This window comes from Nocardiopsis sp. iso_186 (genome assembly GCF_056173365.1).
Window position 1 is genome coordinate 2,581,678 of the sequence record NZ_CM149670.1, and the last position, 230,686, is coordinate 2,812,363.

Below are 230,686 nucleotides of genomic sequence, written 5' to 3' on the forward strand. Positions count from 1 at the left end.
ATAGGGGGGTCCGTTCCCGGTTCTTTCGTGAGACTGCAAACGGCATGCGGCCCGCTCGGACGCGGCTCGGTCCGCACGGACGAGGGGACGCGTGCAGCCGGAGCGGCGGGGCGCCAGGGCGCAACGAAGCGCCGTGGACGGCTCCCGCTCCGGTCCCCGGTTCGACCGAAAGGTGCAGGCACCATGCTCCGTAGCGAGCTGATCAGGCCGTTGCCCGAACTCCTGCGGGCCAACGCCGAGCGCTTCGGCGACAAACCCGCCTATCGCGACGAACGGCGCAGCGTCACCTACGCGGAGTTGGAGCGCACGACCCGGTGGTTGGCCGGGCACCTCGCGCGGTTGCGGCTGCGTTCCGGCGACCGCGCCGCGATATGCCTGGGGAACCGGGTCGAGACGGTGGAGAGCTACTTCGCGATCCTGCGCGCCGGAGCCATCGGCGTCCCCATCGACCCGCGCGGCACCGACACCGAACTGTGCCATGTCCTCGACGACAGCGGCGCACGCCTGGTCATCACCGACCCCGTACACGCCGACCGTGTCCGCAGCCTGCGCCCGGAACTGGTCGTGGTGGTGGCCGCTTCGGGACCCGACCGGGAAAACGCGCCCGCCGGTCTTGCGCGTTACGAGGACCTCATCGGTACCGATCCCGGTATCCCCGCTGCCGACGACCTCGAACTCGACGCCCCCGCCTGGATGCTCTACACATCGGGTACCACCGGCACGCCCAAAGGGGTGCTCTCCACCCAGCGCAACTGCCTCTGGTCGGTGGCCGCCTGCTACGTTCCGGTCACCGGACTCTCGGAACACGACCGCGTCCTGTGGCCGCTGCCGCTCTTCCACAGCCTCGCGCACATCGTCTGCGTCCTGGCCGTCGCCTCGGTCGGTGCCACGGCACGCATCGTCAACGGCCAGTCGGCCGACGACGTCCTGGACGCCCTCCGCGAGGAGGACACCACCTTCCTGGCCGGCGTCCCCACGCTGTACCACCGCCTGGTGCGTGCGGTGCGCGAACAGGGTTTTCACACCCCCGGTCTGCGCGTGTGCCTCGTCGGCGGCGCGGTCACCACCGCGTCACTGCGCACGGCGTTCGAGGAGGCGTTCGGTGTCGCCCTGATCGACGCCTACGGCAGCACCGAGACCTGCGGTTCGATCGCGGTCAACTGGCCGAGCGGGGCCAGGGTCGCCGGTTCCTGCGGTCTCCCCGTCCCGGGACTGGGCGTGCGCCTGGTCAACCCCGAGACCGGGGCCGATGTCGCGGTCGGCCGCGAGGGAGAGGTGTGGGTGAGCGGGCCCAACGTCATGCTCGGCTACCACGGCCAACCCGAAGCCACGGCCCAGGTCCTACGGGACGGCTGGTACCGCACCGGCGACCTGGCACGCCGCGACGACGACGGCTACCTCTTCGTGACCGGCCGGATCAAAGAGCTGATCATCCGGGCCGGGGAGAACATCCATCCGGTGGAGGTGGAGGACGTCCTGCGCGCGGTCCCCGGAGTTGCCGACGCAGCGGTGGTCGCCCGCCCGCACGACGTCCTCGGCGAAGTCCCCGTGGCGTTCGTGGTCCCCGACGGCGACGGGCCGGACCCACAGTCGTTGTTCGCGGCCTGCCGGAAGCGCCTGTCCGCCCACAAGGTCCCCGAGGAGCTCTACGAGATCGCGCGTATTCCGCGCACCGCCTCGGGAAAGGTCAAGCGGCACCTGCTGCGCGGCCTCCCCGCGCGACTGCGCGCCTCCAGCAGCGGCCAGCACGACTGCCTGTTCACCCTCGACTGGATCCCCGTCCCACCCGCTGAGCCGGTGCACACCGACGCCCAGGACTGGGCGGTGACCGGGGCCGACGCCGCCCAGGCCGTGACCGAGTGCACGCGGGCCACCGTTTTCCCCGACCTGTCCGCGATCACCCGAGCAGCCGCCGTCCCCGACGTCGTCCTACTGGCCCCGGCCCAGGTACAGGCGGACGCGGACGCGGTGGCCGCCATCGTGCACGGGACCGTCTCCCAGCTGCGGGACTGGACGAGCCACACGCGCACCACCGGGTCGCGGCTGATCGTGCTCACCCGACGGGCGGTGGCCACCGCGGCAGGCGAAGCCGCCCCCGATCCCGCCCATGCCGCCCTGTGGGGCGCCCTGCGCTGCCTCCAGACGGCCGACCCCGGTCGGTTCACCCTCCTCGACCTCGATGACGATCCCGACAACCGGCTCACCGAGGCCGCCCTGACCGCGGCAGCGGCGTCGGGCGAACCCCAGCTCGCCCTGCGCTGCGGCGTCGTCGTCGCCCCGAGGTTGACCCGTCTCCCCGTCGCAGCGGACACGCGGCCCCGACGGCTCCTGGCCGGTCGGCACACCGTGCTCGTCACCGGCGCGCACAGCGAACGCGGCGCCGCAGCCGCACGGTATGCGGCCATCGTGCACGGGGCCCGCCGTCTCCTGCTCGTCAGCCCGCACGGTGTCCGCGACAAGGCTGCGGCCCGTCTCCGGGCGGACCTGGCCGCCAAAGGTGCCGACGCCGACCTCGTCGCCTGCGATCTGGCCGACCGCGAACAATTGGCTGCGCTCCTCGCTCGTGCAGGACGCCACCTCAGCGCCGTCGTGCACGTCTCGGGAACCGCCAAGCCCGGCGATCCGCTGCGCTCCACGCTCGCCGCCGCCCTCAACCTTCACGAACTGGTCCGCACCGAACAACTGTGCTCCTTCACGATCCTCACCGGCAGCGCAGGGTTGCTCGGCGCCTCAGGAGCGGAGGAAGAGGGCGCCGCCCAGACGTTCCTCGAAGCGCTTGCCGGCCGACGCCGTGCCCAGGGCGCCTCCGCACTGGTCCTGGCCTGGGAACAAAGCGGTGCCACGCGTCCGGACCGCCCCTGGACCGGCGCACTCTCCGCCAACGAGGGGGTCACGATGCTCGACGCCGCGCACGGCGCCGAGCGAGTCGCGATCCTGGCCATGCGCCTGGACGCCGAGACACTGCCCGAATCGGCCCACAGCAGCGCCATACCGCCACTGTTCGCGCACCTGATCGACGCGCCCCGCCCGACCGGCCCGGACACTGCGGTGACGGCGCAGCTGCGTACGCGGCTCGCCCGGCTACCGGAGCGCGACCGGGCCCGTGTGCTGCTCGACCTGGTCGTGACCGAGGCCGTCGGGTTGCGGCGTGTGTCCGGACCACTTTCCGCCGATCTGCCCTTCGCCGACCTCGGATTCACCTCGATCACAGCGGTGGAACTGCGCAACCGGCTGGCCGCAGTCACCGGACTGCGGCTGCCGGCGACGCTCGCCTTCGACCATCCCACTCCCCGCGCCCTGGCCCGCGTGCTCGGGTCCCGTCTCCTGGGAACTCCGGACACCGTTGCTCCCTCGCGTCCGGACCGCGGTGCGGTCGATGAGCCGATCGCGATTGTGGGGATGGGGTGTCGGTTCCCGGGGGGTGTGGCGTCTCCGGAGGACCTGTGGCGACTGGTGGCGGGAGGTGTTGACGCGGTCGCGGAGTTCCCCACTGACCGGGGGTGGGATCTTGCGGGTCTTTACGACCCTGATCCTGATCGTGCGGGGACCTCGTATGTGCGTGTGGGTGGGTTCTTGGAGGATGTGGCGGGGTTTGATGCGGGGTTCTTCGGGATTTCGCCGCGTGAGGCGGTGGCGATGGACCCCCAGCAGCGGTTGCTCCTCGAAGTGTCGTGGGAGGCGGTGGAGCACGCCGGGATCGACCCGTCGTCGTTGAAGGGCAGCGACGTCGGCGTCTACACCGGGCTGATGTCCCACGACTACGCGGTCGGCCCTGAGCAGGGTCCGCCGGGCAGTGAGGGCTACCTCGGAATCGGCAGCGCCGGGAGTGTGGCGTCGGGTCGGGTGGCCTACACGCTGGGCCTGGAGGGGCCGGCGATCACGGTTGACACGGCGTGTTCGTCGTCGTTGGTGGCGATTCATCTGGCGGCGCAGGCGTTGCGTCGGGGTGAGTGCTCCATGGCCCTGGCCGGCGGCGCCACGGTGATGGCTACTCCTGACACGTTCATCGAGTTCTCCCGGCAGCGTGCGCTGTCTGCCGATGGCCGGTGCAAGGCGTTCGCGGCCGCGGCCGACGGCACCGGCTGGGCCGAGGGCACCGGGGTGCTGGTGTTGGAGCGGTTGTCGCAGGCCAGGCACAACGGGCATCGGGTGTTGGGTGTGGTGCGTGGGAGTGCGGTGAATCAGGATGGTGCGTCCAATGGGTTGACGGCGCCTAATGGTCCGTCGCAGGAGCGGGTGATCCGTGCGGCGTTGGCGGATGCGGGTTTGTCTGCTGCTGAGGTGGATGTGGTGGAGGCGCATGGGACGGGGACGCGTCTTGGGGATCCGATCGAGGCGCAGGCGTTGTTGGCGACCTATGGCCAGGACCGTGATCCGTCCTTGCCGTTGTTGTTGGGGTCGTTGAAGTCCAACATCGGTCATGCCCAGGGGGCTGCCGGGGTGGGCGGGGTGATCAAGGCCGTCATGGCCATGCGGGAGGGGGTCCTGCCCCGCACTCTGCACGTCAACGAACCCTCACCGCACGTGGATTGGTCGGCGGGGGCGGTGGAGCTTCTGGTCGAGCAGCGCGACTGGCCGGACACGGGGCGTCCTCGGCGGGCGGGGGTGTCGTCGTTCGGGGTGAGTGGGACCAACGCCCACCTCGTCCTCGAACAGGGCGACCCGGTACCCACCGCCGTTGCGGCGGGTCCCCAGGGCGCCCCGACCACCACCGTGCTCCCGCTCGTGCTCTCCGGACACGGAACCGACGGACTCCGTGCGCAGGCCGACCGCCTCGCCTCCCACCTGGAGCAGCAGCCGACTCCGGCTCTTGCGGACGTTGGCCACGCACTGGTCACGTCGCGTGCGTCTTTGGTGGATCGGGCGGTGGTGGTGGCTGCTGGTGGGGGGGAGGCGGTTGCGGGGTTGGGTGTGGTTGCTGGGTCTGGGTCTGGGTCTGGGTCTGGGTCTGGGTTGGGGTTGGGGTCGGTGGTGGTGGGGCGTGCTGATGTGTGTGGGGGGGTGGTGTTTGTTTTTCCTGGTCAGGGTGCGCAGTGGGTGGGGATGGGGGCGGAGTTGTATGAGTCTGTTCCGGTGTTTGCGGAGGCGTTGCGTGCGTGTGCTGGGGTGATTGATCCGTTGGTGGGGTGGGATTTGTTGGGGGTGGTTCGGGGGGATGTGGGGGCGCCTTCGTTGGATCGTGTTGATGTGGTGCAGCCGGTGTCGTTTGCGGTGATGGTGGCGTTGGCGCGGTTGTGGGAGTCGGTGGGTGTGGTGCCTGGGGCGGTGGTGGGGCATTCGCAGGGGGAGGTGGCGGCGGCGTGTGTGGCGGGGGTGTTGTCGTTGGAGGATGCGGCGCGGGTGGTGGTGGTGCGTAGTGGGTTGATTGCGCGGGGTCTTGCTGGTGGTGGGGCGATGGTGGTGGTTGCTGCTTCGGTGGAGTGGGTGGAGTCGTGGGTGGGGTCGTGGGGGGAGGGGGTGGGGGTTGCTGCGGTGAATGGTCCGGGGTCGGTGGTGGTGTCGGGTGAGGTTGTGGCGGTGGATGCGTTGGTGGGGTGGTGTGAGGGGGTGGGGGTGCGGGTGCGGCGTGTTGCTGTGGATTATGCGTCGCATGGGCCGCAGGTGGAGGGGATCCGGGCGCAGTTGGTGGAGGGGTTGGAGGGTATTGCGCCGCGGGTGGGGTCGGTGGGGATGTGGTCAACGGTGGAGGGGGGGTGGGTTGATGGGTCGGGTTTGGATGGTGGGTATTGGTTTCGGAATTTGCGTGAGCCGGTGGGGTTTGCTGATGCGGTTCGTGGGTTGGTTGGGGAGGGGTTTGGTGCGTTTGTTGAGGTGAGTTCGCATCCGGTGTTGACCACCAGCATCCACGACTTGGTCCAGGGGGACGAAGACACCTCCCGGGCCTTGGTCACGGGGACGCTGCGGCGTGATGACGGTGGTTTGCGTCGGTTGTTGTGTTCGTTGGCTGAGGTCCATGTGCGCGGTGTGGACGTCAACTGGACGGTACTGCTTCCTGAAGCGCGGCGGGTGGACCTGCCCACCTACGCTTTCAACCGCCAGCGCTACTGGCTCGACCGTTCCGTCCGTAACGCTGCCGGGGCCGCATCGGGGATCGGACTCGCTCCCGCCGACCACCCGCTCTTGGGCGCGGTCGTCGGGTTGGCCGCCGACGGTGGATCGCTGTTCACCGGTCGGATCTCCCGCACGACGCATCCCTGGCTGGCCGACCACACGGTCGGCACGGCAGTACTGCTGCCCGGAACCGCCCTGGTGGAGATCGTGCTGCGCGCCGGAGACGAGGTCGGCTGCGATGTCCTGGAGGAACTGGTCACCGAGGCTCCACTGGTCCTGCCCGACCACGGAGCCGTCCAGCTCCAGGTGACTGTCGCCGCCCCCGACCCCGAGGGGCGCCGCTCGGTCGAGGTCCACTCCCGACCGGAGTCCGCGGGCGCCACCTCGTGGACCCGGCACGCCTCGGGCCAGCTGGGCGGCGTCCACCCCGTTCCCCCCCAGACCACGGGACCGTGGCCGCCCCACGGTGCCGAACCGGTTGACCTGACCGGTTTCTACCAGCGCCAGGCCGAGGCGGGCTACGTGTACGGTCCCGCGTTCCAGGGCCTGCGCGCGCTTTGGCGCCTCGGCGACGAGGTTCTCGCAGAAGTCGCGCTTCCCGAGGACCGGCATACCGATGCCACCGCGTTCGGCCTGCACCCGGCGCTGCTGGACGCCGCCCTGCACGCCAGCACGTTCTGCGCGTCCTCGCCACAATCCCCCGAAGACGGTATTTTGCTGCCCTTCGCCTGGCAGGACGTCACCCTGTACGCGTCCGGCGCCACCGAACTGCGCGTCCGCTGCACGCCGACCGCCCCCAATACCGTCGAACTGCTCCTCACCGACCACGCGGACACCCCCGTCGCCTCGATCGGTTCTCTGCTCACCCGCCCCATCGAGCGCTCCCGCCTGGACCCCGGTCGCACCGCGCCCGACGACGCACTGTTCACGGTGCAATGGAGTCGGCACGCGCTTGCCCAGGCACCCGACTTCTCCGACTGGGCGGTCGTGGGTGCCGCCACGCTGCCGGACGCCCCCGCCACGTACCCGGATGTACCGGCCCTGACCACCGCACTGGACAGCGGGCGGCCGGTGCCCGGTACCGCCCTGATCGAGATCGGTGCACGGCCCGGGGCGACCACCGGTCCCGCGGCCGCTGCGTTGGAGGCGCTTCGCGCCTGGCTGGCCGAGCCGCGCCTGGACGCGGTACGCCTGGTGGTACTGACCCACGGCGCGATGGCCGTGCACCCCATCGAGAAAGTCGATCCGGCCGTCGCCGCCGTATGGGGACTGGTCCGCTCGGCCCAGTCCGAACACCCCGATCGGTTCACGCTCCTCGACCGCGACAGCCGCGACGTCTCTTTTGCCGCCCTGGCCGCCGCCGTCGCCACCGGTGAGCCGCAGCTCGCGCTCAGGGCAGGGGAGGCGTGGACACCGCGACTCGTGCGGGCCGAACCGGCCCCCGAACTGTGTGTTCCGGCCGGAGCTCCGGCCTGGTGCCTGGCCCCCACCGGTACCGCGACCGTCAACGGCCTGACCCTGATCCCCGCTCCCGACGCGCTCGCCCCACTGGACCGAGGGCAGGTCCGGGTGGGCGTACGCGCCGCAGGGGTGAATTTCCGCGATGTCCTGGTGGCCTTGGACATGGTCCCCGGCCAGAGCGGGCTGGGCGGTGAGGCATCCGGTGTGGTCCTGGAAGTCGGGCCGGACGTTTCCGGCCTCGCCCCCGGCGACCGCGTGATGGGAACCTTCGACCAGACGTTCGGCGCGTTCGGCCCCGTCGCGGTGACCGACCACCGGCTGCTGGCCGCCATCCCCGCCGACTGGTCGTTCGCACAGGCGGCATCGGTCCCGATCGCCTACCTCACCGCCTATTACGCCCTCCGCGATCTGGCGGGAGTCGGACCGGGCGACCGCGTGCTCATCCACTCCGCGACCGGCGGAGTCGGAACGGCCGCCGTTCGGTTGGCGCGCCACCTCGGTGCGGAGGTGTTCGGGACCGCAGGCCCGGGAAAACGAGCCGCCCTGCACGAGCTCGGCCTGGACGACGCACACATCGCCTCGTCACGCTCGGTGCGGTTCGGCTCGGACTTCCTCGCGGCAACCGGCGGTCTCGGGATGGACGTGGTACTCAACTCGTTGGCCGGCGAGTTCACCGACGCCTCGTTGCGGCTGCTCGCCAGGGGCGGCCGGTTCCTGGAGATGGGCAAGACCGATGTGCGCGACGGGGCCGAGGTCGCGGACGCGCATCCGGGGGCCGACTACCGCGCCTTCGACCTGCGTCAGGCCGGTCCCGACCGGATCGCGCAGATGCTGTCGGAACTGCTCGCTTTGTTCGAGCGGGGGGCGCTCCAGCTCCCGCCGTTGACCACATGGGATGTACGCCGCGCCCCCGAGGCATTCGGTCACATCAGCAGGGCCGACCACATCGGCAAGGTGGTGCTGACCGTTCCCCATTCCCTCGATCCGGTGGGGACGGTGTTGGTGACGGGTGGGACGGGTGTGTTGGGGCGGTTGGTGGTGCGGCATTTGGTGGTGGTGCATGGGGTGCGGCGGTTGGTGGTGGTGAGTCGTTCGGGGTTGGGTGCGCAGGGTGTTGGGGAGTGGGTGGCTGAGCTTTCGGGGTTGGGGGCTGTGGTGGATGTGGTGGTGGGTGATGTTTCTGATCGTGGGGTGGTTGAGGGGGTGGTGGCGGGGGTTGGGGTTGAGCATCCGTTGGTGGGGGTGGTGCATTTGGCGGGTGTGTTGGATGACGGGGTGTTTTCTTCGCTTGGTCCGGAGCGGTTGGGTGGGGTGTTTGGTCCCAAGGCTGACGCTGCGGTGCATTTGGATGAGTTGACTCGTGGTTGTGATCTTTCGATGTTTGTGGTGTTTTCTTCTGCTTCGGGGGTGTTTGGTAATCCGGGGCAGGCTAATTATGCGGCGGCTAATGCGTTTGTGGATGGTTTGGTGCAGCGTCGTCGGGCTGAGGGGTTGCCGGGTGTGTCGATGGCGTGGGGGTTGTGGGAGGAGACCAGCGGACTCACCGCCCACCTGGGACAGACCGACCATCGGCGCACCCGACGCGGCGGGATGGTGGGGCTCACCTCTGCCGAGGGGATGGCGCTGTTCGATGCGGCCCTGCGCAGCGACGTCTCGGTACTCGTCCCCACCCGACTCGACCTCGGCGTCCTGCGCAGTGCCGACCGCACGGAACCCGTCCCCGTACTACTGAGCGGTCTTGCCCGACGCCCCCGGCCCGTTGCCGCGGCCCAGCGCGCTACCGGTACCGGATTGGCGGCGCGCCTCGCCGTGCTTTCCGACGCCGACGCCGACCAGTTGCTGGTGGACCTCGTATGCAGCCAGGCAGCCACCGTCCTCGGCCACTCCGGCGGTGATGCGATTCCCGCCGACCGCGCGTTCAAGGAGAGCGGGTTCGATTCGCTCACCTCGGTGGAACTGCGCAACCGGCTCAACACGGCCACCGGACTGCGCCTGCCCACAACCATCGTGTTCGACCACCCCACGCCCACCGCCCTGGCCCGGTTCGTGCGAACGGGACTCACCGGTGCGGCCCCCGCTCCTGCCGCTGCACCGCGTCAGAGCAGGCCAACCGACGAGCCGATCGCGATTGTGGGGATGGGGTGTCGGTTCCCGGGGGGTGTGGCGTCTCCGGAGGACCTGTGGCGACTGGTGGCGGGAGGCGGTGAGGTCCTCTCCGCGTTCCCCACTGATCGTGGGTGGGATCTGGAGGCGTTGTTCGACGCTGATCCTGATCATGCGGGGACCTCGTATGTGCGTGTGGGTGGGTTCTTGGAGGATGTGGCGGGGTTTGATGCGGGGTTCTTCGGGATTTCGCCGCGTGAGGCGGTGGCGATGGACCCCCAGCAGCGGTTGCTCCTCGAAGTGGCCTGGGAGGCGGTGGAGCGTGCGGGGATCGACCCGTCGTCGTTGAAGGGCAGCGACGTCGGCGTCTACACCGGGGTGATCAACCACGACTACGCCCTGCGCGCACATCAAGCACCGGCCGACCTCGAAGGGTTTCGGCTGACGGGGCTGTCGGGGAGTGTGGCGTCGGGTCGGGTGGCCTACACGCTGGGCCTGGAGGGGCCGGCGATCACGGTTGATACGGCGTGTTCGTCGTCGTTGGTGGCGATTCATCTGGCGGCGCAGGCGTTGCGTCGGGGTGAGTGCTCCATGGCCCTGGCCGGCGGCGTCACGGTGATGGCTACTCCTGACACGTTCATCGAGTTCTCCCGGCAGCGGGGGTTGGCTCCTGATGGCCGGTGCAAGGCGTTCGCGGCCGCGGCCGACGGCACCGGCTGGGGAGAGGGAGTGGGGGTGCTGCTCCTCGAGCCGTTGTCGCGGGCGTTGGAGAGCGGGCATCGGGTGTTGGGTGTGGTGCGTGGGAGTGCGGTGAATCAGGATGGTGCGTCCAATGGGTTGACGGCGCCTAATGGTCCGTCGCAGGAGCGGGTGATTCGTGCGGCGTTGGCGGATGCGGGTCTGTCTGCTGCCGATGTGGATGTGGTGGAGGCGCATGGGACGGGGACGCGTCTTGGGGATCCGATCGAGGCGCAGGCGTTGTTGGCGACTTATGGTCAGGGTCGTTCGGGTGAGCCGTTGTTGTTGGGGTCGTTGAAGTCCAACATCGGTCATACCCAGGGGGCGGCGGGGGTCGCGGGGGTGATCAAGGCGGTTATGGCGATGCGGGCCGGGGTGGTGCCGGCGTCGTTGCATGTGGATGCGCCTTCGCCGCACGTGGATTGGTCGGCGGGGGCGGTGGAGCTTCTGGTCGAGCAGCGCGACTGGCCACAGACGGGGCGTCCCAGGCGGGCGGGGGTGTCGTCGTTCGGGGTGAGTGGGACCAACGCCCACCTCGTCCTCGAACAGGCATCGACCGTTGACGAACCGGCGGCGCAGCGTTCGTCCGAGTCGGACCCCGCCGTTCTACTGCCCTACCCGGTATCCGCGGCCTCTCCGGTCGCGCTGCGGTCACAGGCCGACCGGCTCGCCGCGCACCTTGACGCACATCCCGATCTCGAACCCGCAGAAGTCGCTCACGCCCTCGCGACCACACGCACCGCATTGACCAACCGTGCGCTGATTCTGGCTGCTGGAACCGAGGAACTGACTACGGGACTGCGTGCTCTTGGTCGGGGTGAGCCGGGTTCGGGGGTTGTTGTGGGGGAGCCTGTCGGGGGTTCTGTTGGTGTGGTGTTTTCGGGTCAGGGGTCGCAGCGGTTGGGGATGGGGCGGGGGTTGTATGAGCGTTTTCCGGTGTTTGCGGGGGTTTTTGATGAGGTGTGTGGGGAGTTTGGGGGGGTGTTGGGTGTTCCGTTGAGGGATGTGGTTTTTGGTGGGGATGGGGGGTTGTTGGATCGGACGGTGTTTGCGCAGGCGGGGTTGTTTGCGGTTGAGGTGGCGTTGTTTCGGCTTCTTGAGTCGTTTGGGGTGCGGGCGGGGTTTGTTGGTGGGCATTCGGTGGGGGAGTTGGCGGCTGCTCATGTGGCGGGTGTGTGGTCGTTGGGTGATGCGGTGCGGGTGGTGTCTGCGCGGGGTCGGTTGATGGAGGGGTTGCCTTCGGGTGGGGTGATGGTGGCGTTGGGGGTGTCGGAGGCTGAGGTGGAGGAGGTGGTTGCGGGGGTTTCGGGGGTGTGGGTGGCGGCGGTTAATGGTGATTCGTCGGTGGTGGTGTCGGGGGAGGAGGGTGCGGTTTTTGGGGTGGTGGAGGTGTTTGCGGGGCGTGGGGTGCGGTGGCGGCGGTTGCGGGTGAGTCATGGGTTTCATTCGGGGTTGATGGAGCCGGTGTTGGGTGAGTTTCGGGAGGTGTTGGAGGGGGTTTCGTATGGGGTGCCGCGGGTTGGTGTGGTGGGGAATGTGTCGGGTGGGTTGGTGGGTGAGGGGTGGTGTGGTGCGGGTTATTGGGTGGAGCAGGTGGTTGCTCGGGTGCGGTTTGGGGATTGTGTGAGGTCGTTGTTTGGGGCGGGGGTTCGGTCGTTTGTTGAGGTGGGTCCGGGTGGGGTGTTGTCGGGGTTGGTGGGGGAGGTGTTGGGGGGTGTGGGTGGTGTGGGTGTGGTGTCGTTGTTGGGCGGTGGTGGTGGTGGTGGTGAGGGTGGGGGTGAGGTTGGGTCGTTGGTGAGGGGGTTGGGTGGGTTGTTTGTGGGTGGGGTGGATGTGGATTGGGGTCCGTTGGTGGGTGGGGGTGGGGGTGTGGTTCTGCCTACGTACGCCTTCCAACACAACCGCTACTGGCCCACCACCCCACCACCCGCGGCCGATGCCGCCGGCCTCGGCATGGAGTCGGCATCCCATCCCCTGCTGGGCACCGCGGTCCATCTGCCCGGGTCTGGTGGTTTGTTGCTCACGGGCAGGCTCTCCACCGCGACCCACCCCTGGCTGGCCGACCACCGGCTCACGGGCACCACCGTCGTCCCCGGGACCGCGCTCCTGGAACTGCTGGTCCGTGCCGCCGACGAGCTGGACTGCCCACTACTGGAAGAACTGGTCAACGAGGTCCCCCTGCTCCTGCCCGACCAGGGCGGCGTGCGGGTGCGGGTCATGGTCGAGGGCCCCGACGACTCCGGCCGTCGTACCGCGGGCGTCTACTCCCGCGCCGAAGACGCCCCTCCGGAAACGGAGTGGGTGCGCCACGCCACGGCGACCCTGGCCCCGGACACCGACGTCAACCCCTTCGACCACGCCCAATGGCCCCCGTCCGGCGCACAGGAGCTGGACGTCCACGACTTCTACCCCGACCTGTCCGGGGCCGGCTACCACTACGGGCCCGCCTTCCGCGGACTGCGGGCAGCCTGGCGGCGCGGGGACGAACTGTTCGCCGAGGTCGCCCTCGACGACGACACCGCGTCGTCCGCGGCGGGATTCGGCGTCCACCCGGCGCTGCTGGACGCCGCCTTGCAGGCCATCACGCTGAGCGGACTCGAAGAGCAGGTCGAAGGGCACATCCGGGTGCCGTTCTCCTGGCGGGGAGTGCGGGTGCACGCCACGGGTGCCCCGATGCTGAGGGTGCGCCTCGCCTCGGACGGCGCCGACGGGATCACCGTGCAGGCAGCGGATGCGACCGGTTCCCCGGTGGTCTCGATTGCGTCGCTCACGTCGCGCCCCATCCCGACCGACCGGCTCACGCCGGGGCGCGAAACCGTCCCCGACACGCTGCTGCGTGTGCGCTGGGACGCTCCACCGGCACGTACCCCGCTACCGCCCGGGGCCACGCCGATCCTCATCGAGGCCCTGGGCGACGGAGATTCTCCCGAGGCCGCGCACGCGACCGTCGCCGATGTCCTGGCCCGGCTGCACCGCACGCTGGCCGAACCCGGACCACAGCCCCTGGTGGTGGTGACCCGCCGTGCGGTGGCCGTGGGAGCGGAACCGGTCAACCCGGCCGCCGCGGCGGTATGGGGCCTGGTGCGCTCGGCCCAGACCGAACACCCCGACCGCATCACCCTGGTCGACAGCGACGGCGACAATGCGGACCACGACGCCATTCTCGCGCTGGCCGCCGGGGAGCCGCAGGTGGCAGTACGAGAAGGCGCTGTCCTGGTGCCGCGTCTTGCCCGGATCACCGAACCCCCCACTGACGACCGGCCGTCGGTGGATCCTGCGGGGACCGTGTTGCTCACCGGAGGCACCGGGGCACTGGGGCGGACGGTGGCCCGCCATCTCGTGACGACGCACGGGGTACGGCGACTGCTGCTGGCGAGCCGCCGCGGTCCCCGGGCCGACGGGGCCGCCGAGCTGGTCGCTGAACTGGCAGAGGCCGGCTGCACGGCACACGTGGTGGCCTGCGATGTCTCCGACCGCGAGGCGGTCGTCGAGCTGCTGGCCGCGGTGCCGAAGACCCACCCGTTGACGGGTGTAGTGCACCTCGCCGGAGTGGTGGACGACGCAATGCTCGCCTCCCTGACCGCTGAGCGTCTCGCGACCGTCTTCGCGCCCAAAGCCGATGCGGCGCTGCACCTGGACGAACTGACCCGCGGCTGTGACCTGCGCATGTTCGTACTGTTCTCCTCGCTGGCCGCAACATTGGGAGGTGCGGGTCAGGGCAACTACGCTGCGGCCAACGCCTTCCTGGACGGTTTGGCGCAACGCCGCCGGTTCGAGGGGCTCCCCGCGCTCTCGCTGGCCTGGGGCCGTTGGCAGCACGACGACGGGATGGCGGCGCGCGTCCACCGGGCAGCGGATCACGGTTCCCCGCCCAACGGCGGTCTGCCGGGGATGACCGCAGAGGAGGGGCTCGCCCTGTTCGACACCGCACTGCGGCTGCACGAGCCGGTGCTGGTTCCCGTCGAGGCCGACCCCGCAACCCTCGCTGCCCTCACCGGCAACGGACAGGTACCGCCCTTGTTGCGCGCGCTGGTGCGCCCCGTGCGCCGCGCGGCAGGCACCGTGTCCATCGTGCCGCAGTCGTGGGCCGAGCGCATCGCCGGACTGAGCGAAGCCGAGCGTACCCGCACTCTGCTCGACCTGGTGCGGACCCAGGCCGCCACGGTGCTGGGCTCCGGTTCCGACCCGATCGGTGCGGACCGCGCCTTCACCGACATGGGATTCGACTCGCTCACCTCGGTGCAACTGCGCAACCGGTTGGTGGAGGCCACCGGGGTACGCCTGCCGGCCGCCGTCGTGTTCAACTGCCCGACCCCGACAGCACTGGCGGCCAGGATCCGCGACGAACTCCTTCCCGCCACCGTTCCCGACGAGTCGGCCGCACCCGATGAGGAGCGCCTGCGCCGGGTACTGGCGACCGTACCCCTGGACCGCCTCAGGGAAGCCGGCGTGCTCGACGCGCTCGTGCGGTTGACCGAGACCGCCACCGACTCCCCGGCACCGGACAGCACCGGCGGCGGGGGTATCGAGGCGATGGACGCGGACGACCTGGTGCGCCACGCCCTGCGCGGCATCGGCAACTGATCAGACCCCATGGCGGCCCCACGGTCGTGACGATCTTCCCCCGTAACGGCACCGAACCGATCGGAGCATACCCATGGCGACCTCTCACGAGCAGCTGGTCGAGGCCCTGCGCGCTTCGCTTATGGAGAACGAGCGGCTGCGCGGCGAACACGAGCGTTTCGCCGCAGTCAACGAACCGGTGGCGGTAGTCGCCATGGGGTGCCGTTTCCCGGGGGGTGTGGCGTCCCCGGAGGACCTGTGGCGGCTTGTGGTCGATGGGGTGGACGCCGCCTCGGGGTTTCCCACCGACCGCGGGTGGGATCTCGACACCCTGTTCGACCCCGACCCCGACCACGCGGGGACCTCCTACGTGCGTGAAGCCGGGTTCCTGCACGACATGGCTTTCTTCGACCCTGCGTTCTTCGGGATCTCGCCGCGTGAGGCGGTGGCGATGGACCCCCAGCAGCGGTTGCTGTTGGAGGTGGCCTGGGAGGTGTTCGAACGTGCCGGGATCGACCCGTCCTCGGTGCGCGGGAGCGACGTCGGAGTCTTCGGCGGAGTGATCAGCAACGACTACGGGACCCGCCTGCACCCCGTCCCCGCCGACTTCGAGGGTTACGTGGGAACCGGCAGTTCCGGCAGCGCCGCCATCGGCCGGGTGGCCTACACGCTGGGCCTGGAGGGGCCGGCGATCACGGTTGACACGGCGTGTTCGTCGTCGTTGGTGGCGATTCATCTGGCGGCGCAGGCGTTGCGTCGGGGTGAGTGCTCCATGGCCCTGGCCGGCGGCGTCACCGTCATGGCCACCCCCGCGACCTTCCTGGAGTTCTCCCGGCAGCGTGCGCTGTCCCCGGACGGGCGGTCGAAGGCGTTCGCGGCCGCGGCCGACGGCACCGGCTGGGGAGAGGGCATCGGCCTGGTGCTCCTGGAGCGGTTGTCGCAGGCCAGGCGGAACGGTCACGCTGTGTTGGCGGTGCTGCGCGGCAGCGCGGTGAACCAGGACGGTGCGTCCAACGGGTTGACGGCGCCCAACGCTCCGTCGCAGGAACGGGTGATCCGTGCGGCGCTGGCCAGCGGCGGTCTGTCCGCCGCCGATGTGGACGCGGTGGAGGCACACGGCACCGGGACCCGGTTGGGGGATCCGATCGAGGCCGAGGCGTTGTTGGCGACCTATGGCCAGGGTCGTTCGGGTGAGCCGTTGTGGTTGGGGTCGTTGAAGTCCAACATCGGTCATACCCAGGGGGCGGCGGGGGTCGCGGGGGTGATCAAGACCGTCATGGCCATGCGGGAGGGGGTCCTGCCCCGCACTCTGCACGTCAACGAACCCTCACCGCACGTGGATTGGTCGGCGGGCGCGGTGGAGCTTCTGGTCGAGCAGCGCGACTGGCCGGACACGGGGCGTCCTCGCCGGGCCGCGGTATCGGCCTTCGGTGCCAGTGGGACCAACGCCCACCTCGTCCTCGAACAGGCACCGCCGGTGGCACCGCAACCCCCCACCCCTGTCGTTCTGCCGGCCTGTTTGCCGTTGGTGGTGTCGGGGCGGGGGGGTGCGGGGTTGCGTGCTCAGGCGGTTCGGCTTGCTGCTCATTTGGAGGAGCGGTTGGTTGCGGAGGGGGAGGTGGCTCCGGTTTTGGTGGATACCGCGTATTCCCTGGCCACGTCGCGTGCGTCTTTGGTGGATCGGGCGGTGGTGGTGGCTGCTGGTGGGGGGGAGGCGGTTGCGGGGTTGGGTGTGGTTGCTGGGTCTGGGTCTGGGTCTGGGTCTGGGTCTGGGTCTGGGTCTGGGTTGGGGTTGGGGTCGGTGGTGGTGGGGCGTGCTGATGTGTGTGGGGGGGTGGTGTTTGTTTTTCCTGGTCAGGGTGCGCAGTGGGTGGGGATGGGGGCGGAGTTGTATGAGTCTGTTCCGGTGTTTGCGGAGGCGTTGCGTGCGTGTGCTGGGGTGATTGATCCGTTGGTGGGGTGGGATTTGTTGGGGGTGGTTCGGGGGGATGTGGGGGCGCCTTCGTTGGATCGTGTTGATGTGGTGCAGCCGGTGTCGTTTGCGGTGATGGTGGCGTTGGCGCGGTTGTGGGAGTCGGTGGGTGTGGTGCCTGGGGCGGTGGTGGGGCATTCGCAGGGGGAGGTGGCGGCGGCGTGTGTGGCGGGGGTGTTGTCGTTGGAGGATGCGGCGCGGGTGGTGGTGGTGCGTAGTGGGTTGATCGCGCGGCATCTGGTCGGTCGGGGGTCCATGGTCACTGTTATGGCGCCGGTGGAGCGGGTCGAGGGTTTGTTGTCGGCTTATGCCGGGCGTTTGTGGCTGGCTGCGGTGAATGGTCCCGAATCGGTCACCGTGGCGGGGGACGCCGATGCGTTGACCGATTTCGAGCGACAGTTGTCCCGGGAGGGCATCCTCCGTTGGCGGTTGCCCGGAGTGGAGTTCGCCGGTCATTCCGGGCATGTGGAGGAGATCCGGGCGCAGCTGGTGGAGGGGTTGGCGGACGTCGCACCGCGGGCGGGGGCGGTGGGGATGTGGTCCACGGTGCAGGGGCAGCGGGTCAACGGCTCCGTTCTGGACGGTGGGTATTGGTTCCGGAACCTGCGTGAGCCGGTGCGCTTCGCCGATGCGATTCGTGGGTTGGCCGAAGAGGGGTTCGGGGCGTTCATCGAGGTCAGCCCGCATCCGGTGTTGACCACCAGCATCCACGACTTGGTCCAGGGGGACGAAGACACCTCCCGGGCCTTGGTCACGGGGACGCTGCGGCGTGATGACGGTGGTTTGCGTCGGTTGTTGTGTTCGTTGGCTGAGGTCCATGTGCGCGGTGTGGACGTCAACTGGACGGTACTGCTTCCCGAAGCGCAGCGGGTGGACCTGCCCACCTACGCTTTCAACCGCCAGCGCTACTGGCTGGAGGCACCTCCCGGCACGGGCGACGCCGGCGGCCTCGGCCTGGACGCGGCCGACCACCCCCTCGCCGGCGCCGTCGTGCGCCTCCCCGACACCGGCGGAGTGCTGTTCACCGGTCGTCTGTCGTTGCGCACCCACCCCTGGCTGGCCGACCACGCCATCTTCGACACTGTTGTGGTCCCCGGCGTCGCGCTGGTGGAGATGGCCGTACGCGCCGGAGACGAGGTCGGCTGCGATGTCCTGGAGGAACTGGTCACCGAGGCCCCACTGGTCCTGCCTGCCCACGGAGCGGTGCGCGTCCAGGTGCGGGTCGAGGGCGTGGATGCCTCCGGGCGGTACCCGGTCAGCGTGCACGGCCGGCCGGAGGACGCACCTCCCGAAGCTCCTTGGACCCGCCACGCAGCCGGATTCCTGGCCACCGCCCCCACCACTCCCGTCCCGGACACCGAACTTGCCGAATGGCCTCCCCCCGGTGCGGCCCCCGTTGACATCGGCCCCCTCTACGCTTCGTTCGCCGACGCCGGACTCGACTACGGGCCGGTCTTCCAGGGAGTGCGGGCGGTCTGGCGCCGCGGTGACGAGGTCTTCGCCGAGATCGGTCTGACCGACGCCGGGCAACAGAACGCAGCCGACTTCGGCCTCCACCCGGCGCTGCTGGAATGTGCCCTGCACGCCAGCACCTTCTGCACAGACCAGGACGTCGCCCCCCAGGAGGGCAGCGTGCTGCTGCCGTTCGCCTGGAACGGCTTTTCCCTGCACGCGACGGGTGCCGTCGAACTTCGGGTCCGCGCGGTCGCCGTAGGCCCTGGGGAGGTATCGCTCACCCTGGCGGACGGGACCGGCGCCCCGGTCGCCTCGCTCGCCTCCCTCGTGTTCCGGCCGATCTCCGCAGAGCGGTTGGCGCGTTCCCGCGACACCGTTGCCGACTCGCTGTTCCGCGTGGAATGGGGCGACCCGACGGAGCCCGACGCGAACGAGCAGACGCGGACGTGGGCCGTGCTGGGAACGGGACGCCGATTCACCGGCCCGACACCGGAGGTGTTCACCGACGTCGAAACAGTGGTGCGCACGGCGAGTGCGGACGGGGCCGTGCCGGCAGTGGTCTTCGTCGAGGCAGCCGGCACGGCCCACACCCACGACCCGAACTCCGGCCCTGCCGCGGGGGTGCTGCGGACGGTCGGTGCCTGGCTGGCCGAACCGCTACTGGAGGGCACGCGCCTGGTGGTGGTGACCCGAGGCGCGGTGGCCGTGGGGTCCGAGCCGGTGGATCCGGCCGCTGCGGCGGTGTGGGGGTTGGTGCGTTCGGCTCAGGCCGAGCACCCCGATCGGATCGTGCTCGTTGACGCCGACGACGACACCGCCTCGTGGCGTGCGCTGCCGGCACTGCCCCTGGTCAACGAACCGCAGATGGCGGTGCGCGGTGGCCTGGTGCACGTGCCCCGGTTGGCGCGGGTCGCGGTGGAGGAGACCGCACCGACCGTTTTGCCGGGGACGGTGTTGGTGACGGGTGGGACGGGTGTGTTGGGGCGGTTGGTGGTGCGGCATTTGGTGGTGGTGCATGGGGTGCGGCGGTTGGTGGTGGTGAGTCGTTCGGGGTTGGGTGCGCAGGGTGTTGGGGAGTGGGTGGCTGAGCTTTCGGGGTTGGGGGCTGTGGTGGATGTGGTGGTGGGTGATGTTTCTGATCGTGGGGTGGTTGAGGGGGTGGTGGCGGGGGTTGGGGTTGAGCATCCGTTGGTGGGGGTGGTGCATTTGGCGGGTGTGTTGGATGACGGGGTGTTTTCTTCGCTTGGTCCGGAGCGGTTGGGTGGGGTGTTTGGTCCCAAGGCTGACGCTGCGGTGCATTTGGATGAGTTGACTCGTGGTTGTGACCTTTCGATGTTCGTGATGTTCTCCTCGATCGCGGCGACACTGGGCAGTGCGGGGCAGGCCAACTACGCGGCGGCCAACGCGTTCCTGGATGGTCTGGCTCAGCGTCGTCGGGCTGAGGGGTTGCCGGGTGTGTCGATGGCGTGGGGGTTGTGGGAAGAGGCCAGCGGACTCACCGGTGGACTTTCCTCGGCCGACCGATCGCGCATGGCCCGACAGGGACTGCGCCCCCTGCCCTCCGCCGACGGCCTGGCGCTGTTCGACGCGGCACTGCACGCCGACTCCGCCGCCTTGGTGGCCATGCGCCTGGACCCGGCCGCTGCACGCGCGGCCGGGGGGACCACGGTCCCGCCACTGTTGCGCGGCCTGATCCGTCCCCGCCGCAGGACGGCCGGACCCAGCGACACCGTTCCCACCCTCGTCGGTCTGCCCCCGGAACAGCGGGCGGAGGCACTCCTGGACCTCGTGCGGGGCGCCACCGCCGCGGTCCTGGGCCATGCCGACCACCAGGGCATCGACGCCGACCAGGCGTTCAAGGAACTCGGACTCGACTCCCTGACCGGGGTCGAGCTGCGCAACCGCTTGGTGGACGCCATGGGGTTGCGGCTGCCGGCGACGCTGGTGTTCGACCATCCCACGCCCACCGCGCTGGTCCGCCACCTCCTCGGGGTGCTGCCCGGACACCGTAGTGCTCCGGCCGTACCGGTGCGTCCGGTGCGGGTGGGCGGTGCGGTCGATGAGCCGATCGCGATTGTGGGGATGGGGTGTCGGTTCCCGGGGGGTGTGGCGTCTCCGGAGGACTTGTGGCGGTTGGTGGCGGGAGGTGTCGATGCGGTCGCGGAGTTCCCCACTGACCGGGGTTGGGATCTGGAGGCGTTGTTCGACGCTGATCCTGATCGTGCGGGGACCTCGTATGTGCGTGTGGGTGGGTTCTTGGAGGATGTGGCGGGGTTTGATGCGGGGTTCTTCGGGATTTCGCCGCGTGAGGCGGTGGCGATGGACCCCCAGCAGCGGTTGTTGTTGGAGGTGTCGTGGGAGGCGGTGGAGCACGCCGGGATCGACCCGTCGTCGTTGAAGGGCAGCGACGTCGGCGTGTTCGCCGGGGTGACCAACCATGACTACGGTGACCGCCTCAGCCGCCCCACCGCCGAAATGGAGGGCTACCGGCTGACGGGGCTGTCGGGGAGTGTGGCGTCGGGTCGGGTGGCCTACACGCTGGGTCTGGAGGGGCCGGCGATCACGGTTGACACGGCGTGTTCGTCGTCGTTGGTGGCGATTCATCTGGCGGCGCAGGCGTTGCGTCGGGGTGAGTGCTCCATGGCCCTGGCCGGTGGTGTCACGGTGATGGCTTCACCGGGTGGCTTCGTGGAGTTCTCCCGGCAGCGGGGGTTGGCTCCTGATGGCCGGTGCAAGGCGTTCGCGGCCGCGGCCGACGGCACCGGCTGGGCCGAGGGGGTCGGTCTGGTGGTGTTGGAGCCGTTGTCGTTGGCCAGGCGGAATGGTCACGCTGTTTTGGGTGTGGTGCGTGGGAGTGCGGTGAATCAGGATGGTGCGTCCAATGGGTTGACGGCGCCTAATGGTCCGTCGCAGGAGCGGGTGATTCGTGCGGCGTTGGCGGATGCGGGTCTGTCCGCCGCCGATGTGGATGTGGTGGAGGCGCATGGGACGGGGACTCGGTTGGGGGATCCGATCGAGGCGCAGGCGTTGTTGGCGACCTATGGCAAGGACCGTGATCCGTCCTTGCCGTTGTTGTTGGGGTCGTTGAAGTCCAACATCGGTCATGCCCAGGGGGCTGCCGGGGTGGGCGGGGTGATCAAGGCCGTCATGGCCATGCGCGAGGGGGTCCTGCCCCGCACTCTGCACGTCAACGAACCCTCACCGCACGTGGATTGGTCGGCGGGGGCGGTGGAGCTTCTGGTCGAGCAGCGCGACTGGCCACAGACGGGGCGTCCTCGGCGGGCGGGGGTGTCGTCGTTCGGGGTGAGTGGGACCAACGCCCACCTCGTCCTCGAACAGGGTGACGAGGCACCGGTGAGCACGGGAGCCGCGACAGCCCCGGATCAGGAATCGCCGGGACTGCCGTTGCCGTTCCCGGTATCGGCCCGAGGAACCGACGGACTTCGTGCGCAGGCCGGCCGGCTTGTCTCTCACTTGGAGCAGCAGCCGACGGTGGGGATTCTGGATACCGCGTATTCCCTGGCCACGTCGCGTGCGTCTTTGCGGGATCGGGCGGTGGTGGTGGCTGCTGATCGGGGGGAGGCGGTTGCGGGGTTGGCGGCGTGTGCGCGTGGGGAGTCGGCGCCAAATCTGGTGACGGGGTCTTTTGTCGGGGGTTCTGTTGGTGTGGTGTTTTCGGGTCAGGGGTCGCAGCGGTTGGGGATGGGGCGGGGGTTGTATGAGCGTTTTCCGGTGTTTGCGGGGGTTTTTGATGAGGTGTGTGGGGAGTTTGGGGGGGTGTTGGGTGTTCCGTTGAGGGATGTGGTTTTTGGTGGGGATGGGGGGTTGTTGGATCGGACGGTGTTTGCGCAGGCGGGGTTGTTTGCGGTTGAGGTGGCGTTGTTTCGGCTTCTTGAGTCGTTTGGGGTGCGGGCGGGGTTTGTTGGTGGGCATTCGGTGGGGGAGTTGGCGGCTGCTCATGTGGCGGGTGTGTGGTCGTTGGGTGATGCGGTGCGGGTGGTGTCTGCGCGGGGTCGGTTGATGGAGGGGTTGCCTTCGGGTGGGGTGATGGTGGCGTTGGGGGTGTCGGAGGCTGAGGTGGAGGAGGTGGTTGCGGGGGTTTCGGGGGTGTGGGTGGCGGCGGTTAATGGTGATTCGTCGGTGGTGGTGTCGGGGGAGGAGGGTGCGGTTTTTGGGGTGGTGGAGGTGTTTGCGGGGCGTGGGGTGCGGTGGCGGCGGTTGCGGGTGAGTCATGGGTTTCATTCGGGGTTGATGGAGCCGGTGTTGGGTGAGTTTCGGGAGGTGTTGGAGGGGGTTTCGTATGGGGTGCCGCGGGTTGGTGTGGTGGGGAATGTGTCGGGTGGGTTGGTGGGTGAGGGGTGGTGTGGTGCGGGTTATTGGGTGGAGCAGGTGGTTGCTCGGGTGCGGTTTGGGGATTGTGTGAGGTCGTTGTTTGGGGCGGGGGTTCGGTCGTTTGTTGAGGTGGGTCCGGGTGGGGTGTTGTCGGGGTTGGTGGGGGAGGTGTTGGGGGGTGTGGGTGGTGTGGGTGTGGTGTCGTTGTTGGGCGGTGGTGGTGGTGGTGAGGGTGGGGGTGAGGTTGGGTCGTTGGTGAGGGGGTTGGGTGGGTTGTTTGTGGGTGGGGTGGATGTGGATTGGGGTCCGTTGGTGGGTGGGGGTGGGGGTGTGGTTCTGCCTACGTACGCCTTCCAACACAACCGCTACTGGTTGGACCTGCCCACCGGCGCCACCGGCGACGCAGCGGTCGCCCTCGGTCTGACCAGTGCCGGTCATCCCCTGCTCGGTGCGGTCGTCCACCTGCCCGAGACCGACGGTTTCCGCTGCACCGGACGCCTCCCCGCGGTGGCCGCACCCGCACCGGGAGCGCAGGAGGCACCGCCCGTATTCGCGGAGGCCGCCCTCGTCGAGGCGCTCATCCGAGTCGGGGAGCGTACCGGCTACGGAACCCTGGACGATCTGGTCATCGAGGAACCCCTGGTACTGCCGACCAGGGGAGCGCTCGTGCTGCACGTCTCCGTGAGCGGCCCCGACGACTCCGGCCGCCGCACGGTCGAGGTGCACACCCGCGCCGAGGGGGCCGACGACCTCCCATGGACCTTCCACGCCACCGGATTCCTCACCGCCACGGCCGCCGACCCCGGGTTCGATTTCGCACAGTGGCCGCCCCCAGCGGCGGAGCCGGTCGCCCGACCCGAGGTGCGGTGGGCACCGGGGCAGGCCCCCGAAGGGCTGCGCACGCTGTGGCGGCGCGGGGACGAACTGTTCGCCGAGGTGGAGCTGGAGCCGAGCCCCCAAGCGCCCGCAGCCGCGCACTCCGCACTGCTGACCGATGCAGTGCGAGTCGCCGGTCTTCTCGCCGAACAGGGTTCGCAGCCGCTCCCCGATCGGATCCTGGTGCCCTTCGCGTGGAGTGGTGTCGCCGCGTACGCCGGTGGCGCGGCCCGGTTGCGGGTACGGGTGGCGCCCGGCCCCGACGGCGGCGTCGCCCTCCAGGCCGCCGACACCGCGGGGGCCCCGGTCCTCGCGGTGCGGTCCCTGGCGTTCAGGGAACTCGCCCCCGACCGGTTGCGAGCGGCACGTACCCCACTGCACGACACTCTGTTCCGCCTGGACTGGACACCGGTCGTCCTGCCGCTCGGAAACGGTGCGCCGACAACGGCCCCCGCACCCGGCGCCGACGATGCCCGCACCGCCCTGCGGTCCGGGACGGCGCCGGTCGTCCTCCTCGCCGAAGGAGCCATCACGGTCCCGGGAGAGGCCACCGGACAGCGTTTCGGGGAGCCCGAGGAGCTTGCCCGGGACCTGATCGCCCGTCTCGACGTGCCGCCGAGCGTCGATGGACCCGCGACGCCGCAGGCGTCCCCTCCGATGCTGGTGCTGACCCGGGGGGCCGCGGTCACCCGCGGTGGCAGCGAGCCCGTGGACCCGGTTGCCGCCGCTGTGGGCGAACTCGTCCGCGCGCATTCGGCAAACGGCCCGGGACGGGTTCTCCTGGTGGACATCGACGACGAGGACGCCTCGTGGTCGCTACTCCCCACCCTGCCGGAACTGGCCGAGCCCCGGGTCGCCGTGCGCGCGGGGCAGGTGCTCGCGCCCCGGCTGGCCCGCCTGGCCGAACCCCCGGTTGCCGATGCGTTGACCGGGACCGCCCTCACCGGGACGGTGCTCGTCGCCGGCGATCCAGCGGGACTGGGCGGTACCGTCGCCCGCCATCTCGCGGCTGCCCACGGTGTGGCCACCCTGCTCCTGGTGACGGGTCCCGGTACCGACCCGGGCCAGGTCCGGGAACTCGCCGCCGATCTCGCCGCGTCCGGAACCACTCTCGAACTCGCCGCGTGCGATCCTGCCGACCGAACCGCGCTGGCGGCTCTGCTCGCGCAGGTCCCTTCCGACCGTCCGCTGACCGCCGTACTGCACGCGATGGAACCGGTCACCGCAGACGAGGGGAAGGAGAAGGAAACGATACGTCCCGCGCGAGTGCGCGCGGCGCTTCACCTGGACGAACTGACCCGTGAGGCAGGTCTCGGGGCATTCGTGCTCTGCGTCCCGGCGGAGCGGCTCCTCACGGAGCCGGACGGTGGGTGGGCGCCCGCCGACGCCTTCCTGACCGCAGTGGTCCAGCGGCGACGGGCCGTCGGACTGCCGGCGGTCGCTGTCGGGCTCGGTCCGTGGAAGGGCGTACGGGGCGGCGACGCGGTCCCGGCCCCGGGGGCGCCGCGCGCTTTGTCGGACCAGGAGGGTACCGGGGTACTGGACGCCGCTCTGCGCACCGACGAGACGCTGTTGGTGGCGCTTCGCCCCGACCTGACCGGCCGTCGCGCCGGAGCCGTCGAGGACGTCGTGCACCCGCTGCTGCGGGGGCTCGTCCGGCCGAGGCAGCGCGACGCGGAGAACGCCGCTGTCCGGGACGACTCGCTCGCCGTGCGCCTGGCCGGGATGGCCGAGGCCGACCAGCATCGTGTCCTGCTCGACCTGGTGCGCGACCAGGCAGCCGCGGTCCTCGGGTACGCCGGGGGCGCGGCCGTGGGCGCGGACCTCGCGTTCAAGGAGGTGGGGTTCGACTCGCTGACGGCGATCGAGCTGCGCAACCGCCTCGGCGCGGCCACCGGGCTGCGACTCCCCGCGACGCTGCTCTTCGACCATCCCACCCCCGCCCACCTCGCCGGGACGTTGCGGGAACGGTTCGGAGCGGGAAACCCGCAGGCCGACACCTCGGCCCTGGCCGAACTGGACCGGTTGGAGACGACCCTCCGCGGACTCGGCCCCGACCGCCGGACCCGTGACGCGGTCGCCGGACGTTTGCGCGCCCTGCTCGCCGACTGGGGGCAGGAGGAGAACGTGCGGACCGATGCGGACACCGTCAACGTCGCGGAGAAGATCCGGGAGGCCAGCGCTTCGGAGGTTCTGGCATTCATCGACGACCAGCTCGGCCGCTCCTCGCGCTGAGCGTACTGCTCCCACCGCTTCGCCTGTTGTGCAGCGCGGTGGGGGCTTTCCGTGTCCCGGCCACGGGCCGGCTCAGCCGTCGGCGGGGATCCGTGCGCGCCACGCGCCCCTCAGCAGGCGGAGCCCACCGGTCGCCGGCACGATGACCCGCGCGCCGCGCAGCGGGAGTTCGCCGTGCTCCACCCAGTAGTCACGCACCCCGTCGAGGAGGTCCCACAACCGCCGCGGTCCGCCCTGATGGACTTCGGCCGTTTCGGAGCCGGGTGCGCGGGCGCGGGCCCACGACCCGTCCGCGTGCACCATGAGCGCGGTCCGCACACCGTCGTCCTCTCGGTACCGGTGGACGATCCCCGGGCATTCCACCTCCAGCATCGAGTACACGTCCCACGCCTCCTTGACGTTGAGGACCGGGTAGCGGCCCGCGCCGATGTCCTCGCCCGGACGGGAGAGCGCGGCCTCGAACGCCGCTGCCACGGGCGGGTAGTCCGGTCCGGACCGCGCCGCCATGAACCCGGCCCGCTCCCATTCCACCCGGCCGTACAACCGCCCGTCGTCGTGCTTGGTGGCGGTGATGAGCATCGTCGTTCCCGCGAGAGTGGTGACCAGTCGCCCGCCGGTCCGCAGCGCGCTCACCCACGACTCCGGGATGGTGGGCATCCCCACCATCGACACGATCCGGTCGTAGCGGCCGGGGAGGCGTCGGGTCGCGTCGCACACGACCGCCTCCGGGTGCAGCCCCGCGTCGGCCAGGCGCCGAGCCGCGGCCTCGACCAGGTAGGGGTCCACGTCGATCGTGGTCACCTGCCTGCTGCCGAACCGTGTGGCCAGCAGCGCCGCACCGTATCCGGAACCGGTGGCCACGTCCAGGACGTCCATGCCCGACCCGATAAGGGCGAGGTCGTACATCCGCACGACCAGGCTGGGCAGCGTCGCCGACGACGTGGCCGCACCGTCGGGGCGCTCCGCGGCGTCGGCGTGGTCGGCGTGCACCGACCCGACCCGGGTGACGACGCTGCGGTCGGCGTAGGCGTGTTCCAGCCACGATTTTGGCGCCCCGGCCCCGGCGTGCAGCTCCCACCCTTCGGCGGTGGGGCCCCACCAGTTCGGGACGAACCTGTGCCGCGGCGTGGCCAGGACGGCCTGTCGCCACGGAGAGCCGGGCGGGGCGATCCGGTCGGCGAGCAGGGATGCCCGTTGCTGCCAATCCATGCTGTCCTTTTCTTCTACGGGAGGTCGGGGTCGCAGTAATCGGCCGGCTGATTCTGCGGATCGCAGTCGTTGGAGTCCTGCGGGGGACAGCTGTCGTCAGGGGCGCACCATCCGGTGCGCGGCGCGTTCCGTCCCGCGATCGCAGCACGGTGCCCGGCCATCCGCGGCCCGGCCAGGATGTCGTGGAGCCCCCGTTCGCGGACGTTGCCCGCGGTCATCCACGCCGCCATCACGCACGGGACGACGTCCCCGGACGGCAGGACCGCGGCTGCGGAGTCCCCGCACCTGCCGCACAGTTCGCCGAGGGCGGGTCCGTCCGCGGGCGGCTGCGCGGCCCGCCCGAAGGCGCGGACCCGATCGGTGCGGATCTTCTTCTCGGGTACACCGAGGGAGACCAGTTCGGCACGCGCCTGCTCCGTTTTCTGGCCGGGGAGCACGTTCACCAGGCCCACCCGGATCGGGATGTCCCGGCGCACCGCCTCGGCGATGTTCGCGCGGGTCCGGGAGTGCACCGCGGGGCGACCGGTGATCGCGGCGTGCTCCCTGGGGTCGGGGGAGTAGTAGGAGGTCGCCAGGGACACGCGGCCGCACCCGTAGAGGGGCCACAGCTCGGAGGCGACGTGCACGAGGTTGGAGTACACCTCGACGTGCAGTCCCTGGTCAACCGCGTACCGGACGAGCGACCGGAAGCCGGGATGGCTCGTGGGTTCCCCTCCGATGAACTGGACGGTGTGCACCCCCAGGTCCGCAGCCTGGTCGAGCACAACCATCCAGTCCACGGTCAGCATTTCGCCGTGCCCCAGTCCGGGGCCCGAGCGGTTGTAGCAGTGCCCGCAGCTCAGCTGGCACTTGCGGGTGATGTCGAGGGCCAGGAAACGAGGGGGTCGAGCCGTCACAGAACTTCTCCGAGCAGTGCGTAACGAATGCCCACCCGACAAGGACGACCGGGACGGCCTCGGGACAGATCTTCCCCGCCGACACCGAGCAGGCTCCCGCATCCCCGCGTGCGCGGGGAACACCTCAACAGGCACTCTGCCGGTCGGCCGTCCTTGCTTCCGTCGCCCGGGCACGGTAGTCGCGCAGTCGTGCCGGACGGCCGTCCGCCGTTGTTCGCCAAGGTCTGCCCGAGTCTTGTGTGCGGATGGTTCGACCGTAACCCGGAGAGCGTGCACTGTCAGGGGAAATGGCTGATTGCGGCCACGGGTTCCCGTTGCGCGGCCCACACGGTGCGAGAGCCGGTCAACCCGGTCGATCGTCCGGGCAGCGCCGTTGGGCACCGCCGCCTCCTGCGACTTTCCCCGGGCATCTCCCAGTGGGGTCCCCATCAGGGCCGCTGCCCCGGACCCGGCCGAAGGAATGGGCGCCCGGTGGTCGTTTGGTGGATGGCGGATGGGAATTGCACTCTTTTCAGTGGTGGGCCGATCCGTATGCTGGTGGGCGACCGACGATTTGGTATTTCAGTGCGGTTTTTCGGCGGGAGATTAAGGTGCTTCTCGAAAGAGATGGGCACGTAGCTTTCCTGGACCGGTCGCTTGCTGATTGCGAGGCCGGAAAAGGGCGGGGTGTCCTTATCGGCGCCCCGGTCGGCTGCGGGCGCACGGAACTGGCCCGGGTGTTCGCCGAGCACGCGCGCTACCGCGGTGCGCGCGTTCTGACCACGGACTGCTCTCCCATGGAACGAGCGCTCCCCTTGAGTGCACTCAGTCAGTTGCTGCACGACAAGGCGCTTTCCGGTCCGCTGAGAAGTCGTGTGGCCCGGCTCCTGGACGACGGTGCCTCCCTGGCCGGTGCAGACCCCGATTCGGTCGGACCGGAAATGGCGCGAATTTTCCATGGAATATTTCTTGTCCTCCTCGGGATTTCCGACGACAATCCTCTTGTCCTAATTGTTGACGACGCACATCATTCCGACGAGGCATCAATGCGCTGCCTCCTCTATTGTGTTCGTCAACTTCGGTCAACGCGCGCCATGGTGGTCATTACCGAAGTCGCGCGGACAATGCCCGGCCTCTCCCCGGTGTACTCCGAATTTCGTCAACAGCCCCATTGCGGCAGCATTCTGTTGCCGCTGTTGTCCTCCCAGGCGGTCGGGGAGCTGGCGGCTGCACGACTCGGTGCCACCACCGCTTCCGCTCTCGTCACCGCCAGCGGCGGCAACCCCCGGCTCCTGCACGCCCTCATCGACGACCAGGCAAGCAACACCGGCGAGCACTACCGCCATGCCGTGCTGCGCTGCCTACACCGCGGTGGTCCCCGAATGCTCGACATCGGCCGAGCACTGGCCGTGCTCGATACCGGAGCCGAGGTCGTGGACCCGGGCGAACTCGCCGGTCCCGGTCCCGGCGCACCCATCGTCGAGGCCATGACCGCTGCGGGACTCCTCGCCGGCCGACGGTTCCGCCATGACGAGGCCCGTGCCGCCGTTCTCGCCGACCTTCCGCAGAGAGCCCGGGCCGAGCTGCACACCAGGGCCGCACGCCTGCTGCACGCCCGGGGCGCCCCCGCCGAGGAGACCGCCCGACATCTGGTTCAGGCCGACACCCCACCACCCCCGTGGGGCGCTGCGGTGCTGGCGGAGGCGGCCGACCAGGCTGCGGCCGACGGCGACGCCGTCCGAGCCCTCGCCTGCCTGGAGGCCGCCGACCGCTCGCGTGCCGATTCCGACGCCTCCGTCGCCTCCGTCGCTGCCGCCACAGCCGGGCTCGCCCGGGCCGGATGGCAGGTCGATCCAGCAGCCACGGTCCGGTACCTCGCCCCGTTGGGCATTGAACTACGGGCCGGTCAACTCCAGCCCTATGACAGTGTCGAACTGGTCCGCCAATTCCTCTGGCACGGCCGCACGGCAGAGGCCGCTGCGGCGCTCGCCCATCTGCGCGGCCAGGCGTCAACGTACGACGAACGCGATGCCGCCAAGCTCCGTGACCTCGAAGGATGGCTGACGTTCGCTCATCCTCCCCTCGGCAACGGTCCGCACACCCCCGCCCCCTCGACGGAGCGCGCCACCCCGACCCCGCCCGAGGCCGACCCCTGGCTGCCAATGGCGGCCGCGATCGCCGAACCATTGCGCCGTGGTCGCCCCCGTACCACCGTCAACCGGGCAGAGGCGGTCCTGCGCGAGGCCGAGGACGCTCGCGCCAACACCTGGTCCGTCGAGTCCGTGTTGTTGGCCCTCCCGGTCCTGCTGTGCGCGGATACCGTCCAGGTCGCCACCGCCGGCCTCGACCGGCTGCTGGCCGCGGACGAAGGCCGCGCTCCGACCCGCCGGGCCGTCCTGCACGCAGCCCGTGCGCAGGCCGCCCTGCATGAGGGCGACCTGCGCACCGCCGCCGACCACGCACGCACAGCACTGACGCGGTTGCCTCCGCACGGGTGGGGAACGACCGTCGGGCTCCCACTGGGGGCGCTCATCCTTGCCCTGAGCCGGATGGGCGACCACACCGCCGCCGCGGCGCTGGTGGCCCGGCCGGTGCCCGAGGCGCTCTTTTGCAACCGTTACGGCCTGCACTACCTCTACGCTCGCGGGCAGCACCACCTGGCGGCGGACCGCGGCCATGCCGGTCTCGCCGACTTCCTGGCCTGCGGCGACCTGATGCGCGGCTGGGGAATCGACCTGCCCGGCCTCGTGCCCTGGCGGATCGGGGCGGCCGAGGCGTGGCTGTGCCTGGGCAACCCGCACCAGGCCCGACGGCTCGTCCACGAGCAGCTCACCCGTCTGGACGCCGCCGACTGCCACGCCCGCGGCCTGTCGCTACGGCTCCTGGCGGCGGTCAGCGCGCCCGAACGCCGGCCGCAACTGCTCACCGAGGCCGTGGACATCTTCGAGGACCAAGGGGATCGCTTCGAGCTCGCCCGATCGGTCGCAGACCTGGGTTGCGCCCACCACGCACTGGGACAGCGCAAACACGCGCGAATGATGGCACGCAGGGCCTGGCACCTGGCAAAGGTGTGCGGCGCCTCGCCGCACTGTTTGGGAGCGTTCCCCGACTCCGATTCCCTCAGCCGCACGGTGCCGACCGCCAAGAGCTCGGCAGGGATCGACTCCCTCACCGGATCGGAACGCCGTGTCGCCGCTCTCGCCGTCGTGGGTTACACCAACCGGGAGATCGCCGGGAAGCTCTTCGTCACCCCCAGCACGGTGGAGCAGCACCTCACCCGGGTCTACCGCAAGCTCGACGTCCAGGACCGCAGGGACCTCCCAACCGAACTCCACGCCGATCTGGCGCGCACGGCATGAGCCCATTGGGCTGTGCGGGCGCCACCCCAACGAGAAGAGGCCGGTCGGCATGACCGACAAAGACACCCTTGTCAACTACCTGAAGTGGGTCACCGCCGATCTCCACCAGACACGGCAGCGGGTGACCGAACTAGAGTCCCTGGCCACGGAGCCGATCGCGATCGTGGGGATGGGGTGTCGGTTCCCGGGGGGTGTGGCGTCCCCGGAGGACCTGTGGCGACTGGTGTCACAGAACACGGACGCCATCTCGGGGTTTCCCACCAACCGGGGATGGGACCTGGACGGCCTTTACGATCCCGATCCCGATCGCCTGGGCACTTCGTACACGCGGGAAGGAGGCTTCCTGCACGACGCCGATCTCTTCGACGCGGGGTTCTTCGGGATCTCGCCGCGCGAGGCGGTGACGATGGACCCCCAGCAGCGGTTGCTGTTGGAGACCTCGTGGGAGGCGGTGGAGCACGCCGGGATCGACCCGTCGTCGTTGAAGGGCAGCGACGTCGGCGTCTACACCGGGGTGGTCTACCAGACCTACGCGTTTCGCCAGCGCGTCGCCGAAGAGTTCGAAGGATTCCTCTCGGTCGGCAGCGCCGGGAGTGTGGCGTCGGGTCGGGTGGCCTACACGCTGGGCCTGGAGGGCCCGGCCGTCAGCGTGGACACCGCCTGCTCTTCCTCGTCGGTGGCGATTCATCTGGCGGCGCAGGCGTTGCGTCGGGGTGAGTGCTCCATGGCCCTGGCCGGCGGCGCCACCATCATGCCGCTGCCAGGGGTCTTCGTGGAGTTCTCCCGGCAGCGTGCGCTGTCCCCGGACGGGCGGTCGAAGGCGTTCGCGGCCGCGGCCGACGGCACCGGCTGGGGAGAGGGAGTGGGGGTGCTGCTCCTCGAGCCGTTGTCGCGGGCGTTGGAGAGCGGGCATCGGGTGTTGGGTGTGGTGCGTGGGAGTGCGGTGAATCAGGATGGTGCGTCCAATGGGTTGACGGCGCCTAATGGTCCGTCGCAGGAGCGGGTGATTCGTGCGGCGTTGGCGGATGCGGGTCTTGAGGCGTCCGATGTGGATGTGGTGGAGGCGCATGGGACGGGGACGCGTCTTGGGGATCCGATCGAGGCGCAGGCGTTGTTGGCGACCTATGGCCAGGACCGTGATCCGTCCTTGCCGTTGTTGTTGGGGTCGTTGAAGTCCAACATCGGTCATGCCCAGGGGGCTGCGGGGGTCGCGGGGGTGATCAAGGCGGTTATGGCGATGCGGGCCGGGGTGGTGCCGGCGTCGTTGCATGTGGATGCGCCTTCGGATCAGGTGGATTGGTCGGCGGGCGCGGTGGAGGTGCTGACCCGGGCACGGGAGTGGCCGGAGACGGGGCGTCCTCGCCGGGCCGCGGTATCGGCCTTCGGGATGAGCGGGACCAACGCCCATCTCATCCTCGAACAGGCACCTCCGACGCAGGACGTCAACACGACGCGGGACACCGCCGGAGTCCCGGCCTGTTTGCCGTTGGTGGTGTCGGGGCGGGGGGGTGCGGGGTTGCGTGCTCAGGCGGTTCGGCTTGCTGCTCATTTGGAGGAGCGGTTGGTTGCGGAGGGGGAGGTGGCTCCGGTTTTGGTGGATACCGCGTATTCCCTGGCCACGTCGCGTGCGTCTTTGGTGGATCGGGCGGTGGTGGTGGCTGCTGGTGGGGGGGAGGCGGTTGCGGGGTTGGGTGTGGTTGCTGGGTCTGGGTCTGGGTCTGGGTCTGGGTCTGGGTTGGGGTTGGGGTCGGTGGTGGTGGGGCGTGCTGATGTGTGTGGGGGGGTGGTGTTTGTTTTTCCTGGTCAGGGTGCGCAGTGGGTGGGGATGGGGGCGGAGTTGTATGAGTCTGTTCCGGTGTTTGCGGAGGCGTTGCGTGCGTGTGCTGGGGTGATTGATCCGTTGGTGGGGTGGGATTTGTTGGGGGTGGTTCGGGGGGATGTGGGGGCGCCTTCGTTGGATCGTGTTGATGTGGTGCAGCCGGTGTCGTTTGCGGTGATGGTGGCGTTGGCGCGGTTGTGGGAGTCGGTGGGTGTGGTGCCTGGGGCGGTGGTGGGGCATTCGCAGGGGGAGGTGGCGGCGGCGTGTGTGGCGGGGGTGTTGTCGTTGGAGGATGCGGCGCGGGTGGTGGTGGTGCGTAGTGGGTTGATTGCGCGGGGTCTTGCTGGTGGTGGGGCGATGGTGGTGGTTGCTGCTTCGGTGGAGTGGGTGGAGTCGTGGGTGGGGTCGTGGGGGGAGGGGGTGGGGGTTGCTGCGGTGAATGGTCCGGGGTCGGTGGTGGTGTCGGGTGAGGTTGTGGCGGTGGATGCGTTGGTGGGGTGGTGTGAGGGGGTGGGGGTGCGGGTGCGGCGTGTTGCTGTGGATTATGCGTCGCATGGGCCGCAGGTGGAGGGGATCCGGGCGCAGTTGGTGGAGGGGTTGGAGGGTATTGCGCCGCGGGTGGGGTCGGTGGGGATGTGGTCAACGGTGGAGGGGGGGTGGGTTGATGGGTCGGGTTTGGATGGTGGGTATTGGTTTCGGAATTTGCGTGAGCCGGTGGGGTTTGCTGATGCGGTTCGTGGGTTGGTTGGGGAGGGGTTTGGTGCGTTTGTTGAGGTGAGTTCGCATCCGGTGTTGACCACCAGCATCCACGACTTGGTCCAGGGGGACGAAGACACCTCCCGGGCCTTGGTCACGGGGACGCTGCGGCGTGATGACGGTGGTTTGCGTCGGTTGTTGTGTTCGTTGGCTGAGGTCCATGTGCGCGGTGTGGACGTCAACTGGACGGTACTGCTTCCTGAAGCGCGGCGGGTGGACCTGCCCACCTACGCTTTCAACCGCCAGCGCTACTGGCTCGAAGAACTCCCCGCCCCCGCGGCCGGTACCCCCGCGGACCAGGCCGACGCCGCTCTCTGGGCCGCGATCGAGCGCGGCGACACCGACGAGGTCGCCAGGGAACTCGCACTCGACGACCACTGCAAACGCGCGTCGTTGGACGAGGTCCTGCCCGCCCTGTCCGACTGGAACCGTCGCCGCCGCGAACAGGCGCTCCTCGACTCCTGGCGCTATCGCGTCACCTGGACCCCCGTCGCGGACCCGCCCCCACCCGCGGCCCTCGGACACTGGGCGATCGTCTCCCCCGAGAACGCCGCCCCGGTGGCCACCGTCCTCACCGACGCGCTGACCGCGTCGGGTGCGCGGATCACCCTTCTCACGATCGATCCGCTCGACCTCGACCGGGCAACCCTGGCCCGTCGCCTCGACGACGCGGCAGACGCAAACGCCCCTTTCGACGGTGTCCTCTCCCTGCTGGCCCTCGCCCCCGGCCACCATCCCGGTCTGCCTGCGCTGCCCACCGGCCTCGCCGCCACGTTGGCCCTCGTGCAGGCCGCCGAAGACCTCCGGTTGACCGCGCCGCTGTGGTGCGCAACCCAGGGGGCGGTGTCCACCGGCCCCGGCCCCTCCCGTACCGATCCGGTGCAGGCCGCCGTCTGGGGATTGGGCCGCGTCGCCGCGCTGGAACACCCCGGACGCTGGGGCGGTCTCGTCAACCTCCCCGACGACCCCGGTGACACCGCACTGCGCAGGATGGCCGCGGTCCTGGCCGGCACCACCACCGAGGACCAGGTCGCGATCCGGGAATCGGGGCTGCTGGCCCGCCGGCTGGTACCGGCCCCGACGCGTGATACCGCACAGCGCCGATGGCACCCGCGCGGCACCGTCCTGGTCACCGGAGGCACCGGCGGAGTGGCCGCGCACGTCGCGCGCTGGCTCGCCGCCAACGGTGCCGAACACCTGGTCCTGGCCAGTCGCCGCGGCCCGGAGGCCGAGGGGGCCGCCGACCTCGCCGAGGAACTGGCTGCCCTGGGCGCCGACGTCACCTTCGCCGCCTGCGACGTGGCCGACCGTGACTCGGTCGCACGGCTCCTGGCCCAACTTCCCGACCGGCACCCCCTCACCGCGGTCGTGCACGCGGCCGGTGTCGCCTGGCCGGAAGCGCTCGCGACGACCGGACCGACGGAGGTCGCCGACGTGTTGGCGGCCAAGGCATCGGGCGCGGCACACCTGGACGAATTGCTCGGCGACATCGACCTCGACGCGTTCGTGCTGTTCTCCTCCAACGCCGCGGTCTGGGGCAGCGCCACCCAGGGCGCCTACGCCGCGGCCAACGCCTTTTTGGACGCTTTGGCCGAACAGCGCAGGGCGCGCGGACTGACCGCGACCTCCGTCGCGTGGGGTGCCTGGGACGGAGGGGGGATGTCCACCTTCTCCGCCGACGTCCGGTCGGGGCTCCAACGATCGGGTCTGACGCTCATGGCCCCGGAAGCGGCGGTCCGCGCGCTCGTCCACGCCGTCGGACACGGAGAAACGTGCGTCACCGTCACCGATGTGGACTGGTCGCGGTTCGCCCCACGGTTCACCGCCATGCGCCCCAGCCCACTCCTGGACAACATCCCCGAGGTGCGCCGCATCCGGGAGGAATCCGCCCCCGCCCCCGCGGCCGAATCCGAGGGGGCCGGACGTGAACTGGCCGCCCGGCTCGCCGGCCTTTCACCCGCGGACCGGCAACGTACCCTGCTCGACCTGGTACGCACCGAGGCAGCCACGGTCCTCGGTCACTCCGGCACCGCCGCGGTCCCACCCGACCGTGCCTTCGGAGAACTGGGGTTCGACTCCCTGACCGCGGTGGAACTGCGCAACCGGCTGATCAGCGCCTGCGGGGTTCCGCTGCCGACCACCGTCGTCTTCGACCACCCCAACCCGGCCGCGGTCGCCGACCTGCTCCGCACTCTGCTGGCGCCTGCCGCGGATGGTCGGCCCCCGGTCCTGGCGGAGCTGGCCGCACTGGAGACGGCACTCGCGGGAGCGACCCCCGACGCCCCGCTGCGTGCACAAATCACCGCGCGCCTGCGTTCGCTCGCCGCCCGTTGGGACGGCGAGACCCCGGGCGACGACCTCGACCTCGACCTGGCAACCGATGACCAGGTGTTCCAGCTCATCGACAGCGAGTTCGGACAGGCGTGAGAGACCGCGGTCAGGCGCTTTGCCTGCCCGTCCCAGCCCGCGAGTCAGGCGACCGTTCGCCGGCTCTTCACCCGGTCACCTTTTCAGGAGCTGATCTGCCATGGCGGACGACCAGAGGCTGCGCGACTACCTCAAACGCGTTCTCGCCGACGCCCGCCTCACCAAGAGGCGGCTGCGCGAGATCGAGGCCGACCAGCACGAGCCCATCGCGATCGTGGCAATGGGCTGCCGTTACCCCGGCGGTGTCACCTCACCGGAGGACCTGTGGCAGCTGGTGATCGACGAGACCGACGCGATCTCGGAATTTCCCACCGACCGCGGCTGGGACCTGGACGGTCTCTACGACCCCGATCCCGATCGTCCGGGCACCTCCTACGTTCGCGAAGGAGGCTTCCTGTACGACATGACCGGGTTCGACGCAGACTTCTTCGGCATCTCCCCGCGCGAGGCAGTGGCGATGGACCCCCAGCAGCGGTTGCTCCTGGAGACCTCGTGGGAGGCGTTCGAGCGGGCGGGGATCGATCCCTCCTCGCTGCGCGGACGCGACATCGGTGTGTACACCGGCGTCGTCTACCACGACTTCGCCACCCGGCTGCACCCCGTGCCCGACGAACTCGAAGGCTACATCGGGACCGGCATCGCCGGCAGCGTCGCGTCGGGCCGAGTGGCCTACGTACTGGGACTGGAGGGCCCGGCGGTCACCATCGACTCGGCCTGCTCGTCGTCCCTGGTCACCATTCACCTGGCCGCTCAGGCGCTGCGCCGGGGCGAATGCTCCATGGCGTTGGCCGGCGGCGTCACGGTCATGGCGCTGCCCGGCGCCTTCGCGGAGTTCTCCCGGCAGAGGGGCCTGGCACCGGACGGGCGGTGCAAGTCGTTCGCCGCGGCTGCCGACGGAACCTCCTGGTCGGAGGGGGTGGGGGTGCTGCTGCTGGAACGGCTCTCCCACGCCAGGCGCAACGGTCACGAGGTCCTGGCGGTGCTGCGCGGATCGGCCGTCAACCAGGATGGCGCCTCCAACGGATTGACCGCGCCCAACGGGCCCTCCCAGCAGCGAGTGATCCGTGCGGCACTGACCGATGCGGACCTCGCCCCGGCCGACGTCAACCTGGTGGAGGCGCACGGAACGGGCACGACGCTCGGTGACCCGATCGAAGCCCAGGCGTTGCTGGCCGCCTACGGGCACGACCGCCCCGGCGACCCGTTGTGGCTGGGGTCGCTGAAATCCAACATCGGCCACGCCCAGGCCGCGGCCGGGGTGGGCGGGGTGATCAAGACAGTCATGGCGTTGCGGGCGGCGACCCTGCCCCGCACCCTGCACGTGGACGAGCCCTCGCCACACGTGGACTGGTCGGCCGGGGCGGTGGAACTGCTGACCCGGTCACGTCCCTGGCCGGAGACAGGGCGGCCGCGCCGTGCCGGGGTCTCGGCGTTCGGGGTCAGCGGCACCAACGCCCATCTCATCCTCGAACAGGCTCCGGAACCCGACGGGTCGGACCCGTCGGCCCCCGCAGGAGCAGAGCACTCGGCGGTGAAACCCGACCGTCCTGCCGTCCTACCGCTGGTGCTGTCGGGGCACGGAGAACCCGCGCTGCGCGCACAGGCCCACCACCTGGCCGCCCACCTCGGCCGGCGGCCGACGGACGATCTCGCCGACACCGCGTACTCTCTCTGCACCACCCGCGCGGCCCTGTCGGAGCGGGCAGTGGTCCTCGCCGTCGATCACGACGAAGCCCTGGCCGGACTGGCCGCGGTGGCCAACAAAGAACCGGCTCCGGGAGTTGTACGGGGAACGGCCGTAGCCGATCCGGGTGTGGTGTTCGTCTTCCCCGGCCAGGGGACGCAATGGGCGGGTATGGCGGTCAACCTGCTGGACGCGTCGCCGGTGTTCGCGGCGTCGATGGCCGATTGCGAGCAGGCACTCGCCCCGTTCGTGGACTGGTCGCTGACGGATGTACTGCGCGGTGACGCCGCGCTGTTGGACCGGGTGGACGTGGTTCAACCTGTCCTGTTCGCGGTGATGGTCTCCCTGGCCGCGCTGTGGCGTTCACACGGCGTCGAGCCCGCGGCGGTGGTCGGGCACTCCCAAGGGGAGATCGCCGCCGCCTGCGTCGCCGGTGCACTGTCGCTGCCAGATGCGGCCCGCGTGGTGGCGTTGCGCAGCAAGGCCCTCCTCGCGCTGTCGGGCCGGGGCGCCATGGCCTCGGTCGCCGTGTCGGAGTCCCGCGCCGCCGAACTGCTGCGCCCGTGGGCTGAACGGTTGTCCGTCGCAACGGTCAACGGGACGGAGTCTTTGGTCGTGTCCGGGGAGCCCGACGCCGTCAACGCACTCGTCAACGCGTGCACCGCCGACGGCATCCGCGCCAAACGCCTTCCCGTCAACTACGCCTCGCACTCGGCCCAGGTGGAGCAGATTCGCGCCGAGCTGGACAACGTGCTCACCGGCATCACCCCGCACAGCAGCGACATCCCCTTCTACTCAACGGTGAGCGCACAACGCATCGACACCGCGCTCCTCACCCCCGGTTACTGGTTCGACAATCTGCGGCACACGGTGCGCTTCGCGGAGACCACCCGCCTGCTCGCCGCACAGGGGTACGGCGTGTTCGTGGAGTGCAGCCCGCACCCGGTGCTGACCGCATCCGTGCAGGAGACGGCCGCCGACGCCGTCTCCGTGGGCTCGCTGCGCCGGGACGAAGGCGGTCAGGAACGCTTCCTGTCCTCCTTGGCCGAGGCATACGTCCATGGTGTCGCCGTGGACTGGACGACGCTGTTGCCCGGGGCGCGGCGGGTGGACCTGCCCACCTACGCCTTCCAGCGCAGGCGCTACTGGTTCGACATGGGCGCCGCCGCGGGCGACATGGCCGCCGCAGGTCTGGCAGCCGCCGACCATCCGCTCCTGGGCGCGGTCGTCGCGCAGGCCGACGACGACAGCGTGCTCCTCACCGGAAGGCTGTCCACGGCCGCGCACCCGTGGCTGGCCGACCATGTGGTCACGGGCACCGTGCTGCTACCCGGCACCGCACTGGTCGAGCTGGCCGTGCGCGCCGGCGACGAGGTCGGGTACGCCGTTCTGGAAGAACTGGTGATCGCCGCGCCCATGGTCCTGCCCGAGCACGGGGCCGTACGCGTGCAGGTCCGGGTGGACGAACCCGACTCCTCGGGCCGGCGCCCGGTCAGTGTGCACTCCCGCCCCGACACCGCGGAGGCCGCACGCGGATGGGACCATCACGCCGAGGGCTTCCTCCGTGCAGCGGGGACCGAACCCTGCCCCCGGCAGGAGGGGGAGTGGCCGCCGCCCGGCGCCCGCCCCGTGGACCTCTCCGGCTTCTACCACGATCAGGCCGAGGCGGGATACGCGTACGGTCCGGCCTTCCGGGGGCTGCGCGCGGCCTGGCAACGCGACGGCGAGATCTTCGCCGAGGTCGCGCTGCCTCCCGAACACCAAGGAGCCGCGCGGCATTTCGGCGTGCACCCGGCGCTGCTGGACGCCGCCCTGCACGCGGGGGCGCTGAGCCCCCGGCGCACGACCGCTGCTGACGAAGGGGTGCTGCTGCCCTTCGCCTGGAACGAGGTCACCCTGTACGCCACCGGTGCCGCAGCACTGCGGGTCCACCTCGTCCCCAGCGGGGACGACGCGGTCGAACTGAAGATCTTCGACCCTTCGGGCGAGCCCGTGGCCGCGGTGCGATCGCTGGTGTTCCGCCCGATCCCCGAAGCCGGAATCGGGGCGGACGGTGCTGCCGCAACCGATGCGCTGTTCGCCATCGCGTGGACCCCGGTGCCCCTTCCGGCCGGGACGGCCACCGCGGAACCGGTGGTGATCGAGGTCGCCCCGCCCGACCCGGGCAACGATGACCGGGCCGTACCCGAAGTGCACGCTGTCGTCGCCGACGTCCTGTCCGCGCTACAGGACCGGCTGGCCGACCCTGACGAGTCGGCTCCTCTGCTCGTGGTGACGCAGGGGGCGATGCCGGCCACGGGCGATACCGATGTGCGCGATCCGGCCGCTGCGGCGGTGTGGGGGTTGGTGCGTTCGGCTCAGGCCGAGCACCCCGATCGGATCGTGCTCGTTGACGCCGACGACGACACCGCCTCCCGTGCACTCCTCCCCACGATCGCCGAGTTGGGGGAACCGCAGGTGGCAGTCCGTGCAGGAGCACTGCTCGTGCCTCGGTTGGCGCGGGTCGCGGTGGAGGAGACCGCACCGACCGTTTTGCCGGGGACGGTGTTGGTGACGGGTGGGACGGGTGTGTTGGGGCGGTTGGTGGTGCGGCATTTGGTGGTGGTGCATGGGGTGCGGCGGTTGGTGGTGGTGAGTCGTTCGGGGTTGGGTGCGCAGGGTGTTGGGGAGTGGGTGGCTGAGCTTTCGGGGTTGGGGGCTGTGGTGGATGTGGTGGTGGGTGATGTTTCTGATCGTGGGGTGGTTGAGGGGGTGGTGGCGGGGGTTGGGGTTGAGCATCCGTTGGTGGGGGTGGTGCATTTGGCGGGTGTGTTGGATGACGGGGTGTTTTCTTCGCTTGGTCCGGAGCGGTTGGGTGGGGTGTTTGGTCCCAAGGCTGACGCTGCGGTGCATTTGGATGAGTTGACTCGTGGTTGTGATCTTTCGATGTTTGTGGTGTTTTCTTCTGCTTCGGGGGTGTTTGGTAATCCGGGGCAGGCTAATTATGCGGCGGCTAATGCGTTTGTGGATGGTTTGGTGCAGCGTCGTCGGGCTGAGGGGTTGCCGGGTGTGTCGATGGCGTGGGGGTTGTGGGAGGAGACCAGCGGACTCACCGGTGGACTTTCCTCGGCCGACCGATCGCGCATGGCCCGACAGGGGGTCCGACCCCTCAGCCGCACCGACGGCCTGGCGCTGTTCGACGCGGCCCTGCGCAGCGACACAGCACTCGCCGTACCCGCCCGCCTCGACCTCTCCCCGGCGCGCGTACGCGACGTGAACGGAGGGGTTCCCGCCCTGCTGCGCGGCCTGGTCAGCCCCCGGCGTCGTATCGCGTCGGTCGAGGCGACCACAGAGAACACCCTGGCCCAGAGCCTCGCTGCACTGCCCGAGGAAGAGCGCGCCGGAATTCTGGTCGGCCTCGTACGCGAGACGGCCGCAGCGGTCCTCGGGCATGCCACCGGAGACCTGGTCGGTGCGGACCGCGCCTTCCGCGAAGCCGGGTTCGATTCGCTCACCTCGGTGGAACTGCGCAACCGGCTCAACACGGCCACCGGACTGCGGCTGCCGGCGACGCTGGTGTTCGACCATCCCACGCCCACTGCGCTGGCCAGGTACCTCCTCGGGGTGCTGCCCGGACACGGCAGTGCTCCAGCAGTGACGATCGGTCCGGACCGCGGTGCGGTCGATGAGCCGATCGCGATTGTGGGGATGGGGTGTCGGTTCCCGGGGGGTGTGGCGTCTCCGGAGGACTTGTGGCGGTTGGTGGCGGGAGGTGTCGATGCGGTCGCGGAGTTCCCCACTGACCGGGGTTGGGATCTGGAGGCGTTGTTCGACGCTGATCCTGATCGTGCGGGGACCTCGTATGTGCGTGTGGGTGGGTTCTTGGAGGATGTGGCGGGGTTTGATGCGGGGTTCTTCGGGATTTCGCCGCGTGAGGCGGTGGCGATGGACCCCCAGCAGCGGTTGTTGTTGGAGGTGTCGTGGGAGGCGGTGGAGCGTGCGGGGATCGACCCGTCGTCGTTGAAGGGCAGCGACGTCGGCGTCTACACGGGCGTGATGTACCTGGACTACCTCGCGCACGCGGCGGCGACCGCCCAGGACAGCGAGGGCTACCTCGGGACCGGAAACTCCGGGAGTGTGGCGTCGGGTCGGGTGGCCTATGCGTTGGGGTTGGAGGGGCCGGCGATCACGGTTGATACGGCGTGTTCGTCGTCGTTGGTGGCGATTCATCTGGCGGCGCAGGCGTTGCGTCGGGGTGAGTGCTCCATGGCCCTGGCCGGCGGCGCCACCGTCATGTCCACGCCCAATCTCTTCGTGGAGTTCTCCCGGCAGCGGGGGTTGGCTCCTGATGGCCGGTGCAAGGCGTTCGCGGCCGCGGCCGACGGCACCGGGTTCAGCGAGGGCACCGGGGTGCTGGTGTTGGAGCGGTTGTCGTTGGCCAGGCGGAATGGTCACGCTGTTTTGGGTGTGGTGCGTGGGAGTGCGGTGAATCAGGATGGTGCGTCCAATGGGTTGACGGCGCCTAATGGTCCGTCGCAGGAGCGGGTGATTCGTGCGGCGTTGGCGGATGCGGGTTTGTCTGCTGCTGATGTGGATGTGGTGGAGGCGCATGGGACGGGGACGCGTCTTGGGGATCCGATCGAGGCGCAGGCGTTGTTGGCGACCTATGGCCAGGGTCGTTCGGGTGAGCCGTTGTTGTTGGGGTCGTTGAAGTCCAATATCGGTCATACCCAGGGGGCGGCGGGGGTCGCGGGGGTGATCAAGGCGGTTATGGCGATGCGGGCCGGGGTGGTGCCGGCGTCGTTGCATGTGGATGCGCCTTCGCCGCACGTGGATTGGTCGGCGGGGGCGGTGGAGCTTCTGGTCGAGCAGCGCGACTGGCCGGACACGGGGCGTCCCAGGCGGGCGGGGGTGTCGTCGTTCGGGGTGAGTGGGACCAACGCCCACCTCGTCCTCGAACAGGGTGACGAGGCACCGGTGAGCACGGGAGCCGCGACAGCCCCGGATCAGGAATCGCCGGGACTGCCGTTGCCGTTCCCGGTATCGGCCCGAGGAACCGACGGACTTCGTGCGCAGGCCGGCCGGCTTGTCTCTCACTTGGAGCAGCAGCCGACGGTGGGGATTCTGGATACCGCGTATTCCCTGGCCACGTCGCGTGCGTCTTTGCGGGATCGGGCGGTGGTGGTGGCTGCTGATCGGGGGGAGGCGGTTGCGGGGTTGGCGGCGTGTGCGCGTGGGGAGTCGGCGCCAAATCTGGTGACGGGGTCTTTTGTCGGGGGTTCTGTTGGTGTGGTGTTTTCGGGTCAGGGGTCGCAGCGGTTGGGGATGGGGCGGGGGTTGTATGAGCGTTTTCCGGTGTTTGCGGGGGTTTTTGATGAGGTGTGTGGGGAGTTTGGGGGGGTGTTGGGTGTTCCGTTGAGGGATGTGGTTTTTGGTGGGGATGGGGGGTTGTTGGATCGGACGGTGTTTGCGCAGGCGGGGTTGTTTGCGGTTGAGGTGGCGTTGTTTCGGCTTCTTGAGTCGTTTGGGGTGCGGGCGGGGTTTGTTGGTGGGCATTCGGTGGGGGAGTTGGCGGCTGCTCATGTGGCGGGTGTGTGGTCGTTGGGTGATGCGGTGCGGGTGGTGTCTGCGCGGGGTCGGTTGATGGAGGGGTTGCCTTCGGGTGGGGTGATGGTGGCGTTGGGGGTGTCGGAGGCTGAGGTGGAGGAGGTGGTTGCGGGGGTTTCGGGGGTGTGGGTGGCGGCGGTTAATGGTGATTCGTCGGTGGTGGTGTCGGGGGAGGAGGGTGCGGTTTTTGGGGTGGTGGAGGTGTTTGCGGGGCGTGGGGTGCGGTGGCGGCGGTTGCGGGTGAGTCATGGGTTTCATTCGGGGTTGATGGAGCCGGTGTTGGGTGAGTTTCGGGAGGTGTTGGAGGGGGTTTCGTATGGGGTGCCGCGGGTTGGTGTGGTGGGGAATGTGTCGGGTGGGTTGGTGGGTGAGGGGTGGTGTGGTGCGGGTTATTGGGTGGAGCAGGTGGTTGCTCGGGTGCGGTTTGGGGATTGTGTGAGGTCGTTGTTTGGGGCGGGGGTTCGGTCGTTTGTTGAGGTGGGTCCGGGTGGGGTGTTGTCGGGGTTGGTGGGGGAGGTGTTGGGGGGTGTGGGTGGTGTGGGTGTGGTGTCGTTGTTGGGCGGTGGTGGTGGTGGTGGTGAGGGTGGGGGTGAGGTTGGGTCGTTGGTGAGGGGGTTGGGTGGGTTGTTTGTGGGTGGGGTGGATGTGGATTGGGGTCCGTTGGTGGGTGGGGGTGGGGGTGTGGTTCTGCCTACGTACGCCTTCCAACACAACCGCTACTGGCCCACCACCCCACCGTCGATCGGGACGGTCTCCGCTGTCGGTCTGACCAGTGCCGGTCATCCCCTGCTCGGTGCGCTGTCCCCGCTGCCCGGGTCTGGTGGTTTGTTGCTCACGGGCAGGCTCTCCACCGCGACCCACCCCTGGGCGGCCGGGACCGCGCCGGTCGGAGCGCCGGCTGGCATCCTTCCCGAACTGCTGTTCCGTGCCGCCGACGAGGCCGGATGCGACGCCGTGCACGAACTGACCGTCAACGAGGCGATCCCTCTCCCCGCGGACAGCGCACTACGACTGCACGTCATGGTGGCCGCGCCGGACGATGCCGGGCTCCGCCCGGTCGAGGTGCACACCCGAGCCGAGAACGCCGCCCCCGAGACGCCGTGGACCCGCAACGCCCGGGGCCTGCTCGCCGCACACGGTCCCCGCCCGGACGCTTGGCCGCATACCTGGCCACCGTCGGGAGCAGAGCAGCTCGACATCGATGCTCTCTACGACGAGCTGACCGATGCCGGACTCTCCTGCGTTCCCGACGCACGTTTCCTGCACACTGCTTGGAGCCTCGGTGACCAGGTCTTCGCCGAGGCCGGAATCGACGCGGAGCACGGCGACGGCGAACCGGGGTTCGGCCTGCACCCGGCGCTGTTGGACGCGGCGGCCCACGCAGCCGCCCTCTGCCTTTCCCCCGCAGAGGCGCGACGTCCCCTGCTGCCCACCGCCTGGGCGGGACTGGTCCTGCACGCGTCCGGTGCGACGCGTCTGCGGATCCGGGCGACCCGCACCGGGCCCGCGACCACCAGTCTGGAGCTGGCCGACGACTCCGGTGCCCCGGTGGCCTCCGTCGCCTCACTGACCCTGGAACCGGTCCCACGCGGAACCCGCCCCCCGGGCACCGACTCCCTGCTGCGGGTGCGCTGGGACATCCTGTCCCGGCCCACGGACCGGGCGGACACCCGCACGAATACGCGGTGGGCCGTGCTGGGACCCGCCGGGAGCGCGCGGCCGCTGTCCCAAAGCCTTGGGGAGCCGGTGACCGCCTACCCCGACATCGAGTCGTTGGCCGACGCGATCGAGGACGGCGCCCCCGCACCCGAACTCGTTCTGGCGGACATGGGCGGTCCCGCGGTCGCGCCGGACGCCGACGACGTGCACGCCGCGGTCGCCCGCGGTCTGGGCCTGATCCAGGAGTGGGTGGCCGAGGCGGGACTGCGCGGGGCGCGGTTGGTCGTCCTGACCCGGAAGGCCGTTGCGGCGGGAGGCCCGACGGACGTCCCCGACCCGGTGGGTGCCGCGATCTGGGGGCTGCTGCGCTCGGCGCAGTCGGAGTACCCCGATCGGGTGCAGCTGGTGGACACGGACGACGACGTCCAGCTGGAACTGCTGCTCACGGTGGCCGCGGCCGGGGAGCCGCAGGCGGCCGTCCGTGCCGGCACGATCCTGCTTCCCCGCCTCGAACGGGTCACCGCCTCGGCCCCACACGCACTCCCCGTGCTCGCGCCCGCGGGCACCGTACTGGTCACCGGAGGCACCGGGGCCCTGGGTGGACTCCTCGCGCGCCACCTCGTCGAGGCGCACGGGGTGCGCAACCTGCTGCTGGTGAGCCGCCGTGGCTCCGACGCAGAAGGTGCCGCCGGCCTGACCCAAGAGCTCAAGAGGTTGGGCGCCGAGGTCACCGTGCGGGCGTGCGACGTCGCGGACCGTAGTGCGCTGGCCGCTGTACTCGGCGACATTCCCGCTGCCCACCCGCTTACCGCTGTGGTACACACCGCCGGCCTGGTCAACGACGGACTCATCCCCGCACTCACCCCGCAGCGGCTGGCGGCGGTGTTCGCGCCCAAGGTGAACGCGGCGCTGAACCTGCACGAGTTGACCCGGGAGACCGATCTCGCAGCCTTCGTGATGTTCTCCTCGGCCGCCGGTGTCCTGGGCAGCCCTGGTCAGGGCAACTATGCCGCGGCCAACGCCTTCCTGGACGCCCTGGCGCACGGCCGTCGCTCGGCGGGCCTGGTAGCGACCTCGCTCGCGTGGGGGATGTGGGAGAACCCCGACGGTATGGGCGGCGCACTCGACCCCTCCGACCTGCGCCGGATGGCCGGCCAGGGCCTGCGCCCTCTTTCGGCCGCCGAGGGAACGGCGCTCTTCGACGCCGCACTGTGCCTCGACGACGCGGTGTCGGTGCCGATGCACCTGGACGTCGCCGCCGCGCGTTCCTACGCGAACGCTGCGCTGGGCGGTGCGGTTCCCCCGTTGCTGCGCGCCCTGGTGCGCCCGGCCCGGAACGGCGTCCGACCAACGGCTGGACGCGCGAGCCGTTCGCTGGCCGACCGCCTGGTCGGGCGCACACCGGTCGAACAGGAGCAGGTCGTCCTGGACCTGGTGCTCACCGTCACGGCCCTCTCCCTGGGCGCGACCGAGCGGATGGCACCCGACCACTCCTTCTGGGACGTGGGGTTCGACTCCCTCATCGCGCTGCAGTTCGCCAACAGGCTCAGTACGGGCACCGGTCTGGCGATCGGTGCGGCGCTGATCTTCGACCACCCGACGCCGACCGCGCTCGCGGGGCACCTGCTCCCATTGATCCTGGCCAAGGGGCACGTGTCCGGTGAGGAACTGCTCGCGCAACTCGATGTACTGGAGCGCGCCCTCGCCGCCGCGGAGCCCGAGGACGACGACACGCGGGAGAGCATCGCGGCCCGTCTCGACACAATCGCCGCCCGTATGCGGTGAACCGTCCATCGAGCAGAGCAGGAGAACACCGCCAGTGCCACCGCGAAAGCCCCGGCCCTTCGACGCCGCGACCTACCTGCGACGCCTGGGCTACTCGGGCCCCCTCGAGCCCACGCTCGCCACACTGTGCGCCCTGCACCGCAGCCACCTGCGGTCGATCCCCTACGACAACACCCGGTTCCCCGAAGAGGGCGGTCCGTTGCCCGGGAACCTGGCCGACGTGGACCCCGATGCCGCCTTCGACAAGATCGTGGTGCGCGGGGTCGGAGGGATCTGCTTCGAGCTCAACCTCCTGATGCAGCTCCTCCTCGACACGCTGGGGTTTGCCACCCTCTCCCTTGCCGCGGGCGTCGCCCAGGACGACGGAACGTTCAGCCCGGACCTGTCGCACCGGTTCATCGGTGTCCACGTCAACGACGAACTGTGGCTGGCCGACGTGGGTTTCGCGGGCCCCTCGTTCATCGAGCCCGTGCGGGTGAGCCCGCAGGAGCAGGTGCAGTACGGCTGCCGGTTCAAGGTGACCGAGCAGGGATCGCGGTTCGTGCTGCACCGGAAGGGCGCGACCGGCGACTGGCGCGCGCTCTACCGCTTTCGGAAGCGGAGTCGAACGGTAGGCGAGTGGGACGGTTTCACCGAACGTTTCCAGCGCTTCCTGGGCGAATCCGGCATCGTCAGCACGACCATGGTCGGCCGGGCCACCGATACCGGCCACATCGTCGTCGTGGGCCGCCGTCACCTCAAGGTGGACGACGGGCACGAAACGGTCAGCGTGCTTGGCCCCGGCTCCTACGACGCCGTTGTCGGCGCCGTCCTGGGCCGGGGCGGGACGGCAGTCGGATGATCGGCCTTCCTACCGGTGTACAGCTGCCCGGGACCACCCCATGATCGGACCAGTCGGGGCGCGAGTCGCGGAGAACGCGGGGCGGTGGTGGTGCGACTCCGGTTGGTGATCGGACGGATCGGCCCGGGCGTCCAGCGTGATGATTGTGGAGTCGAACGTTCCTTTCCCCCAAGCAGGCCGGTTGTGCAGGAGGTCGGGATGTGCCATGGCGATCACCAGGAGCGGAACCGGACTGATCTGCTCGACGAGACCGCCGATGAACTCTACGAGTGCTTCGTCGGCACGGTGCAGATCCTCCACGACGACGATCAACGGCCGCTGGGCCGCGATCTCCTCCAACAGCCATCGCACGGCCTTCAACGTCTCGGCCGAGCCCTCGTCCCTGAGCAGCAGGGGCAGCAGGTGCACGATCATCCAGGCCGCCAGGTCCCCGGCCCCGACCAGGCGCTGCACGGACTCGGTGAGCTTGCCTTCGGCCACGCTGTCGGAATCGGAGTCGAGGACGCCCGAGTAGGACCGGACGATCACCGCCAGTGCGGTGGCACCGGCGGCCCCGTCGGCAGGGGAGGCACCACCCCCGAGCAGGCGTACCACCGTCGGATACGACTGCACCGTCTCCTGCAGGCCCATCAGCAGGCCGGCCGCCCGGGGGGAGCCCGGCTCCGCCAGCAGGGTCACCAGGTGCGGGCGGTTACGGCGGCGGACACGTTCGAGCAGGCCGCGCAGGACCCCGAGATCGTGGTCGACAACCGGTTCGGGGCCGGTGTCGTGTTCCTCGGGGAGCACGCCGAGGGGTTCCCACCCGCCGGCAGGGGCACGTTCGGCGGAGTAGAGAATCACCCCTCTGCTGTCCTCGTTGGTGGAGTCGCAGACCAGCACGCCGCCGGCCGGCGCGAACGCCAGCAACCGCACGCACCCGTCGATCACCTCCGCGGCCAGCGCCCGGGGCGGGGCGGTGTCGTCCGGCCGGGCGAACAGCACGACATCGCCGGTGGACACCGCTGCCCGGACCGCGACCCCCGCCCGTGCGTCCTGCCCGAACCGTTCCCTGATGGCAAGTGCCGCGTGCACCGCACGCTCGGCTCCGCCGGCCTCACCGTTGGGCGGCAGACCGAACAGACCCAGAACCATCGAACCGACCGTCCCCGCAACGGTTCCGCCGCACCGGTCGATCTCCGCGCACGTGGTGGCCACTGCCCGGTCGAACACCGTCTCGGAGTCGGCGTCGGTCCCCGTCCCGGTCAACATCCGTGTCGTCACCAGCAGCGCGCTGAGTCGGGTCCGTCGGGGCGGCTGTCCGTCGGTGCCCGGTCCTGTTTCCGCGGCGATGCACGGGGCTCCGGAGGAAGGCGGGGTCTGCACCGTGACCGATCGGCTCCCCGGGGGAAGATCCAGTGCCTGGTCGTGATCGAGAATCATCCGATGCAGTTCGCGCAGTTCCCGCCCGGGCTCGATCCCGAGGTCGTCGACCAGCGCCGAGTGGGTGCGCCGGTAGACCCCCAGAGCGTCGCTCTGCCGACCCGATCGGTAGAGCGCGACCATGAGCTGACCGTGCAGCCGCTCGCGCGGCGGCTCCGTTTCGGCCAGGGTCTCCAGTTCGCCGACGATCTCACGGTGGTGGCCACAGGCCAGTTCGGCGTCGAAACAGTCCTCAAGCGCTGCGAGCCGCTGCTCCTGGACCGCGGCCAGTTCCGGCCACCGGATTCCCTTTTCGACCAGGTCGGCAAGTGCCTCGCCTCGCCATAGTCCCAGGGCCTCGCGCAGTGCCGCTGCCGCCGGCTGCCATGCCCCGGCGGCCAGGTCGCGGCGGCCCTTCGCCGTCAGCAGCTCAAATCGTCGCAGGTCGATGGAGTCGGCGTCAACGTGCAGCAGGTACCCGGGAGCGTGGGTCAGCAGCGCGGCCGAGGGGGTGCCCGCGGTGTCGGTGACGAGCAACCGGCGGATGTCGGTCACGGCGTTCTGCAGCATCTTGCGCGCGGTCGGCGGGGTGTCGTGCTGCCAGAGGGCTCTCAGCAGTCAACTGGCCGCAACCACCTGGTTGGCGTGCAACAGGAGGAATCCGAGCGCGGCTCGTTGTTTCACGCCGCGCAGTGGTACGGGATGGCTGTCATCGATGACCTCTAAGGGGCCAAGCAAATGAAACTGCATGAGATCTCCCGATTTTTTGCCGGCTTTTCAGCGATCCCTGCCGAGGGCGCAGTTTTCGCTATTTTTTCGGGTGGAAAATAGGCAGGCTCACCCCGAGATGGCTTCTCGTGGGCGTCGGCCGATGGGGCGGGTGCGTTCGGTTGCGGCGGTATGGGCCAATCGAACTATTTTGCCGTCGATGCCGCTGGGGAAACATGGAAATCGGCGGCATTGTGCAGGTCGGAGCGGTTGAGAGTTCTGGTGGACGCTTCGTTGTCAAAATCGGTCATAAGGCTCGAATGGGGGCCATCCGTAGTAATTATCAATTTTTGTAAATAAAGAAATGATCGTCGCTGGTAATGATTCTTTCGCTGTTTTGATGTTGCTGTGCTACCTACCCCGGCTGCAGCTCTCCCATGTTTATAGGAAAGCTCCCATCCGATGTCCAGAGAGAGTAATATCACTGTGCTCCGGCAGTTGATTTTATTTTTCGGACACAAGTTCCGTGGTGCGCGGAAAATAAAAACGTACCCGGAAACGCCAATGCGGCGCCCGGCTGCCTGGACGGCCCGGACACCGCACGGTGACGCATTGCCCTAGGGGGGCTGCATCCCCTCCCGTTCGGCCAGGTCGGGCGCTTCGACCAGCATGGTCGTCGGAGCCGGGCGGGGGGCCGGGGTGAGGTGCAACCGGAGGACACCCGGGGAGGCGTCCGCCGGTACTAAGTGGCACGCGCACTCCTCTTCGCCGAATCCGGCGAATCGGTAGGCGACCTCCATGATCCGGTTGCGGTCGGTGGGCCGGAAGTCGGCGACCAGATGGACGCCCGCTCGGCTCGCCTGATCGACCAGCCAGTTCACGATGACCGTCCCCACCCCGAACGAGACCACCCGGCACGACGTGGCCAGCAGCTTGAGGTGCCACATCTCCCGATGCTTGTGGACAAGCAGTACGCCCACCGCGCCGTGCGGGCCGAACCGATCGGCGAGGGTGGCGACCAGTACCTCGTGGGCGGGGTCGGTCAGCAGCCGCCGCAGTTCTGCATCGGGGTAGTGCACACCGGTGGCGTTCATCTGGCTGGTGCGCAGCGTGAGTTCCTCCACGCGAGACAGTTCGGCCCCGCTCGCCCGTGCCACGCACAGCACCAGTTCCAGCGAGCGGAGGAAGTCCTCGTCGGGGCCGGCGAAGGAGGCGCGCTCGGCCGCGCGCTCGAACCCCGCCTGGTAGAGACGCCGGCGCTGCTGCGAGTCCACCGTGGTCGTCGCGGGGGTGAACTCGGGAAGACCCGACAGGCGGGTCGCCTGTTCCGCAGGGTAACAGCGTACGTCGGGCAGGTGAAAAGCCACCTCGGCACGTTCGGCAGGCTGGTCGTCGATGAATGCGATCGTGCTGTGGGCGAACCCCAACTGTTCGGCGATCCGCCGTACCGAAGCAGACTTGACGCCCCACCCGATCTCGGGCAGCACGAAGAATTCGGCCACCCCCAGCGCGTGCAACTGTTCCCAGGCGGTTTCGTGGTCGTTCTTACTGGCCACCGACTGCAGGATGCCGCGCGCGTCCAAGGCGCGGATGGTGGTCAGCACCGCCTCCGGCAGGGTGACGGTTTCGTCCTCCAGCAGAATTCCCTGCCAAAGCGTGTTGTCCAAATCCCAGACCAGGCACTTCACCGGTACCTGGGGCGACGGCGCGACCCTTCCCGCGCTCACGGGGCGATCCCGGGGAGGTCTTCCCTCGTCTCCAGCGCGTGCTGGGCGAGGATCAGCTGACAGATCTCGTTGCTGCCTTCGATGATCTCCATCAGTTTGGCGTCACGGTAGGCCCGTGCCACCACGTGGCCGTCGTCGGCCCCCGTCGAGGCCAGGACCTGCACAGCAGTGGCCGCCCCGTGCGCGGCCTGGACCGCACTGGTGTGCTTGGCCAGTACCGATGCCAGCACCAGGTCGGGGGAGGCGTCGTCCCAGCAGCTGCTCGCATGCTCGCACGACCGGGCGGCGATCTGTTCGGCCACGACGAGTTCGGCGATGTGGCGGGCCACGAGTTGATGGTCGCCCAGCCGTTTGCCGAACTGCCGCCGGGTACGGGCGTGGGCCGTCGCCGCCCCCAGACAGGCCCGAAGAATACCGACGCAGCCCCAGGCCACGGACAGCCGCCCGTAGGTCAACGCCGAGGTGACCAGCAGCGTCAGCGACCAACCGGAGCCTCCCAGCAGGTTGGCTGCGGGGACCCGGGCATCGGTGAATTCGACGTCTGCGTGCCCTGCGGCACGGCAGCCCAGCGGGTCGGCGATCCGGCGCACCCTCACCCCGGGCGTGCCAACCGGCACGATCACCGCGGCCGCGCCGTCGTCACAGATACCGAAGACCACAATGAGGTCGGCGTAGTGGGCGGCCGTCACCCACGTCTTCTGGCCGGTGACGACGACCTCGTCGCCGTCAACCCGAAACCGGGTTCCCATCGCCGCCAGATCACTGCCGGCGCCGGGCTCGCTGAACGCCACGGCCGCCAGGCCCCCGCTGGTCAGGACAGGAAGGTGTGCTTTGCGCTGCTCGGCATCGCCCAGACGCTGAACAGCCCACGCAGCCATTCCCTGGGACGTCATCACGCTGCGCAGCGAACTGCAGAGACTGCCGGCATATGCGGTGAGCGCTCCGTTGCCCGCGCTGTTCAGGCCGCGGCCGCCATAGGCGCCGGGTACCTGTGCGCACAGAACACCCTCGGCACCCAGCCGGCGAAGAACCGTCACGGGCAGCACACCCGACCGGTCCCAGTCCGCCGCTCGGTCGCCCACCGCTTCGGCGACCGACGTGCTCAACCCGCGGACCGGGCACGCCTCTCCTTCAGGCATCACCGCCCTCCTCGGCGTCCCCGCCCAACCGCAGCACCATCGACGACATTGCGCGGACCGTGCGAAAATTCTCCATCCGCAGGTCAGGGCCGCCGATCATGACCCCGAACGCTTTCTCCAGATACACGACGAGCTCCATCGCGAACAGAGACGACAGCGCACCGGAGGCGAAGAGATCCTCCTCCGGTGCCCACGACCTCTTGGTCCGCTTCTCCAGGTGGCACGACAGTTCCTGTTCGATCTCCTGCGCCGTCGCGGCCCCGGTCAACGATGTGGTCACAGCAGTGTCTCTCCGTACTCGTAGAATCCCCGGCCCGTTTTTCGGCCCAGGTGGCCCGCCTCGACCTTGTCCACCAGCAGCGCGGTGGGACGGCAACCCTCGTCTCCGGTCCGCTCGTGCAGGACCCGCAGCGAGTCGAGGAGGTTGTCCAGACCGATGAGGTCGGCGGTTCGCAGCGGGCCGGTCCGGTGGCCCAGACAGCCCTGGAGCAGGGCGTTGACCTCTTCCGCCGTCGCGGTCCCGCTCTCGACGACGCGCACCGCGTCGTTGATCATCGGGTGCAGGATGCGGCTCGTCACGAATCCCGGGGTGTCGCCCACCACAACCGGCGTGCGCTTCAGTGCGCTGAGCAGTCGCAGGGCGGCGGCCAGCGCGAGCTCCCCGGTCCGCTTGCCGCGGATGACCTCCACGGTGGGGATGAGGTACGGGGGGTTCATGAAATGGGTGCCCAGCAAGGACTCCGGACACGACACGGAGTCCGCCAACTCGTCGATGGGGATCGAGGACGTGTTGGAGATCAAGGGAGTGCCGGGTGCCACGATCATGGCCGCCTCCGACAGCACCTCGGCCTTGCACGCGCCGTTCTCGGTGACCGCCTCCACCACTGCCGCCGCGTCGGCGGCGCCGGCCAGTGACGCACTCGTCGCGAGCCGGGCCGGTGCCTCCTCCGCCGGTAATGCTCCCGTCAGGCGGGCGAGGCGCAGATGCTGGTGGACCCGGGCCGGCGCACCGGCCAGGCGGGAGGCGTCGGTCTCGACCAGAAGCACGGGCACTCCGTGGCCCAGGGCGAGCGACGCTATCCCCACCCCCATCACCCCGGCGCCGACGACCGCCAGCCGTGGCCCTGTCACCGGCCCGCCCCGCTCTCCGTGCGGGCCCGTGCGTCGGTCGCGCCCAGACGCCCCGATAGCGGTTTTCCTGCGAAACAGGATCGAAATGTCCCGTGGGCCAAAGACATCGGCGCCGTTCCAATCGATTCGATGTGCGTTGCCGCGATAATTCTCGACCGCAGTGGCGGTATAAACAGTGTCTTCGACCCATTCGGTACCCATTCCCCGGTAATTGGGGTGCGGCCCTCGATTTTTCCGTGCGCACTGCTAGCGTCAGAGTATGGCCCATCAGGTTGACGCCAATGCCGAACTACTTGATTATGTCCGGGAATTCTCCCTGCGTGATGACGACATCTTGCGCGACCTCCGCGGAGAGACCTCGGGACTGCCCGCGGCGCAGGCCATGCAGGTCATGCCCGAAGAGGGGCAGCTGCTCGGTCTGCTCGTCGCGCTCACCGGTGCCCGCTCGGTCCTCGAACTCGGCACCTTCACCGGGTACAGCACCCTGTGCATGGCCCGTGCGCTCCCCGCCGGCGGCCACCTGGTCACCTGCGACATCAGTGAGAAGTGGACCCGCGTCGCCGCGCGCTACTGGGAGAGGGCCGGGGTCGCCCACCTGATCGACGTGCGTCTCGGTCAGGCAGCCCACACCCTGCGACAACTCGCCGAACAATCGGGACCGGACTCCTTCGACCTGGCATTCATCGATGCGGACAAGGCCAACTACCCCCGCTATTACGAAGCGGTACTCGGCCTGGTCCGTCCCGGCGGCCTCGTCGTCATCGACAACACCCTGTTCTTCGGCAGGGTCGCCGACCCCGAGGCCCAGGACCCCGACACACTGGCGGTACGCGCACTCAACAGACTGCTGGCAACCGACCGGAGGGTGGATCTGAGCATGCTCCCCATGGCAGACGGGATCACTCTCGCCCGTAAGAGGGTGCCCGCCCAGCGGTGACCGCTCCCGCTGCCCCGGCGGGGCGGCACGTCGAGGGTGATGGCGCCGCCACTGACCCCAAAATGGCATGAAAATGACTGGCGGCAATTGTCAGTCATCGGATCCCACCTCTATGGTGACGATCGAATCGACGATTGACGGCGGTGTATATATCCCGGTTTTTTGTGTTTTCCGAAATGGATCGGCCAGATTTCCGGTCGGTGGACGACGGGAAATCCGGGGACGTTTTCGGCCGCCCTGTTCTGTCCCGGCGAATTTCGCCGAGATACGCGTCTAGGGAAGAAGAGGTAGGCAATGTCCAGTGCCACGCTCGACGCGGTGGTCGTGGGAGGAGGGCCGGCCGGCGCCGTCTGCGCCACGCTTCTGGCCCGCGAAGGCGCCTCGGTCACCCTGTTGGAACGTGACGAGTTTCCGCGCTTCCACATCGGCGAATCCATGCTGCCCTACATGGTCGGCCTGCTGGAGCGCCTGGACCTGCTGGACGCGGTCCAGGCGCAGGGCTACGTCATCAAACGCGGCGGCGAGTTCATCGACCCCACCGGGACCAAGTTCTTCAGTCCGGGAGTGTTCAGGGCCGACTTCTCCAAACAGGGGGAGGGACGCCACGCCGAGACCTTCCAGGTCGAACGGGCCCACTTCGATCGTGTCCTCATCGAGCAGGCCAAACGCGCGGGAGCCCGGGTCCTGCACGGCGCCCAGGTGACCGGATTCCTTGAGGAGGGCGAGCGCCTCACCGGTGTCCGTTACCGCCACCGGGACACGCCGCACGAGCTCCAGGCGCGCTACGTCGTGGACGCGAGCGGCCGCTCCGGCCGGATCGCGCAGCGGTTCGGCCTGCGCAAGACCATCGACGAACTGCGCATGGTCGCGGTCTTCCGGCACTACGAGAACCTCGACGAGGTCCACAACCCCGGTCACGAAGGGGACATCCAGATCGGCAGCCACGCCGACGGGTGGGTATGGGCCATCCCGCTCTCCGCCCACACGATCAGCGTCGGAACGGTGATGCCCCGCGCCGTTTTCCGCAAGGGGGCCGCCGAGGAGCTGTTCGACCAGCACGTCGCGCGCATCCCACGCATCACCCAACGCCTCAAAGGGACCCGGCCGACCATGGGCCTCAAGGTCGAGACCGACTACTGCTACCACACCGACACCGTCACCGGGCCGGGATGGCTGATGGTGGGTGACGCCGGATGCTTCGGTGACCCGATGTTCTCCGGCGGGGTCCTCGTCGCGATGACCACCGCTACCCGCGCCGCCGAGACCATCACCCAGGCGTTGGCCGACCCGGCGTCCGAGACCCGGGTCCTCGACACCTATTCCAACTTCTTCAAAACCGGCTACGACACCTACATCCGGTTGATCCACTCGTTCTACCAGAGCGAACTCCTCAGCGCGCTCGCCGACGCCAAGGGTCCCCGCGAGGAGCTGGAGACCTACATGGTGCGGCTGATGGGCGGCGATTTCTGGAGCGGGGACAACCCCATCTCCCAGGCCTTGCGCGCCAACCCCCGCTGGGACACCTTCGCCCCCTTCGAACCGGTCTTCGGCTGCCCGATCTACCCCGAGAACACGCCCCGGAACCGCGCCGCGGTCGCCGCGGCCACGGGCTGACCCGTCCCGGCCATGCCCTGACCACCCGAGGAACTGGAGTCGTATGCAATCGCCCGTACTCGTCATCGGTGCCGGGCCGACCGGCCTCGCGCTCGCCTGCGGACTGCGCATGCGCGGAACCCCGGTGCGGATCCTCGACACCAACAGCGAGCCGGCAGCCACCTCCCGGGCGCTGGGCGTCCAGCCGCGCGGCGTGGAAGTGCTCAACCGCCTCGGTGCGCTGGGCGACCTACCCGAGCGGTCGATCTCCCTGAGCGAGGTGCGGATCTACATCGGGCACCGGCTCGTGTCCACCATGCCCATGCGGCGCATGGCGGCCCAGGAGCGTTCGCCCCTGCTCATCTCGCAGGTCGAGGTGGAGGCTTCACTGCGTTGACGGTTGGTCGAGCTGGGTGGACGCGTCGAGTGGGACCACGAGCTGGTGGGGGTCACCCAGGACGACACCGGGGTGAACGCCCTCCTGCGCACGCCCACGGGGTTGGAGAGCGTCCGGGCCTCCTGGGTGGCCGGCTGCGACGGCGCGCACAGCCTGGTCCGCAAACTGGCCGGCATCGGTTTCCCGGGCGCACCTGTCGCCGAGAACTTCATCCTCGCCGATGTGCGCACCGGCTGGGACGCCGACCGCGAGATCATGAGCAGCTGGACCCACGGCGGCGGCATGATCAGCGTGTGCGCGCTTCCCGGGGAAGGCCGGTGGCGGCTGATGTCGCCCTCCCCGCCGGGCACCTCCACCGTGGTGCAGGGCGAGGCGGCCCTGGAGCAGCTCCGCCGCCAACTGGGCGACTGCACCTCGTTCTGCCCGGACCAGATCGACAAGGTCGAGTGGCTCTCCAGCTTCCGTATCCACCGTCGCCTGGCCGACTCCTACCGCCAAGGGCGGCTGCTCCTCGCCGGGGACGCCGCCGCGATCCACCACCCCTTCGGCGGCCAGGGCATGAACACCGGCCTCGGAGACGCGGAGAATCTCGCCTGGAAGCTGGCCCTGGTCATGGCGGGGCGCGCCGACGAGCGACTGATCGACAGCTACCAGGCGGAACGGCGACCGATCGCCGACGCCGTCGTCTCGGCCACCACCGCCACCTCCCGCGTCGTCCTCGGCGACACCCCGGGGATTCGGGTGCTGCGCGACTCGCTGATCCTTCCCCTCATGGACCACCCCAAAGTGCAGGAGTACCTGTGGCGCAGCGCCTCCCAACTGGGCGTGCACTACCGGGGGCGGTCCCTGGCGGCCAAACGCAGCCGTTTCAAGGCCGGGCCGCGCCCGGGGGAGCGGGTCCCCGACATCGCCTGCCGCCTCGTCAACGGCAGCCACACCACCGTTCACCAGGCGCTCCGGGGTAGGTGGGCGCTGCTCGCACCCCCCGGACACGAGGACAGCATCGCCGTCGCGACCGAGCGTCTGGGAGAAGAACTCGTCACGCTGTACCCCGAGCATCCCGGCCTCACCGACGTCCTGCTGGTACGCCCCGACGCGCATCTGGCCTGGCGCGGGAACGCCGACCCCACGGGCCTGTGGGGCTGGCTGGACGGTGTCCTCACGGTCGGCGCGGCCCCCCGGCGGGCCTGAGCCGATGCCCACCGATCGAATCCGATGAGGAGTGACATGGTGCTGGAACACGAACGGCTCCCGACCATCGCCGACGAGAGCTGGACGGCACTGGGCAACGTCGCCGCACGCGCCGAGGAGACCCGCAGGCCGGCCGGACTCTTCAGTGACCCGCTCGCCGAGCGGTTCTCCGCGGCCCTGGCCGCCCCGGGACAGCGGGACGACAGGCGGAAAGCGGAAACCTGGTCCGGCGACCTGCTCGACATGATCGCCGACACCATCATCATCAAGACCCGGTTCCTCGACGAGTTCCTCGAACAGGCCAGTGCCGCCGGGTGCCGCCAGACCGTGTTGCTCGCAGCGGGGCTGGACACCCGTGCCTTCCGGCTCCCCTGGCCCCCCGGGCAGCGCGTGTTCGAGCTGGACCTTCCCGGTCTCCTCGATTTCAAGGAGGCGGTCCTCGCCGACGCCGGAGCCCGTCCAACCTGCGAGCGCACCGTCGTGCGCGCCGATCTTCGCGACGACTGGCCCGGCGCGCTGCTCGCGGCCGGGTTCGACCCTCGGCGCCCCACCGTCTGGTTGGCGGAAGGAACCCTGGGCTTCCTCACCGAGGAGGCGTGCGACGAACTGATGACGGAGCTGGGGCGGCTGTCCGCACCGGGAAGCCGACTGGGATTGGACCACACCCACGACGGAGAGGTCCACACCGATCGGGTCCGCCCCTTCGTGGAGCAGGCGGGCTTCCACATGGCCGACATGGTCAAAGGCGGCCCCACCCTCCCAGCCGACCAGTGGCTCACCGGGCACGGTTGGCAGGTCGAGGGGCACGACATCGTCGAGCGCGCTGCGGCCTACGGGCGCCCAACCCCGTACCTGTTCCGCGGTGAGCGCTCCGCGCACGGTCGCATCTTCTTCACCGCGGAGCGCGGGTGAGCAAGGGGACACCCGTGTCCAGGGTGCCCCCTTCGGTCTCGGCCATCAGCGGCGAAGGAGACTAGACGGGCTGGTAGTCGCCGCTGTCGGCGGCAAAGCGCACCACCACCGACTTGGAGGTGGGTGTGTTGGAGATGTCGGCGGTTGACCCCAGCGGGACCAAGACGTTGGTCTCGGGGTAGTAGGCCGCCGCACAGCCGCGGGCAGTCGGGTAGTGCACGACCTTGAAGTGCGAAGCCCGCCGCTCGACGCCGTCGGTCCACTCACTGACCAGGTCGGTGTAGGAGCCGTTGACGAGACCGAGCTCGGCCGCGTCCTGCGGGTTGACCAGTACCACCCGGCGGCCGTTGTGGATCCCGCGATAGCGGTCGTCCAAGCCGTAGATGGTGGTGTTGTACTGGTCGTGGGAGCGCAGGGTCTGTAGCAGCAGCCGGCCCGCGGGGATCTCCGGTGCGGCGAGCCCGTTGGCGGTGAAGTTCGCCTTACCCGTCGCCGTGGGGAAGCGGCGCTCGTCACGTGGCGCGTGCGGCAGCGCGAACCCCGAAGGGTTGCGGACCCGCGCGTTGAAGTCGTCGAAGCCGGGCACCACGCGCTCGATACGGTCACGGATCAGGTCGTAGTCGCCGGCGAACTCCTCCCACGGGATGTCGTCGTCCGCGCCGAGCACCCGCCGGGCCAGCCCCGACACGATCGCCACCTCCGAGCGCATCCCGTCCGACAGCGGCTTCACGCTGCCGCGCGAGGCGTGCACCATGCCCATGGAGTCCTCCACCGTCACGAACTGCTCGGCACCACCGGTGAGGTCGTGGTCGGTGCGGCCCAGCGCCGGCAGGATCAGCGCGCGGGCCCCGGTGATGGCGTGCGAGCGGTTCAGCTTGGTGGACACGTGCACGGTCAGCGCGCAACGGCGCATGGCCTCCTCGGTCGCGTGGGTGTCGGGAGAGGCGGAGACGAAGTTGCCGCCCATCGCGAAGAAGACCTTCGCCGATCCGGTGCCCATGGCCTCGATCGCGCGTACCACGTCGTGGCCGTGCTCGCGGGGCGGCTCGAAGCCGAACTCCGCACTCAGGGCATCGAGGAACGTGGCATCGGGCCGCTCGAAGATGCCCATCGTGCGGTCGCCCTGCACGTTGCTGTGCCCGCGGACCGGACACACGCCCGCGCCCGGTCGGCCCACGTTGCCGCGCATCAGCAGGAAGTTCACGATCTCGCGGATCGTGGGCACCGAGTGCTTGTGCTGGGTCAGGCCCATCGCCCAGCACACCACGACCTTCTTGGCGGCCAGCACCATCGCCAGCGCCTCGTCGATCTCGGCGCGTTCCAGACCGGTGCTCTCGTGCACCCGCGCCCAGAACGCCTCTTCCTCGGTCTCCAGCAGCGCGCCGCGGTACTCCTCGAAGCCGTGGCAGTGCTCCTCGATGAAGTCGCGGTCCAGCACCGAACCGGGCCGCTGCTCCTCCATCTGTAGCATCAGCCGGTTCAGGGCGCTGAACAGGGCGAGGTCGCCGCCGAGCCGGACCTGGAGGAACAGGTCGGTGAGCATCGTCCCCGACCCTAGGACCCCGCGTGCCGTCTGCGGGTTGCGGAAACGCTGCATCCCGGCCTCGGGCAGCGGGTTCACCGTGATGATCCGCGCCCCCTCCTGCTTGGCCTTTTCCAGCGCCATGAGCATCCGGGGGTGGTTGGTGCCGGGGTTCTGCCCGGCCACGATGATGAGGTCGGCCTGGTAGAGGTCCTTCAGTGACACGCTGCCCTTGCCGACGCCCAGGGTCTCGCCCAACGCCGACCCCGAGGACTCGTGGCACATGTTGGAGCAGTCGGGCAGGTTGTTGGTGCCCAGCTTGCGGGCGAACAGCTGGTACAGGAACGCGGCCTCGTTGCTGGTGCGGCCCGAGGTGTAGAACAGCGCCTCGTCGGGGGAGTCCAGTCCGTTCAGGTCCTCGGCGACGATATCGAACGCCTGCTCCCACGACACCGGTGCGTAGTGGGTGGCGCCGGGGGCCAGGTACACCGGTTCGGTGATGCGGCCCTGCTGCCCCAGCCAGTAGCCCGAGCGTCCGGCGAGGTCGGCCACGCCGTGCTCGGCGAAGAACTCCCGGGTGACGGCGCGTCGGGTCGCCTCCTCCGCCACCGCCTTGGCACCGTTCTCGCAGAACTCCGCGGAGTGGCGCTTCTCGGGCTCGGGCCAGGCGCACCCGGGACAGTCGAACCCCTTCTTCTGGTTCACGTCCACCAGAGTCAGCAGTCCGCGGCCCGCTCCGGCCTGGCGGCCCACGACCCGCATGCTGTTCAGAACGGCCGGGATACCCACGGCCGACGTTTTGGGGGCGCTGACCTCAGGCGCGTCCTGGCGGGGGTCCTCCTGTGGTGCACGGGACATCGGAATCGGCTCCTCGTTGCTGCTGTCGTTTGGGGGCGGACCTGCGCGGTGTGGCACGCCCTTGATCCGTATTGTCGCAAAGTTCCTGGCGGGGTGCTGTGCGGGGCACCTCCTGAGGGCGCCGGATAACCCCTGGTTGGGGACCTGGTCACCCGAGAACCGTTGTGCTAATCTGACCAGCGGGTTGCAGTCGTTGATTTCGCTTTGATCGCATGTGATCGCCCGCGGAGTTCTTGACAAGCGGGCGTTTTTCTTTGAAGAAGGTTCCGCAGCACCCGCAGACTTGCAAAGTGCGAGTCTGGAACTGTCTCCAAAGAATTGGGAGATCGCATGACGCAGGGAACCGTCAAGTGGTTCAACGGCGAAAAGGGCTTCGGCTTCATCAGCCAGGACGCCGGTGGCCCCGACGTTTTCGTGCACTACAGCAACATCGCGGGTAGCGGCTTCCGCAACCTCGAAGAGAACCAGCGCGTCGAGTTCGACGTCACGCAGGGCCCGAAGGGCCCGCAGGCCGAGAACGTCCGCGCTCTCTAGTCTGCTCGTTCCAAAGCCGCATAACGAGCCCCCTCACGGTAGGGCACGTTCCGGCTTGCGGCTTCCTCACCGTCCCGGTTCTGTTTACCGGCCGGGACGGCGGGAGCCGATGAACCGCCCCGCGGGGGTCGATCGTTCGCGATCGGCCCCCGCGGGTTTTTTCACCCCTTGGCCAGCGCGCCGGCGAGACTGCCCGCCAGCGGCAACCGTGGAAGCAGCACCGTCTGGTAGGCGTGGTAGGCGTCGGGCTTGCCGCTCCAGGTGGCGCCCTCGGGGACCCCCAACGACACCGCGTCGAGTTCGTGGTGCCAGCTCCCCTTCTCGGTGTCGATCAGGTGCGCCGCGGCATGGTCCCACCACACCCGGTACCAGTGCTCATAGCGCTCGTCGCCGGTGCGCAGACCCAATACCGCCGCAACCGCGATCGCCTCGGCCGCCACCCAGTGCATCCGCGCTCGGACCACCGGGGTGTCGTCGTAGTCCAGGGTGTAGACGAAGCCTTCCGCGCCGTCCACCGACCAGCCGCGCTCCACCGCGAAGGAGAACATCGCCTCGGCGTCGGCCAGGAGCCAGTCCGGCGCCTTCTCCAGCGAGGTCTCCAGGTTCACCAACAGGCGGGCCCACTCCAGCACGTGCCCCACCGTCACCCCGTAGGGACGGAACGGGTGCGCGCGGTCGTCGGAGTTGTAATCCGCGACAGGCTCCCAGTCCGTGGTGAAGTGCTCGGGGAGCCGCCATCCGCGTGTGCCCGCGACCTCGTGCACGAAGAACTCCGCGATCCGCAGTGCGCGCCGGGCCCACACCGACGATCCGGTGGCGTCGGCGGCGGCAAGGAACGCCTCCACCATGTGCATGTTGCTGTTGGCGCCCCGGTAGTCCTCGGTCGCCCCCCAGTCACGGGTCCACCCCTCGCGACAGCGCCCGGTCGCCTCGTCCCAGAACCGCTCCTCGATCACGTTGCCGATATCGGTGAGCAGGGCATCGGCGCCGGGGCGCCCGGCCAGTGCCGCGCTGCTGGCGGCCAGCAGGACGAACGCGTGCTGGTAGGCGTCCTTGCGGTCGTCGGAGGGGGACCCGTCGGCGTTCAGCGCGGCGAACCAGCCGCCGTGCTCGTCGTCGCGCAGCGCACCGCGCAGTGCCTGCACACCGTGGTCGGCCAGCCGGCCGGCCCCGGGGACCCCGTCCAGGTGGGCCAGGGCGAAGACGTGCGTCATCCGCGCGGTGACCCAGGTGTGCACGCCCTGCTCGGCGACGACGGAGCCGTCGGCCCCCAGCCAGCCGAACCCGGTTGCCGGGTGGTCGGCGGCGGAGACGAATTCCAGGAGGCGCAGGGCTTCGTTGTCCAGCCAGACGCGGTGCATGCGCGAAGTGGTCCACTGAGGCATCGAGGGTGGCTCCAATCGGGTCGGGAGAATCGGGCCATCCTTTCGCATCGCCCGCGCGCCGCTTCCCCCGGCACCGGGTGGAGCCGCCTGTTCCCGGAAGGGAGGCCACCGCATCCGCGTACGGATCGGGGGCGACGAACAGCGAACAGGACCCGGCATCCGGCAACTCCGCGTTGTTCGTGGCCTTCGCCGGTATCGCCGGGGCCGGCGAGGTCGCTAATCGCGGCGGCGGGCGGGAGGACCCTCCGACGCCGGCGGGGCGCTCGGGCCGCACGTGCCGAACACCGTCTTTGGTACGGCCCGGTGACCGTCGCCGAACCGATGGGGCACACCGGCCGCCCTGCCCGCCGACGAGACCACAGCACCGGAAAGGCTTGCCCGCGATCGGTGTGCAGGCCAAAAGCCCTCGCGCGATCCTGCGCCGGTGTTCCTCGGTCCCCGGACGCAAAACCGCCGGCCGTTTGCGCCGACGGGAACGGCCCCACCCTGGGCGTGGCAGGCGCCGGAGACCGGATACCCGTCATTGCGAGTCGTGCGCAGCGCCGTACGCGAGTCAGATCGGCGCGGCCCAGGCCCGGGCGAAGGCCAGCCGTACGAGTTCGGCGGGGCCGAGGCGGGAGTCGCGCAGCTCGGCGGAGAACAGCACCGCCCCCACGCAGTCGTTGAGCAGTACCCCCGCCAGCCAGCGCGGCGGAAGCGCCGGATCCAGCAGTCCCGCCTCCTGGGCCCGCGCCATCGGCCCGGCCAGCTCGTCCAGGCACGCCCCGTAGCCCGACTCCGCGCTGCCGGTGACCGTGTCCTGGTTCAGGCCGGGGCCGTTGACGAGCACCGGGTAGATCTGCACCGCCCGCATCGCCACCGCCACAGCTCGGTCCAGCAGCTCGTCCTGCGGGCAGGTCTGTAGACCTGCCTCGGCCACGAGGCGCTGGGTGCCTGAGAAGGCCGTCGCGTAGACCTCGGCCACCAGCTGTTCACGAGCGTGGAAGTGCCGGTAGACGGTCGTGCGTCCGAGCCCGGTCGCCGCGGTGAGCTCGTCCATGCCGGCCCCGGGGGAGGCGGCGAGCAGCTCGGTCGCGGCCCGGATGATCTGTTCGTGGTTGCGGCAGGCGTCCGAGCGCTGTCCCCGTGTCCCGGCCCTGATCGGCTGACCCCTCATGCCTTTCATGGTGCCATGGTCCAGACCAATTTTTCCCACTGTGCTCTGACCAGTTACGGACACTCTGGCCAAGGAAAGGGGTGCGCCCGAAAAGGGCGCACCCCCGAGGGAAGTCCGGTCAGACCTTCTTGAACAGGCCGCCGATCTCCCAGATGTCCTGCGGTGGCTGGGCCTGCTCCACACCCCACGTGCGCACGTCGATGAACCCCGGAGCCAACGGCTCCAGGTCGCCGACCAGGTCGGCGGCCTCCTGGGGGCTGCGGACCCGGCCCCAGTTGCCGTGCGTGTTCTCCAACATGGTGTTGGTCAGCTCCGCCGCGGCCGAAGGATTGTCGCTGACCAGGTGGGAGTAGGCCAGGTAGCTTCCGGCGGGGACCGCGTCCATCATCGCGCTGATGCAGCGGGCGGGGTCGGCCTTGTCGGGGATGCAGTGCAGCAGCGCGATGAACAGCACGCCCACCGGGCGGTCGAAGTCGATCAGCTCCCGCAGCTGCTCGTTGCCCAGGATCTCTTCCGGCCGGGTGGCGTCGGCGGTGAAGACGGTGGTGTTCTTGTTGTCGGCCAACAGCGCGCGGCCGTGCGCGAGCACGATGGGGTCGTTGTCCAGGTAGACCACCCGCACGTCGGGATTGACCCGCTGGGCGACCTGGTGGGTGTTCTCGGCGCTGGGCAGCCCGGAACCCACGTCGATGTACTGGTCGATCCCGAGCTCGTCGGTCATGTGGTGCACGACCCGCGACAGCCACGCCCGGTTGTCCAGGGCGACCTTGCGGATCTCGGGCAGCCCTTCCAAGATCATCTCGGCCACGGCTCGATCGGCAGCGAAGTTGTCCTTGCCGTAGAGCAGCGCGTCATAGATCCGCGCGGTGGTCGGCACGGTCATGTCGATGTCGGGGATGACGGGCTGATCTGCGTCCTTCTCGAGTCCGGCCATGAGGGAGGGGTACCTCGCGTATTCTGCTGGGCGTTGAGGGGCGGTTCGCTCTAACCGCGAATTTTAACCGCGAATCCCCTGTGTTTACGGCATTCCTCGTGTTTCTTGAAACTTGTGCCGCTATGGTTACCCCGTTTCGTCAACGCCGGAGACCTGTTCCCCCGGGCCCTGCGCGGTCAACGCACGCAGGAGCGGTGCCACCGCTGCGGCGACCTCTTCCACTCCTTTGGGGGCGAACGGCGGCGCGACGGTCACCCGGTGCGGGCGGGGCAGTGGGGGAGCCGACCAGAACTCCCGTGGATCGTCGGGAAGCGGGGCCGCTGCGACAGTCGCGGGCGGCGAGGGTTCGGTGCCTGCGGACACCGGTTCCGCGCCGGCGCGCGCCCTCAGCCGCATCTGCGACAGCAGCGCGGCCCGGTCCCGGCCCAGCCACGCCGTGAGCAGGAAGGGGTCACCGTCCAACCGCTCGGCCATGACGTACAGCGCGGCAGCCGTGTGCTTGCACGGGTGGCCCCAGTCCTGGCACGAGCAGGTCAGGACGAGGTCGTGCAGCCCCCGCGGGAACAGGTCCAGGCCCAACACGTCGAATACCTGCTCCACCTCCGCGGGTAGTTCTCCCGACAGCAGCCGTGCCCGAAACAGTGGTTGTCCGGCGAGGGCGGCGACCACCACCTCCCACTGGGCGTCATCGAGTACCCGCCCGATCAGGCTCACCCGGTAGGGCCGGGACCGGCTCCCCCGAACCGAGGCCACCACCTCGCCCGGTCGCACCTTCACCTCCAGCACCGCGCCCGAGGCGGCGTAGGCGCGTCCCCGGGCCAACCGTCCGTCCTCGGTGTCCGACTCCAGGGCCGAGACGAAACGCTGCGACCACCACCGCCGCGCGCTCACGGGGTGACCGCCTCGGGGGACAGGCGCACGACCTCGCGCAGTTGCGCGGTGGAGAGCCCGGTCAGCCACTCCTCACCGGTGCCCACGACGCTCTGGGCCAGGGCTTTCTTACGCTCGATCATCTCGTCCACCCGCTCCTCCAGGGTCCCCACACAGATCAGTTTGCGCACCTGGACGTCGCGACGCTGGCCGATGCGGAACGCACGGTCGGTGGCCTGGTCCTCCACCGCGGGATTCCACCACCGGTCCACGTGCACGACGTGGTTGGCCCGGGTCAGATTCAAACCGGTCCCCGCGGCCTTGAGCGACAACAGGAAGACCATCGGCTCGGCCGACTCCTGGAACCGACGTACCATCTCCTCGCGCCGAGGCCGCGGCGTCCCCCCGTGCAGCCACAAGACCTCCCGGTCCAGCCGCGCGGCGAGATAGGGGGCGAGGCGGTCGCCGAAAGCGGCGTACTGGGTGAAACACAGGGCCTTGTCGCCCTCGGCCAGCGCCTCGGTGAGCAGATGCTCCAACCGGTCCAGCTTGCCCGAACGTCCCGCGAGCGCCGAGCCGTCGCCCAGGAACTGCGCGGGATGGTTGCAGATCTGCTTCAGCCGCGCCATCGTCGCCAGTACCAGCCCCTTGCGTTGGATCCCGTCGGCATCGTCGAGACGCTCGCTCATCTCGTCCACCACGGCCTTGTACAGTGACGCCTGCTCCGGGGTGAGGGTGCACCAGGTGCGCATCTCCAGCTTCTCGGGGAGGTCGGAGATGATGCTCTTGTCGGTCTTGAGGCGCCGCAGGACGAAGGGACCGGTCAACCGTTTGAGCAAGGCGGTGCTCTCCTCGGAGCCCTCCACGTCGTCCCGTCCGGCTCTTGCCGCGATCGTCCGGTCGAAGGCCGCGGCCGGACCGAGCAGGCCGGGGTTGGCGAACTCCATGATCGACCACAGCTCGCCCAGGTTGTTCTCCACCGGGGTGCCGGTCAATGCGATCTTGGTGTCGGCCCGGAGCTCGCGTACGGCGCGGGCCTGCCGGGTGGAGCTGTTCTTGACCGCCTGGGCCTCGTCGCACACCACCCGACGCCAGGGGATTCCCGCCAACTCCTCGACGTCGCGGGTCACCACGCCGTAGGTGGTCACCACCAGGTCGGTACTGCCGAGCAGGCGCGCCAGGTCGTTGCCGCGGGGGCGATCGGGACCGTGCTGCACGTGCACCCGCAGAGCCGGGGCGAACCGGGCGGCCTCGCGCTGCCAGTTGCCCACCAGCGATACCGGACAGACCAGCAGGGTCGGCCCATGGGCGTTTCGTGCCTGCTCCTCGGCCAGGAGCGCCAGCAGTTGAACCGTCTTGCCCAGCCCCATGTCGTCGGCCAGGATCGCGCCCAGCCCGAGGTCACCGAGGAAGCGCAACCATGCGGCGCCACGCTCCTGATAAGGGCGCAACGTCGCGCCGAACCCGTCCGGAAGCCGCAGCGGCTCCAGCGTCCGCTCCGCCGTACCGTCCAGGAGCGCGCCCAGAGCACCGTCGGCGGTCACCTCGGTGACGGGTACCTGCTCCCGGGCATCGGCGGTCACCGCCAGACGCAGCACCTCGGACCGGCGCATCCGGCCTCTGCCCCGGCGGCGCAGGAAGTCCAGTGCGCCCTCCACCGCCGCGGGGTCGATCTCCACCCATCGTCCGCGCAGGCGCACCAACGGCTGTTTGAGCCGGGCCAGTTCGGTCAGGGCCGCCACGTCCAGACGGTCGCCGTCGAGGATCGCCGTGAAGGAGAAGTCCACGAGATCCTCGGCACCGATCCCGCCCCCCTGGGCGCTGGGGCGCTCGTGGGCGTCCAAGGCAAGGCTCAGCGCGGGCCGGCCCGCCCACTCCGGCAGCACCACGGAGAAGCCGGCCGCGGCCAGCCGGGGGGCGATGTCGCGGATGAAGACATAGGCCCCACCGCGGCCGAGTTCGATGTCGGAGGGGGCGAGTTCGCGCAGCACGCGCCGTAGCGCGGGATAGTGCTGGGCAGCCCGGGCGAGCTCGCGCAGGGCCGTGGCCTCCGCCTCGGGGCCCAGCCAGTCCCCGCCCGCCCCCTCCCAGAGGTCGCGCAACGGGAGTTGCAGACTCGGGTCGGTCGCCGATCCCACCCAGAACTCCACCCGCCACACCTCGTCGGCCTCGGCGGTGTCGGGGGCCTCGACGGGCTCGGTCAGGCGCAGCAGCAACCGGGGTTGTCCGTCGCCGTGGCGCGCAGAGTCGAACCAGGAGCGCAGCCCGCTCGCCAGTGCGGGGTCGGGATCGAGCAGGCCCGCCTCGGGAGTGCGCAACGCAGCGGTCCAGGCGGCGGTGCCGGACGGCCGGGGCGCGCGTTCCAGCCGTTCGCGCGCGGTTTCGTTGACAAGCGCGTTCAACACGGACAGGGCGTGCTCGCCGGCGGACGGTCGGGCAAGAGGGTCCAGATGCGCGCGGGCCACGGGGGGCCATGCCTCCGCGAGTGCGGTGAAGAACGCCGCGTCGGTGCCGGTGATCAGAGGACGCCATCGGGCCGTCGGCGGGTCGCCCAGCACCAGGGGGAGCACCCGCCCTCCCGCCACCAGCCGGCGGGCGAGGTCGCGTACGGCGACGAGGTGGCGGGTCCCGGCGCCGATCGCCACATCGCCGGTGACGGCGCTCTCCATGCGTCCCAGTACGGTGGTGACGCTCTCGGCGAAGGCCAGTGCCGGAACGCGCCAGCGGCGCAGGGCCGGCGTGCGTACGGCGGGCGGTTCGGTCAGCGGTTCCAGCCCGGGGGAGGGGAGGGGATGGCGCGCCGAACCGGGCAGGTGCAGTTCGAGCTCTGTGGTCGCCGCCTTCGCGGCGAGGGCGGGACCCAGTGCGGCGGCCAGCCCGTCGTGTCCCAGCGCATAGGGGTGCGGGGCCGCTGCGGCCCGGGATCCGGTGGCGGGGGGAGCGGTGGAGTCCTCGGCCCATACGGCCAGTGCGTGGTCCAGCCACGCGGCGTGCAACACCAGCACGATCCCCGCCTGTTTTCGCTCGTCGGCACGGTTGTCCGTTCCAGTATGGCCGCAGACGGGGACAACGGTGGCGTGACGGACGCCTCCGTCCGCTTCCCAAGTGATCTACATTGTAAAGCTAGTTGTTTGAGCAATTATCAAAAAACCACGCAATCGCCCCGCATCCTGCCCGCGACGGGACGATCACTTCTTCGCTGACGGGTACTCGGCGAAACCCGATGAAGAATTTTCGGCGAAGCTGTCGATTCGGCCTCCTGCCGTTCGACATAGGGGTGAGAAGCGGGGAAATCCCTCGCGATCACGACAGAGGAGTCACCATGCCGCGCTACCTGACGATGATCCGACTCGACGAGCAGAACCCTCCTGCCGAGGAAGACGGCCCCGAGTTCGCCGAGCGCATGGGCGCGCTGTACGAGGAGATCACCAAGGCCGGGGTCATGCTGGACACGGGCGGTCTCGCCCCGACCGCCGAAAGCACCCGGGTCACCTGGTCCGGCGGCACACTCAGCTCCATCGACGGGCCCTTCACCGAGAGCAAGGAGGTCGTCGGCGGATACTCCATCATCCAGGCCAAGGACAAGGCCGAGGCCCTGGAATGGGCCAGGCGCTTCCTCCAGGTCCACGACGAGCACTGGACCATCACCGCCGAGATCCGCGAAATCACCGAAGGCTGACCCGAGCGTGCTTGCCCTGCCCGCGCACGGCTGCTCTGATGGGGAGCTGTGAGGGCAGCAGGCACGAACGAAACGGTCGCAGCGGTGTTTCGGATCGAATCCGCGCGGATCATCGCGAGAGTCGCCCGCATCGTCCGCGACGTGGGAATCGCCGAGGAAATCGCGCAGGACGCACTGGTCGCCGCGCTGGATCAGTGGCCGGAGTCGGGCGTCCCGGACAGTCCGGGCGCCTGGCTCATGGCCACCGCCAAGCACCGCGCCGTCAACCTGGTCCGCCGTAAGGAGACCTACGCGCGCAAGCTGGCCGAGGTCGGGCGGACGCTTGAGGACGCGCCGCCGCCCGAGCCGAGGGACGCCGACGGTATCGATGACGACCTGCTGCGGCTGATCTTCACCGCCTGCCATCCCGTGCTGTGAACGGAGGCCCGGATCGCGCTCACCCTCCGACTGCTGGGCGGACTGACCACCCAGGAGATCGCCCGAGCGTTCCTGGCCGCCGAACCGACGATCGCCCAGCGCATCGTCCGCGCCAAACGGACACTCGCCACGGCCGGCGTTCCCTTCGAGGTCCCGTGCGGCCGGGACCGTACGGCCCGCGTCGCATCGGTCCTGGAGGTCATCTACCTCGTCTTCAACGAGGGCTACTCCGCGACAGCCGGTGAGGACCTGGTCCGTCCGGCGCTGTGCGAGGACGCGCTCCGGCTGGCCCGCGTCCTGGCGGACCTGATGCCCCAGGAGCCCGAGGCCCACGGTCTGGCGGCGCTCCTGGAACTGCAGTCCTCTCGCATCGCGGCCCGGACCGGTCCCGACGGCGCGCCGGTACTGATCGCCGACCAGGACCGCGCAAGATGGAACCGGATGCTCATCCTCCGCGGCATCGAGGCCCTGCGGCGTGCGGGCAGCGGCCCCTACTCCGTCCAGGCCGCGATCGCCGCGTGCCACGCGCGGGCGCTCCGCTATGCCGACACCGACTGGGGGATGATCGCCGCGCTCTACGGCCGGCTCGTGGAGATGGTCCCCTCCCCGGTGATGGAGCTGAACCGGGCGGTCGCCGTCTCGATGGCGCGCGGGCCCGCTGACGCCCTTCCGTTGGTGGACGCCCTGGGAGGGGAACCTGCCTTGAAGAACTACCACCTGCTGCCGAGCGTGCGCGGGGACCTGCTGGAGCGCCTGGGCCGGACGGCGGAGGCCCGCGGGGAGTTCGAGAGGGCGGCGTCGCTGACCCGCAACGCGCGCGAGCGGGATCTCCTCCTGGACCGGGCAGCCCGCGCCGCAACCGAGTCCTGAACCGATGCAGGCGACGTGTCGGCCCTGGCGTCCGGTTGTGCGGTGCGGAGAGCGTCCGCACGGTGCCGTGCAGGGGAGCGGTTCAGGACGTATGGGCACGCAGATGGGCGCGTTCGCCCTGCCGGCCGAAGTGGACTCGCTGTCGGGGCCCTCGACCGGGATCACCTGGAAGACGGCCAGCGCGCGGTCCTGGGACACGCCGACGGGCGCGCCCCCCTGCCTCCAGTTCGGCCTCCGGGGTGTCCAGGTCGGGTCCGACCATGTCCAGCATCCCGGCCGTCTCGGCCTCTTCGCGGGCGCCGGCGATCTCCTCAACGCAAGCGCGGCAGTGACCCTGTCCGATGACCGTTCGGCCCCGACGCCCCCGAGGCGCGGCTGAGGCGCGACCGTGGCCTGCTGATGCGCTCGGCACCACACCGTCTGCCACAGCAATTTGCCGGCGGCGGATCGCCACCGCGCCCGCGCCAAGTCCGACCTCAAGCCACTCTTCCGCAGCCTTCCACCAGGGGCGCCGGCAGCGCCGAATCCGGCCACTGGACTCGGAACCGCCGCCAAGTCACTGACGGTCAAGAAACTGTGCACTCCAGGTTGAGGACAACGCCGGTGGTCAACTCCATCCTTGAGGCATGGGGCACATGCGCCACACGGTCACCTGTACTCCTGCCGCCTCGGGTCCGAAGCGGCACAAGCTGGACTCGGGTCCGGCGGCGGGTCTGTAGAAGCACAGGCCCCGCGGCCGTGGCCCGCTTGTCTCTGTTCTTCGTGGGACAGATCCACATCCCCACCTCTGAAAGGCGTCCGCCTTGCGTTACCTGTCGCGTTTCCTGCCCTTGGCCGTCGCGGTCGGCTTCGCTGTTCCGTTTGCCGCCGCGCCCGCAGCGGCCTTCGCCGCCGCGCCGTCGGGTGCGGCCGTGGAGCGGCCGGCGATCGCAGCGGCCTCCGCCGCCGCGCAGCAGGGCCCGATCGTCGCCGCGCCGCGGGAGAAGGTCATCGGTTACTACCCGACCCAGCGCGCGTGCAACGAGAGTGGCCGCCGCCTGGGGGGCGAGGCATACCGCTGCGCCAGGAACCAGTACGGCGAGTGGATGCTCATCGTCTGGCGGGCCTGACCCCTCCGGGCCGGTCCACCCAAGCGACGGGGCGCCGACGCTGAAGTGGACCGGCCCTCTGACACGCGGAAAACCCTCGTTCTTCTGACGCGTTCCCGAAGGGCGGGGGCGTCGTCGTGTGCGGCGTCAGATGGAGGTCCTGCCGTCGGATCCTGAGGCAGCCCTCCTGCGTCTCTGGGATCCTTCTCGTATTTCCCGGACGCATACCGGTACGCGCATGGTGGTGGAGTCGATGTCCGAGGTCCACCCCTCACCGATGTCAACGGCAGTACGATGACCGCGCCTCCTTTCACCCGGTGGGGGAGAGGGCCGAAAACGCGACGTGCGGGCTCCACCCGACGGAGCCGGACACGCCGGGCCGCGGGGGCCTGGCGGGGTAAGGACGCTCGCCGGGCCCCGACCGCATCCGAACGGGAGGCCCCGCTCGGATGCGGTCGGGGCGGATATCAGGACCGGTCGGTGCCGGGCGATTCGTCGAGGAGCGGCTGTAGGCGGCGGAGGACGTCGATCTGGGCGGGGTTGTAGACGTCCTTGAGGGCCGTGCTGAGCGTCTGCTCGAAGAACCGTGCTCCCCCCGGGGCCTCGGCCTTGATCTCCGCCAAATGGGGATGCCCGGTGCGGAGCTCGCGGAGATAGGGAACCATGCGTTCGGCCACGTCCTGGCGGGTCGGTTCGTCGGCGTCGGCCGGCAGGTCGTCGAACTCGGAGGCCGTCGGATCCTCGGGGAGTTCCTTCAGCAGGTCGGCGTAGGCCTGCATGCCTTGGGGGCCGAGGATCCGGGTCAGGACGACGATGATCGAACGGTCGGCGTCGGACAGTTCGGCTTCGGCAGCGGCCTGGGCGAAATCGGTGGGCAGGTCGGTGGGCGCGGACTGGCGCAGGATGACGCCGAGTTCGAGGCGGACCCGCTGGAGGCGTTCGATGGTGGTGGCGAGCTCGGCGTCGAGGGTGCGCAGGGCCTCTTCCGGGTGGTCGTCGGCGTCGCCCATGTCGGCGATCTGGGCCAGCGAGAACCCGAGGTCGGTCAGGCGTTTGATGCGCAGCACCCGGACGAGGTGGGCGACGCCGTACTGCTTGTAGCCGTTGGCGCGCCGTTCGGGTTCGGCGAGCAGGCCGACCTCGTGGTAGTGGCGTACCGCCCGCAGGCTCGTGCCGGCGAGCTCGGCGATCTCACGGGTACTCCACGCCACGCGTGACACCTCGCTTCGGGGTTCCAGGTGCGGCACGGTCGTGCCGACGTTCTCTGGCCGCAACTGTGCCGTCACGGCACGGTCAACCGCAAGTCGCCCAAAACGGGGGAGTGGCGTGGATCACTCCACCCGGGGGTTGAGTGTGCCGTAACGGCACGGCGTCTTCTGGTTCCCGTCATCCCGCGTTCCCGAACACGAACGAGAGGAACAGCATGGCACTGCCCGACCTGATCGCGGTCGAGCGCTTCCTCGCCCGGCACCTGGGGGGACGCGCCGGCCATGACTGGCCCCCGCCGCCGGGGCCACCGCCACGATCACCCCGCCGGCGATGCCGCCCCCGGTGGCGTCCGACCGGGCGTTGCACCGCTCTAGTACGCGCGGCTCGCCGACTCCGCCGGCGCTGAAACCACCACGCGGCCCCCAGCGGTCCACCCGGTATCGGCCCGCAGGAGAACCGAACCACCGATCCCCCTGCGCATGCGACGACCGTCGGCATGCGCACCGACCACCGTCAGGAGGCGAGGAACAATGCGTCGCAGCCCCGCGGTCTACTTCGCCTCGTACGCGCTGTCCCTGCTGGGCAAGGGCATCGCGAGCGTCGTGATGCCGCTGCTCGTCCTCGACCGCACCGGCGACGTCCTGGCAGCAGGCGTACTCGCGACCGTGACGATGGCGGCCTCCGCCGCAACCGGCCTCTTCGCGGGACTGCTCGTGGACCGGGTCAACCGCCGGACGGTGTCGGTGACCTCCGACCTGCTCGCCGCGCTGTCGGTGGCGGTGCTGCCGCTCATCGACGTCGTCTGGGGCCTGGACCTGACCTGGTTCCTGGTGATGGGCACCGTCGGGGCGGTGATCCGTGTGCCGGGGACGACCGCCCAGGAGACGCTCCTGCCCACCCTGGCGCGACTCGGACCCCCACGACCGGGCCGCCCGGCTCGGCTGGACCGCCTGATCGCCACCCGCGAGACCGTGGGCAGCGTACTACTGCTGGCCGGGCCCGGCCTGGGCGGACTGTTCGTCGGACTGTTCGCGATGTCCCCGACCCTCCTGCTGGCGACCGCCGCCACGAGCCTGCTCGCCGCCCTGACGACGCTCGTACTCGACCCGCGGACCGGCCACGTCCCACGGCGCGCCCCCGTCCCCGCCGATACGGCCGGGGGCGCGGTGCGCCGGGCGGCAGCCGACCTGAGGGACGGGTGGAAGTTCCTCGGCGCCAACCGACTCGTCCTCGGCGCCACCCTGGTCAGCGGGGTATTCATCGCCGTCCTGAGCTCCCTGCAGAGCACCCTCATGCCCGCCTATTTCACCGGTGAGGACCTTCCTGAGCTGACCGGGCTCACGTTGAGCGCGATCGCTGCCGGCAGCATCACCGGCTCCGCGCTCTACGCCGCCTGCGCAGACCGGATCCGCCGCCGCACCTGGTTCGTCATCGGGATGACCGGCACACTCGTCGGGTTCGGCGCGGTGGGCACCATGGCCTCACCGTGGCTGGTACTGGGCGCGGCGGCCCTGGTCGGACTCACCTTCGCACCGGCCTCGGCCGTGCTCGGCGTCCTGACCGTCGAAGCCACACCGGACGCCATGCGCGGCCGTGTCCTCGGCGCGCAGAACACCGTCATGCTCACCGCACCCGCGCTCACCAGCGCCCCGCTCGCGGCCGTCGCAGCCACCGCCGGCCTGCCCGTCGCCGGAGCGGTGATCGCCGTACTCGTCGGCGTCACGGCCCTCACCGCTCTCGCCGCGCCGGCGTTTCGCTCCCTCGACGACCCGCGGAGGGATGAGGCGACCGGAGGCGTTCGCGACGGCCGACGTGTGGTGGATGGGAGTCCGACGGCAGGGGTCGTGGCGGACCCGAACCGCTGACAGGGCCCGGTTCTCCCGGAGGAGCGGGAACCAGGGGCAACCGGGAGTGGTTTCGGCTGCCCTTCTGTGCACAAGGCTCGCCGCCCCGGGAGACCAGCGATGAGCTCTTCCTGGTGGGCCGCCGCAGTTCCACCTCTCGTCGTCCTCCTCCGGCCGCCCGCGGACGGCCGGTTCACCGACGTCGAGGGGCAGCCGGAAGCGGTTCCCGTGCAGAATGCCTGCCGCCCATCGTCTGACCGCCGCGGGATGTCCGGAGCCCCTCCTCCCCGGCCTTGTGGCCGTCGGGCCCGCATCGGGCTACCCGCGGTCGATGGCGGCTTCGACGGCGGTGCCGATGCGGCGCAACGTCGCCAGTTCGTGGGGGTCGAGCCCGTCCATCAGGTACTCGCGGACCGCTGCGACATGGCCCGGTGCCGCCTCCACGACCTCCTCGTAACCGGCCTCGGTCAGGATCGCGTTCGTGCGCCTGCCGGAGCCGGGGATCCGGGCTCGTGAGAGCAGCCCGCGTTTCTCCAGGCGGCCTGCGACGTGTGACAGCCGCGACAGCGACGCCGACGTCCGCGTGGCCAGGCCACTCATCTGCATCGTGTGATCCGGCTCCTCGGACAGGACCGAGAGCACCATGTACTCGAAGAAGGTCAGTCGGGTCTCGCGCTGCATCCGCGCGTCCAGCGCCGCCGGCAAGCTGATCATGATCGCTGAGGTGGCCAGCCATGCGGCCCGCTCGTCGCGGCTCAGCCATCGTGTCTCGGTGGCCGGTCCAGTGGGTTGCCCCGTGCAGGCCCCTTCCACGGCGGGACCTGGTGCATCGGAGGTCAACGCGTTTCGCGTGCTACGGCGGCGTCGCCCGTTCGTGCCGGCTGTGCTCTCTGCCATAAGGCCACACTAACCCCTCTTGTTGACGGGTCAAGTTCAAGGGTGTACATGTTGATGCATCAAGTTCACTTCGCTCCGGGGAAGCTCCGGCATCCGTCCTGTGTCCGGTGCCGACCGTCTCGAAGAGCGGTCCCCGTATCGAGGCGGGTGACCGGCGAACCGATCCAGGAAAGGACGACCAGATGCACATCACGTCGCTAGGAGGGCTCGACGTCTCGCGTATCGGTCTCGGAGTCATGGGGATGTCGGTGTTCTACACGGGCGCCGGCCGTGACGATGCCGAGTCGATCCGTACCATTCGTCGCGCCGTGGATCTGGGCGTCACACATCTGGACACCGCTGAGGTGTACGGGCCCTACGTCAACGAGGAATTGGTGGGGCGCGCCGTCAAGGGACGCCGGGACGAGGTCGTTCTCGCCACCAAGTTCGGCCTCGTCTCCCACACCGGCCGAGCGGGCCCGGACAGCACGCCGGCCAGTATCCGTGCAGCTCTTGACGGGTCCCTGCGGAGGCTCGGGACCGACTACGTCAACCTCTATTACCAACACCGGGTCAACCCCGACACTCCCGTCGAGGAGACGGTGGGAGCGCTGAGCGAGTTGGTGGCCGCGGGCAAGGTACGCCACATCGGACTGTCGGAGGCGGCCGCGGCGACGATCCGTCGGGCTCATGCGGTTCATCCGGTGGCCGCCGTCCAGACCGAGTACTCGCTGTGGACCCGCGACCTGGAGGTCGAAGTACTGCCCGCGCTACGGGAACTCGGGATCGGTCTGGTCCCCTATTCGCCGCTCGGGCACGGCTTCCTCACCGGTGGCATCCGCTCCCTCGACGGCCTGGACGCCACCGACTGGCGTCGCACCAATCCCCGGTTCACCGGCGACAACCTCACGCGCAACCTGCGCATCGTCAACGAGGTGAGCGAGGTCGCCCATGAAGTCGAGGCCACGCCCGCGCAGGTGGCTCTGGCCTGGCTGCTCGCACAGGGAGACGGCATCGCGCCCATTCCGGGCACCAGGCGTGTCAACCGGCTCGAGGAGAACAGCGCGGCCGACAGTATCCGGCTCACCACCGAACAGGTCGCCCGTCTGAACGACCTGACACCGGCGTCCGGCGATCGGCATTCCGCACCCGACATGGCCGCCATCGACCGTTGAGAAGGGTGTGGGGCGAAAGATCCGCCCCACGCTCTCGGGCGGGCGAGCCGTAACAGGTCCGGCCGCCGAGATCTGGACGGGCGCATCCATCAACGTGGGAGAGGTGTACGCCAGTCCGGCCCGCGACATCGTGGACAAGCCCCGCCGCACTCCTGGCTTCGGACACGCCGTCCACAACATCCGCCTTATCGCCCGGGTCGAAGAGGCGGCGCGAACCGGCGTTTGGCAGTGAAGGCGTTCGGTCGAGCCCCGATACTGTGTCTCCCGCCGCAGGGGAGCGGCCCAAGGGAGCGGTCCGGCCGAACCTTCCGGCAGTGGGGGACGGGCGTGCTGCTGCACCTTTGGGAGCGACTGCGGTCGCGCGGGCAACTGCGGCGAGGAATGGCGAGACGAGAACTGCCCGGTCGGTTCCTGCGAGCCGGAAGAAGCAACAGCGAGGCCGGTTTTCTTTTAAAAATCTACAACGTAAAGGTGGCCCTGTTGTTGAAAAACAACACAACGGCAAAAATCGAGTGGCAAGCCACCCGAAAATTCTTGGGCTCCGCCCAAAAAAGCGACATTAGACCCCAAAACTCTTGATTTTTGGGGCTGTTCGGCTACGTGAAGTTCCGTCGATTACGCCCCGTAGGGGCACGGTGTGGTCCGATGGCAGGGAAGTGGAGTCAGCTGCCGGCTCGGGGGTCCTGTGCGGGCAAGAAGCGAAGAGTCGTGGTGGAGAGCGGTGGTCATGGCCGAGTGGACGTGGGCCGTCGGCGCGGACGGCCCATGGGTGAGTGCGGACGGTGCACCGGGCCGGGCCCGGGGGGTCGTGCTGCTTCTGCACGGCGGCGAAGTGGTCGATGACTCGGCGACCGGCACGTGGGACGCGTCGGTGCTGCGCATGCTGCCGTTCGGGTGGGCTTTGCGGAACTGGGGTGCCGCTCGCGGTCTGGCCGTCTGGCGGGTGCGCTTCCGGGTGCGGGGATGGAACGGGAGGCGGGCCGACCCCACGCATGACGTCGCTGTGGTTATGGAAGAGGTGCGGCGCCTGCACGGGGACGTGCCGGTGATTCTGATGGGGCACTCGATGGGGGGACGCGCCGCACTGCTGCGGGCCGGTGACCCTGGGGTGCGCGGAGTGCTCGGACTCGCACCATGGATCGAGCCCGGTGACCCGGTGGAGGGTGTGCGGGGGCGGCACCTGTTGATCGCGCACGCGGCCGGGGACGTGCACACGAGCGCACGGGAATCCCGGCGGTTCGTGGAGCGGGCACGCGGGCCGGCGGCGAGCGCCGATTTCGTGGGAGTGGCGTTGGACGCGCACCCGATGCTGCGGGTGCGCAGGTGGAACGAGGTGGCGGTGGCTTTCGCCGCCGGGGTGCTCGGCTGGGCGTGAAGGGGCCCCGGCCCGCAGGTATCTGGCCGGGACCGGCCGAGCCACCGCGGACGGCCCTGCGCCTCGAGCGTCCCTACCTCTAAGGACGTCGAGGCCGCCGGTCCCGACCGGCTCGGCACCGAGGTCTGGCCGGTCTGCCACGGGGGTGCGTCGCGCTGCGACCGCTTCAGGGCAGCACGGCCACGGCCTCGACCTCGACGAGGTAGCCCGGTGCGGCCAGCGAGGCGACCTCGATCCAGGTGCTCGGCTGCTGGAACTCCACGCCCAGTGTCGCGGCCGCTCGATCGCGCCCGATGACGAACTGCTCGGCCTTGGCCTCGTCGAGGTTGACGCTGTAAACGGTGACCGTGGCCAGGTCGGCCGCCGTTGCCCCGGCGGCGATGTTGAGGGAGCACTTCTCGGCCTGCGCGGCGACGTCGTCGCGGCCCGCGAGGTTGCCCTCGGTGTCCCAGGACACCTGTCCGGCCAAGTACACGGTGCGCGAGCCCTGCGTAACGCCGACCCGATGGTGGACATGCTCTGGGCGCTGCACGGTTCACACGACGGCACCAATTCTCCGGGGCGGAGTAACGCCGTCGTCGTACGGGTGGGTTCGAGGCGGGGGGCGAGAAAGGGGGCGAGCTCGGCCCGCCCTCGCGTCCCTTCCGACGGATCGGTTGCGTCGCCGGTCGTGGTTCCGGTCAGCCGGACGACGGCCGGGCTCGGCGTCAGCGAGGGGTGAGGACGCAGAACTCGTTTCCCTCCGGGTCGGCCAGGACCGTCCACGGTACGTCGCCTTGCCCCAGGTTGACGTCGGTGGCACCGAGGGCCCGCAACCGGTCCGCCTCCACGGCCTGATCGTCGCCGGGGTAGGGCCGGAGGTCGAGGTGGACGCGGTTCTTCACGGTCTTCGCCTCGGAGGAGTGAACGAACTCCAGATACGGGCCGACACTTTTGGAGGAGCGCAGCAGCGCGTGTGCGTCGGTCACCTCGTGCACGGTCCAGTCCGTCGCCCGGCCCCAGAAGCGTGCCATGGCCCTCGGGTCGGCGCAGTTGACCACCACCGCAGCCATCGGGCCGGTGTCCCGGTAGAGCGATCGGGGTTCCAGCACGCGGAACTCGTTTCCCTCCGGGTCGGCCAGGACCGTCCACGGTACGTCGCCTTGCCCCAGGTTGACGTCGGTGGCACCGAGGCCCTTCAGGAGCGCGAGCAGGTCCGCCCGGTGGGCCGCGGAGGTGGTGGCGAGGTTGACGCGCACGCGGTTTCGCACCGTCTTGGGTTCGGGCACACGAAGGACATCGACGCAGAGCGCGACTGGGTCGGGGTAGTCGAAGCCTTGGGGTTCCAGGTTGGTCACGCCGGGCCCCTCGCTGGAAGTCCCCCAACCGAGTACCCGTGCCCAGAAGCGACCGACTGCGGCGTCGTCCTGGGCGTTCATCGCGATTTGGACAAGTCGTGTGGCCATGGTGCCGATCCTATGCCTGTGCGGATCGGGGAGCCCGCCCGCGTTCACCGGTTGTTGCGGGCGGTCCCGGCCGGGCTCATCCGGTCGTCTTCTTCGAGGGGTGACCGGTCCCAGGTCGTGGTGGTGGGAGCGGGGGGCAAGGTGTTCCTCTGAGCCGTGACCCCTGGTTGGTCCTTGGGCGTTTCAGGAGCTGCTTTGCCCTTGGCGGTGGTCTCGGGGGACCGGGTCGGAAGCGGGGTGGGGCGAGCGTGCTCGCCCCACCCCCCGTGGCTCGGGAACGACGTCCGTCGTTAGGTGATGTGCGGTCCGGCCGGGGCCACCGGCGGGTTCGGTGCCGGCCCGCTCAGGCCGGGCAGAGCGTGTCCTGTGATGGTAGGTCGCCCTCGACCAGGAAGGCCGTGGTCACGTCCTGCCCGCATGTGTTGTCGCCGTTGACGTAGACGCCGTGTCCGCTCCCGTCAACGCTTACCAGTCGGGAGCGCTGTGCGAACTTGTCGTTGAGCATTTCTCCGCCGAGGTGCGGTGTGACCGGGTCGCGCTGGTTCTGCACGATCAGGATGTTGCTCGGTCCGTCGTCAACGATCTCCACTGGCGGCTCGGCCGGCTCGTGCGACCAGTAGGCGCAGGGCATGATGTTGGCGCTGGCGGCGCCGTACAGCGGGTATCTTTCCCGGTCCTGGGCGACGCTGCGCTGGTAGGTGTCGAGGTCTTCGGGCCATTCGACGTCGTTGCAGGTTACGGCGAGGAACACCGACCAGGCGTTGTCGAACGGCGACGGTTGTGTCTTCGGTTCGGTGGCGGGGGCCGGTGCACCGGGAGGCTGGGTGTCGTGCGGCTGTTCTTGGACCGGTGCCTCGTCGGAGGCGAGTATGGACTGCCAGCCTTGCGCTGCCTGGGGGTAGAGCGACTCGTGGTAGAGGGTCGCGAAGGTGGCGAGTCGGAAGGTGCTGCCGTCGATGGGGCCTTCTTCCGTGTCCGCGGGGTTCTCGTCGAGCCGCTCGGCGAGTGCGAAGTAGGTCGCGCGCACCTCTTCCGGCGTGGTTCCGAGGCCGTAGTCGTCGTGGCGTTGTGCGGCCCATTGTGCGAAGTCCGGGAAGGTCTGTTCGGCGCCCAGGCCGTACCTGCGCATTCCTTCGTGGTCGAGGTGGGTGTCGCCGATGTTGCTGTCGAGCACGATGCGGTCGGAGCGGTCGGGGAACAGCGAGGCGTATGCGGCGCCCAGTGCCGTGCCGTAGGACGCGCCGTAGAAGCTGATCTGTTGTTCGCCGAGTGCGGCTCGGATCCGGTCCAGGTCGCGGGCCATGTTCGCCGTGGTCAGGTGGCGCAATCGGTCGTCGGTGTCGTTGTGCGCGCACTGGTCGGCGGCGGCCTCGGCGGTTTCGGCCTGCTCGGCCACGGCTGTTTCGTTGACTGCGTACGGTGGGATGTTGCCGCGGTAGTCGGTGGTGAAGCCGCAGCTCACCGGGGAGGAGTATCCGACGCCGCGGGTGTCCATGCCGATCAGGTCGTAGCTGTCGGAGACGTCGGTGGGCAGGCCCCGAGAGACCAGGTCCGTTGGCATCGTCAGCCCGGACCCGCCTGGGCCGCCGGGGTTGAACAGCAGTACGCCGCGTCTCTTGTCGGGGTCGGGGCTGGCCAGGCGGGACACCATGATCTGGATTTCGGTGCCCTTGGGGTCGGTGTAGTCCAGGGGCACCGGTAGTAGGCCGCACTCCAGCTGGGGTGCCTCGGCCGCCACGTCCTCGGGGCAGGTGCCCCATTCCACCGGTGGTGTCGGCTCGCCGTTTTGGTCCTGGGCCGTGGCTGGTGCCGCGACCAGTGAACCGGCGAGGCCGATCGCTATAGCGGGTGCCAGGTACCGGCTCGGGCCATGTCTTCGTCCCACGTCCAACCTCCTGGGTGTCGGTCTTGCCGTTGCTCCCGGCGGCTTGTGACCGTGCCTCGTTGCTGCGGGCCCGGTTGCCACCGCTGTGGATGCTCCCCAGAGTGCTGTCATCACGTTGTGCTTCACAGTGACATCTGTCATGAGTCCTTTGCTGGGAGTAACGGCGTGGGACGGCTGGGGACGTGTGGGCGGTGGGCGGGTCAGTCGGGAGGGGGAGGGAGCACGAGGAGGTCGGTGAGGCGGCGGGACTCGGCGTCCGGGTCGTGGGTGAGGCCGGTGTGGATGGGGCCGGGTTGGACGGTGGTGCTGCGTGGTGCGGTGAGCCAGCGGAAGCGTTGGCCGCGGGGTTGGTCGGCGGCTGGTCCGTGCGGGGCTGTGGGGTGGCAGGTGGCCTCGATGGCGGCGAGGGCGTCCTCGATGGCGGCTGCGTCTGCGTGGGGGTGGAGGGCGTGCAGGCGGGGCCGGTCGAGGTGGGTGCGGGCGGAGAGGTGGTCGTGGTGCTGGCTGTAGAGGATGACGCCGGCGTTGATGACCTCGCCGCGGCGGAGGTCGGGGATGACGCGGATGAGGGCGTATTCGTAGGGGTGGCGGGTCATCGGGGGAGCTCCGGGAGCCAGGCGCGGTTGGTGGCGCGGGCGAGGAGGTGGTCGGTGTAGGCGGTGCGGACGTCGTCGGGGGTGGGGAATCCGGGTTCGTCGGTGAGCCATTGGTCGGGGATGAGGCGGGTGACCTCGGTGAGGAGGTCGTGGGTGATGCGGGGGGCGAGGGCGGTGTCGGCGGCTTTGAGGTCGGGGTGGTCGTTGATGAGGACGTGGTCCTGTGCTTGGTAGGGGCGGGTGAGGGTTGCGGGTGCGCCTGGCCAGTTGTGGTGGAAGATCAGGCTGGCTCCGTGGTCGATGAGGTAGGGCTTGCGGTGCCAGAGGATCAGGTTGGGGTTGCGCCAGGTGCGGTTGACGTTGTTGGTGTAGGCGTCGAGCCAGAGGATGTGGCCGGCGAGGTGGGGGTCGGTGGTGTGGGTGGTGGGGTCGTAGCCGATGGAGTGGGGGAGGTAGTCCATGGCGAGGTTGAGGCCGGCGCTTGCGCGGAGGAGTTCTTGGATCTCGGGGTCGGGTTCGGCGCGGGCGATGAGGGGGTCGAGGTGGATGAGGGCGAGTTCGGGGACGGGGAGGTCGAGGCGGCGGGCGAGTTCGCCGGTGATGATTTCGGCGATGAGGGCTTTGCGGCCTTGGCCGGCGCCGGTGAATTTGATGACGTAGGTGCCGAGGTCGTCGGCTTCGACGATGGCGGGGAGCGAGCCGCCTTCGCGGAGGGGGGCGATGTAGCGAGTGAGGGTGAGGTTGTGGAGCACGGGGTTGATCTTATGGGGGGTGACGTGGGGTTTTTGGGGTTGGTTGCCGGGGGGTAGTGGAGGTCACTCTTTTTGGGTGGTTGTTTGTGGATGGTTGGGGGGTTCAGGGTTGTTGGGTGTCTTTGGTGCCCCGTGAACTCAGGGGTCCGGTGATCCCATGTAAGGAGTGCAGTGACGCACAGCGTGGTCGGTTCCCCGGCCGAGCGGTCGAGCGTGTCCATCTCTTCGGTTCCTGCTGCGGATGATTCTGCGGCGCCGCCTTCTGCGGTGCGGCCACGGCGTTTTGTGGCGTTGCTGGTCCTGGTGCTGGGGGTGCTGACGGCGGTTGGTCCGTTGGCGACGGATTTGTACCTGCCGGCGTTTCCGATGATCGCTGCGGATCTGGGTGCGTCCGAGTCGCGGATCCAGTTGACGCTGACGGCGATCATGGTGGGGTTGGCGCTGGGGCAGTTGGCGTTGGGGCCGATGAGTGACGCCTGGGGGCGGCGTGTGCCGTTGCTGGTGGGTGTCGCGGTGTTCACGGTGGTGTCGTTGGCGTGCATGTTCGTGGAGTCGGCGCAGGCGTTCGTGGTGTTGCGGTTCGTGCAGGGGGTCGCGGGTGCTGCGGGGGCGGTGATCTCGCGGGCGGTTGTGCGTGATCTGTTCGAGGGGGACGAGGCCGCGCGGTTCTTCTCGCGGTTGATGTTGGTGACGGGGTTGGCGCCGATGCTGGGGCCGATTCTTGGTGGGCAGTTGCTTCTGGTGGGGCCGTGGCAGTTGAGTTTCGCGGTGCTGGCGGGGATGAGTGCGCTGAGTTTCGTGTTGGTGCTGGTGTGGTTGCCGGAGAGCCTGCCGGCTGAGCGGCGGCGGCGTCAGGGGCCCGGCGTGCTGTTGGCCACGGTGGGGCGGTTGGTGCGGGATGTGCGCTTCATCGGTCCGACGGTGACGTTGGCGTTGAGTTTCGGGATGATGTTCACCTATATTTCGGCGTTCTCGTTCGTGTCGCAGAAGGAGTTCGGGGCTTCGGCGCAGGACTTCAGTTTGATGTTTGCGGTGAACACGGTGGGTTTGATGGTGGGGACCCAGGTGAACGCGTTGTTGATCGGGCGGGTGGAGACGGTCAGGCGTCTGGTTGCCGGGTTGGTCGTTGGTGTGGTGAGTGTGCTGGTGCTGGCCGGGTTGGCGGTGTGGGGCGGCGTTGGCCTGGTGGGGTTGACGTCGGTGCTGTTCGTGATGATGTTGGGGATGGGTCTGGTGTTTCCCAATGCGATGACGTTGGCGATTTCGTCGCAGCCGCCGCAGGTTGCGGGGACGGCTTCGGCGTTGGTGGGGGCGTTGCAGTTCGCGGTCGGTGGTGGTGTGTCGGCGATGGCGGGGTGGACGGCCACGGGTGAGGCGTCGTTGGGGAGTATGTCGGTGGTGATGGTGTCGGCCGGGGTGTTGGCGCTGGTGGTGTTTGCCTGGGCGTCGTGGCGGTCGAGGCGGTTGGCGGCCGCCGTGTAGTTGGGGGTGCTGGGGCCGGGTGCCTGTCCGTGGGGGCGGGGTGCCCGGCTTTTTGTATGTCTGTGGGGTATTGGGGCTGGTTGTGAGGTTGTTGCTGGCTTGCCGAATAGTGACCGATGCGGGCACAGTAGGGCTTCATCCAGGTGGTCGAGGGGTTCTGTCGGGTTGTGTCTGTGGTTGGGCACTTGGGCGGGTCCCCCTTGCTGAGGAGTGTCGAGGGTATGCGCCAGTCGGGTTCCACCCGCGTTGGAGAGTCGTCGCGGCCGGAGTCGTTGGGGGAACTGGTTTATTGGGCGGCTGCTCGGTCGGCCGCGGGGCCGGTGTTCGACCGGTTGTCGGGTGAGGGTTGGGACGGGGTGTCGGCGACTGCGTTCTTGACGGAGGTGACGGGGGTCGCCAAGGGGTTGATCGCTGGTGGGGTGAGTAGTGGCGACCGGGTGTTGGTTGCTGCGCGTTCGGGTTATGAGCAGGTGGTGGCGGCCTGGGCGGTGTGGGCTGTTCGGGGTGTGGTGGTGAGTGTTCCGGGGGGGTGTGCGCCGGGGTTGTTGCGTCGGGTGGCGCGGTTGACGCGGCCGGCTGCTGCTGTGGTGCAGACGCAGGCGCAGGCGCGGGTGATGGGGGAGTTGCAGCAGGAGCTGGTGGATCTGGGGCGGACGTTCACGTTGGAGTCCGGCGGGGTGGAGGCGGCGGTGAAGACGGGCGCCTACATGGACGGTACGGCGGTGCGCCTTCGGGTTGATGAGTGCCGGGGGGATGATCCGGCGCTGGTGTGTTTCACGGTGACGCGTGACCGGTTGGTGCGGGGGGCGGTGTTGACGCACGCCAATGTGTTGGCGGGTGTGTTCGGTGTGGTGGAGCGGTTGTCGCCTGCGGTGACGGGGTTGGCTGCGGGGGATGCGTTGACGCTGGTGCGGGGCGGCGCGGGTGGGTTCGAGCCGTTGGCGGTGGCGGCTGCGTGTTTGTGGTCGGGCGTGCGTATGGGGTTCGGGCGTGCGGTGGACCATGTGGGGTTCGGGGAGGACATGCGCCGGTATCGGCCGAGTGTGCCGGTGGTGGGGGCGGATTTCTTGGCGTGGCTGTATGAGTGGGAGAAGGGGAAGACGAAGGAGGGGGGCTGGGACGGTGTGCAGATGTTCAATGCCGCGACCCAGCTGGCGGTTGATTATGACAAGCAGGGCAAGCGGGGGGCCCGGGGTGCGTGGCAGCGGATGTCGCGGGCGATGTACGAGTGGGCGTATGGGCGGTTGAAGGAGGCGTTGGGCGGTCGGGTGCGGGTGATCGTGTGCCCGATGGGGGGTTTGGAGGCGCGGTTGACGCATTTCTACGCCGGTGCGGGGTTGCCGGTGCTGGAGGGTGCGGGTCTGGTGCAGGCGGGGGGTGCGGTTGCGTGGAACGTGTGGGGTGCGCATCGGCCCGGGACGGTGGGGGCGCCGTTGTCGGGGGTCGAGGTGGGTGTGTCCGATGGTGGGGAGTTGTTGGTGCGGGGGCCGGGGGTGTTCTCGGGGTATTACGGGGATGCGCAGGAGTCGGGGGTGGCTTTGGCTGATGGGTGGTTGGTGTCGGGGCTGCTGGGCGGGGTGCAGGAGTCGGGCGATGTGGTGGTGAGGGAGCGGCGTCGGGCGCATTTCGCTGCGCCGCGGCGGGGGCCGGCGGAATTGGAGAGGGCGGCTCCGGCCCGGGGGGCGGTGGTGGCCCGGGTCGAGGGGATGGGGGTGGAGTCCGGGGAGGGCGGGGTGCCTGATTTCGTGTCGTTGGAGACGCGGTTGTTGTCGCATCCGTTGATCAGCCAGGTGATTGTTCTGGCGGAGGGGCGGCCGTACGTGAGTGCGTTGATCACGTTGAAGCGGGAGCAGTTGGAGTACTGGCGGTTGGTGAACGGGCATCCGTTGTTGACGCCGTTGAGCGAGATCGCGTTCGCGCCGGAGTTGGGGGTGGAGATCCGGCGGGCGGTGGAGGATGTGAACACGAGTGTGTCGGCGGGGTCGGCGATCCGGGCGTTTCATGTGTTGCCCGAGGAGTTCAGTCCGTCGTCGGGTTTGTTGTTGCCGTCGGGGCGGTTGCGGCGGGACGCGGTGTTGCGGGCGTTCGCCGAGGAGATCGAGGCGTTGTATGCGGGGCCGCCGTCTGGGAGTGGGGCGGGTTAGCGGGGCGGCGGGGTTTCAGGCGGGAGGGCGGGGTAGCGGCGTGTGTGGCGGGGGTCGCGCCGGCTGGTGCGGCTCCTGACGATGTACGTCGATTGGGAAGGACGGTTGCGAACATGTCCGAGGTAATCGAAGCGGTCGAGGTCGATGTCCCGGTTCGTCAGGTCTATGACCAGTGGACGCGTTTTGAATCGTTTCCTGAGTTCATGGGGGGCGTGGAGCGCATCACGCAGCAGGATGACACGCATTCGCTGTGGGAGGTGTCGGTCGGGGGGCAGCACCGTGAGTTCGAGGCGGTGGTGACCGAGCAGGTGCCCGATGAGCGCATTGCGTGGAAGAGCGTCAACGGGGTTTCGCATGCGGGCGTGGTGACGTTTCACCGGATCGGTCCGCAGCGCACGCGGGTGACGTTGCAGTTGCATACGGCGCCTGAGGGCGTGGTGGAGCAGTTGGGCGACAAGCTGGGTGTGGTGAAGGCCCGGGTGAAGAGCGATATGAAGCATTTCCGGGAGTTCATCGAGTCGCATGGGGGGCCGGCGCAGGGCGGTTGGCGCGGTGAGGTTGCCCCGGGGCACGGCGAGGTGCGTCCTGATGGGGGTGGGGACGCGATCCGGCCGTCTGCTGCGCCCAAGCCGGGGCCGGGGACGTTTGGTGCTCCTGGGGGTCCGGACGCGCCGGGTGCTGGAGGGCGCGGGCCCGCTGTGTAGCGGTTGATGGTGGGTGAGGGGGTGGACCGGGTGGTCCGCCCCCTCTTCGTTGTGCGGTGGGGGTCAGTCGTTGAGGTAGGTGAGGACGGCCATGACGCGTCGGGAGTCGTCGGGGGAGGGTGGGAGGGAGAGTTTGGCGAAGATGTTGTTGATGTGCTTGCTGACGGCTTTGTCGGTGATGAAGAGGCGGGTGGCGATGGCGGAGTTGGAGCGGCCTTCGGCCATTTCTCCGAGGACTTCGCGTTCGCGGGCGGTGAGGGCGCCCAGGGGGCTTTCGGGGGTGTGTTTGGCGAGGAGTTGGGCGATGACCTCAGGGTCCATGGCGGTGCCGCCGGCGGCGACGCGGCGGATGGCTTCGATGAATTGGTTGATGTCGAAGACGCGGTCCTTGAGGAGGTAGCCGACGCCGCCTTGTCCGCCGGAGAGGAGTTCGCGGGCGTAGAGCTGTTCGACGTGTTGGGAGAGGACGAGGACGGGGAGGCCGGGGACGCGTTGGCGGGCTGCGATGGCGGCTTTGAGTCCTTCGTCGGTGTGGGTGGGGGGAAGGCGTACGTCAACGACGGCGACGTCGGGGCGGTGGTGCAGGAGTGCGTGGAGGAGGTCGGGGCCGGTGTCCACGGCGGCGACGACGGTGAAGTCGTGGGCGTCGAGCAGGCGGATCAGTCCGTCGCGGAGGAGGGCGAGGTCTTCGGCGATGACAACGCGCACGGTAGCTCCATGGTGATGATGGTGGGGCCTGCGGGTGGGCTGAGGAGAGTCATCGTCCCATCGAAGGCTGCGAGGCGGCGTTGGACGCCGGTGAGGCCGGTTCCGGTTGCGGGGGTGGCGCCGCCGTGGCCGTTGTCGCCCGCGACGATGACCATGCGGCCCAGGCCGTAGTTGATGCGGACCCAGGCGCGGGTGGCGTTGGCGTGTTTGGCGGTGTTGGTGAGGATTTCGGCGATGGCGAAGTAGGCGGCGGATTCGACGGGGTCGTCGGGGCGGCCGGGGAGGTCGATGTCAACGTCGATGGGGAGTTGTTGGGCGATGGCGAGGGCGTGGACGGCGCCGGGGAGTCCGCGTTCGACGAGGACGGGCGGGTGGATGCCGCGGACGAGGTCGCGGATTTCGGTGAGGGCCTGGCGGGTGGAGTCGCGGGCTTCGGTGAGGAGTTTTTGGGCGGCTGCGGGGTTGGTGGTGAGCATTTGTTCGGCCATGCCCAGGCTCATGCCGAGGGCGACGAGTCGGGCTTGGGCGCCGTCGTGGAGGTCGCGTTCGATGCGGCGGACTTCGGAGGCTTGGGTGCGGGTGGCGTCGGTGCGGGTGGCGGCGAGGTGGGTGATGCGTGCGGTGAGGTCGGCGTTGGTGGTGGGGGCGAGGAGGAGGCGGTTGAGGCGGGCGTAGGTGTGGATGAAGGGTGGGGTGGTGGGCCAGATGAGGAGGAGGACGAGGGAGGCGAGCAGGAGGATGGTGCCCAGGGTTGCGTTGAGGAGGAGCCAGGCGAGGTCGCGCCAGGTGGCGGGGTCGCGGGCGATGGCGATGGTGCGGGAGTCGAGTGCGGTTGGGAGGGGGCGGTAGGGGGTGGGGACGGGGGTGGTGAGGAAGGGGGTGAGGAGGGTGCGTTGGTAGTTGGCGTAGCGGCGGATGAGTGTGGTGGCGCCGACGAGGAGGGGGAAGCCGACCCAGAGCAGGGTGGTGAGGGAGGCGAGGAGGAAGAGGGCGGCGAGGATGATGCCGAGGAGGCCCAGGGGGAGGAAGGTGAGGGCCCAGCCGATGAGGGAGAGGCGGTTGGGCCGGTGGTCCTGGGCGGCCATGGTGGTCCTGTCCTGTGGGTGGGTGGGTTTTCATTGTCGTTGATGGTGGGGGCGGGGTCGGTGGTGTGGTGACCACTGTGGGGTGGACGTGGGCTCCCCCATGCCCTATGTTGTTCTCAGATAGAGAAAATCTCTATCTGAGAACAACTGGGGGTTGTGGTGGCCGAACATCCGGGCGGCGAGGCGGGGTTCCTCGCCGGCTACGATCCGCGGGCGTATGCGCCGGTGGCCGTCACCGTGGACGTGGTCGCCCTGACCATCCGCGGCGGCGAACTGCACGTGCTGTGCGTGCGCCGCGGACAGGAACCCTTCCGGGGGGCATGGGCACTGCCCGGGGGGTTCGTGCGCCCCGACGAGGACCTGGCGGATGCGGCCGTGCGCGAGCTCGCCGAGGAGACGTCGGTGCGCGCGGGCCTGCACCTGGAGCAGTTGGGCGGGTACGGGGCGCCGGGGCGCGACCCGCGCATGCGCGTGGTGTCCATGGCCTATGTGGCCTTGGCCCCGGACCTGGGAGAGGCGGTGGGCGGGGGGGACGCGGGAGACGCGTCGTGGCTGCCGGTGGCGGGGCTGGCCGCGAAAGTGGGGGCGTTGGCCTTCGACCACGACCAGATCCTGGCCGACGCGCTGGAGCGTGCCCGCGCCAAACTGGAGTACACGCCCCTGGCCGCGGCGTTCTTGCCGCGGGAGTTCACCATCGCCCAGTTGCGCGGGGTGTACGAGGCGGTGTGGGGTCGTGAGCTGCACGCCGCCAACTTCCACCGCAAGGTCGTGTCGGTGCCGGGGTTTGTCACCGACACCGACAGCCGTACGGAGTCGGGGGGTGCGCGCGGGGGACGGCGCGCGCGCCTGTACACGCGCGGCGCGGCCACGCTGTTGCATCCGGCGCTGCTGCGCGGCACCCCGGGACCCAGGGAGGAGGGGTGAGTACCGAGGAGGAGTTCGCCCGGGCGGAGCGGCGGGTGCTGGGGGCCCGCGAGGCCCACGAGCTGTTCGGGCCCGCGCCCGGGGTGGGGGGCGAGCCGGGGGAGCAGGCGGCGCGGTGCTGGCGTGCTCTGGCGCGGTCCCTGCACCCCGATGCGTGCCCGCCGGGCATGCGCGGGCGGGCGTCGGTGGCGTTCGCGCGGTTGGGGGTGCTGTGGGGCGGGTACCGCGGGGCCGGCGGCGAGCAGCAGGTGCGCATCGCCACCGCGCAGCGCTCCTACCGGGTGGGGGCGTTGGTGGCGCGCGGGGACATCGCCAACGTCTACCGGGTGAGCTACACGCGCAAGGGCGGGGAGCAAGGCGAGGCGGTGATGAAGATCGCGCGGTCGCCGGGCGACAGCGACCTGATGGCGGCCGAGGCGCACGCGTTGGCGCGTCTTGAGTCGCACGGCCCAGGGCACACCCGCGCCTACGTCCCGCGCCTGGTGGAGTCCTTCACCCACCGCGACGAGTCCACGGGGGCGCGTCGCGGGGTGACGGTCATGGAGCCCCTGGCGGGGTTCTTCACGCTGGCCGAGGTCGCGGCGGCCTACCCCGAGGGGGTGGACGCCCGTGACGCGGCGTGGATGTGGCGGCGCCTGCTGGTGGCGCTGGGCCACGGGCACCGGGCGGGGCTGGTGCACGGTGCGGCCCTGGGCGCCAACGTGCTCGTGCACCCCGGCGAGCACGGGCTGGTCCTGGCCGACTGGTGCTACTCGGTGCGGGCGGGGCAGCCGTTGGCGGCGATGGTGCAGGGCCAGGAGCGCTGGTACGGGCCGGAGGTGGCCGCGCGGGGGCCGGCCACCGCGGCCACCGACATCTTCACCGCGACCCGCACCATCGAGGCGTTGGTGGGCACGCGGATGCCGCCGCGGTTGGCGGTGTTCGCGCGCGGATGCGCGTTGGCCAATCCCGCGGCGCGTCCCGGCGACGCCTGGGCGCTGCTGGAGGAGTTGGACGAGGTGTTGGAGGAGTTGTGGGGGCCGCGGCGGTGGCGGCCCTTCGCGATGCCCGCCGGGGCCGCTGCCGAGGGTGTGGCGTCCCGGTAGCAGCGGGACACCGCGAAGGGCCGCGAGTACGCCGTTTTCAGAGTCGGATCGATTACGAGAGCAGGGAAGAACCATGGGAAGCGGACACTGGTCCACCGATGTGTACGGGGCGGCGCGGGCCTATCGCGCCAGTACCGGGGCGAGCGCGTTCGGCTACACCGACGACGTCAGCGCCAAGGCGCCGCGCAGTTCCTGGAAGGCCCACCCCAGCCTGGACCCCAAGGGGGTGGGGGTGCGGGAGAGCCGTGATTCCGATGAGCACCCGCTCTCCCAGGCCGTGGCGGTGCTGTTCGACGTGACCGGGTCGATGGGGCACATTCCGCGTGGTTTGCAGGCCAAGCTGCCGGAGCTGTTCGGGTTGCTGCTGCGCAAGGGCTACTTGGCCCACCCCCAGATCATGTTCGGCGGTATCGGGGACGCCACGTGCGACCGTGCGCCCTTGCAGGTGGGGCAGTTCGAGTCCGACAACCGTATGGACACCCAGTTGGGCGACATCCTGTTGGAGGGCGGGGGTGGCGGCCAGATGATGGAGTCCTATGAGCTGGCCATGTACTTCATGGCGCGGCACACGGCCATGGACTGCCTGGACAAGCGGGGCCGGCGCGGTTACCTGTTCCTCATGGGCGACGAGCTGGCCTATCCGGTGGTCAAGGCCAAGGAGGTGCGTGCGGTGATCGGGGACGACATCCACGACGACATTCCCCTGGCCCAGATCGTGGCCGAGCTCAAGGCGAAGTTCGAGGTGTTTCACATCGTGCCGGCGGGCGCCTACCACGCCAAGGACGCGCGTCTGGAGGAGTTCTGGCGGTCGCTGTTCGGCCAGAACGTGATCATGTTGGAGGACCTGGACGCGGTCAGCGAGACGATCGCGGTGACGATCGGGTTGGCCGAGGAGGCCATCGACCTGGCGCAGGGGCTGGCCGACCTGGGGGACGTGGGGTCCTCGGCGGGGGAGGCGGTGTCCAAGGCGTTGGCGCCCATCGCGCGCGGGCGCACGGTGGCGGTGCGCGGGGGGCTGCCCGCGGACCTGGGCGGGGGCGACGACGAGGCGGGTCCGGCGCGCACCAGGAGACTGTGAGATGCAGTCCCCGGTGATCGTGGTGGACCTGGGGTTCGGCGACGCGGGCAAGGGCACGGTCGTGGACTGGTTGTGTGCGCGCGACGGTGGGCGTCCGGCGTCGGTGGTGCGTTTCAACGGCGGGGCCCAGGCCGCCCACAACGTGGTGACCCCCGATGGGCGCCACCACACCTTCGCGCAGTTGGGGGCGGGGATGTTCACCCCCGGCACTGTGACGTTGCTGTCGCGGTTCATGCTCGTGGACCCCTTGGCGTTGGCGGCCGAGGCCGCGCACCTGCAGCAGTTGGGGGTGGTGGCGCCGTTGTCGCGGGTGATGGTGGATGCCGACGCGCTCGTCACCACCCCCTACCATCGGGCCGCCAACCAGGCGCGGGAGCGTGCCCGGGGTGCGGGGCGCCACGGGTCGTGCGGTATGGGGGTGGGGGAGACCGCGCGGTACGGGGTGTGCCATGGCGAGCAGGCGCCGCGGGTGGGCGACTGTGCCGATCCGGTGCGCATGCGGCGTCTGCTGGGGGTGTTGCGCGAACGGTTGGAAGCGGAACTGGGGCCTTTGGGCGGGCCGTCGGTGCAGGAGTGCGCGCAGGTGTTCGCCGCGTTCGCCCAGCGCGTGGAGGTGGTGGGCGGGGGGCGCTTGAAAGAGTTGGTCGCGCGGGGGCCGGTGGTCATGGAAGGCGCCCAGGGGGTGCTGTTGGACGAGTGGCACGGCCTGCACCCCCACACCACGTGGTTGACCACCACCAGCGCCAACGCGCGCGTCCTCCTGGAGGAGGCGGGGGCCGATGCGCCCTACACGTTGGGGGTGGTGCGCACCTACACCCCGCGCCACGGGCCGGGGCCGCTGCCCACGGAGGACCCGGGGCTGGGGCGTGCGCTGGTGGAGGCGCACAACGGCACCGGGCCCTGGCAGGGCGCGTTTCGGGTGGGGCACTTCGACGGCCCGTTGCACCGCTATGCGGTGGCGGCCACCGGGGGGGTGGACGGGGTGGCGTTGACGCACGTGGACGCGCCCGAACGGGCGGGGCTGCGGCTGTGTACCGGTTATGACACCGAGTGGGGGCCGATGGAGGAGGTGCCCGCGGCGGTGGTGGGCGATTTGGAGCGTCAGCAGGAGTTGGGGCGGGTGTTGGACAAGGCGGTACCGCGGCTGGTGGAGGTGGGCGCCCGGGAGTGGCCGGGTGTGGTGGAGCAGGCGCTGGGCGCACCGGTGGTGGTGGCGTCGAGGGGGCCCGGGCGCGGCGACAAGCAGGTGCGTGCGGCGGGGCGCGCGGTGGTGTGAAGCGGGGGCGCCGGTCGGGGGCCGCGCCCGGGCCTTGCCCTTCGTGGTCGCCTTCACCGCGGCTGCGGTGGCCTAGGAGGCCAGCTGTTCGCGTGCGCTGTGATCGGGGCCGGTCGGCTCGTCGGCGCCGTGTTCGGGCCGGTTGATGTCGGCCCACACCGTGTCGAGGGAGAGGCCGAGGACGTCGGCGATCGCGGCGATGGTGGGGAAGGCGGGGGTGGCTACGCGGCCCGACTCGATCTTGCGCAGGGTTTCGGGTGAGACGCGTGCGTCGAGTGCGGTCTCAAGCATCGAGCGTTCTCCCCTTGCGCGACGCAATAGGGCGCCGAGGCGCTGTCCGCGCTCGACCTCTGCGGGTGTGAGCGGCAACCTGACCATGGCTGCGACTCTAGCACCGGGATAATATGGCCGGGATAGTTATTGGTCGCATGAGGAGGGTGCCGCATGATCGAGATCCTGAACCCCACCAGCCTGCCCCAGGCAAGAGAGACGGGTGCCCTGGTCGCGGACATTTTGCAGACCATGAGGAGCCGTAGCGCCGTGGGCACGAACCTCCTGGACATCGACCGGTGGGCCAAGGCCATGATCGCCGAGGCCGGGGCGCAGTCCTGCTACGTCAACTACGCGCCGTCCTTCGGGCGCGGACCGTTTGGCCACTACATCTGCACGGCCGTCAACGACGCCGTGCTCCACGGACGGCCCCACGACTACGCGCTCGGGGACGGCGACCTGCTGACACTCGACCTCGCCGTCTCCAAGGGCGGAGTCGCGGCAGACGCCGCCATCAGCTTCATCGTGGGCGATTTTACGCCCCCGGAGAGCGTCGCGCTGATCAGCGCGACCGAACGGGCGTTGAGCGCGGGCATCGCGGCGGCCGGGCCCGGAGCGCGCATCGGCGACATCTCCCATGCCATCGGCACGGTCCTCAGCGAGGCGGGGTATCGGATCAACACCGAGTTCGGAGGTCATGGCATCGGATCGACGATGCACCAGGACCCGCACGTCTCGAACACCGGACGCCCCGGCCGCGGATACAAACTGCGTCCCGGGCTGCTGCTCGCACTGGAGCCGTGGGTCATGGCCGACACCGACGAGCTCGTCACCGATGCCGACGGGTGGACGCTGCGAAGCGCGACGGGCTGCCGGACGGCACACAGTGAGCACACGATCGCCATCACCGAGGACGGAGCCGAGATCCTCACCGTGGCGGGGCGGGCGCAGCCGTGAGGGACGCAGCCGCGCCCGTCCTGGCGCCCCGCCGCGGAGCGCCGGTGGGAAGAACGGTTGTTCGCCGTCCCACGCCGACCGCCGCACCCCATCCGCAACGGCGCGCCCGTGTGCCCGATCAGTGCGCTTGGGCGGGGACGGCGACCAGGGCGCAGAAACCGGCGTCCAGGTGCAGGACGTGGGCCAGGTCGAGGTGGGCCCGGGTGCACAGGGCGGCGTACTGGTCGCGGGTGCGTTCGCGTCCGCCGGTGATGGCCATCATGTGCAGGTCGTGGGCGATGGACAGGGTGGAGTCGGGGCTGAGCAGGCGTTCGACGACCAGCAGGCGCGCGTGTGCGGGCATGGTCGAGCGGATGCGGGTGAGGATGCGCGCGGCGTCGGCGTCGTCCCAGTTGTGCAGGACGCGGCTGAGCGTGTAGACGTCGGCGGGCGGGGCGGCGTCGGTGAAGAAGTCGGCGGGGCGGGTGCGGGCGCGCCCCTGGGCGACGAGGCGGTCCATGGCGGGGTCCAGGCGGGCGAGGACGTCGGCGCGGTCGGTGAGGGTGCCGCTGAGGTGGGGGTGGTGGGCCATGAGGGTGGCCAGGAAGCGGCCGTTGCCGCCGCCCACGTCGGTGAGGGTGCGGGCGGTGGTGAAGTCGTGGTCGGTGGCCAGACGGGTGGCCGCGGTGTGGGAGGCGGCGGCCATGGCGGTGTCGAAGACGGCTGCGTCGTCGGGGGTGGCGTGCAGGTAGGGGTAGACGGGGGCGCCGTTGGCGTGGGGGAAGGCGGCGTGCCCGGTGCGGATGGTGTGCTCCAGGTGCTGCCAGGCGCTGGTGATGGCGGGCAGCGCGTAGAGGCGGGCCAGGGGGGCGAGGCTGTGGGGGTGGGCGCGGGTGAGCAGACGCGCGGCGGGGGCCAGGGCGTGACCGTCCGGGTGGGGGGTGACCAGGTGGGCGGCGGTGAGCAGGCGGAGCAGACGTTCGAGGGAGGGGGCGTGGGTGCGGGTGCGGTGGGCGATGTCGCCGGTGGTGCGGGGGCCCTCGTCGAGGATGTCGAAGACGCCGATGCGCAGTGCGGTGTGCACGGCGTGGGTGGTCCAGGGGGCGGTGAGCAGGGCCAGGACGGTGTCGGCGTCGGATCGCACGCCCCAATGGTAACGGTGGGTGAGAGGGGGTGTGGTGAGAGCGGCGGACTGCCGGTGGGCGGCCCGCCGCTGTGGCGCGGCAGGGGTCAGGGCCAGCGCATGTCGGTTGAGTGGGGCAGGGCGCTGACGCGGGTCTCGGGGTGGGCGTTGAGTTCGGTGTGGAGTTGGGTCCATGCCTGGGCGGGGGTGTTGTCGGTGCCGGTGCAGCCGCGTTGGGCGCAGGCTTTGGACTGGGACATGGCGCCGGCGAAGCGCAGGGCGGGTGCACCGGCGCGTTTTCCCCATGCGCTGATGTGGGACCACTGACGGGCCTGGACGCCGTCGGTGCGGTAGATCTGGGGGATGACGTGCATGCGGGCGGGGGCCGCGCCTCCGGCCACGTAGTGGACGTCGCCGGTGGTCCAGCCGTTGTGGCAGGTGGTGGAGGAGGACCCGTAGAAGGGGCAGCCGTCGGCGGAGTTGGCGGCGTAGAGGTTGACGGTGGCGCTGGTGGTGAAGGCGCGCACCCAGTCGCGGGCCCAGGCGGGGGCGGACCAGGAGGGTTCGGCGTCCACGGCCCCGGTGATGGTGACGGCGTCGGTGGTGGCGCGGCGGGCGGCCTGGTTCACGGTGGTGGCCCAGGCGCGTCCGGCGGTGGCACCATCGACGCCGCCGTCGGACTTGTTGTTGACGCCCAGCGCCAGGAGGGCGGTGGCGCCTGCGGTGCGGCAGTCGGTGAAGCCGCGGGCCCAGGCGTGGGCGGCGTCGATGGCGCGCGAGGTGGGGACGCGACTGGTCGTGGTGGCCGCGGTGGTCCCGGGGTGGCGCAGGACTCCGCCGGCTTCCTGGGTGCCGAAGAACAGGACGCGCAGTCCCGAGCGTCCGCTCGTGCCTTGGGCGCATCCGGCGCCGCGGGCGTGGTCGAGGTCGGAGGCCGCTCCGGTGAGGGTGAGGTAGTGGCTGGTGGTGGCCGCAGGTGCGGTTGCGGCGGTGGCGGGGGCGAGGGGGGTGAGGGGGGTGAGGGGGGTGAGGGCCAGGGCCGCCACCAGGAGGGGCAGGGCTGCGTGTGCGGGGCGCGGGGCGGGTGCCATGGCGGACGTCCTCGGGTGGTCGGGGCCGGGTGGTGCTGCCTATTGAGCCCCGGGTGCGGGGTGCGGGGCCACCCGACGTGCAAAACGGGCGTTTCTGCCGCTCATGGTGGGCAAGTGGGGTGTTGGGGGTGGAATCGGCGGGGGGTCGGGGCGATGTCATCCAATGGCTACACGGCGGCGACGTCCCGGAAAAACACGGCGGCTATAACGAGTCGCTAGGCGTGGTCATCGATGCCGCTGATCAGGCCCGACTCGTTGGGGGCGCTTGAGTGCGCGCCGGAGCCGATCCATGGGGAGGCAACGTGCTGGCAGAGGTAGAGGCATGGCTGGACAAGCGCACCAGCCGCGCACAGGACTGGGACGCGCGGGAGCTGGCCGCGGCCAAGGGACAGCAGAGAGTCACCGTGGTGTTGCCTGCCCGTAACGAGGCCGCGACCGTGGGGTCGATCGTGGCGAGTATCCGCACCGCCCTGTGCGAGGAGGTGGCGCTGGTCAACGAGATCGTGGTCATCGATTCGCGCAGCAGCGACGACACCGCGCAGGTGGCGCGCGGGGCGGGCGCCACCGTCTACCACCAGGACGCCATCCGGCCCGACCTGGCCGGAGGGGAGGGCAAGGGGGAGGCGTTGTGGAAGTCGCTGTTCGTGGCCACCGGCGACATCCTGGTCTTCGTCAACGCCGACCTGCTCAGTTTCACGCCTTCCTACGTGACGGGGTTGCTGGGGCCGCTGATCAGTGATGACACGGTGGCCTACGTCAAAGCCTGCTACGACCGCCCGCTCAAGGGCACCCCTGGGCAGACGTTCAACGGGGGCCGGGTGACGGAGTTGGTGGCGCGCCCGCTGCTCAACCAGTACTGGCCGCGCCTGGCCGGGTTCGTGCAGCCGCTCTCGGGCGAGTACGCCGGGCGTGCCCACGTGCTGCGGGGTCTGCCGTTCGTGTCGCACTACGGCGTGGAACTGGGGTTGTTGGTGGACCTGGTGGAGCAGTACGGGTTGGATGCGATGGCGCAGGTGGACCTGGGGCGGCGTGAGCACACCAACCAGACCACCCCCGACCTGGGGGTGATGGCCGCCCAGATCCAGCACACCGCGCGTCTTCGCCTGGTGCGTTCGGGCCGGTTGGTGGAGCCCCAGGGGGAGGCGGCCACGACGCTGGTGCAGTACGTGCGTTCGGGGGCCGGCGAGGGCGACTACGCGCCGCGTCCACGCGAGACCGCCATCACCGAACGCCCGCCCGCCGACACCTTGGAGCCCGTCCTGGTGTGAGGTGGCGCGCCCCCGCCCGCGCCGCGCCAAGGAGCGGGCGGGGTTAGCGTTGGGTCCTATGCGAAGCGGTGGTGGGGCGCTGGCGTGGTGGCGCGGTCACGGCGTGGTCGTCAACGCGCTGGTGGCGGCGGGGTTATGCGTCACGGTGGTGCACTGGCTGTGGCAGTGGCGTCCGGGCGGGGGGTTCGATCTCGCCGGGCCGGTCGTGGCCATGGTGGTGACGTTCGGTGCGCTGGCGGCGCGCCGGGTGTGGCCGTTGCCGGTGGCGGTGCTGGTGAGTGCGGGCGTGGTGGCGTGTGTGGCCACGGACATCGTGCGGATGCCGTTTGTGCTCGCCCACGGGATCAGCGTGTACTCGGTGGCGCGTCATCGCGGGCGCGCGGCCGGGATGACGGCCGCGGGTGTGGGGTCGGCCGCGGTGGCGGTGGCGTACACGTGGTGGGACGGGCAGCCGCTGCTGGACCCCATCGGGACGGGGTGGGTGGTGTGGCTGTTGTTGGCGTTGGCGGTGGGCGAGGCCGCCCGGGTGCGCCGCGACTACGTGGTCGAGGTGGAGGGGCGGGCCCGTCGCGCCGAGGAGTCGCGCGAGCAGGAGGCGCGTCGGCGCGTGGTGGAGGAACGGCTGCGGATCGCGCGTGAACTCCATGACGTGGTGGCCCACCACATTGCGGTGGTGAACGTGCAGGCGGGGGTGGCCACGCATCTGATCGGGCACAATCCCGGGGCCGCCGAGGAGGCGCTGGGGCATGTGCGCCGCTCGGGGCGGGCCGTCATGGTGGAGCTCAACGCGCTGCTCAACGTGTTGCGCCAGTCGGGGGAGCCGGTGGCGCCCACGCGGCCTACGCCGGGGGTGGCGCAGTTGGAGGGGTTGGCGCGGTCGTTCGCCGCGGCGGGACTCCAGGTGGAGTGGGAGGTGGGCGGGCACGCACGTCCGGCACCGTTGGGGGTGGAGCTGGTGGCCTACCGGTTGGTGCAGGAATCGTTGACCAATGCCCACAAGCACGGCCGCGGGTCGGGGGCGCAGGTGGTGTTGGACTACACCGACGATTCGCTGCGTATCAGGGTGCGCAACGACCGTGAGCGCGAGATGGGCGAGGGCGGGGCTCCCGGCAGCGGGTTGGGGTTGGTGGGGATGCGTGAGCGGGTGGCTGCGGTGGGTGGGACGCTGAGTGCGGGCCCCACCCGTGAAGGGTTCGTGGTGGAGGCGGTGCTGCCCATCACCGAGCGGTGAGGGCGGGGACGACGACAAGTGGGGGCGACGGGTTGATTCGGGTGCTGTTGGCTGATGATCAGACCCTGATCAGGGCCGGGTTTCGGGCCCTGATCGATTCGGCGCCGGACATGGTGGTGGTGGGGGAGGCCGCGACGGGCGCCCACGCGGTCGAGTTGGCGCGCTCGACCCGGTGCGACGTGGTGCTGATGGACATCCGTATGCCGGGCATGGACGGGTTGGCGGCCACGCGCGCGATCACCGCCGACGAGGACCTGGCGGGGGTGCGGGTGTTGATCTTGACGACGTTCGAGATCGACGAGTACGTGTTCCAGGCGCTGCGGGCCGGTGCCAGCGGGTTCTTGGGCAAGGACGTGGAGCCGGTGGAGTTGTTGGATGCGGTGCGCCGGGTGGAGCAGGGCGACGCGTTGCTGTCACCGGTCGCCCTCAAAGGTCTGATCGCGAACTTCCTGGCCCAGCCCGATGCCAACCCGTTGGCTGCCAGCGCGCGTCTTGGGGCGTTGACCGCGCGCGAGCGCGAGGTGATGGCGTTGGCGGGTGCGGGCCTGGGCAACGACGCGATCGCGGAGCGGTTGTTCGTGGCGCCGTTGACGGTCAAGACGCACATCAACCGGGCCATGGTGAAGTTGGGGGCGCGTGATCGCGCCCAACTGGTGGTCATCGCCTACCAGACGGGGCTGGTCAGCCCCGGGGAGTTCCCTGAGGCGCGGTGAGGTGTGGTGTTCCCCGGGCCGGTGGGCCCGGGGAACACCATCGGTCCCACGCTGCGCGGGCCGGCCCGGGTTGCGTGCCGGCGTGGCCGGCCCTAGCGGTGGGACGTGTGGAGGAGGCGCCGGGTGGGGCGGGGCGCCTCGGGTGGGGCGGGAACGCACAGGAGGACGACGCCGCGCGCGGCCACGATGGCGCTCAGCAGCGCCACCCCCGCCCCCCACGGTCCGCCCGCGTAGGTCTCGCCTATGAACAGCAGGCCCGCGCACACCGATGCCAGCGGGTTGGCCAAGGTCATGGTGGCCAGGGGCGCGCCCACGTCCATGCGGGAGTAGGCGGCCTGGGACAGCAGTAGGCCCGCGCCGGCGAGGAGCGCGGTGGCGGTCGCGGCCAGGCTCAGCGCGCCCCAGGGCCCGGCTGCGGCTACCGCGTCCAGGACGGTCTTGGCCAGGGCCGAGGCCGCCCCGAAGGACACTCCTGCCGCGGCTGCCAGCAGCAGGCTGCGCGTCACCGCCGTGTGTGTCGCGGTGCTCGCGCCGGCGAGTGCGACGACCACCGCGCCGGCGGTCGCGCTCAACGCAAGCACGCGGGTGTCGGTGAGGGTGTGTCCGGCGGTTCCCGCGCCGGCGGTGACCACCAGGACCGACAGGGCCAGGACGGTCAGCAGCGCGCCGTGCCACTGGCGTGGGCTGACACGGCGTGCGGCCAGCCACGCCGACCAGGGCAGGGCGATGACCAGGGTGAGGGTGCCCAGTGGCTGCACCACGATGAGGGTGCCGTAGGCCAGGGCGACGGCGTGCAGGATCGCGCCGGTGCTGTTGAGGGCGACCGAGATCCACCACAGGCGGCGGGTGAGCAGCCGGGAGAGGGGGCGGTGGGGGGCGGTGGCGTCGAGTTGGGCGGCCAGGTGGCGCTGGGCCACGGCTCCGCCCGCGTATCCCAGTGCCGAGACCGCCGAGAGTCCCACGGCGATGCACAGTGCGCTCACTCCCGCTCCCCTCGTGCGCGCTCGTGGTCGGTGACGGTCATGGCTCCACTGTGGCGGTGGGGCGTCTGCGGTGTCGTCGTCCAGGGCGAGACTGTTGCGGCTACTGCGTTGGTAGTAGCACTACGTAGAAGATGCCCTTTTTTCGGGGTTCTCATCGTTGTTGTGGTGGGTCGTGCCCGGGTGCGGGGCGGGTGATCGCGGTGGTGGGCGGGCTGGGCGGCTTGGTGAATTGCGGCACGGATTCGCGCGACTTGCGCCTGTTGATTTCCCGTGACGTATGCGGACCTGTGATCATTACCAGCGTGTGGCGTTTATTGATCGGTGACCTGTATCCCGACGCGGAATTCTCCGAGCCGGCGAAGGAGGCTGTGTTCTGGCAGATCGAGAAGGCGTTGGGCCTTCCCGTGCCGCTGGACCTGGTGGAGCTGCTGCGTGAGACCAACGGGGTCGCCAACGAGTACGGCGACGCGGTGGTGTGGTCGGCTGAGCGCATCGTGGAGGACAACCTCGCGATCCGCGCCGAGCCCGACTACCGGGAGTTGTATGCGCCCTTTGACGATCTGCTGTTCTTCGGCGACTCCGACATGGGGCCGCAGTTCGCCTACGTGCACACCGGTTACGGGGCGGGCATCGTGGTGTGGGACCACGAGACCGACGAGCGCACGCTCACGGTGGTGTCGCTGCGCGACTACCTGGTGCGGTGTTTCAACGACGGCAACGACTGGTTCCGCTGAAGCGGTCGGGGGCGGTGGTGGCACTGGCCCCCGGAGACGGCGGCCGGTGCCGTTTGGGCCTCAGCGCACCGTTACCGGGGCGGGAGCGGGGGATCGGCCGGCGTGTCTGCGCCGGTCCAGCAGCCCTGAGGCGCCCATGAGGCCCAGGCCCAGCACCGCCAGCACCGACCCCACCAGGTTGGGGGAGGCGTAGCCGTAGCCGGCGGCGATGACCAGCCCGCCCAGCCACGCGCCCGCGGCGTTGGCCAGGTTCAACGCGGAGTGGTTGAGGGCCGCTGCCAGCGACGGGGCGCCGTGGGCGACGTCGATGAGGCGGGTCTGCAGGGCGGGGACCAGGGCGCTGCCGGCGACCCCGATGAGCAGGACGGTTGCGACTGCGGTGACGGGGTGGCGCGCGGTGACGTAGAACAGCGCCAGCAGCACGATCATGGCGGTGAGGGAGGCGTACATGGTGGCCATGAGGCGGCGGTCGGCCAGGCGCCCGCCCAGGACGTTGCCCACGGTCATGCCTACGCCGTAGACGGCCAGCACGAGGGGGACCGCGGCCACGTCCAGGCCGGCGACCTCGGTCATCATGGGTTTGATGTAGGTGTAGGCGGCGAACATGCCGCCAAATCCCACGGCTCCGGTGAGCAGGGCCAGCCACACCTGTACGCGTTTGAGTGCGCCCAGTTCCGAGCGCATGGTGGCCTGGGGGGCGGGTGGGGTGCGTGGGACGAAGACCGCGAGCAGGGCCAGGGTGAGGGCGCCCACGCCCACCACGATCCAGTAGGTGCTGCGCCAGCCCAGGGTCTGGGCGGCCAGGGTCGCGGCGGGGACCCCCACGATGTTGGCGATGCTCAACCCCACCAGGATCATCGAGATGGCCTGGGCGCGTTTGTGCGCGGGGACAAGGCCGGCGGCCACCACCGAGCCGATCCCGAAGAACGTCCCGTGGGGGATGCCGGTGAGGACGCGCGCGGCCAGCAGCGTGGTGAAGGTGGGGGCCAGGGCGGCTGCTGCGTTGCCTACGACGAACAGCACCATGAGGGCGATGAGCAGGAATTTGCGGTCCACGCGTGCGCCCAGGGCGGTCAGCAGCGGGGCGCCCACGACCACGCCCAGGGCGTAGCCGGAGATGAGGTGGCCGGCCGAGGGGATGGACACGCCGAAGTCGGCTGCGACTTCGGGCAGGATGCCCATGGCGACGAATTCAGTCGTTCCGATACCGAATCCGCCGGCGGCCAGGGCAAGGATCGCGAGGCCGGCCGGGCGCGCGGCGGCGGAGGTGGGGGCGGTGGTAGGCACGATAGGGGGGAACGGTCGAGGCGCCGACGATGTTCCTCATCGGGTCATCCCAGGTGTGTGAGTCGTGTCATGGATGTCGGTGTGGTGGGGGCTGGGCGGCGAGCACGCGCCGGTCCACCTTGCCGTTGGGGGTGCGGGGCAGGGCCCGGAGATAGTGGGCGGCGTCGATGACCATGGACCTGGGCAGCCGGGTGGCACAGTGGCTCTTGAGGTTGACGATGTCGGGACGGTGGCTGCCCGCGGGGACCAGGAAGGCCACCAGGCGGGCCTCCAGGCCGGCGCCGGTCACCACCACTGCCGCGGCTGCGAGGTGGGGGTGGTCGTGGAGGACCGACTCGATCTCGCCCAGTTCCATCCGGTGGCCGCGAACCTTGACCATGGAGTCGTTGCGCCCGAGATAGTGGTAGTCGCCCTTGCTGTCCTCGACCACTCGGTCGCCGGTGGGGTAGGGGCCGGTTTGGGGGGCGCGGCCCCAGTACCCGAGCATGACCGTTGGGCCGCGCACGACCAGTTCGCCTTCTTCGCCCGCCTCCACCCGGTCGCCGTTCTCGTCCACGGCCCAGACCTCGTTGTCGCAGCAGGCGCGGCCGATGGCCACCGGGTGGATCCGGTCGGCGGGGATCTGGTCAACCTCCCAGAAGGTGCACACGTTGGTCTCGGTGGGGCCGTAGAAGTTGAACAGGCGCGCGTGGGGCAGGTGCGCGCGCAGGCGGCGCAGGTGGGGAAGCGGGTAGGGCTCGCCGGCGAACGCCACGACGCGCAGCGCCGGGAGAGGCGTGTGCAGGAGGCCGCCGTAAAGGGCCATCAGCATGAGCGCCGACGGCACCGAGTACCACACGGTGATCTCGTTGTCCTGCGCGAAGCGCACCAATGACCGCGCAGCGTAGGCGGCGTCCTCGGGGACCAGGTAGACGCAGGCACCGGACCGGAAAGCGGCGTAGAGGTCGAAGACCGACAGGTCGAAATGCAGGGGGGCGTGGCAGGACAGGCGGTCTGTGGCGGTGAGCCGCAGCTCGGCCGCGGCCCAGTTGACGAACGCCATGGCGTTGGCGTGTGACAGGCATACGCCTTTGGGGCGGCCGGTGGACCCCGAGGTGTAGAGGATGTAGGCGAGGTCGCCGGGGCCGTCCAGTGCCGGGAGCGGTGCGGGCGTGGATCCCGGCACGTCCCCGACGTGCAAGGAATCGGCGCACAGCAGAGCCGTGTGCGCCCCGGCCTCGGTGAGTATGCGCAGGCGGGGGGTGTCGGTTGCCACCGCGGCGGCGGCGCAGTCGTCGATGATGTGGCGGGCCCGCTCCAGGGGCGCACCGGGGTCGATGGGGACGTAGGCCGCCCCCAGGCGGAGGGCGGCTTGGGTCACGGCGACCGCGTGCACGGACTTGGTCATCCACATCGCGACCCGGTCGCCGGCTCCCACCCCAAGCCCGGCCAGTGCCGCGGCCAGCCGGTCGGCTTCGGTGTCGAGGTCGCGGTAGGTGAATGCGGCGGTGGCATCGACCACCGCGCGGGCGTGCGGGGTGCGGCGGGCGGCCGCGCGCACCAGGGCCTCCAGCCTCACAATCCCAGCTCCTTGGCGATCTGCTCCAGTTGGATGTCGCAGGTGCCGGAGAAGATCGTGGCGGCCACGGCGTCGTCGAGGTCGCGGCCCACTCCTGAGGCCGCGTGTACGCCGTGGCCCGCGAAGATCCGTGCCGTGTCCAGCGCGGCGGCGAGAGAGCCTTCGGCGACTTCGTGTTTGGCCATGGCCACCTCCAGGCGGGCGGGCCGATCGCGGTCCAGGAGCCAACACGCCCGCCACAGCAGCAGCCTGGCTGCGTCGAGGCGGATGCGCATGCGCGCTATGCGGTGCGACACGGCCTGATTGGCGGCGATGGAGCGGCCGAACTGGCGGCGCTGGCGCGCGTGGGCGATGCAGCGGTGCAAAAGACGCTCGGTGCGGCCGAGGTAGGCGGCGAACAGGCAGGTGCGCTCCCAGCGCATGCCCTGTTGGAATATCGCCGCACCCTGGCCGGGGGCGCCCAGGAGGGCGGCTGCGGGCACCGTACAGCGGGTGAGGTGGACGTGCGAGGCCGGGCAGCGGCGCAACCCGGTTTTGGCGAAGGGCGCGCCGACGGTGAGGCCGGGGGCGGTGCGCTCCACCGCGAAGGCGCTCACCCCCAAGTGCCCCAGGGAGGGGTCGGTGACCGCGTAGACCACGAACACGTCGGCCAGGGGGCCGTTGCTGACGAACGTCTTGGTGCCGTTGAGCTCGTAGTGGTCGCCGACCCGGTGCGCCCGCGCGGTCATCGCCATCGCATCGGACCCGGCGGTGTCCTCGGTGATGGCGTTGGCGCCGATCCATTGCCCCTCGCACAGCAGGGGGAGCATCCTGCGACGGGTCTGGTCGTGTCCGTACTCGGCGATGGGCATCGCGCAGGCGAAGAGGTGGGCCAGGGCGCCGAAGAGCAGCCCCATGTCGGTGCCCGACCGGCCCAGGCCCTCTGCGGCGTGCGCCGTCTGCAAGAATCCCCGTCCGGCTCCCCCGTAGCGCCGGGGAACGCTCAACCCCATGACGCCCAGCTCGGCATAGCGTTTCCACTCGTCCTTGGTGAAGTATCCCGGCGCGGGGCAGGGCAGGGCGTCGGCGCCCAGCCGCATACGGTTGTACTCCTCGTTTTCCTGGTCGGTCCAGTCGAAGTCCACGGGCAGTACAGTAATCCGGTTCCGGGTCTTTTTCCTCAGTAATTGTGTGGCAACCGTGGGATTTTTTCTTCCGCCTATTGGGGGAGAGGAAGAGCCCGATGCGGCCAATTTTCTCCTCTTCATGGGCGATGGATTCACCCGAAATGGTGATGCGGGGTCGATCATTGAGAGTGGGGGAGTCGTGGGGAATCCAGGGAAAATCATCCGTATGCCGGACGCGTCGTGGCGCGTCGAGTGCGTAGGCTCTGCCGGGGCGTGTTCATCACCCCCCAGTCGCAGGGCGTTTGGACGGAGTCGTCACGTGGGTGAAACCGATATCCGTGAAATTCTGCTCGATTATTTGACGAAGGAGGTGATCGAGTCTCCCGGTGCTCGTGTGCGGCCCGACACCGCACTCCTGGAACTCGGAATCCTCAATTCGCTTTCCACGATGAGGCTCACGTCGTTCATCCATCGCAGGTTCGAGGTGGAGATTCCACTGGAGGACATGGTGGGCCGCAACTTCAAGGACGTGAACTCCATCAGCAGGCTCGTGGCCGGCCTGCTCGAAGGTTCCAGCGAACAGGGGTAGTCCCATGACAGATTTCGACATCGGCGTCATCGGCGGCGGTCCCGCCGGGTCCACCATGGCCTCCTACCTGGCCAAGGCGGGATTGTCGTGTGCGTTGTTCGAGAGCGAACTGTTTCCCCGGCCGCACGTGGGCGAGTCGTTGATCCCGGCGACCACCCCCGTCCTGGAGGAGATCGGGGCGTTGGAAAAAGTTGATTCCGCCGGGTTCCCCCGCAAATACGGTGCGGCGTGGACCTCGGCGGCCGCCGCCCAGATCCCCACGATGGGCTTCGAGCTCTCGCACGGGTTCCGTGCGGCCGACGTCATGTTCAACGAGCGTGATCAAAGCGGCGTCAAGCAGGATTACACCTACCACGTCGATCGCGGGGCCTTCGACCTGCTGTTGTTGCAGCACGCGGAGTCGTTGGGCGCCAAAGTTTTTTCCGGGGTGCGGGTCACCCGCGTCAACGTCACCCGGCCCGCGCCCGAGATCGTGTTCGCGATGGGGCGCCGTGAGCAGACGGTGCGGGTGAAGATGGTCGTCAACGCCAGCGGGCGCAGCACCCTGCTGGGGCGCCAACTCAAACTCAAAGTCGCCGACCAGGTCTTCAACCAGTACGCCATCCACACGTGGTTCGAGGGGCTCGACCGGTCGGCGCTGGCGGTCGGGGACAAACAGCAGGACTATATATTCATTCATTTCCTGCCCATCACCGACACCTGGGTCTGGCAGATTCCCATCACCTCCACCGTCACCAGTGTCGGGGTGGTCACCCAGAAGAAGCATTTCACCGACGCCAAACAGCAATGGGAGAAGTTTTTCTGGGAGTGCATGGAAAGTCGCCCCGAACTCGCCGCAGCGCTCAAGGGCAGCAAACGCGTCCGCCCCTTCAAGCCCGAGGGCGACTACAGCTATTCCATGAAGCAGATCTGTGGCGACAGGTGGCTCATGGTCGGGGATTCGGCACGTTTCGTCAACCCGATCTTCTCCAGTGGCGTCAGCGTGGCGATGAACAGTTCGCGGATCGCTTCCCACGACATCGTCGCCGCAGCCGAGCACGGAGATTTCACCAAGCCGTCGTTTTCCGCCTACGAAACAAAATTGCGTCGTGCCGTGAACAACTGGTACGAGTTCATTGCCATCTATTATCGGCTGAACATTCTTTTCACGGCTTTCGTCGCTGATCCGCGTTATCGCGGTGACGTCCTGCGCATGCTCCAGGGCGACGTCTACGACGGCGGTGAACCGGTGGCCCTGACCAAGATGCGCGCGATCACCCGGCAGGTGGAACAGGACCCCGACCACCTCTGGCATCCGCACCTGGGGACGCTGCGCGCCTTCAGCCAGAGCGCCATGTTCTGACCGCCGAAAGGACTCCGACCGGTGAAGAAGTTCCTGCTGAACGAGAACGAGATCCCGAGCCACTGGTACAACGTGCTCGCCGACCTGCCCACCCCGCTGGCCCCCTATCTCCATCCGCTCACCGGTGCGCCGCTCACCCCCGCCGACCTGGAGCCGCTGCTGGGGCGCGAGGTCATCGAGCAGGAGTTCAGCACGCAGCGGTGGATCGAGATCCCCCACGAGGTCCGCGACATCTACCGGATGTGGCGCCCCTCCCCGCTGTGCCGTGCCGAGCGTCTGGAACGAGCCCTGGACACCCCCGCCAGGATCTATTTCAAATACGAGGGGACGTCGCCGGCAGGCTCGCACAAAGCCAACACCGCCGTCCCCCAGCTCCACTACGCCGCCCGGGAAGGCGTAGGGCGCGTCACCACCGAGACCGGGGCGGGACAGTGGGGCTCGGCCCTGGCCTTCGCCGGGGCCCTGTTCGGTATCGAGGTGGCCGTCTACATGGTCAAAGCCTCCTACGAGCACAAACCCTACCGGCGCAGCCTCATGCACACCTGGGGGGCCACCGTCACGGCCTCGCCCTCGGCACTGACCCGGGCCGGACGCCGTGCACTGGAGGCCGACCCCGATTCCCCCGGCAGTCTGGGGCTGGCCATCTCCGAGGCGGTCGAGGACGCGTTGGGGCGTCCCGACACCAAGTTCACTCTCGGGTCGGTGATGAACCACGTCGTGTTGCACCAGTCCGTCATCGGACTGGAGGCCAAACGCCAACTGGAGATAGCCGAGGACTACCCCGACGTGGTGGTGGGATGTGTGGGCGGCGGCTCCAACTTCTCCGGGCTGGCGTTTCCCTTCCTGGCACCCGACCGCACGCGAAACGGCCCCGGACCCCGGTTGGTGGCCGCCGAACCCGCGGCCTGCCCGACGTTGACGCGAGGCCGTTTCGGTTACGACCACCCCGACACCGCCGGGCTGGGCCCGCTGCTGCCGATGCGCTCGCTGGGCAGTGCCTTCATGCCCCCGCCCATCCACGCCGGTGGTCTGCGCTTCCACGGGGACGCGCCCGCGCTGTGCCACCTGTACGAGAACGGTCGGGTCCAGGCGCGCGCCTTCGAGCAGAACGAGGTCTTCGCCGAAGCGGTGCGTTTCGCACGCACCGAAGGGTTCGTCATGGCCCCGGAGTCGGCGCACGCGCTCAAAGGCGCAGTGGAGGAGGCGCTGGTGGCCCGCGAGACGGGACAGGTCCAGACCATCCTCTTCGGGCTCTCCGGTCACGGGCATTTCGACCTGGCGGCCTTCGACGCCTTCCTGGCGGGCCGGTTGGAGGACTACGCGCTCAGCGACGAACAGATCAACGCGTCGCTGAGCACCATGCCCGCCCTCCGGCCGGCCGGAGGGCGACACGGTGGATGAGGGGTGGATCGACGTTCACCACCACGCCTACCATCCGCGCCTGGTCGCGGAGTTGGCCGCGGGTGGAATACGGTCCATGGCGCCGGGGGTGCCGGTCCCCCAGTGGCGGGCCGCCGACTCCCTGGCGGTCATGGACCGGTGGGGGATCGGCGGCGCCGTGCTGTCGGTGCTGCTGCCCGATGCGGTTCTCCACCACGGCCACGGACTGGTGCGGCGTGCCAACGAGTGGACGGCCCAACTGGTCGGTGATCACCCGGGGCGGTTCTGCGCGCTGGCGTGCCTGCCCCTGCCCGACGTGGGCGCCACTCTCGCGACGATCGACCACGCCTTCGACGACCTGGGGATGAACGGCGTCGTCGTGGGCACGCCCCTGCCAGGTGGCCGTCTCCTGGCCGATCCGGAGTTCGTCCCGGTGCTCACGGAACTGAACCGTCGTCATGCCGTGGTGTTCATCCACCCCAACCCGGGAGTGGGGTGCGTGTGCGCCGCCAACGGCGGCGCGGCGATTCCCCCGCCTCTGGTGGACTTCGTGGTCAGCACGACGCGGGGCGTGCTGGACCTGGTCTACCGGGGGAGTGTGCAGCGCCATCCCCACATCCGTTTTCTCCTGGCCCACGCCGGGGGGATGCTTCCCTACCTGCTGGAACGGTTGGAATTGGCCCAGGTGTGGGTGGCGGGGGGCAACCCGAACGCCACCGCTGATTCCGTGCGTCGCACACTGGCCCGGTTCTACTACGAGGTCGCCCAGTCGGCCTGGCCGGGGGCGTTGGAGTGCCTGGGTGCGGTGACCGACCAGGACCACATCCTCTTCGGCTCGGACTTTCCGTTCATGCCCGACAGCGTGGTGGGGCGAACGCGCGCGGCCGTCATCGCCCAGCCGGGCCTTTGCACCGAGCAGGTGGCACGTGCGGGGGCCTTGACGCTGTTTCCCGGTTTTGCGTCCTGAGGCATGGGGGTGGCCGTGGTCCGTTACTTCGAGTGTTTCCGTGTCGGGGACGTGCACCGGTTGGGGGCGTGGGCGGTCACCGAACAGCAGATCGTCGAATTCGCCACCGTCTTCGACCCCCAGCCCCGACACGTCAACGTTGACGGCGGAGTGGTGGCCAGCGGATGGCATGTCGCAGGGATCTTCATGCGGCTCTACGTCGATGCGTTGCTGAGTGCGACCGCGGCGGAGGTTTCCCCGGGGGTGGAGGAGATGCAGTGGCTGGCACCGGTGCGCCCGGGGGCGGTGCTGTGCGGACGGGTGCGGGTGCTGGGGGTGCAGCCGTCGATGTCGCGGCCGGACTGCGGGGTCGTCCACCAATGCGGAGAGTTGGTGGACGAGAATTCCGTTCCCGTTCTACGTGTTGTGTTCTACGGCCTGATAAAAAGATCGCCTGCCCTATGATCAGCGTCATGAATCACTCTTTCGCTCTCACTCCGGGAGAGATCCTTTCCGCGAAGTCGATCCCTTTTTCTGCTTTTGAGCACGTTCCGATCCGGACATTGGACGACATCGAACGCGAACTCGCTCTTCCCCCGGAATTGCTGCTTAAGACGATGGCGTTTCGCGTCGCTGATTCCCACCTGGTGCTCGCCGCGCTGCCGATCCTGTCGCGTGTCCACTACGGGCGTCTGGCCCGGTCCGTGAACGTCTCCCGGTCGCTGTTGCGTCAGGCCGAGGAGGCCGACTTGCAGGAGTTGGGTATGGAGCCGGGGGGTGTCAGCCCATTGACCCGGCTTCCCGGTGTCGTCGTGGTGTTCGACAGCGCGGTGCAGAGGATGGACACCGTCTACTGCGGTAGCGGTCGTGCCGACGCGACCATCAAAATAAAGGCCGGGGACCTGGCGGCCGCCGTTGACGCGCGGTTCGCCGAGATCGCGCACTGAGGGGGTGGTATTCAGCGGGCGCTGAGCAGCACCCGTCCCGCCAGCGCGATCAGGACCGTTCCGGTGACGGCCTCGAGTCGGCGCCGGATCGCCGGGCGGCGAAACCATGTGCGGGCGCGGGCCACTCCGGCGGCCAGTCCGAGGTACAGCGTGGTTTCCACGAGCACCTGGACCAGCGCCAAAATCGCGGTCGTCTGCAGAAACGGCTGCGAGGGCGCGATGAACTGCGGGTAGAAGGCGAACATGAAGACCGCGGCCTTGGGGTTGGCCAGCTGGACGACGAAGCCTTCGGTGAACGCCGCCCGCCAGGCGCCACGGGGGTGGGGCGGATCGGAGTCGGGGGGGTGCGTGGTGTCGGGTTCGGGGGAGGCGCGGAAAACGCTCACCCACGAACGCACCCCCAGGTAGAACAGAAAACCCGCACCCGCGACCTGAATTACCAGGTAGGCGGTATCGGAGGCCGCCACTAGCGCCGCCAGTCCGGCTCCTGCGGCCAACGCCCACACGTAGATCCCCAACTCCAGCCCCACCACCGTGGCCACGGTCGGCCAGAACCCCTGGAGGGCGGCGCGGCGAAAGATCAACGCCATGGCGGGCCCCGGAGACGCCGAAATCAGGACGACGGCGAGCAGGAATGCCGGTAGTACCCGAACAATTTCCACGAAAGGGGCCTTCCGTATTCGCAAAACATGGCGCCGGGCAATGAGCATACCGAGCCCCGTGCGACTGCGGGGGACGTCCGCAATTCGTGTCCATCGGTGGGGATTCGGTAGGAGTGCGGCGAAAACCCGCCGGAAGACGTTGATTGATTGCGCAGATCTGGGGAGGCGTAATGGTTGTTCGGGCCCGCGGCCCCGAAAACGGCATGGTGTGCGATTGGATTTTCGTGTGCCCGGGGCGGGCGGCGTGCTGTCGGTGCGTCCATCGGGCGAGGGGCCGAAACCGGCCATTGCGTCGCCCCGTCGATCGGCGGGGCACGGGACCTCTCTTGATGTCGGAGGTGGCGCGTGGGGGAGGGGGACGCCTGCCGGCGGCCGTCCCGGCAGGCGGCAGAGGGTTAAGCTGGCAGCCAGGTCAGGGTGTCGTCCAGTGGGCGCGGTTAAAATCCACGATTACGCTTCCGGTGTGCCGGGCCGCGGCCGGCCCCAGTCGCCATAAATGCAGAAAGCGAGATTTCTTCTTTCTTTGGGGGTCCCTTGGAGACAGATTCTCGTGAAGTTTCTGTTCTCATTGTCGAGAGTCGGCATTTTTCGTTCATCGGGCTGAACAGCATGATCGACGGTTCGCCGGGGGTGTCGGTGACAGGGCGTGCCTCGTCGTTGGAGGAGCTCAGGCAGCACGTCTGCTCCACCCCCATCGACGTGGTCGCCGTGGGCCACCTCTTTGAATGCCAGGACACGGTGCGTGCGGTTGACACGATCGTGGCGCAGGCCGAGTCGCCGATCAGGCTCGTCGTGCTCCTGGACCCCGCTGAGAGCCTGCGGGGGGAGGGGCTGCGCTGCGAGTTCGCGACACTGCCCACCGATATCAGAGTGGAGGAGCTCTCCGCCGCGATACGCGTGCTTTCCGCGGGGTACGTGATCCGTCTACCGGGCGCGGGCGTTTCCGCGGCGGAGAGCGGTACGCGGGGCGGTTCGTTCGCCAAGGAGATCGATGCGATAACCCGGCGGGAGTCGGACGTGTTCTCGCTTTTGGCGCGGGGACACAGCAACGCCGAGATATCGCGGTTGCTCTCCATCAGTGAGAACACCGTGAAGTCCCACGTGCGCAGCATCCTGGCGAAACTGGGGCTTCGCAACCGTGCCGGTGCGGTGGTCTACGCGCACGAGAACAAGATTTTTTGACGCGCCCCGTCCTGTTTGCGTGGTGGCCTCCTCCCAGAGGCCACCACGGACGAAAGGGGATCAGGACAGGTGGGTGCGCACCGTTTCGATGAAGCGCAGCACGGCCACCGACCCTGGGTCGCGTTCGCCGACGCTGCGCTGGCCCACCCAGGCCGCGCGCCCGCGTGCGGACGCCAGATGTGCGGTGTCGGTCACGGCGCGCTGTGCGGTGTCGGCAGCCAGCGCGGCAGCCTGGGCGGGGGTGAGCGTGTCCGACGCACCGGCCAGGGCCTGGTGCACCGGGAGCAGTACGTCCACCAGCGTCTTGTCGCCGGGTTGTGCGCCGCCGCGCTCCTGGATGCGTCGGGTCACCGCATCGGTGATGCGCGCCGCGCCGGCCACGTTGACGTCGCCGTCGGTGGTCTCGGCGCCCGCGGCCATCAGACCCGATCCCACCAGGGCGGCGAACGTCGAGGGGTTGGCCGAGGCGAAGGCGGTACCGCTCACGGTGAGGATGTCGGCCGCGTGGGCGTCCTCGGGGAGCTCCAGCAGGATGGAGCGCACCGCCCCGGCGCCGGCGGACACCGTGATGCCCAGGTCGCCGTCGCCCAGGGCGGCGTCCAGGGCACGCAACTCCTCGGCGTGGGCGGGCAGGTGGGTGAGGATTTCCAGCAGGGCGGCGCGCAGCCGGCTGGGAGTACCGGTGCGGCGCACCGGCGGGGCGGTCGCCGGCGTCGGCGAAGCGGCCAGTGGAGCGTCGGTGGGCTCGGGTGCGGACGATGCGGTCGGGGCGACCTGGCCCTGGGAGAAGAACGGGGAGGCGGCCGGGGCGTCGAGCAGGTCGGCGAGTTCCTCGTCCAGGCGCACGATCGACAGTGACGCGCCGGCCATCTCCAGGCTGGTGGCGAACTCGCCGATGTAGTGGCGGTGGATGAGGACGCCGCGCCGGCCCAGGACCTGGTGGACGCGGCGGTAGATGAGGTAGAGCTCCTCCAACGGGGTGGCGCCCAGGCCGTTGACCAGGACTGCGACCCGGTCGCCGGGAGCGGGGTCGAGTTCGGTGAGGATCTCGGCGAGGAAGCGGTCGGTGATCTCGTCGGCGCTTTCCAGGGGGCCGCGGTGGCTTCCGGGTTCGCCGTGGATGCCGATGCCCACCTCCATCTCGCCGTCGTCGAGGTTGAAGGTCGCCTCGCCCGCCGCGGGCAGGATGGTGGGGGACAGGCCCACGCCCATGGTGCGGGTCGCGTTGACGGTGCGTTGGGCGACCGCGCGCACCTGTTCCAGGTCGCAGCCGTTCTGCGCTGCGGCGCCGGCGGTCTTGTAGGCGAAGAACAGTCCGGCCACGCCGCGCCGGCTGGACTCCTTGCCCGCGGGCGCGGAGAGGATGTCGTCGGTGCCCAGGACGGTGGCGGTGGCGATGCCCTCAGGGGCGACCATGTCGGCGGCCAGGTCGAAGTTGTAGATGTCGCCGCCGTAGTTGCCGTACAGGTAGAGCACGCCCGCACCGCCGTGGGAGGCGCGGGTGGCGGCCGCGACCTGCTGGGCCGAAGGCGAGGAGAACACGTTGCCCACGGCCACCCCGGTGGCCAGGCCGTGGCCCACGTATCCCAGGAACAGCGGCAGGTGCCCCGATCCGCCGCCGGTGACGATGGCGACCTTGCCGGGCAGGGGGGCGTCCGCGCGCACCAGGGCGCGGCGGTCGGTCGAGGCGGGGGCCAGCCGGTCGGGGTGGGCCAGCAGCAGCGCCTCGGTCAACTCGTCAACGAAGTCGTCGGGCCGGTTGATGATCTTCTTCCATGCCACGGGGTTCAGCTCGCTTCCTGCTCGCGTGATGGTCGCGCGGGTCAAAAGGGGGGCCGCCGCGCGCGTGCGCCCTCCGCAGATGCGCGGCGGCCCGGTCTGGGAAAGGTCAGCCCAGTTCGTGGGCGGTGTCCTTGAGGATCTGCAGGTCGTGTGCGCTGACGGGTTCGCAGCTGACGCGCACCGGGCCCGCGGGCAGGCCCTGCACCTCCAGTCCGGCCTTGAGGTGGGCGATGCTGCCGCCCTTGACGGCGGCCACCGCGCGCTCCACCTGGGGCTGGGCCGCGCGCGCGGCTTCTGCGTCGCCGTCGCGCAGGGCGTCGCGCAGGGCGATGAAGGGCTTGGGGAAGACCGAGGAGACTCCCGAGACCACGCCGGTGCCGCCGGAGTGGATGAGTTCGGCGAAGGCGATGTCGTTGCCGGAGATGATGGTGAAGTCGGCGGGGGCGGCGGCCAGGAACGCCGAGACCGAGGCGTCGCTCTCCCCGCTGATCTTCACGCCCGCCACACCCACGTCGGCGAGTTTTTGCAGCTGCTCAGGGGTGACCGGCGTGGTGGAGCGCAGCTGGAAGAGGTAGGCGAACACCTGGGCGCCGCCCGCGGCGGCCACGATGCGCTCGTAGTAGCGCGCGACCGCGTCGATGGGCGCGGGCAGGAAGAACGGGGTGATGGCGGCCAGGCGCTGGGCGCCGGCACCGGTGATGGTGCGGGTCAACTGCTCGGCCTGGCGCGGGGTGGCCGCGCCCACGTGGGCGTAGGTGCGTTCGGGGCCGAAGACTTCCAGGGCGATGGTGAGGACGTCCAAACGTTCCTCGTCCTCCAACGCGGTGAACTCTCCGGTGGTCCCGGCGGCGAAGACGGCGTCGGCACCGCGGGCGTTGATGGACTCCAGCAGGGTCTGCACGCCTTCGCGGTCGAGGCGCTCGTCGTGGGTGAAGGGGGTCGGGGCCGCGGTGATGACCTGCGCTTGGGTGGGCATGGCTCTCTTTCGGGTGGGACGGATGACGGTTCTAGGGGGTGAGGGTGTCGCGGTCGGCCGTGTCGGGCTGTGCGGCGCGGGTGCGGGCACGGCGGCGCTTCCAGGACTCGCGCAGCGGGGGCACGACCAGGGCCAGCACGCTGATGGTGAGGATGGTCATGGCCAGTGGGCTGGTCAGGATGTTGGAGACTCCACCGATCTCCAGGGAGCGGCGTAGGTTGCCCTCGGCGAGTTTGCCCAGGATCAGACCCAGCACGACGGGGCCGGCGGGGATGCCGAAGCGCCGCAGGAACAGGCCCACGAGGCCGAAGGCGAGCATGATGCCCACGTCGAAGATGTTGTTGCTGATGGCATAGGTGCCCACCATGCAGAACACCAGGATGACGGCCCACAGGAAGTGGCGCGGCAGGTCCAGCAGCTTCACCACGCCGCGCATGCGCAACAGGCTGATGCCAAGGGTCAGCACGGTGGCGATGAGCATGATGCCGGCGATGCTGTAGACCAGGTCCGGTTGGTTGGCGAACAGCGAGGGGCCGGGCTGGATGCCCCACACCACCATGGAGCCGATCATGACGGCCATGACGGAGTCACCGGGAATACCCAGGGCCAGGGTGGTGGTGACCGAACCGCCCAGGGTGGCGTTGGAGGAGGTGTCGGCGGCGGTGATGCCTTCCAGGGAGCCCTTGCCGAACTCCTCGGGCGTCTTGGAGGCGCGTCGGGCCTGGTCCCATCCCAGGATTCCGGCGATGTCGCCTCCGGTGGCCGGGACCACGCCGACCACACCGCCCACACCGCTGCCCACGGCCAGTGGCTTGAGCATGGTGCGCCAGTCCTTGCGGGTGGGCAGCCATTTGCCGAACTGGGTGATGGGGGTGACGCCGGAGCGCCGGTGGGTGAGGATCTGGTCCAGGACCTCGGCGATACCGAAGAGGCCGATGATGGCGGCGATGAAGGGGATGCCCTCGGAGAGTTCGGGGACGCCGAAGGTGAAGCGGGCGACACCGGTGATGGGGTCGCGGCCCACCGCGCCGAGCAGCAGCCCCAGGACACCGGCCATGAGGCCCTTGGTGATCTTGCCGCCGGACACGCCGATCATCATGGTCAGGCCGAACACCACGAGGGCGAACATCTCGGCGGGGCCGAAGTTCAGTGCCAGCTGCGACAGCGGGATGGCCGCCACCATCAGCAGGGCGATGCCCACCAGGGTTCCCCACGCCGAGGCGAAGGCCGAGGCGGTCAGGGCCAGGCCGGCGCGGCCCTGTTTGGCCATGGCGTAGCCGTCGAAGGTGGTGGCGATGGAGGCCGGGGTGCCCGGGGTGTTGATGAGGATCGCCGGGACGCGGTCGCCGAAGTTGGCGGCCACGTAGATGGTCAGCAGCACCGCGAGCCCGGGAATGGGGTCCAGGGAGAGGGTGAATCCGCTGGCCAGGGCCACGGCCATGGTCGCGGTCACGCCGGGGAAGGCTCCCACGAGCATGCCCAGGACCGCTCCGGCGGCGATGCACAGTGCGACGGTGGGGTCCAGCAGTGCGCCGAACCCTTCGATGAGCGGGCTCATAGCGGAACTCTCAAAAGGACGCCGAACAGGAGGTACAGGACCGCGGTGGTGATCACGGGGAAGATCAGGAGCGCCTTCCAGCCGCGGCCGCCACCGATGTAGGTCAGGCCCGCGAACAGCACGGCGGTGGACACCCGGAAGTCCACGAAGTACCAGAGCACTCCGTAGCCCAGGATGGCCGCCAGGATCGCCACCAGCCGAACGGCTCCGGCGCGGGTGGCCTCTTCGGGGGCTTCGAGGGCGCGCGGACGTGCCCAGGACAGGCCGGCGTGCAGCAGGCTCAAGCCCATCAGGAGCAGTGCCAGGCCCTCGGGCCACCAGCGCGGGCTGAACTGGGTGAGCCGGTTCCCCTCGGGAATCTGCATGCTCAGAACGAGGGCGGCGGCGCCCACGGCGAGCCCGGCCAGGGCCGGGACGAGTTCACGGAGCCGAGAGGGGGTCCGCGCCGCCTCCGGCGCGGACCCTTCCCCGGTGCCGGGGATCGGTGCGGTGGACATCGTGATCAGGACCCGTCGGAGAGCAGCTGCTCGAAGCGGTCGGTCTCGGACTCCACGAACTCGGCGTACTCGGCTGCGGGCACGTTCACGGGGATGTTGCCCGAGTCGGTGATGATGGTGGTGAACTCCTCGGAGCCCGCGGCGGCGGCGAACGCCTCTTCCAGCGACGCCTTGACTTCTTCGGGCAGGCCCTGGGGGGCACCGATCCCGCCCCAGCCACCGATGACGACGTCCACGCCCTGCTCGGCGGCGGTCTGCACGTCGGGCAGCGATTCCGAGGGCTGGTCGTCGAAGATGGCCAGGACGCGCAGGCGTCCGTCGGCCTGGGCCGGGGAGGTCTCGGAGATTCCGGCGATCACGGCGTCAACCTGACCGCCGATGGCGGCGGTGACGGCCGGGGCGCCGCCGTCGAAGGGCACGGGCTGGAACTCGGTCCCGGTGCTCTCGCCGAGGTCGTCGGTGGCGGCCTCCCAGATGGAGCCGGCCCCGGAGTTGGACACGGTGATGGACCCGGGGTTCTCCTCAGCGGCCTTGACCAGGTCGTCGAGCGTTTCGTAGGGGCTGTCGGTGGGGACGGCGACGGTGGCCGGCACCGACACCATCTGTCCGATCAGGTCGTAGGAGGCGGGGTCAACCTCGTAGCCCTGGAAGCCCAGCATGACGGTTTCCACGGGCAGGTAGCCGATCGTGTAGCCGTCGGCGGGGCGTCCCGCCAGGTGCTGTAGGCCCACCGAGCCGGCGCCGCCGGTGCGGTTCTCCACGATGATCGACTGGCCCAGGGTGTCCTCCATCTGGGAGGCGAGTGTGCGTGCGGCCAGGTCGGAGGCTCCGCCGGCCTGGTAGGGCACGACCAGCGTGATGTCCTTGCTGGGGTAGTCGGCGGCGTCCTCGGAGGTTCCGCCACGGTTGGCGCAGCCGCCGACGGCGACCACGGCCGCCAGGGCGAGGAGTCCTCCGGTGATGCGGATGGTGGTGGGCATGGTGATCCTTTCGGTGGTGGGGTGAGGTGTGTGGTTGTCGCGGCGGGTGCCGTGCGCGGTGCGGCGACGTCGTGGTCGCCTCGTGCGCGGGCCGGGCCTGATGGGCCGTACGGGCCGGTTGTGTACGGCACTGACGCCGTGATGTGCCCCGGACACCGGGGAAGTGATGGTGCGGTGGGCCGGTGGGTTCGGCCCGGGGCCGCTATTGCTCCAGGTAGCGCTGGCGCAGTCGGCGCCGTGCGTTGTCCAGGTGGGAGTGGAGTTCTCCGAAGACCTGTTCGGGGTCGGCGGCGCCGATGAGGCCGGCGAGGAGTTCGTGTGCGGCCACCGAGGGCTGTAGGTCCTCGTAGCGTTCGTTGGAGGCCAGCAACAGCATTTCTATGGTCGGGCGGTACTGCGCCCACACGCCTTCCAGTCGCCTATGCTCGGCGGTGCTGTAGAAGACGGAGTGAAATTCCAGGTCAGCGGCGGTGAAAGCCTCGGGGTCATGGTTTTTGGCGGCGGTGCGCATGACCTCCAGGGTTTCCTGCAGGCGGGCGGTGAGCCCGGGGCGGTTCTTGTCCAGGGCGATTTCCAGGGCCAGGCGTTCCATGGACTCGCGCAGGGAGAACAGTTCGTCGATGTCTTGCACGCTCAGCCCCACGACCGTGGCACTGCGCCGGTTGGTGTCGATGAGTCCTTCGGCGGTGAGCGTTTTGATGGCGTCGCGTACGGGGCCGCGACTCAGGTTGAACTGCTCGGCCAGGTGGCCCTCGACCAGAGAGGTCCCCCGTGTGTAGCGCCCGGTGATGATCATGCGCCGCAGCTCGTGGGCGACCTGGTCTCCCAGGGCCCGCTGCTTGATGGGCAGGATCTCCGACATGGCGACCTTTCGGTTAACTGTTAACGGTTAACCAGATTGAACCACAGTGTGACCTGTGTCAATACCGCGGGTGTCCCAGGTCGCGCCACGCCTGGCGGGACGCCTTGCCCGTATGGGTGTTCCGGCCAGAAAAAAACCTTTTGAACTGCAATGACTCCATAGAGTGAGCGCCGTGGCGTGGGGGTGGGGAAAGGAGCACTGGTCGCCCTGTCGTGCCTGTTCGCAGTGGTGGGCGCCACGCCGCAGGGCGGCAGGGAGTCCCGCAGTGGGTCTTCGATCATCGATCGTGATAGCTCCGGCCGGGGATTCACACCAGCCAACACCGCCGCGGTGCACCACCGAGCGTCTGGCCGGCGTACACGGCGCCCGCTGGTACCTTGCAGATGCCGCGAAGCGCCCGGGCGCGGGCCCGCGCATCCATCGAGCCACCTGGAAAGACGAGCGAAGCAATGGCCGAGCAACACGTGTCCGAACCCGAAGCCGATACCCGGGTCCGGGTCCAGGGCCAACCCGTCAACTCCTACCCCGAGTGGGCGCCCGAGGCCGCGCGCGGCAAGGTCCTGCGCGTCACCGCGGTGGGCGAGGAGGTCCTGCACCGCCGAAACGCCGAGGTCACCGAGTTCGGCACCCCCCAACTGCACACCCTCGTCAACGACATGTTCCGCACCATGTACGTGGCCGAGGGCGTGGGACTGGCCGGCAACCAGGTGGACGTCAACCTGCGGCTCTTCGTCTACGACTGCCCCGACGACGACGGGGTGCGTCACGTCGGCCACGTCATCAACCCCCAGATCCAGACGCACGGAACCGAGGAGGACGGTCTGGTCGTGGAGTCCGAGGGGTGCCTGTCGGTTCCCGGCCCCCACGCCGACCTGGCCCGCGCACCCCGCGCCGTGGTCACCGGCTTCGACCGTGACGGCGCGCCCGTGACCCTTGAGGGAACCGGTTACTTCGCGCGATGCCTCCAACACGAGACCGACCACACCCTGGGGCGCCTCTACATCGACCGGCTCTCCACCCGTGAACGCAAGAAGGTCCTCAAGACCATGAACGACATGCGCGACCACGTCATGGAGCGGCGTGCCGAGAACGCCGAGGCCCTGACGTTCACCGAGTGACCGGCGGGCGTGCCGCGCGCGTGCGGCACGCCCATCCGCGTAGGGTCGCTGCCATGGTCAACGTCCTCAGCAGCCGCATCCTGCTGCGCCCCAGCGACCTCCAGCGCAGCAGGGACTTCTACCGTGACGTCCTGGGCCTCGCCGTCTACCGGGAGTTCGGGCCCGCTGAGCACCGGGGAACGGTGTTCTTCCTGGGCGGGGGGTTCCTGGAGCTGTCGGGAAGCGGACAGCAGCTCCCCCAGGACTGGCCCACCCGGCTGTGGCTACAGGTCCCCGACATCGCCCGGGCCCGTGCGGAACTCGCCGAGCGCGGCGCGCCCATCACCGGCGAACCCAAACGTGAGCCCTGGGGCCTCGTCGAGATGTGGACCTCCGACCCCGACGGACTTCCCATCTGCGTGGTGGAGGTCCCCGACGACCACCCCATGCGTTACCGGCCCTGACCCGCGCCGCCTAGGATCGTTCGGTGATGAGCGCACACGACCCCGTCGCCGACCTGATCGTCGCCGTTCCCGTCTTCGCGCCCGCGGGCGACACCGCGCGCGGGCGCGTCAGCGCCACCACCACGCCGCCGGGCGCCACCCGCCCCGATCGGGTCGTGGTGGACTTCGGGTGGCACTCGGACAGCGCCGAACTGGACCTGGAGATCACCACGCGTGCCTGGCCGGGACCGCACCCGATCCCGTCGCAGCGGCTGCGCGCCTTCTGCGCCGAACGCGCCTTCATGCAACGGCTGACCCATCAGGTCCCGGCCCGGCCCGACCCCGCACCGGACGTCCAGTGGTCCGCCCTGGATCTTGACGTGGACGGCCGGACCACCGCTTTCACCGTGTCGTGCAGCGCCGATGCGTGGGTGGCTGCCGCGGCGCTGCACGACGGGTGGCTGCTGCGGCTGTTCGCGCCCGCGGCCCCGCACGCATTGGCGCTGCGCCGCATCACCGACCCGGCCGACCTGCACCCCCTGCTCGGGCGCTCCTGAGGACCGCCGTCGTCAGCCGATGGGGTCGGCCATGTTCAGCGCCTCGATGCCGGCCGTGGCCGCCATGACGTGTTCCACGACGTCGCTGAGCTCTCCGGCCCGTTCGTAGGCCAGCCGCTGACGGTGCGCGCCACCGCCCAGCGTGCCCAGGAGTTCGGCGGTGGAGCGGGCGAAGTCGAGGTCGCCGGTGCGCTCCAACTCGGGACGCACCCGTTCGATCAGCGATCCCAACACCGCGATGGCGGGGGCCAGACGTCCGGTAGCCGGGTCGAGGCACTGTCCGTTCAGGCCGTCGCGTGCGGCACGCCACATGTGGGCGCGCAGGATCTCCCCGGCCAGGCGCGGCGCGGGCACACCGGAGCGGACCTCTGTGAGGAACGCCGCGACCAGTCCGCGCACCAGGACCGCCAACAGGGTGGCCTCCTCCACGGTGGCGGCGACGTCGCTGACGCGGACTTCCAGGGTGGGCTGGTCGTCGGAGGGACGGGCGCCCCAGTACACCATCCCGCGGTCCAGGGCGGCACCGGAGGCCAACAGTTCCTCGATCAGCCCTTCGTAGTGCTTCTCGTCGGTGAAGAAGGGCGGCGGTGCGGACGAGGGCAGGCGCGACCAGCGGATGTAGCGCCAGCTGGCGTAACCGGTGTCGGCCCCCTCGAAGAACGGCGAGTTGGCGGTGAGGGCCAGCAGGACCGGCAGCCAGGGGCGGAGGTGGTTGGAGACCTGCAGGGCGGTGGCGGCGTCGGGGACGCTGACGTGCACGTGGCATCCGCAGGTGTTGGCTGCGTCCAGCATCGGGCCCAGCTCCCGACGCATACGGGCGTAGCGGTCGCCGGGGGTCAGCAGCGCAGGGGTGTTCTCCACCAGCAGTGGTGCCCCCACCGCAGCCAGACTCAGGCCCCGTTGGGCGGCGGCCTGGGCCAGGCGGGCGCGGGAGCCCCGGAGTTCGGCCATGAGGGAGGGGGCGTCGTCGAAGACGGTGCTGGCCGACTCCACCTGGTTGCGGTTGAGTTCGTGCTGGAGCTCGGCCGAGCCTTCGGCGGCCCGGGGCAGCACCTCGGTGCTCGCCCCGGCCAGATGGCCGGTGGAGTCCAGGAGGAGGAACTCTTCTTCCACTCCCATCGTCGGGTGGGACGTGGCGGGCCGGTCGGTCATCGTGCCTCGTTTCTACTGCGATGCGCGCGTGCCGAGGCGGGCGCGGGGAGGTGGGTGAGCCACCATGGGTGGGGACGGCGGCGTCATGGATGCGGCTACCCCGGGTCGGGGGCCGGAAACAAGGAGTAGGACTGTACCCGTTGGCGTCCCTCGCCCGTATCGTGTTCCGCTGTGAACCGTCCCCAGTTGGGGGTGCAGATTCCCTGCACCCTGCCTGCCGCACGCACCACCGACCTGGCCCGTGCGGTCGAGAGTGCGGGGTTCGACGAGGTGTGGTTGGTCGAGGACTGCTTCTTCACCGGGGGAATCGCCACTTCGGCAATGGCGCTGGCGGCCACCGAACGGGTGCGGGTGGGAATCGGGATCCTGCCGGCCGTTGCGCGCAATGCCGCGTTCACCGCGATGGAGCTCGCGGCACTGGCGCAGGCCCACCCCGGCCGCCTCACCGCGGGACTGGGCCACGGGGTGGGTGCGTGGATGCGCCAGATCGGGGCTGCGCCGGCCTCCCCGCTGACGGCATTGGGTGAGCACCTGGACGCTGTTCGCCGTCTGTTGGCAGGTGAGGAGGTCACCGTCCAGGGACGTTACGTACGTCTGGACGCCGTACGTCTGGATCTGGTGCCCGAACAGCCCCCTCTGGTGCTGGCCGGTGTGCGCGGCCCCAAGTCGTTGGAGGTGTCGGGGCGCTACGCCGACGGAACGCTCCTGGCCGAACCGGTCAGTCGGGCCTATCTCACGGCGGCTCGCGCCTCGATCCAGCGGGGGCAGGGGGTTGATACACGCCCCCACCCCGTCACCGTCTACACCTTCTTTCACACCGATGACGATCCTGTCCGGGCCCGCGACGCGCTGCGCCCGAAGCTGGCCGCTGCTGTCGCCAATCCCGCGTGGGCGGCCCACCTCGAACCGCTGGGCCTGGGCGAGCGTCTCACCGAGGTCGCAGCACTGCCCGAGGAACAGCGCGGCGCGGCGATCCCCGACTCCTGGATCGACGAACTGGCCGTGGTCGGCACGATCGAGGACTGCGCCCGACAGATCGCCGGACTGCACGCGGCCGGCGCCCACAGCGTCGTCCTGACGCCCATCGGCGACCCCGTGGAGCAGCTTCGGCGCGCTGCCCCCTTGAACCGCATCCTGGCGGGTTGACCGGGGGAGAGGCGCAACCGTTCCTCTCGCCGCCGCAGAGAGAGGGGCGGGCCGTCACAGGCGCTTGCGGGCGTGAAGAACGGCGTCGCGGCCGGTGCCCGCACGTGGCCCGGGCCTCGGCGACGACGAGGTCCCCCCGTCGGTGCCCGGGGCGGATACGACTTCCTCGGTCGTGAAGTGCACGTGCGGGGCCGGGGCGTGCCGACCGGCACCGCGTCGATTACGCGGACCCGATGGTCATTTCCGCAGGTTTTTCGCCGATCCGGCGGGTCGATCGTCGTGTACGCCGTCTGTTCCCTCGGCGGGCAGGACGCGCTCTACCACGGCGGTGACCAGCTCGTGGATCTGTTCCTCGGTGAAGACGTCGGGCAGGGTGAGGCGTTCCACGATCAGCCAGTTCATGGCCAGGTAGAGCAGTACCACGGTGGTCGCGTCCCCGGGAAGGCCGGAGTCCAGGTGGTAGGTGATGTTGGCGTCCACGTCGGCGCGGATCGTGCGGGTCAGGACCGCGCGCAGTTCCGGGCGTCGGGTCGCCTCCAGGCGCAGCTCCAGTAGGGCCAGGTAGCCCGAACGAAACGCCGTGACCCGGTCCACCAGGTCGCGCATCAGGTGCGCCACCTGCTCGCGGTCGCGCGGGCCCGCGAGTCTCGTGGCCACGAGGGCGGCGTCGGGCTCCAGGCGCTGGTAGATGCGCCCGCCTACCTGGGTGAACAGGACATCGCGGTCGGCGAAGTAGTTGGAGGCGGTGCCCGTGGGCACCTGGGCCTCTGCGTCCACGGCGCGAAAGGTCAACCCGCGGGCGCCCTCGCGCGCCAGGACCTCGATCGCCGCGTCCACGAGCGCTGCGCGGCGCTGGGGGTTGCGAACCATTGGGCCTCCTCGATGAAATCACTTGCAACAACTACAAATAAAGTACTACAAATGTACTTGTTGCGGGGATGCTCCCCGTCGCACACGAAGGCGAGGATCGCATGCGTACGCTGACCTACTACGTCGCCGTCACTCTCGACGGCTACATCGCCGCACCGGACGGCAGTTACGACTTCTTCCCGTGGTCGCAGGACCTGACCGACCACATCAGTACGCGGCTGCCCGAGACCGTTCCCACCCACATCCGTGCGCAACTGGGCATGGGAGAGGTCCCCAATCAGCGGTTCGACACCGTTGTCATGGGGCGCGGAACCTACCAGCCGGCTCTCGACGCCGGCATTACCAGCCCTTACGCCCATATGCGCCAGTACGTCGCCTCCACCACGCTCAAGGCGATCGACGACCCGGCCGTGGAGTTGGTGCAACGCGATCCGCTGGCCCTGGTGCGCACCCTCAAGAAAGAGGAGGGGGAACTGGGGATCTGGCTGGCCGGCGGAGGAGTACTGGCAGGCGTCCTCGCCCCGGAGGTGGACGAGCTGGTCATCAAGCGCTACCCGATCGTCATCGGGGCGGGCCTGCCCGCCTTCGACGGGGAGTTCGCGGTGTTGCCCTTCCGGCTGGAGGACACCCTGACCTTCGCCAACGGCACGACTCTGTCCGTCTACACCCGCGCGTGAGCACGACCCCGGGCACAGCCTCTTGAGCGGTTGCTCAAAAGTATTCGTGGAGATTGACGTGGCCGGGGGCCGGGATACTGGCCATGGCGATATGGGCACGACGGGACATGGGGACTCCTCGACGGGTGACTGCGTCCTCGACGAAAGGGCACGACGGGCCCGGTCGGCCCGACGAGGAACGATCCTCGAAAGTCAGGCGCCCGGGACGGCTGCTCCGTCACTCGTAGATCTGAAATCCCATGCGCGTCACCCTAGCGGTGCGCCGCCTCAAGGGCACGTGATTATTCGGCCGGCGGCCGACCGGTACGCCCCATCCCAAATCCGGCGGAGCAGCCCGATGCTCTAGAGGCGCTGGATCCAGTCCGCGTAGTGCGTGGGAGCCAGAATCGCTTCCCTCCCCGCGGTCAGTACGTCTCCGGCGATCGCGGCGAACATCCCGGCCCGGTCGTCGGTGACCACGGTGCGCCCGTCGGGGTGCGCGGCCAGCGTGATCCTGCCCAGTTCGTCGAGGGGGAAGAGGTCGGGGCCGGCGATGTCGCGTGTGCCCTGCCACGGGATGCCGGTGGCGGTGGTGGCGATCGCGTCGGCCACGTCGGCCGCGGCGATCGGCTGCAGGCGGGTCGTGGGCAGCCGAACGGTGCCGTCGTCGGTGGTCCAGGACAGGATCGTGTTGACGAACTCGAAGAACTGCGTGGCGCGCACGATCGAGTAGGGGGTGGGTCCGGCCGCGAGGATGTCCTCTTGGGCGGTTTTGGCCCGGTAGTAGTCGAGTTGCGGCAGCCGGTTGACACCGACGATCGACAGGAGCACGTGGTGGCTCACCCCAGCCGTTCGACATGCGGCCGTCAGGGTGTTCGTCGAGGCGGTGAAGAATTCCACGGACGCAGCGTCGAACGTGGGGGAGTTCGTCAGGTTGATCACGACGTCGGCGCCCGACAGCGCTGGTTCCAGTCCCTGCCCGGTGAGTACGTTGACCCCCGTTGACCTCGACGCCGCCACGGCATCATGCCCGTCCGCGGCCAGTTTCCCCACCACTTGGGCACCGATCAGACCGGTGCCGCCGATGACCGTGAACCTCATGGCGTCCCCCTGTTCCTGTCGCGCATCGTTGTGCGGTTTCCCGTTGTCGTATCGAAAACACTGCCGCCGCGGGTGTCCGCGTCCCTGGTGGGCGCCGGGGCCTGCGCCCACCAGCCAACGGCGTCGCCTCCCTAGCCGCGGGAGCCCAAGAGATAGGCGTCCACGGTGATCGGCAGGTCGCGGACCCGTACTCCCGTCGCATGGTGGAAGGCGTTGGCCACGGCCGCCGCCGTGCCCGTGATCCCGATCTCCCCGATTCCCTTGGCGCCCGTGGGGTTGGCGCGGTAGTCGGGGGTGTCGATCCACTCGGCGCGAATCTCCCCGATATCGGCGTTGACCGAGATGTGATAGTCGGCGAAGTCCTGGGTCACGACGTGGCCGAACCGCGGATCCACCACGCTGTGCTCGTGCAACGCCATGGACACCCCCATGGTCATCCCCCCGATGAACTGGGAGCGCGCCGTCAACGGGTTGATGATGCGTCCCGCGGAGAAGACCCCCAGCAGGCGCGGCACTCGAACCTCCCCGGTGTCGGCGTGCACGTGTACCTCAGCGAACTGCGCCCCGAAGGAGTGTGCGGAGTAGTTCTCGTCGGCGCCGTCACTGCCACGGGCCGTTGTCCGTGCCCCCGGGGCGGGAGTGTCGCCGTGCTCCTCGCGAAACGCCCGGGCGGCCGCGGTGATCGCGGTGCCCCACGACACCGTGCCGCTGGAGCCGCCGGCCAAAGAGGCGGCGGGCAGAGTGCTGTCACCGATGTGCACGCGTACCGCGTTGACGCCGACCCCGAGTGCCTCGGCCGCCAACTGCCCCAGCACCGTCCAGGCCCCGGTCCCGATGTCGGAGGCGCCGATGCGCAGCTCGTAGCGGCCCTTCTCGAAGCGGATCTCGGCCGAGGAACCCGGCATGAGCAGTGCGGGGTAGGTGGATGCGGCCATTCCGGTTCCCACGAGCCAGCCGTCGTGCCGTCGGACACCGGGAGCGGGGTCGCGATCGGCCCAGCCGAAGAGGCGGGAACCCTCGCGCATGCACTCGGCGAGCGTGCGACTGGAGAAGGGCTTGTGCGTCCCGGGATCGACCTCGGGTTCGTTGCGCAGGCGCAGCTCGACCGGATCGATGTCCAGGGCACAGGCCAGTTCGTCCATGGCGACCTCGGGCGCGAACATACCGGGAGCCTCCCCGGGGGCGCGCATCCACGTCGGGGCGTTGGTGTCCAGGGCGGCCAGGCGGTGGGTGATACGCCGGTTGGGTGCGGCGTACATCATCCGGCTCGGGTCGCCCGCACGCTCCACGAACTGCGTGAACCGTGCGCTCTGCGCGGTCACGTCGTCGCCCACCGCGCTGAGACGGCCCTGGGCATCGGCCGCCAGACGCACCCGTTGCAGGGTGGGCGAGCGGTACCCCACCAGGGTGAACATCTGGCGGCGGGTCACCGCGAGCTTGACCGGGCGCCCCGGAACGGCCATGGCCGCCAGACAGGCCAGGACCACCGGTGCGTGCAGCGGTCCCTTGGCCCCGAAACCTCCGCCCACGTAGGGGGCGATGACACGGACCCGGTCGCGCTCCAATCCGAACAGCGACGCGATGGTGGTGTGGACCATGCGTACCGCCTGGGTCAACTCGTGCAGGATCAGCGAGGTGCCGTCCCACAGCGCGATCGTGGCGTGCGGTTCCATCGGGTTGTTGTGCTGCATGGGAGTGGAGTAGACGTGGTCGATCACCGTGTCGGCCTCGGCCATGGCCGCTTCCAGGTCGCCCTGGTGGGTGTCGGTGTCGTCGGGAGCAAAGAGGTCGGTGCGCGCGGCGGACAGGTGCACGTCGTGCTGGTAGACGTCGTAGTCGACACCGACCAGGGCAGCTGCCTCCCGCGCGGCCTCGGGCGTCTTTGCGACCACCGCTGCCACCGGCTGCCCCCGGTAGGCTACGCCGTCCGACTGCAGTACGGCCAGCTCGGTCTCGTCTCCGGGGTCGATCCGGGTCGCGTTGGTGTGGGAGAGCACCGCCAGCACCCCCTGCACGGCCAGGGCCGCACCGTCGTGCACGGCGCGCACCCGGCCGCGGGTAATGGTGGACTGCACCAGATGCAGATAGGCGGGTTCCTTCATGGGGTACTCGAAGGCATAGCGCGCGGTCCCGCGCACCTTGTCGGGGCCGTCAACACGGCGCATGGCGCTTCCCGCGTCTCCGGTTGCGATGGCCTGGGTCATCGGGAATCCTCCTCGCACAGGTCGCGCAGGACGGCGGTGATCGCCCCGCGCAGCAGGGGCAGTTTGACCGCATTGCCCTCCAACGGGCGGGCCCGGGCCAGCTCCGCCTCGGCCGCCGCAGCGAACGCCTCATCGTCGGCAACGGCACCGCGCAGCGCGGACTCGGCGCGTTCGGCACGCCAGGGCTTGTGCGCCACACCCCCCAACGCCAGACGCGCCTCGGTGATGCGCCCATCGGCCACCTCAACCGCCGCGGCCACCGAGACCAGTGCGAACGCGTAGGACGCGCGGTCGCGGACCTTGCGGTAGCGCGAGCGTCGTGCGATCGGCGCCGCGGGCAGCTCCACGGCGGTGATCAGGTCGCCGTGCTCCAGGATCGTGTCGTCCTGGGGGCGGTCACCGGGCAACCGGTGCAGGTCGGCCAGTGCCACGCGTCGCGGGCCTGTCGCGCCCTGTACCTCCACGACCGCGTCGAGCATGAGCATGGCCACCGCCATGTCGGAGGGGTGGGTGGCACTGCAGTGCTCGGAGGCTCCGAAGATCGCGTGGTGGCGGGTGTATCCGCCCAACGCGGAGCAGCCGGAGCCGGGCTCGCGCTTGTTGCAGGGGGTGGTGGTGTCCTGGAAATACACGCACCTGGTCCGTTGCAGGAGGTTGCCGCCGGTGGTGGCCGCGTTGCGCAGCTGCCCCGAGGCCCCGGCCAGCAGCGCCTCGGAGAGCACCGGGTAGCGCCGGCGGATCAGGGGATGGGCGGCCAGGTCGCTGTTGCGCACGCCCGCGCCTATCCGCACGCCGCCGTCGCCGAGTTCCTCCACCTCGTCCAGGTGCAGTCGGGTGACGTCCACGAGCAGTTCGGGCGCGGTGATTCCCAGTTTCAAGTGGTCCACGAGGTTGGTTCCCCCGCCCAGGAACACCGCCCCCGGTTCGGCGGCGACGGTGGCCACGGCCTGGGCGACGTCGTGGGCGCGCTGGTAGTCGAAGGGTTTCATGCGCGCCCACCCACTTCGCGGATCGCGCTCACGATGTGGGAGTAGGCCCCGCAACGACACAGGTTGCCGCTCATACGCTCACGGATCTCGTCGTCGTCCAGCCGTGGCTCGCTTCCCTGCGGGGTGGCCGCGCTGGGGTGGCCGGCATCGAGCTCGGTCAGCATGCCTGCCGCCGAGCAGATCTGCCCCGGAGTGCAGTATCCGCACTGGAAGGCGTCGTTGTCGATGAATGCCCGGTGAAGCGGGTGCGGCTCGTTGTCCCCTCCCAGGCCCTCGGCGGTGACGATCTCGGTGTCGTCGGTGGTCACCGCCAGGGTGAGGCAGCTCAGTGTCCTGCGCCCGTCCAGTAGCACGGTGCAGGACCCGCACTGGCCGTGGTCGCACCCTTTCTTCGTCGAGGTCACCCCGAGGCCCTCGCGCAGTGCGTCCAACAGTGTTGTGCGGGTGTCAACCCGGAGTGAGTACCGCTCCCCGTTGATCCGCAGCTTGATCTCGGTTTCCATCAGCGCCTCCCTGACCGCAAGCGTGGTGACTACCGTGCTGTCCGTCGAGCCGGAGGTTAAACGGAGCGCTTGGTGACTTATGGCGACGCAGTGACGCCGTAGAGGTAGGGGCGGAGCCCGTGGACGACACTCCGAGGCGCTGTCGGAGACCGGATCGGGCGTCCGCGGGGAGTTAACGTGGCGGCAGGCAGGTGGCCGCTGTGGTGTCGGCCGGGCGTGCGGTCCGCTCCGCGTCACCGCGTCCCAACCGGATTCCCTAGACAAGGACGACCATTTCGTGCGTGCCATCAGCTTCTCCGAGTACGGTGCCCCCTCGGTCCTGAGCGTTGTGGAGCTCGTCGAACCCCAACCCGGTCCCGCCCAGATCCGTGTCGCGGTGCGTGCGGCCGGGGTCAACCCCCTCGACTGGAAGCAGCGCTCCGGCATCATGCCGTTGGACCTGCCCAGTGTCCCCGGGGCCGAGGTCGCCGGGATCGTGGACGCGGTGGGTGCCGACGTCACCGATGTCGTGGTGGGCGACGAGGTCGTGGGGTGGTCGATCAGTGGCGGGTACGCCGAGTACGCGACGCTGCGCACCTATGTGGCCAAACCGTCGGCGCTGTCGTGGAGCCAGGCGGTCAGCCTGCCCGTGGCGGGAGAGGCCGCCCGGCGGGGGCTGGCCGCCCTCGCACTGAGTCCGGGGGAGACGTTGCTGGTCAATGGCGCTTCGGGTGGTGTCGGGAGTATCGCCGTCCAACTCGCGGTACAGGCCGGCGTCACCGTCATCGGGACCGCAGGGCCTGGCAACCAGGATTACGTCGCCTCCCTCGGTGCGCGGGCCACGACCTACGGAGCGGGCTTGGTGCAGCGGGTACGCGCGCTGGCGCCCAAGGGGGTCAACGCGGTTCTGGACGCGGCCGGGCACGGCGTACTGCCCGACGCCATCGACCTGACCGGGGGGACCGAGCGGGTGGTGACCCTGGCCGATCCGGTGGCGTTCGACCTGGGTGTGGCCTTCTCGGCGGGAACCGCCGGGGACCAGAACGCGCGGGTCCTGGCCGAGCTCGTCAACGCCGCGGTCACCGGACGCGTCTCGCTGTCCGAGGCGGTGGTCTTCCCTCTCACCGAGGCGGCCGAGGCCCAGCGCGTCAGCGAAGCCGGCACGACCCGCGGCAAGATCGTGCTCACGCCCTGAACGAAACCTGACTGCGGCAACGGTGTCGAAGTCGCGCACCGTCCCCGCGCGAAAACGGCAGCCCGCTTGTCGTACGGGTGGAAAACCGAGAATCGGGAAGTTCGGCGCCCCCACGTGCGTGGGAGGGCAGGCACTTGGCGCCTGAGGGGACAGGGGGGCGAACCCCTCTTCGACTGGATCAACCGCGACCCCGACCGCTCTGCTGCTCCTGCGCCGGGATCGAATTCACCAGTGCAATCACTCGCTGTTATGAGAATTCGCCCAAGAGGCCTTTCTGTCTATCGCGGTAAAATTTCCCGCCCCAAAAGTTTTGAGCTGGAATATCCTATGTTTTTCGTTTTCGCACCCCCTTGGCGAGACTCCGGTGGCCAGCTGGAGCCGAAGTCCTTTTTCGCTCAGAGTCACAATTGGGGAGTGGGGTGCGACAGAGGCCGACGACGGGGCGGGGCGTACGCGGACAGCAAAGGGCCGCGGCGCGCACGATGTGCGCCGCGGCCCAGGAGTTCCGGATCACTGCTGCGGGGGCGGCCAGTGTCCCTGCGGAGGTCCGAGGTGGGGCGGATACGGGGGACGGGGAGCGCCGTTGGGGGACGGCGGTCCGGCGACGGGCGGAGGCATCCCCGGGTGGGGACCGGTGCCCTCAGGCGGTGGCCCCTGCGGGCCGGGGTAAGGGGCGGACCCGGGCCGGGCCGGTCCGTACTGCGGCGGATAGGGCTGAGGGGGCGGCCCCCACCCGGCCGGTCCTTGGGGGCCGTGCGGGAGCGGCGGCCCATAGGGGTTGTGTACCGGGGGCGGACCGTAGGGGTGATGCTGGACCGGCTGCCTGCGCGACTTGAACACCGCGGAGACGTTGTGCCCGATCACGACGATCGGGATGATGATCAGATAGAGCCCGATGTAGTACGTTCCGCCCATTACCAGGACGTACCCGGACCAGCCCGCCAGTCCGAGCCCGCCGGCGATGCTCGCGACCCGCCATCCGACGGTGTTGCCGGGCAGGACGCCCGTACCCGCCATCAGCAGGCCCGCGAGTAAGTAGAAATAGAGGATTGCGTCCACGAAGACCTTAATGACCTTGGGCGCCGCAGGTCGGAGTGAGCGGGGGCACGGCGCGGGAGATTCGGACAATATAGCGCTAAAGCCGCCTCGTGGCGTCGTCGTTCTTCCCTGCCCGAGAGGTGGGGGAGACGCGTCGTCCGGATGCCTTCCCGGCTCGACCCAGAGGCATCCGCGCGTTGGCCGACGCCCCGCGCACCACGGCCTCCTTGACCAGCGCCGCGGCCCGTCCGGTCAGCACCGTCGAGCGCGGGGTGTCGTCGGCGCGCACCGACTGGATGAGGCCGTCGCGGCGGCCCAGGCTCACGCACTGGACGTGGTAGCGAAACGCCAGCGGTGTGGGGGGCCGACCCGCGGCCCGGTCGGCGATCGCCCGACCCGCCGTTATGCCCATGGGCAGCCCGGTGGCACACGACATGCGCAGCGTCGCGCCCCCCGGGCCCCGAACGCGTGCCGCGTCGCCCACCGCGTAGACCTCGGGATGCGACACCGAACACTGCGTGGCATCCACCAGCACCCGGCCGTTCTCGTCCACGTCCATTCCCGCCTCGCGGGCCAGTCCCGGCGTCGCGAACCCGACACCGCACAGCACGGCGTCGGCCGCCAGTGTCGTGCCGTCGCCCAGCACCAGGCCCCCCGCCTCCACTCGCAGTACCGTCCGGTGCTCGACGACGCGCACCCCGAGCCGGGTGAGGCACCGGTGGACGTGCGCACGTCCGCGAACAGACAGCCCCGGCCCGAGGCGCGCACCGGTGATCAGGACCACGCGCAACCCCCGGTGCGACTCGGCCAGTTCCGCCGCCGCCTCGATCCCGGTGAGACCGCCCCCGACCACGGCGAGGACGCCGCCGGCAGCCGCGAGCCGTGGCAGGACCCGCAGACCCAGTTCCGTCGCGGTCGCGACGTCGTCGAGGGAGTGGGCGTGTTCGGCCGCGCCTGGCACGCTCGTGGGGGCGGCGGTGCTGCCCAGGGCGTAGACCAAGGTGTCGTAGCCGATCGCGTGGGCCGTTCCGTCGGCGGTACGCACCTGTACGCACCGCTGGTCGAGTTCCATCCCGGTGACCCGCGCGACCACCGGCTCCACAGCCGTTCCCGCCAGGACCCGCTCCAGTGGCCACTCGGGCAGCGGCTGCCCTGCGGCGAGCTGGTGCAGCCGCACCCGCTCCACGAACCGGTCGCGCTGGTCCACCAGCGTGACCCGGATGTCGTTGTCCCACGCGCCGCGGGCGGCACGGGTTGCTGCTGCCAGTCCCGCGTATCCCGCGCCGAGCACCACTACCTGATGGGTCATGTCGCCGTCTCCTCGTCTTGGTGGAGAGGGCACCGCTTCCGTCGCGGTGCGCTCCCCCCATGAACCGGCGAGGCTCCTGATCCGTGACGACCCTTTTCGTGGTGCGCGTCACACAGGATGCCAGTCCGTCCCCGGCTGGCGCGTCAGGAAGGCGAGCTTGTCGGGGTTGGCCACGATGCGCAGGGTCGCCACCCGCCCGTCGGCCACCTCCGGGGCCAGCACCGAGACGGGGACACCGCCTAGGAGCACCACCAGTGCAGGGACCCCGTTGATCTCGGCTATGACGACCGTGTGCTCGGCGGTGGCCATGCCCGCGAGGCGGCCGAGGAAGTGGGCGACCCTGGTCCGGCCGGTGATCGGGCGGCGGGCCGCGGTGACCTTGCCCCCGCCGTCGGAGTAGCTGACCACGTCATCGGCGAGAACGGCGTGCAGACGGTCGATGTCGCCGCCCTGTGCTGCGTCCAGGAACACCTCGACCACCTCCCGCCAGCGCTGCACCGACGGCTCGAAGCGTGGTTGCCCCTCCGTAAGGCGCACCCGGGCACGCCGGTGGGCCTGCCGTGAGGCGGCCTCGGTGATGCCGACGACCTCCGCCGCCTCACGGTGTCCGTAGCCGAAGGCGTCGCGCAGGACGAACACCGCCCGTTCGACGGGAGTCAACCGTTCCATCAGACTCAACAGGGCCAGTGAGACGGTCTCGCGCTGCTCGACGGTCTCAAGCGGCCCCAACGGAGCCGGGGCCGCTGTCCCGGTGGCCACCGGTTCGGGCAGCCAGGGGCCGACGTAACGCTCCCGCTGGACACGGGCCGAGGACAGCCGGTTCAGGCACAGATTCACCGCGACCCTGGTCAACCAGGCTCCGGGAACAGCGATGTCGGACCGGTGCGCGCCGGCCCAGCGCAGGTAGGCGTCCTGGACGACGTCCTGCGCCTCGGCCGCCGACCCCAGCATCCGATAGGCCACGGAGAACACCCGTGACCGGTGCTCCTCGAACTCCTCCGCGCCGTCGGGCAGTGGTTGCGGGTCCGTTCCCATGCCCCGCAGCATGCCACGCCGCGCGTTTTTCATGTTCGACCCGAGCGAGAACGGGTAGCGCCCCAATTGGGGCAATTAATCCTTTTGCCCCGCCTGTCCGTGTCTCCCCACCGTGAACAGTGAGCCCCCGTGGACTCCCTTGGCACCGTCCTTCCGCTGCTCGTCGCCTTCTCGCCCCTGACCGTCGCCCTGGTGGGCGCGGTGGTCGCAATGGTCTGGGAACGCGACGACCATCTCTTCCGGCGTCGGACGGAGGCGTTGCGCGGGCTGAGGCTGAAGGAGCGCTATCGCGCGGTGCGGCCGGTCCGCAAGGGCACCGCGTCCCACGACCCCGCCCTGGCGGAGATCTCGCTGCACGTGGCCCGTGCGCAAGTGGCCACCATCGGGGGTCCGGTCGGCAGGCTCCTTCGCGCCACGATGATCGCCGCCTCCCTGCTGGCGGTGGTCGTCGGCATGGGGATGGTGCTCGCCCCGGGGGTGTCGAGCACCGTGGCTGCCGCGCCCTGGGCGCACCTGGGGTTGTTCGGCCCCCAGCTCTGGGCGATGCGGCCCGCACGCCTGCGGACCGCCGAGCGGGCCGTGGCCGCCAACGAGGCGGTGGTCGATCGGCAGCGCGCGCAGGAGCAGTACGCCGCCTGACCGCCGGGCTCCGGCTCGCGCACGCAAGACGGAGCCCGGGGCCTGAAGCCCTGCCGTGTCGGTGGTGGGGGTGGGCTGGCACCGGCGGGGGCCGGTGCCAGCCCACCCCCACCACCCCTTTCCCGCGTCTCCGTTTCCTGTTTCGGCCGCGTGCGCGCTGGCACCACTGGCGTCGGGGGCCGCTTTGCCGTAACTTGGAAAGCGCTTTCACACGGAAAGGTGAGACGACACATGGGTGATCACGTGGTGGGTATCGCCATGAACGGCGTTACCGGACGCATGGGATACCGGCAGCACTTGACCAGATCGGTTCTGGCGATCCGCGACGCCGGAGGAGTGCTCCTGCCCGACGGCTCCCGGGTCATCCCCGAGCCGGTTCTGGTCGGACGCTCCGAGCAGAAACTGCGCGAGATCGCCGCACGGCACGGCATCGAGCGCTGGACCACCGACCTCGACGCGGTGCTCTCCGACGACTCGATCGAGATCTACTTCGACGCCCAGATCACGCACGCCCGCGAGGCAGCGGTGCGCGCCGCCATCGCAGCGGGCAAGCACATCTACGCGGAAAAACCGACCGCCGGCACCCTGGACGCAGCACTCGAACTGGCCAAGCTCGCCCAGGCAGCAGGGGTGAAGAACGGCGTGGTGCAGGACAAGTTGTTCCTGCCCGGCCTGCTCAAGCTGCGCCGGCTCATCGACAGCGGCTTCTTCGGAACGATCCTCTCCATCCGCGGCGAGTTCGGCTACTGGGTGTTCGAGGGGGACTGGCAGGAGGCCCAGCGCCCCAGCTGGAACTACCGGGCCGAAGAGGGCGGCGGCATCGTGCTGGACATGTTCCCGCACTGGCACTACATCCTGGAGCACCTCTTCGCTCCGGTGCGCTCGGTCACCGCGCACACCGCCACGCACATCCCCGACCGTTGGGACGAGCAGGGCGAGCGCTACACCGCCACCGCCGACGACGCCGCCTACGGACTGTTCGAGCTGGAAGGCGGAATCGTCGCCCAGATCAACTCCTCCTGGTCGGTGCGCGTCAACCGCGACGAACTGGTGGAGTTCCAGGTGGACGGCACTCACGGCAGCGCGGTCGCGGGCCTGCGCGAATGCCGCGTCCAGCACCGCTCGACCACGCCCAAGGCGGTCTGGGACCCCGACGCGGTGGACCCCGGACAGTACCGCAGCCAGTGGGACCGGGTGCCCGACAACGAAGAGTTCCCCAACGGGTTTCGTGCCCAGTGGGAGCTGTTCCTCAAGCACGTGCGCGCCGACGCGCCCTTCCCGCACGACCTGCTCTCGGGCGCGCGGGGGCTCCAGCTCGCCGAAGCGGGCCTGCGCTCCTCGCAGTCGGGCGCACGGGTCGCGCTGGACGAGATCACGCTCTAGCACCCACCCGCCCCGCTATGCGCCGATCCCGACGCCGCACCTGCTCCAGTTTCCGCAGCGTCGGGATCGGCGGGGAAACCGAAAGAGGAACGATGACCACACCGACTCTGCGCCTGCCCGGCCCCGCCGGGCGGCTGGAGGCATACACGGCCGGCGCGGCACCGGCCCTGCCCGCATCGGCGGCCGCACCCCGCTCACGGCGCGCCTACGCCGCGGCGCACGTCGTCGCCGACCCCCTTGCCGGCAACGCTCCCGGTGCGCCCGCCCGGCTGGACTGGGACGCCACCCTGGCGTTTCGCCATCACCTGTGGGACCTGGGGCTGGGCGTCGCCGACGCCATGGACACCGCCCAGCGCGGCATGGGGTTGGACTGGGCGACGACCGCCGAGCTCATCAGCCGCAGCGGTGCCGAGGCGCGCGCCCGCGGCGCAGCCCTGGCGTGCGGGGTCGGCACCGACCAGATCGCACCCGAGCACGCCTCCTTGGAAAGCGTTATCACGGCGTACTCCGAACAGCTGGCCGTCGTCCAGGAAGCCGGGGCGAGCCCGGTTCTCATGGCCAGCCGCGCGCTGGCAGCCACCGCCCAGGGCCCAGAGGACTACACCAAGGTGTACGGTCGGCTCCTTGCCCAGGCCGACAGCCCGGTGATCCTGCACTGGCTGGGCACGGCCTTCGACCCGGCCCTGGCCGGGTACTGGGGCTACGCCGACCCGGCCGAGGCGATCGAGCCGGTGGCGGCGCTCATCGCCGAGCACGCCGGCTCCATCGACGGCATCAAGGTGTCGCTGCTGGACGCCGACCTGGAGGTACGCCTGCGCCGGCTGCTGCCCGAGGGCGTGCTTCTCTACACCGGTGACGACTTCAACTACCCCGAGCTCATCCTGGGCGACGACCAGGGGTACTCCCACGCGCTGCTGGGGGTCTTCGCCGCGATCGCCCCCGCGGCATCGGCGGCCCTGCACGCCCTCGATGCCGGCGACACCGATCGCTACGACGCGCTGATGGCGCCCACGGTCCCGTTGGCCAGGCACGTCTTCGCCGCACCCACCTACTACTACAAGACCGGGATCGCTTTCCTGGCCTGGCTCAACGGGCACCAGCCCGGTTTCACCATGGTCGGTGGGCTGCACAGCGCACGCGATGTGGTGCACCTGTCCACAGCCTTTCGCCTGGCCGACGCGGCCGGCGTCCTCGGCGACCCCGAACTGGCCGTCGCCCGCATGCGTGCCCTTTTGGACGTCTCGGGGGTCGCCCGATGACCACCGCTCCCGAACAGATCACCATTGCCGACGTCCCCTCCGGTGCGCCGGCCGCCGTCCCGACCCCACAGCCGGGTGATCCCCGGCTGGCCCGGCTCTCGCTCAACCAGGCCACGGTCAAGTACCTGAGCGTCGCCGAGGCCGTTCAATGCTGCCTGCGCGCCGGGATTCCTGCCATCGGCCTGTGGCGCGAGCCGGTGGCCGAGATCGGAACGGCCGCAGCCAAGCGCCTGGTGCGCGAGGCGGGACTGCGCGTCTCCTCCTACTGCCGCGGCGGGTTTCTCACCGGGCTGGACCGGTCGGGGCCGCTGGAGGACAATCGGCGCGCTATCGACGAGGCCGCCGAAGTGGGCTCCCCCTGCCTGGTGATGGTGGTGGGCGGGCTGCCCGAGGGTGACCGCGACCTGGTGGGTGCGCGCGGACGCGTGAGCGAGGCCATCGCCGAACTCGCTCCCTACGCCGCCGAGCGCGGTGTCCGGCTGGCCCTGGAGCCGCTGCACCCGATCTTCTGCGCCGACCGCGCGGTGCTGTCCACGCTCGGCCAGGCGCTCGACATCGCCGAGCGTTTCCCGGTGGAGTCGGTGGGTGTCGTCGTGGATGCCTACCACGTGTGGTGGGACCCCGACATCGACCGCCAGATCGCGCGCGCCGGCGCGCGTATCGCCTCCTTCCAGGCGTGCGACTGGGTGCTGCCGCTCCCGGCCGATCCGTTGCTGGGCCGCGGGATGGTCGGTGACGGCCACGCCGACGTCGGGCGCCTGCGCCGCCTCGTTGACGAGGCGGGCTACCGCGGTGACATCGAGGTGGAGATCTTCAACGGCGACATCTGGGCCGCGGACGGTGACGCCGTCGTGGACACCCTGGTTCGCCGGCACGTCCAGTACGTCGTGTGACCAACGAGTTGACCAACCGCCCCGGGGGAGTTCCCCGGGGCTCCACGGAGGAGAAAACCATGGACTTCGACGGGATCCTGTTCTTCCCGGTCACCCCCTTCGACAAGCGGGGGGCGGTGGACGAGGCCGAGTTCGAGCGGCACGTCAGCAACGGTTTGGAGCACGGTGCGGGCGGCGTGTTCGCGGCGTGTGGCACGGGCGAGATCCACGCGCTCTCGGCCGAGGAGCACGGCCGGGTCGTGGCCCGCTCGGTCAACGTCACCGCGGGGCGGGTCCCGGTGGTCGCGGGTGCGGGCGGCAGCGTGCGCACGGCGGTGGAACAGGCAGCAGCGGCACGCGACCTGGGCGCAGACGGCGTGCTGCTGCTGCCGCCCTACCTGGTCAGCGCGCCCCAGCGCGGGCTGATCGAGTACGTGCGCACCGTGACCGAATCCGTGGACATCCCGGTCATCGTCTACCAGCGCGCCAACATGGTCTTCACGCCCGAGAGCGCTGCCGAGCTCGCCGACCTGCCGGGTGTGGTCGGTTTCAAGGACGGTGTGGGCGACCTGGGGCGTATGCACCAGATCGTGCTGGCGATCCGGGAGCGTCGCGGGCCGGGTTTCACCTTCTTCAACGGTCTTCCCACGGCCGAGCTGACGTTCAACGCCTACAAGGGCGTGGGCGTTCCGCTGTACTCGTCGGCGGCGTTCGCGTTCGTCCCCGAGGTGGCCTCGGCGTTCTACACCGCCGCACATGCCGGCGACCCGCTTGCCGACACGCTCGTCAAGGTGTTCTACAACCCGCTGGTCAAGCTGCGCGACCGTACTCCGGGATATGCGGTTTCCCTGGTCAAGGCGGGCGCGCGGTTGCGCGGTGCGGCTGTTGGCGGGGTGCGCGCGCCCTTCACCGAACTGTCGGAGGCAGAGGAGGCCGAGCTGGCGGAAATCATCGACGCCGGACTGGCCGCGGTCAAGGAGGGCTGATCCGTGCGTATCGCCGAGGTCACGGCCCAGGCGTACCGGCTACCGTTGCACCGTGCCTGGGATGGCGGGGTGGACCGCAACGACATCGTGGTCACCCGGGTGGTCACCGACACCGGTGCGGTGGGCACCGGCTTCGCCTGGACCCCGCTGATCGGCGCACGGGCGGTGCTGGCGCTGCTGCGCGACGACTGTCCGGCGGCCCTGCTGGGCCGTTCGCCCGCCCCAGGTCCCCGATGGGACGACCTGCGCTGGCACCTGAGAGAGGCCGGTTACGGGGGACTGACCGCCATGGCGGTGGCGGCGGTGGACATCGCGCTGTGGGATCTCGCCGCGCGTACGGTCGGGGCGAGCCTGGTGGAGCACATCGGACGGCGCCGGGACTCGGTGGGCGCCTACGGCAGTGGGGTGAATCTGGACTACGAGCTGGACGAACTGCGCGAACAGGTGCGCGGCTGGTTGGCCGCCGGGCACCGTGCGGTCAAGATCAAGGTGGGCTCGGCCGATGTCGAGCGCGACGTCGAGCGGGTGGCGGCGGTGCGCGAGCTGATCGGCGACGACCGGTTGTTGATGCTCGACGCCAACCAGCGCTGGGACCTGCCCACGGCCGTTCGGGCGCTGAAGGCTCTGGCACGGTTCGATCCCTACTTCATCGAGGAGCCGTTGCCGGCCGAGGACCTGGGCGCGCACGTGCGGTTGCGCGCGCGTACCCCGATCCCCTTCGCGATCGGGGAGAACCTGCGCACCGCGGCTGAATTCCGTGCCGCCGTTGACGCGGGGGTGTGCGACGTTGCCCAGCCCAACGCGGTGCGGGTCGGCGGGGTCACCCCGTTCCTGCGGATCGCCCGGGAGGTGGCCGGGGCCGGTATCCCGGTCGCACCGCACCTGTTGCCGGAGCTGTCCACGCAGCTGGCGCTGTGCGTGCCGCGGGCATCGATGGTCGAGGACATCGACCGGGGGTCGCTTGCGGCCCTGGGGGCGCTGGACGGCCCCAGCGGTGTGCTGGTGGAGTCGGGGAGCGCGAGCGCCGATACCGGTCCGGGCCACGGCCTGCGGTTCGCCTCGGGTCTCGCCCCGGTGCCCGGGGACGACCCCCTGGCAGTGCTCTCCGGCACCGGGTGAGCGTGGTGTCCCTCCCGTCTTGGCCGCGGGAGGGACACCACTTCGTGTCCGGCGCGGATCAACGGCCGAGGCCACGGAGGGCGAATCGGCGGACCTGTCCTCTGCTGTTGCGTCCGGGGGACCGTTCGGCCGGCCGCACAGGCATCACAGCTGCTTGACCGCAGTCAAGGCCGCATTGACGTGACGGGCCAGCGACAGTGTGGTCGGAGCGGCCCACGCCGGCGGGGCGGCCACAAGGGCGGCCACCGCACCGATCCAGGCGGTCCGCCGGTTCCGGTCGGCGTATTCCTCCGCGAGCGAGGTCGCGTACAGGTGCACGGTGGCGTAGTTGAGCCCCTCGATCAGTGCCTTCTGGAGGGCGAGGTCGTTGGCGGCGCCGGCGATCGTCGCATGGTTGTCCTTGCTGCCGGGGGTGAAGTACTGCAGGCCGGTGGGGCCGTCGGCCTGGACGACGACGGTGATCGGGTTGGCGAATGCCTTGCCGTGGACGGGCGGGGGCGTCCACTGCTCGTGCCAGCTCTCGCCGGGGCCCGCGCCGTACATCTGGAAGTAGAAGAGGCCGCCTCCGTTGCCGGCCGAGTTCTCCCCGATGCGGGAATAGTTCTCCAGCGTCAGGTAGTCCGTCCCGTCCACTGCGACGATGCCGCCCCAGTGGGAGCCCCACACCACCTGGCTGAGACTGACGAGGTGGCTGCGCAGTACGTTGTTCCGATAGTCCTGGACCTGGTGACCGGATGGGGCATGCGGGTGGGAGGGGCCGAGCGAGCCGCTGTAGAGCCCCTGCCCGACCTTGGTGGGGCGGGCGAACTCGTTCACGCCCAGTGCCTGCATCTCGGTGACCAGGTTCGGGTTATGCGGGATCGGCACCGTTCCGGCGGCTGCCGCGCGGGTGGCAGTACCGAAACACTGCGCGATGGTGTCCTGCGCGAGGATCGCAGTTGCGGCCGGGGGGAGCGGCAGGTCCTCCGCCGGCACTGCGTGCGCCAGGTGGTTCGCGACGTGGTACTCGAAGAACAGTTGTTGAGTGGGCGTGCTGCCGATATGGACCTTGTGGCCCAGAACCGGCAGCGGCATCCGCAGCGATCCGGTGACCTCCTGGACGGTCACGTCGCAGTTCTCGGTGGTCGTCATGTCGTTGCCGGAGACGTTGGCGCTGAGGTTGGCCGCTCGTACCCGGGGCAGGGTGGTGGAGGCGGCCGCTCCCGGGAGCGTGAAGGTGATCGTCCCGGGCGGGTCGAGGAAGAACTGGAACAGCGATCCCTGCCGGGCGAGCTCCTTGTTCCACTTGGCGAGAGCCACGGGAGTTGCGAAGAAATGCTTCGGCTGACGCCGGGAGAGGTCGGCGTCCTCCACGGCGAACAGCCCGTTTGCGGAGACGCGTAGTCGCGGGTTCGGCGAGTTGACGATGTTCGGGGCACCGGCGGCGAGGAAGCTGTATCCCACCCCTGCCGCTGCGTCGGCCACCCATTCGTTCGCCTCGAACGTCTGGTTCGTCGTGTAGGTCGGAGCCAGTGCTCCTGCTCCGGCGAGGTTGTACACGTGCACGCTGGGACCCCCAAGCGCGTCGGCCAGCGCCGCGCGATCTGCGCGGGCGCACCGCCCCCCTTGACCTCCGGCCCGGGTTGCCCGCGGACGCTTCCCGCTCTTGATAACACCTGGTGCGGCACGCGGAGGGCGATTTGCCGCAAACGGTCTTTTTCCTCGAAGCGTTGACATCTCTGTCGGGTGGCCGATTCCGGATCGGCCGGTACGCCGGTCCTGCGTTCGTCGGTCGATCGCTGCCCCGGAGCGTGTGCGGGACGTGCGTGTCGTCGATGGCGAGGGCAACGGCCCCTGCCGTACCCGCGGTTGTTCTCGGCGGTCGTTTGCACGTCCCGCTTCTCTTCACCTTGCCGTCAGATCTCGTTCGGGTGACGCCGATAGACATCTGGTGGCACCGGGCGGCAGCGCCTGTCGCGCGGGCCGTTGACCGTGAGGACGGCCATGAGGATCTCGGTGATCGTTCCAGCCTTCAACGAGGAAGCGGTGATCGGCCGCTGTCTGGAAGCACTGCTCGACCAGGTGGTCCCCGCCGACGAGATCGTGGTCGTGGACAACAACTCCACCGACCGCACCGCGCTCATCGCTGGGGGCTACGCCGACCGCGGGGTCAGGGTGGTGCACGAGCCGCGTCAGGGTCTCGTTCCGGCCCGCGACCGCGGTTTCGACGAGGCGACCGGCGACATCCTGGGACGGGTGGACGCCGACACCCTGGTCGAGCCGGACTGGGTGCTGCGCCTGACGGAAGCGTTCGCCGACCCCGGAGTGTCCGCCGCGACCGGGCCGTCATGGTTCTACGACGCCCCCATGCACCGGGCCGGGCTGGCCGCGCAGCGGCTGCTGTGCCACCGGGTGAACCGGATGCTGTCGGGCCACCCCATGCTGTGGGGCTCCAACATGGCGCTGACCCGCGAGTGCTGGCAGGAGCTCCGCGCCCACGCCTGCCCCGGCCCCGACCTCTTCGAGGACCTCGACCTCGCCATCCACCTGCACCGTCTGGGACGGCGTGTGCACTACGCGGACCGGCTGCGGGCGCCGGTCTCCGCGCGCAGGCTCGCCGGTTCCCTCGGGGGCCTGCGCCGCTACCTGCGCACCTGGCATCGCACGTATGCGCTGCACGACCAGCACCGGGCAGCGGCCGGGGCCCGCGTGTTCACGGCCACCGGCCTGGTGCTGTTGTTCCCACCGGTGGCGCTGCTGCTGCGCGCGTACACGCCCTATGAGGGGACGCTGTCGCCGCGCCGCCTGTTCGCGCGCTCCACCACAGCGGTCCGCCCCATCCCCTAGAGCACGGTTTTCCGATCACCGTGCGCCGCCCCGAAGCCGTGGCCCGACTGCCCGAGCCGGCTTCGTCCTCGACACGACGCGGGAAGGGGCAGGTACATCGCCACATGCTGGGGTGGCCGGCCGCAAGCGACCGTGCCATGGCATCTGTCATGGCAGGAGCGTGCAGAACGCTGAAGGGGCCCCTGATTCGTGACACTTCGTGACGGCCCGGACCGGTCTTAGGTTCAAATCATGAACCCCGACGACACGCTTCAGCGCTCTCGAACCAACACCGTTCGCCCCCGTGCTCCGAGACCGGTACCGCCGGGCGTGGAGTACCATCGCGTCCTCGCCGGAGACAAGTGCCGCATCGGACGCGGCACTCTGGCGATAGCGCTCGTGGTGGGTGGAATGTTCGTCTTCGCCTACCGCCTTGCCGAGGCGGCCGCCCTGGCCCTGGTCACCTGGCGCACCGGTGGCGTGGAGACCGCCGTCGTCCTCCACGCGGTACTCAACACGGCCACCTTCCTCGCCGCCACCGCCCTGCACGCTGACATCGGCGCCCTCGTCACGGACCGTTCGGCGGGTGTCGGGGGGCCGATCCTGCTGGTGCCCAGCGTCACCATCGCGGCGATCGCCGCCGTCATCTGGTGGCGTACGCGCCACAGCGGCCCGGCGCTGACCCCCGCTCATACGCGGTCGGCGGCGAGCCGGTGAAGTGCTGGATCCGGCCTCCCGGCCGACAGACCCGTCCGTCTGGTGTCCGGGTCCATGAAGGCCCTCGACGGCGGCATCGCCCTGGCCGAGGACGGAAGCACCAGCCGGAAAACAAAGAAGGTCCGACCTTCAGGTTTTCCGGTACGACACACCGGCTCCGTGCGAAAGGACCCGGGCCAACGTCTTTGCTCTCGGGGCCGACGCCCTACCGCACGCACTTGCCACCGGACCGACCGTTCGGTTAGTAATTCGGTGTCGGTACAAAGCCGGCAGTGACCAAACCGCCCGGAGAGTCCGGCGCCCGAAACGGAGTGCACCAGTGAACGCTTTTCCCGCCACAGCCGGCGTCGTCGGGGGAGGACGCATGGGAGCGGGTATCGCCCAGGTCCTCCTCACAGCAGGCGCGCAGGTCACCATCGTCGAAAGCAGCCCCGAGGCGGCCGGGGCCGCCAGGGGCAGGGTCGCCTCCGGGCTGGCCAAGGCCGGTTGACGCGGCGTGCTCGACGGTGTCCCCGACGAGCACCTGTCCCGACTCGCCACGGTCACCGCGGTGAGCGGTCTCGACCCCGAATCGGCGCTGGTCGTCGAAGCGGTCCCGGAGCAGGTTGACCTCAAGGCGGACGTCCTCTCAGCGGTGGAGCGTGTGGTGCGCCCGGAAACGGTGCTGGCCACCAACACCAGTTCCCTGCCCATAACCGAGCTCGCCGCGGCACTGGAGCGGCCCGGACAGTTCCTCGGCATGCACTTCTTCAACCCGGTGCCGGCGTCGGCACTGGTCGAACTGGTCGTGTCTGCGCAGACGCGCACCGACGTCCTCGACACGGCCCGCGGCTGGATCCGCGGGATCGGTAAGACCGAGGTCGTGGTGCGGGACTCACCCGGGTTCGCCACCAGCCGCCTGGGTGTCCTGCTCGGGCTGGAGGCGATCCGCATGTTGGAAGAGGGGGTGGCAGAGGCCGCCGACATCGACACCGCGATGGAACTGGGCTACCGCCACCCGGCGGGGCCGCTGAAATCCACCGACCTGGTCGGCCTTGACGTGCGCCTGGCCGTCGCCGAGCACCTCAGTCAACGTCTCGGTGAGCGCTTCACGCCCCCGGACCTGCTACGACGCATGGTGGCGGAGGGGAAACTGGGGCGCAAGACCGGACAGGGATTCTACGCCTGGCCCCCGCACGACACCGTATGAAGAAGGGGCCCGGCGGCGCTTCCCGAAGGCCGCCGGGCACCCGCCCGGGATCAGGCCGCCCCGCGCGCCATCGCGATCAACCGGTCCAGGACCCCGCCGCCACTGGCCCGCAGCCCGTCGTGCTCCCACTCGTTGGTGACCCAGACCCGGCAGCTCTTGATCGCCGCTGCGGTCTCCAACGACAACCCTGCGTTGACGTACATGTCGTCGTGGTAGACAGCCGCGGCGACCGGCACGGTCGTGGTGGCCAGGCGCTCGGCATCATAGAGGGACGGCCACTCGGTGCGCGCGGCCAGCAGGTCGGCAGCCGCCCGCAACGGGCGCAGCGCCGGGTCCAGTTCGAACTGCCAGGGATAGATCATCTCGCCGGTGAACAGCAGGGGCGCCTCGGAGACGAGGTCCGCGTCGGCGGCGAAGGAGGGGAATTCCGTGCGTACGCGGTGGGCCGCCCAGTCGGTGGCCCCGGCGCCCTGCGCGTAGATCGCCTCGTGCAGGGCCGCGTAGAGCGGAGTGGAGGCAAAGCTGAGCTGTTCCTTGACCTCGGTCAGGAACGCGTCGCTCAACCAGTCGCCACCGTCGGCGAAGGCATCCTCGAGCAGGTAGTGCAGGGAGTGGCTGCCACTGCCGCGCCCCAGCATCTGCCCGAGCGCCTGGAACGCCTCCACCGTGAGTCGGCCCCCGCCGGGCAGTTCCACCTCGTTGTCCCGCAGGTGGGCGGCGATCCGTTTGACCGTGGCGGCGTCATCCGGGTAGCGCGCGTAGTGCGCCGCGGTCTTGGCCGCCACGTGCGGGTAGGTGGCGCGGTAGACGGTGGCGGCGTCGGCCTGAAGACCGGGCAGCCCCCCGGTGATGAAAACCTCGCGCAGCCCCTCGGGCGCGATCGAGAGGTAGGTGGTCGCGCAGAACCCACCGAAGCTCTGCCCCAGAACGCTCCAGGTCTGCTCGCCGATCAGCGCGTGCCGGATCAGTTCGGCGTCGCGCACGATGGAGTCGGCACGAAAATGCCCCAGGTAGGCGGCCTGTTCGGTCGGATCGCCCAGACCGGCGAGGGTGCGCCGGTTGACGGGGGTGGAACGCCCGGTGCCGCGCTGGTCCAGCAGCAGGACCCGGAACTCACCGAGCGCGCGCCCGAGCCACGTCTCGGCGCCGATCGGCCGCGGCGAAGGGCATCCCGGCCCGCCCTGGAGGAACAACAGCCAGGGAAGATCGTCGGTCTCCCGATCCGGTGCCACGACCTCGCGCGCGTAGACCTCGATGGTGGCGCCGTCGGGAGCGGCGTGGTCGAGGGGGACGGTGAAGGTGTGGTCGGTCATGACCAGGCCGGGTTGGCGCAGAGTGCTCATGGTCACCGACGCTAGCGGACCACCGGGAGACCGGCGATGCGCGTCCGGCCTATGCCTGGGACGGCGGCGCGGTGCTCTCGCGCTGCACGACCTCGCCCAGCACCGGGATCACCCGGGGCGATGCGGCGTGCTCCTCGCGCAGGGCGAGGCGTGCGGCCTCCTCGCCCATCCATTCCAGGGGGAGGCGCACCGTGGTCAGAGCCGGGGTGAGGTCGCGCAGCGTGGGGATGTCGTCGAAGCCGGCCACCGACAGGTCCTGGGGAATGCGCAGCCCCGCGTCGCGCAACGCCGCCATCGCTCCAGTGGCCATCACGTCGTTGACCACGAACAGGCAGGTGGCGTCGGTCCCCGCAGCGAGGAGGCGACGGGTGGACTCGTAGCCTCCGTCCCGGGTGAACGCGCCGTGCACCACGTTGTGGTGGGCCAGTTCGATCCCCGCGTTGGACAGCGCGGCATGGAAACCGTCGAGACGGTCCCGGGCGGTGCGCAGATCGGTGGGGCCGGCCAGGATCGCGAATCGGTGGTGCCCCTGGGCGATCAGGTGGCGGGCCAGTGCTGCGGCACCGTTGTGGTTGTCCGGCACGATCGTGTCGGCGGGCAGCCCCTCCTGGGTCACGCATGCCACCCGGCCACCCTGCCGGGTGAACATCGCGATCTCGGCGGACAGCCGCCGGGTGCTCTCCTCGTCGATGGAACGGCTGCCCGCGAGCACCACCGCGCGGGCCCGGTGCGAGCGCAGCGTGGCCAGCAGGTCGGACTCGCGCTGGGGTGCGCGCCCGGTGGTGCCCAGGACCACGATCAACCCCTCCTGCTCGGCGCACCCGGTCACGCCCGCGGCGATGCTGGAGAAGTAGGGGTCGGAGATGTCGTGCACGATCAGCCCCACCAGGGAACTGGTGTTGCGGGCCAGGGTCTGGGCGGAAGCGTTGGCGAGGTAGCCGAGCTCACGGGCACTCGCGGTGACCCGTTCGCGCAACTTCTCCCCGACCTGGCGCGTACTGCCGTTGATCACCCGCGAGGCGGTCGCCAGGGAGACCCCGGCATGGCGGGCGACCTGCTCCAACGTCACATACCCGGTCTCCACGACGGTCCCTTCCCCTGCACGTACCTCTTGGAAAACATTTTCCTGGACGATCGTAGAGGTATCAGGGGGTTGTCAAGCATCCCAGCCGTGAAGTTCGGTGCGCCACTGCCTGGTCGGGCGCCACCCCAACGCCCGTTCGGCAGCTCCCGAACTGAACGCCGCACGGCCCTGGGTGAGGCCGCCGGCCAGTCCGGCCGTGCCGGGGTGGAACCGCGGAAGCAGCTCGGCCAACGGTTCGGTGGCCAACGGGTCCTCCGCGATCGCGTGCAGGATCTGACCGTTCCCGACCTGGTCGGGACGCTCCACGACCAGCGCGAACAGCTCTGCGGCGTCGCGGGCGTCGATGTAGTTGAACAGCGACCCCGCGGCCAGCTCCGGCTGGGCCAGCCGCTCCAGCAGGGTGTGCCCCAACTGGGTCGGCGCGCCCGCCCACTCCTCCGGAGCGATCACGTATCCCGGCCGGACGCAGGACAGGACGCAGCCGCCGCTGCCGCCCCGGACCAGGGTGCGCACGGTCTCCTCGATGATCGCCTTGCTCAGCCCGTAGGAATGCCATGGCGCCACCGGGTGCTCCTCGTCCAGCGGGAGGTAGCGGGGCGCCCAGCCCTCGGTGTTGTAGCCGAAGACAGTGGGCGAGGAGGCGGCCACCGCGGACCGTGCCTTGTGGGCGATGGCCGAGCTGAGCACCGCCCAGACCAACCGGGTGTTGATGTCGAGGATCTCGGTGTCGGGGCGTCCGAAGGGCACCGCGATCCCCGCCAGGTGCACCACGCCTTCGGGTCGGGCCTCGGCGAAGACCGCTTCGCGGGCGTCGTTGTCCAGCAGGTCGGCGACTCGCTGCTCGATTCCGGCCGCCTCGGGCCCGGGCGCCACGTTGACCGAGGTGACGGAGTGTCCACGGGCGGCGAGGGTTTCCACGACGCTGCGGCCGAGCCGGCCGGAGCCGCCGGTGACGAGGACGCGCATGGCTGTAGTGCCTTTCTGCGTTGGTTGATCGGGGGAAGCGGAAGAGGGGCGCAGCAGCGCTACGCGGGTGCGCCGACACGCTCGCGCGCGGTCGCGACCAAGGCGGCCACTGCCGCGGTGCCGGGGTGGCCGTTGACCACGAGGGTGACGGTGCGGCGCTCGACCGCACCGTTGACCGGCACCTCCAGCACCCGGTCCCAGGCCAACGAGGTCCCGACCCCCGGGTATTCCGCGGCGCGCAGGAACCAGGGGTCGCGCTCCGCTCCGGCCTGGAAGAACACCAGTGTCCAGGGCGCGCCCTTAGGGGTGGTGCCGGCAAGGGCCAGCCACTCCGCGCGGGACTCGTGCAGCGCCTCCTCACCACCGGGCTCGGAGCCGAAGCAGCGCGGGGGCGTTTCGGACATCGGCGCGCGCCAGAAGAACCCTCCGTACGCGGCTCCAGGACGGCCGTTGGTGGCAGGACTGCCGATGGTGAGCGTGCGCCCGCTGGTGTTGCGCACCGTGCTGTTCAGGTCGAGCGCCCATGTGGTGGAGTCGATCCCGTGGGCACTGGTCGCACGTTCCTCCCTCAGTAGTTCGGTGCCCTCGGTGTCGGTCCACGCCACCACTGCGGTACGCCCGGCATCGGACTCCACCGTCCACGCGACGTGCTCCTGGCGGCCGTGGTTGTCCAGCAGTACCGACCCGCGGTCACGGGTGAAGGTACGTCCGCCCCAGAAGCTCGTCCCCGACACATCGGCGATCGTGATGCCCACACCCAGGTGATGCAGGTGGTCCTCGGGCAACACCTCGGTCACCACCGTCTGGGCCAGGGTGCGCACGGGGTGCAGGTAGGGGCGTGGCGACAACACGGGATCGACAGCGGCGCCGCTGTCGATGTCGGCGACCGCGGCACCGTCGAGGCGCAGGCGGGCCATGAGCGTCGCGGGGGTGGTCTCGGTCAACGGGTCACCTTTCCAGTGGGCGCCCACGGGACGCCGATCTCGGAGAACATGGCGATACGCTCGGCGCTTTGCCGCACCAGCTCCTCTACTCCCGGAACCACGCGGCGCACGGCACCGTCCTCGACAAACACCTGCTGGGCCGGCGCGGGGATGGGGGAGGGGTCGGGAGCGCGCCGCACCGCGTCCAGGACGGCCATGAATCCTTGGGTCGCGTCCGGTGGGACCAGCAGGTCGGCGCCGTCACGCAGGTGCGCCACCAGGTTCTCCAGCAGGTCGGTGCGCGGGTGCGTGGTGGTCACCGGCTCGTGGCCGGGACGCTCCAGGGTGACGCGGTCCAGGGTGTACTCCAAGACGATGCGACCGCTCGCGCCGTGCACGGTGAGGGAAGGCACCCGGTGCTCAGCAGCGCACAGCGTCACGGCCACCGAGATCGGAGTGCCGTCAGGAGCGTGCAGTCGAACGCAGGAGGTGTCGTCGCTTTCGATGTCGTGGGCGTGGAACATCTCCAGCTCGATGTCCGCAGGGGTGCTGTCCCCTGCCCCGGCCACCGCCAGTGCCGTGGCAACGGCGTGCGCGAACGGGTTGGTCAGCGCACCGTCCACCACATCGCGTCCGTCCAGGCGTCGCCGCCCGGCCCACGCCGCGCGCTCATAGTAGGCGGAGGTGCGAATCCAGGTCCCCGCACCGCCGATACCGCGCACCGCGCCGATCGCTCCATCGGCGATCAAGTCGCGCACCGCGCCCACCGCCGCGGACCCCAGGCTCTGGAAGCCGATCTGACAGGCCAGCCCGGAGGCGGCCACCGCCGCGCGCAGGTCGTGGAACTCCGTCAGCGTGGAGGTGGGGGGCTTCTCCAGGAGCAGGTTGGCGCCGTGGGACAGCGCGGTCCGGGCCAACGGGAGGTGTGTGTGGATCGGGGTGACCAGGATGGCGACCTCGGCTCCGGTACGGCCCAGCAGGTCACCCAGATCGTCGGAATAGGCGACGTCGCCCAGCCCGGCCAGTGTCTCCTCCTGCACCGGCCGGTGGTCGCACACGCCCACCAGTCGCACGAGGCCGGTCTCGGTCAAACGGAGCAGGTTCCCCAGATGGGAGCGTCCGTGGCCGTGGACCCCGGCGAGCACCACCGAGACGGGGCCGCCGGCGGGGCTCATCGGTGCGCCCACTGCGAACGGGGGAGAGGCGTTGTGGCGGCCACGACATCGACTCCTTCGGCTGATATCGTCATGGAAAGCGCTTGCCCAATGTAGGTCTCCCCGGAAGCCGGTGTCAACGATGTGCACGTCGGGCATCGGTGAGCGGGGAGGCCCACCGGCCCGACGACTGCGTATGCCCAGGCGTCACCCCTCACGACCGGGCGCCCGGGCCCGCAGCGCGAACAGGGCCGAGCGAACGACTTCAGAGAGGCAGGGACCCAACCGATGCCGGACACCACCCCCGTGGACGTCGCCAGTATCGATCCCCGTACCGGGATCGCGGTCGAGACCGTCGCCCCCGTCACCACCGATTCCCAGGTCAACGCACTGTGTCGTGCTGCTGCCCAGGCAGCCCCGGCGCTGGACGCCGCCGGCCGCGCGGGGCGTGCCGCATGGCTGCGCGCGATCGCCGAGGGCCTGGAGGCCCAGCGCGCCGCCATCGTCGCAGTGGCCGACCGCGAGACCGCCCTGGGCGAGCCGCGCCTCAACGGTGAGCTCACCCGGACCTGCTACCAGTTCCAGCAGTTCGCCGACATGCTCGACGAGGGCTCCTATCTGGAAGCCGTCATCGACCACGCCGGCGACACCCCCATGGGTCCGCGCCCGGACCTGCGCCGCGTCCTCACTCCCATCGGCCCCGTCGCGGTCTTCGGCGCCAGCAACTTCCCGCTCGCCTTCTCCGTCCCCGGCGGCGACACCGCCTCCGCGCTGGCCGCGGGATGCCCCGTTGTGGTCAAGGCGCATTCCTCCCACCCGGCCACCTCCAGACTGTGCCACGACGTGATGGTCGCGGCCTTGGCCGCAACAGGGGCGCCCGAGGGAACGCTCGGCATCGTCTACGGCCAGACAGCCGGCTCGGCCCTGGTCCGCCACCCGGCCGTCCAGGCCGTCGGCTTCACCGGCTCCACCGGTGGCGGACGCATCCTCTTCGACATCGCCTCCTCCCGCCCCGACCCCATCCCCTTCTACGGGGAACTCGGCAGTGTCAACCCGCTGGTGGTGACCCCGGGGGCGGCCAAGGCCCGCACCGAGGAGGTCGCCGAAGGCGTCACCGGGTCCTTCACCCTGGGGGCCGGGCAGTTCTGCACCAAGCCCGGCCTGGTCTTCCTGCCCGCCGACGAGGCGGGGGAACGGCTGGCCGACGCCATCGAGGGGGCCGTGGCCCAGCGTGGCCCCGCCGTTCTGCTCAACCGGGCCATCAAGCGCGACTATCAGGAGCGCTGGGAGCGCAGCGCCGACACCGTCGGCATCGAACAGCGCGCCGAGGGCACCGCCCCCGAAGGCGAGGGCTGGGGTGTTCCGGTGCGACTGCTGTCCACCACCGCAGCCGAGTTCACCACCGAGGCCGCCGAGGAGTGCTTCGGGCCGGTCACCGTCCTGGTCGCCTACCGCGACACCGCGGAGCTGACCGCCGCCCTGGGGCGGGTGCCCAGCTCGTTGACCGCCACGCTGATCGCCGAGGACGACGAGACCGAACTGGCCGCCGAGATCGGCCCGGTGTTGCGCGACAAGGCCGGGCGCGTGGTCTACAACGGCTACCCCACCGGGGTGGCCGTCGCCTGGGCGATGCAGCACGGCGGCGCCTGGCCGGCCTCCACCAACGCCCTGCACACCTCGGTGGGCATGACGTCGGCCCGCCGATTCCTTCGTCCGGTGACCTGGCAGAACACCCCCCAGGCCCTGCTCCCCGACGAGCTGCGCGACACACCGGCCAACCCGGTTCCGCGCCGGGTGGACGGCCGTCTGGAAACCCTCTGACCGGCTTTTGCCACTTCTTCCTCCCGGTCGTGGGGCGGTGACCAGATGGCACCGCCCTACGACTCCCATCCGCCGGCCCCGGTGTGTCGGCAAGAGTGCCGTCACCAGCCGCGAACGGGGGCGTTCTCGCGGGGGCCGGGACCCCCGTACGGGTGTGCCCCGAGCAATACCGTCGAGTATCACCGTGTGCGGCTCCGGGGTGTCCCGGCTTCCTTGGGCGGTCCTCGTGGAGTTTCGCGCATCTCGGGCGTGGGGTGTTCATCGACGCAACGGGGAGTAAGGCTCAGAACCCGCGCCGTTGCGCACTAGAGTCCCTGCCTGCCGGTGGCCCAGTAGGGCTTCGTGGTGATGGCGCGGCGCGGCAGGTTCTGGGCGTTGACGAGCGCGCGCCGTTGGCGTTGGATGGACTGGGCGTGACCGAGCAGTACGGCGCCGTCGAGGTCCGTGAACTCGTCGTCGGCAATGGCGCGTTCGAGCCAGGACTGCAGCGTGTCGCCCGGCGCTTCCACCGCGGGCAGGAAGTGGTAGCGGGGCCAGCGGGCGGCCAGGGCAGTGACGGCGTCCGCCGGCACCTCGACGGCCACGACCGCGCCGTTGCCGCTCCGGGCGTGGACGTCGAGGGTGCCGAGTGCGCAGCCGTCACCGAGGTAGAGGCACCGCGGCCCGTGTTCACGCAGCGGGCGGTGCCGACCGGCCAGCACCGTCGTTTCGGCGCCGGCCTTCAGGCCGCGGAGCCAGGCGGTGCCGGGGCCCTCGGCACCGGTGGCGGCGATGATGCCGATGTGCTCGGATTCCGGGCCGCCCACTGTCCGCACGGTGTAGCGACGGCCCAGGGTCGGAGCGACGCGGAACTGGACTTCGTGGCCGGGGTGCCAGCCGCCGGAAGGCGCCGTGGCGTGTAGTTCGAGTTCGAGGAAGCCGGGGGCGGGCTCGTGGAGGTGGAGCACACGGGCGCGACGTCCGAGAGCGGAAGCGGCGAGGTCGCCGATGAGGGCGGGTGCTTGCGGCACGATCGGTTCCTTTTTCAGGAGGGGTTGGGCACCGGCGGCGGGCTTACTCGCCAGGACGAGGAAGGCGGCCCCGGCGAACGTCCAGGCGTTGTGCGCGTCGAACCGTTCGGGGAGCCACCCACCCACCGGGATCACCGACACGACGGCCGGCAGGGACCGGTGAGTGTGGGTGCGGTTGCGCGACCGGGGTGTCGGATACCGCCCGCGGTCGATCGCGGGTAGATGGTGGCGATCGTCGCGCCCGGGCGGCTGATGAGGTTCGGTCGTCGGCGTCGCGGCCTGCACTGCCGGGATCATAAAAATTACACTACACCGTGCAGTGCAGTCTCGTGTACTGCACGGTGTAGGGTGGCACCGGAGGTGCAGATGAGCACTGTTGGCACGGAGAAGACGGTGCGCGAGGGGTCCGCGGAGAAACGGACGGCGATCCTCGTCGCCGCACGCGAGCTGTTCGTCCACCAAGGGGTGGACCGCGTCAGCATGGACGCCGTAGCGGCAAGGGCGCAGGTGTCGAAACGCACCGTGTACGACTACTTCGGCGACAAACGGAAGCTCTTCCTCGCCATTCTCGCGGCCTCGTCGGAGTCACTGACGGTCACCACGCGCCGAGCGCTCGACGAGCACCTTCCCAAGGACGCGCGGATCACCACGGTGCCGCAACTGGAGCAAGCGCTCACGGCGGTGGCGATCGAGCTCGGCACGTCCGTCGTCCGCTCCGCGGACTACGCCGCCGCGTTCGCCCTCGTCGCCCAAGAACGCTTGCGGACACCGACGACCGAGGACGACCTCGCCACGGAAGCGGTGTCGGAGGACTTGGCGAAACGTATCGCCCACTTCGCCGACATCGGCCTCCTGGACACGGACGATCCCCGCCTAGCCGCCGATCACCTCAGTGCCCTGACCCTCCTGCTGGCCTACGAACGTCAACCGGTCCCGGCCAACGCCGACCCGGAGAAGGTCCGCCAGATCATGATCGACGGAGTCCACGCCTTCATCCGCGCGTACGCCACACGCTAGAACACACCCGCGCCGAAGGAGCCGAGCACGTCAGTCCTGCCCATGGCTCGACACCTTCCCGACCACACCGTGCAAGCGCCAACAGCTCGCGGACGGCCCCACCCCCTGCGGAGAGGTGTTCACGAGGAGCATGTCACCGGGGCGTATACAGGCCAGGGCGGCCCTCGGCGCGGGCCGGTCGTTGACCTTGAGCGGGCCGCTGGTCTTCTCCTCGAACACCTTCACGCAGATCGGGCCAGGTCCTCGTGCCGGCCTCGGGGCTCGCGCTTGCTCGCGCCGACCCGAACGGGTCTCGATCCTTGAGCCCCCTCCGCCAGGGCGGCCCCATGCGTGTGGCCGCACGGCATCCGTCCCAAATTCTTCGCCCGTCCGGACTCACGTTCGCCGGATCGGGCACGTTTACCCGACGTGAGCCTGAAACCGTTCGAAGAGATCGTGGCCGAGCACGGACCGACCGTGCTGCGGGTCTGTCGGGCCGTCCTCGGTCCGGTCGAGGCCGAGGACGCGTGGTCGGAGACCTTCCTGGCCGCGCTGCGCGCCTATCCCGACCTGCGCCCCAACAGCAACGTCGAGGCATGGCTCGTCACGATCGCCCACCGCAAGGCCATCGACCAGCACCGCATCCGCGTCCGCGTGCCCGTTCCCACCGGTACTCTCCCCGAGCAGCCCACCGACTGCGCCGAGCCCCGGATGCGCGACACCGACCTCTGGAACGCGCTGCGCGCGCTCCCGCTGAAACAGCGCCAGGCCGTGGCCTACCACCACATCGCCGGTATGCCCTACGCCGAGGTCGCACGCATCGTGGGCAACAGTGAGGACGCCTCCCGGAGGGCCGCGGCCGACGGCATCAAGACCCTGCGCAGGATCTATGGGGAAGGAGCATCCCGATGAGCACGGACAACCTGTTCACCGCACTGTCCGAGGACGACCAGGAAGCCAACGACCGTCTGCACGCCCGCCTGGTCGCGACCGCCGTGGCCGAAGGGCTGCTGGACGTCGCCTACCGCACCCTGGACACACCGGTCGGCTCGCTGCTCCTGGCAGCCACCGACCGCGGACTGGTGCGGGTGGCCTTCGCGCGCCAGGACCACGAGGAGGTGCTGGCCCGATTGTCCGCCGAGGTCAGTCCGCGCGTCCTCGCTGCCCCCGACCGCCTGGACACCGTCGCCCGGCAGATCGAGGAGTACTTCGACGGCAGTCGCACCATTTTCGACCTGCCGCTGGACTTCCGGCTCTCCCGAGGGTTCCGGCGCGAGGTCCTGGCCAGACTGCCCGACATCGGCTACGGCCGCACCGCCAGCTACGCCGCCGTCGCCAAGGCCGCAGGAAGCCCCAAGGCGGTGCGCGCAGTGGGGACCGCCTGCGCCACCAACCCGCTGCCCCTCGTCGTCCCCTGTCACCGTGTGGTGCGCAGCGACGGCAGCCTCGGCGCCTACGTCGGGGGAGCCGAAGCGAAAGAGGTCCTCTTGGGCCTGGAGACCGCGGCCTGAGCAATCCGGCCCCGACCAGCAGGGGAGGAACGAGCAGACATGGAGCCATTGATCCCCCGCGACCGTGCGCAGATCGCCCCAGGGGCGGTGCACGTGCCCGACTGGCTGAGCCCCGCCGAGCAGCACGCGATCGTCATCGCCTGCCGTGACTGGGCCACCGGACCGGTGCCGATGCGCGCCGCCCGGTTGCCCGGCGGGCAGCGGATGTCGGTGCGGACCGTATGCGTGGGCTGGCACTGGCAGCCCTACCGCTACACTCGCACCGCCGACGACGCAGGAGGCGCACGAGTCGTGCCCTTCCCCGACTGGCTGGTACGGCTGGGCCGCCGGGCCCTGACCGCCGCCTACGACGACCCGGTCGCCGCATCCCGCTACACACCCGACACCGCGCTGATCAACCACTACGACGACCAGGCGCGCATGGGGATGCACCAGGACAAGGACGAGAAGGTGCGCGAACCGGTGGTGTCCTTGAGCATCGGTGACGCTTGCGTGTTCCGGTTCGGCAACACCGAGACCCGCACCAAGCCCTACACCGACGTCGAACTGCACTCGGGCGACCTGTTCGTCTTCGGTGGGCCGTCCCGGCTCGCCTACCACGGTGTCCCCAAGACCTTTCCGGGGACCGCCGACCCCGCCACCGGCCTGAAATCGGGGCGCCTCAACATCACCATGCGCGTCACCGGCCTCGACTGAGTAGCGTCGTTCCCGAGCGCACCCGACCACCCGAGGAGACCAGCACCATGCCCGAGGTCAGCAGCGACACCACCGCCGAGGCACCCGGACCAGTGGGCAGGGAGGCGGTGACGGGCGAGGACGGACTGGCACGCTGCCCCTGGGCGACCACCCATCCCTTGAACCGGGACTACCACGACACCGAATGGGGGATGCCGGTCCGCGGCGAGCAGGCACTGTTCGAGCGCATCAGTCTGGAGGCGTTCCAAGCAGGGCTGAGCTGGCTGACGATCCTCGCCAAACGCCCGGCCTTCCGCTCAGCCTTCGACAACTTCGACCCCGACACCGTCGCGACCTATACCGACACCGACCTCGAACGCCTGATGGGTGACGCGGCGATCGTCCGCAACCGGGCCAAGATCGTGGCGGCGCGCACCAATGCCCAGGCCGTCCAACGGTTGCGCGTCCACGGCGGTCTCGACGCCTTGATCTGGTCGCACGCCCCCGAGGAGACGCCTGCCCCGCGCACGGACTCCGAAGTACCCACCAGCACGCCCGGCTCACTGGCCCTGGCCAAGGACCTGCGGTCCAGGGGCTTTCGCTTCGTCGGCCCCACCACCGCCTACGCGCTGATGGAGGCGATCGGGATGGTGGACACCCATCTGCTGGACTGCCACCGCCGCGGCCTCTCCGGTGTGCACTCCGCAGCGGCCGCTCCGCGCTGACGAAGGAGACCGGAGCCGCGTCCCCTCCTGCGGCGGCTCGGGTTCGTCTCCTCGGCCACCATCCCCGTCCGCCCCTCGTGCCAACACGCCCGACCGGCAATCCGGATGGGCCAGGACTCCAACGACGGGGAGTCGGGGGGCACCGGCGAGCGTGGCTGCTGTTCGTGCCCTGTCCGCTTTTCAGCTGAATTCACCGTATCGTGCCACGCCGTACCGTCCGCGGTCGAGCTTTTGCCGGGCGGGTCCGGCAACCCTCCGAAACCCCAGGAAGCACACCACTCCCTGTTTGCCAGGGCACCTTGCCGTTTTCCTCGCGTACGGTGGGAGTGGCCCGTAGCATCACCAATGAAGAAGCCCAACCGTGACGAGGCCACGCAAAATCACCGGGGATCACCAGTTCTCGTGGATGCGCCTAGGTCACTGGCCAGGCCATCGCAGAGATCGGGAATCCCGGCCAGGGCGACCCACGACGGGCCACTGCCGCGTTGATCTTTCGGGAACGAGCGTCTCAGGAGATCGGCGACTATCGGGTGGCGTCGGCCGTCAGGGCACCGCTGTCCCACTGGGGAGGGAAACCCGAATCACCCTCCTTGCCGACCACCGCACGTTGCCCTCGCTCGACGTGCGGTCTTCCGGTTGACCATCCGAAGTTGACGGATGACTACCGGCTGCGGCCAGCGACCCACCACGTCTCACTAACCGAATGAGAGGCAAGCCCCGTGACCCTGTTCCTCCCCGCCCGCCAACCCGCCGAGCGGCGATGCGCCATTCCCGCCCGCCACATCGGGCAGGCGAGGTGAGCGCGATGCACCGTCCGGCTCCCAGTCGCACCACGCAGCATGTCAAGTCACTGAACGCCGCCTGCTTCCGCAAGGGGTTGCGCCTCAGGGCGTCGCAGGGAACCCTCATCGTGACCCGGTTCGGCCATTCGGTGACGGTGTCCCTGGAAACCGATGAGGAGGGCGAGCTGTACTGGGGCGTCATCGGCGCTGAGGGAGCGGGAGGCACCGCCGAAGTCGAGCTGATCGCGCCGGTCGGTGCGGAGATCGCCGCAGCGGCCCGTATCGCCGAGCACCTGGACAGCGCCGCCGACTTCGCCCGCCGGCCACCGGCCCAGTCCTGACCTGAGAGCCCGGTCCTGGCCCGTGCCCCAGCCACGACCGGCGACCATGTGCCGGACGCGGGCCGGCGATCTGTGCGCCTGCCTTGCTGTAGCGCGCGAAGCGCTGGCCGCGAATGCTTCGCGGCCAGCGCTGTTTGTCCCGGGCGGGGCGTCAACAGGACGCGTGGAACGCACCAGTGTGCACGACCCCGATCAGCCGTCCTTGAGCAGTTCGGCCACGACCACCGGAGTCCCCGAGGCGATCGAGGCGTTGGCTGCCAGGCCGGTCAGCAGAGCGTGCGCGCCGTCGGCGTGGTCGGGACGGATTCCGTCGTCACCGCCGCCGAACAACGAGTCCAGCATCCGTACGTCGCCCCCGCCGTGCGTGCCCTCGCCCACCGCGACCGGGATCTCCTCGGGCGGTGCCCAGTGCCGACGCAGGCGCAGCACGGCGGTGGTGTCCTCCTTGGGGGCTGGCATCCCGCGCACGGGCGTCTTCTCGTCGCGGGCGGGGGACGTGTGGTCGAACTCGGTGACGTCGAGTTCCAGACGTCCCTTGCTCCCGGTGATGGACACCCGGTAGCCCTCCCAAGGGGAGTAGGCGGCCAGGTGGTAGCTGAGCTTGGCGCCGGAGGCGTAGCGCACCAGCACCGACATGTCGTCCTCGATGGTGATTCCGGGACCGAACACGTTGAGGTCGCGGCGGTAGCCGTCCTCGTGCTCGGCGTCCAGGTAGAGCGCGCTCAGGTCAGCGCTGTCGCTCAGGTGCAGGGCGAAGGGGTCGTCCTGGGCAGCGGCTTCGCCGTGTCCGCGCTCGTAGTCGGCCGCCACCTCGTGGCGCCGACCGTTGGCGTCGCCGTAGAAGAACAGATCGCCCCAGGCGAAGACCTCTTCGGGATGCGACCCGATCCACCAGTTGACGAGGTCGAAGTGGTGACTGGCCTTGTGCACCAGCAGACCGCCGGAGTTGGCCTTGTCGCGGTGCCAGCGCCGGAAGTAGTCCGCGCCGTGGCGCAGATCCAGCAGCCACTCGAAGTGGACCGAGCCGACCTCGCCGATCACGCCGGAACGGACGAGCTCGCGCAACTGGTGGTGGACAGGGTTGTAACGGTAGTTGAAGCCCACCGTCACCCGGCCTCCGGTCCGCTCCTGGGCGGCGTTGATGCGCCGGCAGCCGTCGAGGTCGGCGGTCATGGGTTTCTCGGTGATCACGTCGCGACCGGCTTCCAGCGCGGCCACGATGTAGTCGGCGTGCGTGCGGTCCACGGTGCACACGATCACCTCGTCCACCGACTCCGCGTCGAGCATCCGGGAGAAGTCGTCGGGGGAGTAGGTGGGGACCGGTGCGCGTCCGGCATCGGCGACGATGCCGTTGTGGACGCGCATCCGGGTCGCGTTGGAATCGCACAAGGCGACAAGCTCACCCCGATCGGCGTGCGTGGTGACCAGTGCCGTCGTGTACATCCGGGCCCGGGAGCCGGTGCCCACGACGGCGAACCGGCGCCGGGGCCGGTCCGCGGCGCTTGACTGTCCTGGGAGTGGAGTGGTCTCGTTCACACCGATTATGGTAAACGCTTTCCAATGATCTGTGCAGGGGTGGGGCGCAGGAGAGTTTTTTGCCGCCCCCGGCTTCCGGGCCGCTCGGGCGACCGGATTGTGCTGGTAGGCGGCTTCGTTCGCCAGTAGAAAGCCGCAACAATCCGGAAACATCGATCGAGGCGGATCGGCGGACGAATCTGTGTCCGTACAGATGCCTTCGACTGAACCGGTTTCATCTGCGCTGATCAAGGGCGATGCCGAGCGCGAGATGGGAGCGAAGGGGTGAGTCCCAGGTCACAGGAGTCGTTGACACCCCTGTAACACGGTGCTAGAAACTGAACATCATATTTCTTGGATAGCGCTTACCAAGCCTTTTGGGCCTTGTTCGGAGCGTGGTCTGCCGCACTTTTTCGGGGGCGGGCGCTCCCGATCCAACGAGATTGGCGGTCACAAGTCATGAATGCAGGCTCGGTCGTGAGACCCGTCGCCGTTTCGGTGCGGGCCTCACACGGTGGTGGTGCACCGTGAGCACAGTGCTCCAGCACCGCCAGCCCGCTGGCTCCGCCGCTACCGCGGCGGCCCCCGCCAAGAAACCCTCCACCAAACAGGGCGATTCCAGGCAGCGGCGCGAGTCCCTCGTCGCCTATGGCTTCCTGGCCCCCTGGTTCATCGGCCTGGGCTTCATCACCATCGGTCCGATTCTCGCCTCCCTGTACTTCTCCTTCACCGACTACAGCCTGATCGGTGACCCCGAATGGGTGGGTCTGGAGAACTACCAGCGGATGCTCACCGACGAGCGTCTGCACAACTCGCTCGCGGTGACCTTCCAGTACGTCTTCGTCTCGGTGCCGCTCCAACTGGCCCTGGCCCTGGCGTTGGCCATGGTCCTGGACCGGGGAGTACGCGGGCTGGCCCTCTACCGCTCGATCTACTACCTCCCCTCCCTGCTGGGCGGCAGCGTCGCGATCGCGATCCTGTGGCGCCAGGTGTTCGGAGCAAACGGCCTGATCAACCAGGTGCTCGCCTTCTTCGGGATCCAGGGGGAGGGCTGGGTCTCCAACCCCGACTACGCCCTGGGCACCCTGATCATCCTCAACGTGTGGACGTTCGGCGCTCCGATGGTGATCTTCCTCGCCGGGCTGCGCCAGATCCCGCGCATGTACTACGAGGCCGCCTCGGTGGACGGGGCGAGCCCGGCGCGCAGGTTCTTCTCGATCACGGTCCCCCTGCTGACCCCGATCATCTTCTTCAACCTCGTGTTGCAGATGATCAACGCCTTCCAGACGTTCACCCAGGCGTTCATCGTCAGCGGCGGAACCGGCGGCCCCACGGACTCGACCCTGTTCTACACGCTGTACCTCTACCAGCGCGGGTTCGGTTCCTTCGACATGGGCTACGCATCAGCGATGGCGTGGCTGCTCCTGATGATCATCGGCGGGTTCACCGTGGTGAACTTCCTCGCTTCCAAGTACTGGGTCTTCTATGGTGACTAAGACGTCCGCTGCGCCGGACCCCACGACCACGAACGCTCCCAAGCGTCGCCTGCCCGAGCATCTCAGGCGGTCACTCACCCACATCGGGTTGATCCTCTTCGGCCTGATCATGCTCTACCCACTGCTGTGGATGCTCGCCAGTTCCTTCAAGCCGACGGCCGAGATCTTTCGTGATCCCAGCCTCTTCACGGGGAACTTCACCCCGGGCAACTACGCCGAGGGCTGGACCGCACTACAGCACCCCTTCCAGCACTACATGCTGAACTCCGCGATCGTGGTGGCCGGCTCGATCATCGGCAACCTGATCGGCTGCTCGATGGCGGCCTACGCCTTCGCCCGACTGGAGTTTCGCGGCCGCAAGCTGTTCTTCGCCATCATGTTGATGACGATCATGCTGCCGATCCACGTCGTGATCGTGCCGCAGTACATCCTGTTCGCCAACATCGGCTGGATCAACACCTTCTATCCGTTGATCGTGCCCAAGCTGCTGGCCACCGACGGGTTCTTCATCTTCCTGATGGTCCAGTTCATCCGGGGACTCCCCAAGGACCTGGACGAGGCGGCCCGGATCGACGGATGCGGCCATGTGCGGATCTTCCTGCGCATCATCCTGCCGCTGTCGGCCCCGGCCCTGGCCACCACGGCCATCTTCACCTTCATCTGGACCTGGAACGACTTCTTCACCCAGCTGATCTTCCTCACCTCACCGGACATGTACACGGTGCCCGTCGCCCTGCGCACGTTCGTGGACTCCTCCAGCCAGACCTCCTGGGGACCGCTGTTCGCGATGTCGGTCGTCGCGCTCGGACCGGTCTTCGGATTCTTCCTCGCCGGACAGCGGTACCTGGTCAAGGGCATCGCCACCACCGGCATCAAATAGTCCAACAGTCGAAGGGAACCGGACATGAGAGCAGAACCCGGCAGCGGGCGCCCCCTGCGCAACTCCAGCGTGCTCAAGCTGTCGGCCGCGATCGCCGCGGTGACCATGGCCGCCACCGCGTGCGGTAGCGGTGGCGGAGACGACGGCAACGTCGAACTGCGGTTCTCCTGGTGGGGCGCCGACGATCGCCACTCCACGACTCAACAGGTCATCGACCGCTTCGAGGCCCAGAACCCGGGCATCACCATCACCCCGGACTACACCGACTGGGGCTCCTACTGGGACAAGCTGGCCACCGGCACGGCGGCCAACGACGCCCCCGACATCATCACCCAGGAAGAGCGCTACCTGCGCGAGTACGCCGACCGGGGTGCACTGCTCGACCTCAACGAGCTCGACATCGACATGTCCTCCATCGACGAACTGGTCGTCAACTCCGGCGACCTGGACGGCAACCGCTACGGCATCGCCACCGGCGTCAACGCCTACGCGATCCTGGCCGACCCCCAGGCGTTCGAGGAAGCCGGCGTGGAGATGCCCGACGACTCCACCTGGACCTGGGACGACTACATCCAGATCGCCAACGAGATCTCTGAGAAGAGCGACAACGAGATCTTCGGTACGCAGAGCATGGGCTACAACGAGTCCGGGTTCGCGATCTTCGCCCGCCAGAACGGCGAGTCCCTCTACAACGAGGACGGCAGCCTCGGCTTCAGCGAGGCCACGCTGGAGAAATGGTTCGACTACTCGGTGCAGCTCCAGGACGGCGGGGGGCAGCCCAGCGCCGCGGAGAACGTCGAGATCGAGGCCGGCGGCCCCGACCAGTCGGTGATCTCCACCAACAAGGGCGCCATGGCGCACTTCTGGTCCAACCAGCTGGGCGTCATCAGTGCCACCTCCGGTCGCGACGTGCAGCTGCTGCGCTACCCGGGCGAGACCGAGTTCGAGCGCACCGGAATGTACTTCAAGCCCGCCATGTACTACTCGGTCTCCGCAGGGACCGACCACCCGGAGGAAGCCGCGAAGTTCGTGGACTTCCTGCTCAACGACAACGAGGCGGCCGAGCTGATCCTGGCCGACCGCGGACTGCCCGCCAACGTCAACGTCCGTGCCGCTGTCCTGGACGCGCTTCCCGAGGCCGACGCGCGCACCGCGGTCTTCCTCGCCGACATCGAGGGCGGCATCGTGGACGGCAACCCGCCGCCGCCCATCGGCGCCGGTGAGGTCGTGGAGATCATCAAGCGGATCACCGACGACGTGCACTTCGGCAACATCACCCCCGCCGAGGCGGCCAAGCGTTTCATGAGCGAGGTCGAGCAGGCCACCGGCTGATCACCTTCGTCTCACCCGGCCCGGTCGGTCCCCTCCCAGAAGGGGGCCGACCGGGCTTTCGCGTGGGGGACGTCCCGATCGCGGCATCGACGGCTTCGTCTTTCCGCTAGATTCCCCCCATGCAAGCCAACGAGCCGGAGGCCGGCGAAACCGTGCACATCCACACTGACGGCGCCTGCCGCGGCAACCCGGGGCCCGGAGGGTGGGGCGTGCTGCTGCGGTTCGGCGCCCACGAGAAAGAGCTCTACGGTGGCGAGCCCCAGACGACCAACAACCGGATGGAGCTCATGGCCGCGATCATGGCGTTGGAGAGTCTCACCCGTCAGGTACCGGTGGTTCTGCACACCGACAGCACCTACGTGCGCGACGGGATCACCAAGTGGGTGCACGGTTGGAAGCGCAAGGGCTGGAAGACCGCCGACAAGAAGCCGGTGAAGAACGAGGAGCTGTGGAAGCGTCTCGACACCGCGGCAGCCCGCTTCGAGGTGGAATGGAAGTGGGTCAAGGGCCACAGCGGTGACCCGGGCAACGACCGCGCGGACGCGCTGGCCTGCCGGGGCCGCGACGAGGCCGGCGCCGGGGCGCCCACGCCGGCGTGAACAGGGAACTCCAGCGCCCGACCGTGCCCTCCAGGAACGGATCGGGGTCCCCGATTATCGGGGGCACGGCCCTCAGCGGCCGTGCCCCGGTTTCCCCCGACCATGGGGGAGAGCATCTAGGATGAGGATGGCCTCCGGGCCGTGGCGGTGGGGCCCGCCACCTCCGCCGAGGCGGGGCAACCGCCGTCATTGACGCGCCAACGGTCCCTATCAGCCCCGCTTTTCGTGCCGCTGGTAGGAGAACCCGTGCCCGATCCGTTCCGCCGTTTTGTGGACCCCGATGTCAACCTCCACGTCCCCCGACAACGCAGGGAGATGCGCGAGGCGCGCTGGCGCATCCTGGGAGTGATCGCTGGGGGAGGTGCACTGGGTGCGCTGGCCCGCCACGGCCTTGCAGAGGCATGGTCACCCGAGCCTGGCGCAGTGGCATGGGTGATCGTGCTGGTCAATGTCAGCGGATGTGCGTTGATCGGTGTACTGATGGAACTACTGCCCCGGTTGTGGCCGTCCAGCAGGTTGATCCGCCCGTTCTGGGGAGTGGGCGTCCTGGGCGGTTACACCACTTTTTCCACCTCTGTGCTGGACGTGGTCACCACTGTCCGGGCCGGGGTACCGCATCTCGCCTTGGGCTACCTGGGAGCCACTCTCGTCGGAGCACTGGTCGCGGTGTGGGTGTCCGCGACGTTGACCGGTCGGGTCCTCGATTCTGCAAGGAAGCGGTGCCGCGGGTGAGCGCCTCGGTCCCCCACCCGACGCTGCTGGTCCTGGCCACCGGGGAGCCGCCGTGCTGACCACCCTGATGGTCGTCCTGGGGGCCGCGGTGGGTGCACCGGCCCGCTACCTCATCGACCGTGCGGTCCAATCCCGGCACGAATCACTGTTTCCCTGGGGCACGTTCTGCGCCAACACCGTTGGTTGCCTCCTCCTGGGGGTACTCACGGTCCTGCCGTTGTCCGGTGAGGTCATGGCGTTGGCGGCCACCGGGTTCTGCGGGGCGCTGACCACCTATTCCACCTTCGCCTACGAAACGGTTCGGCTGGTCCGCGAAGGTGCGCGGACACTTGCCGTACTCAATGCGGTCGCAAGTATCACGGTGGGGCTGGCAGCGGCATCGGTGGCTGTGTTCCTCGCCGGAGCTCTCTTCGGCTGAGCTCGATGGCGTCCCGGCCCGTGCTCGGATTCCGGGGGAAGTGTTTCCGCCCTACTTCTCCTGGTTGGTGCGCCGGCTCAGCCGGTCATGACGTTGTTTGGCGGCCTGGGCGGTCCCCAGGCCGAGGCCGAACCCGATCTCCTGCCAGGTCATCCCACGCCCCCGGGACATCTCCAGCAACCCCACCTCCAGCTGGTCGAACTCGGCACGGGCCCAGGGAACAAGTGTCAGCGCCGCGGTGAGGTCGGCTGCGTCCACTGCGGGCTCGTCCTCGCCGGGCAGTGCGCTGCCGGCCGCGAGGTCGGAGACGCGGCGTACTGCGTCGAAGGGCTGCATGGGCATCCGGCGCTCGCTCCACCGGGCGCGGTCCTCGCCTGCGGCGTGCCGCTCGGTGAGGCGCATGAGTGCCGCGTACACCCGGTTGCGCCGGGCCTCTTCCGGGTCGGGTCGGGTGAATTCCGCGTCGTCCTGAGTCATGCGTAAACAATGTGTTGAAAACATTCTGTTGTCAACTTAATAAACACAATGGTGATGCTCCGGTCGGTTGCACACCATTCGGTGCGGCCGAGTATCGGCAGGACTCAGCGCCCGTCCCGCGCCTCTTCCCCGGCCGGCACTTCGTACGGCACGGGCCGCCGTCACGTGCCAGGTCGATCACGTCGATGCCGGAAGCGGTTCGAGCAGGGGGCGATCCCGTCGAGCACGATCGCCTGTGATCGCCGGCGACTATCGCGGCGATGGACACGGGCCGCAACCTAACGACGGCGTGACCTGGGGGAACGGGAACGAGAAGGGGAGGCTCGGCAAAGGCGCGGATGAGGTCCGGTCGCGGGGCGTGTGCTCATGGTGATCCCGGAGCTGAACCGTAAATCTTTACTCCCTATCGTTACGCATAAAGCTTTTTGAAAAGTAGTTTGAGGAGTATAAGATGCTGATGCGGAACTGGTCGGAACAGAACGGATGCACGTGGCGCAGCAGCTCTACTACTCACCGGACCAGGTAGCGGACCTGTTGGGGCTGCATGTCAGGACTGTGCGGGCCTACATACGGGACGGACGGTTGAAGGCGACCAGGGTCGGCAAGCAGTACCGGATCAGCCACGAGGACCTGGAGGTGTTCGTCGGGGGCCGTGCACCGACATCCGCGCGGAAAGCGCGCCATGTCGAGGTGTCCAGCATCGTGCAGGTCGAGGCGATCGGCCCCGAGGAGACGATGCGCCTGACCAATACGGTCATGGCCGTCGTCGGTGGCCGGCAGGGCACTACCGGTGATCATCTTCGGGTCGAGACCGTCTACGACGAGGAACGCGCCTCTCTCAAGATCATCGTTCTGGGCAGCCCGGAGACCACAGCGGACCTGTTGAAGGTCATCAGCACCCTGACGGAGCAACCGGAGTGAAGGGACGTCCGTCCAACCGCCCCAGGGGCGGGCCATAACGGTGAACCATCCCGCCGTGTCCCGGTGCCCCCACGATGCCTCCAACCGCACCTGCCGTCCGCCCCGTCGCGGTACACCCGCCCGAAAGACCGGTTCCAGCCGGGTTCCGGCTTCTTCTCCTTCTCCGCGTCGAAAGGAACAGCACCCCATGTCCGACGACACACTCCAGTACTTCGGCGACGAACCCGTCCTCGTATGCAGCTCGGAGGGGCCTCCCCTGCGGGACGAACGCGCCGCAACCGATGTGCTCGGCGACGGTTTCGGGCGCGGCGCAACCTGGGTCGCCGTCCCGGTCGCCCGACTCACCGATGACTTCTTCCAGTTGCGCACCCGCGTCGCGGGGGAGATCGTCCAGAAGTTCGCCAACTACCGGATGGGGCTCGCCATCGTCGGGGACATCTCCCGGTACGTCAACTCCAGCACCGCACTGCGGGACTTCGTCGGCGAGAGCAACCGGGGCGGCCAGCTCTGCTTCGTGCCCGATATCGATGCCCTGCGGACCCGGCTGGCACGGGACTGAGCGGGCGACGGCTCCTTCTCCACGGAGCTCCGGGGGCGGATCCGGGCTCGTCGGCGGTTCTGTGGTCTAGCGTGGATCCATGACTGTCGGACCACCGCATACGCGAAAGAGTCTGGCCCGTGATCTGGCGGAACTCGGCCTCGCCCCTGGAGACACCGTCATGGTGCACACCGCGTTCAGGAAGGTCGGTCCGGTCCTGGGCGGCCCCGACGCACTGATCGACGGGTTGCTCGACGTCGTCGGTGCCACCGGTTCGGTGGTGTCCTATCAGGATTGGGAACTCGGCGCCGACGTGTGGGACGACAAGGGGCGCGTTCTCGACTCGTTGCGACCACACGTGCCGCCGTTTCACCCGCAGACGGCTCGGCCCGCGCGCGATCACGGGATCGTCGCCCTGATGATCGGCACACGCCGGGGTGTCAGGCGCAGTGCGAATCCCGGGGCGTCGATCGCCGTTCTGGGCGCGCGAGCCGACGAACTGACGCGCGCCCATTCGCTCGAAGACGGGTACGGTCCGGGTTCGCCGTTGTCGCGTCTGGTCGATGCCGGCGGCCGGGTGCTCATGGTCGGCGCACCGCTGGACACCATGACGCTGCTGCATCACGCCGAAGCCCTCGCGGACCTGCCCGGCAAACGGCGCGTGCGGATCGAGTATCCGCTGCTGGCCGACGGCGGCGGGACGGACTGGCGGTGGGCCGAGGAGTTCGATACCTCGCGTCCGGTCGTCGATGGCCTCGACGATCTTTATTTCGCCACCGTCGTGCGCGATTACCTTGCGACCGGTTCCGGCGCCCAAGGCCGTGTGGGCTCGGCCGACAGTGTGCTTGTCAACGCCGCGGACATCATCGCCCACGCCGTTGAATGGCTCGAGAAACGGCCCCACTGACGAGCACCGACACGGTGGCAGCGTCTTCGGGCGAGGGCGACCGGACATCCTGCGGTATTCCTTTCCGCGCCCATGGGCCGGATGACGCCGCCTTCCCGTTCCCAAGGACCATCGAATCATCTTGCTCCGAGGCACCGATCCGACCAAAATCCGATCTCGTGTGTTTCCCCTGATCAATCTGTTACCGTGACTCCGTGCACCTTCCTCTCTACCTCTGATCCGAGCCTGAGCGCCCGCCCCGCCAACTAGGTGGCCGCGGGTGCCTGACGTATGCATTGGCCCGCTCCGGGTCTTTCGTCGGCTCGATGAGCTCTTGCACGCCCCGCTGCGATCGTGCCGGGCGGAGCTCTGTTCGGAGGAACATTGGTCACCCCCAATCCCAAACTTGTGCTGCCCGCTGGGGGGCGGGCGCAATTGACCGCGAATGGCATCCACATCGACCGTGGAGGTCGCACGGTTCTTTCCGGCGTCGATATGACCGTCACGCCGCGATCCCGATGGGGAGTCGTGGGCGAGAACGGCCGCGGAAAGTCCACACTGCTCCACATCCTCGCCGGTGTACTGGAACCTGATGCCGGAACCGTGCAGCGGATCGGCACCCTCGGCGTCGCTGAGCAGGAGATGCCGGCAACCGACGGTCGCACCGTCGCAGACCTGGTTGACATCGAGCTCGCCGACGTCCGCGCGGCCCTGGCCGCGCTCGACGCCGGCGCCGAGGACCTCGCGGACGGGAGTTCCCGGGCCGCCGAGAGATACGCGGCCGCCCTGAGCACCGCCGAGGTTCTGAACGCATGGGACGCGGACCGACGCGTTGACCTTGCGCTTGAGAACCTGGGTGCTGTCACCGACCGGTCGCGTCCGTTGGCGGAGCTGTCCGTCGGGCAGCGCTACCGTGTCCGACTGGCCTGTCTGCTGGGTGCCTCGCACGACTTCCTGCTACTGGACGAGCCGACGAACCACCTCGACTCGGCCGGACTCGACTTTCTGACCGATCAGCTGCGCGGGCACGAGAACGGCGTGGTGCTCGTCAGCCACGACCGCGCCCTGCTGTCGGATGTGGCCACGACAATGCTCGACCTCGACCCGAGCCGCGACGGCCGGCCCCGTGTCTACGGCGGAGGGTTCGCCGGCTACCAGGAGGGCCGACGCACCGAGCGCGAACGATGGGCGGCCGAGTACGAACAGCAGCAGGCCGAACACGTGCGCCTCGCCCAGGATCTCTCCGCGGCACAGAACCGTCTGGTCGGCGGATGGCGGCCGGACAAGGGCACCGGCAAACACCAACGGGCGACCCGCGCCCCCGGCCTCGTCCGTTCGGTCCACCGTCGGCGTGACGACCTGGAGGCGCACGCGGTCACCATGCCGCCGCCCCCACTACGGTTCCGGATGCCGGAACTGGCCGCGCGGCCCGGAGTGGTCCTGTTGAGGGCCGACGAGGTCACCGTCGAGGGGCGTCTGGAGCAGCCGGTCACGGTTGCCCTCGGCTCAGGGGCACGGCTGGTGGTCACCGGAGCCAACGGAGCGGGCAAATCGACGCTCCTGTCGGTCCTCGCCGGCCGAATCGAGCCGACCGGCGGAGGTGTGCGCAGCGCACGTAGCGCCAGGGTGCGGTTGCTGACGCAGGAGTCGCCGCAGGCGGGTTCGCGCCGCGCCCGCGACGTGTTCTCGGTCCACATGAACCGGCTCGTTGACAAGGGCGTCCTCGGGGAGGGCGAAGCGGTCTCCCTGAGCTCTCTGGGGCTGCTCTCGTCCGAGGACGTTGACAAACCGTTGCGTGAGCTGTCAATGGGGCAGCAGCGCAGGTTCGACCTTGCTTTGGCGCTGGCGTCTCGTCCGCATGTCCTGTTGCTCGACGAGCCGACGAACCACCTCTCGATCGCCCTCGTCAACGAGCTCACCGAGGGGCTCGGCTCCACCGGGGCGGCGGTGGTGCTCGCCACCCACGACCGGCAACTGCAACGCGACGTCGGTTTCTGGGATCGGCTCACACTGAGGCCGCCCCCCGACAAGGCGACCGGCCGGTCGGGTGCGTGACGGAGGGGAGCAGGCATCGCGGTGTTCACAGCGGTCGGGGCTTATTTGTCCAAGGCGAGAACGCACCCCCTTGGACGAATAAGCCCGAGCAAGCAAGAAGAGGAGGCTGCTGCTCGCCCCGTGGCCGCCGGGGGGGAGAGAGAACACGGCGGCCGATCCCGTCGGTCCCCGTGACGACGCAACCGCCGAGGACTGCCCGGGGTCGGTGGACCCACAGGTGGCGGCAGGTCTGCTCACCACCTGTGGGTCCGGCGCGCCGGTCCTGCACGAGAGTGATGTGTGGTTGTCGAGATCACAAGAGCCGCTTCGCTCATATTTGAGATAAATTCTCGAATATGAGAGAGATCGATGCGGCCCTCCCGGCCTCCGCCCCCGACAAGGTGGAGGCCGGACTCGCGTCCAGGCTCGCCGACCTCAGGGAACAGCACGCCTGGTCGCTGGAGGAGTTGGCTCGACGTACCGGGGTGAGCCGATCGACCCTGTCCCGAATGGAACGCGCGCAGATCAGCCCCACCGCAACAATGCTGGGCAAATTGTGTGCGGTCTACGGGCGGACGATGTCGCAGCTCCTGGCCGAGGTGGAATCGGAGCAGCCCCAGTTGGTGCGTGCCGACGTCCAGCAGATATGGCGCGACGAGGCGTCCGGCTTCACCCGCCGGTCGGTGTCGCCTCCACAGTCGGGGTTTCGCGGCGAGGTCGTCGAGGGCATCCTGCGCCCGGGCTCGGACATCGCCTACGACCAACCGCCGATACCAGGGCTGGAACAGCACATCTGGGTGCTGGAAGGCACGGTGCGGATCACCACGGGTGACCACGTGTACGACCTCGCGACGGGAGACTGCCTGCGGTTCCGGCTCCGGGGCCGCTCGCGCTTTTACTGCCCGGGGCCCGCAGCCGTCCGGTACGTCCTGCTGATCGTCCTGCCGTGAACCGCGTGGGTCCTCCCGCCCTCCCTTCACCGCCTGCCACCGAGTAGAAGGACCGTGCGATGCCCACCATCACCCGCCTGACGGCCGACGGCTTCCCCGATCACGTCGAGGACCTTGCCTCCCTCCTCACCGATGCCGTGACCAGCGGCGCTTCCGTCGGTTTCCTCACGCCCTGCCACCGGTCCGCCGTGGACTGGTGGCGCGCGCGGGCACGAGCGGTGGCCGAGGGGAAACTGATCGTCTGGGTCTGCCGTACCGCCGAGGGAATCGACGGCACGGTCAGCCTCGCGCCTGCCGACCTCCCCAACGGGCGCCACCGTGCCGAGGTCAGCAAGCTTCTGGTCCACCGCCGGGCTCGCGGAGGAGGGCTGGGGCGCGCGCTTCTCACCGCGGCCGAACAGGCCGCCGTCCGCGCCGGGACCACTCTCCTCCTGCTGGACACCCAGACCGACAGCCCCGCCGAGTACCTCTACCGGAGCGCAGGCTGGACCAGGTACGGCCTTGTCCCCGACTACGCGCGCGACCCGGCCGGCGTCCTCCGGGACTGCAGCTTCTACTACAAGCGATTCGCCCCCTGAGCTGCTCGCCGTGGCACGCGCGTGCCCGAGACCGCTTCCGGGTGACCGACAGGAGATGTCAGGTACCGGGTGCCACCATTTCTCCGGCCGGTAGCCGGTACCGGTTCGCGGAGAGGACGGACAGCCATGAAGGAAACGGTTTCAGCGAGGCTTGAGGGCAGGGTCGCCCTTGTCGCGGGGGCCACGCGGGGCGCAGGACGGGGGATCGCGGTCGAACTCGGAGCGGCCGGGGCCACCGTCTACGTGACCGGCCGCAGTACCCGCGGCCTGCGCTCGGAGTACGACCGCCCCGAGACGATCGAGGACACCGCCGAGCTCGTAACCGCCGCGGGAGGCACAGGAATCGCCGTTCCCACCGACCACCTGGTGGCCGACCAGGTCCGCGCCCTGGTGGAGCGTATCGATACCGAACAGGGGCGCCTCGACGTACTGGTCAACGACATCTGGGGAGGTGAATCACTCTTCGAATGGGACAGTGCCGTGTGGGAGCACGACCTCGACAACGGCTTACGACTGTTGCGCCTCGCGGTGGAGACGCACGCCATCACCAACCACCACGCACTGCCCTTGCTGTTGCGTACCCCCGGTGGCCTCGTGGTGGAGATGACCGACGGCACAGCGGAGTACAACGCCTCCACGTACCGGGTCTCGTTCTTCTACGACATCGCCAAGGCGGCGGTGCTGCGCATGGCCTTCGCCCTTGGGCACGAGGTGGGACCGCGCGGTGCCACGGCGGTCGCGCTGACCCCGGGATGGATGCGGTCGGAGATGATGCTGGAGCACTTCACGGTCACCGAGGACACCTGGCGCGACGCCCTCGAACGCGAACCGCACTTCTGCATCTCCGAGACACCGCGCTATGTCGGGCGCGCGGTGGCAGCGCTCGCGGCCGATCCGCAGCGCTCGCGCTGGAACGGGGAATCGCTGTCCAGCGGCCGGCTCGCGCAGGTGTACGGCTTCACCGACCTCGACGGAAGCCGCCCCGACGCCTGGCGCTACATCGTGGAGGTGCAGGACGCCGGACGGACCGCCGACGCGACCGGATACCGTTAAACGGTTTGCGCCCCGAGACGCTCATCCTCGACACTTGCCAGGTCAGCGCCTCTCGTCACCATCGAACCGCTCGGTTCGGTGGTGGCTTCCGGCATGTTCGCAGGACATGCGACCATGCGCGGAGCGTCCCAGGGTGCATTGGGAAAACGGCTGTGCACAGCCCCGGCCATCGGTTGCGAGGAGCCCCGCACACAGTGTCCGAGAACCGTGAACACGCAGAACCCGTTCCCGTGGAAGACCGGCACGCGTTGCAGGCCGACTGCGCGAACTGCTTCGCGTTGTGCTGCGTGGCCCCGGCCTTCTCCGCTTCGGTTGACTTTGCGATCAGCAAGGACGCCGGTCAGGCGTGCCCCAACCTGCAGCCCGATTTCCGCTGCGGCGTTCACACCCGCCTTCGCCCGAAGGGTTTTCGGGGTGCACCGTTTACGACTGCTTCGGGGCGGGACAACAGGTCTCCCAGGGCACCTTCGGCGGACAGGACTGGCGACGGGTTCCACAGGCCGCGAAACAGATGTTCACGGTCTTTCCGGTCATGCGCGACCTGCACGAATTGCTGTGGTACCTGACCGAGGCGAGGTCGCTGTGCCCCACCCTCCCACTCCGTGAGGAGCTCACCGCACAGATCGAGGTGACCCGGAACCTGACCCGCAGCGGCCCCGATGAACTGCTGGAACTCGATGTGACGGCCCATCGGAGGAACGTCAACCCCCTGCTCCTGCGCACGAGCGAACGCGTCCGCGCCGGCTTCCTGAGCGAGAAGAAGGACCACCGGGGTGCCGACCTCATCGGGGCGAAGCTCAAAGGGCGCGATCTCACGGGCGCCAATCTGCGTGGTGCCTGTCTTATCGGCTCCGATCTCCGAGGAGCCGACTTGGCGATGGCCGACCTGACCGGCGCCGACCTCAGGGATGCCGACATCAGAGGTGCCCACCTCGCCGAGAGCATCTTCTTGATCCAGTCCCAGGTGGATGCGGCCAAAGGCGACACCTCCACGATGCTTCCGCCGTCACTCGCCCGCCCGGGACACTGGTTCACAGGCTGACCGTGCTCGGAGCGTTCAGACGTGAAAGGGCACGGTGGTCACGACGATCTTCGGCAGTGGGCGAAGCGCACGCCGAAGCCGAGCGGCGAGCCTGCTGTGCAGGAGGCGGTGCCACCAGTGGACGGCCACGATCTCGGGAAGGATCACGGTCACGGTGAGACCCGGACGCTGTTCGTGGAGCGCCTCGATGTAGTTGACCAGTGGGGCGACCACCGCCCGATACGGGGAGACCACGACCTCCAGCGGGAGATGGTCGCCCCACAGCACCCAGTAGTCCCGAAAACGTGCGGCCTCGTCTTCGCTGGTGCTCACGTGGAGTGCGAGGACGGGTTGCTGTAGCGATGCCGCATACGCCAGTGCGCGCATACTGGCCAGATCCATTGTGCCGATCGGGACGACCGACAGGTGGTGGATCTCTTCCGGGGTCTCCTCGTTCTCGCGGGCCGCCCACTGCGCGGGCGACTCGGGTGCGCCACGCCGGACGGAGGACGCGGGCTCGCAGCTTCCGTAGTGTGCGGGAATCGTGTGCATGGGCAGTTCGATTGCGTGGGAGTGCAGCCGAAGGGCCCGGCCAACGGTGTCGTAGTGGCGGCGAATTCGCAGCGTCACCAGGACGAACACCCCGACGATGAGGATGGCCACCCATGCGCCGGAGGTGAACTTGGTGATCCCCGCGGTGACGAAGACGATCCCCGACAACAGGGCGCCGGTGGCGTTGAAGGCCAGGCGCTTGCGCCAGTCACGGTTGCGCAGGCGCCACCAGTGGACCACCATGCCGGTCTGGGAAAGCGTGAAGGCGAGGAAGACCCCGACCGCGTACAAGGGGATCAGGGAATCGGTCTTTCCGTCGAACGCCACGTAGACCAGGGCCGCGGACACGGACAGCAGGATGATCCCGTTGCTGAAGGCGAGCCGGTCGCCCAGCCGGAGGAAGCTGCGCGGGGCGTGGTCGTCCCGCGCGAGCAGGGAGAGGACCCGGGGGAAGTCGTTGTAGGCGGTGTTGGCAGCCAGGAGCAGCACGGCCGCCGTGGCCGCCTGCACGAAGACGTACATCCACCCCGAACCGAAACTGCGGTGGGCCAGTTGCGACAGGAGGGTCTCCTGAGTGCTGGGGACCACTCCGCTGAGGTGGGTGACGGCGACCATTCCTGCGAACAACGCGACGAGGATGACGATCATCCAGGTCAGGGTCGTTCGGGCGTTGCGCCACTCCACGGGTCTGAACGCCGGCACCGCGTTGGAGATCGCCTCGATCCCGGTCATGGCTGTCGCCCCGGACGAGAAGGCGCGCATCAGCAGCAGCACCGTGACACCCTCGACGAGGGTCACTGGAGGGGCGGGGACCGGTTGGAAGCCGCGTCCCGCCGCATCGACGAGACCGGCCGCGATCAGCGCGAACATCGCGATGACGAAGAAGTAGGTCGGGGCCGCGAACAGCACGCCGGCCTGCCGGATACCGCGGAGGTTCCCGGCGAGCAGGACCGCGATCACCCCGACCCCGATCGGCACGGTGGCCTCGGTCAGGGCGGGGACCGCCGAGGTGATCGCCGCGACCCCGGCGGAAATGGACACGGCAACCGTCAAGATGTAGTCGGTCATCAGGCCGGCTGCGGCGATCAGACCCGGGACGCGCCCCAGGTTGGCGCTGGCGACGATGTAGGAGCCTCCGCCGTGCGGATAGGCGCGGATCGTCTGGCGGTAGGACAGTCCCACGACCAGCATCAGGAACACGATCGCCACGGCGATCGGCAGCGAATAACCCAGTCCGACGACACCGGCCAGGACGAGGACGGTGAGCATGGCTTCTGGCCCATAGGCGACGGAGGAGAGCGCGTCGGCGGACAGTACCGGCAGCGCCACCAGTTTGCGCATCCGCTCGTAGGCGATCGCGGTGCTCTTCAACGCCGCACCGAGGATCACTCGGCGCACACGGTATCCGACGCGTCCCAGCCGGGTCGGTGGCACTTCCGTGCCCTCGGTGATCTCCATCGGAGGCTGACCGCTCAGGGCGGAGACACGCACCAGCCGCTCGAACCGGCTGGGCAGGATTTCGGCGGGGGCGGGGAACCTGCCCAGGTCCGGGTTGACGGGCAGTGCCCGGCGCCATACCGCCGGGTCGCCCGCCACCCGCCCCCATTCCCGTCCGACGAGGCGCAGTACCTGGAGCTGTTCCTGGTCGAGTCCGGGCAGCAACGGGGGAGTGCTCGGGGGTTCGGGAGCCCGGGTGTGGCCGCTTCCACGGGAGTGTCGGTGCGCGTCCGCCATGGGGCTCAGTGTTGCCCGCGATCGAGCGGCGGGAGGGTACCCACGCGGTAGCCGGCAGGTATTTTCCCTGGTGGTTACCTACGGCTCCCTTGAGTCGGCGCCGGGCCGGTCGAATACGGCGGGCTTCGTCAGACCGTCACGGTGGTGCGGTCGCCGAGTTCCGCGGAGATGAGTGTCTGCGCGGCTCTGCGTGCCTGGCGGGCCGGGTCGGGGCTGCCCGCGATCGCAGCGGTCGTCTGGGCTCCTTCGGCCAGGAGAGCCAGGTACCCGGCGAGCTCTGCCGATCCGCCCGCCTGTGCGACCAGGCCGACCATGAAACGCTGGAACGATTCCTTGTGCTCCCTGACAGCGGCGGCGATGCTCGGCGCGGTGCCGATCTCCCCGAAGGCGTTGATGAACCCGCACCCGCGGAACGTGTCGTCGGTGAACCAGCCGGCCAGGTAGTCGTAGACGGCGAGCACCCTGTCCTGGGGAGCCCCGACCTGGGAGACCTGCGCCTCGAGCCCTTGTGTCCACAGCTGGTGCCGGTGGCTCAGGACCCCGAGCACGATCTCCTCCTTGGAGGAGAACAGTGAGTACAGGCGCTTGAGCGAGACTCCGGACTCGGTGCGGAGCCGGTCCATGCCGACGGCCTGGATGCCGTTGCCGTAGTACAGCCGGTCGGCCGCCTCGATCACCCGACGCCGGGCTTCCACATCGTCCATACCGCGAGTCTAACTTGCGCGGAGAACGATCGCTCTCTAGGGTGGAAAGCGTAAGAGAACGATCGTTCTCCACAAAAGGGAGGCCACCACCATGGGGTACATCACCGCCGGCAGTGAGAACAGCACGCCCATCGAGCTGTACTACGAGGACCACGGCACCGGTCAGCCGGTCGTACTCATCCACGGCTACCCGCTCAGCGGTACTTCATGGGAGAAGCAGACCGCCGCGCTGCTGCGTGCCGGCTACCGGGTCATCACCTACGACCGGCGCGGCTTCGGGCAGTCGAGCAAGCCGACCGTCGGCTACGACTACGACACCTTCGCAGCCGACCTGAACGAGGTGCTGACGGCCCTTGACCTCGGGGACGTCGTCCTCGTCGGTTTCTCCATGGGGACGGGCGAGGTCGCGCGTTACCTCGGCACCTACGGATCGGCCCGGGTCGCCAAGGCCGTCTTCCTCGGGTCGCTGGAGCCGTACCTGCTCAGGACCGACGACAACCCCACCGGTGTTCCCCAGGACGTCTTCGACGGACTGCTGGCAGCGGTGACAAAAGATCGCTACGCGTTCTTCACCCAGTTCTTCGCGGACTTCTTCAACACCGACACCTTCCTGGGCAATCGGCTCAGCGAGGAGGCGCTGCGCGCCAACGTCGCAGTCGCCGCAGGAGCCTCGCCGTACGCCTCGGTCGCCGCGCAGCCGACGTGGCTCACCGACTTCCGCTCCGACATCACCACGATCGACGTTCCCGCGCTGATCGTGCACGGCACCGCCGACAACATCCTGCCGATCGACTCCACGGGCCGCCAGTTCACCAAGGCGCTGCCCGCTGCCACCTATGTCGAGATCGAGGGGGCACCGCACGGACTGCTGTGGACGCACGCGGAGGAGGTCAACTCCGCGCTGCTGCGGTTCCTGAGGGAGTAGCCGGCCCCACCGCTGCGATCGGGCCCGGCCGTTCGCCGGACCTGATCGCAGCGGACGTCCGATGCCCGGCCTCCGACGTCCGCCCTGCGGGGGCGGCGACGGCGAATCCTCCGGCGGTTCCCGGGAGAAGCCGCGCACGCGAACCGCCGTTTCCCGCGGGAGAGTCAGCCGAAACCACCGTTGCTCATCAGCAACTGGCCATTGATCCACTGCCCCTGCGGCGAGCAGAGGAAATCCACCAGGTGGGCGGTGTCCTGAGGTGTGCCGAGGCGGGCGAGCGGGGTGTGGTCAACGCAGTCCGTCCTCGTCCGATCGGACATCCAGCCGGTGTCCACGGGACCGGGGTTGACGACGTTGGCACTGACGCCGAGATGGGCGAGTTCGTGCGCGGCGGCCAGGGTGATGCGGTCCATGGCCCCCTTGCTCGCCCCGTAGGGCAGGTTCTGCACGGTGTGGTCGCTGGTGAGGCCGATGATCCGTCCGCTGCCGGGAGCGCCGCGAAAACGCCGTCCGTACTCGCGGATCAACAGCCAGGTGGCGCGCGCGTTGACGGCGAAGTGCCGGTCGAAGCTCTCCACTGTGGTGTCGAGCAGGCCGGAGTTGACCGACTCGCAGTGGCACATCACCAGGGCGGTGACATCGGTCAACCGGCTTTCGGCATCGTCGAAGATCCGGGCGGGGGAGTTGACGTCGGTGAGATCGGCCTCGATCGCGACGACGGCGGCACCGTGTGCGGCGATGGCCGCCCCGATCGTGTCGGCGGCACCCTCTTGCGCTCCCCATGCCATGCGCGCGTCGTAGGGGGTCCAGTAGGTGAAGGCGATGTCCCATCCCGACGCCGCCAGCTGCGTGGCGATGGCAGCGCCGATACCGGCGCTGCGGCCCACACCGGTGACCAGCGCCAGCGGTCGGGAGTCCCTGGTGGAGTCCTGGAGGAAAACGGGCCGGCACTGATCAGGGGTCATGACACAGGATCGTCGGGCACCCGGATCGGGACGGCAACTGTTTTTCGGGGGCGTGCCCTCAGGGGCCTCGCGAGAAGGCTCCGATCGGCGAGACCACGCTTGCCGTGCACCGGGGAAAGAGACAGGGGCGGGGGCCGGTCAGCCGCGCATGACGCGTTCGACGAGGACCTGCCAGCTTTCGGACAGGAGGTGGGCCGATCCCGACGGGCCGGGGGCTTCGTCCATCGACAGGTACAGCAGCAGAGGAGCTTCCAGGGCCGCGGTGAGCTGGACGGCGAGACTGTCCAGCAGGGGCAGGGGGACGAGCAGTCCGGCCTGGCCGAGCAGCATACGGATGTGGGGCTGGGTCATGCCGACCCCGTCCTCCGAGGCCGGCTGGGTGTGGTCCATGGCCGCTCTGGCAATCGCGTGGTGGTCCAGGAGGAAAGGGATCCGGGCGCGACCGTAGGCGATCAGGCGTTGCTCGGCGTCGGCACCAGGGCCCAAGGGCGGCGGCCCGGACAGCACCTGTTCCTGGAACCGACGCTCGTCGTCGTCGAGCAGGGCCCGGAAGATTCCTGCGCGGCTGCCGAAACGGCGGAAGACGGTCCCTTTTCCCAGCTCGGCGCGCTCGGCAAGGCCGTCCATGGTGACCTTCCCCGGTCCGTGCTCCGTGATCATCGCGCGGGCCGTCTCCAGCAGGCGCTCACGATTGCGCACCGCGTCCGCACGCTCACCACGCGGCTTCCCGAAGGGCACTACAGGCGTATTCACAGGGACAACCTACCCCCGGAGATGCTAAGCGGGGTAAAGTCCGTTTATGCTGGGGTGTGGCACCGGTCAATCGTCCGGCCCGTAGTCATGCCGCATGCCGCAGAGCTGCACATCCTTGGAGAAGTGAGACCTATGAACCTGTTCCGACTGGACACCAGCATTTTCCCGACCGCCTCCGCCAGCGCCGAGATCGCCGACCGCGCCGAGGCCGAATGGACGTCCGCGCACCCCGAGGGCAGCGTGATCCGTCGCAACCTGGGGACCGACCCGCTGCCCTCCGACGCCTGGGCACTCGCCACCACGGCCGGTTCCACCCCCGAGGACGACCGCACCCAGGTCCAGCGCGATGCACTCGCCCTGGTGGCCGACCTGGCCGCCGAACTGCAGGACGCCGACGCCGCGATCCTGGCTGTGCCGCTGTACAACTACGGCGTCTCCCAGCACTTCAAGGCATGGGTCAACCTGGTGATCGCGGGCGGAGGACCCACCAACCCGCTGCTGAAGGGCACGCCCACCGTGCTGGTCACCACTCTCGGCGGCGGTTACGGCCCCGGAACCCCGCGCGAGGGCTGGGACCACTCCACCCCCTACCTCGAGCGCGTCGTCGGCGACATCTGGCAGGCCGACCTCACGGTCATCAAGCGCGAACTCACCCTGGCCGCGACCACACCGGCCATGGAGGGCCTGAAGGACCTCGCCGAGCAGCAGCACTCCCAGGCCCTGGCCGCCGCACGCGACGCCGGCCGGGTCCTCGCCGGAAACTGAACCCCTGGTGGGGGCGGCACACCCGCCCGCGGCGTCGCCCCCACCGGTCGCTCTCCAGACCGCCCGTGCCGGCCGCTTCCCCCAGCCTGCCGATCTCAGTCCAGGAAAAGGTCTGCGAGCCGGGGAAGACGACGCGACGTCTCCGCGTCGTCCTCGGGGTCCCAGTTCACCCCGGTCGGCCGTTGCGGCCGCGTCATTTCCCGCACCGCTCTCTCGGTCACCGTGGTGAGGGACTCGGTCACCCCTTTCCCCTTCGCATACGTCTTCCCGACGAGACTGCTCAGGGACTCGTATCCGATCCACGCGCTTTCGCCACGGCTCATCCGGATGACCACGGGAAGGTCGGCCAGAGTGTCGGGGTCGGCGACAGCCTTGGTGAAGGTGTCGCGTCCAAGAAGGATCAACCCGTCGCGGAAATCCATGAAACCGTCGTCCCCGCAGCCGCCCTCAATCAGATAAGCAGCGTTTTGCAGCGGATACCGAAGCGCGGAGTCGCTCACCTCGATCCTCGTGAGGGAGAAGTCGATGATCTCCGCCGGCGTCAGCGCGGCCAGCACGTCGGCCAGCGCCGCCGGCAGCGGGTCGTCCGGCAGATTACGGTCGTCCGCCCGGTCGCCGACGCCGGCACGCGCGGTCTCGATGAGATCCCACCACATGTCGATGTGCATGCCGGCAATCCTAGGGAGGGCCGGTCCGCCTGCCGTCCACAGGTTGCCCGTCCTCACCAACGGGTCGGTGAGCCGATCGTTGGTCTACCCGTCGAATGTCTCGTCGATGCGCAGGCCGCCTGCGAAGGGCATCGTCTGCCACTGGTCAACGGCTGGCCTGAGGTACTCCATCAGCTCGGGCAGCTGCGGGACAAGCGTGAGGGTGGCGACGACCCGCAGCATACCCAGGGCGTTGACGAAACCCAGGGCCTCCTCGTCGAGCGGTCTCGTGCCGTTGCGCCGCGCGCCGCGGTTGTAGGCGGATTCGTGCTCGGATCCGAGAGCGGCGAGGTCCCATTCGACGGGCCCCAGCGTGACCAGTTCGAAGTCGGCGTAGAGGTCTCCGTCCACCCCGGAGAAGATGTTGGCGGGCGGGGAGTCGCCGTGGACGGGCTGGAGCCCCACACCCGGGAACCGGGCCTCGAAGGCCGCGCGCGAGCGCACGAGTGGTTCCAGGATCTGCCACTCGCGGCGGGCGCGGTCCAGCTCGGCCGTTCCGATCAGGGCACGGTGTCGGTCGAGCCGGGCAAGGCTTTCCGCGATGAACTGTGGATCGGCCGCAGACAGAAACTCCAGGGGGCCGGGGTAGGCGCGCATTGCCGCGTGCAGATCGGCGACGCTCTCGGCGTTCGCCACGTAATCGGGTTTCCTGTCCCGGTCCTCCTGGACGAACGGCCAGAACGTCATCGAGAAACCGTCGCGTTGCACGGGTTTTTGCGGCACGAGCGGACTGGGCGCGATCACGGGAACCCCCTGACCGGCGAGCCAACGTGTCACGTCCAGCTCGTCCTGTTGGCGGCGTGCGAGGGCGACCAGGTCCTCCGGGTGCGGCAAGACGGTGGGAATCCGGGCCACGACCGGAGAGGGCGCGAGGTGGACGACGACGGAGAAGACGTCGTGCAGCACCGTGGGATCGGTAACGGTCAGGCCGAGCTCGCGCCCTGCCGCGACGGCCGCGCCGACGGCGGCGGAGGTCCGGTCGGCGAGCTGTTGTGGTGTCAGGAACGTGGTCATGGCTCCATCATTTCAGCGGGATCGGGCTGCCAGGAGTCGTTCGGCCCCCAATCCTGTTCCGATGTTCCTCACCCCGCCTTCCTCCTCGACGACGACGCCGGACCCGCGTACCCACTGGGGAGGCGGGGAACCCCGCACCCGGTGTGGCCGGGCCACACGGATCTGCTGGACGTGGCGGAGGAAACCGCCCGAACAGGGGGTAATGACCCGTTGCCGTTGTACGGCCCCGCCCGGTTCGGGCGGGGCCGTACTCATTTCCGGGGCTGGTCCTTTGATGCCGGGTCCATCGTGTCCGTCCCGACCGTCACGGCGGTCAGCTCATCCCAGAGCCTTCGCCACGGTTCGACGGGGAAATGGGAATCGAGCCGGCCGAGGTTCTTCCGCATGGCCTCGGCGAACCACCGTTCGCCGTCGGCCCGGGCACGCATGAGTTCGAGCATCTTCTCGGCCGTCCCCCTCAGGTCGCCCTCCCCGTGGAGACGGGCGCACAGGAACGCGTCACCGTAGATATCGCAGAAGGCGTTGAAGTCACCGACCGCACTGGGGATACCCGCGACGGTCGCGAGCGCGGGCCCCAGCCCGACACTCTCCACGTCCGGGCGGTTCGGTGTGAAGAGCACCCCGCCACCGGTGGCGGCACCCACCCGCAGAAGGTTGACCTCGTCGAGGTGCCAGAGGCGGTCCGCTCCCCGGTAGCTCTGGAGCGGCACCCCGTCCAAGAACCTCACGTGGTCCAGAACGTCCTCGTGCAGGGCCTCGTCGAGCACCTCCTTCGTGTAGTCCGGGTCCTCACCGAGATCACCGAAGACCAGCAGGAGAGGCTCCGACCGCCCTTGCTCCCTGCTCACCTCCCGTATGCGGGAGAAGAGCCGTATCGAGATCTCCACCCCTTTGACCCTGAAGACACGGACGGGGACCAGGAGCAGCGGCTGTCCCGGTACGGCGCCGATCTGCTCCAGGAACTCCTCGTGCCGGTCCTCCAACACCTCGGAGGGAGCTGCGGGCAGCACGTTGGGGACCGTGACGGGTTCCAGCGGGGTGGGATATCCGGAAGCCTCGACCCGCAGTGCCTCCGACACCACCGCCCAACGGTGTGCGTCGTGTCGGCCCGGCAACGGGGTGAATTCGTTGGGGGCCGGGGGATAGACCCGTTCGTCGCCCTCGTGCACGGCGTAGCTGCCGAACAGGTCGTGGTCCCAGAAGAGGACTCCACCGGGCCGTCCGCCGCCCCAGCGCCGCGCCGCGGCCCGGTGAAGGGCAAGGGTCACCGGAACCGCGTCGGTCAGGGTCATGTTGACGGCCACCACCCAGTCCGTGTCGTGTTCGTCGAGCCACTCGGAGAAGTACGTCTCGTAGGGAGCAGCCAGAGCCTCGATGCGCTGACGGAGCCGTGCTTTCTCGCCGGGGTCCAGATCGTCCGCCCGGGCGACCAGGCGTCGTACGTCGAGGAGTTCATCGGCCAGTTCCGGTCCCGCGCAGGGAAGGGTCGTGCTGACGTCGAGCCAAGGAGGGTAGCAGTCCGGTTCGGTGCCGTTGGGAAAGAACGCGGGCTTGTCGGGACGCCACGAGTAGCCGAGGTCGGCCGGGATGGGTTCTGCCGGGGACGGTTTCCCGTGAAAACGGGTCACGACATTGCGAAAGACGGTGAGCAGACCACTGACGGGGAGCCCGTCCCCGCACACCAGCGCGAGCTTGACCAACGTTTCACCTTTCTCACCGGGCCCACCACGATTGCGGCCCTTCGAACGGTCACGAACACCACGGGTCGGGTCGATGGGCCGAGCGCCGTGACCGCGGTCGCCGGGGTCAGGCGACGGCCAGCAGCGCACATGTCCGCCGACGACGCGCAGCGCCGGCCGAAGGGGGCGTGGGCGGACATGGTCCGATCCTTTCGGAGGCGGTCGGCGCAGGAGCTGGTTTTGCCTAAAAGGCGTTTACGAAACCAGGAAAGCTCTCAACGTCCCCCGTGCCGCTGGTCCGTGGACTCGTTGCGCGTCAACTCCGAGTTCAGGTCGGCGCGGAGAGCCACCACGCCCGTGCGCCGGAGCAGGCGGAGGCCCTGCCGCGCGGGGTCGCCCTGCCGGGCGGTGTGGTCCGGCAACAGTTGAGTGCGGTCTTTGAAGTCCGTCAAAAAATTTCGCGATGGGATGTCGAGAACCCGCGCGCGGCTCCGTCCCCAGGAGAGAACACGGCCACAATGGGCCGTATCTCACCGAGGAGGACATGATGGCCAAGTACCTGCTGCTCAAGCACTACCGGGGCGCGCCGGCACCGGTCAACGACGTGCCGATGGACCAGTGGGAGCCGGAGGAGGTCTCGGCCCACATCCAGTACATGCGCGACTTCGCCGCTCGACTGGAGGGCACCGGCGAGTTCGTCGACAGCCAGGCGCTCTCGCCGGAGGGCACGTTTGTCCGCTACGACGGTGAGGGCCGGCCGCCGGTCACCGACGGCCCGTTCGCGGAGACCAAGGACCTGATCGCCGGCTGGATGGTGATCGACGTCAACACCTACGAGCGCGCACTCGAACTGGCCGGCGAGCTGTCCGCGGCCCCGGGCGCGGGTGGGAAGCCGATCCACGAGTGGCTCGAGGTGCGACCGTTCTACTCCGAGCGGCCCACGGCCACCGAGTGAACGAGTCGCTGCTCCGGGAGCTGGTGCCCACGGTGATCGGTGTTCTCGTCCGTCGCGGGGCCGAGGTCTCCGAGATCACGACGAGACCTGGCGACGAGGTGGGGCGGGAACTGCTCGGTACCCTTTCGAGGGCCGCCAAGCCCGAGGACGAAGATGCGTTCCTGGAACAGATGGTTGCCGAGCGCCGTGTGGTCATCCGGTTGACGGTGGACCGGCTGTACGGAACAGCGTTCGATATCGAGGGCTAGAACATTTCGGACCCGTGCTGGTCGAAGCCGCTCGGTGAGGGCTGCGACCAGCACCGCAGCACACAGCGATCCTGGCGTACCTCGTGGCCACGGCGCCCTGGCGCCGAGAATGTCGTAAGAGAACGCGCCAAGGGGCTCGAAACCTTCAGGATCGACAGGAAAAGGCCGGTCACGAAGCCGACTTCGTCGGCAGAGGGTTCACCCAGCTGCCCAGCTGCCCAGCACGCGGGAGCGCTCGGGTTACCCGGCCGGGTTCGTGTTCGAGCTGGTGGGCCTCCGCGGGGTCTGCGTCCGATAGGACCGCCCCAGTTCCGCGCCGAGCCCGAAGTAATGACGGAAGTTGTAGATGAGCGGACTCCACTCGGCTGGATCGACATGCTGGGTCCCGGGGACGACGATGCGTGAATCGGCGTGTACTTTTCGGGTGACCGACTCGACGATGACGAACGCCCCGGAGATGTCCGGACGTATTCGCTGGGCGCGGGCCTCCAGTTGGAGGGGGCATTCGGCGACACGGGGCGGCCCGACCACATGCGAGGGCTCGGCGCGGAGACCGGCCGCGGTGAATTTGTCCTGTTCGAAACGGCAGCCGTGCGGTTTGGTCGGGGGCACCGGATGGCGGCCGGTCAGCGATGCCAGTCGCTCCACCTGCGGCCACAGCTCGGGGGACGGCAGATTGATGACCAGTTCGGGACGGTCACGGAGGTTGTCCGCAGTCTGCCCATCGCCTCCCAGCCCCAGCACGATCACCTTCCCCAGGGCCCAGGCCGAGGAGATCGGGGCGAGGTTGAACGACCTGTCCGGGTTCTCCGTCGAGAGGAGCACGACCGGCGTTCCGAAGTACAGGATGCTCGGCTCGATGGCACGGTGGGTGTCGACCTGTTCCGCGGACGGCACACAGCCGGGTTCGTTGTCCATGCTCGCAGCCTAGAAACGGGATGCTTCGGCAGCGGCCGAAGCATCCCTGGTGATAATCGAGTCCATGAACGTCCAAGCGACTGGTCCCGATCTGGCGGCCGTTGCCAGGCTGTTGGCCGACGGTACGCGTGCCGGCTTCTGCCTGGCCTTGCTCGACGGCCGGGCATGGACCGCCGTCGAATTGGCCCGTCACGCAGGGGTGGCCGCTTCGACGGCAACCGGGCACCTCAACATGCTCGTCCGTGGGGGACTGCTCACCGAGGAGCGGCAGGGACGCCACCGTTATGTTCGCCTTGCCGATCCCCACGTCGCCGAGTTGATCGAGAATCTCACCGCGATGGCTCCGCACAGCCCTCCCGCACCCCGTTCCCTGTCGGCGGTGCGTCGCAGCCGAGCCCTCGCCTACGCCCGGACCTGCTACGACCACCTGGCCGGAACCGTCGGGGTCGCGATCACCGACGCAATGACCGAGCGGGAACTACTGGACTGGCGACACGGGCTGAGCCTGACCCGTGACGGAGTGATCTGGCTCGTGGAACTCGGCATCGCCGTCCCGACCGCCACGCGTCGCCCCTCCGTACGATCGTGTCTGGACTGGACGGAGCGTCGGCCGCATCTGGCGGGTGCGGTCGGTGCAGCAATATGCCGCCACGCCTTGGACTCCGGTTGGATCGCCCGAATCGGCACGACCCGCGCCGTGTGCGTCACGGCCGACGGCCGAAATGCTCTGCGCGTCCATCTCGGCCTGTCCGACGATTCCCTTTCGGGCCGGTGACCCGTTCCCACGGCAGGATCACGGGTGGCAGGAACCTTCTCGCCCCGATTCTCCGGACCATCCCTGACCCGTCGTCGTGCCCGAACGACATCCGGCCCCGCGGAAGTCGTGTCACCATTTCGTACCGGGCCCGGTGGGGACTTCCCGGGTGTCGGTCAAGGGCCGACGTAAGCCGCGAGGTGCTCGCCGGTGAGAGTGGAGCGGGCGGCGACGAGGTCGGCCGGTGCGCCTTCGAACACGATTCGGCCGCCGTCGTGCCCGGCACCTGGGCCGAGGTTGACGATCCAGTCGGCGTGTGCCATGACCGCCTGGTGGTGCTCGATGACGATCACCGACTTGCCCGAGTTGACGAGCCGGTCGAGCAGGCCGAGTAGCTGTTCGACATCGGCGAGGTGGAGGCCGGTGGTCGGCTCGTCCAAGACGTAGACGTCGCCCTTCTCAGCCATTCGAGTGGCCAGCTTGAGCCGCTGCCGCTCGCCGCCGGACAGCGTGGTGAGCGGCTGACCGAGCGTGAGGTAACCGAGCCCGACGTTGACGAGCCGGTCGAGGATGGTGGACGCGGCCCGAATGGGTGCCTTGCCGGCACCGAAGAACTCCTTGGCCCCGTCCACCGACATCGCGAGCACTTCGCTGATGTCGCAACCGCCGAGGTGGTAGTCCAGCACCGATGCCTGGAATCGTTTCCCCTCGCACTCCTCGCAAGTGGTGGCGACGCCGGCCATCATCGCGAGGTCGGTGTAGATGACGCCGGCACCGTTGCAGCCGGGGCAGGCGCCCTCGGAGTTGGCGCTGAACAGGGCCGGTTTCACCCCATTGGCCTTGGCGAACGCCTTGCGGATCGGGTCGAGGAGTCCGGTGTAGGTCGCCGGATTGCTCCGCCGCGAGCCACGGATTGCGCCCTGGTCGATCGAGACCACGTCCGTGCCGGTGGGGATCGACCCGTGTATCAGTGAACTCTTGCCCGAACCGGCGACACCGGTGACGACGACCAGTACCCCGAGCGGGATATCGACATCGACGTCACACAGGTTGTTCGTCGCCGCGCCGCGGATCTCCAGGGTGCCCTTCGGTGTTCGCACCGTGCTCTTGAGGGCGGAGCGGTCGTCGAAATGACGACCGGTGACGGTGCTGCCGGACCGCAGCCCCTCTACGGTTCCTTCGTAGCAGACGGTGCCCCCTGCCGTGCCGGCGCCTGGGCCGAGGTCAACGACGTGGTCGGCGATCGCGATCGCCTCCGGTTTGTGCTCCACGACGAGTACGGTGTTGCCCTTGTCGCGCAACCGCAGCAGCAGTCCGTTCAACCGCTGGATGTCGTAAGGGTGCAGGCCGGTGGTGGGCTCGTCGAAAATGTAGGTGACATCGGTGAGCGACGAGCCGAGGTGGCGGATCATCCTGGTGCGTTGCGCCTCGCCGCCCGACAGCGTGCCGGCCGGCCGGTCGAGCGAGAGGTAGCCCAGCCCGATCTCCATGAACGAGTCGAGGGTCTGCAGCAGCGCGGCCAGCAACGGCGCCACCGACGGTTCGTCGAGGCCTCGGACCCATTCGGCGAGGTCGCTGATCTGCATCGAGCAAGCGTCGGCGATGTTGATCCCGTCGATCAGTGAGGAGCGGGCAGCCTTGCTGATCCGGGTGCCATCGCATTCGGGACAGGCCGTGAAGGTGACCGCCCGGTCTACGAACGCCCGGATGTGCGGTTGCAGCGAATCGGGATCCTTGGAGAGGAACGACTTCCGTACTTTGGGGACCAATCCCTCGTAGGTGAGGTTGACTCCGTCGATCTTCACCTTGACTGCCTCCTTGTGGAGGAAGTCGTCGCGCTCCTGCTCGGTGTACGCGCGGATCGGCTTGTTCGGGTTGACGAAGCCCGACTCGGTGAAGATCCGTACCGTCCAGAAGCTGTCCGCCTTGTAACCGGGAACGGTGATGGCGCCTTCAGCAATCGACTTGGACTCGTCGTAGAGCTGGGTGAGGTCGATGTCGGAGACCGTTCCTCGGCCTTCGCAGCGAGTACACATGCCACCGGTACGGGTGAACGTCTGTTTCACGCTTTTGCGGGCGCCGCGTTCGATCATGATCGCGCCGCTTGCCCGAACCGAGGGGACGTTGAAGGAGAACGCGTTTGGCGAGCCGATGTGCGGCTGGCCGAGCCGGCTGAAGAGGATGCGCAGCATTGCGTTGGCATCGGTGGCGGTGCCGACCGTCGAACGGGCATCGGCACCCATGCGCTGCTGGTTGACGATGATCGCGCTCGTCAGTCCTTCGAGTACGTTGACCTCGGGCCGCGCCAATGCGGGCAGAAAGCCTTGCGCGAAAGCACTGTAGGTCTCGTTGATCATCCGCTGCGACTCGGCGGCGATCGTTCCGAAAACCAGCGAGCTCTTGCCCGAGCCGGAGACACCGGTGAACACCGTCAGACGACGCTTCGGGATCTCGACGCTGACGTCCTTGAGGTTGTTCACGCGTGCCCCGTGCACGCGGATCAGGTCATGGCTGTCGGCAACATGCGGCTCGGGTGGCTGTGTTGTCGTCCCCATCGTGTCTCCATCTGTCGGGCGGGACCACTTCGGCGTCTTCGCCGGTGTCATCTGACTCAAGCCGACCATCTTCGAGTATGTCGCGTGTCCCCGTCAGGCGCGATTATCGCCCGCGTTGCGACACTTTTCCGACCGTCGGCTCAACCGGCCTGCACCGGACCACCACTGTTTCGCAAGCTGCCTCGTGAAGCCTCCCGGGGGCCAGTCCGCGTTATCAATCCGTGTTGAGTTGGTTTCGTTTGCAAAACGTTAATAAGCAAACGAAAAACGTTTCAAGCAAACTTAATTAAACCCCAAGGGGCGGGATTTCTGACCCCTGATAAGTGAACCTTATCGAGGGTCAGGGTGTCAGGGAGTGAAAAGTGGGCCCCGGCGGTCCCGGGAAGCGTTGCAACGTTATTCAGAGAGTCTCCGAGAGGGTCAAAACGCGATCGAAGCTCTGAGGTGGCCGTAGGCGCATTCGACGCATGGGGGCACCGAATGCCACGGGGATGATCATGAAAGCCCGGCAGCGTCGATTCTGTGGCGTCGTTTTTTGGGCAAGAGCTTGAAAAAACTTCACAAAACGGGCAGGAGGTCGTTGGGAGGCGACACAGCGATGAGCACGGACCATCCTGAACTGGGGCTTAGCCAGGGCCACGTCCCGCGCGCAGCGGGACGGGAGCAGCGTGAGCATCCGAGGCCGGGAGCCAGGATGACGTCACCACCCGGCTTTCCCGTGGCGATCGCAGCCAACGGCATGGCATGGAGGACGTGCACGATCCCACTGGGAAGAACCAGATGGTCGGACGCGACACGCGAGCGCCAACCGGCAAAGGGGACAAGAACACACGGGGCGCTTGGACGGTTGTGATCGAAGAAGGGCGGCGCAGAGAACCACCCGGTTTGTGACCGTGGCTCCCCTCGCCGAAACGCGCGTGCTCATGTAGTCGGAGATCCGGAACGCTGTCCTGTTCCATGGATACGACCCGGGAGAAAGCCGTTGGCGCAAAGGAACGATCCTCGCCCTCATCCACTACCGTCCACGGCACTTTGAGTGCTTTTCGGCCCATGAAGCGCCGGCATGGTGGGCAACAGCGCGATAAACGTGAAGCTGATCGAGGCCCAGACCTAGGCGCCCATCGTGCGGTTCTGGGGCAACGGACTACTCGCCGCAGGAGGCGCCCGATCGCTCAGAGGAAGGCGCCTCCGGAGACCTCGATGCGCTGGGCGGTGACCCAGCGCAGACCCTCGGATGCCAGCGTGGCGATGGCGTCGGCGATCTCCTCAGGTTCGCCGACGCGGCCGAGTGCGGTCTGTCCGGCCAGAGCCTGACGCATCTCGGCGTCGTCCCGCATCGCCCCACCGTTGAAATCGGTGGCGGTCGGTCCCGGAGCGATGGAGTTGACCCGGATTCCGCGCGGGCCGAGTTCTGCGGCGAGGGTGCGGCTCAAGACTTCGACGGAGGCCTTCGAGGCGGAGTAGACCGAGGTGGCGGGGCTGGTGTGGCGGGTCAGTGACGTCGAGACGTTGATGACGCGGCCGCCTCGGGGCAGCAACGGCACAAGTGACTGGATGAGGAAGAACGTGCCCCGGACGTTGGTGTCCATCACCGTGTCGAAGTCGTCGATCGTGACGTCCTCCAGCGGTCCGAAGATCCCCACTCCCGCGTTGTTGACCAAGATGTCGAGCCGCGAAGTACCCCAGCGCTCCAGCTGCTCGCTCAATTCGGAGGTGAAGGACGCGAAAGAGGAGACGTCGCTGATGTCGAGCCGGAGAACAGCGGCGGTCCCGCCCACCGCCTGCACCTGTTCCACCGTCATCTCAGCCCCGGCCTCATCACCGCGGTGGGTGACCAATACCCGCACCCCGCGCGTGGCCAGAGCGATGGCCGCGCCACGTCCGAGGCCGCGATTCGCACCGGTCACCAAAGCGGTCTTAACGATCGTCATGAACTGTTCCTCCACCGCGCGGCTACCGGAATTCACCCAGTGCCGTAGATACGATACGAGTCACTCGACTCGCCTTTCCCTCGCACCATAAGCGGGGCCACCGAGGCGAGTCAAGTGACTCGCCTCGGTTCTGCGGCATACTGTCCGTATGGCCGCAGACCTCTCCGAACACCACCGCAGAGTCGCTCAGCAGAAACGCGAGGCGATCACCACCGCAGCCGCAGAACTGTTTTTGGACCGCGGCTACGACGGCACCTCACTGGCCCGGATCGCCGAAGCAGCCGGGGTCTCGAAGTCCACCCTGTTCAAGCGGTTCCCCACCAAGGCGGCCCTCTTCGAGGCCATCGTCACCGAGTCCTGGCAGCGCGACGCCGGCGACGCTGCCGCACGGCCACAGACCGGAGATCTGCGCTCCGGCCTGACCACCATCGGCCACCGCTATGCCGATCTGGTCGGCCAGCCCGGCATGACGGCCCTGTTCCGGATCGTCATCGCCGAACTGCCTCGTTTCCCCGAACTGGGACGGATGCAGTTCCAGCTCGGCAAACTGCCCTACTTCACCTCCGTTCAGCACTACTTGGAATCCGAGCACGAGGCGGGCAACGCTGATGTCCCGGACGCGGAGAGCGCCGCGAACCAGTTCCTGGGCATGATCGCCAACTACGTCCTGTGGCCCCGCATGCTGCTGACCGACTGGAACCCCGCAGCCTCCGACATCGACGACGCCGTCGAACAGGCCGTCCAGACCATGCTCGCCAGATACACCCCGAAGCCGGAACGCTGACACTGGCGCGCAATGCTCGGCCCCTGTGCGGGCGGGGGCGCGGGGGATCGAAAGACGCAGATGGCCGGGGGAGGGACCGTCTTTCCGAACGGCAACCGCGCGCTCAGCCGACAGCTACGCCGAACCACTTGGGCAGCTGACTGAGCAGATCCTGCTGGTCGTTCCCGACCCACGCCACGTGCCCATCCGGTCGCAGCAGCATCGCGGGCTCCTCCAGTTCCTCACTGACGTTGACAATGCGGTTGACTCGATCTTCCCAACCCGCCACCGAAAGCCGACCGGTCTGGTCGAGCAGCAGCCCGCGGCCGCCGTGCATCAGCTCGTAGAGGCGCCGCTGTTTCAGCTTCACGTCCCGCATTCGTCGGCCGAGCAGTTCGTGGCCCTCCCCGAAGTCGTAGCGGACTTCGACCGCGGTGATCATCCCGGTCACGTACCGGTTCACCTCATCGAAGTCCATCAGTTTCGAGAACAGTTCCCTCAGTGCGACCGCCCCCGGATCGGTTCCCAACAACGTGATCTGCGCACGGGTGTTGTCCAAAACGCGGGCGCCCACCGGGTGCCGTTCGGTGTGGTAACTGTCCAGCAGTCCCTCCGGTGCCCAGCCGTTGACCTCTGCGGCCAGTTTCCAGCCGAGGTTGAACGCGTCCTGCACGCCGAGGTTGAGCCCTTGACCGCCGGTCGGCGGGTGGATGTGCGCCGCGTCGCCGGCCAACAGCACCCGACCGACCCGGTAGCGCTCGGCCTGTCGGGTGGCGTCGCCGAACCGGGACAGCCAGCGTGGCGAGTGCACGCCGAAGTCGGTGCCCGCGAAAGCAAGCAGTTGCTGCTTGAACTCTTCAAGGGTCGGCGCGACCGTACGATCCTCGGCGACCTTTTCGGCGGGCACGACGATGCGGTACACCCCCTCGTTTCCGTCACCGGCGGGGGCGACGCCGAACCGTAGTTGGGTCTTGCGGACCTCCGTGACGATGGCGGCGATCGTCGCCGGTTCCTCGGTCACCTCCATGTCCCCCAGCAGCGTCTCGACCGTGGCGGGTTCCCCAGGGAAACCGACGCCGATCCGCTTGCGCACCGTGCTGCGGGCACCGTCGCACCCGACGAGGTAACGCGAGCGCAGCCGTGCGCCGTCCGCCAACTCGACGGTCACCCCGTCCTCGTCCTGGGCCAACCCGACCATTTCGCAACCGCGCCGGATCTCGACACCGAGTTCGAGGGCACGCTCGTTGAGCAGTCGTTCGGTGGCCGGCTGCGGGGTGGCGAGGCCGTACGGATGGGCCGTGTCCAACCGGTCCGGCCACGGTTTGATGATCCCCCCGAAGAGACCTCCGACCTGGAATTTCTCACTGATCGCGAGGAAGCGGTCCAACAGGCCGCGCTGGTCCATCACCTCGACGCTGCGCGCATGCAGGCCGCGCCCGCGGGACTGCTCGGTCGGCCTGGGCAACTTCTCCAGTACGAGGGTGTGCACGCCGTGCAGCCGCAATTCGCCGGCCACCATCAAACCGGTCGGTCCGCCGCCGACCACGATCACGTCAATCATCGAACACCCATTCACCGAGATCGGATTTCGGCCAGTTGCTTCGCAGCGGCACGGCGGCACGTACACCCCTGCACCGTGCCGAGCCCCCGCAATCGCAACGCGCGTCCCACGGCGTTTCGACTCCCGCGCAACCCGTACGTTCACGACAACGAACGCAGTCCGTTCGTCCGTCGTTTCCGCAGTTTCTGGCCTCGGCCGACCATTCTGCGGCACGCCCCGGGTCTTGCCGCAAGGCCCCCGGTGCGCTATAAGTTGAGAGTGGAAAGGGGAATCTTTCCACTCTCCGTCCGCTGTTGACGGACGACCTCCTTCGTGATCAGCGACATCCCCGAAGCGGAGTCGAGGTGCCTCTTCTCCCAGCTCATGGGTTTCGCGCGTCGTATCCGCAGGTGTCCTTCCCAGCGGTCGTCAAAGAATTGTGAGACCGCGAGCGGTGTCGGCCGCGATGACGCCGAACGGTCCGTGCTCTCCCCGTGCAGGGCCTTCCCCTTTCCAGCTGCGATGATGGTGGTTTCGTGCCTGCAGACCACGTCGAAACGACATCGCCATGACTCCTGTCCCCGCTGACCCGACAGTGCTGCACCCGATGCCCGGACAGCCGCGCGTGGTCCTGTTGAAGCCCCTGGTCGAGTCGCCGCTGATCGAGGTGGGGGAGTATTCCTACTACGACGACCCCGATGACCCGACCGCGTTCGAGACGCGCAACGTGCTCTATCACTACGGGCCGGAGAAGCTGGTCATCGGGAAGTTCTGCGCGCTGGGCACGGGCGTGCGGTTCATCATGAACGGTGCGAACCACCGTATGGACGGTCCGTCCACTTTTCCGTTCCCCACGATGGGCGGTTCCTGGGCAGAGCACTTTGACCTGATCACCGATCTGCCCGGTCGGGGCGACACCGTGGTCGGCAACGACGTCTGGCTGGGGTACGGCTCCACGGTGATGCCCGGGGTGCGCATCGGGAGCGGGGCGATCATCGGCGCCGGGTCGGTTGTCGTCGGTGACGTTCCCGACTACGGCGTCGTGGGCGGCAACCCGGCCCGGCTCATCCGTACCCGCTACGCCGCCGAGGACGTCGCCCGCCTCATGGATCTGGCCTGGTGGGACTGGCCTGCCCAGCACATCACCGAGCATGTGCGCACGATCATGTCCGGGACGATCGACGACCTGGCGGCGGCTGCCCCACCGCATCGGTGAACCAGGCACGCCAAGAGCGACGGGCAGTTGTTTTCCGGTGCATGGCCGGCAGCACAACAGTCGTTCATGCTCAGGTCGCCCGTCCCTCAACGAACAGTGAGATCCTCGCGGTCGTCAAAAGGCAGTGTTCTTCGGTGCCCTTCTCGGGAGAACCTGGTCGGCTTTTCGCAACCGGGCCCCGTTGCCGACGTCGCGCCGTCGTCGAGGAGTGAGTGATGAGCACGTCGGCAACGTCCGCGGGCGGGAACGGGTTGCAGCGTTGACTCGGTCTGTCCGACGCGGTGATGATCGGTCTCGGATCGATGATCGGCGCCGGGATCTTTGCCGCGCTTGCGCCAGCCGCCGGGGCCGCGGGCTCCGGTCTGCTTCTCGGTTTGGCCGTGGCCGCAGTGGTGGCCTACTGCAATGCGACATCCTCGGCCCGCCTGGCCGCACGCTATCCGGCCTCCGGAGGTACCTACGTCTACGGCCGTGAACGGCTCGGCGACTTCTGGGGCTACCTTGCGGGCTGGGGGTTCGTGGTCGGCAAGACCGCCTCGTGCGCGGCCATGGCGCTGACCGTTGGTGTCTATGCGTGGCCCGAGCAGGCGCACACGGTTGCGGTCACGTCCGTGGTGGCGTTGACGGCGCTCAACTACACGGGTGTGCAGAAGGCGGCCTGGCTGACACGGGTGATCGTCGGCGTTGTCCTGGCAGTACTCGCTGCGGTGGCCGTCGTCTGTCTCACCGGCCCTGCGGTCGGGGCAGCCCACCTGGACATCGGCTCGGACGCAACGGTATCTGGAGTGCTCCAGGCGGCCGGCCTGCTGTTCTTCGCCTTCGCGGGGTACGCGCGCATCGCCACTCTCGGCGAGGAGGTCCGAGATCCCGCGCGGACCATCGTCCGCGCGGTTCTGCTGGCGCTGGGGATCACCCTCGTGGTCTACGCCGTCGTCGCCGTGGCGGTTCTGGGCGTTCTCGGCCCCGACCGGCTCGCCCAGGCCGCAGCTCCTCTGGACGAGGCGGTGCGTGCGGCCGGGGCACCGGAGCTGGTGCCGGTCGTACGGGTGGGTGCGGCCGTGGCGGCGCTGGGTTCTTTGCTCGCCCTCATCCTCGGTGTCTCGCGCACCACGCTGGCGATGGCCCGCGACGGCCACCTTCCCCGTGCCCTGGCTGCCGTCCATCCGCGGTTCGGGGTCCCGCACCGCGCGGAGTTGACGGTCGGCGCCGTGGTGGTGGTGCTCGTCGCAACGGTGGACGTGCGGGAGGTGATCGGGTTTTCTTCCTTCGGGGTGCTTGTCTACTACGCGGTGGCCAACGCGGCGGCCCTCACCCTCAGTGCAGCCGAGCGACGGCCACCCCGTCCCGTGGCGTGGCTGGGGGTGGCCGGCTGTGGGGTCCTGGCTTTCGCCTTGCCGCTGAGCTCGATCCTCTCGGGGGCGGCGGTGCTGGCTGCCGGGGCCGCCGTCTACGGCCTGCGCAGGATGGCGAAACGATCGTGAGTTGTCCTCACTGCGCGGGTTTGGTGGCCTTGCCGTCGAGCCAGAGCGTGTCGGAAGCGTCGCGGTGTGCGCCCGTGGTGCCCACATGTTTGCTGCTGATCTGCGGTCCCTTCTTGATCACGTGGACGAGTGCCTGGGCATGGCCTCGGCCCAGACCGTAGTCGTCGGCGAGCCACTGCACGATGACCCCGGCCTTGACGGCAGGGTCGTCGAATCCTTTCTCCTTGGCGCGATCGACGAGCGTACGCGGGGTGAGGCCGGTCTTGTCCTCGATCGCGTCGAGATACGCCTGGAACGACACGGGTTCTCCTTGTTTGGCCCGCTGGACGGATCTCCCGATCATCGCACGGGCCGGTGACATTTCCGGCGAACGTCGCCACCGCCGCAGTAGGGATCCCGTGCCCTCTACCCCCTCGGGAACAGCAATGTCCACAACCGAACCCGCAGCCCCGTCCACCCTCGCCGGGGCGACCGATCACCGCGTGCACCTGTCCGAACCGGCCGCCGGCGCAACGCACCCTACGAGAGAAAACTTGACAAATCCCTTTGCCGTAGCAGCAAATAGGGATATGGCAGACGATGAAATTCCCGGGGTGTTGACTGCCGTCGGCCCACGGTTGCGGGCACTGCGTCAGGCACGCGGCATCACTCTGGCGGAGCTGAGCGAGACGACGGACATCTCCCTGAGCACCCTTTCCCGGCTGGAGTCGGGCAAGCGCAAACCGACCCTGGAGCTCCTGCTCCCGCTGGCCAAGGCGTACAACGTGCAACTGGACGAACTGGTCGGCGCACCGGAGACCGGCGACCCCCGGATTCACGCGCGCCCCTTCACCAGGCACGGCCAGATCTTCGTCCCACTGACCCGCTACCTGGGGGGCCTGCACGCCTACAAGCAGATCCTTCCTCCCGGCACGATCACGGACGCGCGCCCCGAACAGGGGACTCACGAGGGCTACGAATGGCTCTACGTGCTGTCCGGCCGCCTGCGCCTGGCCCTGGGCGACAACGATCTGGTCCTCACCGCGGGCGAGGCCGCCGAATTCGACACCCGCATCCCGCACGGGTTCGCCAACGCCGGCAAGCAACCCGTGGAGTTCCTCAGCCTGTTCGGAGCGCAGGGCGAACGGATGCACGTCCGTGCCCGCCCCGCCGCCGGTCGGTCCGCGCACCGGGCCGGTGACAGCGACGTGCGCCCTGGGCCGGATGCCCCTGATCACCAGTAGCGGAGGGCCCGAAACCCCCCGAACCCATCGGGAGCAAAGCCCCAGGAAAGGACGAGGTCAGGAGCCTGCGGTTCGATTTTTCATCGCCGTGATCCCTGTCCGGGGGGCCGGGTAATCACGACTGCATGACCACGACAGAGAACGAACAGGACACGGACACCGTCACAACGCGGATCGTCAACCATTTCGACAGTCGCAAACGAGGGTGGGTCAAAGAGGCGATCCGCGTGCTGAACGCCGATGCCACTCGCTCGGCGGACACCCATGTCTTCCAGTTCCCGCTTCCCGCGCAATGGGGTATCGACCTCTACATCAAGGACGAGTCCATCCACCCGTCGGGGAGCCTGAAGCACCGGATGGCGCGTGCGCTGTTCCTGCACGCGCTGTGCACCGGATGGATCGACTCCACCACCCACGTGTTCGAGGCGTCCAGTGGTTCGACAGCGGTCTCCGAGGCGTACTTCGCCCGACTCCTGGGCCTGCCTTTCACCGCGGTCGTCCCCACGAGCACCAGTCAGGAGAAGGTGGACCTGATCAAGTCCTACGGGGGCGAGGTGAGAAACCCGGGCCCCGACGGCGACATCGAGAAGGAGGCCGCCCGCCTCGCCAAGGAGTCCGCCAATGGCCATTTCATAGACCAGTTCACCTACGCCGAGCGCGCCTACGACTATCGCGACGACCACAACGTAGCGGCAACGATCTTCCGGCAGATCTCCGAGGAGCGCCATCCCGACCCCAAGTGGATCGTTGCGGGAGCCGGCACCGGGGGGACCGGGACGACCATCGGACGGCACATCCGATTCAGTCGGCGGGACACCCGGGTCTGCATCGTGGACCCGCAGAACTCGGCGTTCTTCCCCAACTGGGTGGCCAATGAGGGCCGTCCGAAGAGCCAGTGGCCGCCGGACCCCTCGACCTGGATCAAGGGGAGCCCCTCCCACATCGAGGGAATCGGGCGTCCAACCGTCGAACCGTCGTTTCTGCCCGCTGTCGTCAACCGGATGATCTCGGTGCCCGACGCCGCCTCCATCGCAGCCATGCGCCTGCTGCTGGACCGGTTGCGACACCGGGCCGGTCCCTCCACCGGCACCAACCTGTGGGGAGCGCTGCGGATCGTCGCCGAGATGCTGTCCGACGGCGAACAGGGGAGTGTCGTGATGCTCATGTGCGACCAGGGTGAGCGCTACATGCACAACTACTACGACGACACCTGGGTGCAACAGACGCTCGAACTCGACCTGACCCCGTACACCAAGACGTTGGAGGACTTCCTGGCGACCGGCCGTTGGAACGAACCTCCGGCCACCGCGGTCCCCAGGGCCCGGGAAGCCTGACCGCAGCCCGGGGAGACGGGCACCACAGTCCGCCACCGTGGACCCCCGGTTCTCCGCCACCCCCGCCGAGGGCGAATCGTGCGTGGTTCCACCGGGAACCGCAAGCGCCAAGCGGTCCTTCCCCACCCGGGGATGGCCGGCTTGGCGCCGGGTGGGACGGCGGTGGCCAGACCCCGGGGCTTCCCTGTGGACCGGGCGAAGGACATGGTTCCGCGCTCCGGCACAGCGCCGGACCGGCTCGTGCCCACCCCGCGCGACGGTACCGACCGGTCTGTTCGGGCGGCCGGCCCCCTCTTCGCGTCGGCGCGTGGCAGAACAGCGGAGAACTCGCCGCGAGACGGTTCCGGCGGTCCGTACCGGACATGGGGTCGTCGTCCCGGTCCGGACACCAGCCGACAAACGACCAGCGATGGAGAGAATCCATGACCACCGCCCCTCTCAAACGGGACAGCCGGAACCTGCGCCAGGCCCTGATGGACGCCGCCTCGGTGATGCTGTTGGAAGCCAGCCCGGCTCCTGCTCCTTCACTGCGTGCGGTCGCCCGCGCCTGCAACGTCTCGGCGACCGCCGTCTACCTGCACTTCGATTCGTGGGCCGCCCTCATCGACGCGGTGCTCGACCAGCACTTCACCGATGTCCGCACCCGGATCGACTCTGCGGGGCGCACATCCGCACATCCGCGTGAACGACTCGACGCGACCGCCCTGGCCTACGTGCTGTGGGGCCTTGAGTACCCGGGCCCCTACCAACTGCTCTTCGAGAGCACCGAGCGCCTCAAGGATCCAGGCGTCGTTGACTCCTGGTCGAAGGAGCTGATCGGGTCGATGGCCCGGGACCTGCTGGCCACCGGTTTCGTCGGCGACATGGCCAAGGCCGTCGAGGCGGTCAACCGGCTTTCGATCGCCCTGCACGGCATCATCTCGATCCGCCGGCACAAGCCCGGTCGTGCGTGGTCCCGAAACGTCCCGGAAGAGGTCGTCGGCATGGTCGAGGTTTTCGCGGGGCCGCCTCGCGGCCTGGCCGGGGCGCGCTGACGGTGGCCGTGGAGCGGCAACCGCGCGTTCCGGCCCGGTGCGTACGCCGCGCTGGAGCGGGGAATCGTCAGGCGCGGCGCCAGGTGTGCGCCTCCCGTCCGGCGCCGGAACGTCCGCGCCGAGCGGTAGAGGGGGCGACGGCGTCTTCCGTTCGTGGTCCGGGCGACTGCGGGTATTCGTGTGTTCGCATCGGCCGAGCATGTCCGTCTCGGCCCGGTCGGGGCGCAGTCATGTGCACACCCGTGTTGCCCGTGGTCGGGATGTGTGGTCGGACATCCCGTGTTGCAATGGTGCGGTAGCGCCCGCACTCCGAGGAGACCCTGCCATGGCCCAGCAGCACCCGCCGATCGAGCCCTACGACTACGGGATGCTCGACACCGGTGACGGCAACCTCGTCTACTGGGAGGTCTGTGGCAACCCGGAGGGCAAACCCGCGCTCGTGGTCCACGGAGGCCCCGGGTCGGGGTGCTCGGCAGGCAGCCGTCGGACGTTCGATCCCGAACGCTACCGGATCGTCCTGTTCGACCAGCGTGGCTGCGGACGCAGCACCCCGCACGCGAGCGAGCCCGCCACGGACATGAGCCGCAACACCACCTGGCACCTGATCGAGGACATGGAACGCCTCCGCGAGCACCTGGGCATCGACAGCTGGCTGCTCTTCGGCGGATCCTGGGGATCGACGCTGTCCCTGGCCTACGCCCAGCAGCACCCGGACCGCGTCTCCGAGATCGTCCTCATCGCCGTCACCACCACCCGGCGGTCGGAGATCGACTGGCTCTACCGGGGAGCCGGACTGCTCTTCCCCGAGGAGTGGGAGCGGTTTCGGGCCGGGCTGCCCGAGCAGGACCGTGGCGGCAACCTCGTGGCGGCCTACGCACGCCTCATGGAACACCCCGACGCCGCAGTCCGGGCCAAGGCGGCCGACGACTGGTGCGCGTGGGAGGACGCGGTGGTCTCGATGGAGCCCAACGGCCGCCCGGCGCCTTATGGCAACCGGCCCGCCAGGGATCGGCTGGCACTGGTCAGGATCGTCACGCACTACTTCGCCAACGGCGCCTGGCTGGAAGAGGGCGCCCTGCTCCGCGACGCAGGACGCCTGTCCGGGATCCCGGGGGTCCTGATCCACGGCCGGCTGGACCTCAGCTGTCCGCTGGACACCGCCTGGCAGCTCGCCCGGGCCTGGCCCGACGCCCGGCTGCTCGTCATCGACGACTCCGGGCACCGGGGGAGCGACACCATGCGTGACCGGCTTCTCGACGCCGTGGACGGTTTCGCCGACCGGTCGGCCGCACGCTGAACAAAATCCCACCGACGCCGGTGGGACGACACCCGGTGCGGGGATACGAAGAGCCGGTCTTCTCCCTGTTCGACGCCTGCCTGTCACCGGGGTTTCTCGCGGGGGAGGCGAAACGGTCAGCGGGCGCGTAGCCCGTTGAGAGCGGTCTCGATCACGGTGTCGGCGAACTGTGTGGTGAGCGGGCCCTCGTTGTGCAGCCAGCGATTGCGCAGTGGCCCCCAGAGCAGTTCGATGGCCACGTCGAGGTCTACATCGGCGGCGAGTTGTCCGGCCTCCTGTGCGCTGCGCAGCCGCCGGCGTTTGAGCTCTTTGATCGGGTTTTCGAGGCGTTCGGTGTAGTCGGCGGCCAGGGCCGGGTCGAGGAGGATCTCCACGGTCAGGGCGCGCATCGGCTCGCTGAGACGGGGGTCGTTGAACTCCTCGACGGTGGCATGCAGCACCGTCGTGAGGTCGGCTTCGAGGTTGCCGGTGTCGGGGAGTTCGCTGGGCCGGTCTCCCTGCCCTTCGCCGAGCATCAGCAGGGCGTCGAACAGTACCGCGCCCTTGGAAGGCCACCATCGGTAGATCGTCTGCTTGCCCGCCCCGGCCCTGGCTGCGATTCCCTCAACGCTCAAGCGCGCGTATCCGACCTCTGCCACGAGATCGAGCGCGGCGGTGAGGATGGCGCGGCGAGTGCTCTGGTTGCGCCTGGCCACGTTGGGCGCGTTGCGCTGCGAGGTCATGCGGGGGAGCATACCGGAACAATGAGACGAGACGCACCGTCTTGCTTTTGTGGAACAGGGGCGTACAGTGTGCATTGACAAGCCGAGACGGTTCGTCTCGGAATTGATGCAAAGGAGCCCCGTCCATGACCTCTACCGATTCGTCAACCGACGCGAGCGCCGATCGCGTCTGGTTCATCACCGGTGCGAGCCGAGGCTTGGGCCGGGCCTTCACCGAAGCCGCTCTGCAAGCGGGCGACCGTGCGGTCGCCGTGGCCCGCACCACCGAGGACCTGGCACCGCTGTCCGCCGAGTACGGTGCCCGCCTTCTCGTCCTCGGAACGGACGTCACCGACCGGGCCGCGGTCCGCCAGACCGTCAACACCGCGGCGCGTCACTTCGGCCGCCTCGACATCGTCGTGAACAATGCCGGCTTCCTGGCGATGGGGATGCTGGAGGAGTTCGGCGAGGAACAGGCCCGCGCCCAGATGGAGACCAACTTCTTCGGTGCCCTGTGGGTCAGCCAGGCGGTTCTGCCCTGGTTGCGCGCCCAGGGGTCGGGGCACATCGTGCAGGTCTCCAGTATCGCCGCGCTGGGCGGCTTCGCGTTGACCGGAATGTACAGCGCCAGCAAGTTCGCGCTGGAGGGGATGAGCGAGGCTCTGGCCGCTGAGGCCGCACCGTTCGGCGTCAAGGTCACCATTGTCCAACCGGGCGGATACTGGACCGGCCTCTACACCGCCGGGCTGACCGCGACCGAACCACTGGACGCCTATGCGCCGCTGCGCGCCGAGTTGGAGAAGCGGTTCGCCGAGGAGTCGGTGGACAGCATGCCGGCTCTGGCCGCCGAAGCTCTCATGAAGCTCGTGGACAGCGACGATCCACCGCTGCGATTGCTCCTGGGCAGCAGGGTCTACGACCTGGCCTTCGACGTCTCGCGCGAACGCATGACGACCTGGGCGGCATGGGAGGAGACCAGCCGGGCCGCCGAGCAGGCCGTTCCCGCTCCGGAAGGCCACGGTCTCTGAGTCCGACGCCGTTCTTCACAGCGGTGGGCTCGAAGGACATCGCGGAAGAAACGGTTCCGCGACAACGGGCACAATGAGGCCATGTTGGGAACCTCCGCGCGGCTGTTGCGTCTTTTGTCCCTGCTCCAGACGTCCCGGGACTGGTCCGGTCCGCAGTTGGCCGAACGGCTCGGGGTGTCCACCAGGACCATCCGGCACGACGTCGGAAAACTCCGTGAACTGGGTTACCCGGTGGACGCCACTCCCGGCGCGGCCGGGGGATACCGGCTCGGAGCAGGTGCGCAGATGCCCCCGCTGCTGCTCGACGACGAGGAGGCGGTGGCGGTCGCGGTGGGACTGCGTACCGCCGCGGGCGGGACGGTGGTTGGTATCGAGGAGACATCACTGCGGGCGCTGGCAAAACTGGAGCAGGTGCTGCCCGCCCGGTTGCGCAGCCGGGTCAACGCCCTGCACTCCGCCACGGTGGCGGTGGCCGCCGAGACCCCGGCCGTGTCCGCCGACGTCCTCGGCACGGTTGCCGCAGCCTGCCGCGACAACGAACGTCTGCGGTTCGACTATCTCGATCACGACGGTGCTGCCAGCACCCGCGAAGTGGAACCCCATCGGCTGGTCCACACCCATCGCCGCTGGTACCTCGCCGCCTGGGACACCGCGCGGCAGGACTGGCGGTCCTTCCGGGTGGACCGGATGCTGCTGCGCAGACCCAACGGGGCCCGGTTCGTCCCGCGTGAGGCACCAGGCGGCGATGTCTCCACCTATGTGGTCGCCGGCGTGGTCGGCGCGGCGATCCGCTACCGGGCCGTCGTACGGCTGCACGCGTCGGCGGAATCGCTGACCGGGTGGGACCCCGATTGGGGAACCCTGGAAGCAGTTGACGAGCACTGCTGCCTGCTGCACACGGGCAACGACTCTCCGGAGAGACTGGCCCTCTACCTGGGGATGATCGGGGTCAACTTCGACATCGTTGACGCTCCGGGCCTCGCCGACCACCTGCGCGAACTCGGAGCCCGCTATACCCGCGCCGCCGGCTAGTACTGCGAAGGGTCGTGCTCGTCGCCCACCACCAGGAGCAGCCATCACGTGGGGCCGTCCGCCCTGACGGGAAAGCACGGCGGGAACGCTTGTCGGGGAACACGGGGCGGACACGACGCCGCTCCCGGGGACACTCCTATGGAGGTCAGTCGTTCTGCCCGTCCGAGGTTTTCCCGACAGGAGGACGGCTCCCCGCAACCCAGGGTTGCGGGGAGCCGTCGCGATCTCGGCCCTCAGTCGCCGGACTGCGATCCTGGGCCCCGGTTCCCCAACGGCACCTGCGCGCCGCAACGTTGCCGGGGCCCCAAGCGCGGGCTACTTCCCGACCGTGTCGGCGGCCCAGTCGCCGTACTTGGCCGCTTCGGTGAAGACCCACGGGCCCACGCAGGCCACGTTCTCGTCGTAGTCGCCGTCACGGCTGGTCAAGCCGACCAGCTCCCAGTCGCCCTCGCTGCCGCGGATCATGGGGCTGCCCGAGTCGGTCGAGCAGACCTGCGCCTCATCGGTGGGGTGTTCGGAGCACAGCTCGCCGTCGAGCTCGGCGCATCGGTCGTCGGGCACGATCTCGGTGTCGAGCTGCTGCAGGATCTCGGGCTTGGGCTCCCAGCCCAGCTCATCGACCACGCCCCAGCCCAGGGCGCGTACTTCCGTACCCGGTTGCGGCCGGTCCTCGGCGATACGGATGGGGGTCTGCTCGACCGGGGAGTCCAGCTTCAGCAGTGAGATGTCCTTGCGCACCAGGATGTTGGAGTTGGGGTAGTCGGGATCGTCGCTGACGTTCTCCATCTCGTAGTCCGGGTGCTGGACGACCTCGGCGACCGTGCGTTCGCTGCCGCCCTCCCCCAGGTCGTTGCTGCCCACCCGCACGGAGATGCTCTCCGTGTTGAGCAGGTCGAAGTCGGAGCAGTGGGCGGCGGTGAGCACCCACTGCTCATCGATCAACGAACCTCCGCAGTAGTGCAGGCCCTGGTCGTCGAACAGGGCGGTCACGAACGGGTACTCCTCGGTGGCGTTGACCCCGCCGATGACGGCTGAGGCGGGCGCGGCCAGCACCATCGTGCCGAGCAGTGAGGTGACTCCCACCGCCCCTGCGACCGCTACCGTTCGGCCTCGCCCGTTCCGGTTCCCGTGGATGCCGACCATGTCCGTCTCAATCCCTTCGATTGTGCGTGTGACCGCATCGTTGCTTGCCGTCACATACGACCCTAGGGAGCCGGCACCGTGGGGACATCGTCCGCGAGAGCCAATCCACCCCCTACAAAAGTCGGCCCCGCCGGGGTTCCCGAGTTCCCAAGGTCGGTACCGGTGGGTCCGGGCGTCCGGGTGCCACGGTGTCGTGGTGTCAGCGCCCCACAACGGCCGGCGGAGGTCCCTGGCCACGGTGGCCACCTCACCAGGTGCGGGAGCAAAAGACGGCAGCGAAACGGCGACGAGGGGGCCGGTTCCAGCACCGGCCGGTCCTCGACGACGGCGACCGTCAGGACTCCCGTCTCCGACCGAAGCGGTACGTGCGGTCAGAGACACCGGTGCATGATGTGCAACCCCACGTATCCGTGGACAGGATGGTCGAAGCCTTCGGGCAGCGTGCCCAGCACTTCGAAGCCCAGCGAACGCCACAGGTGAACGGCCCGGGTGTTGGTCGCCACCACAGCGTTGAACTGCATCGCCCGATAACCCTCGATGCGGGCCTGTTCCAGGACGTACTCGCCCAGGGCCCTCCCCACACCGTTCCCTGCATGCGCGGGATCGACCATGAAACTCGCGTTGGCGATGTGGGCGGCCGGCCCCATGTGATTGGGGTTCGTCTTGGCGCTCCCGGCGATCGCGCCGTCGTCCGTCACCGCCACGATCGTCCGTGCGGGCGGCTGCTGGAACCACATCTCCCGGGCCCGCTCCTCACTGGTGTCACGATCCCAGGTGAAGGTCTCGCCAGCGGCCACGATGGCGCGCAGGAAGGGCCAGATCGAATCCCAGTCGGCAGCGGTCGCCTCTCTGATCAGCATGGTGTCCAGCCTGGCGCACCGGAACGGCTCGGGGCGAGCGGTTTTCCCGCTCTCCTCGGCGTGGCAGAAAACAGGGTGGCGAGAATTCGGGGTTATTTGGCGTTCTGGCCACTGCCCATGATCATCGGGTGTGACTAGCGTCGGATCGCCGGCTACACGGCCTGTACTCGCTGCGCCGGGCTGCCCGGACCGCAGCCGTCCACCCAGCCGGATGGGCGCATACGCCGCATCCGGACACCGCGAAAGACCCGAACCGTGACAAAATTCCTGCTCAGTGTGCATGTTCTAGCGGCGATCATCGCCATCGGCCCGGTATCCGTGGCCGCCAGCATGTTTCCCCGTTACGTCCGCCTGGCGTACGCCTCTCCCGAAAACCATGCCCGGCCGGTCGTCGTCGCACTGCACCGCGTCTGTCGGGTCTATGCGGTCCTGGGGGTCGTCGTTCCCATCTTCGGACTGGCCACGGCCATCAGCCTGGATGTGCTCGGCGACGCATGGCTGATCACCTCCATCGTCCTCACCGCAGCTGCGGCAGCGATCCTGATCACCGTGGTGCTACCCGGCCAGCAGCGCGCGGTCGAGGGACTGGGCGTCCCCGCCGATGCCACCCCCTCGCGGCTCGCCGCCCGGTTGGGCATGTCCACGGGGATCTTCAACCTCCTCTGGGCGATCGTGGTCGTGCTGATGATCGTGCGCCCCGGCTCCACGACGGGGGCCTGACATGGGTGAGGCCCCCGCCCTGTTGCGCGCCGCGTCCGCGGTCGAGGCACTGTCGCTGGCCGCTCTGCTGGTGAATCTGTGGACGGTGCACTGGGCGGTCGTGACCTCGGCGACCGGCCCGCTCCACGGTTGCGCCTATCTGATGGTGATCGCCGCGACCTGGACGGTGCGCGACGCGCCCCTGTCGGCCCGGCTCTGCTCGCTGCTCCCCGGAGCCGGCGGCATCCTTGCCATCTGGGCACTCGAACACGGCGGGAAGGCGGCGGCACCGCGCTGACCTCTACTGCGCCGCGCCTCGGAACGCTCGGCGGTAGGCGTGCGGACTGGTGCCGACGAGGCGCTTGAACCGATCGCGAAACGTCGTGGACGAACCGAATCCGACCTGCCCGGCGATCCGTTCGACCGGGTGGTCGGTGGCCTCCAGGAGGTGCTGGGCCCGCCGCAGTCGGGCGCGGTTGAGCCATTGCAGGGGAGTGGTGCCGGTCTGCTCGCGGAAACGGCGGCTGAGGGTCCGGGAGCTGAGCGCGGCGCGGGCGGCGATGGCGTCCAGCGTGAGCTCCGTGTGGGAGTTCTCCTCCAGCCAGTGCAGCAGCGGCTGCAACGACGCCCCGTCCGGCGCGGGTTGCTCGTGCACGATGAACTGGGCCTGACCGCCGTCGCGCTCCAGTGGCATCACCGAGAGACGGGCTGCGTCGGCTGCCACCGCGGAGCCGTGGTCGTTGCGAATCATGTGCAGGCACAGGTCCAACCCGGCTGCGGCTCCGGCTGAGGTGAGCAGCTGACCGTTGTCGACGAAGAGAACGTCGGGGTCAACGTCGACCCCGGGGTGGAGCCGGGCGAGCTCCGCGGTGCCCAGCCAGTGGGTGGTCGCCCGCAACCCGTCGAGCAGTCCGGTGGCGGCGAGAACGAATGCACCCGCACAGATGGAGGCGATACGGGTTCCGTCGGCGGCGGCTGCGCGTATCGCGTCGAGGACCTCCTCTGGGACCTTGTCGGCCAGGGGATCGGTGCCGGGCAGGATCACGGTGTCGGCGACGGCCAGCGCCTCCAGTCCCGCGGATGCGCGCAGGACGAAGGCTCCCGCGTCGACTTCCTCGGTCGGCGCGCAGACCTGGACCCGGTAGGCAGGGCGCCCGTCGGGGAGCCTGGCACGACCGAACACCTCGACAGGAGCGGACAGGTCGAACGGGACGACCCCGTCCAGTGCGAGGACGACGACGGTGTGCATGGCGATAATCTAGCAACCGCTCGGTTCCCGTCACGCGGGGGAACGCGAAGACACCCACGAAGAGGCCCGCTTCTCCCGAAGCTCCCGCCGGGCGCAGAGCATCCCGCGAGTAGCTGCGTGGCCAGAAGTTCTTCCCCCGGCCCCATTACGCGCCCGGTCGGGCACTGGAAGGAGGCCCCGGCCAAGGCCGAGGACTGGCGGCACGCGGCCGGCCCCTGTCACGGACGCGCGGGAACAGGCACATGCCGCACGGGTCAAAGAGCCGCCAATACGGGGTTCCATCAACAACCGTGTCATCAGCCGTGAGACAGAGGTGGTCGCCCTCGTCAGCCGCCTCGCCGCTCGTCCACCGGCGCGTTTGGCAGATCGGCGGTGCCCGGCGCGGCTCGTAGCGGTCAACGCGGACGCGTCTGCCCTCTCTCTCCACGGAAGAGGGAACACCGCTGTCACTGCGCAGGCTTGGGGAGACAGGCCGGGCCAGGGACGCTCTCCATGTCATGGGCCTGCACATGATGGCCGTGGTCACAGCGTGTCTGGGCCTCGACGCGCGCACCGCATCCACGGTGTCGCACCAGGACGGTCGGACCCTCCGGGGCCGCGCGGTAGCGGTCGCCCCACTGAAGGAGCCCCATCACAGCCGGCACCAGGTCCATGCCCTTGGGGGTGATCACGTACTTCGGTCGGCTGCGCGAACCTGGCTCCTTGTAGGTCTCGGTTACCAGGATCCCCTGCTCGACGAGCATTCGGAGCCGCGCGGCGAGGAGGTTGCGAGGACAGCCGAGGACTCGTTCGAAGTCGCTGAAGCGGAACGAGCCGTACCAGACCTCGCGCAGGATCAGGATCGTCCACTTCTCGCCGACGATCTCCAGAGTCCGCGCGATCGAACAGTTCGACGCGTCCCGGTCGAGCCGAGGGGCCACCGCACTTTCCATGCCGGATTCCATCCACGCGTCCATGGGGAGAGACTCTACCCGAGGCTGAGTTTATTTTTATATACTCAGCTAGTGTCGTCGGCGTCGGACGCGTGGCCTGAGCACGACCCTCGGGGCCGCTCTCGTTCCCTGCCGACACGACTCGCATGCGCGTGCATGAGAGGCATCGACCCATGCTCCGGACATGGACTGAAGAGGCGGGGCGTCATGCAGGGTTATGTGCTGACCGGGTACGGGAACGCCGATGTGATGCAGATGCGGGAGGTCCCGGAACCAACCGTGGGTCCGGGAGAGCTGCTTATCGACGTGCGCGCCGCAGGCCTGAACCCCCTCGACTCCAAGCTGCGCCGGGGCGGCCTGAAACCGCTGCTGGGACTCAAGCTGCCCCGAGTGGCCGGGAACGAACTGGCCGGAGTCGTGCGGGAGGCCGGAGCGGGCGTTACCGGCTTCACCGCTGGGGACCGGGTGTTCGCCAGGGTGACCAAGCTGAGCCTGGGGGCCTTCGCGCCCCGCGTGGTCGTCCCCGCCGACCTGGCCGCGAAGATGCCCTCCTCCCTCGATTTCACCGACGCCGCGGGGCTGCCGCTGGCGGGTCTCACCGCGCTCCAGGCACTGCGCGACGAACTCGACGTGCAGCCGGGACAGCGGGTATTCGTCTCCGGTGGTGCCGGGGGCGTCGGAACGCTCGCCATCCAGCTCGCCACCTGGATGGGGGCTGAGGTCGCGACGACCGCCTCTGCCCAGGGCGCGGATCTGGTGCGCTCACTGGGCGCGAAGACGGTCATCGACTACAAGGAGCAGAAGTTCGCCGAACACCTACGCGACTACGATGGCGCCCTGGACCTGATCGGTGGTCGGGATCTGACCGACATCTTCACCATCCTCAAGCCGGGGGCCAAGGTGGTCACCATCGCCGGGACACCCGAGCCCGTCACTGCCCGCAAGGATCTGGGCCGAGGATTCGGGCTTTCCGCCCTGCTGTGGCTTGCGAGCGCGAAGCTTCGACGCCAGGCTCGGGCCCACCGCGTCGTCTACCGGTTCCTTTTCATGCATCCCAGCGGACCCGACCTCGCCCTGCTGGCCCGCCTTGTCAACGAGGGTCGCCTGAAGGCCGTCACCGACCGTGTCTTCCCCTTCGAGGAGATCGCTGACGCCTTCGTCCACCTGGACCGGGGCCGAGCCAAAGGCAAGGTCGTCGTTCGCATGACCACCTGATCCCCCTGGAAATCCGGGCGTCACATGGCGCAGAGCGACGGCCCCGAAGCTCCCCACGGGTTGCTTTGCCCCTGGCCGTGACTTCGGAGAAGTTCCGATCAGTCGTTGAGGACGACGACGGACTCGGCCAGGGGGTGGTGGGGCGCCTGATGGGGGAAGCCGTTCCGCGATGACCTCTTCATGGACCTGAACATGGAGGACCTGCGCGCCCTGGAACAGGGACGCCGCGCCGTGAGCGCGCGGATCGCCCGACCGGACCCGTCGGCCTGATCCTCGCCAAGAACAAACGCAAGGCACCCCGCTACGACGCCGACAAGACCCTCAAGGCCATCGGCAAGCCCGGCAGGCCCGGGGTAGGCCGAAGAACAATCTCAGGCGGGTGGCCAGTTGCAAAGGGCTGCGTCCGCGACCCGTTGGAGTTCGTCGCGGGTGGCGCCCGCGGCCGCCTGGACTGCGATTCCGTTCGCCATGGTCATGAGGTAGCGGGCGAGGGTGTCCGGGTCGGTGCCCGCGGGCAGGTCGTCTTCGTCGATGGCGCGTTGGAAGCGGTCACGAAGATGTGCCCGGTTGCCGTCGCGCCACGCAGCGAGCATGTCGCAAGCGTTCTGTCCGAGGTGGCCTGCGGCCAGGATGCCCTGGACGCCGAGGCATCCGGCCGGACGGCTGTCCTGGGTCGAGGCACGGACGGAGCCGGTGAGATAGACGGTGGCCACCTCCCGGGCGGTGGGCTCCTGTAGTGCTCGGATGCTGTAGGAGGCAGTGTCCTCGGCGTAACGTTCCACGGCCTTTCGGAAGAGGTCCTCCTTGTTGCCGAAGGCCGCGTACATGCTGGTCTTGGTGATTCCCATCGCGCGGGTCAGGTCGGTGAGGCTCACGCCGTCGTAGCCGTGCTCCCAGAAGACGACCATGGCCCGCTGTAGGGCCTCATCGGTGTCGAACCCTCGCGGCCGGCCGATCGGCGCCCTGTGTATATCTTCCACGCTCCGCATCATACCCCTTCTGTACCGAGTGGACCGGAAGTGCTACAGTCCATTTCTGTACCGATTGGAACATAAATAGGGAGAGGTCACTCATGGGAACACTCGAAGGCAAGACGGCTGTCGTCACAGGCGGCGGAACGCGGGGAATCGGCCGGGCCACCGTTGCGCGGCTGGTGGCCGAGGGGGCGCACGTGTTCATCACCGGTTGACGTGAGGCCGAGCTGAAGGAGGCGGTCGAGTCCATCGGCTCCGCGGTCGTCGCGGTGCCTGGCGACATCACCGACACGGCCGACCTGGACCGGCTGTACGACGCGGTACGCGAGCGGGGCCGGGGCCTGGACGTGCTGTTCGCCAATGCGGCCACCGCCTCGTTCGCGACGCTGGAGCAGACCACCGGCGAGGACTTCGACCGCGTCTTCGAGGTCAACGTCAAGGGCACGCTCCTGACCGTGCAGAAGGCGCTGCCACTCCTCAACGACGGCGCCTCGGTCATTCTGAACGCCTCCACGGCCGCCGACCGCGGCACACCGGCGTTCGGCGCATACGCGGCGTCCAAGGCCGCTGTCCGGTCTTTCGCGCGGACCTGGGCCAACGAACTCAACAGCCGGGGCATTCGCGTCAATGCGGTCTCGCCCGGGCCGATCGACACCTCCGGCATAACCGAACTCGTCGGCGAGGAGGACTCAGCCGCTTTCAAGGCGAAGCTCGGTGCCGAGGTCGCGATGGGCCGGATCGGGCGCCCGGAGGAGGTCGCCACCGCGGTGGCTTTCCTCGCCTCTGCGGACAGCAGCTACATGATGGGCGCCAACCTCTACGTCAACGGTGGCGCGAACCAGATCTGATGCGGCCGCGCGGCTCGCCTGCCGCTCCGCCCGGGGGATCGATCCCCAGAAGGCGTTCAGGTACTTCCTGGAGACACCGGGCACAGGAGGATTCGAGCCTTGGTCGCGAAGGCCACGCGGGATGCGGCGGGAGGGCATGTGCCCGGTGGCACGGAGGCACCGGGCACCGACGAGCGGCGGACGCTCGGGGCACCCCGCCAACCGGTTCTTCAGAGGGAAACCCGTGTTGTTCCCTGCCGCCGCGATGCGTCGGCAGGGAACCCGGTTACGGCCGCAACCGCCACAGTGACGTCGTCTCGGCTGCCCGGGCCCGATGCAGTGCGTCGTCCGCGTCAAAGGCGCGCGGGTGCCGGGGTTTGGTGTCGATGCGGTCCACGACGCGGAGACCGGCCTGCTCGAATGCGGAAAGCAGTTCCCCGTGCGGCCGCAGCCCAAGGTGCTCGGCGAAGTCGGACAGGACCAGCCAGCCCTCGCCCCCGGGTTCGAGGTGGTCGGCGAGTCCGTCGAGGAAACCGCGCAGCATCCGGCTCCGCGGGTCGTAGACCCCCTTCTCGATGGGGGTGCTCGGCCTGGCGGGGACCCAGGGCGGATTGCACACGACGAGCGCGGCACGACCGGCGGGAAAGAGATCCGTGCACCGCGCCTCGATCCGGTCGTCAAGGCCCAGGGCGCCGATGTTCTCCCGGGCGCAGGCCACCGCACGCGGGTCGATGTCGGTGGCGATCACCCGGCCCGCGCCGCGTTCGGCGAGGACCGCGGCGAGCACTCCGGTTCCCGTCCCGATGTCGAACGCCGTGAACCCGGCTCCCGCCGGCAGCGGCGCTGTGGCCACCAGATCCACGTATTCACCTCTGACCGGGGAGAACACTCCGTAATGAGGGTGGATCGGCTTGCCGAGTGCGGGAATCTCCACTCCTTTGCGGCGCCACTCGTAGGCGCTGATCACGCCGAGCAGTTCCCGCAGGGAGACCACCACTGTTGCGTCGAGCGGGCCGTAGACCTGTGCGCACGCCTTTCGCGCGTCGGGGGCCCTGCGCAGCGGGACCCGGTGGTCGGGGTCCAGTTCCACGAGCACCATGCCGAGGGTGCGGGCTCGCTGGCCGCGGGAGTGGCGGTGCAGGTGGAAGGTCTCCGCAGGGGTCGCGCCCTGCCGGGGCGGTTTGCGGTCGTGGCGCCGGGTCATCACCTGAAGCAGTTGGCGTGCCCCGGGGAAGGTGCCGCGCCACAACAATGCGGTGCCTTCGCACACCAGACGGTAGGCGGTCTCGGCGCGCATGCGGTCGTCGGCGATGACGACCTTTCTGGGTGCGGGCTGGCTCTCGGAGCGCCATTCGGCGTCGTGCTGCTCGTCGGCTTCGCTCCAGTGGACTCGCGGCATGGGGGCTCCTAGGGGATCGAACGTGGTTGAGACACGAAGATCACGCCTACGCCGAGAGCGTGTGCCGGCGCTGGAAGGTGGTGGACCTCAGATGATGGCCGGCCCCCGTGACGGCGTGTGAGCCGGACGGCCGCCGAGGGCCATCGTCCGCCTTCGTCCGGGATTCATCCCGCCCGGACACGACAGCGCCTCCGGGGCATCCACTGGATGATAGACCACCCGAGGATGACCGGGGACGGGCTAATCGGCCGCGGCATCGGCGAGCGCGCGAAACACCAGTGCGGTGGAGACCGCGCCCGGGTCCTCGTGGCCTTGGCTGCGTTCACCCAGGTAGGAGGCACGACCCTTGCGCGCGGTGAGGGGGATGGTGGACCGGGCTCCCTTTTCTGCCGCGTCTGCTGCCGCGGCGCTGGCGGCGGGAAGCCCGCTACCGGCTCGCAGCGCCGCGGCGAACGCCTCGACCGCCGGCGTGAACGCGTCCACCATGGTCTTGTCCCCGGGCACGGCACCGCCGAGTTTGCGCACCGCCTCCAGTCCTGCGGTGAGCGCCTGGAGCAGCTCGCCCGGCATCGGCTCGACCCCGTCGAGCGTTTTACCGGCCGCACGCAGCGCCGACCCGTAGAGGGGACCGGACGCACCGCCCACCGTGGAGATGAGCGTGCGTCCCGCAAGCGTCAGCGCCTCACCCGGAGCGCTCGGAGACGATCGGGTGAGCGCCGCGGTGACGGCCACGAAGCCACGGTGCAGGTTGCTGCCGTGGTCGCCGTCGCCGATGGCGGAGTCGAGCCGGGTCAGCTCGTCGGCGTGCTCGCGCACACGCTCGTCCACTGTCCTGAGCCAGGAAAGGACGAGGTCGGTGGTCACGGTGTCCATCGCGTCTTCTCCTCGCATGTGGATCCTTCACCCTCCCCAGGTCAGGCCGGGCGTGTGCACGGGAGCGTCCCAGAGTTCGATCAGCCGTTCGTCGGCACGGCAGATGGTGAGGGACGCGCCTGCCATGTCCAGACTGGTCACGTAGTTGCCCACCAGGCTGCGGGTGATGACGACTCCGCGCTCTTCCAGCAGTGCCGCGATCTCGCCGAAGAGCAGGTAGAGCTCCAGCAGGGGAGTGGCTCCCATCCCGTTGAGCAGGACGATCGTGGGGTCGGCCGAGGACAGGGGCAGGTCTTTTAGGACGCTGTCCACGAATCGGGCGGCCAGGTCGCGGGCCGGCCTGATCGTCTCGCGGCTGCGCCCGGGCTCGCCGTGGATCCCGACACCGACCTCGATCTCGTCGTCGGCGAGGTCGAATCCGGGCCGGCCCGCCGCGGGGGTGGTGCCGGCTTCCAGCGCGATCGCGAAGGAGCGGGAGCGCTCGTTGACGAGCCGGGCGACATCGGCGACCGCCGCCAGGTCGGCTCCCTGCTCGGCCAGGGCACCGGCGATCTTCTCCACGAACAGCGTCGCGCCCGTGCCGCGACGCCCCGCGGTGAAGGTGGAGTCGCGCACCGCGACGTCATCATCCACCAGGACGGTGGCGATCTCGATCCCGTCCTCGGCGGCCAGTTCCGCCGCCATCTCGAAGTTCATGACGTCGCCGGTGTAGTTCTTGACCACGAAAAGCACCCCGGCTCCACCGGAAACGGTGGCCACGGCGGCGAGCATCTGGTCGGGCACCGGGGAGGTGAAGACCTCACCGGGACACGCCGCGTCCAGCATCCCCGGCCCCACGAACCCCCCGTGGAGGGGCTCATGGCCGGAGCCGCCTCCCGAAACCAGGGCGACCTTGCCGGCCCGGGGACGCTCGGCACGGGTGATCACCCCCCGTTCCACGTCCACGCAGAGCCGGTCCGGGTGGGCCGCGGCGAATCCGAAGAGTGCGTCGCGCACCACGGTGTCGGGGCTGTTGATGAACTTCTTCATTGATCCTCCTGGCGGAAGTCGCCTGGTGAGCGCGGTGGACGCTGGCGCGGCGACGGCTTTGACCTACCCGGCCGACCACCGCGGAACGCCTCCGCGAAGAAAGGAAAGTCCGCGAGTAGGGTCAGCTGACATGACAGCCACAGTCGGAGTCGTCCTGGTCTCGCACAGCGCCGAACTCGCCCGGGGGCTCGCCGCCCTCCTGGGCGCCTTGGGGACGGGGGCGGTCACCGTCGAGGTCGCGGGAGGCACCGACGACGGCGGGCTCGGTTCTTCCTATGCGCTGATCGAGCAGGCCGTGGAGCGGGCGAATGGCGGCGCCGGCGTGGTCGTGCTCGCCGACCTGGGAAGTTCCGTCCTGACCGCTCGCATGGTCCTGGAGGATTGCGCGGACCACTCGGTCGTCCTGGTGGACGCTCCGTTCGTCGAGGGTGCGGTGTCGGCCAAAGCCACCGCGGAAGCCGGGGCGGACCTGGCGACGGTGGTCGCCGCGGCGGAGGAGGCCCGTGGATTTCACAAGCTCTGAATCCGCCATCGACAGTTCCGATGCCGTCGAGGCCGTCGCCGTCCGGGGCGCAGTAGGACAATAGTCCGTTGAGCCGTCCACACCGGTGCGGATACCGGCCGGGATTTTCCGGCCGGAGAAGTCCGCGCGCGCGATCACCACGCCCCTGCCCGCCTGGGTGCGCCGAGTCGAAGCTTCGCCGTGGCGCGTGGGGCTGGGCTGTCCCTTGTCCGTGGATTCCCCGGTTCCGGTGCACGGGGGCGGAGCGAACCCGTCGGCCCTCTCCTGCGCGGTCGGCCCTGACGTTGCCGCGCCCTTGCCGGGCCCGCCGCCGACCGGTGGGCAGTCCACGCACCCTCAGTGCGGATATGTGTTTTGAAGCCTTCCGAGCGCGCGTTCGCTGCCGCCCGCCTCAGGCGGAACGCTGGGGCTCCGCTCGCTCCGGTTCCCGGACCTCGTTCAGCGCCGAGCTGGGAACACCGAAGAGCCGGTCGAACGCCCAGTTGTAGGCGAAGGTGAAGAACGGGATGTAGACGATGAACACCAGGTCCAGCACAAACGCCTGCGTCAGCGTGATCTCCAGCCACCACGCGATGAGCGGGACCAGGAAGCACACCAGGGTCATCTGGAAGCCCACGGCGTGCAGGACGCGCCGGCGCACGGTGCGCGTGCGGTCGCGCTGGTGCCGCTCCCATGCCTCGAACAGGTAGTTGAAGGCCAGGTTCCACACCGTGGCCACACCCGTGAGCATGAGCGCCAACGGCCCCGTGGTGGCCGGTGACTCGCCCGTCAGCAGTGTCATCACCACGGTGCCCACCGCGAGTCCCAGGATCTCGTAGCCGCCTACGTAGACCAGCTTGCGCTTTACACCTTGCACAGCGCACACTCCCGTTCCGTTGGTCAAGGAAGGCAGACGCTATATTCAGGTGTGTTGACTAGAAAAGTCAGTTCCTTTCAGAAAAGTTGACAGGTGCATGTCCCTCTCCAGTGATGGCATCGAGTTGTTCCTGGCCGTGGTCAACCACGGCTCCTTCTCCGGCGCGGCCCGCGCGCTGCGCCGGGTGCCGTCCGCGGTGAGCATGGGTATCGCCAACATCGAGGCCGAACTCGGCTACCCCCTGTTCGACCGGTCGCGCCGCGAGGCGGTGCCCACCCCGCAGGCGCTGGCCCTGGTGCCCCACGCACGCTCCGTCGTCAGCAGGCTGCGGCTGTTGCAGGTCCACGCCGTGGAGTTGTCGCAGGACTTGGAGAGCACGCTCACCGTCGCCGTGGCCTCCGGCGTTCCGGACCAGGACCTGCTGGAGGCTCTGGCCCGGGTCGGCTGCCGCTACCCCCTGCTGCGGGTGAACCTGCTCCGAATGCCCCAAGACCAGGTCCGGGAAATGCTGCACCAGGAACGGGCCGATCTGGTGCTGCTGGCCGTATCCCCGGACGTGGACCGTGAGGAGGCCTTCACCAACGTGACCGACGTGCTTTTCGTAGCGGTGGCTTCGGCCACCGCGGACACACACGGTCTCCCCGCCGACCTGCGGCGTTTGGAAGACCTCGGCGCCAGCCGCCAGATCGTGGTCGCCGGCCCCGACGACGCGGTCGCCGAGCGTTGACTCCTGGTCTCCGACGCCCGATGGCACGTGGACTCGGTGGAGGCCGCGTTGGGGCTCGTGGAGCGCGGAGCGGGGTGGGCCAACTTGCCCTTGGGAGCGGTTCAGGTCGCGGTCTCGGCCGGAAGGGTGAGGGTGTTGGAGTTCGACAACCTCAGGAACGGGGTGGCGATGCCGGTGTATCTGGTGTGGCTGCGCAGAAAGCCGGTGCGCCGGGCCGCAGGGGAGGTCATCGGGCTGATGTGTCGCGACCACCGCTGACCGGACGCCGAAACGTCCCGGGGGCAGGTGCCGGGTCGGGCATCGCGTTGTCCTCGGTCCAGGTCTGGCGCCTGGTCACGGCCGGGTAGTCCTAGCTCGGACACCGGGGAGCAAGTAACCCACCGGTAGGTTCCGGAGGCTCCCCCTTTGCGGCGGGCGGCCGGGTCTCGGCGGACGGGTCCGGTCGGCGCCGGTTCGCCGGTGAGCATCCATCCCCACGTCGTCAGCGAGATCCGGTAGATCCGCGCGGAGGACTTCACGATGCCTGCGCCGGTGCGGTAGCGCTCGACCGCCGCGGTGCACGACGCGGGCGGGGCGGTCACCGGTTCGATCCTCATGCCCGCCCCGCCCTTCCGGCACCGCCGCAGTAAATGCGCACACCTCGCCCCGGCGGCCGGCTTGACCCGCCGCAGGTCGCGGTGATCACCGTAGGGCTCCGCAGCAGTAAATCCGGCATTTACCGCCGCAGTTACGTCCGGTCCGCCGGTCTCGCGGGCTTCTGCTCGAAACCGGTTCTACTGTGCGGTTCGGCGGGAGGGGGTGTCAGTGCCCGTTGCGATGCCGTCTTGGTGGCGTGGTCATCCGTCGAGGAAACGCAATAGCTCGGCGGTGACGAACTGAGGGTTCTCCTGGACGAGCCAGTGCCCGGCGTTCGGCACGTCCACCGCCTGCACGATGTTGGTCATGCGCGGGTTGACTGTGCCCTGGATCGCTTCGAGTTGCCCTTGGGCGGCCATGAGCAGGGTCGGCGCATCGACCGGTGCTGCTGCCACAGTGTCGCGGACGTCTTCGTCGAGGGCCCGGTAGAGGTCGAAGCCGCCCGACAGGGCCTTGGGCCGACTGTAAGTTCGTGCGTACTCGTCGATCTCGGCGTCGGTGAACGGGGACTGGTCGGAGGTGCCGCCGAACGCCGTGCCACCGAAGGAGACCTGAGGATAGAACAGTGCCAGGTACTCGCGGACATCATCATCCACGACCGCCTCGGGGACTCGTTGCTGGGAGTGAAAGGCGATGTGCCAGCTCAGCGAGCGGTAGGTGCTTGCATCGATCGCGGGCCCGGGCAGCGGCAGGTCGAGGTAGCCCAGGCGTGCGGTGTCGTCGGGGAATTGGCTGGCGTACTGGAATGCCACTGCGGCGCCGAGATCGTGCCCGATGACACGGGCGTCGCGCACCCCGAGCTGATCGGAGACCAGCTTGTGCACGTACCGTGCCAGCGTGGCTTTGTCGTAGCCGGTCGGTGAGCCGGTGCTGTCGCCCAGTCCGGGAAGGTCGATGGCGTAGACGGTGTGGTGCTCGGCGAGTTCCGGCATGATCGGCCACCAGCCGTACCAGGTCTGTGGCCAGCCGTGTATCAGCACGACCGGTGTGCCGCTGCCGCCGGTCACGTAGTGCATACGGACGCCGTTGACGTCGGCGAACTCGTGTCGGAAGGTGTCTTTGAACCGGGGATCGTCCTGGGTGGCGGCGGAGTGGGCGGGAACATCGCCGCCGGCTGTCGGCGTGGAGGCGGGAGTGGAACAGGCTGTGGTGGCGATAGTGAGCAGGAGGGTGAGCAGGAGAGCGAGCACCACGGTTGCCGCCGTGTGCGCGGAACGGGGGGAGCGGCGTGGCAATGGCCGTGGTTCTGTGATCATGTGTTTCAGTCCTGGAGAGGGTGGGTCAGCGGCCGGTCGTGCCGTCGATGAGTTCGCGGAGGATGTCGGCGTGGCCCGCGTGCCGGCCGGTCTCCTCGATCAGGTGGGTGAGTGCCCAGCGGATGCTGGGAGCGGGGCGGTCCGGCCGGGGGCGGGGGACGGGTGCGCCGAGATCCGCGCACCCGTCGAGAACGTCGTTCGCGCGCTCGACCGCGTCTCGGTAGCGGGCGACGACATCGGCCACGCTGTCCGCCGGCGCGGCGCGGAACGTCGCCTGCCAGTCGGTGACGTCGTCCCCGAGGAACATCGACCGCTCGACGTACGTCAGGTGGTTGAGCAGGCCGAGCAGGTTCGTGCCCGACGGCACCGCGGCTGTTCGCACCTGCGGCTCGGGGGCGCCGTTGACCTTCATGGCGATCGAGGTCCGGAGGTAGTCGAGAAAGCCGCGCAGGACCTCGATCTCACTGCTTCCGGTCCGGGGCGGCGGGGTGTCGCCACGGCCGTTGCGGCGTGTGGTGCTGGGCAACAGTGGTCGCCTTTCTTTATTGGGGGCCTGCCGCCGTGTCAGGCGGTGCGGCGGATGAGGAGGACGTGGTCGATGACCTCGGCGGTGTGCCCGCCTGGTCCGGTCGCGATCCGGCGGGGGGCGTCGGCCCGCTCGACCGTCCATGTCTCCGGGGCCAGATCGATACCGGCGGCGACCTCCCGTGGGCTCGGGAACCGGGTGCCGGCGTCCTGATTCCACGACCACGGCGCGACCGAGCCGTGGTTGACCACCAGCAGCCGCCCGCCCGGGCGCAGTGCGTGCGCGGCCGAGCGCAGGACGGTTACCCGGTCCAGGTCGCCGGGGGTGTGCAGGTAGTGGGCGCAGATCAGGTCGAACCCGCCGGGCGGGAAGGACCCGTGCAGGTCGTGTTGCACGGTGGTGACGCGGTCGCCCAGGCCGTGTGAGCGGGCGAGGGCGGCGAGCCGCTCGACCGCCACGGCTGAGATGTCGGCGGCGGTGACCTGCCACCCCTGGCCGGCGAGCCACAGCGCGTCGCCGCCGTCGCCGCATCCGAGGTCCAACGCGTCACCGGGCGGCAGGCCCGTCACCGTCTCGGTGAGGCGAGCGTTCGGCTGCGGGTCGCCGGCTGCCGGTCGGGCCGCGTAGATGCCGTCCCAGAAGGCGACCGCATCGGTGGTGCTCATATCGGTGGTGCTCATCAAGACTCCTTGTGTCAGCAGGAGCTCAGTCTTGCCGGGCGCACCACAAACTGGCACACAATCTTGCGGTAATGGCAAGATGCCCCTATGGATCCCAAGACGGATGAAGACGTGCTCGACACGGTGGGGCCGCGGCTGCGTGCGTTGCGTCGTGACCGCGGCATCACCCTCGCCGACCTCGCGGTGACGACCGGCGTGTCGGAGAGCACCCTGTCCCGGCTGGAGAGCGGGCAGCGCCGGGCGAGCCTGGAACTGCTGCTGCCGCTGGCCCGTACCTATGACGTTCCGTTGGACGATCTCGTCGGTGCCCCGCGCAGTGGCGACCCCCGGATCCACCTCAAGCCGATCAGGCGGTTCGGGATGACGTTCGTGCCCCTGTCCCGGCGACCGGGCGGTGTGCACGCGTTCAAGATGATCATTCCCGCCCAGCAGGAACCACTCGAACCGACCCCGCAGACCCACGAAGGCTTTGAATGGCTCTACGTGCTCAGCGGACGCCTGCGGCTCGTGACCGGCGAGCGCGACCTGACACTGCCGCCCGGTGAGGCGGCCGAGTTCGACACCTCTTTGCCGCACTGGCTGGGCAGCGCCGACGGCGGCGTGGTTGAGCTTCTCATCCTGTTCGCCCTGCAGGGAGTGCGCGCGCATGTACGCACCGACCCTCATCGGTCGTCTCAGGCCGGGAGCCGACGGTGAACTCAGCGAAGGATTCTGTATTCCCGCCGGCAGCGAGCCTCACCGCGCAAACGCCGCAGTTGACAATGTCGCACCCGCAGAGATCGACCGGGTCGAACGCCAGTGGACACGAACCGCGTCAGCGACCATCGGCCAGTGACCAGGCCCCGGGCCCTTCGCCGGGCCCTACACCCGCTGCGGCCGTCCTGATTCACCCGCTGCACTGGGCCGCAGTTACTTAGCGTTGTTTTTCCGTGAGAACTACCTCCGGCAGCGGCGGGATCAGCGGGTCATCGCCATCCACCAGCGTCCAGCAAGCCACCACGTCTTCCGAAGGCCACTTGCCACATACCCGCCCCTTGCCGTCGGTCTTTCGGGCGTTCCCCGATCAGCTCAACGAGGTTCCCCAGCGCCAGGAAACGGCCCCCGAACCTACCGGCGGGTTACTTGCTCCCCGGTGTCCGAGCCAGGACGACTGGACCGTCACCCAGAGCCCCGAGCGGCTCTCCCTGCCGTTCCCGACCGCGCTCTGCGACATCTTCGAGTGCACCCCGACCGACCTCATCGCGTCCCGGGCCAATGCCGTTCCGCGGCGTACCGCCCCCGGCGAAACGGCGGGGGCGGCTGAGGGGGTCGTTCCGCTGCGTCCCAAGCGCGCCCGGATCGATCCGAACGGTGGGTAGACCCTGGCCCCTGGCCGAGAGGGTGGACGCGCTCTTGGATGACGGCACCGGGCGACCGAATCCGCAGTTGGAGCCGCTGAAGGAAGCGATCCTGGCCACGCCCAGGCACCGGAGCGTCTCATCCTGGATCCGCGGCCCCAAAGCCCGCCTGCCCCTGCGCGAGCCGGCGGAAGGCAGCCTGCCGCTCACCCATCGGGCTTTCCACGAACACCCCGAGTGGCGGGCCGCCGCGCTCCGGGCAGCTGCCTGATCACCTACCGACGACTCCGCTCATTGTGTTAGCCGTGCAAGTGGTGCCAGGAGGCGGCTGGCGTGCTCATACGCCTGGGACAGCCCCTGACAAGTGGGGGTTCTCCTGGTGCGTGGCGGTGAGCCTGACGCTGCTGAGGCGCCAGCCGTGCGGTGTCCGGACGGCCTCGTTGTCGTAGAAGCCGACGACCAGCCATCGGTCCGGCCCGTCGCCTGCCCGTTCCCTTGGCGCCCAGTGTTCGGCGCGGACGTGCGCGTGGAGGGTCGCGCGGTCGCCGTCGATGTCAACGACGTGGCCCGTGATGGTGTGGTGGGTGGCGGAGAAGGGGGCGAAAGCTTGGCCCAGCACTTGGACGTACTCGTCGAGCGGGACGGTCATGGGTGGCAGGCCGATGACCGAGGAGAAGTCGAGGGTCACCGAGTCCGTGTAGACGAGGGAGGGGCGGCGGGTGAAGTCCTTGAGGTCGGCGATGTCGGCGTAGCGGCCCATCAGTTCGATCAGTTCGATGCGGTCGGCGAGCGTGGTCATGAAGGGCTCCCTGCGGACTCGGATGCGGGCGCGGGTAGTGGTTTCGAGGTTCGGGACCGGTGGCTCATCGCGAGGATGCCGTCCATCAGCCGGGCCGGCAGGAAGCGGGCGAGGGGGATGATGAAGGCGGCGTCCGTGCCGAGGGTGTACCGGGTGCGCGGGCGGGGCGTGGTCGCCACTCGGGCGATCGTGGCCCCCGCCTTCGCCGCCGGTACGGCGCGTTCCAGGAAGGCTGTGTTCGACGACACCGTCGCGTTGATGAGGCCGCCGTAGAGACGCTGGTGCTCGGCGCTCATCTCGGCGGCGAGTCCGAGGGAGATGTCACCGCTGCGGGCGGCCATCTCGGTCCGGACGCCGCCGGGCTGGACGAGGACCACCTGCACGCCGTGCGCCGAGACCTCGCGGCGCAGGGAGTCGCTGGCCGCTTCGAGGGCGAACTTGGTTCCCGCGTACGCCCCGAAGACGGGCAGCGCGGCCACCCCGCCCACGGAACTGATGTTGACGACCCTGCCTCGGCTCCGCCGCAGGAAGGGCAGGAGTTCCTGGATGACGGCGATGTGCCCGAAGAGGTTCACCTCGAACTGCTCGCGCCACAGGGAAAGGGGCAGCACCTCGACGGGGGCGTTGATCTCGATCCCTGCGTTGTTGACCAGGACCCGCAGGACCCGCCGCTCGGGGTCGTCGGCGATCCGCCTGGCCAGAGCCTCGATGTGTTCCGAGACGGTGATGTCCAGGGTTACCGGTTCGATGCCGTCGCCTCGGACGGCATCGGCCTCACTGTCGGTGCGTACTCCGGCGAGGACGTGGTAGCCCATTGCGGCGAGGGCTCGCGCCGTCGCGGCTCCGATGCCTGACGAGGCGCCGGAGACGACGGCGAGTTCGTTCTTCTGAGGGTTCTTCCGCGGGTCTTTCCCTGGACGGGTCACAGCGGCGTTTCCTTTCACGAGGCAGAGGGCTCGGGCGCATCGAGGGGGAAGCGCGTGCCGGTCAGTTCCTCCGACACCTCCCACAGCCGCCGTGCCGCCGAGCCGTCACGCGCTCGGGCGGCCCGCCCTACCAGCGTCGGCGCACCGCGCATGCCCCACAGCCGGTCGGGGCCGACATAGCTGTCGCCGGGAAGGTCCGCGGTGGCGGCGTAGAGCGTGGGCAGGGCGCCGTCCTCGGCGCTGTGGGCGACGAGCCCGACGAGGAACTTCTCGACGCGGAAACCGAGGGAGGGGTTCTTCTCCGCTCGCATCAGGTTCGTCGAGGAGATTCCGGGATGCGCGGCCGTCGAGATGACGCGTGATCCCGCGCGGGTGAGTCTGCGCTGGAGTTCGGCGGCGAACAGGAGGTTGGCCAGCTTGGACTGCGTATAGGCGGCGTTCGGCCGGTACGGCCTGCGCTCCCACTGGAGGTCGGAGAAGTCCAGGGAGCCGATCCGGTGCCCGAGCGAGGCCACCGTGACGACCCGCTCCCTGATGCGCGGGAGGAGCAGATTCGTCAAGGCGAAGTGGCCCAGGTGGTTGGTCCCGAACTGCAACTCGAATCCGTCCGCGGTCCGTGAGAGCGGCCCCAGGGAGAGACCGGCGTTGTTGACCAGCAGATCGACGGGGCCCGCGAGGCCGTTGGCGAACGCCCGGACCGAGGAGAGGTCGGCGAGATCGAGGGCACGGACCTGGACCGGGCCCGTCATGGCCGCAGCCGCGGCTTCTCCCTTCTCCGGATTGCGTACGGCCAGAACCACCTGCGCACCGTGCTCGGCGAGAACGCGGGCGGTGACGAGTCCGATACCGCTGGTGGCGCCGGTGACGACGGCGGTGCGGCCGGTCAGGTCGGGAAGGTCTGCGGGAGAGAATCTGGACATACCGCGAGAGTAGTCATTGACAACATTGTTGTCAATGAAAACATTGTGCTGAGTAGGCTGACCCCATGTCTGACACCACCGAGCAGCGGCCCTACCACCACGGGAATCTCCGCATGGAGCTCCTCGACGCGGCGGAGCGCAGCCTGAGGACGCACGGGGTCGAGCAGCTCTCCCTGCGGGACCTCGCACGAGATATCGGCGTGAGTCACGCGGCGCCCCGTCGGCACTTCGCGGACCGCCGCGCGCTGCTCGACGCCCTCGCAGAATCGGGGTTCGTCCGCCTGGGCGCGAAGCTGCGGACCGCGGTTGACGAGATCGACGACGAGGACGACCTGCCCGCCCGCCTGCACGCGTTCGCGTCGGCCTACGCTCGGTTCGCCACCGAGAACGCCGCGCTGACCGGGCTGATGAACTCCAGCAAGCACCGCCCAGGGGCGACCGCGGTCGCAGAGGCTGCCGCAGCCGCCTTCGGGCAGATCAGCGACCTGATCGAAGAGGGCCAGGAGCGAGGCGAGCTGGAGGAGGGCGACCCGGAGGGCATCGGGCTCATCGTCTACGCCACCGTCCTGGGGATCACGTCCATGGTCAACAGCGGCATGATCGAGCCGGAACGGCTCGAAGGACTCGTGGACACCGCGGTGACACAGTTCCTGCGAGGCGCCCGCCCGGCGCAGCAGCGCTGACCAAACCGCAAGATCGCACCCCCGGCCGACAGCGAAACCCCCGCAGCTCGGACAGCGCCGAACTGCAACCGAACACGGCCGCCACGACCAATCCACCTCATTGTGTCGGGTGCTCTCAGAACGGTGCGGTCTCTTCCAGGAAAGGTCATGGAGCCCATCGTGCGGGCCGGGGCGGCAGCAGGCATGAGTACGGGCGCTCAGCCCTCCGGGAGGGTGATCGGGGCTCTGTGCTGTTCGGCCGAGGTGGTGGGTCAGGATGGCGGCATGGAGAACTGGTTCCGCACCTGCTACGACGACGAAGATCTGTGGTTGTGTTTCGAGGCCGACGGCGAGGGCTGGGCGGTGCGTCAGGTCGAGTTCCGGGGACAGGACTGGCAGCCGGTGACGGCCGCGTCCTTGGCGGAGGTCGCGCACGTGCGTGATCATGCCGATCGCGCAGTGATGGGCCGCTACGAACGGCAGTACGGCGTTCTCGCCGACGGCCACCGACGGGTGGCAGGAGTAGCCCCAGGCAGCCGAGATCTGTGCGGAGGAGTTCTGGTCTGAGGCAAGGCAGGATCTGGGCGGCTCAGTCTGCCCCCGAGCGGTACCCGCGCCTGCCGAGCGCACGGGACCGCGCTCCAGGCGATCATCGACGGTGGAAAGAGGTGCCCCGCCCGCTGGGGCAGGGCACCTCCGCCTACCAGCGGCCGTGCACCTGCGGACGGATCAACTCGTCGTAGACCTCGCGGACCGCGGCGTGCACCGACTCGGAGAGCGGGGCAGAGTCCGCGGCCGCAGCGTTCGCGCGGGCCTGCTCGGCGTTGCGCGCCCCCGGGATCACCGTGCTCACCCCCTGCTGGTCCAGAATCCAGCGCAGTGCGAACTGCGCCATGGTCATGCCTTCGGGGACCAGGGGGCGGATGCGCTCCACCGCGGCCAGACCGGTTTCGTAGTCCACCCCGGAGAACGTCTCGCCCACGTCGAACGCCGCGCCCGAGCGGTTGAAGTTGCGGTGGTCGTCCTCGCCGAAGGAGGTCTGGGCGGTGTATTTGCCCGAGAGCAGTCCGCTGGCCAGCGGAACCCGCGCGATTACGCCCACCCCGGCCGCACGCGCCTCGGGCAGCACCTGCTCCAGGGGCTTGTGGCGAAAGGCGTTCAGGATGATCTGCACGGTGGCCACACCGGGCCGGGCGATCGCGGTCCGGGCCTCGGCGCAGGTCTCCACGCTCACTCCGTAGGCACGGATGCGCCCTTCCTCGACCATGGCGTCCAGATCGTCGAACACCGCGTCGGTGGCGTACACGTCGGTGGGCGGACAGTGAAGTTGCACCAGGTCGATGGTGTCCACTCCGAGGTTCGCGCGGGAGCGGTCGTTCCAGGCCCGGAAGTTGTCCGGGTTGTAGGCGGCGGGCTCCTGCTCGACACGGCGCCCCATCTTCGTGGCGACGGTGAGCTGCGGGTATTCCTTCAGCAGCTGCCCGACGAGACGCTCGCTGCGGCCGTCGCCGTAGACGTCGGCGGTGTCGATGAAGGTGATCCCCGATTCCACCGCCGCGCGCAGTGCCTCAAGTGCGTCGTCCTCACTGACCTCACCCCATGCCGCACCGATCTGCCAGGCGCCGAATCCGACCGCGCTGACGTCCAGGCCGGTCCTACCGAGTCTGCGTGTGTCCATGGGCGCCGATCCTACGCCCGAGGCGTCTGCCCTGCGCAACGGGACGGCCACCCTGCCGGTGGGCGAACAGGACAGACCCTGGATCCGAGGTGGCGGTATGGGCAATGGCCGGTGGCTCCTACTGAGAAAGGTGGTGGTGTCGCCGCGCCGGTCGCTTCCCCACAGGTGAGGGGCGGGCGCCCCGAGAGGCTCGAACACACCGCGACCACTGCTTCTTTCCGACGTGGCGGGTCCGTCCCTACTCACTCCGCACCGGAGGAGACAGCCCCCGACACCTAGGCACTCCTGCTCATGCGCCCGCGCCCGCGGGGCAACGACGATGGGGAAATGAACCATCCCATGCCTCCCCGTCCGCCATTGCCGCCCCGGACGACGTCCGCCTACTTCCTCCAGTCGGCGATCTCCTTCGGCGCCTCGTTCATCGGACTCGGAGTGGGGGTGGCCTACCTGCCCGTCGATCCGTGGATGCGGGCGTTTCTGGCCATAGGACTGCTCTTCGTCATCACCTCCTCGTTCACCCTTGCCAAGTGCGTGCGCGACAAGCAGGAGGAGGCGGCGTTTCGCCAGTGGAGCGGCTGAACGCGCGCCTGGCGACAGGGGTCCGGCGCATGGGGAGTTCGGCCGCCCTCGTCGGTCACAACCGGGAGGCGAGAAGGCGAATCGTTCGGCATGGATCTCCTGTTTCGTCGATCGACGCACCGAGGGGCGAGTGACCGGGGACGGCCGCTCTGTCCAGATTGCGCACCGTGCTCGCCAAATGGCGCAAACCCTTACGGAGAAGGCTTTTCAGGAGAACCGCGGAGCCGTCTGCCGCGTCGCACTCATCAGACCGGTTCCGACGGGGGAAGGCGGATCAGGAGTGGACGCTGACAACGGAGTGGAGAAGCCGGCCCGTTCCCGGAGGGGGATCGGCTCTCTGGTGGCGGGACTCCTCGTTGCGGTCCTGGGCGGCCTGCTGATGTGGGTGGGCTCGGCCGAGTCCTCCGACCACACCGGTCGGGCACCGGCCAGGGTCGTCCTGGTCGAGCAGGATCAGCCGACCGACGACGCGACGGTCTACGTCTCCTACAGCGCCGAGGGCTCCGAGCACTCCGAAGTCGAGCTGAACGGATCGGTTTCCGCCGAACTCCCTCCTGGCGCTCGGACCACCGTGGCCTATAGCCCCGACGACCCCGGCCACCCCGTGGCACTCACCGATGCCGAACAGGGCTGGAGCCGTGCGTCCTGGGCCGGTGGCCTGCTCCTGGGCTGTACCGCGTTGGTGCTGTTGGCGCGCGCGACCCGGTTGCGCCGCCCGCCGGGCTGCCAGGGGCCGCCCGACCACAGCTCGATCTTCTAACGGCCGGACAGTCGCAGCCCCGGGGAGTGGAACGGCCCGTGCGCCACGGCGAACAGGACACACGTTTGGGCCCGCTCCCCACCGTTCCCGGAGCGGAGGAAACTCGTTCAGGCAGCCCCTGCCACCGCTTCGATCCTCATCGAAGCACGCGCAACCGCAGGTTCGTCGTCTGCGACGTGTGGGTCAGGTCGAGGCGTTCGAGCCTGACATTGGTTCCGCCCGGGTGGTCGAACAGCCGGACGCCGTCACCGAGCAGGACGGGAACGATGAACACGATGATCTCGTCGAGCACTCCCGCGTCGAGGCACTGCCGGGCGATGCTGGCACCGAGGATGTTGACGTACTTGTCGCCGGCAGCGGCCTTTGCCAGGGCGACACCGGAGTCGAGGTCGCCGACGAAGGTGACACCCGGAACGGGTGTGGCCGGGGCCCGGCGGGTGAGCACGAACTCCGGCCCCTCCCATCCTCCGCCGAACGCCTTGCCCTCTTTTTCGGTGCCTCGATGGGGGTCGTCCCCGCCGAACGTGCGGTTGCCGACGAGGAGCGCACCGACCCTGTCGATGAGCGCGTCCACCGTCGGGTCGGGGCCGGAGTACTCGGCCAGCCAGGACATGTCCCCTCCCGGACCGGCGATGAATCCGTCCAGCGACATCGTGACCGAGTACAGCGTCGTTGCCATGGTCCACCTTCACCGAGATCGTGCGGTCGTCAACTGTTGAGACTGCGGACCACGCAGAAAGTCACCGGCGCAGGAGGGGTGAGGCGCCTGGGCCGCACCTGCTGTTGCGGACGGCACGGGAGGGCCGCCCCGGTCCAATGGTTACTGACGGTACCCCGACAGGAAGCGGCCGATCCGGCTGATGGCGGTCTCCAGGTCGTCCGCGTGGGGCAGGGTGAGGATACGGAAGTGGTCGGGGGACGGCCAGTTGAAACCGGTTCCCTGCACGATCTGGATCTTCTCCTGCAGCAACAGGTCCAGTACCAGCTTCTCGTCGTCGTGGATCTTGTGCACCTTGGGGTCCAGACGAGCGAACGCGTACAGCGCTCCCTGGGGTTTGACGCATGAGACGCCCGGGATCGCGTTGAGGGCCTCCCAGGCGCGGTCACGCTGCTCGTGCAGCCTTCCTCCAGGAAGGACGAGGTCCGTGATGCTCTGCCGCCCGCCCAGCGCTGCCTGGATCGCGTACTGGGCCGGGACGTTGGGGCACAGCCTCATCGCGGCCAGCATGGTCAACCCCTCCAGGTAGCCGCGGGCCTCGTGCTTGGGGCCGGTGACCGCGAGCCAGCCTGAACGAAACCCCGCGACCCGGTACGCCTTGGACAGGCCGCTGAAGGTCAGGCACAGGACGTCGGGAGCCAGCACGGCGCAGTTGTGGTGGATGCGACCGTCGTAGAGGATGCGGTCGTAGATCTCGTCGGCGAACACCAGCAGGTCGTGGCGTCGGGCGATGTCGAGCAACTGCTCCAGCAGGGCGCGCGGGTAGACCGCCCCGGTGGGGTTGTTGGGATTGATGATCACGATCGCCTTGGTTCGGTCGGTGATCTTGGCTTCGACGTCAGCGGGGTCGGGGCACCAGTCGGCGGACTCGTCACAGATGTAGTGCACGGCCTTGCCGCCGGCGAGCCTGGTCACGGCGGTCCACAACGGGAAATCGGGGGCGGGGATGAGCACCTCGTCGCCGTCGTCAACGAGGGCCTGCACCGCCATCGACACCAGTTCGGACACGCCGTTGCCGAGGAAGACGTCGTTGACGTCCAGCCCCGTCACGCCCTGGGTCTCGTAATGCTGGGCAACAGCACGCCGACCGGCCAGAATGCCCTTTGAGTCGCTGTAGCCGTGCGCCTCGGGCAGGCTGCGGATCATGTCCTGCAGGATTTCCTCGGGAGCCTCGAACCCGAACTGCGCGGGGTTTCCGGTGTTGAGCCGCATC

General features: G+C 69.3%; 185 protein-coding genes and 4 pseudogenes (1 of these 189 cut by a window edge). 102 read left to right on the forward strand and 87 right to left on the reverse strand.

Translation table 11 applies throughout. The features are described 5' to 3' along the window. Positions 1-183: 183 nt before the first annotated feature. A complete protein-coding gene (locus AC0VYP_RS11445; RefSeq protein ID WP_475473965.1) occupies positions 184-14,937 on the forward strand; it encodes an SDR family NAD(P)-dependent oxidoreductase in 14,754 nt (4,917 codons plus the stop codon). A gap of 73 nt (positions 14,938-15,010) precedes the next feature. Beyond that, entirely contained in the window at positions 15,011-25,786 is a 10,776-nt protein-coding gene (locus AC0VYP_RS11450) for a type I polyketide synthase (RefSeq protein ID WP_475473967.1), read from the forward strand. 72 nt (positions 25,787-25,858) lie between these two features. On the opposite strand, the gene AC0VYP_RS11455 is transcribed toward AC0VYP_RS11450, so the two are convergent. Both AC0VYP_RS11455 and AC0VYP_RS11460 read right to left on the reverse strand, forming a co-directional pair. Beyond that, the gene (locus tag AC0VYP_RS11455; RefSeq protein WP_285762077.1) at positions 25,859-26,995 is read right to left on the reverse strand and encodes a methyltransferase domain-containing protein; all 1,137 of its coding nucleotides are present in this window, start codon (positions 26,993-26,995) and stop codon (positions 25,859-25,861) included. 14 nt (positions 26,996-27,009) lie between these two features. Then, positions 27,010-27,891, reverse strand: a complete 882-nt coding sequence (locus tag AC0VYP_RS11460; RefSeq protein ID WP_285762076.1) for a radical SAM/SPASM domain-containing protein — start codon at positions 27,889-27,891, stop codon at positions 27,010-27,012. Positions 27,892-28,178: 287 nt separating this feature from the next. Between AC0VYP_RS11460 and AC0VYP_RS11465 the strand changes: the two genes are divergently transcribed. The 4 genes from AC0VYP_RS11465 to AC0VYP_RS11480 all read left to right on the forward strand — a co-directional run bounded on the left by AC0VYP_RS11465 (position 28,179) and on the right by AC0VYP_RS11480 (position 47,786). After that, positions 28,179-31,229 (forward strand): helix-turn-helix transcriptional regulator, encoded by a 3,051-nt coding sequence (locus AC0VYP_RS11465; RefSeq protein WP_475473969.1) that lies wholly within the window; start codon positions 28,179-28,181, stop codon positions 31,227-31,229. Between the two features lie 49 nt (positions 31,230-31,278). Then, positions 31,279-36,231 (forward strand): type I polyketide synthase, encoded by a 4,953-nt coding sequence (locus tag AC0VYP_RS11470; protein ID WP_475473971.1) that lies wholly within the window; start codon positions 31,279-31,281, stop codon positions 36,229-36,231. Between the two features lie 100 nt (positions 36,232-36,331). Beyond that, positions 36,332-46,945, forward strand: coding sequence for a type I polyketide synthase (locus AC0VYP_RS11475; protein ID WP_475473972.1), 10,614 nt, complete (start codon positions 36,332-36,334; stop codon positions 46,943-46,945). Between the two features lie 34 nt (positions 46,946-46,979). Beyond that, on the forward strand, positions 46,980-47,786 hold the full coding sequence (locus AC0VYP_RS11480; RefSeq protein WP_475473974.1) for an arylamine N-acetyltransferase family protein: 807 nt from the start codon (positions 46,980-46,982) through the stop codon (positions 47,784-47,786). Positions 47,787-47,795: 9 nt separating this feature from the next. Here the strand turns inward: AC0VYP_RS11480 and AC0VYP_RS11485 are convergent, their stop codons facing one another. The 6 genes from AC0VYP_RS11485 to AC0VYP_RS11510 all read right to left on the reverse strand — a co-directional run bounded on the left by AC0VYP_RS11485 (position 47,796) and on the right by AC0VYP_RS11510 (position 53,889). Next, positions 47,796-49,754, reverse strand: a complete 1,959-nt coding sequence (locus tag AC0VYP_RS11485) for a BTAD domain-containing putative transcriptional regulator (RefSeq protein ID WP_475473976.1) — start codon at positions 49,752-49,754, stop codon at positions 47,796-47,798. Between the two features lie 48 nt (positions 49,755-49,802). After that, positions 49,803-49,934: a hypothetical protein gene (locus tag AC0VYP_RS11490; protein ID WP_475473978.1), complete on the reverse strand. Its 132-nt coding sequence runs from the start codon at positions 49,932-49,934 to the stop codon at positions 49,803-49,805. A 575-nt stretch (positions 49,935-50,509) separates the two neighbouring features. Beyond that, complete coding sequence (locus AC0VYP_RS11495) at positions 50,510-51,619, reverse strand: HAD-IIIC family phosphatase (RefSeq protein ID WP_285759585.1); 1,110 nt, start codon at positions 51,617-51,619, stop codon at positions 50,510-50,512. After that, a complete protein-coding gene (locus AC0VYP_RS11500; RefSeq protein WP_285759587.1) occupies positions 51,616-52,758 on the reverse strand; it encodes an acyl-CoA dehydrogenase family protein in 1,143 nt (380 codons plus the stop codon). Before AC0VYP_RS11500 ends, AC0VYP_RS11495 begins: the two co-directional genes overlap by 4 nt. Further along, the gene (locus tag AC0VYP_RS11505) at positions 52,751-53,038 is read right to left on the reverse strand and encodes an acyl carrier protein (protein WP_475473981.1); all 288 of its coding nucleotides are present in this window, start codon (positions 53,036-53,038) and stop codon (positions 52,751-52,753) included. The genes AC0VYP_RS11500 and AC0VYP_RS11505 overlap by 8 nt, the downstream gene beginning before the upstream one ends. Further along, entirely contained in the window at positions 53,035-53,889 is an 855-nt protein-coding gene (locus AC0VYP_RS11510) for a 3-hydroxyacyl-CoA dehydrogenase family protein (RefSeq protein ID WP_475473982.1), read from the reverse strand. The genes AC0VYP_RS11505 and AC0VYP_RS11510 overlap by 4 nt, the downstream gene beginning before the upstream one ends. Positions 53,890-54,148: 259 nt before the next feature. Between AC0VYP_RS11510 and AC0VYP_RS11515 the strand changes: the two genes are divergently transcribed. The 5 genes and pseudogenes from AC0VYP_RS11515 to AC0VYP_RS11535 all read left to right on the forward strand — a co-directional run bounded on the left by AC0VYP_RS11515 (position 54,149) and on the right by AC0VYP_RS11535 (position 58,919). Continuing rightward, positions 54,149-54,826: an O-methyltransferase gene (locus tag AC0VYP_RS11515; protein WP_285759593.1), complete on the forward strand. Its 678-nt coding sequence runs from the start codon at positions 54,149-54,151 to the stop codon at positions 54,824-54,826. Between the two features lie 294 nt (positions 54,827-55,120). Continuing rightward, positions 55,121-56,440: an NAD(P)/FAD-dependent oxidoreductase gene (locus AC0VYP_RS11520; protein ID WP_285759594.1), complete on the forward strand. Its 1,320-nt coding sequence runs from the start codon at positions 55,121-55,123 to the stop codon at positions 56,438-56,440. A 43-nt stretch (positions 56,441-56,483) separates the two neighbouring features. Further along, positions 56,484-57,497: pseudogene (locus AC0VYP_RS11525) on the forward strand (FAD-dependent monooxygenase); the annotation flags it as partial. A 90-nt stretch (positions 57,498-57,587) separates the two neighbouring features. Next, positions 57,588-58,007, forward strand: coding sequence for an aromatic-ring hydroxylase C-terminal domain-containing protein (locus AC0VYP_RS11530; RefSeq protein WP_475474230.1), 420 nt, complete (start codon positions 57,588-57,590; stop codon positions 58,005-58,007). A 36-nt stretch (positions 58,008-58,043) separates the two neighbouring features. Beyond that, positions 58,044-58,919, forward strand: a complete 876-nt coding sequence (locus AC0VYP_RS11535) for an SAM-dependent methyltransferase (protein ID WP_285759596.1) — start codon at positions 58,044-58,046, stop codon at positions 58,917-58,919. 61 nt (positions 58,920-58,980) lie between these two features. On the opposite strand, the gene AC0VYP_RS11540 is transcribed toward AC0VYP_RS11535, so the two are convergent. After that, positions 58,981-61,299 (reverse strand): FdhF/YdeP family oxidoreductase, encoded by a 2,319-nt coding sequence (locus tag AC0VYP_RS11540; protein WP_475473985.1) that lies wholly within the window; start codon positions 61,297-61,299, stop codon positions 58,981-58,983. 330 nt (positions 61,300-61,629) lie between these two features. Here AC0VYP_RS11540 and AC0VYP_RS11545 point away from each other — a divergent pair, with 330 nt between their 5' ends. Further along, positions 61,630-61,833, forward strand: a complete 204-nt coding sequence (locus tag AC0VYP_RS11545) for a cold-shock protein (protein ID WP_285759599.1) — start codon at positions 61,630-61,632, stop codon at positions 61,831-61,833. A 161-nt stretch (positions 61,834-61,994) separates the two neighbouring features. Here AC0VYP_RS11545 and AC0VYP_RS11550 read toward each other — a convergent pair whose 3' ends face one another. The 5 genes from AC0VYP_RS11550 to AC0VYP_RS11570 all read right to left on the reverse strand — a co-directional run bounded on the left by AC0VYP_RS11550 (position 61,995) and on the right by AC0VYP_RS11570 (position 69,183). Then, positions 61,995-63,218 (reverse strand): AGE family epimerase/isomerase, encoded by a 1,224-nt coding sequence (locus AC0VYP_RS11550; protein WP_475473987.1) that lies wholly within the window; start codon positions 63,216-63,218, stop codon positions 61,995-61,997. Between the two features lie 553 nt (positions 63,219-63,771). Next, positions 63,772-64,374, reverse strand: a complete 603-nt coding sequence (locus tag AC0VYP_RS11555) for a TetR/AcrR family transcriptional regulator (protein WP_285759601.1) — start codon at positions 64,372-64,374, stop codon at positions 63,772-63,774. A 118-nt stretch (positions 64,375-64,492) separates the two neighbouring features. Further along, on the reverse strand, positions 64,493-65,308 hold the full coding sequence (locus AC0VYP_RS11560; RefSeq protein ID WP_285759602.1) for an SAM-dependent methyltransferase: 816 nt from the start codon (positions 65,306-65,308) through the stop codon (positions 64,493-64,495). A 126-nt stretch (positions 65,309-65,434) separates the two neighbouring features. Continuing rightward, entirely contained in the window at positions 65,435-66,199 is a 765-nt protein-coding gene (locus tag AC0VYP_RS11565) for an SWIM zinc finger family protein (protein ID WP_475473989.1), read from the reverse strand. After that, positions 66,196-69,183, reverse strand: coding sequence for a DEAD/DEAH box helicase (locus AC0VYP_RS11570; protein WP_475473991.1), 2,988 nt, complete (start codon positions 69,181-69,183; stop codon positions 66,196-66,198). The genes AC0VYP_RS11565 and AC0VYP_RS11570 overlap by 4 nt, the downstream gene beginning before the upstream one ends. Positions 69,184-69,500: 317 nt before the next feature. On the opposite strand from AC0VYP_RS11570, the gene AC0VYP_RS11575 reads away from it, so the two are divergent. The 4 genes and pseudogenes from AC0VYP_RS11575 (at position 69,501) to AC0VYP_RS11590 (ending at position 72,253) form a co-directional block, all read left to right on the forward strand. Next, positions 69,501-69,857, forward strand: coding sequence for a YciI family protein (locus AC0VYP_RS11575; RefSeq protein WP_285759606.1), 357 nt, complete (start codon positions 69,501-69,503; stop codon positions 69,855-69,857). A 48-nt stretch (positions 69,858-69,905) separates the two neighbouring features. Then, positions 69,906-71,144, forward strand: a pseudogene (locus tag AC0VYP_RS11580) (RNA polymerase sigma factor). Between the two features lie 91 nt (positions 71,145-71,235). Next, entirely contained in the window at positions 71,236-71,523 is a 288-nt protein-coding gene (locus AC0VYP_RS11585; protein WP_475473993.1) for a hypothetical protein, read from the forward strand. A 424-nt stretch (positions 71,524-71,947) separates the two neighbouring features. Continuing rightward, positions 71,948-72,253 (forward strand): hypothetical protein, encoded by a 306-nt coding sequence (locus tag AC0VYP_RS11590; RefSeq protein WP_475473995.1) that lies wholly within the window; start codon positions 71,948-71,950, stop codon positions 72,251-72,253. Between the two features lie 446 nt (positions 72,254-72,699). Here the strand turns inward: AC0VYP_RS11590 and AC0VYP_RS11595 are convergent, their stop codons facing one another. Beyond that, positions 72,700-73,443, reverse strand: coding sequence for a MerR family transcriptional regulator (locus AC0VYP_RS11595; RefSeq protein WP_475473997.1), 744 nt, complete (start codon positions 73,441-73,443; stop codon positions 72,700-72,702). 528 nt (positions 73,444-73,971) lie between these two features. On the opposite strand from AC0VYP_RS11595, the gene AC0VYP_RS11600 reads away from it, so the two are divergent. Next, positions 73,972-75,306, forward strand: coding sequence for an MFS transporter (locus AC0VYP_RS11600; protein ID WP_475473998.1), 1,335 nt, complete (start codon positions 73,972-73,974; stop codon positions 75,304-75,306). Between the two features lie 297 nt (positions 75,307-75,603). Here the strand turns inward: AC0VYP_RS11600 and AC0VYP_RS11605 are convergent, their stop codons facing one another. Continuing rightward, complete coding sequence (locus AC0VYP_RS11605; protein WP_475473999.1) at positions 75,604-76,182, reverse strand: MarR family winged helix-turn-helix transcriptional regulator; 579 nt, start codon at positions 76,180-76,182, stop codon at positions 75,604-75,606. A 182-nt stretch (positions 76,183-76,364) separates the two neighbouring features. On the opposite strand from AC0VYP_RS11605, the gene AC0VYP_RS11610 reads away from it, so the two are divergent. The 3 genes from AC0VYP_RS11610 to AC0VYP_RS11620 all read left to right on the forward strand — a co-directional run bounded on the left by AC0VYP_RS11610 (position 76,365) and on the right by AC0VYP_RS11620 (position 78,711). Next, complete coding sequence (locus AC0VYP_RS11610) at positions 76,365-77,336, forward strand: aldo/keto reductase (protein ID WP_475474000.1); 972 nt, start codon at positions 76,365-76,367, stop codon at positions 77,334-77,336. A gap of 7 nt (positions 77,337-77,343) precedes the next feature. Next, complete coding sequence (locus tag AC0VYP_RS11615) at positions 77,344-77,568, forward strand: hypothetical protein (protein ID WP_475474001.1); 225 nt, start codon at positions 77,344-77,346, stop codon at positions 77,566-77,568. A 495-nt stretch (positions 77,569-78,063) separates the two neighbouring features. Next, on the forward strand, positions 78,064-78,711 hold the full coding sequence (locus AC0VYP_RS11620) for an alpha/beta hydrolase (RefSeq protein WP_285759622.1): 648 nt from the start codon (positions 78,064-78,066) through the stop codon (positions 78,709-78,711). 166 nt (positions 78,712-78,877) lie between these two features. Here the strand turns inward: AC0VYP_RS11620 and AC0VYP_RS11625 are convergent, their stop codons facing one another. The 5 genes from AC0VYP_RS11625 to AC0VYP_RS11645 form a co-directional block, all read right to left on the reverse strand. After that, positions 78,878-79,243 (reverse strand): Rid family hydrolase, encoded by a 366-nt coding sequence (locus AC0VYP_RS11625; protein ID WP_475474003.1) that lies wholly within the window; start codon positions 79,241-79,243, stop codon positions 78,878-78,880. A 175-nt stretch (positions 79,244-79,418) separates the two neighbouring features. After that, the gene (locus tag AC0VYP_RS11630) at positions 79,419-80,156 is read right to left on the reverse strand and encodes a VOC family protein (RefSeq protein ID WP_475474005.1); all 738 of its coding nucleotides are present in this window, start codon (positions 80,154-80,156) and stop codon (positions 79,419-79,421) included. A 343-nt stretch (positions 80,157-80,499) separates the two neighbouring features. Next, positions 80,500-81,921 (reverse strand): alpha/beta hydrolase, encoded by a 1,422-nt coding sequence (locus tag AC0VYP_RS11635; RefSeq protein ID WP_475474006.1) that lies wholly within the window; start codon positions 81,919-81,921, stop codon positions 80,500-80,502. A 320-nt stretch (positions 81,922-82,241) separates the two neighbouring features. Beyond that, positions 82,242-82,637, reverse strand: coding sequence for a DUF3037 domain-containing protein (locus AC0VYP_RS11640; protein WP_285759629.1), 396 nt, complete (start codon positions 82,635-82,637; stop codon positions 82,242-82,244). After that, on the reverse strand, positions 82,634-83,389 hold the full coding sequence (locus AC0VYP_RS11645) for a HipA family kinase (protein WP_475474007.1): 756 nt from the start codon (positions 83,387-83,389) through the stop codon (positions 82,634-82,636). The genes AC0VYP_RS11640 and AC0VYP_RS11645 overlap by 4 nt, the downstream gene beginning before the upstream one ends. A 213-nt stretch (positions 83,390-83,602) precedes the next feature. Between AC0VYP_RS11645 and AC0VYP_RS11650 the strand changes: the two genes are divergently transcribed. From AC0VYP_RS11650 to AC0VYP_RS11660, 3 genes are all read left to right on the forward strand, one after another. Then, positions 83,603-84,871 carry a multidrug effflux MFS transporter gene (locus tag AC0VYP_RS11650; RefSeq protein ID WP_475474232.1) on the forward strand — a complete coding sequence of 423 codons (1,269 nt, stop codon included), beginning with the start codon at positions 83,603-83,605 and terminating at the stop codon, positions 84,869-84,871. Between the two features lie 221 nt (positions 84,872-85,092). Beyond that, positions 85,093-87,015: an AMP-binding protein gene (locus AC0VYP_RS11655; protein ID WP_475474009.1), complete on the forward strand. Its 1,923-nt coding sequence runs from the start codon at positions 85,093-85,095 to the stop codon at positions 87,013-87,015. Between the two features lie 113 nt (positions 87,016-87,128). Next, a complete protein-coding gene (locus AC0VYP_RS11660) occupies positions 87,129-87,719 on the forward strand; it encodes an SRPBCC family protein (protein WP_475474011.1) in 591 nt (196 codons plus the stop codon). A 63-nt stretch (positions 87,720-87,782) separates the two neighbouring features. Here the strand turns inward: AC0VYP_RS11660 and AC0VYP_RS11665 are convergent, their stop codons facing one another. Beyond that, complete coding sequence (locus AC0VYP_RS11665) at positions 87,783-88,427, reverse strand: response regulator transcription factor (protein ID WP_285759636.1); 645 nt, start codon at positions 88,425-88,427, stop codon at positions 87,783-87,785. Beyond that, entirely contained in the window at positions 88,379-89,512 is a 1,134-nt protein-coding gene (locus AC0VYP_RS11670; RefSeq protein ID WP_285759638.1) for a sensor histidine kinase, read from the reverse strand. The genes AC0VYP_RS11665 and AC0VYP_RS11670 overlap by 49 nt, the downstream gene beginning before the upstream one ends. A 159-nt stretch (positions 89,513-89,671) precedes the next feature. Here AC0VYP_RS11670 and AC0VYP_RS11675 point away from each other — a divergent pair, with 159 nt between their 5' ends. From AC0VYP_RS11675 to AC0VYP_RS11690, 4 genes are all read left to right on the forward strand, one after another. Next, positions 89,672-90,436, forward strand: coding sequence for an NUDIX hydrolase (locus tag AC0VYP_RS11675; protein ID WP_285759640.1), 765 nt, complete (start codon positions 89,672-89,674; stop codon positions 90,434-90,436). Next, positions 90,433-91,521 carry a protein kinase family protein gene (locus tag AC0VYP_RS11680; protein WP_285759641.1) on the forward strand — a complete coding sequence of 363 codons (1,089 nt, stop codon included), beginning with the start codon at positions 90,433-90,435 and terminating at the stop codon, positions 91,519-91,521. Before AC0VYP_RS11675 ends, AC0VYP_RS11680 begins: the two co-directional genes overlap by 4 nt. Positions 91,522-91,594: 73 nt before the next feature. Then, positions 91,595-92,599 (forward strand): hypothetical protein, encoded by a 1,005-nt coding sequence (locus AC0VYP_RS11685; RefSeq protein WP_475474013.1) that lies wholly within the window; start codon positions 91,595-91,597, stop codon positions 92,597-92,599. Between the two features lies 1 nt (position 92,600). Beyond that, entirely contained in the window at positions 92,601-93,875 is a 1,275-nt protein-coding gene (locus AC0VYP_RS11690) for an adenylosuccinate synthetase (protein ID WP_475474014.1), read from the forward strand. Positions 93,876-93,947: 72 nt separating this feature from the next. Here AC0VYP_RS11690 and AC0VYP_RS11695 read toward each other — a convergent pair whose 3' ends face one another. Then, positions 93,948-94,253, reverse strand: a complete 306-nt coding sequence (locus AC0VYP_RS11695; RefSeq protein WP_285759645.1) for a helix-turn-helix domain-containing protein — start codon at positions 94,251-94,253, stop codon at positions 93,948-93,950. Between the two features lie 66 nt (positions 94,254-94,319). On the opposite strand from AC0VYP_RS11695, the gene map reads away from it, so the two are divergent. After that, positions 94,320-95,102, forward strand: a complete 783-nt coding sequence (gene map / locus AC0VYP_RS11700; RefSeq protein WP_475474015.1) for a type I methionyl aminopeptidase — start codon at positions 94,320-94,322, stop codon at positions 95,100-95,102. A gap of 118 nt (positions 95,103-95,220) precedes the next feature. Here the strand turns inward: map and AC0VYP_RS11705 are convergent, their stop codons facing one another. Both AC0VYP_RS11705 and AC0VYP_RS11710 read right to left on the reverse strand, forming a co-directional pair. Next, entirely contained in the window at positions 95,221-96,225 is a 1,005-nt protein-coding gene (locus AC0VYP_RS11705) for a methyltransferase (RefSeq protein ID WP_475474016.1), read from the reverse strand. Positions 96,226-96,311: 86 nt separating this feature from the next. Further along, positions 96,312-97,295, reverse strand: coding sequence for a hypothetical protein (locus AC0VYP_RS11710; RefSeq protein WP_475474018.1), 984 nt, complete (start codon positions 97,293-97,295; stop codon positions 96,312-96,314). 302 nt (positions 97,296-97,597) lie between these two features. Here AC0VYP_RS11710 and AC0VYP_RS11715 point away from each other — a divergent pair, with 302 nt between their 5' ends. The 3 genes from AC0VYP_RS11715 to AC0VYP_RS11725 are packed head-to-tail and all read left to right on the forward strand — an operon-like array spanning position 97,598 to position 100,507. Then, positions 97,598-98,563 carry a glucosyl-3-phosphoglycerate synthase gene (locus tag AC0VYP_RS11715; protein ID WP_475474019.1) on the forward strand — a complete coding sequence of 322 codons (966 nt, stop codon included), beginning with the start codon at positions 97,598-97,600 and terminating at the stop codon, positions 98,561-98,563. Between the two features lie 58 nt (positions 98,564-98,621). Then, positions 98,622-99,794 carry a sensor histidine kinase gene (locus AC0VYP_RS11720; protein ID WP_475474020.1) on the forward strand — a complete coding sequence of 391 codons (1,173 nt, stop codon included), beginning with the start codon at positions 98,622-98,624 and terminating at the stop codon, positions 99,792-99,794. A gap of 32 nt (positions 99,795-99,826) precedes the next feature. Then, entirely contained in the window at positions 99,827-100,507 is a 681-nt protein-coding gene (locus tag AC0VYP_RS11725; RefSeq protein ID WP_285759654.1) for a response regulator transcription factor, read from the forward strand. A 92-nt stretch (positions 100,508-100,599) separates the two neighbouring features. Here the strand turns inward: AC0VYP_RS11725 and AC0VYP_RS11730 are convergent, their stop codons facing one another. Beyond that, entirely contained in the window at positions 100,600-101,490 is an 891-nt protein-coding gene (locus tag AC0VYP_RS11730) for a DMT family transporter (RefSeq protein WP_475474021.1), read from the reverse strand. A 302-nt stretch (positions 101,491-101,792) separates the two neighbouring features. Between AC0VYP_RS11730 and AC0VYP_RS11735 the strand changes: the two genes are divergently transcribed. Next, positions 101,793-102,224 (forward strand): SMI1/KNR4 family protein, encoded by a 432-nt coding sequence (locus AC0VYP_RS11735; protein ID WP_285759656.1) that lies wholly within the window; start codon positions 101,793-101,795, stop codon positions 102,222-102,224. Positions 102,225-102,284: 60 nt separating this feature from the next. On the opposite strand, the gene AC0VYP_RS11740 is transcribed toward AC0VYP_RS11735, so the two are convergent. The 3 genes from AC0VYP_RS11740 to AC0VYP_RS11750 all read right to left on the reverse strand — a co-directional run bounded on the left by AC0VYP_RS11740 (position 102,285) and on the right by AC0VYP_RS11750 (position 106,193). Further along, positions 102,285-103,511: an MFS transporter gene (locus AC0VYP_RS11740; RefSeq protein WP_285759658.1), complete on the reverse strand. Its 1,227-nt coding sequence runs from the start codon at positions 103,509-103,511 to the stop codon at positions 102,285-102,287. Between the two features lie 67 nt (positions 103,512-103,578). Further along, positions 103,579-105,069 (reverse strand): amino acid adenylation domain-containing protein, encoded by a 1,491-nt coding sequence (locus AC0VYP_RS11745; RefSeq protein WP_475474023.1) that lies wholly within the window; start codon positions 105,067-105,069, stop codon positions 103,579-103,581. Continuing rightward, complete coding sequence (locus tag AC0VYP_RS11750) at positions 105,066-106,193, reverse strand: acyl-CoA dehydrogenase family protein (RefSeq protein ID WP_475474024.1); 1,128 nt, start codon at positions 106,191-106,193, stop codon at positions 105,066-105,068. Before AC0VYP_RS11750 ends, AC0VYP_RS11745 begins: the two co-directional genes overlap by 4 nt. 301 nt (positions 106,194-106,494) lie before the next feature. Between AC0VYP_RS11750 and AC0VYP_RS11755 the strand changes: the two genes are divergently transcribed. The 6 genes from AC0VYP_RS11755 to AC0VYP_RS11780 are packed head-to-tail and all read left to right on the forward strand — an operon-like array spanning position 106,495 to position 111,379. Next, positions 106,495-106,764 carry an acyl carrier protein gene (locus tag AC0VYP_RS11755; RefSeq protein ID WP_285759664.1) on the forward strand — a complete coding sequence of 90 codons (270 nt, stop codon included), beginning with the start codon at positions 106,495-106,497 and terminating at the stop codon, positions 106,762-106,764. 4 nt (positions 106,765-106,768) lie between these two features. Next, entirely contained in the window at positions 106,769-108,106 is a 1,338-nt protein-coding gene (locus tag AC0VYP_RS11760) for an NAD(P)/FAD-dependent oxidoreductase (RefSeq protein ID WP_475474026.1), read from the forward strand. Positions 108,107-108,127: 21 nt separating this feature from the next. Further along, a complete protein-coding gene (locus tag AC0VYP_RS11765) occupies positions 108,128-109,507 on the forward strand; it encodes a TrpB-like pyridoxal phosphate-dependent enzyme (RefSeq protein WP_475474027.1) in 1,380 nt (459 codons plus the stop codon). Then, entirely contained in the window at positions 109,500-110,453 is a 954-nt protein-coding gene (locus tag AC0VYP_RS11770) for an amidohydrolase family protein (protein ID WP_285759670.1), read from the forward strand. Before AC0VYP_RS11765 ends, AC0VYP_RS11770 begins: the two co-directional genes overlap by 8 nt. A 9-nt stretch (positions 110,454-110,462) precedes the next feature. Beyond that, a complete protein-coding gene (locus AC0VYP_RS11775) occupies positions 110,463-110,897 on the forward strand; it encodes a MaoC/PaaZ C-terminal domain-containing protein (RefSeq protein WP_475474028.1) in 435 nt (144 codons plus the stop codon). 8 nt (positions 110,898-110,905) lie between these two features. Next, positions 110,906-111,379, forward strand: coding sequence for an aminoacyl-tRNA deacylase (locus AC0VYP_RS11780; RefSeq protein ID WP_285759672.1), 474 nt, complete (start codon positions 110,906-110,908; stop codon positions 111,377-111,379). Between the two features lie 11 nt (positions 111,380-111,390). On the opposite strand, the gene AC0VYP_RS11785 is transcribed toward AC0VYP_RS11780, so the two are convergent. Next, entirely contained in the window at positions 111,391-112,041 is a 651-nt protein-coding gene (locus AC0VYP_RS11785; RefSeq protein WP_475474029.1) for a LysE family translocator, read from the reverse strand. Positions 112,042-112,650: 609 nt separating this feature from the next. Between AC0VYP_RS11785 and AC0VYP_RS11790 the strand changes: the two genes are divergently transcribed. Then, on the forward strand, positions 112,651-113,223 hold the full coding sequence (locus AC0VYP_RS11790) for a response regulator transcription factor (protein WP_285759676.1): 573 nt from the start codon (positions 112,651-112,653) through the stop codon (positions 113,221-113,223). 60 nt (positions 113,224-113,283) lie between these two features. Here AC0VYP_RS11790 and AC0VYP_RS11795 read toward each other — a convergent pair whose 3' ends face one another. The 6 genes from AC0VYP_RS11795 to AC0VYP_RS11820 all read right to left on the reverse strand — a co-directional run bounded on the left by AC0VYP_RS11795 (position 113,284) and on the right by AC0VYP_RS11820 (position 119,878). Beyond that, the gene (locus AC0VYP_RS11795) at positions 113,284-115,005 is read right to left on the reverse strand and encodes a dihydroxyacetone kinase family protein (RefSeq protein WP_475474031.1); all 1,722 of its coding nucleotides are present in this window, start codon (positions 115,003-115,005) and stop codon (positions 113,284-113,286) included. A 106-nt stretch (positions 115,006-115,111) separates the two neighbouring features. Then, entirely contained in the window at positions 115,112-115,981 is an 870-nt protein-coding gene (locus tag AC0VYP_RS11800) for a dihydrodipicolinate synthase family protein (protein ID WP_475474033.1), read from the reverse strand. A gap of 31 nt (positions 115,982-116,012) precedes the next feature. After that, positions 116,013-117,539: a tripartite tricarboxylate transporter permease gene (locus AC0VYP_RS11805; RefSeq protein ID WP_475474035.1), complete on the reverse strand. Its 1,527-nt coding sequence runs from the start codon at positions 117,537-117,539 to the stop codon at positions 116,013-116,015. Further along, on the reverse strand, positions 117,536-118,036 hold the full coding sequence (locus tag AC0VYP_RS11810; RefSeq protein WP_285759682.1) for a tripartite tricarboxylate transporter TctB family protein: 501 nt from the start codon (positions 118,034-118,036) through the stop codon (positions 117,536-117,538). The genes AC0VYP_RS11805 and AC0VYP_RS11810 overlap by 4 nt, the downstream gene beginning before the upstream one ends. 5 nt (positions 118,037-118,041) lie before the next feature. Further along, positions 118,042-119,016 carry a tripartite tricarboxylate transporter substrate binding protein gene (locus AC0VYP_RS11815; RefSeq protein WP_475474036.1) on the reverse strand — a complete coding sequence of 325 codons (975 nt, stop codon included), beginning with the start codon at positions 119,014-119,016 and terminating at the stop codon, positions 118,042-118,044. Between the two features lie 202 nt (positions 119,017-119,218). Beyond that, entirely contained in the window at positions 119,219-119,878 is a 660-nt protein-coding gene (locus AC0VYP_RS11820) for a GntR family transcriptional regulator (protein ID WP_285759686.1), read from the reverse strand. Positions 119,879-120,327: 449 nt separating this feature from the next. Between AC0VYP_RS11820 and def the strand changes: the two genes are divergently transcribed. Genes def through AC0VYP_RS11835 form a run of 3 tightly spaced genes read left to right on the forward strand, consistent with a single transcriptional unit; the run spans position 120,328 to position 121,975 of the window. Beyond that, the gene (gene def / locus AC0VYP_RS11825) at positions 120,328-120,996 is read left to right on the forward strand and encodes a peptide deformylase (RefSeq protein ID WP_475474037.1); all 669 of its coding nucleotides are present in this window, start codon (positions 120,328-120,330) and stop codon (positions 120,994-120,996) included. A 53-nt stretch (positions 120,997-121,049) separates the two neighbouring features. Further along, positions 121,050-121,439, forward strand: coding sequence for a VOC family protein (locus AC0VYP_RS11830; RefSeq protein ID WP_285759690.1), 390 nt, complete (start codon positions 121,050-121,052; stop codon positions 121,437-121,439). 26 nt (positions 121,440-121,465) lie between these two features. After that, complete coding sequence (locus tag AC0VYP_RS11835) at positions 121,466-121,975, forward strand: hypothetical protein (RefSeq protein ID WP_285759692.1); 510 nt, start codon at positions 121,466-121,468, stop codon at positions 121,973-121,975. Positions 121,976-121,987: 12 nt separating this feature from the next. Here the strand turns inward: AC0VYP_RS11835 and AC0VYP_RS11840 are convergent, their stop codons facing one another. Then, positions 121,988-123,127 (reverse strand): carboxylate-amine ligase, encoded by a 1,140-nt coding sequence (locus tag AC0VYP_RS11840; RefSeq protein WP_285759693.1) that lies wholly within the window; start codon positions 123,125-123,127, stop codon positions 121,988-121,990. Positions 123,128-123,298: 171 nt separating this feature from the next. Here AC0VYP_RS11840 and AC0VYP_RS11845 point away from each other — a divergent pair, with 171 nt between their 5' ends. Continuing rightward, a complete protein-coding gene (locus AC0VYP_RS11845; protein ID WP_475474040.1) occupies positions 123,299-124,273 on the forward strand; it encodes an LLM class flavin-dependent oxidoreductase in 975 nt (324 codons plus the stop codon). Between the two features lie 237 nt (positions 124,274-124,510). Here AC0VYP_RS11845 and AC0VYP_RS11850 read toward each other — a convergent pair whose 3' ends face one another. After that, positions 124,511-125,143 (reverse strand): TetR/AcrR family transcriptional regulator, encoded by a 633-nt coding sequence (locus AC0VYP_RS11850; protein WP_285759697.1) that lies wholly within the window; start codon positions 125,141-125,143, stop codon positions 124,511-124,513. Between the two features lie 101 nt (positions 125,144-125,244). Here AC0VYP_RS11850 and AC0VYP_RS11855 point away from each other — a divergent pair, with 101 nt between their 5' ends. Further along, positions 125,245-125,820, forward strand: a complete 576-nt coding sequence (locus AC0VYP_RS11855) for a dihydrofolate reductase family protein (protein ID WP_285759698.1) — start codon at positions 125,245-125,247, stop codon at positions 125,818-125,820. Between the two features lie 342 nt (positions 125,821-126,162). Here AC0VYP_RS11855 and AC0VYP_RS11860 read toward each other — a convergent pair whose 3' ends face one another. The 4 genes from AC0VYP_RS11860 to AC0VYP_RS11875 all read right to left on the reverse strand — a co-directional run bounded on the left by AC0VYP_RS11860 (position 126,163) and on the right by AC0VYP_RS11875 (position 130,596). Beyond that, complete coding sequence (locus AC0VYP_RS11860) at positions 126,163-126,900, reverse strand: SDR family oxidoreductase (protein WP_475474042.1); 738 nt, start codon at positions 126,898-126,900, stop codon at positions 126,163-126,165. Positions 126,901-127,031: 131 nt separating this feature from the next. Then, positions 127,032-129,104, reverse strand: coding sequence for a xanthine dehydrogenase family protein molybdopterin-binding subunit (locus AC0VYP_RS11865; protein ID WP_475474044.1), 2,073 nt, complete (start codon positions 129,102-129,104; stop codon positions 127,032-127,034). Beyond that, positions 129,101-130,093 (reverse strand): FAD binding domain-containing protein, encoded by a 993-nt coding sequence (locus AC0VYP_RS11870; protein WP_475474046.1) that lies wholly within the window; start codon positions 130,091-130,093, stop codon positions 129,101-129,103. The genes AC0VYP_RS11865 and AC0VYP_RS11870 overlap by 4 nt, the downstream gene beginning before the upstream one ends. After that, positions 130,090-130,596 (reverse strand): (2Fe-2S)-binding protein, encoded by a 507-nt coding sequence (locus AC0VYP_RS11875; protein WP_285759711.1) that lies wholly within the window; start codon positions 130,594-130,596, stop codon positions 130,090-130,092. The genes AC0VYP_RS11870 and AC0VYP_RS11875 overlap by 4 nt, the downstream gene beginning before the upstream one ends. Before the next feature lie 277 nt (positions 130,597-130,873). On the opposite strand from AC0VYP_RS11875, the gene AC0VYP_RS11880 reads away from it, so the two are divergent. Then, on the forward strand, positions 130,874-131,770 hold the full coding sequence (locus tag AC0VYP_RS11880) for an NADP-dependent oxidoreductase (RefSeq protein ID WP_475474048.1): 897 nt from the start codon (positions 130,874-130,876) through the stop codon (positions 131,768-131,770). Positions 131,771-132,280: 510 nt separating this feature from the next. On the opposite strand, the gene AC0VYP_RS11885 is transcribed toward AC0VYP_RS11880, so the two are convergent. From AC0VYP_RS11885 to AC0VYP_RS11895, 3 genes are all read right to left on the reverse strand, one after another. Beyond that, on the reverse strand, positions 132,281-132,787 hold the full coding sequence (locus tag AC0VYP_RS11885; protein ID WP_475474050.1) for a hypothetical protein: 507 nt from the start codon (positions 132,785-132,787) through the stop codon (positions 132,281-132,283). A gap of 118 nt (positions 132,788-132,905) precedes the next feature. Beyond that, positions 132,906-134,117 carry an NAD(P)/FAD-dependent oxidoreductase gene (locus AC0VYP_RS11890; RefSeq protein ID WP_475474052.1) on the reverse strand — a complete coding sequence of 404 codons (1,212 nt, stop codon included), beginning with the start codon at positions 134,115-134,117 and terminating at the stop codon, positions 132,906-132,908. 108 nt (positions 134,118-134,225) lie between these two features. Further along, positions 134,226-135,152: an RNA polymerase sigma-70 factor gene (locus AC0VYP_RS11895; protein ID WP_475474054.1), complete on the reverse strand. Its 927-nt coding sequence runs from the start codon at positions 135,150-135,152 to the stop codon at positions 134,226-134,228. Positions 135,153-135,281: 129 nt separating this feature from the next. On the opposite strand from AC0VYP_RS11895, the gene AC0VYP_RS11900 reads away from it, so the two are divergent. The 6 genes from AC0VYP_RS11900 (at position 135,282) to AC0VYP_RS11925 (ending at position 141,410) form a co-directional block, all read left to right on the forward strand. Then, positions 135,282-135,791, forward strand: coding sequence for a hypothetical protein (locus AC0VYP_RS11900; protein ID WP_475474056.1), 510 nt, complete (start codon positions 135,282-135,284; stop codon positions 135,789-135,791). Positions 135,792-136,022: 231 nt separating this feature from the next. Continuing rightward, positions 136,023-137,174 carry a Gfo/Idh/MocA family protein gene (locus AC0VYP_RS11905; protein ID WP_475474058.1) on the forward strand — a complete coding sequence of 384 codons (1,152 nt, stop codon included), beginning with the start codon at positions 136,023-136,025 and terminating at the stop codon, positions 137,172-137,174. A 92-nt stretch (positions 137,175-137,266) separates the two neighbouring features. Next, complete coding sequence (locus AC0VYP_RS11910; RefSeq protein ID WP_475474060.1) at positions 137,267-138,433, forward strand: dihydrodipicolinate synthase family protein; 1,167 nt, start codon at positions 137,267-137,269, stop codon at positions 138,431-138,433. Then, a complete protein-coding gene (locus AC0VYP_RS11915) occupies positions 138,430-139,326 on the forward strand; it encodes a sugar phosphate isomerase/epimerase family protein (protein WP_285759727.1) in 897 nt (298 codons plus the stop codon). The genes AC0VYP_RS11910 and AC0VYP_RS11915 overlap by 4 nt, the downstream gene beginning before the upstream one ends. A 59-nt stretch (positions 139,327-139,385) precedes the next feature. Continuing rightward, complete coding sequence (locus tag AC0VYP_RS11920; protein WP_475474062.1) at positions 139,386-140,291, forward strand: 5-dehydro-4-deoxyglucarate dehydratase; 906 nt, start codon at positions 139,386-139,388, stop codon at positions 140,289-140,291. Between the two features lie 3 nt (positions 140,292-140,294). After that, a complete protein-coding gene (locus AC0VYP_RS11925; RefSeq protein ID WP_475474064.1) occupies positions 140,295-141,410 on the forward strand; it encodes a mandelate racemase/muconate lactonizing enzyme family protein in 1,116 nt (371 codons plus the stop codon). A gap of 144 nt (positions 141,411-141,554) precedes the next feature. On the opposite strand, the gene AC0VYP_RS11930 is transcribed toward AC0VYP_RS11925, so the two are convergent. After that, positions 141,555-142,955, reverse strand: coding sequence for a hypothetical protein (locus tag AC0VYP_RS11930; protein WP_475474066.1), 1,401 nt, complete (start codon positions 142,953-142,955; stop codon positions 141,555-141,557). A gap of 450 nt (positions 142,956-143,405) precedes the next feature. Between AC0VYP_RS11930 and AC0VYP_RS11935 the strand changes: the two genes are divergently transcribed. The 3 genes and pseudogenes from AC0VYP_RS11935 to AC0VYP_RS11945 all read left to right on the forward strand — a co-directional run bounded on the left by AC0VYP_RS11935 (position 143,406) and on the right by AC0VYP_RS11945 (position 146,121). Further along, entirely contained in the window at positions 143,406-144,236 is an 831-nt protein-coding gene (locus AC0VYP_RS11935) for a glycosyltransferase family 2 protein (RefSeq protein ID WP_475474068.1), read from the forward strand. Positions 144,237-144,467: 231 nt separating this feature from the next. Further along, positions 144,468-144,932 (forward strand): hypothetical protein, encoded by a 465-nt coding sequence (locus AC0VYP_RS11940; protein WP_475474070.1) that lies wholly within the window; start codon positions 144,468-144,470, stop codon positions 144,930-144,932. A 319-nt stretch (positions 144,933-145,251) separates the two neighbouring features. Next, positions 145,252-146,121: pseudogene (locus AC0VYP_RS11945) on the forward strand (3-hydroxyacyl-CoA dehydrogenase family protein). A gap of 50 nt (positions 146,122-146,171) precedes the next feature. Here the strand turns inward: AC0VYP_RS11945 and AC0VYP_RS11950 are convergent. From AC0VYP_RS11950 to AC0VYP_RS11970, 5 genes are all read right to left on the reverse strand, one after another. Then, positions 146,172-147,464, reverse strand: a complete 1,293-nt coding sequence (locus AC0VYP_RS11950) for an alpha/beta fold hydrolase (protein WP_475474072.1) — start codon at positions 147,462-147,464, stop codon at positions 146,172-146,174. Between the two features lie 49 nt (positions 147,465-147,513). Then, positions 147,514-148,548, reverse strand: coding sequence for a LacI family DNA-binding transcriptional regulator (locus AC0VYP_RS11955; RefSeq protein ID WP_285759738.1), 1,035 nt, complete (start codon positions 148,546-148,548; stop codon positions 147,514-147,516). 72 nt (positions 148,549-148,620) lie between these two features. Beyond that, positions 148,621-149,514 carry an NAD-dependent epimerase/dehydratase family protein gene (locus AC0VYP_RS11960; protein WP_475474075.1) on the reverse strand — a complete coding sequence of 298 codons (894 nt, stop codon included), beginning with the start codon at positions 149,512-149,514 and terminating at the stop codon, positions 148,621-148,623. A gap of 59 nt (positions 149,515-149,573) precedes the next feature. Further along, the gene (locus AC0VYP_RS11965; protein WP_475474233.1) at positions 149,574-150,431 is read right to left on the reverse strand and encodes a DUF6807 domain-containing protein; all 858 of its coding nucleotides are present in this window, start codon (positions 150,429-150,431) and stop codon (positions 149,574-149,576) included. Between the two features lie 23 nt (positions 150,432-150,454). Next, complete coding sequence (locus AC0VYP_RS11970; RefSeq protein ID WP_475474077.1) at positions 150,455-151,612, reverse strand: Gfo/Idh/MocA family protein; 1,158 nt, start codon at positions 151,610-151,612, stop codon at positions 150,455-150,457. Between the two features lie 267 nt (positions 151,613-151,879). Between AC0VYP_RS11970 and AC0VYP_RS11975 the strand changes: the two genes are divergently transcribed. Beyond that, entirely contained in the window at positions 151,880-153,412 is a 1,533-nt protein-coding gene (locus AC0VYP_RS11975) for an aldehyde dehydrogenase (NADP(+)) (protein ID WP_475474079.1), read from the forward strand. A gap of 305 nt (positions 153,413-153,717) precedes the next feature. Here AC0VYP_RS11975 and AC0VYP_RS11980 read toward each other — a convergent pair whose 3' ends face one another. Next, on the reverse strand, positions 153,718-154,422 hold the full coding sequence (locus AC0VYP_RS11980) for an SIP domain-containing protein (RefSeq protein ID WP_475474081.1): 705 nt from the start codon (positions 154,420-154,422) through the stop codon (positions 153,718-153,720). A gap of 366 nt (positions 154,423-154,788) precedes the next feature. Here AC0VYP_RS11980 and AC0VYP_RS11985 point away from each other — a divergent pair, with 366 nt between their 5' ends. Then, complete coding sequence (locus AC0VYP_RS11985) at positions 154,789-155,439, forward strand: TetR/AcrR family transcriptional regulator (RefSeq protein ID WP_285759748.1); 651 nt, start codon at positions 154,789-154,791, stop codon at positions 155,437-155,439. Positions 155,440-155,469: 30 nt separating this feature from the next. Here AC0VYP_RS11985 and AC0VYP_RS11990 read toward each other — a convergent pair whose 3' ends face one another. Then, positions 155,470-155,664: a hypothetical protein gene (locus AC0VYP_RS11990; protein WP_475474083.1), complete on the reverse strand. Its 195-nt coding sequence runs from the start codon at positions 155,662-155,664 to the stop codon at positions 155,470-155,472. Positions 155,665-155,847: 183 nt separating this feature from the next. Here AC0VYP_RS11990 and AC0VYP_RS11995 point away from each other — a divergent pair, with 183 nt between their 5' ends. The 5 genes from AC0VYP_RS11995 (at position 155,848) to AC0VYP_RS12015 (ending at position 159,452) form a co-directional block, all read left to right on the forward strand. Further along, positions 155,848-156,330 (forward strand): RNA polymerase sigma factor, encoded by a 483-nt coding sequence (locus AC0VYP_RS11995; protein WP_285759751.1) that lies wholly within the window; start codon positions 155,848-155,850, stop codon positions 156,328-156,330. Further along, the gene (locus AC0VYP_RS12000) at positions 156,327-156,929 is read left to right on the forward strand and encodes a methylated-DNA--[protein]-cysteine S-methyltransferase (RefSeq protein WP_285759752.1); all 603 of its coding nucleotides are present in this window, start codon (positions 156,327-156,329) and stop codon (positions 156,927-156,929) included. The genes AC0VYP_RS11995 and AC0VYP_RS12000 overlap by 4 nt, the downstream gene beginning before the upstream one ends. 39 nt (positions 156,930-156,968) lie before the next feature. Further along, on the forward strand, positions 156,969-157,625 hold the full coding sequence (locus AC0VYP_RS12005; RefSeq protein ID WP_285759754.1) for an alpha-ketoglutarate-dependent dioxygenase AlkB family protein: 657 nt from the start codon (positions 156,969-156,971) through the stop codon (positions 157,623-157,625). 47 nt (positions 157,626-157,672) lie between these two features. Further along, entirely contained in the window at positions 157,673-158,329 is a 657-nt protein-coding gene (locus tag AC0VYP_RS12010; RefSeq protein ID WP_285759755.1) for a DNA-3-methyladenine glycosylase I, read from the forward strand. A gap of 805 nt (positions 158,330-159,134) precedes the next feature. Further along, positions 159,135-159,452, forward strand: coding sequence for a hypothetical protein (locus AC0VYP_RS12015; protein ID WP_285759757.1), 318 nt, complete (start codon positions 159,135-159,137; stop codon positions 159,450-159,452). A gap of 192 nt (positions 159,453-159,644) precedes the next feature. Here AC0VYP_RS12015 and AC0VYP_RS12020 read toward each other — a convergent pair whose 3' ends face one another. Next, positions 159,645-160,988 carry a Gfo/Idh/MocA family oxidoreductase gene (locus tag AC0VYP_RS12020; RefSeq protein ID WP_475474087.1) on the reverse strand — a complete coding sequence of 448 codons (1,344 nt, stop codon included), beginning with the start codon at positions 160,986-160,988 and terminating at the stop codon, positions 159,645-159,647. 506 nt (positions 160,989-161,494) lie between these two features. Here AC0VYP_RS12020 and AC0VYP_RS12025 point away from each other — a divergent pair. The 6 genes from AC0VYP_RS12025 (at position 161,495) to crcB (ending at position 166,424) form a co-directional block, all read left to right on the forward strand. Further along, complete coding sequence (locus tag AC0VYP_RS12025; RefSeq protein ID WP_285759760.1) at positions 161,495-162,463, forward strand: carbohydrate ABC transporter permease; 969 nt, start codon at positions 161,495-161,497, stop codon at positions 162,461-162,463. Next, positions 162,453-163,343 carry a carbohydrate ABC transporter permease gene (locus AC0VYP_RS12030; protein WP_475474089.1) on the forward strand — a complete coding sequence of 297 codons (891 nt, stop codon included), beginning with the start codon at positions 162,453-162,455 and terminating at the stop codon, positions 163,341-163,343. The genes AC0VYP_RS12025 and AC0VYP_RS12030 overlap by 11 nt, the downstream gene beginning before the upstream one ends. Before the next feature lie 24 nt (positions 163,344-163,367). Continuing rightward, positions 163,368-164,675, forward strand: coding sequence for an ABC transporter substrate-binding protein (locus AC0VYP_RS12035; protein ID WP_475474091.1), 1,308 nt, complete (start codon positions 163,368-163,370; stop codon positions 164,673-164,675). Positions 164,676-164,794: 119 nt separating this feature from the next. After that, complete coding sequence (gene rnhA, locus AC0VYP_RS12040) at positions 164,795-165,274, forward strand: ribonuclease HI (protein ID WP_285759765.1); 480 nt, start codon at positions 164,795-164,797, stop codon at positions 165,272-165,274. A gap of 246 nt (positions 165,275-165,520) precedes the next feature. After that, positions 165,521-166,006 (forward strand): fluoride efflux transporter FluC, encoded by a 486-nt coding sequence (locus tag AC0VYP_RS12045; protein ID WP_475474094.1) that lies wholly within the window; start codon positions 165,521-165,523, stop codon positions 166,004-166,006. A 55-nt stretch (positions 166,007-166,061) separates the two neighbouring features. After that, positions 166,062-166,424, forward strand: coding sequence for a fluoride efflux transporter CrcB (gene crcB / locus AC0VYP_RS12050; protein ID WP_285760151.1), 363 nt, complete (start codon positions 166,062-166,064; stop codon positions 166,422-166,424). A 51-nt stretch (positions 166,425-166,475) separates the two neighbouring features. On the opposite strand, the gene AC0VYP_RS12055 is transcribed toward crcB, so the two are convergent. Next, entirely contained in the window at positions 166,476-166,901 is a 426-nt protein-coding gene (locus tag AC0VYP_RS12055; RefSeq protein WP_285759770.1) for a DNA-binding protein, read from the reverse strand. A gap of 489 nt (positions 166,902-167,390) precedes the next feature. Here AC0VYP_RS12055 and AC0VYP_RS12060 point away from each other — a divergent pair, with 489 nt between their 5' ends. From AC0VYP_RS12060 to AC0VYP_RS12095, 8 genes are all read left to right on the forward strand, one after another. Further along, positions 167,391-167,822 carry a helix-turn-helix domain-containing protein gene (locus AC0VYP_RS12060; RefSeq protein ID WP_475474096.1) on the forward strand — a complete coding sequence of 144 codons (432 nt, stop codon included), beginning with the start codon at positions 167,391-167,393 and terminating at the stop codon, positions 167,820-167,822. Positions 167,823-168,009: 187 nt separating this feature from the next. Continuing rightward, positions 168,010-168,381: a DUF4180 domain-containing protein gene (locus tag AC0VYP_RS12065; protein WP_475474098.1), complete on the forward strand. Its 372-nt coding sequence runs from the start codon at positions 168,010-168,012 to the stop codon at positions 168,379-168,381. 79 nt (positions 168,382-168,460) lie between these two features. Continuing rightward, entirely contained in the window at positions 168,461-169,267 is an 807-nt protein-coding gene (gene aac(3) / locus AC0VYP_RS12070) for an aminoglycoside 3-N-acetyltransferase (RefSeq protein WP_475474100.1), read from the forward strand. Positions 169,268-169,630: 363 nt separating this feature from the next. Continuing rightward, positions 169,631-171,301 (forward strand): ABC-F family ATP-binding cassette domain-containing protein, encoded by a 1,671-nt coding sequence (locus AC0VYP_RS12075; protein WP_475474101.1) that lies wholly within the window; start codon positions 169,631-169,633, stop codon positions 171,299-171,301. A gap of 335 nt (positions 171,302-171,636) precedes the next feature. Continuing rightward, positions 171,637-172,230, forward strand: coding sequence for a helix-turn-helix domain-containing protein (locus tag AC0VYP_RS12080; RefSeq protein ID WP_285759777.1), 594 nt, complete (start codon positions 171,637-171,639; stop codon positions 172,228-172,230). A gap of 59 nt (positions 172,231-172,289) precedes the next feature. Then, the gene (locus AC0VYP_RS12085; RefSeq protein WP_475474103.1) at positions 172,290-172,808 is read left to right on the forward strand and encodes a GNAT family N-acetyltransferase; all 519 of its coding nucleotides are present in this window, start codon (positions 172,290-172,292) and stop codon (positions 172,806-172,808) included. A 126-nt stretch (positions 172,809-172,934) separates the two neighbouring features. Beyond that, entirely contained in the window at positions 172,935-173,861 is a 927-nt protein-coding gene (locus AC0VYP_RS12090) for an SDR family oxidoreductase (RefSeq protein ID WP_285759781.1), read from the forward strand. A gap of 532 nt (positions 173,862-174,393) precedes the next feature. Next, on the forward strand, positions 174,394-174,903 hold the full coding sequence (locus tag AC0VYP_RS12095) for a pentapeptide repeat-containing protein (protein WP_475474105.1): 510 nt from the start codon (positions 174,394-174,396) through the stop codon (positions 174,901-174,903). A gap of 15 nt (positions 174,904-174,918) precedes the next feature. On the opposite strand, the gene AC0VYP_RS12100 is transcribed toward AC0VYP_RS12095, so the two are convergent. Together AC0VYP_RS12100 and AC0VYP_RS12105 are read right to left on the reverse strand one after the other, a co-directional pair. Next, positions 174,919-177,168, reverse strand: coding sequence for an APC family permease (locus tag AC0VYP_RS12100; protein WP_475474106.1), 2,250 nt, complete (start codon positions 177,166-177,168; stop codon positions 174,919-174,921). Between the two features lie 128 nt (positions 177,169-177,296). Beyond that, positions 177,297-177,872 (reverse strand): TetR/AcrR family transcriptional regulator, encoded by a 576-nt coding sequence (locus AC0VYP_RS12105; RefSeq protein WP_285759786.1) that lies wholly within the window; start codon positions 177,870-177,872, stop codon positions 177,297-177,299. A gap of 91 nt (positions 177,873-177,963) precedes the next feature. Between AC0VYP_RS12105 and AC0VYP_RS12110 the strand changes: the two genes are divergently transcribed. Next, positions 177,964-178,797 carry an alpha/beta fold hydrolase gene (locus tag AC0VYP_RS12110; RefSeq protein WP_475474108.1) on the forward strand — a complete coding sequence of 278 codons (834 nt, stop codon included), beginning with the start codon at positions 177,964-177,966 and terminating at the stop codon, positions 178,795-178,797. Positions 178,798-178,961: 164 nt separating this feature from the next. On the opposite strand, the gene AC0VYP_RS12115 is transcribed toward AC0VYP_RS12110, so the two are convergent. Both AC0VYP_RS12115 and AC0VYP_RS12120 read right to left on the reverse strand, forming a co-directional pair. Beyond that, entirely contained in the window at positions 178,962-179,762 is an 801-nt protein-coding gene (locus AC0VYP_RS12115; RefSeq protein ID WP_475474109.1) for an SDR family oxidoreductase, read from the reverse strand. A 138-nt stretch (positions 179,763-179,900) separates the two neighbouring features. Beyond that, positions 179,901-180,515, reverse strand: coding sequence for a TetR/AcrR family transcriptional regulator (locus tag AC0VYP_RS12120; protein WP_285759789.1), 615 nt, complete (start codon positions 180,513-180,515; stop codon positions 179,901-179,903). 132 nt (positions 180,516-180,647) lie between these two features. Between AC0VYP_RS12120 and AC0VYP_RS12125 the strand changes: the two genes are divergently transcribed. Further along, complete coding sequence (locus AC0VYP_RS12125) at positions 180,648-181,280, forward strand: FMN-dependent NADH-azoreductase (protein WP_475474111.1); 633 nt, start codon at positions 180,648-180,650, stop codon at positions 181,278-181,280. A 95-nt stretch (positions 181,281-181,375) separates the two neighbouring features. Here AC0VYP_RS12125 and AC0VYP_RS12130 read toward each other — a convergent pair whose 3' ends face one another. The 3 genes from AC0VYP_RS12130 to AC0VYP_RS12140 all read right to left on the reverse strand — a co-directional run bounded on the left by AC0VYP_RS12130 (position 181,376) and on the right by AC0VYP_RS12140 (position 184,701). After that, positions 181,376-181,948 carry a DUF4240 domain-containing protein gene (locus AC0VYP_RS12130; RefSeq protein WP_475474112.1) on the reverse strand — a complete coding sequence of 191 codons (573 nt, stop codon included), beginning with the start codon at positions 181,946-181,948 and terminating at the stop codon, positions 181,376-181,378. 84 nt (positions 181,949-182,032) lie between these two features. Next, positions 182,033-183,001: a phosphotransferase gene (locus tag AC0VYP_RS12135; RefSeq protein ID WP_285759792.1), complete on the reverse strand. Its 969-nt coding sequence runs from the start codon at positions 182,999-183,001 to the stop codon at positions 182,033-182,035. A 251-nt stretch (positions 183,002-183,252) separates the two neighbouring features. Further along, positions 183,253-184,701, reverse strand: a complete 1,449-nt coding sequence (locus AC0VYP_RS12140; RefSeq protein ID WP_475474114.1) for a glycosyltransferase family protein — start codon at positions 184,699-184,701, stop codon at positions 183,253-183,255. 526 nt (positions 184,702-185,227) lie between these two features. On the opposite strand from AC0VYP_RS12140, the gene AC0VYP_RS12145 reads away from it, so the two are divergent. Beyond that, positions 185,228-185,635 carry a YciI family protein gene (locus AC0VYP_RS12145; RefSeq protein WP_475474235.1) on the forward strand — a complete coding sequence of 136 codons (408 nt, stop codon included), beginning with the start codon at positions 185,228-185,230 and terminating at the stop codon, positions 185,633-185,635. After that, positions 185,632-185,883, forward strand: coding sequence for a hypothetical protein (locus AC0VYP_RS12150; RefSeq protein ID WP_285759794.1), 252 nt, complete (start codon positions 185,632-185,634; stop codon positions 185,881-185,883). Before AC0VYP_RS12145 ends, AC0VYP_RS12150 begins: the two co-directional genes overlap by 4 nt. Before the next feature lie 240 nt (positions 185,884-186,123). Here the strand turns inward: AC0VYP_RS12150 and AC0VYP_RS12155 are convergent, their stop codons facing one another. Then, a complete protein-coding gene (locus tag AC0VYP_RS12155; protein ID WP_475474116.1) occupies positions 186,124-186,801 on the reverse strand; it encodes a flavin reductase family protein in 678 nt (225 codons plus the stop codon). 64 nt (positions 186,802-186,865) lie between these two features. On the opposite strand from AC0VYP_RS12155, the gene AC0VYP_RS12160 reads away from it, so the two are divergent. Next, entirely contained in the window at positions 186,866-187,576 is a 711-nt protein-coding gene (locus AC0VYP_RS12160; RefSeq protein ID WP_475474118.1) for an ArsR/SmtB family transcription factor, read from the forward strand. 155 nt (positions 187,577-187,731) lie between these two features. Here AC0VYP_RS12160 and AC0VYP_RS12165 read toward each other — a convergent pair whose 3' ends face one another. After that, on the reverse strand, positions 187,732-190,110 hold the full coding sequence (locus AC0VYP_RS12165; RefSeq protein ID WP_475474120.1) for an ATP-binding cassette domain-containing protein: 2,379 nt from the start codon (positions 190,108-190,110) through the stop codon (positions 187,732-187,734). A gap of 1,172 nt (positions 190,111-191,282) precedes the next feature. Beyond that, on the reverse strand, positions 191,283-192,041 hold the full coding sequence (locus tag AC0VYP_RS12170) for an SDR family NAD(P)-dependent oxidoreductase (protein WP_475474121.1): 759 nt from the start codon (positions 192,039-192,041) through the stop codon (positions 191,283-191,285). A 148-nt stretch (positions 192,042-192,189) separates the two neighbouring features. Here AC0VYP_RS12170 and AC0VYP_RS12175 point away from each other — a divergent pair, with 148 nt between their 5' ends. Continuing rightward, the gene (locus AC0VYP_RS12175; protein ID WP_285759799.1) at positions 192,190-192,825 is read left to right on the forward strand and encodes a TetR/AcrR family transcriptional regulator; all 636 of its coding nucleotides are present in this window, start codon (positions 192,190-192,192) and stop codon (positions 192,823-192,825) included. 103 nt (positions 192,826-192,928) lie between these two features. On the opposite strand, the gene rox is transcribed toward AC0VYP_RS12175, so the two are convergent. Then, positions 192,929-194,365 (reverse strand): rifampin monooxygenase, encoded by a 1,437-nt coding sequence (gene rox / locus AC0VYP_RS12180; RefSeq protein WP_475474123.1) that lies wholly within the window; start codon positions 194,363-194,365, stop codon positions 192,929-192,931. 547 nt (positions 194,366-194,912) lie between these two features. On the opposite strand from rox, the gene AC0VYP_RS12185 reads away from it, so the two are divergent. Together AC0VYP_RS12185 and AC0VYP_RS12190 are read left to right on the forward strand one after the other, a co-directional pair. Next, entirely contained in the window at positions 194,913-195,560 is a 648-nt protein-coding gene (locus tag AC0VYP_RS12185) for a CatB-related O-acetyltransferase (protein WP_475469703.1), read from the forward strand. A 269-nt stretch (positions 195,561-195,829) separates the two neighbouring features. Further along, positions 195,830-197,041: an APC family permease gene (locus AC0VYP_RS12190; RefSeq protein ID WP_475474236.1), complete on the forward strand. Its 1,212-nt coding sequence runs from the start codon at positions 195,830-195,832 to the stop codon at positions 197,039-197,041. 7 nt (positions 197,042-197,048) lie between these two features. On the opposite strand, the gene AC0VYP_RS12195 is transcribed toward AC0VYP_RS12190, so the two are convergent. Then, complete coding sequence (locus AC0VYP_RS12195) at positions 197,049-197,342, reverse strand: DUF4287 domain-containing protein (protein ID WP_285759803.1); 294 nt, start codon at positions 197,340-197,342, stop codon at positions 197,049-197,051. Between the two features lie 268 nt (positions 197,343-197,610). Between AC0VYP_RS12195 and AC0VYP_RS12200 the strand changes: the two genes are divergently transcribed. From AC0VYP_RS12200 to pip, 4 genes are all read left to right on the forward strand, one after another. Then, positions 197,611-198,264 carry a helix-turn-helix domain-containing protein gene (locus AC0VYP_RS12200; protein WP_475469705.1) on the forward strand — a complete coding sequence of 218 codons (654 nt, stop codon included), beginning with the start codon at positions 197,611-197,613 and terminating at the stop codon, positions 198,262-198,264. A gap of 125 nt (positions 198,265-198,389) precedes the next feature. After that, positions 198,390-199,598 carry a PLP-dependent cysteine synthase family protein gene (locus AC0VYP_RS12205; RefSeq protein ID WP_475469707.1) on the forward strand — a complete coding sequence of 403 codons (1,209 nt, stop codon included), beginning with the start codon at positions 198,390-198,392 and terminating at the stop codon, positions 199,596-199,598. Between the two features lie 422 nt (positions 199,599-200,020). After that, entirely contained in the window at positions 200,021-200,632 is a 612-nt protein-coding gene (locus tag AC0VYP_RS12210) for a TetR/AcrR family transcriptional regulator (protein WP_475469709.1), read from the forward strand. 325 nt (positions 200,633-200,957) lie between these two features. After that, positions 200,958-201,929 (forward strand): prolyl aminopeptidase, encoded by a 972-nt coding sequence (pip, locus tag AC0VYP_RS12215; RefSeq protein ID WP_475469711.1) that lies wholly within the window; start codon positions 200,958-200,960, stop codon positions 201,927-201,929. A 116-nt stretch (positions 201,930-202,045) separates the two neighbouring features. On the opposite strand, the gene AC0VYP_RS12220 is transcribed toward pip, so the two are convergent. Next, positions 202,046-202,651 (reverse strand): TetR/AcrR family transcriptional regulator, encoded by a 606-nt coding sequence (locus AC0VYP_RS12220; protein WP_285759808.1) that lies wholly within the window; start codon positions 202,649-202,651, stop codon positions 202,046-202,048. Between the two features lie 125 nt (positions 202,652-202,776). On the opposite strand from AC0VYP_RS12220, the gene AC0VYP_RS12225 reads away from it, so the two are divergent. Both AC0VYP_RS12225 and AC0VYP_RS12230 read left to right on the forward strand, forming a co-directional pair. After that, positions 202,777-203,658, forward strand: coding sequence for an SDR family NAD(P)-dependent oxidoreductase (locus tag AC0VYP_RS12225; protein ID WP_475469712.1), 882 nt, complete (start codon positions 202,777-202,779; stop codon positions 203,656-203,658). A gap of 81 nt (positions 203,659-203,739) precedes the next feature. After that, positions 203,740-204,690, forward strand: a complete 951-nt coding sequence (locus tag AC0VYP_RS12230; RefSeq protein ID WP_475469713.1) for a helix-turn-helix transcriptional regulator — start codon at positions 203,740-203,742, stop codon at positions 204,688-204,690. Between the two features lie 315 nt (positions 204,691-205,005). On the opposite strand, the gene AC0VYP_RS12235 is transcribed toward AC0VYP_RS12230, so the two are convergent. Both AC0VYP_RS12235 and AC0VYP_RS12240 read right to left on the reverse strand, forming a co-directional pair. Then, positions 205,006-205,833, reverse strand: coding sequence for a S1 family peptidase (locus tag AC0VYP_RS12235; protein ID WP_475469715.1), 828 nt, complete (start codon positions 205,831-205,833; stop codon positions 205,006-205,008). A gap of 371 nt (positions 205,834-206,204) precedes the next feature. Continuing rightward, positions 206,205-206,693 carry a GNAT family N-acetyltransferase gene (locus AC0VYP_RS12240; protein ID WP_285759812.1) on the reverse strand — a complete coding sequence of 163 codons (489 nt, stop codon included), beginning with the start codon at positions 206,691-206,693 and terminating at the stop codon, positions 206,205-206,207. A gap of 255 nt (positions 206,694-206,948) precedes the next feature. Between AC0VYP_RS12240 and AC0VYP_RS12245 the strand changes: the two genes are divergently transcribed. Continuing rightward, positions 206,949-207,413, forward strand: a complete 465-nt coding sequence (locus AC0VYP_RS12245) for a hypothetical protein (protein ID WP_475469717.1) — start codon at positions 206,949-206,951, stop codon at positions 207,411-207,413. 1 nt (position 207,414) lies between these two features. Beyond that, complete coding sequence (locus tag AC0VYP_RS12250; protein WP_475469719.1) at positions 207,415-207,690, forward strand: hypothetical protein; 276 nt, start codon at positions 207,415-207,417, stop codon at positions 207,688-207,690. 3 nt (positions 207,691-207,693) lie between these two features. Here AC0VYP_RS12250 and AC0VYP_RS12255 read toward each other — a convergent pair whose 3' ends face one another. Both AC0VYP_RS12255 and AC0VYP_RS12260 read right to left on the reverse strand, forming a co-directional pair. Continuing rightward, positions 207,694-208,641 carry a GlxA family transcriptional regulator gene (locus AC0VYP_RS12255; RefSeq protein ID WP_475469721.1) on the reverse strand — a complete coding sequence of 316 codons (948 nt, stop codon included), beginning with the start codon at positions 208,639-208,641 and terminating at the stop codon, positions 207,694-207,696. Between the two features lie 446 nt (positions 208,642-209,087). After that, positions 209,088-209,573 carry a winged helix-turn-helix transcriptional regulator gene (locus AC0VYP_RS12260; RefSeq protein WP_475469723.1) on the reverse strand — a complete coding sequence of 162 codons (486 nt, stop codon included), beginning with the start codon at positions 209,571-209,573 and terminating at the stop codon, positions 209,088-209,090. A 207-nt stretch (positions 209,574-209,780) separates the two neighbouring features. Here AC0VYP_RS12260 and AC0VYP_RS12265 point away from each other — a divergent pair, with 207 nt between their 5' ends. Beyond that, positions 209,781-210,788: an NADP-dependent oxidoreductase gene (locus AC0VYP_RS12265; protein ID WP_475469725.1), complete on the forward strand. Its 1,008-nt coding sequence runs from the start codon at positions 209,781-209,783 to the stop codon at positions 210,786-210,788. 371 nt (positions 210,789-211,159) lie between these two features. On the opposite strand, the gene AC0VYP_RS12270 is transcribed toward AC0VYP_RS12265, so the two are convergent. Beyond that, complete coding sequence (locus AC0VYP_RS12270) at positions 211,160-211,777, reverse strand: TetR/AcrR family transcriptional regulator (RefSeq protein ID WP_475474238.1); 618 nt, start codon at positions 211,775-211,777, stop codon at positions 211,160-211,162. Positions 211,778-211,989: 212 nt separating this feature from the next. Between AC0VYP_RS12270 and AC0VYP_RS12275 the strand changes: the two genes are divergently transcribed. Beyond that, the gene (locus AC0VYP_RS12275) at positions 211,990-212,610 is read left to right on the forward strand and encodes an SDR family NAD(P)-dependent oxidoreductase (RefSeq protein ID WP_475474239.1); all 621 of its coding nucleotides are present in this window, start codon (positions 211,990-211,992) and stop codon (positions 212,608-212,610) included. Positions 212,611-212,875: 265 nt separating this feature from the next. Here AC0VYP_RS12275 and AC0VYP_RS12280 read toward each other — a convergent pair whose 3' ends face one another. The 3 genes from AC0VYP_RS12280 to dhaK form a co-directional block, all read right to left on the reverse strand. After that, the gene (locus AC0VYP_RS12280) at positions 212,876-213,988 is read right to left on the reverse strand and encodes a N5-glutamine methyltransferase family protein (protein WP_285759816.1); all 1,113 of its coding nucleotides are present in this window, start codon (positions 213,986-213,988) and stop codon (positions 212,876-212,878) included. Between the two features lie 240 nt (positions 213,989-214,228). After that, the gene (gene dhaL, locus AC0VYP_RS12285; protein WP_285759817.1) at positions 214,229-214,879 is read right to left on the reverse strand and encodes a dihydroxyacetone kinase subunit DhaL; all 651 of its coding nucleotides are present in this window, start codon (positions 214,877-214,879) and stop codon (positions 214,229-214,231) included. Between the two features lie 9 nt (positions 214,880-214,888). Beyond that, the gene (dhaK, locus tag AC0VYP_RS12290; RefSeq protein WP_285759818.1) at positions 214,889-215,890 is read right to left on the reverse strand and encodes a dihydroxyacetone kinase subunit DhaK; all 1,002 of its coding nucleotides are present in this window, start codon (positions 215,888-215,890) and stop codon (positions 214,889-214,891) included. Between the two features lie 130 nt (positions 215,891-216,020). Between dhaK and dhaM the strand changes: the two genes are divergently transcribed. After that, positions 216,021-216,413, forward strand: a complete 393-nt coding sequence (gene dhaM / locus AC0VYP_RS12295; RefSeq protein WP_285759819.1) for a dihydroxyacetone kinase phosphoryl donor subunit DhaM — start codon at positions 216,021-216,023, stop codon at positions 216,411-216,413. A 391-nt stretch (positions 216,414-216,804) separates the two neighbouring features. Here dhaM and AC0VYP_RS12300 read toward each other — a convergent pair whose 3' ends face one another. Continuing rightward, complete coding sequence (locus AC0VYP_RS12300) at positions 216,805-217,269, reverse strand: PACE efflux transporter (RefSeq protein WP_285759820.1); 465 nt, start codon at positions 217,267-217,269, stop codon at positions 216,805-216,807. A 97-nt stretch (positions 217,270-217,366) separates the two neighbouring features. On the opposite strand from AC0VYP_RS12300, the pseudogene AC0VYP_RS12305 reads away from it, so the two are divergent. Beyond that, positions 217,367-218,254, forward strand: a pseudogene (locus tag AC0VYP_RS12305) (LysR family transcriptional regulator). Positions 218,255-218,832: 578 nt separating this feature from the next. On the opposite strand, the gene AC0VYP_RS12310 reads toward AC0VYP_RS12305, so the two are convergent. Genes AC0VYP_RS12310 through AC0VYP_RS12320 form a run of 3 tightly spaced genes read right to left on the reverse strand, consistent with a single transcriptional unit; the run spans position 218,833 to position 221,094 of the window. After that, positions 218,833-219,888: an alpha/beta fold hydrolase gene (locus AC0VYP_RS12310; protein ID WP_475469728.1), complete on the reverse strand. Its 1,056-nt coding sequence runs from the start codon at positions 219,886-219,888 to the stop codon at positions 218,833-218,835. A gap of 25 nt (positions 219,889-219,913) precedes the next feature. Continuing rightward, on the reverse strand, positions 219,914-220,414 hold the full coding sequence (locus AC0VYP_RS12315) for a DinB family protein (protein ID WP_475469730.1): 501 nt from the start codon (positions 220,412-220,414) through the stop codon (positions 219,914-219,916). A gap of 38 nt (positions 220,415-220,452) precedes the next feature. Further along, the gene (locus AC0VYP_RS12320; protein ID WP_475469732.1) at positions 220,453-221,094 is read right to left on the reverse strand and encodes a class I SAM-dependent methyltransferase; all 642 of its coding nucleotides are present in this window, start codon (positions 221,092-221,094) and stop codon (positions 220,453-220,455) included. Positions 221,095-221,181: 87 nt separating this feature from the next. On the opposite strand from AC0VYP_RS12320, the gene AC0VYP_RS12325 reads away from it, so the two are divergent. The 3 genes from AC0VYP_RS12325 (at position 221,182) to AC0VYP_RS12335 (ending at position 222,702) form a co-directional block, all read left to right on the forward strand. Then, the gene (locus tag AC0VYP_RS12325) at positions 221,182-221,790 is read left to right on the forward strand and encodes a helix-turn-helix domain-containing protein (RefSeq protein WP_475469734.1); all 609 of its coding nucleotides are present in this window, start codon (positions 221,182-221,184) and stop codon (positions 221,788-221,790) included. Positions 221,791-222,110: 320 nt separating this feature from the next. Next, complete coding sequence (locus tag AC0VYP_RS12330) at positions 222,111-222,452, forward strand: hypothetical protein (protein WP_475469735.1); 342 nt, start codon at positions 222,111-222,113, stop codon at positions 222,450-222,452. After that, positions 222,445-222,702: a hypothetical protein gene (locus AC0VYP_RS12335; protein WP_475469737.1), complete on the forward strand. Its 258-nt coding sequence runs from the start codon at positions 222,445-222,447 to the stop codon at positions 222,700-222,702. Before AC0VYP_RS12330 ends, AC0VYP_RS12335 begins: the two co-directional genes overlap by 8 nt. A gap of 66 nt (positions 222,703-222,768) precedes the next feature. Here AC0VYP_RS12335 and AC0VYP_RS12340 read toward each other — a convergent pair whose 3' ends face one another. From AC0VYP_RS12340 to AC0VYP_RS12350, 3 genes are read right to left on the reverse strand one after another with little or no spacing between them, the layout of a single operon-like run. Further along, positions 222,769-223,230 (reverse strand): nuclear transport factor 2 family protein, encoded by a 462-nt coding sequence (locus tag AC0VYP_RS12340; protein WP_285759828.1) that lies wholly within the window; start codon positions 223,228-223,230, stop codon positions 222,769-222,771. Next, positions 223,227-224,156 carry an SDR family NAD(P)-dependent oxidoreductase gene (locus AC0VYP_RS12345; protein WP_475469739.1) on the reverse strand — a complete coding sequence of 310 codons (930 nt, stop codon included), beginning with the start codon at positions 224,154-224,156 and terminating at the stop codon, positions 223,227-223,229. Before AC0VYP_RS12345 ends, AC0VYP_RS12340 begins: the two co-directional genes overlap by 4 nt. 14 nt (positions 224,157-224,170) lie before the next feature. Beyond that, positions 224,171-225,076 (reverse strand): oxidoreductase, encoded by a 906-nt coding sequence (locus AC0VYP_RS12350; RefSeq protein WP_285759830.1) that lies wholly within the window; start codon positions 225,074-225,076, stop codon positions 224,171-224,173. Between the two features lie 65 nt (positions 225,077-225,141). On the opposite strand from AC0VYP_RS12350, the gene AC0VYP_RS12355 reads away from it, so the two are divergent. Beyond that, positions 225,142-225,759, forward strand: a complete 618-nt coding sequence (locus tag AC0VYP_RS12355; RefSeq protein WP_475469741.1) for a TetR/AcrR family transcriptional regulator — start codon at positions 225,142-225,144, stop codon at positions 225,757-225,759. A gap of 147 nt (positions 225,760-225,906) precedes the next feature. Further along, positions 225,907-226,305 (forward strand): hypothetical protein, encoded by a 399-nt coding sequence (locus AC0VYP_RS12360; RefSeq protein ID WP_475469743.1) that lies wholly within the window; start codon positions 225,907-225,909, stop codon positions 226,303-226,305. Between the two features lie 133 nt (positions 226,306-226,438). Here AC0VYP_RS12360 and AC0VYP_RS12365 read toward each other — a convergent pair whose 3' ends face one another. Beyond that, the gene (locus tag AC0VYP_RS12365) at positions 226,439-227,416 is read right to left on the reverse strand and encodes an aldo/keto reductase (RefSeq protein ID WP_285759833.1); all 978 of its coding nucleotides are present in this window, start codon (positions 227,414-227,416) and stop codon (positions 226,439-226,441) included. Positions 227,417-227,755: 339 nt separating this feature from the next. Between AC0VYP_RS12365 and AC0VYP_RS12370 the strand changes: the two genes are divergently transcribed. Together AC0VYP_RS12370 and AC0VYP_RS12375 are read left to right on the forward strand one after the other, a co-directional pair. Beyond that, positions 227,756-227,995 (forward strand): YiaA/YiaB family inner membrane protein, encoded by a 240-nt coding sequence (locus AC0VYP_RS12370; RefSeq protein ID WP_432707482.1) that lies wholly within the window; start codon positions 227,756-227,758, stop codon positions 227,993-227,995. Between the two features lie 280 nt (positions 227,996-228,275). Then, complete coding sequence (locus AC0VYP_RS12375; RefSeq protein ID WP_285759834.1) at positions 228,276-228,755, forward strand: DUF3592 domain-containing protein; 480 nt, start codon at positions 228,276-228,278, stop codon at positions 228,753-228,755. A gap of 136 nt (positions 228,756-228,891) precedes the next feature. Here the strand turns inward: AC0VYP_RS12375 and AC0VYP_RS12380 are convergent, their stop codons facing one another. After that, positions 228,892-229,434, reverse strand: a complete 543-nt coding sequence (locus tag AC0VYP_RS12380; RefSeq protein ID WP_285759835.1) for a dihydrofolate reductase family protein — start codon at positions 229,432-229,434, stop codon at positions 228,892-228,894. A 141-nt stretch (positions 229,435-229,575) separates the two neighbouring features. After that, positions 229,576-230,686, reverse strand: the 3' portion of a protein-coding gene (locus AC0VYP_RS12385; protein WP_475469745.1) for a pyridoxal phosphate-dependent aminotransferase. Its footprint extends 101 nt past the window's final position; 1,111 of the gene's 1,212 nt are visible here — the last part of the coding sequence; the start codon falls outside the window, past its right edge; its stop codon occupies positions 229,576-229,578.

Bases quoted from the DNA above. Each gene is read 5' to 3' on its own strand.
- AC0VYP_RS11445 (WP_475473965.1), top strand. From the start codon at position 184: ATGCTCCGTAGCGAGCTGATCAGGCCGTTGCCCGAACTCCTGCGGGCC.
- AC0VYP_RS11450 (WP_475473967.1), top strand. From the start codon at position 15,011: ATGGCGACCTCTCACGAGCAGCTGGTCGAGGCCCTGCGCGCTTCGCTT.
- AC0VYP_RS11455 (WP_285762077.1), bottom strand. From the start codon at position 26,995: ATGGATTGGCAGCAACGGGCATCCCTGCTCGCCGACCGGATCGCCCCG.
- AC0VYP_RS11465 (WP_475473969.1), top strand. From the start codon at position 28,179: ATGGCTGATTGCGGCCACGGGTTCCCGTTGCGCGGCCCACACGGTGCG.
- AC0VYP_RS11470 (WP_475473971.1), top strand. From the start codon at position 31,279: ATGACCGACAAAGACACCCTTGTCAACTACCTGAAGTGGGTCACCGCC.
- AC0VYP_RS11475 (WP_475473972.1), top strand. From the start codon at position 36,332: ATGGCGGACGACCAGAGGCTGCGCGACTACCTCAAACGCGTTCTCGCC.
- AC0VYP_RS11485 (WP_475473976.1), bottom strand. From the start codon at position 49,754: ATGCTGCAGAACGCCGTGACCGACATCCGCCGGTTGCTCGTCACCGAC.
- AC0VYP_RS11490 (WP_475473978.1), bottom strand. From the start codon at position 49,934: ATGCAGTTTCATTTGCTTGGCCCCTTAGAGGTCATCGATGACAGCCAT.
- AC0VYP_RS11500 (WP_285759587.1), bottom strand. From the start codon at position 52,758: ATGCCTGAAGGAGAGGCGTGCCCGGTCCGCGGGTTGAGCACGTCGGTC.
- AC0VYP_RS11515 (WP_285759593.1), top strand. From the start codon at position 54,149: ATGGCCCATCAGGTTGACGCCAATGCCGAACTACTTGATTATGTCCGG.
- AC0VYP_RS11520 (WP_285759594.1), top strand. From the start codon at position 55,121: ATGTCCAGTGCCACGCTCGACGCGGTGGTCGTGGGAGGAGGGCCGGCC.
- AC0VYP_RS11530 (WP_475474230.1), top strand. From the start codon at position 57,588: ATGGACCACCCCAAAGTGCAGGAGTACCTGTGGCGCAGCGCCTCCCAA.
- AC0VYP_RS11535 (WP_285759596.1), top strand. From the start codon at position 58,044: ATGGTGCTGGAACACGAACGGCTCCCGACCATCGCCGACGAGAGCTGG.
- AC0VYP_RS11540 (WP_475473985.1), bottom strand. From the start codon at position 61,299: ATGTCCCGTGCACCACAGGAGGACCCCCGCCAGGACGCGCCTGAGGTC.
- AC0VYP_RS11545 (WP_285759599.1), top strand. From the start codon at position 61,630: ATGACGCAGGGAACCGTCAAGTGGTTCAACGGCGAAAAGGGCTTCGGC.
- AC0VYP_RS11550 (WP_475473987.1), bottom strand. From the start codon at position 63,218: ATGCCTCAGTGGACCACTTCGCGCATGCACCGCGTCTGGCTGGACAAC.
- AC0VYP_RS11555 (WP_285759601.1), bottom strand. From the start codon at position 64,374: ATGAGGGGTCAGCCGATCAGGGCCGGGACACGGGGACAGCGCTCGGAC.
- AC0VYP_RS11560 (WP_285759602.1), bottom strand. From the start codon at position 65,308: ATGGCCGGACTCGAGAAGGACGCAGATCAGCCCGTCATCCCCGACATC.
- AC0VYP_RS11575 (WP_285759606.1), top strand. From the start codon at position 69,501: ATGCCGCGCTACCTGACGATGATCCGACTCGACGAGCAGAACCCTCCT.
- AC0VYP_RS11585 (WP_475473993.1), top strand. From the start codon at position 71,236: ATGGGCACGCAGATGGGCGCGTTCGCCCTGCCGGCCGAAGTGGACTCG.
- AC0VYP_RS11600 (WP_475473998.1), top strand. From the start codon at position 73,972: ATGCGTCGCAGCCCCGCGGTCTACTTCGCCTCGTACGCGCTGTCCCTG.
- AC0VYP_RS11605 (WP_475473999.1), bottom strand. From the start codon at position 76,182: ATGGCAGAGAGCACAGCCGGCACGAACGGGCGACGCCGCCGTAGCACG.
- AC0VYP_RS11610 (WP_475474000.1), top strand. From the start codon at position 76,365: ATGCACATCACGTCGCTAGGAGGGCTCGACGTCTCGCGTATCGGTCTC.
- AC0VYP_RS11620 (WP_285759622.1), top strand. From the start codon at position 78,064: ATGGCCGAGTGGACGTGGGCCGTCGGCGCGGACGGCCCATGGGTGAGT.
- AC0VYP_RS11630 (WP_475474005.1), bottom strand. From the start codon at position 80,156: ATGGCCACACGACTTGTCCAAATCGCGATGAACGCCCAGGACGACGCC.
- AC0VYP_RS11640 (WP_285759629.1), bottom strand. From the start codon at position 82,637: ATGACCCGCCACCCCTACGAATACGCCCTCATCCGCGTCATCCCCGAC.
- AC0VYP_RS11655 (WP_475474009.1), top strand. From the start codon at position 85,093: ATGCGCCAGTCGGGTTCCACCCGCGTTGGAGAGTCGTCGCGGCCGGAG.
- AC0VYP_RS11660 (WP_475474011.1), top strand. From the start codon at position 87,129: ATGTCCGAGGTAATCGAAGCGGTCGAGGTCGATGTCCCGGTTCGTCAG.
- AC0VYP_RS11670 (WP_285759638.1), bottom strand. From the start codon at position 89,512: ATGGCCGCCCAGGACCACCGGCCCAACCGCCTCTCCCTCATCGGCTGG.
- AC0VYP_RS11685 (WP_475474013.1), top strand. From the start codon at position 91,595: ATGGGAAGCGGACACTGGTCCACCGATGTGTACGGGGCGGCGCGGGCC.
- AC0VYP_RS11690 (WP_475474014.1), top strand. From the start codon at position 92,601: ATGCAGTCCCCGGTGATCGTGGTGGACCTGGGGTTCGGCGACGCGGGC.
- AC0VYP_RS11695 (WP_285759645.1), bottom strand. From the start codon at position 94,253: ATGGTCAGGTTGCCGCTCACACCCGCAGAGGTCGAGCGCGGACAGCGC.
- map (WP_475474015.1), top strand. From the start codon at position 94,320: ATGATCGAGATCCTGAACCCCACCAGCCTGCCCCAGGCAAGAGAGACG.
- AC0VYP_RS11710 (WP_475474018.1), bottom strand. From the start codon at position 97,295: ATGGCACCCGCCCCGCGCCCCGCACACGCAGCCCTGCCCCTCCTGGTG.
- AC0VYP_RS11720 (WP_475474020.1), top strand. From the start codon at position 98,622: ATGCGAAGCGGTGGTGGGGCGCTGGCGTGGTGGCGCGGTCACGGCGTG.
- AC0VYP_RS11760 (WP_475474026.1), top strand. From the start codon at position 106,769: ATGACAGATTTCGACATCGGCGTCATCGGCGGCGGTCCCGCCGGGTCC.
- AC0VYP_RS11780 (WP_285759672.1), top strand. From the start codon at position 110,906: ATGAATCACTCTTTCGCTCTCACTCCGGGAGAGATCCTTTCCGCGAAG.
- AC0VYP_RS11790 (WP_285759676.1), top strand. From the start codon at position 112,651: ATGATCGACGGTTCGCCGGGGGTGTCGGTGACAGGGCGTGCCTCGTCG.
- AC0VYP_RS11800 (WP_475474033.1), bottom strand. From the start codon at position 115,981: ATGCCCACCCAAGCGCAGGTCATCACCGCGGCCCCGACCCCCTTCACC.
- AC0VYP_RS11805 (WP_475474035.1), bottom strand. From the start codon at position 117,539: ATGAGCCCGCTCATCGAAGGGTTCGGCGCACTGCTGGACCCCACCGTC.
- AC0VYP_RS11810 (WP_285759682.1), bottom strand. From the start codon at position 118,036: ATGTCCACCGCACCGATCCCCGGCACCGGGGAAGGGTCCGCGCCGGAG.
- AC0VYP_RS11815 (WP_475474036.1), bottom strand. From the start codon at position 119,016: ATGCCCACCACCATCCGCATCACCGGAGGACTCCTCGCCCTGGCGGCC.
- AC0VYP_RS11820 (WP_285759686.1), bottom strand. From the start codon at position 119,878: ATGTCGGAGATCCTGCCCATCAAGCAGCGGGCCCTGGGAGACCAGGTC.
- def (WP_475474037.1), top strand. From the start codon at position 120,328: ATGGCCGAGCAACACGTGTCCGAACCCGAAGCCGATACCCGGGTCCGG.
- AC0VYP_RS11830 (WP_285759690.1), top strand. From the start codon at position 121,050: ATGGTCAACGTCCTCAGCAGCCGCATCCTGCTGCGCCCCAGCGACCTC.
- AC0VYP_RS11835 (WP_285759692.1), top strand. From the start codon at position 121,466: ATGAGCGCACACGACCCCGTCGCCGACCTGATCGTCGCCGTTCCCGTC.
- AC0VYP_RS11840 (WP_285759693.1), bottom strand. From the start codon at position 123,127: ATGACCGACCGGCCCGCCACGTCCCACCCGACGATGGGAGTGGAAGAA.
- AC0VYP_RS11850 (WP_285759697.1), bottom strand. From the start codon at position 125,143: ATGGTTCGCAACCCCCAGCGCCGCGCAGCGCTCGTGGACGCGGCGATC.
- AC0VYP_RS11855 (WP_285759698.1), top strand. From the start codon at position 125,245: ATGCGTACGCTGACCTACTACGTCGCCGTCACTCTCGACGGCTACATC.
- AC0VYP_RS11860 (WP_475474042.1), bottom strand. From the start codon at position 126,900: ATGAGGTTCACGGTCATCGGCGGCACCGGTCTGATCGGTGCCCAAGTG.
- AC0VYP_RS11865 (WP_475474044.1), bottom strand. From the start codon at position 129,104: ATGACCCAGGCCATCGCAACCGGAGACGCGGGAAGCGCCATGCGCCGT.
- AC0VYP_RS11870 (WP_475474046.1), bottom strand. From the start codon at position 130,093: ATGAAACCCTTCGACTACCAGCGCGCCCACGACGTCGCCCAGGCCGTG.
- AC0VYP_RS11875 (WP_285759711.1), bottom strand. From the start codon at position 130,596: ATGGAAACCGAGATCAAGCTGCGGATCAACGGGGAGCGGTACTCACTC.
- AC0VYP_RS11885 (WP_475474050.1), bottom strand. From the start codon at position 132,787: ATGGCGGGTACGGGCGTCCTGCCCGGCAACACCGTCGGATGGCGGGTC.
- AC0VYP_RS11890 (WP_475474052.1), bottom strand. From the start codon at position 134,117: ATGACCCATCAGGTAGTGGTGCTCGGCGCGGGATACGCGGGACTGGCA.
- AC0VYP_RS11895 (WP_475474054.1), bottom strand. From the start codon at position 135,152: ATGGGAACGGACCCGCAACCACTGCCCGACGGCGCGGAGGAGTTCGAG.
- AC0VYP_RS11905 (WP_475474058.1), top strand. From the start codon at position 136,023: ATGGGTGATCACGTGGTGGGTATCGCCATGAACGGCGTTACCGGACGC.
- AC0VYP_RS11910 (WP_475474060.1), top strand. From the start codon at position 137,267: ATGACCACACCGACTCTGCGCCTGCCCGGCCCCGCCGGGCGGCTGGAG.
- AC0VYP_RS11915 (WP_285759727.1), top strand. From the start codon at position 138,430: ATGACCACCGCTCCCGAACAGATCACCATTGCCGACGTCCCCTCCGGT.
- AC0VYP_RS11920 (WP_475474062.1), top strand. From the start codon at position 139,386: ATGGACTTCGACGGGATCCTGTTCTTCCCGGTCACCCCCTTCGACAAG.
- AC0VYP_RS11940 (WP_475474070.1), top strand. From the start codon at position 144,468: ATGAACCCCGACGACACGCTTCAGCGCTCTCGAACCAACACCGTTCGC.
- AC0VYP_RS11950 (WP_475474072.1), bottom strand. From the start codon at position 147,464: ATGAGCACTCTGCGCCAACCCGGCCTGGTCATGACCGACCACACCTTC.
- AC0VYP_RS11960 (WP_475474075.1), bottom strand. From the start codon at position 149,514: ATGCGCGTCCTCGTCACCGGCGGCTCCGGCCGGCTCGGCCGCAGCGTC.
- AC0VYP_RS11965 (WP_475474233.1), bottom strand. From the start codon at position 150,431: ATGGCCCGCCTGCGCCTCGACGGTGCCGCGGTCGCCGACATCGACAGC.
- AC0VYP_RS11970 (WP_475474077.1), bottom strand. From the start codon at position 151,612: ATGAGCCCCGCCGGCGGCCCCGTCTCGGTGGTGCTCGCCGGGGTCCAC.
- AC0VYP_RS11975 (WP_475474079.1), top strand. From the start codon at position 151,880: ATGCCGGACACCACCCCCGTGGACGTCGCCAGTATCGATCCCCGTACC.
- AC0VYP_RS11985 (WP_285759748.1), top strand. From the start codon at position 154,789: ATGAGCACTGTTGGCACGGAGAAGACGGTGCGCGAGGGGTCCGCGGAG.
- AC0VYP_RS12000 (WP_285759752.1), top strand. From the start codon at position 156,327: ATGAGCACGGACAACCTGTTCACCGCACTGTCCGAGGACGACCAGGAA.
- AC0VYP_RS12005 (WP_285759754.1), top strand. From the start codon at position 156,969: ATGGAGCCATTGATCCCCCGCGACCGTGCGCAGATCGCCCCAGGGGCG.
- AC0VYP_RS12010 (WP_285759755.1), top strand. From the start codon at position 157,673: ATGCCCGAGGTCAGCAGCGACACCACCGCCGAGGCACCCGGACCAGTG.
- AC0VYP_RS12015 (WP_285759757.1), top strand. From the start codon at position 159,135: ATGCACCGTCCGGCTCCCAGTCGCACCACGCAGCATGTCAAGTCACTG.
- AC0VYP_RS12030 (WP_475474089.1), top strand. From the start codon at position 162,453: ATGGTGACTAAGACGTCCGCTGCGCCGGACCCCACGACCACGAACGCT.
- AC0VYP_RS12035 (WP_475474091.1), top strand. From the start codon at position 163,368: ATGAGAGCAGAACCCGGCAGCGGGCGCCCCCTGCGCAACTCCAGCGTG.
- rnhA (WP_285759765.1), top strand. From the start codon at position 164,795: ATGCAAGCCAACGAGCCGGAGGCCGGCGAAACCGTGCACATCCACACT.
- AC0VYP_RS12055 (WP_285759770.1), bottom strand. From the start codon at position 166,901: ATGACTCAGGACGACGCGGAATTCACCCGACCCGACCCGGAAGAGGCC.
- AC0VYP_RS12065 (WP_475474098.1), top strand. From the start codon at position 168,010: ATGTCCGACGACACACTCCAGTACTTCGGCGACGAACCCGTCCTCGTA.
- AC0VYP_RS12080 (WP_285759777.1), top strand. From the start codon at position 171,637: ATGAGAGAGATCGATGCGGCCCTCCCGGCCTCCGCCCCCGACAAGGTG.
- AC0VYP_RS12085 (WP_475474103.1), top strand. From the start codon at position 172,290: ATGCCCACCATCACCCGCCTGACGGCCGACGGCTTCCCCGATCACGTC.
- AC0VYP_RS12090 (WP_285759781.1), top strand. From the start codon at position 172,935: ATGAAGGAAACGGTTTCAGCGAGGCTTGAGGGCAGGGTCGCCCTTGTC.
- AC0VYP_RS12095 (WP_475474105.1), top strand. From the start codon at position 174,394: ATGCGCGACCTGCACGAATTGCTGTGGTACCTGACCGAGGCGAGGTCG.
- AC0VYP_RS12100 (WP_475474106.1), bottom strand. From the start codon at position 177,168: ATGGCGGACGCGCACCGACACTCCCGTGGAAGCGGCCACACCCGGGCT.
- AC0VYP_RS12105 (WP_285759786.1), bottom strand. From the start codon at position 177,872: ATGGACGATGTGGAAGCCCGGCGTCGGGTGATCGAGGCGGCCGACCGG.
- AC0VYP_RS12110 (WP_475474108.1), top strand. From the start codon at position 177,964: ATGGGGTACATCACCGCCGGCAGTGAGAACAGCACGCCCATCGAGCTG.
- AC0VYP_RS12115 (WP_475474109.1), bottom strand. From the start codon at position 179,762: ATGACCCCTGATCAGTGCCGGCCCGTTTTCCTCCAGGACTCCACCAGG.
- AC0VYP_RS12125 (WP_475474111.1), top strand. From the start codon at position 180,648: ATGAACCTGTTCCGACTGGACACCAGCATTTTCCCGACCGCCTCCGCC.
- AC0VYP_RS12130 (WP_475474112.1), bottom strand. From the start codon at position 181,948: ATGCACATCGACATGTGGTGGGATCTCATCGAGACCGCGCGTGCCGGC.
- AC0VYP_RS12135 (WP_285759792.1), bottom strand. From the start codon at position 183,001: ATGACCACGTTCCTGACACCACAACAGCTCGCCGACCGGACCTCCGCC.
- AC0VYP_RS12145 (WP_475474235.1), top strand. From the start codon at position 185,228: ATGGCCAAGTACCTGCTGCTCAAGCACTACCGGGGCGCGCCGGCACCG.
- AC0VYP_RS12155 (WP_475474116.1), bottom strand. From the start codon at position 186,801: ATGGACAACGAACCCGGCTGTGTGCCGTCCGCGGAACAGGTCGACACC.
- AC0VYP_RS12160 (WP_475474118.1), top strand. From the start codon at position 186,866: ATGAACGTCCAAGCGACTGGTCCCGATCTGGCGGCCGTTGCCAGGCTG.
- AC0VYP_RS12165 (WP_475474120.1), bottom strand. From the start codon at position 190,110: ATGGGGACGACAACACAGCCACCCGAGCCGCATGTTGCCGACAGCCAT.
- AC0VYP_RS12170 (WP_475474121.1), bottom strand. From the start codon at position 192,041: ATGACGATCGTTAAGACCGCTTTGGTGACCGGTGCGAATCGCGGCCTC.
- AC0VYP_RS12175 (WP_285759799.1), top strand. From the start codon at position 192,190: ATGGCCGCAGACCTCTCCGAACACCACCGCAGAGTCGCTCAGCAGAAA.
- rox (WP_475474123.1), bottom strand. From the start codon at position 194,365: ATGATTGACGTGATCGTGGTCGGCGGCGGACCGACCGGTTTGATGGTG.
- AC0VYP_RS12185 (WP_475469703.1), top strand. From the start codon at position 194,913: ATGACTCCTGTCCCCGCTGACCCGACAGTGCTGCACCCGATGCCCGGA.
- AC0VYP_RS12200 (WP_475469705.1), top strand. From the start codon at position 197,611: ATGGCAGACGATGAAATTCCCGGGGTGTTGACTGCCGTCGGCCCACGG.
- AC0VYP_RS12205 (WP_475469707.1), top strand. From the start codon at position 198,390: ATGACCACGACAGAGAACGAACAGGACACGGACACCGTCACAACGCGG.
- AC0VYP_RS12210 (WP_475469709.1), top strand. From the start codon at position 200,021: ATGACCACCGCCCCTCTCAAACGGGACAGCCGGAACCTGCGCCAGGCC.
- pip (WP_475469711.1), top strand. From the start codon at position 200,958: ATGGCCCAGCAGCACCCGCCGATCGAGCCCTACGACTACGGGATGCTC.
- AC0VYP_RS12220 (WP_285759808.1), bottom strand. From the start codon at position 202,651: ATGACCTCGCAGCGCAACGCGCCCAACGTGGCCAGGCGCAACCAGAGC.
- AC0VYP_RS12225 (WP_475469712.1), top strand. From the start codon at position 202,777: ATGACCTCTACCGATTCGTCAACCGACGCGAGCGCCGATCGCGTCTGG.
- AC0VYP_RS12230 (WP_475469713.1), top strand. From the start codon at position 203,740: ATGTTGGGAACCTCCGCGCGGCTGTTGCGTCTTTTGTCCCTGCTCCAG.
- AC0VYP_RS12235 (WP_475469715.1), bottom strand. From the start codon at position 205,833: ATGGTCGGCATCCACGGGAACCGGAACGGGCGAGGCCGAACGGTAGCG.
- AC0VYP_RS12240 (WP_285759812.1), bottom strand. From the start codon at position 206,693: ATGCTGATCAGAGAGGCGACCGCTGCCGACTGGGATTCGATCTGGCCC.
- AC0VYP_RS12250 (WP_475469719.1), top strand. From the start codon at position 207,415: ATGGGTGAGGCCCCCGCCCTGTTGCGCGCCGCGTCCGCGGTCGAGGCA.
- AC0VYP_RS12255 (WP_475469721.1), bottom strand. From the start codon at position 208,641: ATGCACACCGTCGTCGTCCTCGCACTGGACGGGGTCGTCCCGTTCGAC.
- AC0VYP_RS12260 (WP_475469723.1), bottom strand. From the start codon at position 209,573: ATGGAAAGTGCGGTGGCCCCTCGGCTCGACCGGGACGCGTCGAACTGT.
- AC0VYP_RS12265 (WP_475469725.1), top strand. From the start codon at position 209,781: ATGCAGGGTTATGTGCTGACCGGGTACGGGAACGCCGATGTGATGCAG.
- AC0VYP_RS12270 (WP_475474238.1), bottom strand. From the start codon at position 211,777: ATGCGGAGCGTGGAAGATATACACAGGGCGCCGATCGGCCGGCCGCGA.
- AC0VYP_RS12280 (WP_285759816.1), bottom strand. From the start codon at position 213,988: ATGCCGCGAGTCCACTGGAGCGAAGCCGACGAGCAGCACGACGCCGAA.
- dhaL (WP_285759817.1), bottom strand. From the start codon at position 214,879: ATGCGAGGAGAAGACGCGATGGACACCGTGACCACCGACCTCGTCCTT.
- dhaK (WP_285759818.1), bottom strand. From the start codon at position 215,890: ATGAAGAAGTTCATCAACAGCCCCGACACCGTGGTGCGCGACGCACTC.
- dhaM (WP_285759819.1), top strand. From the start codon at position 216,021: ATGACAGCCACAGTCGGAGTCGTCCTGGTCTCGCACAGCGCCGAACTC.
- AC0VYP_RS12310 (WP_475469728.1), bottom strand. From the start codon at position 219,888: ATGATCACAGAACCACGGCCATTGCCACGCCGCTCCCCCCGTTCCGCG.
- AC0VYP_RS12320 (WP_475469732.1), bottom strand. From the start codon at position 221,094: ATGAGCACCACCGATATGAGCACCACCGATGCGGTCGCCTTCTGGGAC.
- AC0VYP_RS12325 (WP_475469734.1), top strand. From the start codon at position 221,182: ATGGATCCCAAGACGGATGAAGACGTGCTCGACACGGTGGGGCCGCGG.
- AC0VYP_RS12340 (WP_285759828.1), bottom strand. From the start codon at position 223,230: ATGACCACGCTCGCCGACCGCATCGAACTGATCGAACTGATGGGCCGC.
- AC0VYP_RS12350 (WP_285759830.1), bottom strand. From the start codon at position 225,076: ATGTCCAGATTCTCTCCCGCAGACCTTCCCGACCTGACCGGCCGCACC.
- AC0VYP_RS12355 (WP_475469741.1), top strand. From the start codon at position 225,142: ATGTCTGACACCACCGAGCAGCGGCCCTACCACCACGGGAATCTCCGC.
- AC0VYP_RS12360 (WP_475469743.1), top strand. From the start codon at position 225,907: ATGGAGCCCATCGTGCGGGCCGGGGCGGCAGCAGGCATGAGTACGGGC.
- AC0VYP_RS12365 (WP_285759833.1), bottom strand. From the start codon at position 227,416: ATGGACACACGCAGACTCGGTAGGACCGGCCTGGACGTCAGCGCGGTC.
- AC0VYP_RS12370 (WP_432707482.1), top strand. From the start codon at position 227,756: ATGCCTCCCCGTCCGCCATTGCCGCCCCGGACGACGTCCGCCTACTTC.
- AC0VYP_RS12380 (WP_285759835.1), bottom strand. From the start codon at position 229,434: ATGGCAACGACGCTGTACTCGGTCACGATGTCGCTGGACGGATTCATC.